The sequence below is a fragment of the Actinomadura graeca genome (genome assembly GCF_019175365.1).
GTDB classification, from domain to species: domain Bacteria; phylum Actinomycetota; class Actinomycetes; order Streptosporangiales; family Streptosporangiaceae; genus Spirillospora; species Spirillospora graeca.
Genome location: NZ_CP059572.1, coordinates 2262260 through 2492945, shown reverse-complemented (window position 1 = coordinate 2492945; position 230686 = coordinate 2262260). Strand labels below are relative to the sequence as shown.

Here is a 230686-nt window from a genome sequence, read left to right as displayed (position 1 = left end):
TGCACGCCGTGGGCATGGGCGGGATCAACGCCGTCGCGATCGTCGAGGGCGCCGCGCGTCCGGAGGTCGCCGCGTGTCCGGAGGGCGCCGCGCAGGACGACGCGGCCGTACGTGACGAGGGGGCCGTGCGATGACGACTCCGGCCGCCTTACGGACCGCCATCACCGGTGTGGGCTGGGCCGTCGCGGGACCGCACTTCGACCCGGCGACCGCGCTGGCCGGGCGCGGGATGCGTCACAAGGACCGCGCCACGCGGTTCGCGATACGGGTGGCGCGGCGGACGCTCGACGACGCCGGGCTCCTGGACGCGCCGGGACTCGACGGCGCGGCGGTGGTCGTCTCGTGCAACTACGGCAACCTCGGACCGGTGTGCGACCTGTCCGCGACGGTCGCCGTCGGCGGCAGCTCCGAGATCAGCCCGATGCGGGTGCCGCACCTGTCGAGCGCCTACACGGCGGCCTGGGTCGCGATCGGCCACGGCATCCGCGGCCCGAACCTGACGCTGTGCAACGGCGCCTCGGGCGGCCTCGACGCGGTGGCCTGGGCGCGGAACCTGATCGCCGCCGGCCGGGCCACGGCCGCCCTGGTGATCGGCGTGGAGCCGGACACGCCGCCGGTGGCCCGGCTGCACGGGGAGACCGACGGCGCCCGGTGGATCGACGGCGCCGTCGGCCTGATGATCGAACCCGTCCCGGCGGCGGAGGGCCGCGGCGCGCGGATCCGCGCGGAGATCGCCGGATACGGCCGGGGCGGCGACGAGCGGTCCGCCGTCCGCGCGGCGGGCGCCGCGTCCCTCACCCGGCGGCTGGACGGCGAGCCGGCCGAGCGGTTCGGGCGGTGCTCGGGCGCCCTGGGCGTGGTGCAGTGCGCGATCGCCGTGGAGCGGCTGGACGACGAGGCGGTGCTCGCCGTCGCGGGCGCCGGTACCGAGGAGGGCGACGGGACGTCGGTCTCGGCGCTGGTCCTCACGCCGCCGGGGAGGAGGGCACCATGAGCGCGTCCGGCCGCCGCCGCGTCGTGATCACCGGCCTCGGCGCGATCTCCTGCCTGGGCGGCGGCGCCGCCGCGCACTGGGACGGCCTGCTCGCGGGCGGCGGGGAACCGGCCGAGGTCCCGCTGCCGGACCTGAACATGCCGACCACGAGGATGTACCTCGTCGACCGGGCCGGCGTGCCGTCCGAGCCGTCCTCCCACGCCGGGGTGGAACTGGGGAGCAGCTCGCGCCTGGCGGTCGCCGCGGCCGGGCAGGCGCTCGCCGACGCCGGGCTGGGGCACGGGTCGTGCGCCGCCGTCCCCGTCGTCCTCGGGGTCGAGCTGGGCAACGCCGACGCGCAGGAGATCCAGCGCAGCGCCGGACGGACGGCGTGGACGACGCTGACCCCCACGGCCGCCGTCGTGGGCGCGGCGATCGGCTCGCGCGCCGAGGTGACCAGCGTGGGGAACGCCTGCTCGGCCAGCGGCTTCGCCCTCACCATCGCCCTGGACATGATCCGCGCGGGTGAGGCGCCCGCCGTCCTGGTCGGCGGCGCCGAGGGCGTCACGCGGGCCGGGATCGGCGCCTTCAACCGGCTGGGCGCCGCGGACCCCGTGCGCTGCCGGCCCTTCGACCGCGACCGGGCCGGGACGATGTTCGGCGACGGCTCGGCCATGCTCGTCCTCGAAGCCGCCGACCACGCCCGGCGGCGCGGCGCCCGCGCGTACGCCGAGCTGGCGGGCGCGGCCTGGAGCTGCGACGCGCACCATCCGACGGCCCCGGACCCGTCGGGCGACCAGATCGTCCGCGCGATGACCGAGGCGCTGGCCGACGCGGGGCTGAGCGCGTCCGACGTGCGCTGCGTCATCCCGCACGGGACGGGGACGCCGCTCAACGACGTGGTCGAGAGCCGGGCCCTGCACCGGATGTTCGGCGCGCGGACACGCGGGCTGCCGCTCTTCTCGCTCAAGGCGATGATCGGCCACACGACGGGCGCGGCGGGCGCGTTCGGCTGCCTCACCGCGACGCTGATGGTGCACCACGGGAGGACCCCGGCGAACGTCCCGATCGATCAGGATCCGGAGTGCGACGTGTGGCTCCCGCAGGACCGTCCCGTGCCGCTGGACGCGCCCGCGGTCCTGGTCAACACCTATGCGTTCGGCGGCAACAACACCTCGTTCGTCGTCAAGCCTTTGACCGGGGATGCCGGAGGTGGTCACGGTGGGCACCGGTGAGCTGGCCGTCACGGGCATGGGCATCGCCGCGCCGGGGATCTCCGGCCCCGGGGACGCGCTGGCGCCGCCCGCGGAGGCGGCCCCCGGCTGGTTCCGGACGGAGACCGCCCTCCCCGGACGCGGCTACCGGCGGCTGCCCGCCGCCTGCAAATATCTGCTCGCCGCGTCGAGGCTGGCCGTCGCCGACTCCGGGGGCCGCTTCGCGGAGACCGGACGCGACCACCGGGCGGCGGTGGTGGCCGTCAACCACGCCGGCGCCGCCCTGCTGGAGGAACTGGACCACACGATCATGCGGCGGGGCGCCGCGGAGCTGCCGCCGTCCACCAGCCCGTTCATCGCGATGAGCTCGTTCGCCAGCCGGCTCTCCCTGGAACACGACATCACCGGCTTCAACCTCACCGTGAACTCCCCGGTGACCGCCGGGATCGAGGCGATCCAGATCGCGGCCCGCGCCGTCGCCGCCGGCCGGGCCCGGGCCGTCCTGGTGGGGGCGGCCGAGGAGACGCTGTCGCCCGGCCAATCGGCCGCCGGGCCGCCCGCCCGGCCGTCCGGGCCCGGATCGCAGGCGGGCGCCGCCGTGCTCCACTGCGAACCCGCCACGGAAGGGGACGCGCGCTACGGCACGTGCATGGCGCGCAGCGCCTTCTTGGACCCCGCCGCCGCGGCTGCGGGCGCCGCCACCGTCCTCGGCCCCCTGGTGGGCGACGACCCGCCCGGCCGGATCCACGCCGTGCTGGACGACTCCGCCGTCGGGACGGCCGTCGCCCGCTGGCTGGACCGCCTCACCGGCGAGTGCGACGTCGTCGCCGTCCCGGCCACACCGCAGGCGGGCTGCCTGGTCCCGCTGCAGCGCGTCATGGGCCTGCTCGCGCAGGAGCACACGGCCCCCACCCGGAGCGCGGTGCTGGCCGCGTCCGCCGAGGGCACGATCGCACTCGCCGAGCTGACCGTCGCGCCACGCCGTGCGGCGGCCGTCCCGGCGGAGGAGAACAGGGAGGAGACCGATGTTCGTTTCCCTTGAGGGCGCCTGGGCGCTGATATTCGGCGTCTCCAGCGGAATCGGCAAGGAGACCGCGCGGGCGCTGGCCGACGCGGGGTGCAACATCATCGGCGTGCACTTCGACCTCGCCGAAGGGCAGCAGCAGGCGGAACAGTACGCCAAGACCCTGGGCGAGACCGGGGTCGAGGCGCATTTCTTCAACCGCAATGTCGCGGCGAAACAGTCGCGGGAGGAACTCATCCCCGTCATCGGCGATCTCACGTCCGGCACCGGGCCCCGGGTCGTCCTGCACTCGGTCGCCTACGGGACGCTGACGTCCCTGCTCCCGGCGCCCGGCGGGGGTCCCGGGGTGACGGCGAAGCAGCTGACGATGACGGTCGAGGTCATGGGCCACAGCCTCGCGTACTGGACCCAGGACCTGCTGAAGGCATTGCTGCTGCCACGGGGCGCGAAGGTCTTCGCCATGACCAGCGTCGGCGGGACCCGGGTGCTGCCGGGCTACGCGCCCGTGTCGGCGGCGAAGGCGGTGCTGGAGGCCCATGTCCGCCAGCTGGCGGTGGAGCTCGCGCCGTGGGGCGTGGCGGTGAACGCGATCCGGGCCGGGACGACGATCACCCCCGCGCTGCGGAAGATCCCGGGCAGCGAGAAGGTGATCGCCCACTGCCGGGAGGTCAATCCGGGCGGCCGACTGACGCTCGCCGAGGACGTGGCCGACGCGATCGTCACCCTGTCGTCCACCGACTCGTCCTGGCTGACCGGCAACGTCATCGGGGTCGACGGCGGAGAGGCGCTCGTCGTCTGAAGCGCGATCAGCCGCCCGAACCGGGATCAGCCGTCCGAACCGAGAACAGCCGTCCGAACGAGAGCAGAGGAGCTGTCATGCCAGCCGACCAGACGGCCGTCGACATCGAGGACCTGCGCGCGCTCGTCGCCGAGGAGGTCGAGCTCCCGGTCGAGGAGGTGACCGACGACGCCGACCTGGCGGAGGACCTCGACGTGGACTCGCTCGCGGCGATGGAGATCGCCGTCCAGCTGGAGAAGAGGTACCGGATCAAGATCAGCGAGGAGGAGATCACGTCGCTGACCACGCTGCCGGCCATCCACCGGCTCGTCTCCGCCAAGGTCGGGACGGCCTGATGACGGGCGCGGACCGGCCCGTCGCGGTCGTCACCGGCGGGTCGCGGGGCATCGGGCGGGCCGCCGTGCTCCGCCTGGCCGCCGACGGATTCGACGTCGCGTTCTGCTACCTGTCCGGCGAGGAGGAGGCCGGTGAGACCGCGGCCGCCGCGCGCCGCGCGGGCGCCCGGGTGCTCGCCCGGAGGACCGACGTCTCCGTCCCGGGCCAGGCCGGAAAGCTCGTCTGCGAGGCCGAGGACGAGCTCGGGCCCCTGGCGGCGGTCGTCGCCAACGCCGGGATCGTCCGCGACCGGCCGCTGGCCCGGATGGCCGACGACGAGTGGGACGCGGTGATCCGCACGAACCTGGACGGCACCTACCACCTCTGCCGCGCCGCGGCGCGGCCGCTCATGCGGCACGACGCCGGGAGCATCGTCACCATCTCCTCGGTGGCGGGCGTCCACGGCAACACCGGGCAGGCGAACTACGCCGCGTCCAAGGCCGGGATCATCGGGTTCACCAAGTCGATCGCGCAGGAGCTCGGGCGGTTCGGTGTCCGGGCCAACTGCGTCGCGCCCGGGATGATCACGACGGACATGACCGCCGGGCTCGGCGACGCCCGGCGGAAGGAACAGCTCAAGAGGATCGCGCTGCGCCGCCCCGGCACGCCGGACGAGGTCGCCGACCTCGTGTCCTTCCTCGTCTCCTGCCGTTCCGCCTACATCACGGGCCAGGTCCTGGGGATCGACGGAGGTCTGTCCCTCTGATGGACATCACGCTGGACATCACGCGCACGGTGGCGTCGTTCGATCCGGCCGCGCTGGAGCGGATCGCCGGGATGGTCGACTCCCGGCGGGGCGGTGTGCTCAGCTCCGGCATGGAGTACCTGGGGCGGTACAGCCGCTGGGCCATCGCCTACGTCGACCCGCCCATCGAGATCACCGCGACCGGGCGGCGGCTCACCGCCCGCGCCCTGAACGAGCGCGGCCGCCTGATCCTCCCCGTGGTCCTCGCGGCGATGCGGCGGGCCGGACGGCGGGCCGGCGGGCACGCCGTCGTCATACCGGAACCCGGCCGGCCCGCCCCCGAGGAGGAGCGCACCCGGCGCCCGACGGTGTTCAGCGCCCTGCGGGAGATCGTCAAGGAGTTCGGGACCGACGACCCGCACCTCGGCCTCTACGGGGCGTTCGGCTACGACCTGGCGTTCCAGTTCGAGCCGGTGCGGCAGCGGCTCGACCGGGCGGAGGCGCAACGCGACCTGGTGCTCCACCTGCCCGACGAGATCTGGGTGGTGGACCGCAAACGGGAGACGGCGCACCGGTACTCCTACGAGTTCGAGGTGGACGGCGCCTCCACGGCCGGCCTGGGACGGGACACCGGCCCGGCGCTCATGTCGGACGCGCCGCCGCCGCACCCGCGAAGCGGGGAACCGCGGCCCGGGACGTACGCCAAGGTCGTCGAGCTGGCACGGGAGCGGTTCGCGCGGGGGGACCTGTTCGAGGTGGTGCCCAGCCACGTGTTCCACGGCAGGTGCGACGCGCCGTCCGCCTTCTACCAGTTGCTGCGCCGGCGCAACCCCGCCCCCTACGAGTTCCTGTTCAACCTGGGGGAGGGGGAGTACCTCGTCGGCGCCTCACCGGAGATGTACGTGCGGGTGACCGGCGACCGGGTGGAGACCTGCCCGATCGCGGGCACGATCCAGCGCGGCGAGGGCCCGCTGGAGGACGCGGCGAACATCGCGGCGCTGCTCGGGTCGGCGAAGGAGGAGTCCGAGCTGACCATGTGCACCGACGTGGACCGCAACGACAAGGCGCGGGTGTGCGTCCCGGGCTCGGTGCGGGTGATCGGGCGGCGGCAGATCGAGATGTACAGCCGTCTCATCCACACCGTGGACCACGTCGAGGGGCGGCTGCGGCCGGAGTTCGACGCCCTGGACGCGTTCCTCACCCACATGTGGGCGGTCACCGTGACGGGCGCGCCCAAGGCGCGGGCGACGCAGTTCATCGAGGACCACGAGGACACGCCGCGGCGCTGGTACGGCGGCGCGGTCGGCAGGATCGGGTTCGACGGGTCCCTGAACACGGGCCTGACGCTGCGGACCACCCACATCACCGGCGGCGTCGCCGCGGTCCGGGCCGGCGCGACGCTGCTGTACGACTCGGTGCCGGAGGCCGAGGAGCGGGAGACCCACATCAAGGCCCGCGCCCTGCTGGAGACCATGGCGGAGGCGGCCTCGCAGGACCGGGCCGGTCTCTTGTGGGGGGACGACCCCCCACATCCCCCGGGACGGGCCGGCGCCGGGCAGGCTTACGGACGCGCCGCCGGCCGGGGGAGATCGGGCGTCCCGCCGGGCCACGCGGCGGCGCGCGTGCTGCTGGTCGACCACCGGGACTCGTTCGTCCACATGCTGGGCGACTACCTCCGGCAGGAGGGGGCCGACGTCGCCACGCTCCGGTTCGGGTTCCCGCCCGCGCTGCTGGACGAGTACGCGCCCGACCTGGTGGTGCTGTCGCCGGGTCCGGGCCGTCCGTCGGACTTCGGCTGCGCCGCGCTGCTCGACGAGGTGTACCGGCGGCGGCTGCCGGTGTTCGGGGTGTGCCTGGGGCTCCAGGCGATGGTGGAGCACGCGGGCGGGACGCTGTCGGTCCTGCCCCGGCCGGTGCACGGCAAGCCGGGGCCGGTGCGGGTGTCCGGCGGCGCGCTGCTCGGCGGGCTCGGCCCGGAGTTCACCGCCGGGCGCTACCACTCCCTGTACGCGCCGCCGGGCGAGGTGCGCGGCGGGTTCACCGTGACGGCGGCTGCCCCGGACGGCGCGGTGATGGCGATCGAGGATCCGGCGGCGGGCCGGTGGGCGGTGCAGTTCCACCCGGAGTCGATCCTCACCGCGTCCGGCCGGGCCGGGCACCGGGTCATCGCGAACGTGCTCGCCCTCTGCCGGGAGCGGCCGCGCGCGGCCGCGTCCGGCGCGGAGGCGATCGTTGGCTGAGCACGCGTACGCCGAGGACAGGCCGGTCGTCTGGGCGGACACCGACGCGGGCGGGCGCGTCCACTGGTCGGCCGTGTTCCGCTGGGCTGAGGCCGCCGAGCACGCCTTCCTCCGGACGCTCGGCTGGGACCCCGGCGAGGCGGGCACCTATCCCCGGCGCTCGGCGGAGGCCGCCTATCACCGGCCGCAGCGCTTCGGGCAGCGATGCGAACTGCGCCTCGACGTGGAACGCGTGAAGAACTGCAGCGTCACCTTCGGCTGGACGGTCGTCTGCGAAGGGCGGACATGCGCCGCCGGAAGGCACACCGTGGTCCACGTGAACGAAGACGACCGCCCGGCGCCGTGGCCGGACCACCTCCGCACCGCCCTGGTCAGTGCCGCCGCGGCGCGGAGGGCCGAAGGCGGCTACGCCTGCCCGGCCGCGGATTCGCGCAGCAGATAACGCTGCACCTTCCCGGTCAGCGTCCGGGGAAGGGAATCGACGAACTCGATCGAGCGGGGATATTTGTACGGCGCGATCGTCCGCTTGGCGAAGTCCTGGAGCTCGGCCGCCTTCTCGGGACCGGGGGACGCGCCGTCCCGCAGCACGACGTACGCCTTCACGATCATCTGCCGCAGCGGATCGGGCGCCCCCACCACGCCGGCCTCCAGCACGTCCGGATGCCTGACGAGGGCCTGCTCGACCTCCGGCCCGGCTATCTTGTAGCCCGCGGAGACGATCATGTCGTCGCTCCGGGCCTGATACCAGAAATAGCCGTCGGCGTCGCGCACATAGGTGTCCCCGGTGATGTTCCAGCCGCCGGCGACGTAGCCGCGCTGGCGGTCGTCGCCGAGGTACCGGCATCCGGTCGGGCCCTTCACGGCGAGGCGGCCGGCCACCCCGTCCGGCACCGGGCGCCCCTCCTCGTCCAGGACGGCGGCCTCGAAACCCGGGACGACCCGTCCCGTGGACCCCGGCCGGATCCGGTCCGGGGCGGCCGAGATGAAGATGTGCAGCAGCTCCGTGCAGCCGATGCCGTCCACGATCTCCAGTCCCGTCTCGGCGTGGAAGTCCCGCCAGACCGTCGCCGGGAGGTGTTCCCCCGCGGACACGCACGTGCGCAGGCTCGTCAGGGCCCGGCCCTTCCCGGTCGCCAGCAGCGCCCGGTACATCGTCGGCGCGGTGAACACCGTGGTCACGTCGTGGTCCACGATGAGGTCCGCCAGGCCGTCGGGAGTGGCGCGCTCCATCAGCACCACCGCCGCCCCCGCGCTCAGCGGGAAGACGACGAGCCCGCCGAGGCCGAAGGTGAACCCCAGCGGCGGCGTGCCGGTGAAGACGTCGTCCGGCCGCGCGGCGAGGACGTGCCGGCCGAACGTGTCGTTGATCGCCAGGACGTCGCGGTGGAAATGCGCCGTGATCTTGGGGATGCCGGTGGTCCCCGAGGTCGGTGCGAGCAGGGCCACGTCGTCCGCGGCGGTGGCGACCGCGGCGAAGTCCGGGCTCCTGGCCTCGCTGCGGCCGATCAGGTCGTCGCCGGAACCGCCGCCGTAGACCACGGCGGGCACCCCGGGAAGGGCCGCCTCCACGTCGGCGGTGTAGCGGTGGTCGCACACGACGAGGTCCGGCTCGGTCCGCGCGGCCAGCGCCGCGATCTCACCGGCGCGCAGCAGGTGCATGGTGGTGACCGCCACGCCCCCGGCCTTCAGCACGGCGAACCACGCCGCGACCAGCCAGGGGCCGTTCGGCCCGCGCAGCAGCACCCGGTTCCCCGGCACCAGGCCGAGATCCTCGGCGAGCACCCCCGCGATCTGGTTGGCGCGCCGGAGCAGGTCGCCGTACGTCCAGGTCTCCGAGCCGGTCAGCAGGCAGGGACGGTCCGCCCCGTGGCGCGCCACGGCGGCGTCCAGCAGGGCCTCCGCGCAGTTCAGGCGTTCCGGATAACGCAGCTCCGGCAGGCCGAAGAGCAGTTCGGGCCACTGCCCGGCGGGCGGCAGGTTGTCTCGGCAGAACGTGTCGATATGGGCCGAAGGTAACCGCATGGTTCAGTGTCCCGTGCCGCCCGCCCCGGATCCATGTCGCTATCGGAATGGAAAAGCCTCGCCTATTGCCCGCATTCGCATGAAACAAGGAGCGCGATATTTCGACGAGGCAGACCTTGACAGTTTTTCAGTCGGGGGAAATGATTGAAAGAGCGTTCATCAGTGCCTTTGACCGTCCCGCCCGGACACATGCCGAAGCCTCACGGATCATCTCATTCCGCGCTCGTTCCATCAGGCTCCAGCGCACGACGCCGCACCAGCCGCGGGGCCGCTCAGTCCACGAGAAAAGAGGCTCTGCACAATGGATCAGCAGGTAGCATCGCGGCTGGAGGCCGACCTCTTCCTGTTACACGCGCCCAGCGTCTACGACTTCCGCGAGCGCGACGACATGCTGTTCGCCTACCTGAGCGACAGTGACAGCGTCAACGTCACCTCGGTCTACGAGATCTACCCGATCGGCTGGTTCTCGATCAAGCAGCGGCTGGCCGACCACGGCTTCGACACCAAGATCATCAACGTCGCGTCGCTGATGCTCATGCATCCCGGGCTGGACGTCAAACGGCTGCTCGGCCGGCTGGAAGCGCCGATCTTCGGGTTCGACCTGCACTGGATGGCGCACTGCCACGGCTCCGTCGAGCTCGCCGCCGCCCTCAAGGAGGTGCACCCCGAGGCCATCACCATCTTCGGCGGGATCTCCGCGACCTACTATGCCGAGCAGCTCATCCAGTACCCGAGCGTCGACGTCGTCTTCCAGGGCTACGACACGCTCGAACCGGTCACGGAACTGGTCTCCCGGGTCCGGCGTGGCGACAGGGACTTCCGCTCCATCCCGAACCTTCTCTACAAGGTCGATGGCGAAGTGCAGGCCACCGGCTTCACCCACAAGCCGAAGACCGACTACAACAACGTCCGCAACGACTGGTCGTACTACCGGGAGACACCCGACGCGGGGCCGTCGGGCTCCAAGCTCATCATGACCCTGCCCAACACCGGATGCGCCCACGACTGCGGCTGGTGCGGCGGATCGCGGTTCGCCTACCGCAACATCATGGGCGTCCAGAAGACCCTCGTGCAGAAGGACCACGACCTCGTCGTCGAAGAGCTCCGCACCATGGAGGAGGCGGCGAAGCGCACCTCGATCTACGCCCTCCAATGCTATTCCGAGAACAAGACGCGGATGCATCAGTACCTGGACGCCGTGAAGGAGCTCGGCTACAAGAGCGTCCACTTCGAGCAGTTCAACCTGACGCCGCCCGACATCCTGAAGAAGATGGGCGAGTCGACCGAGTCCCACATCATGCTCTCCCCGGAGTCGCACGACCTGAAGATCAGTGCGGCGGCCGGCCGGGGGAACTACACGATGAAGCAGATGGAGGAGTGGATCCCCCAGGCCCGGGACGCCGGCGTGAAGAGCGTCATGATCTGGTTCTTCATCGGCATGCCGTACCAGGACCGGCAGTCGGTCATGGACACCATCGCCTACTCCGAGCGGCTGATACGCAAGTTCGGCGGGTGGGCCGCGCTCCCGCTCATCTGCCCGATGGTGCCCTTCCTCGACCCGGGCTCCCAGTTCTTCGAGGAACCGGAGAGGCACGGCTACCGGATCTACCACCGCACGCTGGAGGAACACCGCCGGGCCATGGTCGAGCCGCTGTGGTACCGGCGGCTGAACTACGAGACCCGCTGGCTGAACAGGCGCCAGCTCCAGGACGTCTCCTACGAGGCGATCACCCGCCTGGTGGAGATCAAGGGCGAGTACGGCGTGCTGCCCGCCGGGTTCTGCAAGGCCGTCCTGGAGACCATCGAGGAGACGCGCGAGCTGCTCGGGGAGATGGAGCGGGCCCTGCTGCTCGACAAGGCGCTGCCCGCTGGGCTCCGGGACGACCTCCGCGACTACAACCGGAAGATCCTCGCCTACTCGACCGACCAGATCATGCCCGTCCCCCGGCCGTTCGGCGGCCGCTGGTTCGACGACGCCACCGTCCCGCAGCAGATGATCGAGGAACTCCTGACGTCCTAGACACCCCCGCCGCCCCGGCACGCAAGCCCGGGCCGGGGCCCCGCCCAGGGGGCTCCGGCCCGGCCCGCCGGGGCTCCTCGGCGGCTCCCCGGCGGATGGTGGACGACCTTCGGCGACCGGTCAGTACGCTGGTGGTTCAGAGTTTGTGGACATCAGTGGAGAGTCGGGACGATGGCGCTGAATGGCGGGGCACTCGCGGAGTTGCGGCGTTCGAACCTGGAGAAGGTCGTTTCCGCACTACGGCAGGCCGGGACGATGTCGCAGTCGGAGCTGGCGAGGGTGACGGGGCTGTCCGAGGCCACGGTGTCGAATCTCGTCCGTGTACTCGTCGAGGACGATCGGGTCAAACTCTCGAAGGGACGGCGGAACGGCCGGAGCGTCAACCTGGTCGAGCTGGGCGCCGCCGCCGAGGAGCTGGCACTGGCGGTCACGGTCGCGCGGGAGACGATGACGGCGGCGGCGGTCGACCACGAGGGCGCGGTCCTGGTGGAGCGGTCGCTCCCGCGGGGGGCGGACCTCCCCTACGACGAGGAGCGCTCGCTCCTCGTCCAGCTGATCGACGAGGTGCGCCGGGCCGAGGGGGTCGCGGCGCGGCCGATCGCCGGTGCGGGGCTGGCGCTGTGCGTCTCGATAGACCCCGTCTCCAACACCGTCCCGGACGGGCTCGGCGCCCGCCAGCCGGCGTTCGCCCCCTCGTGGTACGGCGCCGACGTCACGGGCGATCTCGGCGCCGAGATCGGCCTTCCGGTGCGGCTGATCAATGATTGCGACGCCGCGCTGCTGGCCGAGGCGCGGTGGGGCGCCGCGCGAGGGTGCCGGGACGTCCTCTACCTGCATCTGAGTTCCGGCGTCGGCGGCGCGATGCTCCTCGGCGGGCTCCTGTACCGGGGCGGGCTGGGCGGGATCGGGGAACTCGGGCATTCCTCCACCGACACCAACGGCCGGCTCTGCGTCTGCGGGAACCGCGGCTGCCTGGAGACGAAGGTCGGCGGGCAGGCGCTGCTGGGCCACGTCACCGCCCTCCACGGGAACGACCTCACCCTCGCCCGGCTCGCCCGGCTGGCCCGTTCCGGCGATCCCGGCTGCGTGCGGATCGTCGCGGACGCCGCGCAGGACATCGTCAACGGGCTGGCCAACGTCGTCGCGGTCCTCGCACCCGAGCGCTTCATCCTGGGCGGCGAGCTGGCGGACGCCGGGCCCGCGCTCCTGGATCCGGTCGCCGACGGGATGCGGAGGATGGCGAGCCCGCGCAACTGGCGCGGAGGCGTCGCGCTGGCCGAGCTCGGCGGGCAGGCCACGGCGCGTGGCGCCGCGCGGTTCGCGTTCGATGGTGGTGACCTTTGCCTTCAATCTTTGAAGTGATTAACGCGATCTGAATTTTTATCAATTTAGAGCTTGCGGTGAATGCCGCACGCGTCCTACGGTGTGGCCACGGTGAGTGACCTGCACCGAAGTGCCATCTGGCCTGGTCGCGTGCGAGTCGATACTCCTCGATTACCTTCAAAGTGTGGAGAGATCGTGGCCGACAACAAGAAGACCCGCCGCTCGATGGCGCCGCGCCATGCCCGCCGGACGAGCGTCCTGTGCTGCGCCGCGCTGGTGGCCGCGCTGACGGCCGCCTGCGGCGGGAGCGGCGGCTCCGCGGGCACGCCCGCACGGCAGAACCCCGACACGCTGACCATCGCGGTCGGGGCCCCGCCGCAGAGCCTGAACCCCGCGCTGGCGGGCAACGGCGACCCCCTGGTCATCCCCGTGGAGCTCGCGTACGACCCGCTGATCTACCTCAAGCCCGACGGAAGCCTCGCCCCCGGGCTGGCGACCGAGTGGGGCTTCGTCGGATCCGGCAACAAGGTGTTCGACCTGACGCTCCGCCCGGGCGTGAAGTTCAGCGACGGGGCGACCCTGACCGCGCAGTCGGTGGCCGACTACTTCGCCTACTTCGCGAAGGCCGGCGGCCTCGGGGCGTCCCGTGTCCAGAACTTCGAGCGGGTCACCGTCTCCGGGCCGCTCAAACTGCGCATCGAGCTGAAGGCGGCGAACCCCGAGCTGCCCTACATCCTGACCCAGGGCTTCGCGATCGGTGACGTGATCAGCCCGCAGGGGCTCAAGGACCCCAACAGGCTCGGCACCTCGACCGCTGGCGCCGGCCAGTACGTGCTCGACGCCGGTGGGAGCGTCACCAATCAGACGTACGTGTTCACCCCGAACCCGAACTACTGGAACCCCAAGGCGATCAACTGGAAGAAGATCGTCGTCAAGGTCATCCCGGACTCCAACGCGGCCCTCGGCGCCATGCGCACCGGGCAGGTGGACTACATGATCGGCGACACCAAGGGCGCCGACGCCGCGAAGAAGGCCGGCTTCTCCGTGAGCACCTGGCCCTACCTGTTCGGCCACATCCAGCTCCTCGACCGCGCGGGGACGCAGGTCAAGCCGCTCGGGGACGTCCGGGTCCGCCAGGCCCTGAACTACGCGATCGACCGGAAGGCACTGGCCAAGGCGCTCTTCGGGAAGTACGCCTCCCCGAGCGACCAGATCCTCCTGCCCAAGGCGGACGGCTACGACCCGTCCCTGAACGGCACGTACCCCTACGACCCCGCCAAGGCGAAGAGCCTGCTGGCGCAGGCGGGCTACCCCAACGGGTTCTCGCTGGTCATGGCCGCCTTCAACCTCCAGCCGGGGGAGACCGACGCGGCGCAGGCCGTCGCCAGCTACTGGTCGAAGATCGGCGTCAAGGCCAAGATCGATGTCCCGGTCGCCATCAGCGCCTACACCAGCGGGCTGACCGGCAAGAAGTACCAGGCCCAGATGTTCGAGTACGGCGGCCTGCCGATGTACCTCGTCGCCGACCAGCTGCTCAGCACCGGAAGCCTGTTCAACCCGTTCAACAACACACATCCGGAGATCGCCAGGCTGATGCGCGAAGGCGCCGCCGCCGACGACGCGTCACGTCCCGCGATCTACAAGCGGCTGCAGAAGGTCATCGTCGAGCAGGCGTGGTTCGTCCCCTTCGCGAGCATCGACAAGGTCACGGTCGCGCGTCCCGGACTCGAAGGCGTCACGGCGTCACCGAGGTCGCTCGACCCGAACCCGGTGTTCTTCACCGCGTCCCGAGGCTGAGCCTTCATGGCGCGTCCTCTCCGAAGGAAATCCCGATGAAACGCATCCTGATGCGCAGGCTCCTGCTGTCGGTGCCGCTGCTGTTCGTGGTGTCGATCGTGGTCTTCGTCCTCCAGTCGCTCATCCCCGGTGACGCCGCGAGCCAGCTGGCGGGCCTGCAGGCGACGAGGCAGGACGTCGAGCGGCTGCAACGGCAGCTGCACCTCGACGAGCCGGTCTGGGCCCAGTACTGGCACTGGCTCGACGGTGTGTTCCACGGCTCGCTCGGCAACTCGCTCACCAACAAGGAGGCGGTGACGACCGCGTTGGCCACGAGACTTCCCGTCACGCTCTCCCTCGTGATCGGGGCGACCGTCCTCGCCACGGTGCTCGGGGTCGTCCTCGGCGTCGCCAGCAGCAAGGCCGGGACGGTCGCCGGACGGCTGGTCGACCTGCTCAGCATCGGCGGCCTCGCGATCCCCGGCTTCTGGCTGGGCCTGCTGCTGATCTCGCTGGTCAGCGTGCGGCTCGGGCTCCTCCCGGCCACCGGGTACGTCAAGTTCACCGACTCGCCGGGCGGCTGGGCGCGCTCGCTGCTGCTTCCGGTCACCGCACTCGCCCTGAGCGGGGTCACGGCGATCGCGAAGCAGACCAGGGAGGCGATGCTCGACGTCCTGCGCCGCCCCTACATCGACAACCTGCGGGCCAACGGCGTGCCGGAGCGGCGCATCGTGTTCAAGCACGCGCTGCGCAGCGCCGCCATACCGATCACCACGATGTCGAGCATCCTGCTGGTCGGCGCGCTCGGCGGCTCGGTCGTGATCGAGCAGGTCTTCGGGCTGCCCGGGCTGGGCAGCCTCGCGGTCAGCGCGACCGGCACGAAGGACATCCCGGTGATCCAGGGCGTCGCCGTGTACTTCACGCTCCTGGTCGTCGCGGCGAACCTGGTGACCGACGTCGCGTACGTGCTGATCGACTCCCGGGTGCGGGCCTCATGACCGCCCCCACCGGCATGGAGCCCGCCGCCGGTGCCCCGGCCAGGCGGCCCGGCCTGGCGCGCCGCCTGCTCCGCCGTCCGGCCGCCGCGGCCGCGCTCCTCTACCTGGCCGCCGTCGTCCTGCTCGCGGCCCTCGCCCCGGTCTTCGCCCCGTACGGCCCGCAGGCGGCGGACTTCGCGCACGTCCTCGCGACGCCGTCGGCCGACCACTGGCTCGGCACGGACGCGCTGGGACGCGACATCGCCTCCCGCCTGATGTTCGGCGCGCGCCCGGCGCTGCTCGGCGTGCTCGTGACCGTCCTGGTCTCGGCCGTCATCGCCATCCCGGTCGGGCTGTCGGCCGCCCTGGCGGGCGGTGTGGACAGGGTCGTGTCACCGCTGGTCGACCTGCTCATGTCGATCCCGGCGATCGTGGTGCTGCTGATGGTGCTGGCGACCTTCGACCAGGAGCTCGCCGCCGCGATGGCGGCGCTCGGCGTGCTCACCGCGCCCGGCCTCGTCCGCGTCGTCCGCGCCGCGGCGCTGACCGTGGCCGGGGAGCCGTACGTCGCCGCCGCGCGCGTGTACGGGTTCGGCGGGGTCACCATCGCCTTCCGCCACGTCCTGCCGCGCATCGTCGGCCCCATCCTCGTCAACCTGTCGCTCGTCGCCGCGACCGCGCTGCTCACCGAGACCGGGCTGAACTTCCTCGGCCTGGGCGTGCACCTGCCGGAGGCCAGCTGGGGCGGCATGGTCGCCGACGCCTCCACGGTGATGAACCAGCAGAACTGGATGCTGGTCCCGACCGGGGCGGCGGTCGCCTGCACGGTGATCGCGCTCGTCCTGCTCGGGGACGGCGTCCGCGACGCGACGGCGGAGGGCTGGGCACGCCCGTCCTCCGGCACGCGGATCCGCCCGTCCCGCGACGCCGCGAAGGAAGGCGCGCGCGGCCCGCGGGCGAAGGGCGCCCCGCCGGTGGACGGGCCGCCGGTCCTGCTGCGCGTCGACGGCCTGACCGTCGCGTTCCCCGGGCCCGGCGGACGGCCGACACCGGTGATCGACGACGTGTCCTTCGAGCTGCGGGCCGGCGAGACGCTGGGCATCGTCGGCGAGTCGGGATGCGGCAAGACGATGACCGGCCGCGCCGTCCTTGGCCTGCTCCCCGACGGCGCGCACGTCGTCGGCGGCTCCATACTGGTCGACGGCGCCGACGCCACCGCCATGGGCCGCCGCGAGCGCGCCGGGCTGCGGGGCTCGACGATCGCGTTCATCTCGCAGGAGCCGATGGCGGCCCTGGACCCGCTGTTCACCGTGGGCAGCCACATCGCCGAGGCCGTCCGCACCCACACCGGCGCCGGACGGGCGCAGGCCCGGCGGCGCGCGATCGAGCTGCTCGGCCAGGTGCGCCTGCCCGACCCGGACCGCGTCGCGAAGATGTACCCGCACCAGCTGTCCGGCGGGATGGCGCAGCGCGCCGCCCTCGCGATCGCCCTCGCCGGAAGCCCCCGGCTGCTGATCGCCGACGAGCCCACGACCGCGCTGGACGTCACCGTCCAGGCCGAGATCCTGCGGTTGCTGCGCACGCTCCAGCGCGAGACGGGAATGGCGATCCTGCTGATCAGCCATGACTGGGGCGCGGTCGGCGAGCTGTGCGAGCGGACCCTCGTCATGTACGCCGGGCAGGTCGTCGAATCGGGACCGACCCCGACGATCATCGCGGCGCCGCGGCACCCCTACAGCGAGGGCCTGCTGGCCGCGAACCCGCAGCTCGGCACCCCGGGCGTCACGCTCCGCGTCATGCCCGGCGGCGTCCCCGCGCCGGGGGAGTGGCCCCCGGGCTGCCACTTCGCGGCGCGCTGCCCCTATGTGATGGACGCATGCACCGCGCACCCGGTCGCCGTGGCGGAAACGGCCGGGCACGGCAGCCGCTGCCTGCGGCAGGTGCCCGCACGGATGATCGAGGCCGACCATGACTGAGCCGCTGCTGACGATCGAGGACCTCACCGTCCGCTACCCGCGCCGCCGCGGCGGACCGGTCACCGCGCTGGACGGCGTCTCCCTCACCGCCGGCCACGGACGCACCGTGGGCCTCGTCGGGGAGTCCGGCTCCGGCAAATCGACACTCGGCAAGGCGATCCTCGGCCTGGCGCCGGTCAGCGGAGGATCGATCACCTTCGACGGCCGGGACATCACCCGGGCCGGACGGCGCGAGCGCCGCGAGCTGAGCAGCCGGATCCAGGTCGTGTTCCAGGACCCGTACGGGTCGCTGAACCCGGTCAAACCCATCGGCCGGACGCTCGGCGAGCCGCTGCGCGCCCAGCGGACCCTCGACTCACGCGCCGTCCGGGACCGGGTGCACGAGGCGCTGGAGCGCGTCGGCCTTCCGGCCTCGGCGGTGGACCGCTATCCCGCCGAGTTCTCCGGCGGCCAGCGGCAGCGCGTCGCGATCGCCCGCGCCCTGGTCATGCGGCCGCGGCTGATCGTCTGCGACGAGCCGGTGAGCGCCCTGGACCTCTCCCTCCAGGCGCAGATACTCAACCTGTTCAACGAGCTCAAGGCCGACCTCGGCGTCGCCTACCTGTTCATCTCGCACGACCTCGGCGTGGTCCGGTACCTCGCCGACGACCTGGTCGTCCTCTACCACGGCACCGTCGTCGAGTCCGGCGACGCGCGCTCGGTGTACGACCGCCCCCGCGCGGACTACACCAGGCGGCTCATCGCCGCGATCCCCAAGGCCACCCGAACGTCGCAGGAGAAGGCTCCCCCATGCAACAGCGAGTCATAGTCGAGACCACGTCCGGGAAGGTCGGCGGCGTCCGCCATCGCGGCGTCGCGTCGTTCCTCGGCATCCCCTACGGCGCGCCCACCGGCGGCCCGGCCCGGTTCCGGCCGCCGGAACCGGCGAAGCCCTGGCACGGCGTGCGGGACGCGACGGTCTTCGGCAGCGCCGCGCCGCAGAACGACATCCGGCTGGCGGCGACCGGCTCGTGGGCCGAGGCGATGGACTACCTCTACCCCCGCACCGGCTCGGCGCTCGAAGGCGTCCCGATGGGGGAGGACTGCCTCGTCCTCAACGTCTGGACGCCCGAGGCGACGCCGTCCGGCAGGCGGCCGGTCATGGTGTGGTTCCACGGCGGCGGCTACCAGCACGGCGCCGGCTCCGAGTCGATGTTCCTGGGCGACCGCCTCGCCCGGCTCGGCGACGTCGTCGTGGTCACCGTCAACCACCGCCTGGGGATCTTCGGCTACCTGGCCCTGGACGCGCTCCTCGGCGAGGAGTTCGAGCACTCCGGCGTCGCCGGGCTGCTCGACCTCGTCCTCGCCCTCACCTGGGTGCGCGACAACATCGACGGCTTCGGCGGCGACCCCGGCAACGTCACCGTGTTCGGCCAGTCGGGAGGCGGCGACAAGGTCCGCAACCTGATGTCGATGCCGTCGGCGTCCGGCCTGTTCCACAAGGCGATCATCCAGAGCACGCCAGGCCCGTTGCCGGTCTCGGACGAGGCGGGCCGCGACCTCGCCGACCAGGCCCTGCACCTCGCCGGCCTGGGCACCGCCCGCGCCGGGGAGCTGACCACGTGGGGCACCGGGCCGCTCCTCGAACTCCAGCGGGGCCTCACCGGCGACGTCATGGGCGGCTTCACCCTCGACCAGGACCTGCTGGACGCGGCCCAGGCGTCCTTCGCGCCCCACGTCGACGCTGCCGCCCCCGCCGCGGGGCCCGGCATCCCCGTCCTCATCGGCCATACCACCCACGACGCCTCGCTCATCCTCTGCAACGCGCCGGAGTACGCGACGTTCTCGGACTCCCAGCTGCACACCTGGACGGCGAACCGGTTCGGCGCCGCCGCGGACGACGTCATCACCGGCGGGCAGAACGGCCCCGGCCCCGAACCGGCGCGGCTGCGCCTGGCCCGGATCGTCACGGACATGACCTTCGCACCGGCCGCCATCACCCTGGCGTCGGAGCTGTCGGCACGGCACACCGTCCACTGCTACGAGTTCGCCTACCAGACCCCGATCCTCGGCGGGCTGCTCGGGGCCACCCACAGCCTCGACCTGCCGTTCGTGTTCCACAACGCGGAACTGTCGCCGTTCGCAGGCGACCGCGGCGACCGCCGCGAGGTCTCCACCCGCATGGCACAGGCGTGGACGTCCTTCGCACGCGACGGCGCCCCGGGCCACAGCGACATCCCCACGTGGGAGCCCTACACCCCGGAGAAGCGGGCCACCATGCGCATCGACGCCGAGTGGAGCCTGTACACCGGCCGGGACCCGCGCGACCTTCCGGCGGGGACGGACGCATGACGCGACCGCCACCGTCCGGACCGCGGCCTCAGTGATCTCCGGGAGTGAACCTGATCTTCCAGTTGCCCTCGGCGCGCACATGAAGGTAGGTCGGGCCGGACAGGTGGGCCTCGGCGAAGGACGCGCCCGTCCCGGACAGGACGTGCCGCCCTTGCCAGAGGTCCGCGTCCAGCTCGGTGACCGAGAAGTCGCCCTTGTCGGCGTGGCTCATGTGGACGATCGCGGGCCCTCCCGCGTACCGGAGAACGAAAGAACCACGTGAGGAGATGCCGTCCTCGACCGCCGGGACGGTGGCCACGGGTTGCAGCCACGCATTCCATTGGCCCGCCGACTCGATACGCAGCCGGACGTGCTTGTCCTCGCTCAAGGGAATGGGTTCCACGACGCGACTCCGTCCCCGGGCCCGGAGCAAGGACCGCGCGCCCCCGTCCTCGATGACCTCGACGCTGTTACGCGCGCCACCATGGAGACGCACGACCAGCACCAGGGGGACGCGCGGTTCACGGTGGGAAAGCCTGGGCTCCCTGTTCCCGCGTCCCTGCACCTGCTGGCCCTTGCGGACGCTCGGCGGGCACGTCTTGAAAGGCGCGGGCTCCCGCCGAGGTCCCGGCGCCGGATCAGTGCGCCGGGCGACGTCCGGCCGGGACTCCGGCGCGGGCGCGCGCTCGGAGACGCGCGGCCGGGGCGGACGCGCGGGCGTACGCCGCTGCGGCTCCGGCGGCCGGTGGCGGCTGGTCGCGATGGGCGACATGCCCTCACTGAGCCTCACCGCATCGGCGGCGCACACGTCGATGATCCGGGTGCTGCCGCCCTCGGGGGTCCAGGCGACCCGCTCGGCGGACGCGCCATGGCGCGGATCGAAGAAGCACGGGGGCGTGCCGGGCGGCGCGGGAAGGCCCGCCAGACGGGCGTCGACACAGGCGAGCGCATGGCGTCCCTCGGCCAGCGCGAGCATCACGTCCACGGCGTCCGCCCGGTCACGATCTCCGACGAAAGCCCGTTTGGCCTGGTCATAGGCGTCGAGCGCGCGCGTGTAGTCCGCCAGGAGCCCGGCGTCGGCGGCGTGCTCCTCGGGCACGAGCGCGTGCTGGGCCAGCGCCTCGCCGAAGGCCGTGATCTCGGCGTCGATGAGCGCCAGCTCGTCCTCACGCCGCCGGCGGAAGACTCTGAATACAGACTTCACCCTGTCACCCCAGAATCCCCGCGAAGGACGCGTCGTCCCACATAAACGGACTACAGCGTAATGCAGCCACATCAGTAAGAACGCTGCCTTCGGGGCCCTGACCGCCGCCACAGCGCGACGACGGTCAGCGACCCCGGCGCCAAGGGTTCGCCGGGACGTGGTCACACCAGAACTCCTCCAGCTCCCGGACGCTCAGCGCCGCGTACGGCCGTGCCGGAATCGGGCGACCTGTCCGTAGTGCCCAGATCGTGTACAGGCAGAGGGCGAGGGCTTCGTCATCCGCGCCGATGTCCCGCGAGCCCCGTGACCCTGGACCCGCCTCTCTATTCGAAGGGTCTTCCCCCCGCGCCGTCGGTGGCGGTGTGGGCATGTGTCAACGCTGGACCATCTTCAGTCCCATCGGCACCGAAACGACTGTTATCCGGATAAACCCGGATACAGCACGGTTGCACGTACCGAATTACCGCTATTCGGATGATCCGAAGAGGATGAATGATCAATTATCGCGGCAAGTGTGCCAGGTGACCTGTTCCGATTCCGGCGAGGATGGCAGGATGTGCGCCGAATAGGCGCAGCGGTTCGTGACACTCTCTCGGAGTCCACATGACTGACGAGGCCAAGCAGCGCGTGATCGACGGCTTCCTCGCCACGTTGGACGCGGCACGGGCGGTGGCCGCGCCGTCGTCCTACGCCGCCATCGAGGATTGTGCGGAGGCGATACGGAGGCGACCGCGGCGGCCGGCGGGCGGACCGGTGATCCCGCTGCGCAGTTCGACGGTGCACGATCTCTTCACCAAGCCGCGTCGGCAGTTGCCACGGTGGGAGATGTCCCTTTCCTTGGTGATCGTCTTCCGGGAGATGACGGCCCGCCGCGGCCTGGATCCCGACGCCACCGTCGGCACCGTCGCCGAGTGGAAGCAGCGGCACGAGGCGGCGACGAAGGAACTGGCCGGTATGCGGCGGGCGGCCCGGCGGCGCAACGATCCCGAGACGTCCGACTCCCCCCACGCTCCGAAGCCCGCCCCGTTCTCCTTCCCGAACGGACACGACGGGCTGTTCGACGTCGAGGACGCGAGACGGGCCGTCCTCTTGGACTGGGCGAAAAGGCAGCGGCCGGCGTCGACCGGCGCGGCGGGCTCCCTCCAGTCCTGCCTGGTGCTTGAGGAGTGGTGCTCCCGCCTGCGCATCTACGACCCGCACGGCATCCCCGCCCACCTGCAGACCGCCGAGTTCGCCGCCCACCTCCAGCTCACGTCTCGCCCGGGCGCCGAGGACGGCGCGGACCCGCGAGGTCTGCAAGCGCACGGCCAACGCATGCTGCGACGCGGAACCGCGGTGCTGCTGTGGTTCGTGCTGGAGGAAAGGACGCTCCGCCGACCGCCCTTTCGGGACATGCCCGCCGACGTGTGGCGCCGGCAACTGCGGCACATGCTCGAACTGACCGAACTCAACCAGGTCACCATTCAGATCCGTCCCGCCGGCAGCCCGCATTTCTGTGCCCATGGCCCGATCCGGCTCCTGCGCTTCCGTGAGCTGGATTCCCCGGACGTTCTCGTGCTGCACCAGTGGCACCACGCGCTCTACCCGCACGAATCAACGCTGGTCTGCAAGTGCTACGGACTGGTGAACGGACTGGCGGTCTCAGCGGCCCCACCAGACGAATCGGTCCGAATACTGCACAAGCTCCTCACCTGACTACCACGGCCCTTCCGGTTCGCTGTCGCAGAGGCTGACGAAGCGCTAGGGTCATGGGCGCGCGAGACCCGCGGGAGGTCGCTGTGAACAGCCCCGACGATGAGTTCGCCTCGCATGAGGCCGAGAAGGACCTGTACGCCGGGATCGACACCTCGGTGCCGCACTCCGCCCGGATCTGGAATTACTGGCTGGGTGGAAAGGACAATTTCCCGGTCGACCAGCAGGCCGGCCAGGAGTACGTCCGCGTCTTCCCCGGAATCGTCGATCTCGCCCGCCATTCCCGGGCCTTTCTCACCAGGGTCGTCCGGTACCTGGCGGAGAAGGAGGGAATCCGGCAGTTCCTCGACATCGGAACGGGCCTGCCCACGGAGGACAACACCCACGAGGTGGCGCAGCGCGTGGCCCCGGACTCGCGCATCGTCTACGTCGACAACGACCCGCTCGTCCTGGTGCACGCGCGAGCGCTCCTCACCAGCACCCCGGAAGGCGCGACCGCCTACGTCGACGCCGACCTCCACGATCCGTCCACGATCTTGCGCGAAGCCGCCACGACCCTGAACTTCGGGCAGCCGATCGCCCTGATGCTCATGGGCACCATGGGGCACGTCCCCGACGACGCCACGGCCCGGGAACTCGTCCGGCGGCTCTTGGCCGGCCTCCCGCCGGACAGCTTCCTGGCGCTGAACGCCGGCACCGACACCGACGAGTCCTTCGCCGAGGCACAGGAAGGCTATGACGAAACCGGCGCCGTCCCGTACCGCCTGCGTCGGCCAGATCAAATCGCGCGCTTCTTCGACGGATTGGAAATCGTGGAGCCGGGCATCGTCCCGGTCAACCGCTGGCGCCCAGAACCGAGCCCCTTCGAGCCGGTACCGGACGCCCACGCCTACGGCGGCGTCGGCAAGAAGAAATAAACACCCACCAACCGCTCGGCCCGTCAGGCAATCGACCAAGGCCCCTGGCCGTCCACCTGGAAATCGGGCCACCGCCGGAATCTACTTCAGCTGCCCACCTTCGGAGCCCTCAACGTGGCGCAGCCCTATAAGGAAGGCCCGCGACCGCCACGGCGGGTTCCCGGCGTGTGGACGGGCGTGACGCTCGCGGCTTCAGCCGGACGCTTTCCTTCGAAGGGCGACGTGGGAAACCCTAGATCCAACCGCGCGACGGCGCTCGGCAGATGCTGGCCGCGGCGTTGCGGGCCGAGGTCGCCGCCTGCATCGACGAGCCTCGTGAGCCGGCCACCGTGGCGGGTGCAGTGAGGACTGGGCCGGCCACCCCGTCCGCACCTGCTTCGTCGGCCGTGAACGGTTCCGCCATGCCCGGACGGGCGACCTGGAACCGGCGTTCGGAATCCTGCACGTTTCCGACCACGGCCGGCAGCGGATCATCACCTTCCACGCCGTCCGTCCCCGGCAGCCCCTCCGACGATCTCGGCCGGACTCGACACCATACATACTAGTATGTATGGTGTTCCCATGACCCCCACCCGTACCGCACACGAGACCCGTGTGCACTATGCGAGCCTGCTGGAAGTCGCCGCGAAGCTACGCGCACGCGAACTCACGCCAGTGGAGTTGACCGAGACACTGCTGGCACGGATCGACCAGGTCGATCCGGTGCTGCGCAGCTACGCCACGGTGACGGCGGACGTCGCCCTTGCTCAAGCCAGGAACGCCCAGGCCGAGCTGGCAGCGGGCCGGTACCGAGGCCCCCTGCACGGTGTGCCGATCGCTGTGAAGGACCTCTGCTTCACCGCCGGCATCGTCACCGCGGCCGGTACCACGATCCGCTCCGGCCACGTGCCCGCCTACGATGCGACAGTGGTCCAGCGTCTCTCGCAAGCCGGGGCCGTTCTGCTCGGTAAGCTGCAGCTCACCGAAAGCGCATTCGCCGAGCACCACCCGTCCGTCACACCACCCCGCAACCCGTGGAACCCCGAGTACTGGTCCGGCGCCTCCTCAAGCGGTTCCGGCGTCGCGGTGGCGGCCGGCCTCGCCTTCGGTTCCCTGGGCACCGACACCGGCGGGTCGATCCGGTACCCCTCCGCGGCCAACGGCATCACCGGCATCAAACCCACGTGGGGACGGGTGAGCAGGCACGGCGTCTTCGCGCTCGCCGCGAGCCTCGACCACGTCGGTCCGATGGCACGCTCGGCGCAGGACGCGGCCGCGATCCTGGGAGCGATCGCCGGAGCGGACCCGCATGACCCGACCGCGGCCGCCATACCGGTGCCCGACTACCTGGCCGGCCTCGGCGCCCCGATCGGGCCGGTACGCATCGGAGTGGACCGCGCCTACAACGAGACCCGTGTCGACCAGGCGACCATCGGCATGCTCGATGACGTCATCGCTCTGCTGCGCCGCCTCGGCGCGACGATCGTCGAGGTCACCCTTCCTGATACCAGCACCATCAATGCCATGTGGCCCCGGTACGCCGGCGTGGAGGCCGCGATCGCCCACCAGGAAACCTATCCCTCGCGCGCCTCGGAATACGGTTCAGCCGACACACCCGGCTCGATCGCCGGGCTCATCACGCACGGCCAGACCGTCTCCGCGATCGAGCTGATGCACGCGCACCATCAGCGGCTCGCGTTCACCGGCGGACTGGCGCGTACCCTGTGCGACGTGGATGTCCTGCTGGCTCCGGTGCAGCCGACCACGAGCCTCACGCTCGCGCGGAAGGAGGCGGTGTATGCCGATCCCGAAGCCCTGACGGACTTTCTCCGCTTCGTCACCCCGTTCAATATGGCCGGCGCCCCGACCATCACTCTGCCGGGCGGTTTCGGCGAGGATGACATGCCGCTGGGGTTCCAGTTCGTCGGCCGGCCGTTCGAGGAACAACTACTGATCCAGCTCGGCCACGTCTACCAGCTTGAGACGGACTGGCACCTGCGGCATCCGGCCCTGTAATACGGGCCGCTAGGCACCGCACTGCATTGCTGGGAGGCACCATGAAACCGAACGCCCGGGAGCGCTTGATCGAGGGCACGCGGCAACTGCTGTGGGAGCGTGGATACGTCGGCACCAGTCCGACCGCGATCCTGGCGCGCTCCGGCGTCGGCCAGGGCAGCATGTACCACCACTTCGATGGCAAGCCGGACCTGGTGTTGGCGGCCGAGCAGCGCAGTGCGGAACTGATGCAACAACAGATCGCCGAAGCGTTCGCCGTGGAAGGCACTGCGCTCGAACGCATCACGGGATATCTAAAGCGCGAACGCGATGTGTTGCGCGGGTGCAGTGTGGGACGGCTCACCGCCGATCCGGAGGTCATGGCCGACGACACCTTGCGCGCACCGATCCGGGAGGCCTTCGAGGTGCAGCACGAACACCTTCGGCGCACGATCGCCGAAGGTGTGGCGGACGGTGAATTCGCCGGCGACCTGGACATCGACGAGACCGCTTCCGCCATCGCCGCCGTCATCCAGGGCGGCTACGCCCTGGCCCGCGCGGCGCAGGCGGTAGAGCCCTTCGACCGCGCCATCAGGGGAGTGCTCTCACTTCTGCGGGCGAGCGCTCCGCGCGCGAACTGAACCGAAGCACCACCACCCACCGGCCAGGGCCCTCGACGAGTTCGAAGGCCCTTCTCATGCCCGCAAGACACCGACTGGCGTAGGCACTCGGGGCTCCAGTCGCTACTCGCTCGGCCATAGCCCCCTCGGATAGCGACACCACTGGCACCGGGTCTGCCCATTGACCTTCGCCGGCTCCAGCGCGTGGCCAAGCAGATGGCACCGCCACAGCCGTCGTCTCCCGACGAAGGTGTGTTTCCCCTACCTCCATCGGAGTGACCGTGTCATCTGACGCTGCCCGAAATCGGCTACCACCACCTGCTTCTGCCACCAGCCGGACGCTGGGCCTCACCGGCCTGTGTCTCGGCACCGCTCTGATCGTCATGGAAGCGAACGTCATCAACGTCGCGATCCCAGTGATACGTGCCGACCTGCACGCGAGCCTGGCCGGCGGACTGTGGGCCATCGACGCCTACACGCTCATGTTCGCCGCCCTGCTGCTGTCCGCAGGCCGGCTCGGAGATCGGATCGGTGCCCGACGCGGCTACCTGGCCGGGCTGGGGTTGTTCGCCGTTGCCTCGATCGCCTGCACCGTCGCTCCCAACACGGGCCTGCTCGTCCTGGGCCGCGCCTGCCAAGGTCTGGGAGCAGCGCTCCTCGCCCCGGCACCGCTGACCTTGATCGCCCACATCTTCACCGTGCCGGCCGAACGCACCAGAGCGGTCTCGGTCTGGGTGAGCGTAGGCGGTATCGGCTTCGTGATCGGCCCGTTCATCGGTGGACTGCTGGTCGACACTCTCGGCTGGCGGAGTATCTTCCTGCTGAACGTCCCGGTGGCCGCCGCCACCGGCTGGCTTGTCGCCCGACACGTGGCGGAGGTCCCACTGCAACGCGTGTCGTTCGACCTCCGCGGGCAGACCCTCGCGATCGTCGGCCTCGCCACGATGGTGTGGGCGCTGGTCGAGTCGAGTGTCACAGGCTGGCTCGACCCCGCCGTGCTCACGGCTCTCGCGGGCGGCACCGCGGCCCTCGTCGTGTTCGTCGCAGCACAGTATTCCTGGGCGCGAGACGGCCGGCAGGTCCTCCTGCCCCCCGCCATCATCGCCGCGCGTCCCGTGCTCGCCGGCCTGCTCGGCGGTGCGACGTACAACTTCACGCTCTACGGGATGCTGATCGTCTATACGTTCGACTTCCAGCAGCTACGCGGCTACTCGGCCTTGCGGACCGGGTTGGCCTTCCTCCCCTTGACCGTGGCCGCCACTCTCGCCTCGACCCTTCTCGGTGCCCGTTTCATCACCGCGTTCGGCCCGCGTACCGGCTTGGCCACCGGAATGACCCTCTCGGCCATCGGACTCGTACCTCTCACCGTCGCCTCCGCACCATATCCGCTGATCGCGGCCGGCTTCTGCGTCTTCTCCACCGGTATGGGGCTCTCCGCGCCTTCCCAGACGCTCGCCGTCATGACGTTCGCCCCCGACCGGCACCAGAACATGGGATCGAGTGCCCTGAACACGGCCCGGCAGACAGGCGGCGTAATCGGAGTCGCACTACTCGGCGCGGTGGTCGCAACAGACCCCGTCAGAGGCACCCTCACAGCCATCACCATCGCCATCGGCATGTGCCTGATCGCAGCCGCGACCGCCCTGCGTCTCATTCCACGAGAGATCATCCGCGCCGGCACGAGCCGATGATCCGAGCTCGAACCGGCGCTCTACCGCCCAGTCCGCACCAGCGGCCCACCAGACACTCCGGACTCAGCGGACTTTAATCCACGGGGGTCTCGGTCCTCTGGAGGATCATCCGGCTCAGAGGCCGTGAGAGGTGTACGACCAGGTAGAAGCGGAGATCCAGAGGAAGGACTCTTCGGCCCGGTGGAGCCTCTTCGAGCCGCACTGGGTCCCCTCCGTGGAGATCGAATGGGGACCGATGGGGGTGACGGGCCTCATGAGAGGAGACCCCCGGCTTCAGCCGGGGTTCTTCTTGTTCGAGGGACTTCTTTCTTCCTCACCCAGTGGGCGGGCTCTCGGTCTCGCTCCCCGCACTCCTGTCATCCGGTGTCAACAGCGCAAGAACCATCGCCTTGGGGTACCTTCGTTGTCCGCTGGGTGTCTTGATGTACTCAATCCGTCCCTCGTTACCCCACCGCGTGACGCTTGCGGCGTCGACGCGGAATAACTTGGCAACTTCACCTGTCGTGTACAGAGGTTCGTACTCGGGCGATTCTCTCGCCATGCCTGTAGCTCTTCTCTAGCACAGTGACAGGCCCCGCCCACGGGGAAGGCGGCGGGGCCTGCCGGTCTGCCGGGGGCTTAGCCGCAGTCGCCTGCGTCACGGAAGGAAGATCCTTCGGGGTTCCACAGGTCCTCGTCGACGGGCAGCCCCGCCCGCCGCATCAGGGCCGCGGTCTCCTGGACTTCGTCGGCGTTCTGTTGGCCGAGCGATACCGGCTCGTAGTGCAGGAACCCGCCGAGCCTCGCGCAGAGCTCCGCGTACACCTCGGTGTGCAGGATGAGTGCCCAGTGCCCGAGGCTTACGTCCTCTGGCGCGGCGAGCCGACGGCCACGATTTTCGGCACACAACTGGGTGAACGCCAAGGCTTGCTCGACGATCCTCCGAGCGTCGCGCGGGTGCACGTAGTGTTCGCGCGCCACATAGCGGACAACCTTCTCGAAACTCTCTGATGAAACGAGAGTTCTCGAATCGAAGATGGTCGTAGTCAACTTCCTATCCCTGATGTTCTGTGAATCGTGCTGTATCCAGGGCGGAGGGCCGCCACCAAGCGGACTCTCGTGATGGCGGCCCTCCTGGGCCCCTCCCTAGAGCGGGACCCAAACCTGATCCGGTGTGATTGGATACGCCCTCAACCGGGTTGTCCGGACCAGGTTGAGTTGAGACCTAGGGCTGCATAGACCACCTTCCTCCTACGGACGACGGGTGCGGCCTCGCCCTTACGCAGCGGTCAACGGCTCAGAGCGAGGGACGGGGCCTCCGGACACGACGCGGACCCCCTCGTGAACTCCCCTTAGGGGCGAAGGACGCAGTGCCCGGAGGAATTCAAGGGGCCTTGGTCCGCGTTGCGGCGGTCATTTGCAAGACCGCCCAGACGGTCTTGCCGCCGTGCTCCTTCTTCACCCCATGCTGCTTCGAGAGGTACTTCACGATCCCCATTCCCCAGCCGTGGGGGTCCGGCGCGTCGTCGGGGACATGGTGCGTAGGGATCGTCAGGTCCGGTGAAGCCTGCTTCGGGCTCTTCGGGGAGCAGTCGTGGACCTCGATCAGCAGCCCGTCTCTTACGGCCGACATGCGAAGAGTGATCGGCTCATCCGTGGCTCGTACCGCGTTGGTGACCAGCTCCGAAGCCACCAGTACGGCCGCTTCGACGGTCGTCTCGCCGACGTTCCACCGGTTACCGGCGGCCCCTACGATCAGGCGGACCTCCGCGACCACGCTTGCAGTGCCGGCTACCTTGTAGCGGAGGGCCTGGAATTCAAGTGCCTGTTGTCCGGCCGACGTCTCGTCCAGCGTTGAAGTCATTCCCCATTCGCTTCCGGCCGGGCGCGGTCGGCCAGCTCGTCTTGTTGAGCCATCAAGGCGGAGAGCGTTGATTCGTCGGGCGCGGTGAGCGTGTCCAGGAGGCGAGGATCGTCCCCAATCGAGCAGGGACGTCGCAAGTGAACCGTCCACAGCTCGGTTTGGGCTGACTGGTACGGCTCCGCCCAACGGCTCGTGTGCTCGCCGACGGCCGGGAGCGGGTCAGTGTGGTCGACGTGCGGTACACCGTTGCTGCGGGGACCGATGAGGGACACGACCGCTGCCTCCCGATTTCGATTCGGCGACTCTGTGTCACACGACACTGACCTAGCGGCCGACCCCAGGTCGAGAAGAATGCAGCAGAATGCAGCAGTGCTCTAGTCGCTTGGGGCGGTGAAGACCTCCAAGGCACGGAGCACCAGCACCCGAGCCTGCTCCCCGAATACCGCCATGCCGCGCAACATCTCGAAGGTACGGAGGTAAACCTCCAATTCGCGGGGCTGCGTGACAGTCACCTGGGCTGACGGCAGCTCAGTCGTCAGCCTCTCGGAGTCGAACAGCCAGAACCCGTTGACCGGCCACATGGCTTCGCGGAAGCTGCTCGCCGGGATGATGCCGAGGGCCACGTTCGGCATGGACATCACGCTCAGGACGTGGCCGAGCTGGCCTGCCATGATCTCGCGGTCACCGAAGGCCGTCCGAAGGACCGATTCCTCCAGAACGACAACGAATCGATGGTTCCCCTCGCGAAGGACGCGTTGACGAGCGATGCGGGCTGCGACGGCCTCGTCGAGGTCGTCGGGTATTCGGCTGAAGTCGATGATGACCCGCATGAGGGCCCGCGCGTACTCGGGGGTTTGGAGCAGTCCCGGCATCAACGCCGGTTCGTAGATCCGGAACAGCTCGGTCCGCTCGTAGAGCGGCACCGCCGCCTCCTGGACGCGCCGCATCCCAGTGCGTTCCATCCGGCGCCATTCGACGTACGCCGACTCGACACTCCGCGCCGAGGCGACCAGGTCCTCGGCCTGTTCGGGCACGTTGCAAGCCTCACACCAGACACGGATGTCCTCCGCCGAGGGAGAGGTGACCGTGTGCTCTAGCTTGGAGACCTTGGTGGGGTGCCATCCCACCACCTCGCCGAGCGACTTGGCGCTGTGACCTGCTTCCTCTCGGATCTCACGAAGGCGATCCGCTAGTACCTGCTTAGCGGCCTGGACTGAGGAGGACGGGGACTTGCGCACGGTTCGAACTCGTGCGTTCCGTCAGCAGGACCGCAGCCGGTGTTCGGCGTGGTCTGTTCCTAGCCTCCAGACCTGCTCGAAAGCCGTCGAGCACAGCGCAACGACGTCGTCGTCGGCGGAGAGCTGTCGCCCAATGGGGCGGCCTGTCCCGTCGAACAGCAGAAAGAGGACGCGGGAGGCGTCGATGAGCCAGAAGTCATTTCCAGGGAGAGCGATCGCTGACGCCCGCCCGCGGGGCAGCCATCGGACCTGCTCACCGAACTCCACGTTCTGCCAGGTGCCGGCGTGCTCGAAGGCTATGTACTCGCTGACGGGCTCGGAGATGATCCTGGCCCTGCGTATCGAGACTCCTCTGGCGACTGTGTCGGCCGTCAAATTCCACCATGGGTGGTCTTCCCGGGGCAGAACCCCGGTTCGCCCCCCGGCGACCCACTCCTTGTAGCGCTCGTCCTCGTAGTCCACCAGGTAGCCGTCGCGCATCTCTAGGTGGGCGAGACTTCGTGTTGCGGAGCCGAAGAGTGAGACCCACTCATCGAATGAGAGTCTGCGTGAAACTTCATCCATCCGCGGTACGCTGCTCACCTTCCAGCACCTCCAGTGCCCTTAGCAGCAACGGGGCCATCCTCGCCGGGATGCGGACGACCTCTTCGTGGCTCGGGATCTTGCCGGTCTCCAGACACAGAGAGCGCATCTCGGGATCAAGTGTCCAGCCCTGTAGCACAAGCTCCTGAGCGCTTGGCTCGACCCACACCGTGGGGGACTCCCCGTGGCTGCTGTTCGGATCTTTTCCGATGAACTCTAGGCCCATGATCGCCTCCGAGGTAGAGAGGATGCAGCAGAATGCAGCATCCGATGGGAAGCTTCACCCGGGCAGAAGCCACAGTCAAGAGAGCATCTATGTAACGCTGGGTAGAGGTATCTGCACAGGGAGGCTATGTGGAGGTCGTCATGAACCCCTCTCCTCGGTGGCGCAAGTCGTCCCACACCGGGAACTTCGACTGCGTGGAGCTAGCCGGTTTCACGGCCGGTGTGGAGATCCGAGACTCCAAGGATCCTGAGGGGCCTCGGCTGAGGATCAGCCGAGGTGGCCTGGCGACGCTGCTGCGCCAAGTCAAGGCCGACGAGGCAGCCATCTAACATCTGATACTCGAAAGCCCCCTCTGCGGAGGGGGCTCTGTAGTTCCGGAGGAATGCGTAGCGTCCGCGGGGACGAAGACGGGGAGGTTTGGGGCTGTAGTACCCCGAGGAAGCACACGATCGTCTCCTACGCCCGGAAAAGCGGTGGCCGCTGGCCCAGGTTGAGCCTGGTCTAGCCGGAGAAACTGCTTGAGCACGTCTGGGGGCGCGCAACCTCAGGCGCGGGACCGGTCTCCGTTGAAGAGGCGTAGAACCGTCGACTCGATGTAGAAACTAGACCTCAACCGGTCCCACAAGGGACCCACCTTTGCGGGACGGCCCCTTGTAGCATCTCATAGCTGGATCGGCCCTGCTAAGTTGACTTCGGACTTGTCCTATCAACCAGTCGGCAGGGCTACATGATTGAGAACGTGCCTCCGGCGCAGGGCCGGGCCGCTGCTTGTAAGACTCTGGCACGTCGCCGGATCAAAGCGGCCTGATTCCCCACTCGTGGGGATCTAAAGAGGGGCCGAGACCCTATCTGGGATGTTCCTGCGTTTCGGGTGCGCCGTCAGGGACTTGAACCCCGAACCCGCGGATTAAGAGTCCGCTGCTCTGCCAATTGAGCTAACGGCGCCTGTCAGCAGGGGCTCCGGCCGTGGCCGGTGTCCCTGGCGACAGGAAGAACAGTAGCAGCCGCTGCGGACCTGCGCGAATCGGTTACTCCTTGGCCGGAAGCAGGCTCATCATGCCGCGCCAGGCGCCGATGGCGGTGGCGCGGGAGCTGACGCCGAGCTTGGCGTAGATGCGGTTGACGTGGTTCTTGACGGTCTTCTCGCTGAGGAAGAGCTGGCGGGCGATCTCGCCGTTGGAGCGGCCGGTGGCGATGAGGTCCATGACCTCGGACTCGCGGGCGGACAGGCCGAGCGAGAGCCGGGACGCGTCGCGGACGCCGCGGATCAGGTCGCGGACGGTGAAGACGCCGGGGACGAGGTGGCCGGAGGCGCCGCCGCGCAGGGCGGTCTCGACCCCGGTGTCGCCGGGTGAGGCGAGGACGAAGACGCGGGACGCGCGGCTGAGGGGGGCGGCGTGACCGGTGCGGGCGGCGTCGGCGTCCAGCAGGACGATGTCGGGTCTCAGACGTTCGGCCAGGTCAACGGCGTCGCCGGCCTGGGCGGTCTCGGCGATGACCTCGAGTTCGTCGCTGGTCTGGAGTAGGGAGATCACGTCCGCTCGGACATGCGGGTCGCGGTCCACCACGAGCACGCGCAGTGGGGCCGTTGCGTCGACACTCATCCGTTGCCCTTGGGTGTCGTTGGGGGTTATAGGGACGGAGCATAACCGTCCGATCATTCTGAGTCGATGAAACGCGCCGTGTTAAGGGGTGATTTCGACGGGTGACCGCAGGGTCACCCCTTGCGGACGACCGCTCGTGAGAGCCTGGACGGTATGTCAGCGGCTGGCGAGACCGGCTTGATCGGGATCGGCTACCAGGGACACGATCTCCCGTCCTTCCTGGCGCGGCTCTCCGCCGAGAACGTGTCCCTGGTGGTGGACGTCCGGCTCAACCCGATCTCCCGCAAGCGCGGGTTCAGCAAGCGGGCCCTGTCGGAGGCACTGGAGTCCGCGGGGATCGGCTACGAGCACGCCCAGCCGCTGGGCAACCCGAAGGACAACCGCGCAGGCTTCGGTGGTTCCCCGAAGGAACTCCAGGATGCCAGGCTGCGCTACGCCGAGGTACTCGACGCCCCGGCTGCCCGCGAGTGGCTCACGGCCATCGCGACCTGGGCCATCGACCGCAAAGTGGCGCTCCTCTGCTTTGAAGCAGACCAGACACGCTGCCACCGCGACATGGTGGCCACCGAGGTCCACCGCCTGAGCCGGATCTTCAGCAGCGAGCACGGAGGCGTGACGCCTGGGCCTCGACCGCCTGCATAGAGCGTTACGCATGGCGGTTGGGCCCCAAAAGGTGTCCATTCGGCAAGGTCCCGCTCGCAGTGTCGCGGGTACCCCGGGCGAATGCCCTCTGACTTAGTGATGCAGCGTCACAGTCTTTGCTGCTAGATGCCTGTTCAATGGAGTGCTGTCGAGGCGTTCCGAACTGCGTGCGGGTCGGCTTCAGGCGGGGGTGGGCCGCCACTCGTCACGCGTACGTCCGGGCCGCCCTCAGTGTCCGCCGACCTACGCAAGGGACTCCTGCGCGGTGGCAGGCTCGGCCACCTCTGTGGCCAGCGGGACCTCGCCTCCGGTCTTGCTGTAGCCGAGGGCCTCGACGATCAGGCCATCGCGGACGCGCATGAGGTTCACGCCCCGCACCGAGTCGGCGGGGCCATCGCCGTAGGTATAGCGCCAGCGGATCGTCGCCCGGTCGCCGAGAACCACCACTTCCTCGGGCGCGAACTGGGAGGTGTGGTCCTCGGCGAGCGCGCGCCAGAACGTCAGGCAGTCCTCGCGGCCTTCGTAGCGAGCACCGTCGGGGGCCGGCTGGATCGCCTCCATCACGCAGTCCTCACCGATCAGGTCGTTGAGGACTGCCGGGTCGTGCTCGACGAAGGCGCGATTGAAGCGGTCGATGACATCGGCCGTGGTGTGGTCGGACATGAGATCCTCCTAGTAGATAGAACATTCGGTCTATTTGGACCATATAGACCGGTTGATCTACTCGTCAACCGGTGGCAGCCTTGAGAACATGAGCGCCCACCCCAGGCCCGGCCCGCGAGAACGTCTGCTGGACGCGGCCCAGAAGCTGACCTACTCCCACGGCGTGAGCGTCGGAGTCGACAGCATCCTCAAGGCCGCGAACGTGGCCCGGCGCTCTCTGTACGAGCACTTCGGCGGCAAGGACGAACTGATCGTCGAGGTCCTCAGACGCAGCACTGCCGAGGACGAGGCGCGCTACCTGGAGACCATGCAGGCCGCGGGCGACAACCCGCGCGACCGCCTGCTGGCCGTCTTCGACGAGCTCGCCAAGGTCATCGCCGAGCCCGATTTCCGCGGCTGCCGCTATCTGGCCGCCGATCTCGCCCTGGCAGACCCCGAGCACCCTGGGCACGCCGTTACCCGCGACTACCGTCAGCGCGTGCACCGCCTTCTTGAGCACGAACTCGTCGAACTCGGGCATCCGAACGCCTCACATGCGGCCGACCAACTTCTTTTGCTCATCGACGGCACGCTCGCGGCCGGAGCCACCCGTCCCGATCGTCACCGCGCGGCGGCCGCTCGCGAGGTCGCCGAGCAGATTCTCGACGCCGCACTCAAGGTCGGACCGTGACCGTTGCGAAGCTTGGTCCGAAGGCCCTGAGCGGGAGCTCGTGAACGGGCGGACTGCGGTCATCTGAGCGCACACCATCAGGTGATCCTTCGATTCGGGTGCCTGGCCGGGAACGTCGTAGACGTCCTGGCTCTCCTGTGTGGTGCGCCGTCGGCATCATGGTCGCGCTCTGTGTGATCGGCGGCGGTGAGCGCCGGGGCGTGGTCGTCGTTGAGACGGTCTGACCGGAAAGCGGGAATTTGGCGAGGGATCGCGACCCCGGTCGAAGCGCACGTACCGTGCCGACCGGCTGTCGGCCCTGGCGTCGAGACGCAGGGCTGAGCCTCGTCGCCGCTGGCCATCCCTCCATGTCTCTCGACGAGTGACCCGGCGTTCCCATCGGGGCCTGCGGACGAGCTGAGGTCTCTCCACCTCTTGCGTCAATTACGGACATGGATTTAGAGTCATCCCCATGAACCTGTCAGACAGCTTGGCTGCCAACCAAGAGCCGTCGTTTGTGGCCACTCCCGTGGCCCGCTGGAGCGCGGTCGATCAAGTCATCGCGCAGCTTCGCGAGGGGATCGCTTCCGGCGCGCTGCCCGTGGGCTCGAAGCTGCCGTCCGAGACCAAGCTCGCGGCCTCCCTCGGGGTGAGCCGGCCGGTGATCCGCGAGGCACTCGGCTCCCTGCGGACGCTCGGTCTGGTCGCCTCCAGCGTCGGCAAGGGCTGGCAGGTGACCAGCGACACCGTGAGCAGCAACCTCGTGTTGGCCGACTCCTACCTGCCTGAGCATCTGTACGAGGTACGCCAGCACCTGGAGGTACCGTCCGCCGGTTATGCGGCGTTGCACCGCACCGACTCCGACGTCGAGAGACTGCGTCAGATCTTGGAGGACGAGGGCGGCGCCGCCGACCCGACGAGCGCGGTGGCCTTGGACGGGGCGTTCCACATCGGCATCGCGCGCTGCTCCGGCAACCCGTTGCTGGAGCGGCTGGTCGAGTACATCCGCACTGGTCTGGAGGAGCAGTCGCGTGCCTTGACCACCCTGCACGGCCGCGGTCAGCAGGCGATGGCCGAGCACCAGGCGATCCTGGACGCGATCAGTGCCGGTGACCGGCAGGCGGCCGAAGCGGCGATGCAGGCGCACCTGGATGCGGTGATGCGGTCGGTGGCCTCCCTGGGCACCGTGACCGGCGATGGCCGCCGGGCCGGCGACGGCCTGGTCGGCGACGGTCCGGCCGGCGGGAGCGCGGCCGGGGCCACAGCGAGCGGGCTGGAGCCGCGGTCATGACGGGCGGTGCGGACGGCCCGCGCCGGGTCGTGATCGTCGGGTTCCCCGGCTACCGGGAACTGCACGTCTGGTATCCGCTGCTGCGCTTCCGCGAGGAGGGCGCCGACGTGACGCTCGCCGCGCCCGACGGCGTGCGGACGTGCGAGGGCACGCTCGGCTACCCGCTCATCCCGGAGACGGCGGTCTCGGCGCTCGACCCCGCCGGGATCGGGACGCTCGTCCTGCCGGGCGGCCATGGCGCCGGGGACGCCGCCGCGGATCCGGCGCTCGCCGAGTTCGTTCGGCGGGTCCACGGAGCAGGGGCGGTCGTGGCCGCGGTCGCAGAGGGCGCCGCCGTGCCGGTGGCGGCCGGGGTGCTGCCGGCCTCCCGCGGTGCCGGAACCGGTGAAACCAATGGTCAGGGGCCTGGCGCCGAGAACGACGTCATCGAAGAGGGACGGGTGATCGTGGCGCGTGACACCGACGCGCTGCCCGCGCTCGTGCGCCGGCTGACCACGTCCCCTGGCCCACACGCACAAGAAGGCTGAGCCATCGCAGAAAGGACGGCTGTCATGCCCACCATCCACACGGTCCTCGGAGATATCGATCCGGCGCAGGCGGGAATCACCCTGACGCACGAGCACATCGTCTACGCCAATCCCGGTTGCGAGTTCGACCACCAGACGGTCTATGACGTGGAGGAGGTCGCGAGCGAGGTCGGCGAACTGCTGAACGGGGCGCTGGGGACCTACGGGATCCAGACGATGGTGGATCTGACACCGATCGAAGTGGGTCGCAATCCGCTGCTGCTGAAGGCGACCGCGGAGAAGACAGGCGTGCACATCATCGGCACGACCGGATTCTTCCCCGAGCGGATCGGGATTCCCTACCACTTCCGCAAGCAGGACATCGGCTACCTCAAGGACTTCTTCATCCGCGACCTGACCGAGGGAATGGCGTCGGCCAATCAGCGGACGTCGGTGCGGGCCGGGATCATCAAGGTCGCCACCGGCTCGGGGGACGGGCACGAGGGGATGACCCCGCTCCAGCCGTCGGGCCTGCGGGTCACCGCGCTGGAGGAGCGCATCGTGCGGGCCGCGGGCCGTGCCCAGGCCGAGACGGGCTGCCCGATCAACACCCACACCGAGCCCGCCGACTACGCGGTCACCAATCCCGGGATCGAGCAGCTCGACCTGCTGGAGGCCGAGGGCGCCGATCCTGCCAAGATCCTCATCGGGCACGCGCTGGTCAAGCCCGACATCGAGCAGCTCAGCGAGATCTGCCGGCGCGGGGCGAACCTCCAGATCGACCACATCGGGATCCCCTGGCGCAACACCTCGGCCGAGCAGCTCGACGACCTCATGGCACGGCACATCGCCGAGCTGGCCGACCGCGGCTACCTGGAGCAGATGACCTTCTCCTACGACCGGTTCTTCCGGCACGCCCGGGGCCCGGTGGACGAGCTCGAACCCGACATGCTCAACGAGCGCGTCGACCTGGACCACCTTTTCGAGAGCTTCGTGCCGCGGCTGGCCAAGTACGGCTTCGACGACGCCGCCGTGCGGCAGGTGCTCGTGGTCAATCCGGCCAAGTACCTCGCGTTCTGACCGGGCGCCCTTTCCCCGGACCAGATCCTCGTCGCGGAAACTCCTCACAGGAACAGAGGGTTCGCAATGCACATATCCGATGCCACGGTGGGCGTCCTCGTGGAGAACCAATACCAGGAGATCGAATTCTGGTACCCGGTGCTGCGCTTCCGGGAGATGGGCGCCAACGTGATCGTGATCGGCCCGAGCGCGGACGCCGTCTATGGCAGCAAGCTGGGCCATCCGGTGCGTCCCGAGTTCGCGGTGGGCGACGTGCGGCCCGAGGATCTGGACGCGGTGCTGATCCCGGGCGGGTTCGCCCCCGAGGCGCTGCGGCGCAACGCGGGCGTCCTCGACCTGGTGCGGGCGGTGCACGACCGCGGCGCGGTGGTCGGCGCGGTGTGCCACGCGGGCTGGGTGCTCGCCTCGGCGGGCCTGGCCAAGGGACGGCGGCTCACCTCGGTGAGCGTCATCCGGGACGACATGGTCAACGCCGGCGCGCAGTACCTGGAGGACGCGGTGGTGCGCGACGGCAACCTGGTCACCGCGCGGCTGCCCAACGACGTGGGCTCGTGGTGCCGGGAGATCCATGCCGCCATCGAGGACCTGCCCGCCCGCCCGGCTCGGTCACGGCCGCTCACGCCGACACGGCGCGTCTCGGCCGTCTACGACCTGCCCGTCCGGGTCAAGCAGCGGGCCGTCGCGCCCGGATCGGCGAACTACACGCAGTACGCGGCGGCGGGTGAGCCCGCGTGAACGGGACGCCGCGGCCGCCGGTGCGCACCGTCCGCCTGCACGGATCGGCGTTCGAGGCCGGAGTGCGGTACGGGACGGGGGCGCGGGCCGAGATCCGCACGTCGATCACCCGCTACGCCGCCGTGTTCGCCGCGGCTGGGCTGGGCTCCTGGGCCGACGCCGTGTCGGCTGCGCAGCGATACGCGCAGCCGATCGCGCACCACGCGCCGGACTCCCTGGAACAGATGCGCGGCATGGCCCGCGGGGCCGATCTGGAACTGGGCGACATCCTCGCGCTGAACGCGCGCAGCGAGCTGATGTTCGGGATCTCCCCGTCCACCTTTCCGGACGACGGCTGCACCTCCCTGGCGGTGTTGCCGGAGCGGTCGGCCGGCGCAGGGATGCTGCTCGCGCAGAACTGGGACTGGATCGTCGGGGCGCGCGAGTCGGTGGTGCTGCTCGTCCGCGAGGAGGGGGAGCGTCCCGGTTACGTCGCGCTGGTCGAGGCCGGTCTGCTGGCGAAGACCGGCATCAACACCGCCGGGCTCGGCCTGTGCACGAACACGCTGGTCAGCACCACCGAGGACGGGACGTCCGGCGTGCCGTACCACGTGCTGCTGCACCAGCTGCTCCAGATGGAACGGGTGTCGGACGGGCTGCGGCTCCTGTACGCGGTGCCGCGTGCCCTGTCCGCCAATTACCTCCTGGCGCACCGCGACGGCACGGCGGTGGACGTCGAGACGGCACCGGGCGGCCCGGACGGGGTCGCGCTCCTCACCCACGACGACGGCGTGATCGCGCATACCAACCATTTCCGCGACGCCCGGCTGAGCCGGACCGACCTGCGGCTCCGGGAGAGCCCGCACACCGCCATACGGCTCGACCGGGTGACCCGGCGGCTGGCGGCGGTGACCGGGGAGATCGGCACAGCGGAGGTGCTCGACGCGCTGACCGACCATGCCAACCATCCGCTGAGCGTCTGCCTGCACCCCGATACGCGACGTCCGCCGAGTGCCCGGTTCGCGACTTTGGCGACGGTCGTCTACGAGCTGGCCGACGGCGGTATCCGGCTGGGCGTCGGGCAGCCCTGCACCGCGGAGTTCGCCCGTCTCGATCTGGCAGGGCTGCTCACCGCAGGCGGCGGTGCCGAACGCGCGCCCCGGCTGACGGTGGCCGCGCGCCCGTGCGGGTCGCAGCCCCCGTCCGATGCCCCGCCCATCACGGGTGGCACCGGAGGCGGCACGGCCGTGGCCGGATCCACCACCGGAACCGTGTCCTCCAAAACCCAGGCCACCTTGAACACCGTGCTCGGCCCGGTCGACCCGGCCTCGGCCGGGCAGATCCTGCCGCACGAGCATATGTTCGTCGATTTCCGGCGCAGGTTCTCCGAGCCGCACCCCTCGGTGTCGGCGCTGACCACTCGGGAGCCGGTCCAGCTGGCGAACCTGGGCTGGGTGCGCTACAACCAGCGCTGCAATATCGACAACCTCGTGCTGGACGACCTCGACGTCGCCGTCACCGAGCTGGTGGAGTTCGCCGCCGCGGGCGGGACCTGTGTCGTCGACCTCACCCCGCCGTGCCTCGGACGCGACGTCGCCAAACTGGTGGCCCTGTCGCGCCGGACGGGGGTCGACGTGGTGATGGGCACGGGGTACTACCTGGACGAGTTCCAGTCCCCGGCGGTCAGGTCCATGAGCGTCGAACAGCTCGCCGACTCCATGATCGCCGAACTCACCACCGGGGTCGCCGGCACCGGGGCCCGCGCCGGCGTGATCGGTGAGATCGGCTGCTCGTGGCCGCTGACGGGCAGCGAGCGCAGGGTGCTCCGCGGTGCCGCGCTGGCCCAGCGGCAGACGGGCGCGGCGATCTCGGTGCATCCCGGCCGCGACCCCGCCGCGCCGTTCGAGATCGTCGAGATCCTGCGGGAGTCGGGCGCCGACCTGGAACGGGTGGTCATCGGCCACCTCGACCGGACCATCGCCGAACTCGACCCGCTGCTGCGGCTCGCCTCCCTGGGCCCCTACCTGGAGTTCGACCTCTTCGGCCAGGAATCGAGTCACACCCGATACGGACCCGTCGACCTGCCGAACGACCTCGGCAGGCTCAAGGTGATCGGTGAGCTGGTACGTCGTGGCCATGGGCACCAGGTGCTGGTGTCCCACGACATCGCCCTCAAGCATCGCCTCGACCAGTACGGCGGCCATGGCTACGCGCACCTGGCCCGCCGTGTCCTTCCTCGCATGCCCGAGGTCGGCCTGACCCCCCGGGACGTGGACCTGATCGTCCGCGGCAATCCGGCGCGCATGCTCGCGTTCCCGCGGGTGGACGACACTCCTCGTCCCCTGCCGGAAAGGCCAAGCGGCCCCACCCCATCAGTAATGTCCGCCTAGGAAGGCACGGCCATGCACACTCCGACCAGCACTCACCCGAACCTCAGGCGGCATCTGCCACTGGCCGCCGCCCTCAGCCTCTGCACGGCGGCGGCGCTGCTGTCGGCCTGCGGTACGCCGGACGACGACGCGCCCGGCGCCAAGACCGGGCAGGGGGCCGTCAACCTGACGGTCGACAAGGCCCTGCAGGCCAAGCTGCCGCCGGACCTTCGGGCCAAGGGCAGCGTCGATGTCGCCGCGGTCTCCGACTATCCGCCGCTCAGCTTCTCCGGAGAGGGCAGCACGACGATCGTCGGCTTCAACATCGACTTCCTGAATGCCGCCGGACGGCTGCTCGGCCTGACCTTCAACCCCAAGGACACCTCGTTCGACTCACTGATCCCCTCACTGCAGAGCGGGCGCGTGGTGCTCGCCAGCGGCGGTGCCACCGACACACTGGAGGCCGAGAAGGCGACGATCCTGGTGGACTACCTCAAGACCGGGGCGCAACTGTCGGTCAAGCCGGGCAACCCCAAGAAGATCACCAGCCTGGACGCCGCCTGCGGGCAGAAGGTCGCCACACTGGCCGGGTCGGTGCGGTACATGACCGCTCTGCAGGCGGCGACGAAGAAGTGCCAGGACTCCGGTAAGCCTCCGATCCAGATCAGCACGTTCAAGACCGCCGACCAGGGGATGCTGGCGCTCACCTCCGGACGGGTCGACGCGAAGTTCGACTCCAGCATCGCCGCCGCGTACCGGATCGAGGTGGGGCAGAAGATCGAGCTGGCCGGGCCGGCCTACCTTCAGACGCACATCGGCTTCCAGGTCGCCAAGGGCAGGATGCCGCTGGCCCTCGCCCTCCAGGACACCTTCCAGAAGCTGATCGACAACGGCACCTACAAGACGCTGCTGGACAAGTGGAAGATCCGCGGCGCCGTGGACCGCATCGAGATCAACGCCACGTCCAAGACCGCGTCACCGACGCCGACCACGTCCGAAGGCTGACATCCGCGTCCTTCCTCAGCAGTCTGAGCAGGTGAAGTCATGACCAACGCGAGACCAGTAACGGCGAAGGCCGCCGCCGCGCTGCCGGGTGGCGCGCGACCGCCCAAGACGCCGGCGTTCAGAACCACGCTGGAGCGGCTCTGGCGCTCGCAGCGGCGCACCGACTGGGTGCTGACCGCCCTCGTGGTGCTGATCGCCGTGGCGGCGGGCAACTCCGTCGCCCGCAACGACAATTTCGAATGGGGGGTCGTCGGCGACTACCTGTTCTCCCGGCCGCTGATGCTGGGCCTCGGCCGCACCCTGCAACTCACCGGGCTCAGCACGGCCGTCGGATTCGTCCTCGGCGTGGTGCTCGCCGTCATGCGCCTGTCGAGGTCCCCGCTGCCCGTCGCCGCGAGTTCCCTCTACATCTGGTTCTTCCGGGGCACGCCCCTGCTCGTCCAGCTGGTGTTCTGGTTCAACCTCGGTGCGCTCTACCAGCAGCTGAGCCTCGGGATCCCGTTCGGGCCGACGCTCCTGACGGGCGACGCCAACGACCTGATCACGCCGATGAGCGCCGCGGTCCTCGGACTCGGGCTGAACGCGGGCGCCTACATGTCGGAGATCGTCAGAGCCGGGATCCAGTCCATCCACCACGGCCAGACCGAGGCCGCCCAAGCCATGGGCCTGTCCGGGCTGGCGACGATGCGCTACGTGGTGCTGCCGCAGGCGATGCGCGTCATCGTGCCGCCGATCGCCAACGAGGTGATCAGCATGCTGAAGTACTCCTCGCTGGTCAGCGTGCTCGCGGTGCCGGAACTGCTGTACTCCGCGCAGCTCATCTACGCGCGCAACTTCAAGACGATCCCGCTGCTGATCACCATCAGCGTCTGGTATCTCGCGATCACCACCGTGCTCACGATCTTCCAGCACTTCCTGGAGCGCCGCTACGCCCGCGGCGTGCGCGTGGCCGGCCGGTCCCGCAGCGCGACGTCCGCGACCGCGATCGAGCCCGGCGCCGACATCCCCGGCATCTCCAAGGCCGCGCGTCCAGCCGGTGCCCCACCCACCTCTGGAGAAGACCGATGACCGCCGCGATCGTCACCGACCAGCTCGTCAAACGCTATGGAAGCCACGAGGTGCTGCGCCGGATCGACCTGGAAGTGCTGCCCGGGCAGGTGGTGTGCGTCATCGGCCCGTCGGGTTCGGGCAAGAGCACCCTGCTGCGCTGCATCAACCACCTGGAGCAACCCGACGACGGCACCGTGTCCGTCGACGGAGAGGTCATCGGGGTGACGCACAGGCGGGGCCGGACGGTACCGCTGGGCGCCGCCGAACTGCGCAGGCAGCGCGCCGAGATCGGGATGGTGTTCCAGAGCTTCAACCTCTTCCCGCACATGACCGTCCTGCACAACCTGGTCCTGGCGCCGATGAAGGTGCGCGGCCAGAGCAGGGCCGAGGCCGAGCGCCGGGCACGGGTCCTGCTCGGCCAGGTCGGGCTCGCGGACTACGCCGGCGCCTACCCGGTCCAGCTCTCCGGCGGCCAGCAGCAGCGGGTGGCGATCGCGCGCACCCTGGCGATGGAGCCCAAGGTCCTGCTGTTCGACGAGCCGACCAGCGCCCTCGACCCCGAGCTGGTGGGAGAGGTCCTCGACGTGATGCGCAAGCTCGCCCACGCCGGGAAGACGATGATCGTCGTGACCCACGAGCTGGGATTCGCCCGAGAGGTCGCCGACCGCGTCATCTTCATGGACGAGGGCCTCATCGTCGAGGACGGTCCCGCCGACCAGGTGCTGTCGAACCCGCGGGAGAAGCGCACGGCGGCCTTCCTCAGCAAGGTCCTGTGACCGGCATGGCGGCCCCGCCCACCACCCCGCCTCCGGTCGACGTCCATCACCACGCGATCCTGCCCAGGTACCGGGCCGAACTGGAATCGCTGGGCATCGGAGCCCAGCCAGGGGTCGGGTTCCCCCCGTGGACCCCGGAGGCGTCCCTGGACTGGCTGGACTCGGCCGGCATCGGCAAGGCGCTGCTGTCGGTGGCCTCACCTGGATTCTTCTTCGGCGACCACGCGCAGACCGTCCGGCTCACGGCGATGTGCAACGAGGATCTGATGCGGCTCCGCGACCGGCACTCAGGCAGATTCGGCGTCTTCGCGACCGTGCCGCTGCCCTGCCTCGCCGAGTCGCTGGACGAGGTCGAGCGCGCCCTCGGCCGCCGCGCGTTCGACGGCGTCGCGCTGCTGACCCACTACGGCGGCGGCCGGCTCGGCGAGCCGCGGTGGTCGGAGCTGCTGAGCCTGCTCGACGACCACGGCGCCCTCGTCCACGTCCATCCCACTGTGCCGCATGAATGGCCGGCGGACGCTCCGTTGCGGCCGTCCCTCCTGGATTACCCGTTCGAGACCACCCGCACATTCCTCACCCTGGCCTCTCACCGTGCCTTCAGCCGCTACCCCCGCATCCGCTGGATCTTCTCGCACGGCGGCGGAACCGTTCCCTTCCTGGAAGACAGGCTCACCGCCGGTATCGACGGAAGCCCCCTTGGCGGCGGTGACACCATGCGGCAGGCGATGACGGTCAGCTGCTTCGATACCGCCTTGCTGGGCGACCCCGCGCTGGCCGCGCTCACCACATTCGCGGGCCGAGACCGGATCCTTTTCGGCTCAGACCTGCCTTTCGTGAACACCACCCGGGCCACCGCCCTAGCCACCCGCTATAGCCGGATGGCAGAGACCTACCCCAGTGAGCGGCACCGCGTTCGGTGAGCCTCCCTGCCGGGTCATGATCTCGGCTGGCAGGGAGGGAATGACCGTCGACGGCGCACAGGTGCTCGCCGCCAGGCTCGTCCGGCCCAGACGTGCGCCGGACGTGCATCGGACGGGCCTGGAGCCGTGTCAGGGCTTCGCTCGCATGTGCTGCTGAGCCCATTCTTCGAAGCCGGTGAGCGGAATGCCGAGGTCTCTGGCGTAGTGGGGCCGACCCGGCTGGCCGACCACGTTCAGCCATTCGTGCGAGGCGCCCATCGGTGGCATTCCGGCGGCGAGGGCCTGCTGTTCGGTCATGTCGGGTGCGGCCAGGTGCGTGCCCAGCGTCCGGGAGAGAATATCGGCGATCTCGGTCATCGACAGGTAGTCACCCGCCAGTTCCAGTTCGATTCCGTCGAATCTTTCCGGCGCGGCGATGGCCGCAGCGGCCGCCCTGCCTATGTCGTCCACCGCGGCCAAGGACAGCCGGGTTTCGGGGTTCAGGACGCTCACCAGGCCGCCTTCGATGCCGCGTGGGAAAAGGAACGCCATGGACGGCAGGAAGTTCTCCATGAAGAAGCCCGGCTTGAGGAGCGTCCAATGGGGGAAATCGGCGGCGCGGAGCCGGTCTTGGACCGCGCTTTTGGCGCCCAAGGTGGGCTCCATCGTCGCCCAGCGGCCTTCTGCCCAGCCGGGAGCCCGGGTGTGCTGGCCGGCGCCGCTGACGGAGGTGTGGACGAACTGCGGCACCCCGGCGGCCTTGGCGCCCTCGATGAGGTTGACACCCTGTGCCACCTCACCTTCGAAGTCGAAGCCGTCCGCGGTCATCGCGGGCATCTGCACGGAGAAGACGGCGCGAGCGCCTTCGGCGGCCCGGATCACCGAGCCGAGGTCGTGCAGGTCGCCGGTGACCAGTTCGGCGCCGAGTGCCTCGACCGCCTTGGCGAGGCCGGTGGCCGGGTCGCGCACCAGCGCACGGACGGGAACGCCCGCCGCGCGCAGGGCGCGGGCGGTGGCCCCGCCCTGCCTGCCGGTGGCGCCGGTGACCAGGACAGGCATGGAATCTTCGGACATGACGCTCCTCAGGTCCTCGTCCACTAAACGGCGGGGCCCGCCGTTTCGTCTCCGCTACAATATGGCGGGCCCCGCCACTTAGCAAGGAGGTGACGCTCATGCCCGACCGCCGGCGCGCCGACGCCCGGCGCAACTACGCGCGCATCCTGGCCGTGGCCGAGGAAGAGGTCGCCGCCAAGGGCGCCGACGCCTCTCTGGAACAGATCGCCCGCACCGCGGGGGTCGGCTCGGCGACCGTGCGCCGGCACTTCCCCAGCCGCCGCGCACTGCTGGAGGCGGTCTCCCGGAAATGGATCGAGGCCCTGTGCGTCCGCGCCCAGGAACTGACGGGCAGGTCCGACAGCCGGGAGGCGTTGCTGGAATGGCTGGGCGACGTGGTCGCCTACGGCGTCTCGGTCCGGGGGCTGGCGGCCGCGCTGGCCTACGACGACGTCGCCGACCCGGTGCACGAGAACAGCTGCTCGGCGGCAATGCAGGAAGCGGGAGACCCTCTGCTGCGCCGCGCCGTGCAGGACGGCGCGGTGACAACAGGCGTCACCGTCGCCGACCTGATCACGCTGATCGTCGGCATCGTCCTGGCCACCGAGCACCACCCCGACCCGGCCGCCCGGGCGGACCGGCTGTTCCGGCTGGCCATGGCGGGCCTGAGCCCGCAGACCTGAGCGACCGGCGCAGCCGAAAACGGGTCCGAACGCCCTGCTCGCAGCGTCCGCCAGCCGACTCGCCCTCTCACCCCGGCCTCGACTGGACGACGTCCGCGCGCCATCCCTTCACTGCACTCGCCCTTTTCTGGAGATGCCCTGTGACGAGGAAGAACAGGGGTTCCGGTCGCATTCCGCCATCGGTGGATTCCGACCCGTCACCGGCCGTCCTGTTGAAGCCGCAATTAAATGAGAAGCGCTATTTGAGGGCGTCCGTTATCGTGACGACTTCGGGCCCGAACGGCGGGAAGGGGGCAGCAGGACGCCGGGGTCGCTCGTCCTCGGCATGCCACCACTCAGTCGTCCGGGACCGTTATCCGCTGTCCGACCTTTGGCTGCAGGAGGCTCCTATGACCGTCTCATCCCGTCTGGCCCGCTACGTTGTGAGGGCCGCGCTGACCGTCCCCGCCGCGGTGGGAGTGGCCGCCTTCACCGGCGGTGCCGCCCACGCCGTTTCAGTCGACTCCACTGGCACCAGCATCAGCGCCGAGCACACCACCGTACAGGGTGCTACCAGCACCATAAGTGGCACTGCCGACTCCCGGTAACGAAGCAGGTCGCCGGTCACTGACGGCCGGTCGCCCTTTGTCGAACGAGTTCGTCGACGCGGGCAGACCCTGATCGGCCGGTTCCCACTCCATGGGAACCGGCCTCTGCCGAGTAAAGCGGAGATCACTGGCGGGCACGGTCCCGCTCGACGAGGGGAGACGGCCGTGGCCGAACGGGAATCCGTGACGTCGGACGAATCCGCCGTCGACCAAACCCAGGCCACCGCCCCGGATTCGATGCGGCAATGGTGCACGACCACGCTGCCGACGCTGCTGAACACCGAATACGGTGTCCCCGACACCACCGCCCACCAGGCCGGAGCCGCGATCTGGGCCCAGGCCGACGCCTTCGCTGCCGCCGACGGGCGGACGCGCCGGACCCTGTGCGCCCCATTCGTCGAAGAGGTCTTCGACCACACCCCGGCGGAGCTCTCCCGATGGGAAAAGGCCGCCGTCACTGTGATAGTCCGGAACAGCCCGCTGGAGGACCTGCATTACCAAGGCCAGCTGTCCACCGAGGCGATCCAACACATCACGACCCTGGCCGCCGCAGCCGTCACCGATCTCCTGGGTACTCCCCAACCGTGGCGCCCCCTCGCCCGGCTCCGATGGCGCCTGCTGGCCGCGCGCTATCCGCGGGCCTGGGCGTGCCTGTCCTGCCTGGCCGACCACCTGGACTCCGGCGGCGGCTGGCGCTACCGGCCACCACGACGTGCCCACCGCCCGGCCTTGCCCGGCCCACGCGAACGGTACGAAGCACCCGAGGACGTCAACCGCTCCGGCGTCGTCCGCAACGGCATGGACCCGCGATACCACCAGAACATGATCAACCTCATGCGTCATGCGGCGGCCCATCAGTCCAGCCTCGAACACTTCTCCGCGCTCAGCCGCCTTTCCCGCTCAACACCCACCATGCTCCGCACGCTGGAGTTCTTCCTTGCCCACGACACCCACCTGCTGACGACGAACTATCTGCTCACCAACGGCGAGGTCCATATCCGCCAGGGGAAACTCGTCAAACCCGAGAGCTGGAATCCCCGGCAAGCCCTGGATGACCCCGAGGGACTCAGCCCCACACACGCGGCTTTCGCCGCACGCTACCGACAGGCCACCGCACCCCCATCCGTCCCCTGAACGTGTGCGATGGTCTCGCGCACATTACTCGCGCCCTGAGCGTGAGAGGGCTGGCACTGCCGGTGCGTAAGCCGCCGATCACGGCGCACTTCGCGGCATCTCGGCGATCAACATCCGCTCACGCTCCGTCAGGAAGCACTCGGAGACGGCACTGATGTTCGGCTGCTTTGGCGCCGTCGTCGTGTTGGTTCGAGTCGCGCTTGGCGGCGCGGGCCGTCGCTCTGCGGGCAGATCACCAGGCAGCATGCGAGGGTGACGGGTTGCATCTACTGTCGGTGTATGCAGGAGTGGATACGGCCACCGGAGGAGGACGACGGATGGATCGCTCCCGGCATCACCCAGGATGACCTCCACCCCTTCGCGGATCTGGCCGGCGTGGACTTGGCCGACGCGCACCTGAACGAAGTGTCTTTGACCGGTGCGGATCTGAGCGGTGCGAATCTGGCCGCGGCGAATCTGTCGGGTGCGAACCTGAGCCGCGCGAACCTGTCTTACGCGGATCTGCGCGACACCATCATGACCGGCGCGACATTGGTGAGCGCCACTCTCACCGGGGCTGAGTTGACCGGCGCGAATCTGGCCAATGCTGATTTGACCGGCGCGGACCTGACCGACGCCGGGCTGTCGGGCGCGAACCTGACCGCCGCCGGACTCAACGGCGCGACCCTGCGCAACGCCGACCTCCGCCAGGCCGAACTGATCGAGGCAAGCCTGTCCCATGCGGACCTGACCTACGCGAAGCTGGACTTCGCCGACCTGACCGGCGCTAGGCTGATCTGCGCGAGGCTGACCGGCACGTTCCTGCTGCGCGCGACCTTGCGCGATGCGGACCTGACCGGTGCGGAACTGCATCAGGTGGCACTGGGGGGCGCGGACCTGACCGGCGCGATCCTGCGTGACGCCAGGCTCCTGGGTGTGATCTGGGCGCGGAAAGAAGCGGCCGACAGCGGACCCGGCGAGGACGACCACAGTGACCTGGCGCGATACCCGACGGTGTGGCCAGCGGGCTGGGAGACCAGGTTGCTGCGGCGGTCGGAGCCGGGCGCACCGGGTGTGTACTTGGTGATGAGTGAGGACGACTTCGGCCAGGCGGACGCACCGCCGACCTCGTGAAGCCGTCGGCGTCGAAGTCGACACCGCTGCTGAGGGTCCGTCGAGCGGGTCAGGCGGAGTCGGCTCATGACTTCACCGCCACCGCTCGGCCACCGCCGCGCAAGGTTTGTACGAGCCCTGGCACGGCACACCGGCGACGGCCGGGCTTCGCCACGTGGTCTCTGGTCGGCCGCGTCGGGTGGTATCGCGGCCTCGTCGGCGAGCAAAGGAAATGGAACGATCCGAAGACCGTCCCACAGATTCCCACAGGAGAACGTCTCTGCTCTCCGCTCGAAGCCCAAAAACGGGTTTGGCCTTGGGGCAAATGAAGGATTGAACCCCCGGCATGTTGGACCACAACCAAGGAAAAGTATCCCGTCGATCTGTGTTGATCAAGGAACGCCCTGGTGGAGCATGGAGCTTGGAGTGGCTTGACCCAAGGAGTGTCCCGTAACGCTAGGAGATCAAGATGGTTGATCTTGGTGTGGACCGGGTGATCAGGAACGATCGGGACGAGTGGGTGCCGATGTTCACCGGCCCGTCGGCGCGGCAGTTCCGCCGCCTGGTGCGGATCGCGGCGGTGACCGGTCTGTGGCAACTGGTAGCGGCATGGCGTGATCACCATCGATGATGGATGTATGACAAGGCGTATTCGGATGCGCCGGCGCCTGGCCGACGGCAAGGTTGCATTATCCGCCGGTTCGTTCATGGTCGGCCTTAGCGGACCTCCGGGCATACGGGGATCACATGACGCCACGACCTCCGGTGTTGCCGGATGAATCAGGTGGCCTCGATCCAGCCTGTTCACCACTTTTGCGCAAGTGGTTCGGAGATGGGCGCGACGCGGCGGCCGGGCGCTGTCGTCGCCGGCGCGACGGGCGACCTGTCCATTGATCCCGAGTCAGGAGGTGGCCGATGATCTGGCCCTTGGTCGGATTGGTGCTGCTTGTCGGTTCGGCGGCTGGAATCGTGATACTTGTGCTGCTGGCACCCGATCAGGACGCTGTCGGGGGGCTGGTGCAGACAGTGACGGCCGTATTGGTTCCGATGTTCAGCGCGGTGGTGTGGTTGCTGGCGCGTAGACCGCGCCCCGGGGCACCAGATCTGTCTTTGGGGCAGGCAGCGGACGATTTGGCTGAGCAGGTGCTGATGCAATGGACCGAGGCGGCGAGGGAACGCCGATTGATGTATCCGGCGCCGGTGCCGGTGAGATGGAGACAGTCGGAGCTGCCGGTGGCGAGCCCGGTCGCCGAGGCTGTGGGTGGAACGACCGATTGGCCGAGGTTTGGCTCGCTGCCGGGGATGGACATAGTCACGAGAGAGCAGTTGAGGAGTGGAGGAATTGCCGACCTGCTGGGCGTATACGGCGGTCTGGAATCGGGGCGGATGATCCTCCTGGGAGCGGCTGGGGCGGGTAAGAGCGCGGCGGCGATCCGACTGCTGCTCGACGCGTTGGCTCATCGTCGGGCACTCCCGGACGAATTACGGTCGAGAGTCCCGGTGGTGGTGTTGTTCACCATGCATGGCTGGAATCCGAGTAAACAGGCGCTTCTGGACTGGCTCGCGGCCCGGCTTGCAAATGATCACACGTTCCTGAAGTCCCGGGATTATGGTTTCGACGCTGCAGTGCAATTGCTCACCGGTGGGCATGTGTCCATCGTGCTTGATGGCTTGGACGAGATGCCGGAAACGTTGCGGTCCGAGGCGCTCCAGGCCCTGGATGAACAGGCGGTGTTCCGGCTGGTCCTCTTGACCCGGAGCAGCGAGATCCTTGCCGCCATACCCGGCGGCCACCTCATCGGAGCGGCCGCACTGGAACTACTGGCCGTCAGCGCACAGGACGCTGCTGATTACCTGCGTCGGTGCCAGGTCCATCCGCTACCCGAACAATGGCAGCGCTTGGTCGACCACATCAGCGCCGATCCAGGCAGCCCGGTCGCTCAAGCCCTGGACACACCGCTTATGCTCACGCTGTTGCGTGATACCTATCAGCTTGGTGGCCGGGCCGATGAGCTCATGGACTCGGGCCGTTTCACCGATCGTGAGGCAGTTGAGGACCATCTGCTCGGCCGTGTCCTGCCCACCGCGTACGCGTCCCGGCCAGGCCAGCCAGAACCGCGCTTTCCCTTGGAACAGGCTGAATGCTGGCTGAGCAGTATTGCCGACCGGATGAACAGCGAGGTCAGCCGTGACCTCGTCTGGTGGCACCTGCCGCGCTGGGTCCCGAGTTGGCCCAGGGTCGTCTTCAGCGTTGTCGTGTTCAGTCTCCCTGTGGGGCTCTTCTACACTTTGCTGTTCGGGCTCATCGTGGGCGTGACCGCTGCCGGGATGGTCGGCACGACGACACTCCTGTCGTTGCTGCAGGTGCACGTGGCAGACACACCCCAGCTAATGGGCCGCATCCAATGGCGTTATGCCGTCGTCCGCGAGAATCTCAAGCTCGGGATGACCGGTGGGCTGTCGGTGGGACTGCTGGCAGGGGCTGGCTTCTTGCTGTTGTCCGGAGATCCGTTCTGGCTCCTCGCGGGTTCTCTGGCGGGTACTGCGGCAGGAATCGTCGGCTCGCTCATCGGTGGGATGGCCAATCAGGATGCGGATGCCCGTACTCCCATCGACCCGGTCACCTGCTGGCGGCAGGACCGTCAGGTCACCTTGCTGGGTGCTCTGTCAGGAGGCACGCTGGGCGGTCTGGCAGGCGGGTTCGTCCTTGGTCTTCTTACCAAGGCCGCTGACAAACAGGTGCTCGGGCTCGTCGAGGGGATCTGGTCCGGCATTCTTATCGGGTTGACACTCGGGGTCTCATCCGGCTTGCCGCTCGGGCTCGTGGGCTCATCAACGTGGCGCACGTTTTTGGCGTGCCTCCAGCTACGTCTGACCGGCGAGACCCCCATTCGAGTGGTGCGCTTTCTTGAGGACGCGCGCGAGCGCGGTGTGCTGCGCACCGTCGGTCCCGTCTACCAGTTCCGCCATGCCCGCCTGCAAGATCGCCTTGCTGCGTCGGCCCCTCGCCGTCACAGGCGAGATTGACCCACTCAAACCTTGCCGCCCACCCAGACGATCCGCTCTACCCGGCCCGCAGTGCGATCGGGAACGAGATGACACCCCGGACGAAGGGACTGGGGAGAATCCGAGGGCCATGCCGGTCGGCGAAAGCGACCTCATCTACCCTGGCCAGGAACTCCTCAAAGAAGATCTGCAGCTCCAGGCGCGCCAGCGATGCGCCTAGGCAGAAGTGCGGCCCGAGCCCGAACGCCAGATGACCCCCAAGAACGGTGTGGATTGGGCGGGTCACATCGAACTCCTCCGGCCGGTCGAAAACCGTCTCGTCTTGATTGGCCGATCCGTACATGAGCAGGACCTGTGACCCTGCGGGGATCAGTACACCCGCGAGCCGGTTGTCCTGGGTGCTGGTCCTGCACATGTTCAGTATCGGCGTGCTCCAGCGGACGAACTCCTCCACCGCGGCCGGGAGCAGGGCAGGCGCACGCCGCAGAAGCTGTCGCTGCTCTGGATGCCTGATCAGCGCGTCGATTGCAATGGCGATGACCGTCCGCGTCGTCTCGGCTCCGCCGACCAGCAAGAGCAACGCCTCATGCACCAGCCGTTCCTGGTCGTACAAGTCACTCCCTGCCCATACGGACAGCAGATCATTCGCAGGCCGCGCCCGCCGCTCATCAGCCAGCTCCAGCGTCACGGCCGCGAATTCGCCTGCGGCCACCGACGCCTCATGCGTGATGTACCGGGGCCCACCGCCCGCCACCACCAGCGTCTGTGACCAGCGCACCAGCTCCGGCAACAGCTCCTCGGGATATCCGAGCAACCAGCCGATCACATGTGCCGGAAACGGAGCTGCCAGCTCCGCCACCGCGTCCACCGTGCCCGCCGCCAACGCCTGCGTGATCAGCGGGACGACCATCGCCCTCATCCGCTCGGCATGTCGCACCACACTCCGTGGCGTGAACCGGCCGGCCACTAGACGTCTGCAGATCCCATGCTCAGGGTCGTCCCTTCCCAGCATCGACGGATCCGCAGGAAGCCCCGGCCGGTACCCTCCGGCGTTGCGCCACGACCCGGTGTCACGCTCCACCGTCACCACATCGGCATGCCGGGATACCCCATATAAACCATTAGCAGTGTCGTGAAACACTGGTGCATTCGCTCGTAGCCAGGCGTACGTCGGTAAAGGGTCGCCGCTATAAAGCGCTCCAGATAATAGATCGATCTCCACTTCCATCCACCGTCCTCAAGGCAACCAACTCAATCCGACAATAGCTGGTTCCTCGAAGTGCGGGAGGGGTCGTGCAACGGCCCCTCACCACGCCGCCGCTCGGGCAGCAACGTTCAGACCGTCCACCGCGACCCGGCGACCATGGGCTTTGCGTCACTACCCCGCGCGCTGGGTCGTCGAGCGGACGTTTGGCTGGCTGATGCTGACCAGTGAGTCGGCGACCAGGTGTACTACCTAGGCAGGTTGATCGAAGTCGTGTTGCGACGTGCATGGAGCCGGCCGTTGATGGCGGCCGGGGCGCATGCCTTGGCTGCGAGGGCGGACGCTATAGGGTCGGGCAGATGCACTCCACGCGGGTTTCTCGCCGTGTGCGCGCACCGCGCTCGGTCGTCTACCAGGCGCTCGTGGACGCGGACGCGATCGCCAAGTGGCGGGTGCCGTCGAACATGAGCGCCCACGTCCACCAGTTCGAGGCGTGCGAAGGGGGAGTGTTCCGGATCTCGCTCACCTACGACGTGCCAGGTCCGACCGGCAAGTCCGCCCCGCGCACCGACACCTATCACGGCCACTTCGCCGAGCTCGTCCCGGACGAACGCGTGGTGGAGGTGCTGGAGTTCGAGACCGATGACCCCGCGCTGCGCGGCGGCATGACGATGACGACCACGCTCGCCGATATCGACGGCGGCACCGAGGTCGTCATCGTCCACGAGGGAATCCCTGATGCGGTCTCCTCCGCCGACAACGAGATCGGCACCCACATGGCTTTGGCCAACCTGGCAGCCCTCGTCGAGTCCTGATGAGGCCCGAAGACCGCACTCGCATCGGTGAGCAGACGCCCAGCTCAGGTGCACCCTCCGAACGAGCCAAACCCGTCCGGAACGCCACACGCGGTTGGTCGCTTTCCTAGAGGGCTCGGCTAATCGGCAAGTGATGCGGGACCTGCGTTGCGCCAGGCGCGGGGGGTGAGCCCATATGCCTGGCGGAAGCGGCGGGTGAAATGAGTGTGGCTGGTGAAGCCCCAGGAGCGGGCGATGGCGTCGATGGTGCGGTGGGCGTGCTCGGGGCCGGTGAGGTCGCGGCGGGCGCCTTCGAGACGGCGGCGGATGATCCATTGTTCGAGGCTCAGGCCGCCGTCCTCGCAGAGCCGGTAGAGAGAGCGCAGAGAGATGTTGTGGACGTGGGCGATGCGCTGCGGGGTCAGTACGGGGTCGGTGAGGTGGGCGCGGAGGTAGGCCAGGACACGGGTGAGGAGGGTCTCGTCGCCGACGATGCGGCGGACGCCCTCGTCGAGGGCGACGGAGGCGACCAGGGCGCGGGTGAGGTCCAGGGTCGCATCGCCCACCGCGTGGGCGCCGGCGTCGGCGGAGAGCCGGTCGGCGTCCTGGTGGATCATCCGGATGTGGTGGAGCAGAAGCGGCCCCATGCTGCTGTTCGACAGTAAGGGAATGGCTGTACGGACCAGATGCTCGGGCATTCCTAGGAGATCGGCGTCGACCATGTAGGCCACCGACAGTCCGTTGCCTGACCAGCTGTACTCGTAGCCCGCCGTCTTATGCGCGAGGACCATGGTGTTGGGTGTGACGCGCTGCTGATGACCGTTCCAGGCGAATGAGCCGGTGCCGGTGCTCTGGGTGATGACCGAGACGCTGTTCATGGAGTCGAAACGGGCGTGTCTGGGGGTGCGCCAGATCCGCATGCCGGAGCCGTGGGTCGCGAAGAGGGTCAAGGGCCCGAACTTCCATACCTCCACGCGCTTCCATACCCCTTCGCCGGGACGTTCGTGCTCGATGGAGCAACTGCCGCTCTCGCCCGCGGCGGCGGCGTGGAATGCCTCCAGGCGTTCGGATGGCGGGTAGTCGTTGGTATCCAGGACGAGCATGCGGCCACTCCCGACAACTGCGAGGGTCCATCGTGAGACGCCCGGTCAAACCATCACCCTTGCCTATGTTTGCTCATCGGGGAGGGCCTGCCTAGCGCCGGATAGGAACCTGAGCCGCCGGAACGCCGCCTCGTCCTGGCCGGCTCCATGAACCGGTGCGCGCCTTGCTTGGCGCCGACAGTGCAGGACGCGGCGGGCACAGTCCAGACCGACGGCCCGTCCGGCTTGACGATTCCTTGCGTCGGAGCAGTTCGCCTGCCGGAAAGGGGCAGCGGATGCCTTACGTCAGTACACGCGACGGTACGGAGATCTTCTACAAGGACTGGGGCTCAGGGCGGCCGGTGGTGTTCAGCCACGGATGGCCACTGAACGCCGACGCCTGGGATCGGCAGGCGTACACGGTGGCTTCGGCCGGATACCGGGCGATCGCCCATGACCGGCGCGGGCACGGCCGGTCCGCCCAGCCGTGGCAGGGCAACCACATGGATCAGTACGCCGATGACCTGGCCGAGCTGATGGAATCGCTGGACCTGCGGGACGTGGTGCTGGTGGGGCACTCGACCGGCGGCGGGGAGGTCACCCGCTATGTCGGCCGGCACGGCACCGGCCGGGTGGCCAAGGTCGTGCTCCTGGGGGCCGTACCGCCGCTGATGCTCAAGACCGACGCCAACCCGCAGGGACTGCCGATCGAGGCGTTCGACGCCATCCGTGCCGGGGTCATCGCCGACCGATCGCAGTTCTACTACGAGCTGTCCGTTCCGTTCTACGGCTTCAACCGAGACGGGGCGCAGGTGTCCGATGGGGTGTCGCGGGCGTTCTGGGCGCAGTCCATGCAGGTCGGCATCAAGGGCGCGCTGGAGTGCATCAAGGCATTCTCAGAGACCGACTTCCACGACGACCTGAAGAGGATCGACGTGCCGACGTTCATCGCGCACGGCGACGACGACCAGATCGTCCCCATCGTCGCGGCCGCGCTGGAGTCGGCCAAGATCGTCAAGGACGCCACGCTCAAGGTCTACCCCGGCGCCCCGCACGGTCTGGTCGGCGCGTTCGAGACCGAGTTCACCGCCGATCTGCTGGACTTCCTGGCCGATTGAACCCCGAATCCCGAAAGGGGTGGTTCGTCATGGGCATCACACGGGTGCTGGCCGTCCTGGCCGCCGCCGTCCTGACCGCGACCGGGGCCGTGTCCTCGGTCTCCGCGCAGGCCGAGGGCCGCGGGCCCAAGCCCACCGTCGTGCTGGTGCACGGCGCGTTCGCCGACGCCTCCGGCTTCAACGACACCATCACGATCCTGCAGCGGGCGGGCTTCCCGGTGATCGCGCCGGCCAACCCGCTGCGTGACAGCGCCGGGGACGCCGCCTACGTCTCCAGCCTGCTCACGACGATCACCGGGCCGGTGATCCTGGCAGGGCATTCCTACGGCGGCATCGTCATCACCAACGCCGCCCGCGGCCACGCCAACGTCAAGGCCCTGGTCTACCTGGGCGCGTTCGCACCCGACCAGGGGGAAAGCGCGCTGCAGCTCGCCCAGCGGTTCCCGGGCAGCGAGCTGGGCACCGCGCTGATCACCCGGGACTGGGAGCTGGACGACGGCACCAAGGGCACCGACGGCTATATCGATCCGGCCAAGTTCCGCGCCGTATTCGCCGCCGACCTGCCCGAGCACACCACCCGGCTGATGGCCACCACCCAGCGGCCGGGCAGCGTCGCGGGCCTGGCCGGGCCCAGCGGCGCACCCGCGTGGAGGAGCATCCCCTCCTGGTATCTCATCCCGACCCAGGACAAGGTCATCCCCCCGGCCGCCCAGCGTTTCATGGCCGAGCGCGCGGGCAGCAAGGTCCGCGAGATCCGCTCCTCGCACGTGGTGATGACGTCCCATCCGGACGCCGCCGCGGCGACGATCCTGGCCGCCTACACCGCTACCCGCTGACACCAGGACGCAGCTGATGAAACCTGACACCATCGTTCTCATCCACGGCTTCTGGGTCACGCCCCGCAGCTGGGAGCACTGGATCACCCGCTACAAGGCCAAGGGCTTCCGCGTCCTGGCCCCGGCCTACCCCGGCTTCGAAGTCGAGGTCGAAGCCCTCAACGCCGACCCCACACCGATCGAACGGCTCACCGTGCCCGGGGTCCTGGACACCCTGATCAAGGTGGTCGAATCCCTGGACTCCCAGCCCATCCTCATCGGGCACTCGGCCGGCGGGGTGTTCACCCAGCTGCTGCTGGACCGCGGCCACGGCGCGGCCGGCGTGGCGATCAACTCCGCCCCCACCGAAGGCGTCAAGCCGGTGCCGCTGTCGCAGATCAAAGCGACCTTCCCCGTCCTGAAGAATCCCGCGAACCGGCACAAGGCAGTCGGCTTCACCTACGAGCAGTGGCGCTACGCCTTCACCAACACCTTCCCCGAAGACCAGGCCAAGGCCACCTACGAGCGCTACCACATCCCCGCTTCCGGACATGTGTTCTGGGGCGGCGCCCTGGCCAACATCCACCCCGGCCACGACGATACCTACGTCAACTACAAGAACCCCGACCGGGCGCCGCTGCTGTTCATCTCCGGTGAGAACGACCACCTCATGCCGCCCAAAATCCAGCGGTCCAACGCCAAGCACTACAAAGCACCCGACACCATCACCGAGGTCACGCAATATCCAGGCCGATCACACCTGATGCCCGCCCAGGACGGCTGGGAGGAGATCGCCGACTACGCCCTCGCCTGGGCCCTCGACCACACCTGACCGGCAGCCCCCGGCCATGCCGGTCCATGTCATGGCCGGGGGCGTCCACACACTCATGACGACCGGGAGGCGCCACGATGAGCGACGTCGGCTTCAGCCACATCGGCGGCCCCACCGTCCTGATCGAGTTCGCCGGCTGGCGGCTGCTGACGGACCCGACCTTCGATCCCCCCGGCCGGAGGTACACGTTCGGCTGGGGCACCTCATCACGCAAACTCACCGGTCCCGCCATCGCCCCCGCCGACCTGCCGCCCATCGACGCGGTGCTGCTCACCCACGACCACCACGCCGACAACCTCGACGACGTCGGCCGTGCCCTTCTCCCGGCCGCCGGAACCGTCATCACGACCGTCTCGGGCGCCCGCCGACTGGGCGGAGACACCCACGGTCTGCGCCCCGGCCAGAACCATCACCTGCGAACAGGCGACAAGCCGCCGATCACCATCACCGCCACCCCCGCCCGGCATGGCCCGCCCCTCAGCCGCCCCATCAGCGGAGACGTCATCGGCTTCGCCCTTACCTGGCCCGGCCAGGCCAACGGCCCTCTCTGGATCACCGGCGACACCGTCGCCTATCCCGCCGTGCGCACCGCCGCGCGAGCGCTCCGGCCCGGAACCATCCTGCTGCACCTGGGCGCCGTCCGTTTCCCCCACACCGGCCCGCTCCGCTACACCATGGCGGCCGCCGACGCACTCGACCTGCTGGACGGCCTCACCCCCACCACCGTGCTGCCCGTCCATTACGAAGGCTGGACACACTTCACCGAGAACCGTGCCGGTATCACCCGCGCCCTCGACCAGTTTCCAGCCGACCTCGCGCGTCCTTTCACCTGGCTGCCCTTTGGCCGAACCCACCACCTCACGGTCTAAGCCATCAAAGGCCCGCACGCCCAGTCCCAGCCACACAATGCTGTGGTGAGTGATGTCCTTGACTGAGCAGTTGGCGGAGGTACAGAAGCAGAACGAGTTGGCTTGTCGTCAGGCCGCCCGGGGCCGCCCGCGACCTCGCCCAGCGCACCACGCATCTGGAAGCCCTGCGCACTCGAATGGGGAGGGCACCTGCCCGCCGCAGCGCCGACGCCAGCGCCGCGCAGCTCAAAGACGACATCCATCGGCTGCAACAGCAGATGATCGCCGAACAGAACAGGGTCCAGCGGCTCGTACAGCGGATTCAGCGCCGTGACGCCATCACCGACGGCGTCTTGCAGAGGCTAGGTTGCCGACCTGGCCGTCCGTGCCGCCATCCGGGGAGATCACGTCCGTTCGGCGATTCCAGGATCCCGGCCATCTGTCGACACCCGGACCCGGAGTCAGCTCTCGGTTATCCCCTCGGCCAGGATGGAGGCTGCCCCAGAGACCGAAGGCAAACGGAACGGAGCCCGATCAGAGTAGGGCGCTCGATGCTGGACCTAGCAACCCGGCAAGCCGCCGTCCTCCGGCTCTTGCAGGCAGGGTGATGTTGCCCCGGTTTCACGGACTCGCCGGTGAGGAGATCAGGTTCAGCGGGTGGGTGGTTTCGAACTGTATCGGGCTCATGTAGGCCAGAGCGGAGTGGCGTCGGCGGCGGTTGCAGAACCCTTCGATGTACTCGAAGATCGCGTTGGCGAGTTCGACGCGGGTTCGCCAGTGTTGCCGGTCGAGCAGCTCGGTCTGCATGCGCGCCCAGAACGACTCGGCCACGGCATTGTCGTAGGGGTCGCCAACGGTGCCCAGAGAGAGCAGCAGCCCGGCTCGGCGTGCGTGTTCGGTGAAGATCCATGAGGTGAACCGGGTGCCGTGATCTGCGTGGATGATCCCGTCAGGGATCTGTCCGGCGGTGCCGCGGGAATCGATCGCCATGCCGAGCGCGGAGGTGGCGGTCCTGGACAAGATCAGAGTGCGCGGCCCGGCCGGTCGCCCCCGCACCCGGCCCCGCGCGGTGGCCGGCGACAAGGCATACTCCTCCCGCGCCAACCGCGCCAACCGCGCCAACCGCGCCAACCGCGCCAACCGCGCCAACCGCGCCAACCGCGCCAACCGCGCCTACCTGCGCCGCCGCCATATCAAGGCGGTGATCCCGGAGAAGGCCGACTAGGGCCTGTTTTGTGGATCGTGGTTGAGCCAGAGGATGAGGCTGGCGATGGTGACGACGGCGCGGTAGTGGGCGGCGAGCTTGTCGTAGCGGGTGGCCAGGCCGCGGAAGCGTTTGAGCTGGTTGAAGCAGCGTTCGACAACGTTGCGGCGGCGGTAGCGGTCCGGGTCGAAGGCGCAGCGGCGGTGTCCGCGGCGGGCGCGGGCGGCGAGCTGGTCGCTGCGTTCGGGGATGGTGTGCGGGATGCGCCGCTTGCGCAGGCAGGCGCGGATGATGCGGGTGGAGTAGCCCTTGTCGGCGATCAGGTGCCCGGGCCGGGTGCGCGGACGGCCCGGCCCGGTCCGGCGGATGGCGATGGCTTCGGCCACCTCGAGCAGCCGGGTGCAGTCGTTGATGTTGCCGGCGGTCGCGGTGAAGGCCAGCGGCAGGCCGCGCCCGTCGCAGGCCAGGTGGATCTTGGTGGTCGGTCCGCCGCGGGACCGCCCGAGTGCCTGCCCGCCTGCCGGTGATGCCGGGTTCGTCCCCGGCCGTTCCCCTTTTTGCGGGCGCCGGCGGCGTGCTGGTGGGCGCGCACGATGGTGGAGTCCACGCACACCGCCGACCAGTCCACGGTTCCGATCGCATCGTCGTGGACCTGGACGTGCGCCAGCAGCCGCTCCCAGGTCCCGTCCGCGCTCCAGCGGCGGAACCGCTGGCAGAGCGTCTGCCACGGCCCATAGCGTTCGGGCACGTCCCGCCAGTCCGCACCGGTCCGGACCTTCCACAAGATCCCGTTGATCACCTGCCGGTGGTCACGCCACCGCCCACCAGGCCCCGAAGCGACCGGCAGCAACGGCTCGATCGGCGCCCAGGCCGCATCGGTCAGCTCATGTCGCCGCACCATGGCCACCATCAAGCCACAACCCAAAGATCCAGATCCGCAAAACAGGCCCTAGGCCGCCAACCGCAAAAAGGGACGGTCCGGCGGCCGTCCGGTCGGTCTGGACACCGGCTTGTACAAGGATCGCAACACCGTCGAACGCTGCATCAACAAGATCAAGCAATGGCGGGGACTGGCCACCCGCTACGACAAGACACCTGGAAGCTACCTCGCAGGACTCCACCTGTGCGGATGCCTCATCTGGCTGCGTAGCCTGCCAGCCCCCCATGATCTCAACTACGAACACGACCTAGGTCACCGCCATAGCTCTCCACGAAGCACCTTGTGCACGGTTGCGCGCGAGACCCCAACGATCGAGGCGACGGTCGTGACCTCGGTGCGTCCGCGACCGAGGAGACTTTTCCTCTGAGCCTGTCGTAGCAAGCTGCCCAGGCGGTACTCCCACATGCTGGCGCGGACCTGGGCGGCGCAGCGCCTAAGCGCAGTAGCCCTGATCCTGGCTTCCAGGTTGTCCTGCACGAGTTCTTCGGCGTAGACATCGAGCAGGTCGGCCGCGCGTGTCTCGGCATCGAACCTGTGGCGATGTTCCTCAGCCCCCCACTTGTCGGCCAACCGCCAGACGACTGCCCAGCCCTGCTCCAAGTCGCCACTGATGCTCCCTTGCCGAACTACGACCACGTCGTCGTCTTCTTGCCATATGCGTGGATGTATCCGAGCTTCTTCGACTACAAGGTGCTGGTAGGCGCGTTGCGCATCACGCTGCCCGGCGAAGGGCCAAGCCGTTGACTCATCATCTTCATCGCGGTAGCGGTAGACGATCCAGAGTCCGTCGTCGCTCTGGAAGAGAGCCAGATGGGTTTCGGGACAAGCAAAGGCGATGTTCTCGTCCAGCGAGTACTCATCCCAGGGGTTACCAAGTGCGTCAACCTCTTCTTCGCTGAGCGGCTCGGGCCAAAAGAAGCGTATATTCACGAAGTCTCCGGGTGTGAAAAGAAAGTAGACTTGGCTTGCGTAGATTGAGAAATCTTTCCTAAAGATTTAGTCGTTACCTTTCATTTTGAATTATTCGTATTCGCTCATGTCGTCTATCCTTTTTACTTTGGAAAAGTTTTTGTTGCAAACATTGTGTATGTATAGATTGTTTACACTAAGAATAGTCGTCATTGGCCTGTGTTCTGGTGTGGAGGGAAGTAGAGTGTGGGGTGCTAGCGACACCCTCAGTGCTGTTGCTGCCTCACTGGCTCGGTGCCTCCCGCCGCCCTAAGCTGCCCAGCGCGGACGGGCGGGAGGCACCGCCATCTCAGTGCGAGATGAAGGGCAGCAGCTCCCTGATGACGCGCCAACCGGCCCACAGGCCAGTCTTAAGCACCTCAAGGAGGATGCGTACCCGCCAGTAGGTCCTGGAGTCGTTGCTCTCGGACCTTCTGTCGCCGCGCATGGCGGCCCCCTTCCGTGTCGGTTACAAGCGAGACACAGGAAGTAGAGTCCGCGAACGCGGCTGTTGGAGACGTTACTCCACCCTAGTGCATGCTGCACGAGAATCGTGGAGAAATGGTCAGGTGTGTTCGCTGAGGTCGATGTCGGATGCGTACAGACTGCTAGCCCACGGCATCGACGGCCCGATCTAAACGCCTTTCTTGACGTGGAGGCGGTTCTTTTCAACCCTCACCCGTGCGCGGTCGTCCCCCTGAACCGGTAGGCGGGGCTCTGTGGTCTGTTCCCGAGAAGCCCGCCGGGCTCTCCGTGTCCTCGTCCACCGATACGGCGTGGGTGTTAGTGCGCCCGTCAAGGTTCGTGAGCCTTCGGGGCAGCTCCCTGCGCCGCTGGCGGCCCGTGAGTGAGCCGTTTCCACCTTGGGAGGGCTGGTCACAAGCTGGATGCGGTTGGTCGATTGTGATCGTCAAGTAGTGAAGCTCCTGGTAGTTGCGGAGTCGACCAAGACTGGACCGCACCACCAGGAGCTTCAGTGCTGTTCTATCGCGCTGCGCTGGATCTGTCGCCCGCGTCCCGCAGATACGTGGCCGGCCTCATCCGCGAGCACCGCCGCCGGATCGGCTCACGCTGGCGGGCGCTGCCGTCCGAGCGCCAGGCCCTGCTGGTCCTAGTGCACCTGCGCCGCAACGAGACCTTCCCGGCCCTGGCCGCCGCGTTCGGCGTGGGGCTGGCGACCGCCCACCGCTACGTCACCGAGGTCGTCGAGCTGCTCGCCGCGCTGGCGCCCGCCCTGCGTGCGGCGATGCGCATCGCGGCCCGCAAAGCGTTCGTCATCCTGGACGGCACGCTGGTGCCGATCGACCGACTCGCAGGCGCCGACGACCGGCGCTTCTATTCCGGCAAGCATCGGCGGCACAGCGTGAACGTCCAGTTCCTCACCGACCCGCACGGCCGCCTGATCTGGGCCTCGCCCACACTGCCCGGCTCCACCCACGATCTGACCGCCGCCCGCTTCCACGGCATCATCGACGCCCTCACCCAGCGGGCGATCGCCTGCTACGCCGACAAGGGATACATCGGCGCCGGCGGCGCGATCGGCACGCCCTACCGCCGCCGCAAGGGCCGCAAGCTCGGCAAGCGCAACAAGCTGTTCAACCGCCACCACGCCAAAATCCGCGCACTGGGCGAACAGGGCGCCGCCGCTCTCAAACGCTGGCACATCCTCCGCCACGCACGCTGCTCACCCGCCCGGCTGACCGCCATCGTCCAGGCAATCCTCGCGCTCCACCATCACACCAACTGAGGATGGAAAGAGCTCAGTGCATGACAATGGTCTGGACGGCGGCTGAGCTGGCTCAGGTCAGGATGGGCAGTTCACGGGCGAGTCGCCTTGCCGTTGATCTGATCTCTGTGAGCTGGGCGTGGAACGCGTTGTGCTTGTTCTGGTCCAGGTTGAGAGGGAGATCAAGCTGGTTGATGAGCTGGCTCTCCAAAAGCCAAGGCTCCGGGTGGGGCGTCCAGCACACGAAGGCGTGCTCGGCCATCCAGGCCGTGAGCTGCTGCTCGCCAAGCTTGCCGAACGTCATGCGCTTGCCGCTCCCCACGCGTCGGAGTTCGAGGCCGAGCAGGCAGCCGAGCGTGCGCCGGAGCGTGGACCCCTCTGCGTTGCCGCGATAGTGGTAGCGGACCCGCGTGCGCAGGTTCTGCCGGCTACGCCGAGAGGTCATCTTGCGCGGGGCGATCCCCACGTACAGCAACTGCTGGGCCGGCAGGGACGCGAATGGCGCGACGTCGAAATGCCAGCCATAGACGCCCGGAGCGATCGGGACAGGGCTGGGCTTGGCGAGGACCTCGGCAGCCGTCCAGAGCCGATCTGGGGCGGCGAGTAAGGGGCCGAGCGATTCTTCAGGGGGCGTCACGACAAGATCACTCCCAACGGGCTCGCTCCCAGAATCGGACACCGAAGACTGTCGATCACGGGTCCTGAGACGAGAAAGGGCCCGGCCACCCTCGGTGACCAGACCCTCTGCTTGGGGTGAGTGAGGGGACTTGAACCCCCGACATCTTGGACCACAACCAAGTGCTCTGCCAGCTGAGCTACACCCACCGTGGCCGGGCTTGGGGCCCGGCTTCCAAGTAGTGTAGCGGGTTCCGCGGGGTGGGTCAGCCGGTGATGCCCGCGGCCAGGGTGCGGGCGGTCTCGGAGTCGGGGCCGGGCTGGGGGACGAAGACGGCGGCGCGGTAGTAGCGGAGTTCCTGGATGCTCTCGGTGATGTCCGCGAGGGCGCGGTGGCCGCCCTTCTTCTCGGGGCTGGCGAAGTAGACGCGGGGGTACCAGCGGCGGGCCAGTTCCTTGATGGACGAGACGTCCACCATGCGGTAGTGGAGGTGGGCGTCGAGGGCCGGCATGTCGCGGGCGAGGAACGAGCGGTCGGTGGCGATGGAGTTGCCGCAGAGGGGGGCCTTCTTGGGGTCCTTGACGTGGGTGCGGACGTAGTTGAGGACGATGTCCTCGGCCTCGGTGAGGGTGACGCCGCCCGGGAGGGCCTCCAGAAGGCCGGACGCGGTGTGCATGTCCCGGACGACCTTCGTCATCTGGGTGACCGATTCGGGCGGGGGTTTGATGATGACGTCCACGCCCTCGTCGAGGATGTTGAGTTCGCTGTCGGTCACCAGCACGGCTATCTCGATGAGCGCGTCGTGACGCAGGTCGAGTCCGGTCATCTCGCAATCAATCCAGCACAGCCGCTCGTTCATGGGTTTCACCCTACGACCATGAACGACTGCGCGGGGCATCGAGTTGGATCGATTTACGAGGTCGGAGCCGTTTCGGTACCGAGCCGGGCGATGTGGCCCGGGACGGGGACGCCGGGGCGGAGCCGGGGGTCGGGGGCGGGCGGGCCGAACGTCTGCCGGACGGGGAGGACGCCCGCCCAGACGTCGAGGGCGTAGTCCTCCTCGTCGTCTCCGGGCGGGCCCTGGCGGATCTTGACGGACGCCTCGTCCAGGGGGAGGGCGAGGACGGCGACGGCGGCCATCTCCTTGCGGGTGGGGGCGCGGGCGACGTCCCACTGGCCGGGGGCGAGCGCCTCGGTGATGACGCGGAGCGCGGTGAGCTTCTCGGTGGCGTCGGTGACGAGGCGGGGCGTGCCGTAGATCATGGCGCTGCGGTAGTTGATCGAGTGGTGGAAGAGGGAGCGGGCGAGGACGAGGCCGTCGACGTGGGTGACGGTGACGCAGATCTCCTGGGACGGGCCTGCCATCAGGCTGCTCGCGCCCGTGGAGCCGTGGAGGTAGAGGGTGTCACCCGCACGGCCGTAGCAGGTGGGGATCACGCGGGGGGTACCGTCCACGAGGACGCCGAGGTGGCAGATCATGCCCTCGTCGAGGATCTCGTGGAGGGCGGCGCGGTCGGTGGCGGCGCGGTCGGGGAGGCGGCCGAGCCGGGTACGGGCGGTGGCGGACAGTGAGGTCATGCTCGTTACGCTAGGTCCGAAGTGGCCTGGTCGGTAGGGCCACTTGGAGCCGAATGCTGGAGACCTGTGTGTCGATCGATCTGCCGCTGGCCGTGGACCGGGACGCCGGGGAGCCGATGAACGCCCAGCTCGTGGCGCAGTTGCGCGCGGCGATGCGGGAGGGGCGGCTGGCGTCGGGGGAGCGGCTGCCGGGCAGCCGGGCGCTGGCCGGGCTGCTCGGTGTGAGCCGGACGGTGGTGACGGAGGCGTACGAGCAGCTGTACGCGGAGGGCTGGCTGGAGGGGCGGCACGGTTCGGGGACGTACGTGACCGCCGGGGTCGCGGCCGATCCGGCGCCGATCGCCCGGCCGGTGCCCGAGGCGCGGCGGGCGGACGCGGCGGGGGCGCTGGACCTGCGCCCGGGGATCGCCTGGATCGGGGCCCTGGACACGCCCGCGTGGCGGCGGGCGTGGCGGCTGGCGGCGGGGATGCCGCCGCGGCAGCGGCAGGAGCCGCACGGGGTGGCCGAGCTGCGGGCGGCGCTCGCCGACTACATCCGGCGGAGCCGGGGGGTGACCTGCCCGGTGGAGCGGCTGCTGGTCACGCGGGGCGCGACGAACGGGCTGGACCTGCTGGCGGCGGCCGTCCTGCGGCCGGGCGACCGGGTGGGGGTGGAGGAGCCGGGGTATCCGCGGGCGCGGGAGGTGCTGGCGGGGCGCGGCGCGGTGCCGGTGCCGTGCCCGGTGGACGGGCACGGGCTGATCGTCGACGGGCTGCCGGACGGGCTGCGGCTGATCCACACGACGCCGTCGCACCAGTACCCGCTGGGCGGGGTGCTGCCGGTGCCGCGGCGCCAGGCGCTGCTGGCGTGGGCGCGGCGGACCGGGGCGCTGGTGGCGGAGGACGACTACGACGGGGAGTTCCGCTACGACGTGGCGCCGCTGCCGGCGCTGTACGACCTGGACCCGGACGTGGTGGTCTATCTGGGCACCACCGCGAAGATCCTCACCGCCGACATGGGGGTCGGCTGGCTGGTGGGCAGGCCGGACCTGGTGGCGGCGGTCGCGGCGCGGCGGGAGCAGCTGAACGACCGGACGGCGGTGGTGCCGCAGCACGCGCTCAGGCTGCTGCTGGAGCGGGGCGACCTGGACCGTCACGTCCGGCGGATGCGGGGGGAGTACGCGCGGCGGCGGGAAGTGGTCGTCCGGGTGCTGGACGGCCTGCCCCTGCGCGGCGAGACCGCCGGGTTGCACCTGGTGGTGGAGCTGCCCGGGGGCGTCGCCGAACGCGTGGTGGGTGAGGCGGCGGAGCGCGGCGTCCTGGTGGAGGCGATCGGCCGTGGCCTGGTGATCGGGTACGGGGCGGCGCCGGCCCTCGCGGACCTGCGGGAGGGCTGCGAGGTCGTCCGCGACCTCCTCAGCCGGACATGACGGACGAGCGGGACGCGAGCGGCGGGCGGTCGGGGCCGGGTGAGGAGTGGCCCGTGGCCTGCGCGGGACGCTGGCCCTGGGGCGTGTGGGCGGCGTCGCCGGCGCGGGTGCCGCGGGCGGCGAGCCGGGTGACGGTGGCCGGCTCGGGGATCGGGACGCGCGGCTTCGGGATGGGCGCGACGGGGGTGTCCGGGCCGGTGATGCGCCGGATGTCGATGGCGCCCGGGTCGGGACGGTCGACGACCGGGACCTGGGAGGCGCCGAAGTGGCCGCCGCGGGCCCAGTCCTTGCGGGCGCGGAGCGAGTGGTAGGACTGCGGGGAGGGCAGCGGCGGGCCCGCGGGCCAGCGGCGGTCGATGCCCCACGCGTCCAGCCAGCGGACGATCTGGTCCAGGCCGTTCAGGAGCATGCCGGTGAAGGGGACGCGGGCCTGGCCGACGACGGCGATCTGCAGGCAGGCGCGTCCTTCGCGGCCGACGTGGTCGCCGAGCAGGCGGGCGGCGCGGGTGGCGGGCAGGAGCTGGAGGATCTCGCCGGTGCCGGGGTGCCACACCAGGTGGGAGGGCCTCTCCTCCTTGACGAGATCGGCGGCGACCGACCGCCCCGACACGGTGCGGGGATCGGTTTCGCTGGCGAACCAGACGACCCGGGGGGCACCTCCCTGCAGTGCTCCTCCGTCCTGTCGTGCCGGCATGCGGCCGGCTCCCGGCAGCCATGCGTCTGCCACGGTGCGTCCCCCCCAATCGGGCGGCCTAGTCCCGAATGGTCTAGTCCTGTGTTCTCGCCCAGCGGGACACGTGGGTCCAGCTCGCCGTCATGGGCCGGTTATGACGGCTATCGACCTCCGTGGCAATGTGTGTCCACTCTGCTCGGCTGTCGTCGCAGAGGCGTACCCCGGCCGTCCTCCGAATCCACCTGGCGGCGGGCGATTCCTGGGCATTCATCATGCTCTTCGTCCGGTCTTGAGGGTGTTCGTGCAGGTCAGAGCCTAAACCGAAGATCGGTGGGATTCCCGCCGGACGACGGCCGGAAGTGGCCGGGCGATCACCGGCCCCCGGTCCCCGCGGAGGCAGGGGGCCGGGGGCCGGGAGGCGGACGAAGCCGCGTCTGGCAGGTACGTCAGCAGTAGGAGACGCCCACGGAGCCGCCGGGGGAGAAGGACACCGAGCCGCTCCGGCGCCCGAGGCACAGGGTGTTGGTCCGCTCCACACGCACCCGCGCGGAGCCGCCCGCCGGCAGGTGGCCGCCGCCGCCCGCGCTCAGGTCGCCGTACGTCCCGGTGACGCGCCAGTCCACCGGCCCGTCGACGGCGGTGACCGTGACGGTGCAGGCGTCGTCGGCGCCCATCCCGCATCCTTGGAGCGACAGGTGTCCGGGCGCGGGCGGACGGGGCGGCCTGCTGTCCGGTGGTTTCGGCGTCTTCGAAGGTGTCTTGGACGGGGTCTTGGACGGCGAGGGCGACTTCGACGGCGAGGGCGACTTCGACGGGGACGCCGACGACTCGGTGGGCAGCGGGTCGGTCGGCGTGGGGTCGGGGTCGCCGCCGCCGGACGGCTCGCCGCCGCCGCTGCCGCCCGGCACGGGCCGCTTCCCGGCATCGTCGGTCCGCGGCTCGCCGCCGAAGGCCGTCATCGCGCCGGCCAGGAGCACGGCGGCGGCGAGGGCCGCGGCGGCGGCGCCGATCAGCGGGCCGCGGCGGCGGGGGGCGCGCTCGCGGGCGCGCGAGGGGGCGGGCTCGTAGGGGAGCGGCCAGCCGTACTCGTCGAACGGCTCGGTCCAGGCGGCGATGGCGCGGCGGTTGTCGGCGCGGTCCGCGGCGGTCGCGGCGGTCAGCACGTCCAGCCGCAGGTCTGCGGGGATCGCGGCGATCGGCAGCACCGACAGCAGCCGGTCCGCGGGCAGCGGCGGGGTGTCGCGCGCGCCGCAGGCCGGGCAGCTCGCGACGTGCCGGACGAGCGACGACGACGTCTGCGGCGACAGCGGCCAGGACTCGGTCAGCGCGGAGACGCTGGGGCAGTCCTTCCAGTGGTTCTGCGCGATGAGGGACGCGTGCAGCGCGGCGGCGAGGTCCTCGCGGGCCTTCTCCACCAGCCGCAGGGTGTCCTCCAGCGGGATCCCGAACACGCCCGACAGATCGACCTCGTCCAGCTCGTGCCGGACCGACAGGTCGATCGCCTCGCGCTGCCTGCCGTTCAGCGCGGCCAGCGCGCTGTGCGCGAGCAGCCGGCGCTCCTCGCGGCGGGCGAGCTGCTCGGTGCTCAGGTCGTCCTCGGACTCCGGGGCCTCCTGGCCGACGTGCCGGTTCGGGCTGTCGCGGCGCCGCATGCACTCCTTGCGGGCGATGGCGTACAGCCAGCCGCGCAGCCGCTCCGGCTCCTGGAGCCGCTCGGCGTGCTCGCGGGCCGCGATGACGCAGTTCCGCAGCGCCCCCGCCGCCTCCACGCGGTCGCGCAGGAGACCGTGGCAGTAGTCGTAGAGGAACGGCGCGTAGGTGTCGTAGACCTCCGTCAGCGCGATGACGTCCCCGGCCCGCAGTGCCTCTGCCAGCCGCTGGTCGTCGGACCGTCCGGGCCCTGCCTCACCGGCCACGGGAATCCTCCAGGTGAAGTCGGTGTCGTTGAACGTGCCCCCGGAGAGCCGCCGACGCCTATCGGCCCGCTCTGGTTGCCCGATCTTGCCACCAAGTTCCTGGAATTTCTTCCCTCTGTGCCGATTTATGTGACCGAAGCGGTACGCCCCGTGGCCGTCTCGCCTCGTAGATCCGCGATTACACCGATGAATGTGATGTGGATCACTAATGATCTTCCGGGTCAGCCCTGCCCGTCCGAGTCGCACTGCAGTGTGATCGACGCGACACCGTTGGGGGAGAAGCTGACCGACCCCGTCCCGCCGCCCGCGGGGCACTGGCCCTGGAGCGTGACGGTGACGGTCGAGGTGGCGTTCTCGCCGAGCCGCCCGCCGCCACCGCCGACGCTGAGGTTGGGGGAGTGGCCCGTCACCGACCAGCGGACGGGGCCGCCGACGGCGCGCACGCTGAACGAGCAGCTGCCGGAGTTGACGATCGTGCAGCCGCCGACCGACAGCGTCCCGGTCCGGGTGCGGGTCGGGGTCGGGCTCGGCGGGCGGCTGGACGGCGTCCGGGTCCGCGTCGGGGTCGGCGTCGGGGTGGTGGGCGTCGGCGTGGGCGTCGGCGTGCTGCTGCTCTTGGTCGGGGTCGGTGACTCCGACGGGCTGGGGGACTCCTCCGGCTCCGACGGGTCGGGCGTGGACGCCGCGATCCCGGCGGGGCCCTTCGCCGCCGTCTCCTTCTTCGGCGAGCCGGGCATCAGGAAGAAGGCACCCGTGACGATGAGCATCACCGCGGCCGCGGCGGCGACGGCCGGCAGGAGCGCGCGCGGGGTGCGGCGCCGCGGGGCCTCGTCCGGGACCGGGGCCTCGGTGCCGACCGGCCAGCCCCAGGAGTCGAACGGCTCCGCGCGCTGCGCGATGCCCGCGAGATCGGGCGCCAGCGCCGGGTCGGTGGCGGTCGCCATCACGCGTCCGCGCAGGTCGGTCGGCATCATCGCGACCGGCAGCACCTGGAGCAGGCGCGCCGCGGAGACGCGCTCGCGGCGCGCGTGGCAGACCGCGCAGCCGCCGATGTGCTGGACGATCCGCTGGGTGACCGGCGGCGGGAGGGGGAGCTCGCCGTCGGCGGCGAGCACGGCCAGCTCGGCGCACTCGCCCCGGCCGGTGCGGGCGAGGAACGCGGCGGCGAGGGCGTCGTCGAGCCGGGCGCCGGCCTCCTCGGCCAGCGCGGTGGCCTCCCGCACGTCCATGCCGAGCACGCCGGCGATCTCCGTGGCGTCCAGGCCGTGCCGCAGCATCAGGTCGAGCGTCTCGCGCTCGCGGCCGCGCATGCCCGACAGCGCGCTGTGGACGAGCTGGCGGGCCTCAAGGCGGCGGACCCGCTCCGCCTCGTCGACGAAGCCGTCCTCGACCTCGGGGGCCTCGTGCCGCTCGGGCGGGCGCTCCGGGTCGCGCAGCCTGCGCAGGCACTCGTTGCGCACGAGCGTGTAGAGCCAGCCGCGGAACCGGTCGGGCTCACTCAGGACGGAGACGTGCGCGTACGCGGCGATGAGCGCGTCGTGCAGGGCGCGGGCGGCGGACTCCTGGTCGCGCAGGAGCGCGTGGCAGTAGTCGTAGAGGCGCGCCGCGTAGCGGTCCATCACCTGGATGAGGGCGCCAGGGTCGCCGGCGGCGAGCGACCGCGCGAGCCGTTCGTCATCGGCGCGGTCGAGGCTGGGCCAACCGGACACGAGGTCCTCCCGCGAGATCAGGATAGGCCGGGTCCGCCCGGCGGTCCGCCGGGTCCCGGCCTTTCGATGAGGGTCTCGCCCGGGGCCGGGGGTCGGCCTGCGCGCCCGGGGCGTTATGCACAAGGAGCTTCTCCCCGGCCTGGGGGCCGGTCGGTCAGCTCGGCGCCTTCTGGGGGCCGGTGGCCGCTCCCCGTCTCGGGCCGGGGAGGGAGCTTAGGTCGGAGGCCCGACGGCCCCGCTCCCCGTCGGGCCTCCACCTAGATTGACGATCGGATGAGTCGTGGGGTTGACACAGATCGCAGGAAAAATCGAGAAATTCGATACGTGTTCGGAAGATCACGAAGTGATGCGGCGGGACAGCATCTTGAGGAAGATCTTGGACACCTCCTGTGGTGTCATCGCGATCTGCACGTTTCCGTTGGTGGCCGCCGCGATCTGCTCCAGTTCGCCCCGGTCCACGCCCTTCCCGAACCCGATCATGTTGACCTGGATCGGCTTGTTCGGATCCTGCATGGCCTTGAGCTGCTTCAGCGTCTCCGCCAGGGACGGGCCGTCGGGATCGTCGTTCTTGCCGTCGGTCAGCAGCAGGATGGAGTTGCCGAACTCCGGCTTGTACGTCCTGTTCATCTGCCTGTACGCGGCGAGCATCGTCCGGTAGAGGCCGGTGTCGCCGTTCGGCTTCGGCTTCATCTGGTTCAGCATCGACAGGACGAGGTTGCGCCGCGTGTTCGACCCGACCCGCTCGCCGAGGGGACCGATCGACACCGTCTCCCGGTAGGGCTGCTTGCCCACCATGTCGGTCGAGAACAGCCACTGGCCGAGCTCGGTGTCGTTGGACATCATGCTGAGCCCGCCCTGCGAGACCTGCGCGATGGCCTGGAGCCGGTTCGTGCGCGGCCCGACCTCCTCGGCCATCGAGCCCGACACGTCGATCAGGGTGAGGATGCGCAGCCCGAGCGACAGCTTGGACCACGCCTGCATGACCTGCGCGACCTCGGCGCCCTTCGGCACGGGGAGCTGGCGCGGGCGCGCCGGGCTCACGCCCGCCTTCGGGCCGAACCCGCTCGGGGCCTTGCCGTCCGACGACCGGAACCCCGCGTCGCGGACGTCACCGCGCGTGCGCTCGGTGCCCATCGCCCGCTCCAGCATCCCGGCGGCCTTCTGCTTGTCGCCGTCGTCGCTGGTCACGGTGAAGGGATAGTCCAGCGACAGGGTGCCTTCGATCGGATACAGCGCCACCGCGGGCTCGGCCGGGCGGCCGCGGTTGTAGCTCCACAGCGCTTGCTCCGAGGACAGCGAGATCGGCTGCTTGCCCGGCCGGTCCTTGCGGAAGTGCGTGAACTCCTCCGGCACGGTCGGGACGGTGCTCTCCCGGACGGTCCGGACGATGCCCGTGAAGATCGACTCCCGGTTCGGGTCGTTCGCCAGCAGCGCGTTGGTGATCATCAGGGAGCCCATCCCGGCCGCGTTCCGCGTCGGGTCCGGCACGAGCAGCCGCACCGACCCGGCCGGGATCATCTGGTTCTTGGTCACCGCGCCGCCGGCGACACCGCCCGCGGCCTTCAGCAGGTTGTCCCAGGACGGGGTGGCGGTGACGCCCTGCTGCCTCAGCCGCCCGGCGAGCGTCTCGGGGAGGCCGACGACGATCGGGCTGGACGCCACGGACGTCTTCGTCGGCACGACCTTGCGGGCGTCGCCGCCCGATCCCTGGGCGAGCGCCGTCCACAGGGAGGAGTCGGGGATCCACACGTCCGGGCTGCGGTTGGAGGGGTTCGCCACGCCCTGCCCGGACAGCAGCGTCGCCACCGACGCCGGCTCGGCCCTGTGCACCTCCGCGCGGACACACCGGCCGCCGACCTCGTGCTTGCCGCCGTTGAAGCGTTCCGCGGCCTTGACGATGACCGGCTCGATGTCGGGCGCCGCCGCGACCGACAGGGTCAGCGCGCCGTCGCCGCCGCAGCCGCCGCCGCTCTCGGCGAACGCGTACACCCCGACGCCGAGCAGCAGTGCCAGGCCGACCGCGCCGGCCATCGGGCCGATCAGCGCGGCGGCGCTCCGCTTGCGCTTGCGCCGGCCGTGCCCGCCGGTGCCGTGCTCGCCTGTGCCATGCCCCCCGGACCCGCCGGACCCGCCGGACCCGCCCGGTCCTCCGGGGCCGCCTCCGCCGGATCCTCCGGCACCGGCCGCGCCACCGCCCTCCGAGGGCCCGGCGCGTCCGCCGAAGAAGCCGGTCGGGCCGCCGTCGGAGCTGCGGATGGAGTCGTACTCGCCGTATCCGGTCCCGGCCGACGAGAAGCCGGGGCCCCGGGCGGGGCCCTGCATGGGCGGCACCGGCGGCACGGCCGGATACGCCGAGGAGCCGGTCTGCCCGAACGTCCCGAAGCCGCCGGTGCCCGCCGGGCCGCTGTACTCACCGGACGGCGACCCGTAGACGGCCTCCTCGGACGAGTGCCGTGGCGTGAACCAGTGAGGCGTCTCACCGGAATCGGCCGCGGGGCCGCCCTGCGGTGCATAGGGCGCCGCGTAGGGGCCGGGCGGCGGGCCGGGGACGGGCGGCCCCTGCGGTGGTTCGGCATAGGCCGAGCGCTGGCTGTCACGTGTGGCGAACCAGTCGGACGACCCGTCGTTGGCAGGGCCGAAGACGGGTGTGCCGGGGTCGTGACCGTCGTCGTCCGCGCCGTCGGGGAAGTCATTGCGATGACGTCCGCTCATGGCTGCCTCGATTCACCAGAAACCCGCCGATGTTCCCCGGCACTGTAGTAGTACGAACCAGAGGTTACAAAGAACTCAAAACTGATGATGACGCAGGTCATGCGCTTATGTCCCGACAACCCCGGCATCTCGGGTTGCTGTGACGCCCCGCGATCGGAGCGGTACTTTACGGTACCGTGATGCGCCGCCGGGCCAATCATGATCCATTTCCTAGAATGGGGGGCATGGCCCGCCTGGTACCCGTCGCCGACCCCGCCGACCCCCGCCTTGCCGACTACGTCCGGCTCCGGGACGTGAACCTCCGCAAGAGCCTGGAGGCCGAGCACGGGCTGTTCGTCGCCGAGGGCGAGAAGGTGATCCGCCGCGCGGTCGCCGCCGGGCACCCCGTCCGCTCCCTCCTCATGGCCCGCCGGTGGGCCGGTCCGCTGTCGGACCTCCTGGACGGTCTGGACGTCCCCGTCTACATCGTCGACGACGCCACCATGGAGGGCCTGGTCGGCTTCCAGGTCCACCGCGGGGCCCTGGCGTCCCTGGAGCGGCTGCCGCTGCCCCAGGCCGGTGCGCTCGTCGCGGGCGCACGGCGCGTGCTGGTCCTGGAGGACCTCGTCGACCACGGCAACGTCGGCGCCATCTTCCGGTGCGCCGCCGCGCTCGGCGTCGACGCGGTCGTCCTGTCGCCGCGCTGCGCGGACCCCCTCTACCGCCGCTCCGTCAAGGTCTCGATGGGCGCGGTCTTCGCCATCCCCTACGCCCGCATGGACGACTGGCACGGCGGCCTCGCCGACCTCCGCGCCGCGGGCTTCACCCTCCTGGCGCTGACACCCGATCCGTCGGCCGTCCCCCTGGACAAGGCCCCCGCGGGCGAGAAGACCGCGCTGATGCTCGGCTCTGAGGGCGACGGGCTCTCCTCCCGCTGGCTGCACGAGGCGGACGAGGCCGTCCGCATCCCCATGAGTCCCGACGCCACCTCGGCGGGCGTGGACTCCCTCAACGTCGTCGCCGCTGCGGCGATCGCCTGTTACTCGCTCGTCCACACACCTCGCCTGTGACCACATGACCACATGACGCCGTCAGGCGCCGCGGCAGGGGTGCGGGCCGGCCGAGGTCACTTGGCGAAGGTGCCGCGCCTCGCGCGCCGGTGCGTGCCCTTCACCCGCCGTGCCCGCGCGGCCGCGGCGGAGCGGGGCGCGTCGCGGCGGCCGAGCCGCAGCTGCGTCATCAGCAGGAAGAACGCCACCATCAGCGCCGCGAGCCACGCGATCTGCGTGCTGGCCATCCGGTCGAACGTCAGCTCCTGCGCGACGGGCGACTTGTTGTTGCGCAGCCGGCTCGCCGGTGCGGCCGGCTGCGGGCTCGGCGCCACCGACGGGTTCGGCGCCGCGATCGGCGGCAGCGCCACCTGCGGGTTCTTCGGGTCGAACGAGGAGTTCGGCGCGGGCGGGACGTAGCCGCCGGGGTTCGCCGCGGGGCCGCCTCCGCCGGTGCCGCCGGTTCCGCCCGACCCGGACCCGCCGGTGCCGCCTCCGGACCCGCCGGAGCCCGACCCGCCCTTGTCCTTGCCGCTCTTGCCGTCCGATGGGCCCTCGCCCTTCCCGGGCGACAGCGTCGGCGTGGGCTTCGGCTTGGGCTTGTAGGTGACCTTCGCCGGCACGGGAAGGGACTTCGTCCCGGTCGCGCCGACCGTGACGGTGAGCGTCACCGTCAGCTTCTTCTTGACCGACTCCGGAACGAGGAGCGTCGAGATGACGGTGTCGCGCTCGCCGTCCTTCAGAGTCCCCACGGTGCAGGCGCTCATCGTGAACGGCTTCTTGCACTCGCCGCCCAGGACGGCCTTCGTGTTGTTGACCTGGATGCCCAGGACCTTGACGCCCGTCACGGTGCCGCCCTTGGCCGACACGTGCGTGTTCACCTGGACGCGCTCGCCGAGCGTCACGTCACTGTCGACGGGGTCCACGCTCACGATGAGCTTGCCCGGCGGATCCGCCGGCGGCGCGGTCGACGTCGAGGTCGGGGCGGGGGTGATGGTCGGGCTGGGCGACGTGGACGGGGACGCCGAGCCGTAGGCGATCGCGGAGCCGGAGCCCGCGGCGAGGACCGCGGCCGTGCCGATACCCAGCAGGATCGGTTTCGTCGCCGATCGATTGGCCACCGTCGCCGCACCTCCGCCGCATCGTCATTGAGCGCCTGAGCCCCGTTGACTTTACCCCGGGGTGTCCACACCGGAATCATGCGAACACGGATCAACCGGTCAAGGCAACCCCGGGGGGACCATCACGGCAGTCAGGCGAACTCCTCGCGCAGGTCCTCGATCTCCGAACCCGGAGCCCATGCCTGCCAGATCCCCTGGTCGATGCGCTCCAGGCCGAGACGCTCGGCCACCGGGGCGCGTCCACCGGAATACTCCACCCGAAACCAGGTTTCGTGCTCGCCCACAATGACGAACCTCTCGCCTCGCCATGTGCACGTCGTCCGGACGTAGCGTAGCTCCTCGACCTCCGACGCCGGAACGATGCGCCGGAACCGTCCCGGACGCAGTTCCTCGAACCCGTCGGTGACCTCGGGCGCGTACAGCCGGATCTCGCCGTCCGCGCCCGGGGCGGCCTCGAAGTCCCGCCCGAGCCAGCGCGCGACGTAGCCGTCCCGGATCACTGCGCCGCTCCCGTCCGCCCGTCGCGGCCGTCGGGACCGGCCGCCGCGTCGGGGCGCAGCCAGGCCAGCCTGTCGGGGTCGTACATGGCGATGAACCGCTCGGTCCGGTCCGAGCCGAGGTAGTACATCTCCGCACCGTAGGGGAGCCGGACGCTGTCCACCTTGTACTCGCGGATGGAACCGGCGCTGCCCGGCGCGAACCCCGTCCCGAGGAACGGCGGCCGCTCGATCACCCAACCGGCCTCGCCCCAGGTCGCCATCTCCTCCTCGTCCCGTCCGCCGAACGGGACCCTGTACAGGTCGGGGCAGTACGCGGGCCACCGGATCACGTAGACGCCCTCGTCTCCCGGTGCGAACGACGAATCCTCGTACAGCAGGCCCAGCGCCTCGTAGAGCTGCACGGGCGTCTGCAACTCGGCGACGTCGTTCGTCGGGTGGACGAACCCGCCGATCCGGTCATAGCCCTGCTCCAGGTACCAGCCGACATGGCCGTGCGGGACGACCTTCTGCATGATGGTCGGCTGCGCCACCCGGTCGGTCTCGAACTCGGTGAACGCGGCTGACGTCACCGCGTCGTGCACGCCGTCGTATGCGCTGTCGTGCACACCGTCGTGCACGCCGTTCTGCGCGGGCGGCGGCAGGGGCGTGGCGGCGGGCGACGGTCCGGGCCGTGGCTCGGGCCGTGCTTCGGCCGACGGCTCGGGCGGCAGCGGGGCCTCGGACCTGGGCTGGACGAGTCCGACGCGCGACGCCCACTCGCTCAGCTCCCGCACCTGGTCGCCGCGCAGGGAGGCCCCTATGCGCGTGCCGGGGTTGAGCAGCATCGCCCAGTCCTCCCGGGGCCACGCGCCGATCAGCTCCCGGAAGTCCGCGTACACGAACCGCGATTCCGGCAGCACCTCCCGCAGCCGCACCAGGGACGTGAAGACCTGCACGGACGACCCGTCCTGGAGCGCCGCCTCCCACCGGAACTCCCGCTGGACCGGCGTGACCTCCAGCGGCGCGTCCTGCGGGATGGGCACCAGCACGTTCGCGTTGAGCAGCACTCGCAGGAAGGAGTCGGAGTCCCCGCCCAGCGTGGCCTCGTACAGCTCCTGGTCGATGCGGTTACCGGGCTCGAAGTCGGGCTCCGCAGGACGCGGCCTCGGCGCGGGTACCGGCTCCGGGTCAGGGTCGGGAGCAGGGGCGTTCGCCCCGGCTCGGGGGCCGATCGATTCTGCTGCGGCGGACGGCAGCTCTGCCTCGGGCCGGGCGTCGGCCGCGGGCGGCACTTCGACGGCGCCCGCGGGCGGAATGTCCGCCGGGGGCGACTGTGCGGGCGGCACCGCGGCGGCGGACGGCACCTCGGCGGGCGAGGGGATCTGGCCGGGCGGCACCGCGGCGGACGCGGGGACCTGGCCGGGCGCGGGGATCTGGGCGGCGGGCTGGGGAACGGCGGGCCGGGGAGCGGCGTCCGGTGCCGGGACCTCCGCCACCGCAGGCGGGGGCGTCTCCGCCACGGCCGGTGCCGCCGCCGCGGGCTCCGGTACGTCCTCGGGCATGCCCTTGGACGGCCCGCTCAGCGCCCGCACCTGCGCGCCCGGCATGGCCGCGTCGATCGGCGTGCCGGGATTGAGGACCAGCGTCCAGTTCGCGTCCGGCCACGCCGACACCATCTCCAGCAGGCTCGGCATGACGAACCGCGACGACCCGATCGCCTCGTTCATCCACTTCAGCGACGTGAACAGCTGGATGCACACCTCGCCGTGGACGGCCACCGGCCGCCACGGGAAGTCCGCGTCGTCCGGGGCGATGCCCCAGGGCGTCTCCTGCTCGGCGGGGACGAGCACCTGCGCGCCGAGCAGCACCTTGAAGAAGGTGTCGGTGTCGCGCCGCAGCGCCGCGTCGAAGAGCCGCTGCTCCACGTCGTTCTGCGGTTCGAACCCTTCCGTCATCCGCTGCGCGGCGCGCTGGTCCGCCCACCGGGCGAGCCCCGGCAGCTGCTGGGCCAGGATCGTCCCGCCCGCCGGGGAGCCCGAGTTGATCGCCAGGACCCACTCGGGGTCGGGCCAGTACCGCAGCGCCACCGTGAACGGGAGCTTGATGTACTCGGTCCCCGCCCCGGCCGCCTCGACCAGCCGCTCCGCCGAGGTGAACACCGGCACGACCGTCGCGCCGTCCACCTCCCGCGTCTGCCAGGGGAACCCGCTGCGGCCAGGACGCAGCGTGTAGTCCATGTCCTCGGGCGTGGGCAGCAGCACCTCGGCGCCGGCCATGGTCTGCAGGAACAGGTCGTGGTCGTTGTTCGCCGCCGCGCGCAGCAGTTCCCGCTCGACCTCGTTGGCCGGCTGGAACGCCGGGCGGGGCTCCTCCCGCGCCAGCTCCCGGTGCTGCGCCTGCAACTCCTCCCAGCCGGAGTCGTCCGGCTCGGGCGCCGCCGCCGGCCCGGCCGGGTCGGCGTGCACCGCCGGTTCGGGGTGCACTGCTTGTTCGGGGTGCACTGCTTGTTCGGGGCGTGCGGCCTGCTCAGGCCGCACGGGCTGCACGGGCCGGTCGGGCTGCGTCGCCGGGCCTGCGGGGACCGTGTAGTCGCCGGACGGAAGGTCGGCCCGCGTCGTCAGCGCGTCCTGCGGCACGGGCCCGCTCTGGGCGGACGGCCCGCTCGGGGGCGGGCCGGTGGTCGCCGCCGTCCCGCTCTGCGCGGGCTCGGCCACGGATGGCGCCTCGGGTACGTCCTCTGCGGGCGGCCTCTCCTGCGGGGGCGTGCCGACCTGCGGGACGTGACCGGACGGCCCTGGGGTGTCCTGGGCCACGCGCTCGTCCTGGGCGGGGGCCGCGAGGTGGGGGAACGCGCCGCTCGTGGACGCGGGGCCGCCCAGCCCGGCGGCGCCGCCGTCCGCAGCGGGAACCTCCTGGGCGAGGTGATCGGTCCGCGTTCTCGACGGGTCCTGTGCAGGAGGGACGTCCTGGGATGGAATGACGGTCCGCGGATCGTGGGCCGCGTGCCGCGCGACGTCCTGCCGCACCCGCTCGGCCGCCTCGGCGTGCGCCCCGGGCGCGTCGGCCGCGGGCGCGTCGGGCGCGTCGGGCGCGGGCGCGTCGGCCGCGGGTGCGGGTGGGGGCATGAGCTCGGGGCGTCCGGCGCGGGGCGGGCGGACGTCGCCCTCGGCGACCTGGCGGACGAACCAGGCGGGCAGGCGCGCCTCGATCGGCAGGGGCCCGGCGGTGCCATGGCCCGGCGCGTCCTGGCCGGTGGCGTCGACGGCGAGCCACCAGCGCGCGTCGGGCCAGCTCTCGGCCAGGGCCGTGAAACGGAGCGTGAGGTAGTGCCGGTACGACGGCCCGAGGCAGGCGCGCATCGCCGAGGCCGAGGTGTAGGCCAGCACGTGGACGCGGCCGTCCTCCTCCCGGGTGGGCCAGGAGGGCTGGGCCTCGTTCGCCAGCACGCCGTCGACGAGCTCCGGCGGGACGGGGACCACGAGCTCGCTGTCGGCGAGGAGGCGGAAGAAGCCCTCCTGGTCCCCGGTCCGGACGCTCTCCTGAAGTCGGCGCTCCAAGTCCGACGTGGGTCGCCAGGCGTCGGCCACGGTCGGCACCCCCTGATTCCTGTCTTGCTTTCCCCGGCCCGCCGGAGCGGAACTGCCTACGCTACATGGGCGAAGAGGACCAATCGTCCGTGTCGGCGACTTCGCTGGCCAGACGGCCGAGCGCGGCGAGCAGACGGTCGATGTGCTCCTTGGTCGTCCCAAGACCGAAGCTGGCGCGGACGGCGGTGCCATCGCCCGCCGGGGTCCCGCCGCCCGCCTCGGTGCCGTTCACCGACAGCAGGTGCCTGACGAAAGGGTGCGCGCAGAACTTGCCGTCGCGGACGCCGATGCCGTGCCGTTCCGACAGGGCCAGGGCGACCTCGCGGGCGGGCACGCCGTCCACGGTGAAGGAGACGATGCCGACGCGGGGGCCGCGTCCCCACAGTGTGAGCTCGCGCACACCGGGGATGGCGGCGAGGCCCGAGCGCAGCCGGACCAGGAGGCGTTCCTCGTGCGCGGCGAGCGCGTCCCAGTGCGGGGTGAGGGCCTCGCAGGCGGCGGCGATGGCGATGGCGCCGAGGACGTTGGGGGTCCCCGCCTCGTGGCGCTGCTCGGCGGCGGGCGCCCAGCGGGTGCGGGACGCGGTGACGGACGCGCTGGCGCCCCCGCCCTTGAGGTAGGGGTCGGCGGCGCGCAGCCAGTCCGACCGCCCGGCGAGGACGCCCGCGCCGAACGGCGCGTACAGCTTGTGGCCGGAGAACGCGACGTAGTCCAGCCCGAGCGCGGTCATGTCGAGCCGCCGGTGCGGGACGAGCTGCGCGGCGTCCACGGCGATGCGGGCGCCGTGCCGGTGCGCGACCCGGGCGAGCTCGTGGACCGGCCACAGCTCGCCGGTGACGTTGGACGCGGCGGTGACGACGAGCAGCCGCGGCCCGGCGGGGGAGCCGGCGAGCGCGCGGTCGGCGAGCCCGATCGCCTCCGCGGGCGTCGCGGGGGCCGGGAGGCGGACCGCGCGCCGCCACGGCAGCAGGGACGCGTGGTGCTCGGTCTCGAACACCACGACCGTCGTGCCGCGCGGCACGGCGTGCGCGAGGAGGTTCATCGCGTCGGTGGTGTTGCGGGTGAAGACGACCGCCGCGCGCCGCCACGCGCCGAGGAAACCGCGGACGGTGTCGCGCGCCGCCTCGTAGGCGTCGGTCGTCACCTGCGAAGCGTGGCCCGCGCCGCGGTGGACGCTGCTGTAGTAGGGCAGTGCGCGGGTGACGGCCTCGTGCACCGCCTCCAGGCACGGGGCGCTCGCGGCGTAGTCGAGGTTGGCGTAGGGGACGCGGCGTCCGTCGGCGAGGGGGACGAGGGCGTCGGCTCCGATGACCTTCGGGCGAACCCGGACCCCGGGACCGTGCGTCACAGTGAGCGGGGAACGGACGGGGGCGAGCGTGGACATGCAGGACCTTTCCGGGTCAGGGACCCGGGGGACGGGTCCGCGCTTGCCGGGGCGCGGAGTCGCGCCCGGCCAGGTCCTCACCCGGGGCACCCCATCGCGGACGAAGGGTTGCCGGCCAGCAAGCCGGGGCTTTGCGCTGGCACTCATGACCTAGTGCGGAAGTATATGCGGAGCCTGTCGGGGATCAGAAGGGCCCGTCGGAAGTCGAGAGGGAGTGGGCGATGCGGTACGGGGTGGCCCGGGCGCTTGCGGGCGGTGTGGCGGCGCTCGGCGCGTCCGTCCTGCTGGGAGGGTGCGGGGTGCTGGGCGGAGGTGGCGGCACGGCCCAGGTGTGCGCGGACACCAGGAAGGCGTTCGAGCAGTACGTCACGCAGGTGCGGACCGTGTCGGCGGCCGAACCCGGCCAGTGGAGGCAGGCGACCGAGCAGCTGGCGGGACGCCTGGACGGGCTCGCCGGGAAGACCGGCGACGGCGACCTGAAGAAGGCGCTGACGGCGGAGGCGGTCCGGCTGCGCGCCGCCGCCACGGCCGTCGGCACGGGCGACGCCTCCCAGCTCAACACGGTGATCAGCGACACGCCCGCGCGGATCGGCAGGGCCTGCGACTGATCACGCGGACGGCCCGGCACGCCGAGGAGCCGGTGCGGAGGAGGGTCCGGCGCGCGGACGGCCCGGCGCGCGGAGGTGTTTCCGCGCGCCGGGCCGTCCGGCGTCAGCTTTCGGAGCGGGGGCGGGTCGGGAGACCGCCTCCTCCGGTGCCTCCTCCGCCGGTGCCGCCGCCTCCTCCGCCGGTCCCGCCGTCGTCCCCGTCGCCTCCGGGCTCGTCACCGCCGCCGGGCTCGCTCGGGCCGGTCGTGGGACCGCTGCTGGGCGGCGTGGGGTCGTCGGGGCCGTCGGGCTCCCCGGTCGGCGGGTCGCGCGGCGGCAGGGACGTGCGCGGAGGCTCCGTCCCGCCCGGCCTGCCATCGTACGGCGGCCCGTCGTAGCCGCCGGTCTGCACCGACGGCGAGCCGAAGGACTTGTGCTCGTACCCCTTGATGTTCACCGCGTCGCCCATGTACGCGTTCCAGATCTGCGCGGGGAGCTGGCCTCCGTACGCGCCGTATCCGGGGATGTTCAGCGGCTTGTTGTCGGTGCGGAACATCGCGACGGACGTCGCCATCTGCGGGATGAAGCCGTTGAACCAGATCGCGCGGCCGCCGTTGGTGGTGCCGGTCTTGCCCGCGACGTCGCGGCCGTCGGGCAGCTGCGCGGCGCGTCCGGTGCCGCTCTGCACGACCCGCTGCATGGCGTACGTCGCGTCGCGGGCGACCTGGGTGCTGAACGCCCGGTTGCCCTTCTCGGCGAACGTGCGCGCCTCGCCCTTGTCGTCGGTCACGGCCTTGACCACGAACGGGGTCCGGTGGACGCCCTCCGCCGCGAACGTCCCGTAGACCCCGGCCTGCTGGACGGGGTGCAGCGACACGACGCCGAGCGGGAACGTGGGCGCGGCCCGCTGCGCCGGGGTCATCTGGTCGGCGGGTATGCCCATCTTCTCCGCCATCTCGGCGATCCGCCGGGTGCCGATGTCCTGGCCGAGGTTGACGTAGGCGGTGTTGACCGAGTGCTCGGTGGCGGTGACGAGGTCCACCTGCCCGAAGCTCTCGCCGCTGTCGTTCTTGATCGCGGTGTTGTTGAAGTACTGCGGCGAGCTGCCGTCGTAGGTGCTCATCAGGCTCTTGCCGTCGTCCAGCGCGGCGGCCAGCGCGATCGGCTTGAAGCCGGACCCGACCTGCGCGGTGTCGTAGAAGGCGCTGCTGGCCATCTCGTCCAGGTAGTCGCGCCCGCCGTAGAAGGCGAGGACCTGCCCGGTGGACGGGTCGACCGACACGACCGCGGTCCGGATGCGCTTGCTCATCCCGTCCGGGGTGCTGGCGGTGACGGCCTGCTTCACCGCGTCCATCAGCCGCCTGTCGAACGTCGTGGTGATCTTCAGGCCGCTGCGGTTGATCTCGTCCTCGCTGTAGCCACGGCGCTCGACGAGCTCCTTCTTGGCCACGTTGACCATGTAGCCCTTCTGGCCCTTGAGGATGTCGGTGATCTTCTGCCTCACCGGGACGGGGAACCGCATCGCGGACGCGTCGGCCTGGGTGACCGCGCCGTCGCGCACCATGTTGGCGACGACCGCGCGCCACCGCTGCTCGGCGTAGGGCCGGTGCGCGCCGGTGGGGTCGGAGAAGTTGCTCGGCTGCTGGATCGCCGCGGCGAGGTAGGCGCCCTCCGCCGGGGTCAGTTCCGAGACGTCCTTGCCGTAGTACGCCTTGGCCGCGGCCTGCACCCCGTAGGCGTCGCGCCCGAAGTAGATGGTGTTGAGGTACTGCTCCAGGATCCAGTTCTTGGACTTCTCCCGGCCGACCTTCAGGGAGACCATGATCTCTTTGAGCTTGCGGGTGACGGACCGCTCCTTGCCGATGCCGCCGTAGTAGTTGCGGACCATCTGCTGGGTGATCGTGGACCCGCCCTGGAGCTGTTCCCCGGTCACCGTCGACCAGAACGCGCGCGTGGTGCCCTGCACGGACACGCCCGGGTCCTGGTAGAAGCTGCGGTTCTCCGCCGCGATGACCCCGTTCCGGACGCCCATGGGGATCTTGTCGAGGGTGACCGCGTCGCGGTTGACGCCCGTCTTGGCGATGAGCGTCTTGCCGTCGGAGTAGTAGAACGCGGGGCCCTGCGCGATGGCCTGCTCCTGCGGCGAGGGGACCGGCGTGAACAGGTAGGCGATCCCGAACGCGGCGATGCAGAAGCCGATGAACCCGAGCACGATGAACAGGAACCGCCGCGCGTACCGCGCCTTGCGGCTGCGCGGCTTCTTGCCGCCCCCGCCGCCCTTGCCCCGTCCGGCGGGCCCGCGCGGCGGCCGCCCGCCCGCTTCGCCGGCCGGCGTCTTCCCTCCGGTGGCCTTCACGGCTTTTGTATCGGGGGAGGGCGCCGACTGGTTCAGGCCCGCTTCGGTGACGTCCTTGTCGCCGTTCCGAGATCTGTCGTCTTCGCCGGAGAATTCCGATTCCTGGGGGGAATCGGTGCCGGGTCGCTCGGAATCGTCCGCGGTCAGCGTGGCGGTGGCCCGCCGCGCCGGGGTCTGCGACTCGGCCGTCTCGTCGTCCTCCGCCGATGCCGTGACCTGCTCGCCCGTGGTCTCGGTGGTCTCCGTGGCGGCCCCGCCGCCGTCCTCGGGCGGCCGCGCCGCCGAGTCGTCGCGATTCACTTCGCCCTGCCCGCGGGGCTCGTCGCCCTCCGGGCCCTTTCTGCCGATGCTCACAAGCCCCCCGTGATTAATGCGTTACCGACGATACCTGAGGGCGTCCATGCGTCGGGCGGGTCTCATTGAAGGCGGGCACGGCACACTCTCGGCCTCATCAATAGGAAGACGATCGATGCCGCCGTCAGGTTGACGTGACGCGCGTCGCACGGCCGGAAGGCGCTCCCGCACGCCGGGCTGTACGGCGGGCTGTACGCCGGGCTGTACGGCGGGCCGGACGCCGGGACGGGCCCGGACGTCGAGCGGCGGGGCGCCCCTACCGGACGCCCCGCCGCTCCCTCCACCCCGGTGCCGCCGCCGAGGCTTGACGGCGGCGGGGGTCACTTGGCCATCTTGGCCAGAATGTCCACGACGAACACGAGTGTGTCGTCACCCTTGATACCAGCCTGCGGGTTGCCGTTCTTGCCGTAGCCCTCGGCCGGCGGCAGCACGAGCATGACGCGGCTGCCGATCTTCGCGCCGGTGAGGCCCTTGTCGAAGCCGGGGACGGTGCCGCCGGTCCCGATCGGGAACTTCGCCGGCTGGCCCGACGTCCAGCTGGAGTCGAAGACCTTGCCGTTCTTCCAGATCTGCCCCTGGTAGTTGACGACCGCCTCGTCGCCCTTGGCCAGCGCCGGGCCGGTCCCCTCGACGAGGGTCTTGACCTGGAGCTTGGACGGCGCGTCCTCCTTGGGCATCGTGACCTTGGGGGCCTTGCCGGCGCCCTTGTCCTCGACCTTGGGGAGCTTCTTGTCGTCGAGCTTCTTCTCGGTGCCCTGCGGGGCGGCGTTCTTGTGGACGGTCGCCTGCACGTCCACGACGAACAGGACCGAGTCCTTGTTGCTGAGCCCGAGCTGCGTGCCCTGCTCGCCGAAGCCCATCGACGGCGGGATCTCCAGGACCACGCGGCTTCCCGCGGTCTGCCCGACCAGCCCCTTGTCCAGGCCCTTGACGCCGCTCTTGCCGACGACCAGCGGCCGGTCGGGCTGCCCCTGCTGCTGCTGGTAGGACGAGCCGAGCTGCTTGCTGGTGCTCTTGTCCTTGGAGTCGTCGGAGGTCTTCGCGGACCACTGGTAGAAGACGTACTTGACGAACATGGTGTCGCCGTCGGCGATGGCGGGGCCGTTGCCCTTGATCGCCGTGGTCACCTTGAGCTTGTCCGCCGGTTCGAGGCTCTTGGGGATCTTGACCTTGGGCTCGGCGGCGAACTTGCCGCTGACCGAGATGTCGGGGCCGGGGCGGGTCACCCAGTAGGCGGTGCCGCCGATGATGGCGGCGAGCGCGACGACCACCCCGGCGGTCGAGGCGATCCGGCGCTTGCGGGCCTGGGCCGCGGTCAGCCCGGACGGCCGGGACGGCCCGCTGCCGCGCCCGGCGCTGATGCCGTGGGGGGTGAACTCCGGGCTGCGGATGCTCTTGGCGTTCGGGATCTTCGCCTTCGCCTTGACCGCCGGCTCGCCGCGGGGCTTGTCATCCTCGGACATGTTTCCTCACTCGCTCCGGCTTCGACGACATCACGAACTGTGGCCACCCTTCCACCGCCGGTCTAAGCGCAGCGTGAAAACCGAGCAAAGTAGCCGACCCGCAATCTACCGGTCAAAACGATGGCCGGTGCCGGTCCGGGAGGGCACATGGCAGGGGAACGGGAGCCGCCAGGATACTGCCGCGGGGCGGCGGTCTCACGTCACCGCGGCCTGGCGGGGTGGCAGGCTGGGAGAATGCGTCTCGCGACATGGAACGTCAATTCGGTGAAGGCACGGCTGCCCCGCCTGCTGGCCTGGCTGGAAGAGGCGGGACCGGACGTCCTGTGCCTCCAGGAGACCAAGTGTCACGCGGGCGCCTTCCCTTCGGCAGAAATGGCGGAACTGGGCTATGAGACCGCGGCCCATGGCGATGGCCGCTGGAACGGCGTCGCGGTGCTCTCCAGAGTGGGCCTGGAGGACGTCTCACGGGGTTTCCCAGGCGAACCCGGCTACGGCGGCGAGGATGCGGACCTCGAAGCCGAGAAGACGGGTCAGGCCCGTCTCCCCGATCTGGCCGAGCCCGTCCTGCCAGGCCCTGAGGCCCGGGCCATAGGTGCCACATGTGGCGGGGTGCGCGTCTGGTCCCTTTACGCTCCGAACGGCCGCACCCCGGAATCGGCGCATTACTCCTACAAGCTCGACTGGTTCGCGGCCCTCCGGGCGGCGCTGGCGGAGGAACTGCGGCACGACCGCCCGCTCGTGGCCTGTGGCGACTACAACGTGGCGCCGACGGACGCCGACGTCTGGGACCCGTCCGCCTTCACGGGATCGACGCACGTCACCGTCCCCGAGCGGCAGGCCCTGGCCGACCTGCTGGACCTCGGTCTCCGCGACGTGGTCCCCACCCCGATGAAGGGCCCCCACCCCTATACCTACTGGGACTACCGGGCCGGGATGTTCCACAAGAACATGGGCATGCGCATCGATCTCTTCTACGCGAGCGAGCCGCTCGCCGGAAAGGTCCGCTCCGCCTATGTGGACCGTGAGGCGCGCAAGGGCAAGGGCCCGTCCGATCACGCGCCCGTGGTCGTCGACGTCGATCTCGGCTGACCGGGCAGGCGGGCCAGGAGACGGCGTTTGCCGCTCTTTGGGAGGTCGGCCTGCTCCAGGACGGCGGATCCGGCCGGGAGCAGCGACGCGGGCTCGCCCTCGGCCAGGCACCACTCGCCCGGAAGCGACGGGCGTGCGCTCCTGGCGTCCAGGGTGAACGCCTCCCAGGCGAGCAGCCCGCCGGGCATCACCGCCCGGGTGGCGGGCTCGAAGAGCGCGCGGTCCCAGTAGCCGGCGCACAGCACGAACGCGAAGGCGCCCGCCTCGGGCCGCCAGACCTCCAGATCGGCCTCCTCGGTACGGACGAGGCCGGAGACGCCGCGGCGCCGCGCCTCCTGGTCGAGGCGCCGCAGGGCGACGTCGGAGATGTCCACCGCGAGCACGTCGCGCCCATGCCGGGCGGCCAGCAGTGCGTTCCCGGACGGCCCCGACGCCAGATCGAGCATGGGGCCGTCCGGAAGCGCGAGCGACAGCGCGCGCGCCGTCAGCGGATGCGCCGTGAACGGCGCGTCCGCACCTCCCTCGTACTTGGTGTTCCACCGCGTCCGGTCCGTGTCGGCCACGCGCCGGACTCTACGCCCGCCCCTGCGGGCGCCCGCCGGGGCCGCTCAGCGGCGCTCGGCGATGAGCAGCATGAACATGGCCGTCGGGAAGCCCCGGCGCCACCACGGGTCGTTCGCCAGCTGGTCTTCCGTCGGGTGCGGCTCGCGCAGGTCGGCGATGACGAAACCGGCGTCTCGGAGCGTTCCAGAGTAGAATTCCAGCGGCCGGAGCCACGATGTGATCATCGCCGGTGACTCCAGGCCGTCCACCAGGAAGTGCTGGTCGATGCCGCGTGCGGCGAAGTACTGCGCCGCCGGGACGGCGTGCATGGCGCCCCGCTCGGAGTGCTCGACATAGAAACAGGGGTGCAGGGTGAGTATGATCAGCCGCCCCCCGGGTTTCAGCACCCGGCCGAACTCGACGATCGCGTCCGTCGGATCCGGCAGATGGCTGAACAGGTGGTTGCAGACGACCAGGTCGAACCCCTTGTCGTCCACGGGCATCGCGTCGACGCTCGCGCAGGTGAACGCCAGCGAGCCCCCGGACGCGTCCGCGTGGACGGCCCCCGCCGCGTCGACCAGGCTCCGGCAGGCGTCGACGCCGACGACGTCGGCGCCCCGCGAGGCCAGCGTGCGGGCGAGGTAGCCCTCGCCGCACCCGGCGTCCAGGACCCGCAGCCCCTCGCACGGGCCGACCGCGTCCAGGACGGCCGCGTCCGTGAGCTCGGTGCGGTACCGGTCCCGCCGCTCCCGAATGATCTTCACCCAGTAGTCGGCATTGGACTCCCATCTCTTGTGTGTCAGGTTCGCGAGTGCTCGCGCCGTGTTTTCCACCAGCTCCCCTCCCTCGGCATGGGGGTTCAAACCATGCCCTTGAGCCGCCTCACCAGTGCGTGGCAGGTTTCGCGGATTTTTCTGTCCTGGCAGTCGGCCCCGCGCAGTTCCAGCGTCAGGATCAGCTCTTTGAGCTTCCCGCCGAACGTGGGGTCGCGTTTCAGGGCCAGCGGGATGTACGTCGACGCCAGGTAGTACACATAGGCGTCGTTGTAGACGACGATCTCCCGCAAGACCTCTCGTGCCGTGTTGACGAGCACCAGGGAGCTGGGCAGTGTGAAGTCGGAGCTTAGTCGCCCATCGCGCGAGTAGGTGGGGAAGGCCCATTCCTCCAGGGCCGCGTACACCGGGGTGTTGTCGAGCTCCTTGCGGTATCTCTCGGCGAGTTCGAGGTCACCGGAGCTGATGAGGTAGCCCATGACGACGCCGCGCATCATGAACGCGGTCTGCCGGCCGGGCACCTCGAAGCCGAGGTCGGCCTCCAGCGCCCCGGTCACTTTGCTGACCTGGTGCGTGAGGACGTTCAGCGCCAGGATCGAATGGAACGAGTAGGTCTTGCGGTTCAGCCGGGGCGCCAGGTCGATCGACGACTCGTACAGCTTCTGCGGGTCGTCCAGCAGGCCCTCGCCGGGCTGGGTGGAGTAGAGGGCCGACAGTGCGCGGTCCTGCTCACGGCCCCAGAAGCGGGCGATGTAGGAGGAGGTCTTCTGGGTCGCCTCGCCGCGCATGATGTACAGCGCCGCCTCCAGGGCGTTCAGCAGGTGCTGCTGGGAGACGGTGGATTCCTCGAACGCCTTCAGGTCGACCGTGAGCCCCTCGGAGTGCAGGTCGGCCACGAGCCCGTCCCGGCGTTTGCGGACGGCGTGCGCCTTCGAGTACTCGGCGATTCCCGGTACCGACGACATGAGGCTCTGCAGGGATCTGCCGCTGACCCTGTCAAGCCATTCTGTGTTGTCCCAAAGTCGGAAAATGGTGCTCTCGTCCAGCCCGGAGAAGGCCGCGACGTCGGACATGTTGAGACCCATGTCCTTGGTGATTTCGGAGAGAGACCTCGGCTCGCCGTCCGTTGTCATGACTCGCCCTTGGACCTGGACTTGGTGGAAGTCCGATCCTAGCGAAGCCTCAGACGGGCGGAACAGATCGCCGGTGCGGGTGGGCTTGCGATCACTGAGCGTTAATATCATGGCGGAGAGTCACTCTGGCTTGCGTCCGATGAAACCGGTGAGTGGCAGCGGGTCCCCGCCGGAGATGATCGGCGGGTGCTCGCCGGAGTCGTCCAGCATTTCCAGGCCGGCGCGTTTCTCCAGGCCGGCGCAGATGCCGGCGATCTCGTCCGGGCCGCGGGGCGTGAAAGGCACCCCCGCCTCCTGGAGGAGCACCGCGACGGTGTCCAGGGCGGGCGTCCGCTCGGCATGGGTGAGCGCCACATGGCTCCCCGGGGCGAGGCCCGCCACCAGCCCGGCGAGGACGCCGCCGGGGTCGTCCTCGTCGGTGAGGTGGTCCAGCACGCCGAACAGCAGCAGCCCCGCCGGCCGGTCGGGGTCGATCACCCGCAGCAGCTCCGGATGGGCCAGCAGCCCGGCGGGGTCACGGACGTCCGCGGCGACCGCGCACGTCCCCGCGTCCACGGCGAGCAGCGCCCGCGCGTGCGCGATCACCATCGGGTCGTTGTCGACGTATCCGACCCGGCAGGCCCCGCCTGAGGCGCGGACGGCGCCGGCGACGCCGTCCGTCCCGGGAAGCCCGCATCCGACGTCGATGAACTGCCGCAGCCCCGCCTCCCGGGCGAGGTGGCCGACGGCGTGCCGGGCGAACTCCCGGCCCGCCCGGACGAGCCGGGAGATGACCGGCGCCTTCAGCAGCGCCCACTCCGCCATCTCCCGGTCCGCCGCGTAGTTGTCCTTGCCGCCGAGGAGGTAGTCGTTCATCCTGGCGGCGCTCGGGGCCGGCGCGCTCGATCCGTCCAGGGACCCCGGCCAGGCGGGCCCGGCCGGAGACCCCGGGTGCCGGTGGGCGTCCTCCGCGAAGGAGGCGACGGCCCACCGGCTCAGGTCGAGCACCGACCCGGAGTTCACGGGGATCGCCATCCTTCCCGGACGGCCACCCCGAACCAGAACGTCGACGTGCCGTTCCGGTTGCGGTGCGTGCCGTGGTCGGCGGCGAGCGCCCGCATCAGAACCAGCCCCCGTGTGTGGTTCTGCGAGGGCTCCTCCGGCGACCGGGTGTGCCCCCGCAGGCCACCCCCGTCGGTGACCTCGACCCGGATGAACCGGTCGATGTGCAGCGCTGACAGCATGACGGTCCCGTCCCGGCGCGGCCGTGCGTACAGGACCGAGCCGGTGAGGGCCTCGCTGGTCAGCAGCTCCAGGTCGGCGAGCTCCGACCGGCCGGCGCCGAAGTACTGGCCGACCAGTTCGCGGACGTAGGAGCGGCCGAGCCTGACGGCCGCCGGTGTCGCGGCGAGGTCGATCTCGCCAAGGAGGCGCCCGGTGGACTTTCCGTTGTTCCAGGCGGACGAGGTAGCGATTTCCAGCGAAGGGGCGGGCGCCGGGGCCGGTACCAGGACCGGGGTCCCCGACCATGCGTCTGGTGCGTTCATGGCAGCGACGGCTTCACGTCTCCGTGTCGGGCTGTAAGCGAACATTGCTTCCAATGGCCTGCTGGGAGTCGGACATCGGCCCTTGCATGCGGGCCGGAAGAGCCGCGCCCACACGACAGTCACTTTTACGCACGGCGCCGGGGTGAGTCACCGGCACTTGCACGCGTGCAAGGGCCTTGCGCCATCCTGCGGAGAGTCACTCCCTGTGCTTGATCCGTGACATTGGCCGGGTGCGGGCACCCCCCGCCGCCTGGCGTCCGGCGGACCCGCCGGACGACGCGCGAAGTCGCTGAGCTGCGGTTTTGGATGCCTTTCGGGCTTCGCAAACCCTGCTTTCGGGCGGTGGCGCAGCCGATCCCGGCCCGGGGGGCCACGGGCGCGCGCCTGCGGGCGAGGGGCACCGGAGGCACACGCTTCGGACGGGACAGACGGTGGGCCGAAGCCCCGGCCCCGGCCCGCCGACCCGTCCGCCGCACCGCGATCCCCGCCCGCCGCACCGCGATCCCCGCCCGGCGCGATATGTCCGGCCGACGGGTCACGAGGACGGCCCCGCCGAACCGCCCTACGGCTACCCCACGTGACCACTCCGCCAGAGCACTACACGTTCGGTGAGGGATCGCTGGCGTCAAAGAAAGACATCTCTGCCCTCCCCGCCCAAAACCACGCCCGCCCCCAACCCGCAACGCCACCCCCCCGCCCGCGCCGTCTCCTGGCTGGGCCGTCCCCCGGCTGAAGCCTCACGCCTTCCTGCGCCCGCGTCAGCGTTCCTGATGTCTCAGCGGGCGAGCGCGACAAGGCTGAGGAAGAGGTGCATGGACTCGGCGTGCCAGAAGGCAGAGTGCGCGCCGGTGAACGACGGCCAGGAGCCGCCGCGGTAGCGCCAGCTCGCGTCCACGTTCACGATCCGCGACTCCAGCTCGGACCGGCCGTAGTCCTCGTCCAGGCGGTGCAGCCGGATCGAGCCGATCCTGCCCGGCGGGGCGTCGGCGCCCACGCTGCCGATGCCCGCGACGCCCTCCGCCCTCCGGTGCCAGAGCCCGGCCGCCCGGTCGGAGTCGGACCGCGTCAGGACGATCGGGCAGTTGATCGGCGCGTCGCCGAGCAGCCTGGGGAAGATCGTCGCGAAGCAGTCGGGCCTCGCGGCCATCTGGAAGACGAGCAGGCTGTCGACCGTGTAGGGGTAGGCGGCGTCGCGCCACGGCCAGTCCAGTGTGGGCGGACGGCGCGGGTCGGCCGCCTCCTGGATCGCCTGGCAGAGGAAACGCCCGCCGAACGAATGACCGGCGCAGTGAAGGTACTGGCCCGCGGCGGTGCGCAGGCGCGCGGGGCCGCGGCCCGGCGGCCGCCGGTTCCGGTTGAGATAGCCCAGGAGCTGCGCGATGACGGCGGCGGCCTCCCCGCGCGTGGTCATCGCGTGCGCGCGGTCCCGGATCCGCTCGTACCCCCGGCGGCCCCACGGGCTCATGGAGGGCCAGCGGACGATCACGTTGTACGGGCGGTAGGCGGGGAGGGCCGGGTACCGGTCGCCGGTCGTCTCCCAGTGCGCCAGCACGTCACCGAAGAACCGCCGCGCCTTCCGCTCCGCCTTTTTCCGGGACGTGCGCCATCCGTGGACGAAGACGACGATGTCGGTGGCCTCGCGCGGGACGCGCAAGAGCCGGTGGAGGGCGTCGGGCACCGCCGCGGCGCCGACCGGGGCGCCGGTGGCCGGGTCCAGGAGCGAGCCCCGCTCGTCGAGGTCGAGCAGGACGGTCACGCGGTCTCCAGGATCCCGGCGGGCGCCAGGTGCGTGTCGAGTCCGCGGTAGAGCGAGATCGCCAGGCCGAGTGGGTTGGCGTGGTCCAGCAGCAGGCGTCGCGCGAGCCGGTGCACGACGTCGCCGATGCGGGTCCCGCGCTCGAAGAACAGCCGGAAGAACTCCATCGCGTACTCGCGCGCGAACCGCGGTGTCACGTCGACCTGGGGGCCGACCAGGCAGTTCGCGCCCGCGCCCAGCAGCAGCCTGCCGAACGACGGGTGGTACATCGAGCCGAGCCGCCCGCCCTTGCACGCGTTGAAGAAGATCACCGGCCCGGAGCCGAGCCGCTGCCCGCCCAGCCAGCCGAGGATGTCGATCTCCCGCACGGCCTCGCCGTCGCCCAGCTCGAACCTGGTGGGCGCCACGCCGCCGTGGCCGTTCGATGAGGCGTGCAAGCCGAAGTAGCTGATCTCGTCCTCCAGCCGCCCGTCCCGGTAGGCGCGGGCCAGGGAGTGCCTGTCGATGCGGACGTCGGTCTGCCGGGCACGGGACCGGAAGAATTCGATCATCGGCCCCACGCAGGGGGTCTGCGGGTACTGGTCGTCCAGCCGGGGATCGACGTTCATGCCGACCACGGGGAGGTCTCCCGCCGGGCACAGCCGCGAGCTGAACTGCGAGTCGCGTTCCGTCACGTGCTCCAGCAGGTGGCGGCACCCCCAGAAGCCCTCGGGATCGCAGTCGGAGTCGATGCCGTCGACCTCGTCGTCCGGGTCCGTCGCCGTGTACAGCATGGTCCAGGGCACCGAGAGCATGTCGGCGCGGATCCGGATGCGCTGCTGGCGGCTGCGGAGCGCGTGCCGGAGCACCTTGGCGATCTCTCTCAGCCCGGCGTCGCCGTCCTGGAAGAGGAACTCGAAGAGCAGGTGCCCCTGCCAGGCCAGCCTCTGCCGCATCCTCCGCTGCGCGGCGACCGGGATGATCGGGGAGACGTCGATCCGATCCTCGAACGGGAATCCCGCCGGCTGCTCCTGGTAGTAGGAGATGACCTGCTCGTCCCAGGTCTCGCACATGCTCATGACGGCGTTCTCGATGAACTCCCTGGGACGGCGCAGCATGCCCTCCAGCTCACCGCCGCCGTCCTCGCCGAAGTCGGCGCACCTGGCGATCAGGCGGAGCCTGTCGCCCAGCTCGTCGAAGCGCAGGTCGATGGTGCGGCTGCGGCCGAGCCGGTCGGAGGGGATGGGGCGTGTGCTGTTGTCGTAGGAGGGGCGGAAGGAGGGGTCTTCGATCATTGAGGCGTACTCGCTCTGGCTCCCGGTCTGATGTCGAGTTCCCCGGTGACTTCGTGCAGCAGGAAGCCCGTCCGCGCCTCGTACACCTTGACGGACACGGCCAGCGCGCCGGGACGCCCGGGAATGAAGGAGAAGGCCAGGGGCCGGTCGATCCCGTCGGGCGTCAGCGTCGCCGTGGCGGAGGCCGGGCTCACCGGCAGATCTCCGGCCAGGACGATCGTCCGCAGCCGCAGGCCGCCGGGGACCCGGTCCGCGCCCGCGCCGTCGCGCCATCGCACGTCGACGTCGAGCGTCAGGTCCTCCCCTGTCGCCATCGCCGCGCCGTCCTCGCGGCGGACGGCGACGGTGAGCCCGGGAAGCTCGCCGGCGGGAGCGGGAGCGGGGGCTGGGGCGGTGGCAGGGGCTGGGGCTGGGGCGCCGTCGCCCGGCCGCCGCGCGTCGGCGTGAACGCGGCCCGGCGGGGCCGTCCGCCGGGCGAGCCGTGTGCGGAACACGCAGCGGCGCATGGCCCGCGCCGCGACCTCGTCCCCGTGCTGCGCGAAGAGGCGCTCCGCGGCGCGGTAGCGGGCCAGCGCCCCGGAGAGGTCGCCCAGCCGCCGGGACGTCTCGCCGAGCAGCGACAGCGTCACGGCGTACGAATAGGGCTCGTGCTCGGCGAACCACCGTCCGGCCCCCTCCAGGGACGCCAGGGCGGCGCGCCGCTCGCCGAGCCGCAGCAGCACCTCGCCCCGGATCTGCGCGAGGCCCGCGGCCTGCCGCCGTGCGCCCACGTCGGGCACCTCGCACAGTATCCGCTGGGCGTCGTCCAGCTGGCGCACGCACTCGTCGGCCTGACCGGCGTACAGAAGCGCCCGCGCGTAGGCCAGCCGGGCGCGCACCCGCCCGATCGGCCGTCCGATGCGGTCGAACGACCGCACCGCGCGCCCGGCGAGAACCGTGACGTCCTCCGCCTCCGGTGGCCTCCCGTGGGCCCGGGGGCCTGGCGTCCGGCAGTGCAGGTACAGCTCGACGCGCTCGCCGTCGAGCGCGGCCCCGTCGGCGAGTTCCTCGCGGCACAGCCGGCGCGCCGCCTCCAACGCCCGCTCTGCTGCGGTCACGTCCCGCCGCCGCCTGGCGCGCCTGGCCTCCAGCATCCCCGCGAGGATGCGCGAGGCGGGCGGCTCGTCGGCGCCGAGGTCGGGAACGGACGCGCCGGACACCCAGCGTCCGGCGCCGTGCCCGGTGCCGCGGCCCGCACGGGCCTCGTGATGCACGGCGCATAGGAGCAGCCCTTCGGCGCCGACCTCGGCGTGGGCGTCGGTGGGGGAGACGGCGCGGACGGCCTCGTCGGCCTCCCGGTGCAGCCCGATCTCGTGCAGCGCGTGGCCGAGCCGGCGGCCCACCTCGACGCGGCGGGCCCCGGACAGCGGCATCTCCTCCAGCGCCCGCAGCTCGCCGATCGCCATCGGATAATCCGTGACCGTGGTGAGGTAGCCCGCCCGGGCGATCCGGACGTCGATCTCGCCCTCGACGGAGCCTTCCGCCCGCGCGGACTCCACGGCGAGGGCGAACGCCTCGCGGACGGTCTGGTGCCGGACGGGGGAGGCGTAGCAGTCGCCGATCCGCGCCGCGATGTGCCTGCAGGCCGCGTGCTCCCCGAGCCTGTGCGCCTCGTGGACGGTGCGGACGAGGTTCCCGAACTCCGCACGGACCCACGAGCGCAGGTGCTCGGCGATCATCGAGTCCCAGCCGGGGATCTCCGGGAACCAGTGGTCGGGCGCGTCGTCGCTCCAGGGCGGCTGGATCTCCGGGATGCCGAGTTTGGCGAGCACCCGCAGTGATCCGGCCAGGTAGGCCCGCCGGAAGGCCGTCCGGGCGAGGGCGAGCCTCTCCCGTGAGATGTCGCCGCGCGCGATCTGCCGCCTGGCGAACAGCCGCATCAGCGGGCTCAGGTGGTAGCGCGCGAATCCGGCGACGTCCTGGCCCTCGATGTCCAGGAGCCCGACCCTGCTGATGGACGTCATCAGGTTCCCCGCCTGGTCGGAGCCGATGCCGAGCAGCGGCTGGAGCACCCAGGGCACGAACGTCCGCGACTCGGGGATCGTCAGCAGCAGCAGGGCCTCGCGTTCCTCCTGCTCGAGGTCGGCGTACTCGCTTTCGAACCGCTCCGCGACGTCCCGGCCGCCGTAGCGCAGGAATTCCAGTCGCCTTCCCTCGTCCCGCAGGTGCGCGAGGGTCGGCTCGAGGCCGTGCCGGCGCGACCGGTCGGCGGCGACCCGCAGCGCGTTCGTCTGGCGGCCGCACAGCTCGACGGCCTCGGCGACGAGGTGCGGCGGCGGCGGGTCGTCGGTGTCGGCGGACCAGCGGAAGATGCGGGTCGCCTCCTCCTCGCTGGGCACGCCCAGGGCCACGGTGTGCTGCGCGCGGCCCGCCATGAAACCGGCCCTGCTGGTGATGATGACCGTGCAGCCGCTCTCCCCGGGCAGAACGGCCAGGACCTGCTCCAGGCTGCGCGCCGCGTCGAGCACGATCAGCATGTCCCGGTGAACGGTCATGGCGCGGAACATCCCCGCGAGCGACTGCGCGTCCAGACCTTTCAGCTCGCCCTTGGAACGGCCGAGCTGCCGGAGGAGGTCGTACAGGACGTCCCGTGGTGGGCGGGGGCCTCCGGCGGTGCCCATGTTGGCGAAGAGCTGCCACTTCCCGTAGTGCGGGCCGATGCGCAGAGCGAGCTGCTGCGCCAGCGCCGTCTTCCCCACCCCCGGCGGACCGTGGATCGCCAGGATCAGAGGTGTGCCCGGGGGCGGGTTGCGGCGCCGGGCGTCGTGGAGGTCCGTGAACTCCCGGAGCTGCTCTTCCCGGCCGTGGAACGACGGCAGCTCGATCCGCTGCGGCCGGGCCACCGGCACGGCCGGGGGCCGCCGGTTGCGGAGTGGGACGAGCACCAGGCAGGACAGGCCGAGGCCCAGCGCCGTGAGCCGCAGCCACTGGTCGGGCAGCAGCAGGGGCAGGGCGAGCGCCGGGGGGAGCCCGGCGAGGACGGCCCACCGCCATGGCGAGAGCCTGAGGGCCGGGCGGCGCGGCAGAAGACGGCGGCGGGGCGCGCCGCCGTCGCCGTGCCGCCGTCGCCGCCTGCGCTCCAGGAAGAGCCGGAGCTTGCCGGGCCGGACGAACCACAGCCGCGTCCGGTGCCGCGCCTGGGACACCCGCTGCCATCCCGGCGCGTAGCCCAGCTGGACGTAGGACCTGCGGGCGGCGCGCAGCAGCCTGCGGCTGTCCCCGAAGCGTGCCCGCGCCTCGTAGGCCAGTGCGAGCTCCATCCTCGCGTGCGTCCAGATCAGCAGGTCGCCGCAGTTGCTGAACGTCTCCACGGCCTGCCGCAGGACGCGGACCGCGTCCCGTGCCCGATCGGTCCGCAGGTACAGGCGGCCGAGCTCGTAGTGGCAGTGGGCCATGCCGAAGCGGTGCCTGAGCTGCGTGAACGCGTCCAGGGACTGGAGTGCGTGCCGCTCGGCGTCCTCGTGTTCGAGGCGCTCGATGGCGATGACCGCGCGCAGGTGGCCGATCCACGCGGTGTACGGCGACGGGCGGCCGCTCCTGGCGATGTGCTCGGCGGCCTCGTCCAGCGCCTTCGAGGCGGCCGGGTGATCCCTTCCGAGGGACAGCACCCGCGCGTACGTCCACAGCACCGCGGGCGTCAGGTGGCCGCACTCCGCCTGGTAGACCTCGCAGTGGCGCCTGGCCTCGATACAGGACTGGAGCGCGTTGATCGCGTCGTCCGCGGCGCCGCGCACGCACAGCGCCATGGCGTCCGCGAGGAGGGCGCGGACCTGCTCGGGCCGGTTCTCCAGGGCCCGCGCCATCTTCACCGCCTCGGACGCGTGCCCGACCGCCGCGTCCGGCCGGTTGCGGTGCCGTTCGATGCGGCTGAGGCAGCGCCGCGCCTGGGTGATGCTCGCCGCGTCGTTCAGCGCGCGGTAGGCCAGGTCCTCGGCGACGAGCAGCTCGCCCAGCTCGGCGTACAGCTCCGCGAGGGCGCCGCAGGCGAGGGCCTCCTCCGCGCGGTCGCCGTCCTCCCTCGCCGCCCCCATGGCCTCGCGCATGGCGTAGATGGCCAGGGTGAACCCGCGGTGCTCCCATAACAGCTCGTCGAGGCCGCGGATACGGCCGTGCGCCGGCCGGGGAAGCAGGCCCACGGTCCGCCCGCCCGGCCGGCCCCACCGCATGCGATGCCGCTCCGGCGTGCCGCGCAGCAGGGCCGCGTACCTGAGGACGGTCTCCTCCACCCGGTACGACGTCGCGGCGGAACTCGGGTTGTAGCGTTCGACCAGCCCGGCGTCCGCCAGGCGCGCGGCGAGGCGCCCGGCGTGCCGCTCGTCGGTCCCGAGTGCCTGCCCGAGCATCCGCGGCGTGAAGAGCGGGCGCTCCAGCCTGTAGAGGGCCCCCAGCGCGGCCTGCTCGTTCCTGGTGAGCAGCGCGTAGACGGCGTCGAACCAGCGGGGCTCCTGGTCGTCGCCGCGCCGTACGAGGGACAGCGGGTCCCCGGCCGGGTGCGGCGACTGTGCGAGGACGAGCTGGAGGGCCCAGTTCGGCCGGCTGGCCAGGGCGGTGCCGGCCATGCGCAGCGCGAGCGGCTGCCCCTGGCACTGGCGGGCGAGCGCCTCCGACTGGTCCAGCTCGTTGTCGACGCGGTGCGCGCCGATCGTGGTGCGCAGCAGGTCCAGGGCCTCGTCGTGCCGGAGCGCCATGAGCGAGATGTCGGTGGCGGGGGAGCCCGCCAGCCGGGGCCTGCGCGGGCAGGTCGCGATCAGCAGGCTCCGGGGGCCGCTCGGCAGCAGCGGCGTGAGGTCGAACTCGGGGCCGACATCGTCGAGCACGATCAGCACCCGGCCCGAGGTCAGCTCGGCGTAGCGCTTCCTGAGGGCGGCCTCGCCCGAGGGCATCTCGTCCTCGGGCTTCTTCAGCGCCCGGACGAACTTCTCCAGGATCCGCTCGGTGAGGTCGGGCGGGCCGTCCTGCGCCCACACCCGGATGTAGAGCTGGCCGTCGTGGAACTTGCCGGCGACCTGGTGGGCGAAGGTGATCGCCAGCGCCGACTTCCCGATCCCGCCGGGCCCGTGGATGATCGCGATCGACGTGCGGGAGCGGCGCGCGGGCGGCAGCTCGTCCCTCAGCCTGCGGATCTCGTCGGCCCGCCCGACGAAGACCGGCGGGGCGGGCGGCAGCTCCCGTGGGACGAGGTAGGCGGTCGCGGGCACTCCGGCCTCGGCGGCGCCGAAGGGCAGGATCGTTCTCAGGGCCTGTATCCGCCGGACGACGGCGAGACCACCGGAGGCGGCCATCGCCAGCACAAGCCCGGCGGTGAAATAAAGGCTTCGCTCATGGGAGAGAGGGGGGACCGTGAGCAATCCCAAAGGGATCGCCGGGATGGCGAGCATCAAGCGCGTACTTCGTGAATAAGGGCCGCCATCGAACGGTCGTTTCATCGGGACCCCCGTCGTCCGATCGTGACCCAATGGTGAGGCATCGGCAGCCGTATGTCAGCGTCATGGGAAGGGTTGTCAGGAAATCGCGTGATTTCGGGTCGGGGGGACCGGGTCCGGCCCACGACCGAAACCGGGACACGGAAAGATCGGCTCGCGGGCACGGCCGGCCGGAGGGTCAGGTGGATCCGCGGGCTGCCTGTTGGGAGTTGAGGAGCGCGCGGAAGAAGGTTTCGGCCTCTCCCCGCCGCACCTCCAGGAGCAGCGTCATGAGTTCCTGGGCCGCCTGGTCGCGTAGCGCCGCCGCGTCGGGCGCCGACGACCTCGCGAAGTCGGCGTCCTTGCGTTTCCATGTGACGTAGGCGTCGTGCACGACGATCTCGGTGTTGCGGAGCATGACCCAGAGCTGGTCCCAGTGGTAGAAGGAGCGCAGCGCGGTCAGCACCGAGATCGTGACGCCGGCCAGGGCGAGCGTCAGCGACTTGCCCTCGTACTGCAGGCCGGCGGCGAGCGGCAGGGCCGCGCCTATGAGGATCACCAGGATGCTCGTCACCCGGAAGAAGCGCCGGTGCCACCGCGCCCGGTGATCATAGAAATCGCGGATCTTCAGCGCGTACGCCTCGACCGAGGCGGGGAACGCCGCTTCGGGGGTCACCGGGGGCGGCTGGAACTTCGGCGGTCCGGGGGAACGCGGGATGCGCATCCACATATCCGTTTCTCGGCTGGCTATCGCTGCTTTTCCCCACTCTCATACACTCTTGGAACGTACCCGTCGAAGAGGAAGCCGTCGGCGGCCCGGCCGCGCATCGGGCCGTCCTGGGTTCACCGCCGCCGTCAGCCGGCCGGGTGCGGCAGGTGCGAGGAGAGCCAGCGGCCGAGGGCGTCGTAGGCCGCGCGCCGCGCCCCGTCCCCGGACAGGAACACGTCGTGCACGGCGCCCTCCACCTGCTGGACGGTGACGTCGGCGCCGAGCCGCGGCGCCAGCCTCCTGATCGCTGCGACGTCCAGGACGCAGTCGGAGCGGCGCAGCAGGGCGGCCGGCGCCCGGCGCCCGCTGCTGCGGTCGCTGCACAGCACCAGCACGGGCACCGTGACGCCGAGGCCCGCGCGCACGGCCCGCTGCCCCGCGTGGACGGCGGCGAGCCAGCCCAGGCGCAGGCGGGTGCCGCTCGTCGACTTCCAGCCCTCGTCGAAGTCCCACGTGCCGTGATGGGACCGGTGGAGGCTCCGCGGGTAGCGGGGGGACAGCCGTCCCGGGAAGGCCGCCAGCGGGCGGCGGCCCGCGGCCCTGACCAGCAGCGGGTCCATCACGGCGCGCAGCGGGCGGGGCACGCCGCTGCTGAGGAACGGGCTGTTGAGGCACAGCGCGGAGACGGGACCGTCCCCGCCCCTTTCCGCCAGCCACAAGGCGCTGACCAGACCGCCCATGGAATGGCCGACGAGCAGGACGTCGTCATGCCCGTCGACCTCCGAGATCACCCGCATGGCGGCGTCGATGTCGTCCATGTAGTCGCCAAGGGACCGGCAGTGGAGCCGGGTCTGGTGGGGACGCCAGGAACGGCCGCACTTGCGCAGGTCCAGGGCGTAGAAGTCGCGTCCGCGGGCGGCGAGGAAATCCGCCAGCCCGACGTTGAAGAAATAGTCGTTGTAGCCGTGCAGGCACAGCACCGCGCCGGTCCCCGCGCGCGGTGCGGCCCGCCGGACGAGGGTCGCGCACACGGGCCCCTCGCCGTCCTCGCCCATGGGCAGGTCGATCGCCTCATAGCCGGGCCCCAGCACATCGGGACGCGCGTCGGACCAAGGGCTCACGCCCCGCAGCCTAGGCGAGAAGACCGCCTTCGCCCAGACGCCCATTCGACGTTCCCGCCCTTAAACGAACGGTGATGAGCGCGTCTACTTCGCGTAATCGCTTCTCATCCTGGTAAGGGGAGGGCAGAATGGGGCCTACGGCCATCACGGCAGGTCAATACCGTCACAAGAATCCGAACCCCTCGCTCCCGCGCCGGAAAAGGCCGTGCCCTTTCCAGGGCACGAGACGAGAAGGGGAGGGACATGACCTCCACGCATATCGACGCCGCCGCGGTGACGGACCTGCACGCCGGGTTCGCGGGCGACGTGATCCAGCCGGACGATCCCGGCTACGACGAGGCCAGGACGCTGTTCAACGCGATGATCGACCGGCGCCCGGCCCTCATCGCCCAGTGCGCGAGCGACGACGACGTCGCACGGGCGGTCCGGACCGGGCGGGACCTCGGCCTGGAGATCGCCGTGCGCGGCGGCGGGCACGGGGTCGCGGGGACGGCGCTCAGCGACGGCGGCCTGGTCGTCGACCTGCGCCGGCTGAACGCGATCACCGTCGATCCCGAGGCCGGGACCGTCCGCGTCGGGGGCGGCGCGACCATGGCCCTGATGGACCGCGCGACCGAGCCCTACGGCATGATCGCGATGGGCGGACGGGTCTCCACCACGGGCGTCGGCGGCTTCACGCTCGGCGGCGGCTCCGGCTGGCTCGAACGCAAGTACGGCCTGGCCTGCGACAACCTGCTGGAGGTGGAGGTCGTCACGGCGGCCGGTGAGAAGGTCAGGGCGACCGCCGAGGAGAACCCGGACCTGTTCTGGGCCCTGCACGGCGGTGGCGGCAACTTCGGGGTGGCCACCTCGTTCACCTTCCGCCTGCACGAGCTGGCGACGGTGACGCTCGCGTTCCTGCTGTGGCCGCCGGAGGCCGGCCCGGAGATCGCGGCGGCCTACCGCGACACCATGGCGGACGCGCCGGACGAGCTCGGCGGCGCGGCGCTCTACCTCACGCCGCCGCCGGAGGAGTTCGTTCCGGAGGAGATGGTGGGCAAACTGGCCTTCGCCACCCTGCTCATCTACGCGGGGACGGGCGCGGACGCCGACGCGGCGCTGGCGCCGATGATGCAGCTCGGGCACACCGGCGGAGTCGTCCTGGAGATGCCGTACGCGGACATGCAGTGCATGTTCGACGACCCGCCCGGCCTGCGGAACTACTGGTCGGCGGAGTACCTGCACGGGTGCCCGGACGAGGCGCTGGCGGCGTTCACGGTGCGGGCGCGGGAGATGGTCGTGCCGTCACCGTCGCTGCACACGCTGATCCCCGGCGGCGGGGCGATGGCCTCCTCCGGCTCCGACTACCCGATCCCGTGGCGGAACGCGCCGTGGGTCGTCCACCCGCTCGCCCTCTGGGAGGACGAGGCGGACGACGAACGCGCCATCGCCTGGGTGCACAACGTGCGGGCGGCGGTCAAACCCTGGTCGACGGGGGCCGTCTACCTGAACTTCATCGGCGACGAGGGCCGCGGGCGCGTGGAGGCGGGCCTCGGTGCCCGCAACCATCAGAGGCTGGCGGACGTCAAGACCCGCTACGACCCCGGCAACCTGTTCCACCTGAACCACAACATCAGGCCGAACTGAAGGCGCATGAGGCCGAGGCGACCGGGCATCGGGCCGAACTGGAGGGGCGATAAGCGTTTCAGGTCGCCGGATCGTTCGGTAACCTCGGGAACAGGCCGAGAGGCGCTGCAACGGGCTGGGAGCCCGCCACGCTCGGCCCGAAGGGCGGTGCGCGCCGTCCTCCCTGTACACCAAGGGCGCCTCCCATGAGCGGGAGGTGGCCAGTGCACAAAAACGATGACGCGCTCCGGAGGCTCCTGGACCGGAGGGTGGCGGTGCTGGACGGCGCCTGGGGCACGATGCTCCAGGGCGCGGACCTCACCCCCGCCGACTACCGGGGCGGGCGGTTCGACGATCATCCGCGCGACGTCACCGGCGACCCGGACCTGCTCAACCTGACCCGCCCGGACGTGATCCTGGACGTCCACCGGCGGTACCTCGCGGCGGGCGCCGACATCACCACGACCAACACCTTCACCGCCACGAGCATCGCCCAGGCCGACTACGGGCTGGAGGCGCACGTCCGCGAGATGAACCTGCGCGGCGCCGAGCTGGCCCGGCAGGCGGCGGACGAGGCCGGCGGCGAGCGCTTCGTCGCCGGGTCCGTCGGCCCGCTGAACGTGACGCTGTCGCTGTCGCCGCGGGTGGACGACCCGGCCTACAGGTCGGTGACGTTCGACCAGGTCAAGGACTCCTACGCCGAGCAGATCGCGGCGCTCGCCGAGGGCGGCGTGGACGTGCTGCTGATCGAGACGATCTTCGACACGCTGAACGCGAAGGCCGCCATCGCCGCCGCGCGCGAGGCCGCCCCGCGGCTGCCGCTGTGGATCTCGGTGACGATCACCGACCTGAGCGGGCGGACGCTGTCCGGCCAGACCGTGGAGGCGTTCTGGCGCTCGGTCGAGCACGCCGAGCCGCTGCTGGTCGGCCTGAACTGCTCGCTCGGCGCCGAGGAGATCCGCCCGCACGCGGTCGAGCTGGACCGGCTCGCCGACACCTACACCGCCTGCTATCCGAACGCCGGGCTGCCGAACGCGTTCGGCGGCTACGACCAGACGCCGGACGAGACGGGCCGCCTGCTCGGCGGGTTCGCCGAGGCCGGGATGGTCAACGTCGTCGGCGGCTGCTGCGGGACGGGGCCCGAGCACATCGCGAAGATCGCCGCGGCGGTGGCGGGCCTGGCGCCGCGCGAGGTCGCGCCGGTGCCGTCGGCCACCCGGTTCAGCGGCCTGGAGCCGTTCGCGATCGGCGCGGACACCGGCTTCGTCATGATCGGCGAGCGCACCAACGTGACCGGCTCCGCCCGCTTCCGCAAGCTGATCGAGGCCGGCGACCACCAGGCCGCGGTGGACGTGGCGCTGGAGCAGGTCCGCGGCGGGGCGAACCTGCTGGACGTCAACATGGACGCCGACCTGCTCGACAGCGAGCGGGAGATGACGACGTTCCTGAACCTCATCGCGACCGAGCCCGAGGCCGCCCGCATCCCGATCATGATCGACAGCTCGCGGTGGAGCGTGCTGGAGGCGGGGCTGAAGACCGTCCAGGGCAAGGGCGTCGTCAACTCGATCAGCCTCAAGGAGGGCGAGGAGCAGTTCCTGGAGCAGGCCCGCCGCATCCGCGACTACGGCGCCGGCGTGGTCGTGATGGCCTTCGACGAGCGCGGCCAGGCCGACACGACCGAGCGCAAGGTGGAGATCTGCGGGCGCGCCTACGACCTGCTCACCGGGAAGGCGGGCTTCCCGGCGGAGGACATCGTCTTCGACCCGAACGTGCTGGCCGTCGCGACGGGCATCGCCGAGCACAACGGGTACGCCAAGGCGTTCATCGACGCGCTCCCGCTGATCAAGGAGCGCTGCCCCGGCGCGCGGACCAGCGGCGGGATCTCCAATTTGTCGTTCTCGTTCCGCGGGAACAACGTCGTCCGCGAGGCGATGCACTCGGCGTTCCTGTTCCACGCCGTCCGCGCCGGGCTGGACATGGGCATCGTCAACGCCGGGCAGCTCGCCGTCTACGAGGACATCCCCCGCGACCTGCTCGAACTCGTCGAGGACGTGCTGTTCGACCGCCGTCCCGACGCCACCGACCGGCTCGTGGCGTTCGCCGAGACCGTCACCGGCAAGGGCACCGCGCGCGCCGTGGACCTGTCCTGGCGGGACGCGCCGGTGGAGCAGCGGCTCGCGCACGCCCTCGTCCACGGGATCATCGACTTCATCGAGGACGACACCGAGGAGGCCCGGCAGAAGCTCCCCCGGCCCCTCGACGTCATCGAGGGCCCGCTCATGGACGGCATGAAGGTCGTCGGCGACCTGTTCGGCTCGGGCAAGATGTTCCTCCCGCAGGTCGTGAAGAGCGCCCGCGTGATGAAGCGGTCGGTCGCCTACCTTGAGCCGTTCATGGACGCCGAGAAGGAGGGCAAGCCGGACACCCGCGGCCAGGGCAAGATCGTCCTGGCGACGGTGAAGGGCGACGTCCACGACATCGGCAAGAACATCGTCGGTGTCGTCCTCGGCTGCAACAACTACGACGTCGTCGACCTCGGCGTGATGGTGCCCGCCGCCCGCATCCTGGACACCGCCGTCTCCGAGGGCGCCGACGCCATCGGCCTGTCCGGCCTGATCACCCCGTCGCTGGACGAGATGGTCTCGGTCGCCGCCGAGATGGAGCGCCGCGGGCTGCGGCTGCCGCTGCTGATCGGCGGCGCCACCACGTCCCGCCAGCACACCGCCGTGCGGATCGCCCCCGCCTACGACGCGACGACCGTCCACGTCCTGGACGCCTCCCGCGTCGTCGGCGTGGTGTCCAATCTCCTCGATCCCGAGCGGGCGGCGGCGCTGGACGCCGACAACCGGGTGGAGCAGGAGCGGCTGCGGCGGGAGCACGAGACCAAGCAGCGCCGCCCGATGCTGTCGCTCGCGCAGGCCCGGGCCAACCCCGAGCGGGTGGACTTCGGGGACCTCCCCGTCCCCGCCTTCACCGGCGTCCGCGTCGTCCAGCCGGACCTCACCGCGCTCCGCGAGATGATCGACTGGCAGTTCTTCTTCCTGGCCTGGGAGCTGAAGGGCAAGTACCCGGCGATCCTCGACCAGCCGGTGGCGCGCGAGCTGTTCGACGACGGCAACGAGCTGCTCGACCAGATCATCAAGGCCGGGACGCTCCAGGCCCACGGCGCGTACGCGTTCTGGCCCGCGCACTCCGAGGGCGACGACATCGTCCTGGACGACGGCGGCCGCTTCCCCATGCTGCGCCAGCAGACGTCCAAGCCCGCCGGCCGCCCGAACCGCTGCCTCGCCGACTACGTCGCCCCGTCCGGCGACCACCTCGGCGGCTTCGCCGTGACGATCCAGGGCGCCGACGACCTCGCCTCCGGCTTCGAGGAGGCGGGCGACGACTACCGCTCGATCATGGTGAAGGCGCTCGCCGACCGTCTCGCCGAGGCGTTCGCCGAGTACGTCCACCTGGAGGCGCGCCGCGCCTGGTTCGAGCCGGACGCCGACCCCGCCCTGGAGGACCTGCACGCCGAGCGCTTCCGCGGCATCCGCCCGGCGCTCGGCTACCCGGCGAGCCCCGACCACAGCGAGAAGGAGCTGCTGTTCGACCTGCTGGACGCGGGGCGGCTCGGCATGAAGCTGACCGAGTCGTTCGCGATGACGCCCGCCGCCAGCGTCAGCGGCCTGATCTTCGCCCACCCGTCCTCGCGGTACTTCACCGTCGGGCGGATCGGGCGCGACCAGGCCGAGGACTACGCCCGGCGCCGCGGCGTCCCGCTGCCCGACGTGGAGCGCTGGCTGCGCCCCAACCTCGCCTACGACCCGGAGTGAGACCCCGCCGGAAATTCTTTTTCCGGCAATTCGAACAAATGGCGTCCGTGGTTTTATGGTTCCTTTTCCGGGACTGTAACTTCGCCATACGGCGTGCCGCCGCCTCCGCTGTCATACGCTGATCGCTTCCCACAGGGCGGCGGCACGCCGCCGACCCCGGCAGAGGTCCTAGGGCCATCGGACGTGCCGGACCGGTCCGGCGGCCGACGCGGACCGGGCCGCCCCCGGCGGAGCATGGTCGTATGACCACGACCCATGAGCCCGAAGCGTCCCCGAAGGCGGTGGGACGCGCGGCGGGATCCACCCCCGGCTGGGCCGCGCTGCTCGCCGCGTCCATCGGGCAGTTCCTCGTCGTCCTCGACATCTCCGTCGTCAACGTCGCCCTGCCGGGCATGCGCGCGGGCCTCGGCCTCGGCGCCACCGGCCTCCAGTGGGTCGTCAACGCCTACTCGCTGACCTTCGCGGGGTTCCTCCTGCTCGGCGGGCGCGCCGCCGACCTCTTCGGGCGCAGGCGTGTCTTCGTCGCGGGCCTCGGCCTGTTCACCGCCGCCAGCCTCGCGGGCGGCCTCGCGCAGGACGCGGGCACGCTGATCGGCGCCCGCGCCGCGCAGGGCCTCGGCGCGGCCATCCTCGCGCCCGTCACGCTCTCCCTCATCACCGCGACCTTCCCCGCCGGACCGGCCCGCACCAGGGCCATCGCCACGTGGACGGCCGTCGGCACCGCCGGAGGCGCGACCGGCGGCCTCGTCGGCGGGCTGCTGACCGACCACCTCGACTGGCGCTGGGTCCTGCTGATCAACGTGCCGGTCGGCGCCGTGACCGCCGTGATCGCCGCCCTGTGGCTGCGCGACGACCGTGCCCCCGGGCCCCGCCCGCGCCTCGACCTGCCCGGCGCCCTCCTCGTCACCGCCGGGGTGGCCCTGCTCGCCTTCGGCATCGGCGAGACACAGTCCCACGGCCGGACGGCCGCGGCCGCGTTCACCGCCGGTGCGCTGCTGCTGGCCCTGTTCGCCGCCGTCGAGTCCCGCGTCGCCGAGCCGCTCGTCCGCCTCCGGCTGTTCCGCCTGCGGAGCGTCGCGGCCGGCAACCTCGCCACCCTCGTCAGCACGATGGCGGGCTTCGCGCTCTGGTACCTGCTCTCGCTCTACATGCAGAACGTCCTGCACTACAGCGCCGTCCGCACCGGCCTGTCCTTCCTGCCGCACACCGCGGGCATCATCGCCGGCTCCAAGCTCGCCCCCGTCCTGATGGCCCGCGTGGACGCCCGGCTCCTCGCGGGGACCGGCGGTCTCCTGGCCGCGGCGGGCTTCGGCTGGCAGAGCGCCGTCCTGGACGCCCACGGCACCTTCCTCGGCTCCATCCTCGGCCCCGGCGTCGTGATGGCCGCCGGGTTCGGCCTCCTCATGACCCCGCTGGTGGAGGCGTCCACCGCCGGGACCGCCCGCTCCGAGGCGGGCACCGTCGCCGGGATCGTCAACACCTCCCGCACCATCGGCGGCGCCATCGGCCTCACCGTCCTCGCCACGGTCGCCGCCCGCTCCGGCGCCGACCTCGCCGCCGGCTACGCCACGGCCTTCCGCGCGGCCGCCGTCATCACCGCCGCCGGCACGGCCCTGGTAGCCCTCCTCCCCAGCCCCCGCCCCTGACCCCCCGGGGCGGTACATGGCGGTACCGGCGGGGCAGGACGGATGATCACGCGGAGCCTATTGGCCACTGTAGGTCAATATGGCGGAACTTCTGCGGTAGGGGGAGCATGACCAGCGCTTATGGCCTTGTGCCACGTCCTCGCATTACATCGTTGCGCAGGACGGGGCAGGAGAAGAACTCCCAACAGGAGGGCAGTGGCTCACCTGGTCATTAACCGGACATTGATCTGATTCTGTGCCAGAATCGCGTTAATTGAAAAGACGTTGTGGTCCGCGACGGGGAACGAGCCCTATCATAGGCGACCCGGCCGACTCCTTTTCGGATCGGCGCATAAGCGGAGAGGTGCCTTCACAAATGTCGGACTATGCCTGGGATCACTCGGACAGCCTCGCCCACAAGGTCGAGGTGACCGAGGAGACGCTGCCCAACCGTGTCGCACTGACCGCGACGCAGATCATTACGCGTGGTGAGGACGGCCGGCAGGTACTTCTCGTCGACCCGCATCCGGCGGGCACCTGGGATACATGGATGACGCCCTATTCCTCGCTGGTCCTTGAGGAGGGGGCGCTGAGGGCGAGGGGCCGCGATCTCGGTGCGGATCTTCAGTTCTTGCAGCTCTCACCTGGTGATTCCCTCAAGAGGCTGGCCGACGCGCTTGACCAGCTGGCGTCGGTCTATCAAGAGGAGTACCGGCAGGCGCTCAAGCAGGATCTGAACAATGTGCTTCCCGAGTTGACCGGGGGCTGGCAGGGGGATCCCTTCTACACCAGCTACTCCTTGAAGTTCTCTCAGACTTCGCACAGCTACACCGCGTATCGGTTTGCGTTCTACCGCTCAAGTCCGACCGTAACCGAAGTTGCGGTCGACCATATCTGGGTGGACGCATCGGACTTCCGTGACGTCGAGACCTCTCCCACGCACATCAACGGCAAGGAGGTAGTCTCGAACGTTCCGGTGGCCCTCCGCCAGCTGCTGAACGCGAAAGAGTAGTAAGGAGCGTCGGTGACCTATCAGATCATTGACACCGACCATGTCGACACGCGGCTCACCGAGACACCGTCACAGATCTGGGTGATCTCCTCCCTCGAAATCACCGTGAGGCAGGGCGGCCGGACGTACCTCCTGCTCACATTCCCCAGCTACCCGCTGAAGACCGGCAACGATTCCCCATTGCACGACGAGGGGTATTGGACGCCTCCCTTCGTCGCCTATCCGGTCCCCATGTCGTTCTCCCCGCCGACCACAGTGGGCTCGCTGCAACGGTCCGCGGCCGAACGCTGCGACAGCGTGAACCTTGCAGGAGACCTGTCCCACCTCGCCTACCAGATGGGCCTGCGGGACACCGAGCTGGAGTATCGGGGCAGCTTCATCGAGTTGAAGAGATCGCCCAGGTCGCCGGAGCTCGTCAAGGCATACAAGATCGTCCGGTACGGCCTGGTCGGCGTGGACGCGGCCTGCCAGCGCAATCTCGCGGACCCGGACATGCGGCGGGGCTACGTCTACCTGCCGCTCGACGGATACGAGGAGATGACCAGGCCGGTCCACAGCGCGTTCCATGGCCGTACCGAGCGGTGGTTCCTGGGGAAGCCCCTCATCAGCGACGTGGAGCACATCGTCTCTGACAAGGGCGCGCGCAGCACGATGACGGCCTCCGCGATCGAGATCGATCCGGCGATGTTCTCCCGCCGGGAGTCGGGGATCCTCTGCGTGGTCGACCTCGCCGGCTACGGAGCGGCCCTCAAGTATGCGCGGGAGAACATGCACTCCTTCAGTGAGACGACCAACGTCATCCAGGAGACCTTCCGCAAGTCCATCGCCTCCCAGTTCGACCAGATGCTCGCGAGGCTGGGGACGATGCAGGTGCAGACCGCCGGGGACGGCTTCCTCGCCACCTTTCCGCGCCGGTCGTTCGACGCCGCCTGCGACGTGGTCGACGAACTGCTCGCCGAGTGGCGCACGGTCGTTCAGCGGGTCGGGCTGCTCAACGAAGCGATCAAGAATCCCGCGTACCGGGTCGGCTCGCGCATGGCGTTGCATTTCGGTGAGTACGAGTACGGACGTATCGGCGGGGTCGGCAGTTCCGCCCCGGCGTTCGACGGAGCGGCGATCATCGAGGTCTCCCGGCTCGAGCAGGCGCTCGCGATCGCCGCGAGGGAGGGGACCGTGCCCGAAGGTTCACCGACGGGGCGAGCGCTGGTCTCCCGCGATCACAATGTGATCATCAGTACCGGGATGCGGCAGGAACTCGGAGACGGATGGCGGCCGCGCGACGTCGCCTACCGGCATCTGGGGGAGATCGACCTCTCGGCGAAGGAGTTCGCGGGGCACGGCGAGGTCTGGGCGGCCGGGACATGAGTCACCGGCTTCGCTCCTTCCCGTGCGGACTGGCCGAATCACTGGCCGGTGCCCTCCTGGAGTCCGATGGCGATGTCCGCGGCCTCGCCGTGGATCTCGTCGCGGAGACCGCCGCCCTCGCCGGTGTGGGCGGCGGCTCGCGGGCGGATCCGCCGATGCGATCTCGCGGGCGCATCCATGCCAACGGCTTCCTCAAACTGATCCTGGTAGCGGCGGACGAGTGGTCGGTGCCGGGACTGGCCGGTCACAAGCTGGTGATGCACGTATGGGACGAGTCAACGGCGGGCCGCAGCGAGAACGTGCATGATCATCGCTGGTCGTTCTGGAGCACTCTGGTCTGTGGCCGGCTGCGCTGGGAAAGCTACTCGCTCTCCGGTGACCCCTCCGCCGAGCCCTCGCATATCGAATTCGAATACCGAAGCCCGGGAGACGCCGACCGGTACGCGATGCTTCCGAAACGCCGCGTCCCATTAGAATGCGATTTCATGTTCACGGCTCCGGCTGGAGCGACGTTCCGCATGTCGGAGAACGAACTGCATAGGGTGACCAGGGCGGACACGGATATTTCAGCGACTCTCTTTCTTCAGGGCGCTCCGGTCCGGGACACGACCAGGGTCTACATGCCTGTTTCGGTCGGACCTCACGAAAGGGAAGGGTCCTTCAGTACCGTCGCGGTCGAGGAGAAAGCGAGCCTGCTGTCGTCGGATTCGCTTCGCCGTCTTCTCGAAGGCGTACTCGAAGGATGCTGAGGTTTCTCCACCGAGGACATTGGTGGATGTTATCGCTCTCCGTCCGTCAGAAGGCCCATTTCCCGGCGTACCGCGCCCTCCAACCCTCCCTTGTCGCCGACTCGCCGGAAGTCTTCCTCCCGCAGGTTGCGGAACATCACCCCCGGCTCTCGGTGCGTCACGCTCACCCCGATGGCGGCGAGCTCACAGACGTCGCCCGGGGGCCCGGGCAAGTCGCCGGAAACGACGAACATCCGGAGTGAACGCATGCCGGCACGGTACGCGGCCAGCGATCGGTGAACGCCGTCCACCAGTACGAGACGGTCCCCATGTCGTTCGGCGACAGGGGGGATGATGAGGGACGGCCCGGGCTCGCCGACCGAGCGGGCAGGGACGTAGGGATCTAATCGCCCGGCGCGATAGCGGCCGAGAAGGCGGCCTGCGGCGTGAAGCCTCTGAGAGCGCGCCACATGGACAAGCGACCGCACTCCGCTGATCTCGACTTCGTGCCACGTCAGTGACGCGCCCGCGTAGGGGACAGGCCACATCCGTGCCAGCGCGGAGGCGATCACGGGGCGGACGGTTTCCGGCGCCACTCTCTCCAGCACGTCCTCATCGGCCTTCGGCGTGTCCGGCCGACGTCTTCAGCTGTGCGATCATCGCCTCTCTCGTCTCCGCCGCGAGCCCCTCCACGACCGTGATCGCCTCGATGCAGAGGCGGCCCAGCATCCAGTGGGCTTTGGTGAGTGACATCTCCGCCACGGCTTCGTGGACGCCCGCCGCGAGGAGGGCCGAGGGATCCCGCAGGGCGTCGTCGGCGACGCAGTGTCCGTACCACCAGTGGTCGTCGGCCGAGCCGTGCACCCCCAGCAGCAGGTTGACGATCTTGGAGATCCGGTAGCGGGCCTGCACCGCCCGTCCTCGCGCGACGCTCTTCGTCGCTCCCGCGTACTCAGAGACGAGCTGGACGGCCATGCGGGTCGTATGAGCGTTTCGCGTTCGGGGATTCCGGCATTCCGCGAGGAGGGCGTCATTGAGGGCGCTGAATCGGCCATCCGGATCCCACACCATCTCGGTTCCCTCCCGGAGTGGCGTCGGAAAACCGCCGGCATCCTCGAAGAAAAGATCACACAGACCGATTGTGCTGCCCAGGACGGTGTACTTCAATCCGAACTCTGGAACGAGGCTGGCGTACGTTTCAGTCACACGACCAGGGAGGAGATCCGTGAGAAAGGAAGGCGGCTTCCTGAAGAGCGCGGTCAGCTCGTCCGGGTCGATCAGGAAGAAGAGGTCGATGTCAGAGAATTCATCGGCTGTTCCCCGGCCATACGATCCGCCCATGGCGATTCCGAGAACCCGTCCGGTCGCCGCGGCGGCGTCGAGGAATGAGGAGAGCCAAGCGGACTCCACGCTCCTGGTCATCTCACATCTCTATCGTGCGGCGTGACAGCGGTCAATGTGATGGGTTGATTGGCCCTTCCCGGTCACGCGGGCCGCACCGCACGGTCTTTCCCGTCCCGTCCGGCCCCATTTGTTCCGGCGGTCAGGGGGTGACCAGGCCGGTTTCGTAGGCGGCGATCACGAGGTGGACGCGGTCGCGGGCGTCGAGTTTGGTGAGGAGGCGGGCGACGTGGGCCTTGGCGGTGGCGGCGCTGATGTGCAGGGCGGCGGCGATCTCGGCGTTGGACAGGCCGCCGCCGACGAGGGTCAGGACCTCGCGCTCGCGGCCGGTGACGGCGTCCAGGCGCGGGCCGCCGGCGCGGCCGCGGCGCGGGGCGGGACGGGCCGCGAAGTGCTCGATGAGGCGGCGGGTGACGCTGGGCGCGATCAGGGCGTCCCCAGAGGCGACCACGCGGATCGCGCCGAGGATCTCCTCCAGGGCCATGTCCTTGACGAGGAAGCCGCTCGCGCCCGCCCGGAGCGAGCCGTAGACGTACTCGTCGTCGTCGAACGTGGTGAGCATGAGGACGCGGGGCGCGCCGGTGGCGGCGGTGATGCGCCGGGTCGCCTCGATGCCGTCCAGGCCGGGCATGCGGATGTCCATCAGCATGACGTCGGGACGGACGTCGCGGGCCAGCGCGACGGCCTCGGCGCCCGTGTCCGCCTCGCCGGCGAGGGCGAGGTCGGGATGGTCGCCGAGCAGGACGCGGAGCCCGGCGCGGATCAGCGGCTGGTCGTCGACGAGGACGACGCGGACCGTCACCGGGCCTCCAGCGGCAGCCGCGCCGCGACCCGGAAGCCGCCCCCGGGGCGCGGGCCCGCGGTGAGGTCGCCCTTGAGCAGCCCCGCCCGCTCCCGCATGCCGACGAGGCCGAAACCGCCGCCGGTCGCGGCGGGGCCGCGGCCGTCGTCGAGGACCTCGACCGTCAGCTCCTCGTCCCGGTAGCCGACGCGGACCTCGCAATCGCGGGTGCCCGCGTGCCGGACGACGTTGGTGAGCGCCTCCTGGATGATGCGGAACGCCGACAGGTCGATGTCCGGGGGGAGCGGGCGGCGCTCGCCGTGCCAGCGCAGGTCCACGGCGACGCCCGCGTCGCCGGTCGCCGCGACGAGGCGGCCGAGGTCGGCCAGGCCCGGGGCCGGGTCGAGCGGCGCGGCGGACCCGGGGCCGGGATCGGCGTGGCGGAGCGCGCCCAGCATCCGGCGCAGCCCCGACAGGGTCTCCCGGCTCGTGGCCTCGATGGCGTCCAGCGCGTTGCGGGCCTCGCCGGGCCGGGTGTCCAGGACGCGGCTGCCGACACCGGCCTGGATCGCGATGACGCCGATGCTGTGCGCGACCATGTCGTGCAGCTCGCGGGCGATGCGGAGCCGCTCGGCGGCGACGGCCTGGGACGTCGCGCGCGCGGCCATCTCGGCGGCGTGCTGGCGCCGCTCGCGGGCCGAGCCGCCCACCGTCCAGGCGGCGACGAGGGCCGCGACGACGAGGACGGCCCTGGTGAGCACGTCCGTCCCGGGGTCGAGCACGGTGGCGGCGGCCTGCGCGGCGAGGGCCATGCCCGCGGCGGCCAGGGACGTCCGGCGCCGGTGGGCGAACGCGACGTAGCACACCGCGAGGTCGGTCACCAGCATCTGCAGGGCGCCGGCCATGAACGAGTCCAGCGCGAGGACGGCGCCGGTCCAGGCGATGACGAGCACCCCGAGGGCGGGCAGCGGCCACCGGCGCAGCAGGCGCGCGACGACGGCGGTGAGGGCGGCCGACACGACCACCTTGACGGCGGTGAAGCCGTACCGGGAGCCGCTCATCATCACGAACACGGCGGACGGGTAGAGGGCGGCGCCGGTCCACGCGAGACCCGTCCAGAGGGCCCGGCGCTGCGAGGAGGCGGAGCTCCGTCCGGCGGCCATGCGCCAGATCGTAGCCGCGGGGCCGGACGCGGGCATCGGCCCGCAGGCGTACGCCCGCGGGCCGATCCACCGTGGCCGGCGGCCCGATGTCCCGCGCGTCCGCCCGCGGAACCGTTGATCCATGCTGAAGCGCTGCGTCTACTGTGTGCTGGCGGCGGAGGCCGCGGCGGTCCTGGTGTTCGCCGTCGTCTACGACTCCCTGGACTTCCGTATCTACATGCTCGGCGGACGGGCGGTCACCGGCGACGCGCGGCTCTACACCGATCGCCTCGCGGAGCACTGGTTCACCAACACGCCGTTCATGGCCGCCCTCTTCGTCCCGCTGTCCGAGGTCCCCCTCACCGCGGCGCGGGTCGGCTGGCAGCTGGCGTCGGTCGCGGCGTTCGCGTGGGCCTGCGCGGAGGTGCTGAGGCTCGCGGGCCGCCGCGTCTCCCGCCGGTCGGCCGCCGCCGCGGCCGCCGCCGGGATGGCGCTCCAGCCGATGTGGCAGACGATCTTCCTGGGGCAGGTCAACCTGTTCCTGCTCGCGCTCGTCCTGGCCGACGTCCGCCGTGTCTCGGACGGACGGCCGGCGGGGATCGGCATCGGGATCGCGGCGGCCGTCAAGCTGACCCCGGCGATCTTCGTCGTGCTGCTCCTGGCCGCCGGGCGGGTCAGGGCGGCGGCCACGGCGGCGGCGGCCTTCGTCGTCTGCGGGCTCCTCGCGTACGCCATCGCGCCGGGTGCCTCCCGGCTGTACTGGCTCCACACCTTCTACGACACCTCCCGGGTGGGCGTCCCGTACATCAGCAACCAGTCGCCCTACGGCGCGGCGGCCCGGATCCTGCGCGGCGAGGACAACATCGGCGGCTGGTACCCCCTCCTCCAGGCGGCGATCGCGGTCGCCGGCCTTCTCGTGGCGGTCCGCTGGGCCAGGAGAGACGACTGGCTGGGCGCGGCGGCGGTGACCGGTGTGACCGGGCTGCTCGTCTCCCCGATCTCCTGGGCGCACCACTGGGTCTGGGTCGTGCCCGCGCTGGCGGTGTTGCTGCGCGAGGGGAGCCGGGTCCTCGCCGCGGGCGGTTATGTGCTCTTCGTCCTGTCACCGCTGTGGTGGACGCCGAGCCACGGCTCGCCGGGCCAGTACGGCTTCCACGGAGCGCTGACGCTGGTCGCGAACTGCTACCTGGTGGCGGGGGTGCTCTTCCTCGTCCACATGTCGCTGCGACTAAGGAGAGTCCCTAGGCCGCCCGCTCCCCGGGCGGCCGGCGGAGGGCTTCCCGGAGAGGTCAGCGGCCCGCTGTGGTGCCGATGATCTGCAGGATCTGCGCGCGGTAGGCGGTGACGTCGCCGTAAGTGGCGGGGGAGACCGCGCAGGGCTCGGACGTGCCGCGGCTGGTCGCGCCGATCAGCTTCCAGGCGCCGGGCCCGCCGGTGACGGCCGGTCCGCCGGAGTCGCCGTAGCAGGCCCCCTTGCCGTCGCCGCCGTCCACGCACAGCTCGGTCGCGCCGGTGATCCCCGAGCAGCGGGAGTCCTCGACGATCCCGGTGTCGAGCTGCTGGAGGTCGACGGGTGCGCCGCCGCAGCCGCGGCTCGCGCACGTCTGCCCCCAGCCGATGATCCGGGTGGCCACGCCGGCCGGCGCGCCGTCGGCGATCTCGATGGGCGCCGACGTCGCGGCGGAGGCCAGCTGGAGCAGGGCGACGTCCCCGCCGACCGCCCGCCGGGCGGCCACCTTCACGACCTCGCCGCCGGCGTTGTAGGTCGTGCTGCCGATCCGCACCTGGGCGGGCTGGCCGCAGTGCCCCGCGGTGACCACCCAGCGGGGGGCGACGAGCGAGCCTCCGCAGGAGTGGTTGCCCCCGGCGCCCTGGAGCGAGGCCATGAACGAGTAGGTCTCCGTGGCGGGCACGCCGCCGACGATGCCGGCGGGGGGCGACGGCTCGGCGCCCGCCACCGGCGTCCCGGACAGGGTGAGGAGGGCGAGGGGCACGGCGGTCAGCAGGCTGCGCGTTCTCATGGCTGGGGGTTCCTTTCACGCGAGCGGGGGGCGTGCCGGCCGCAGGGCCCTGCCGGTCACCGGCCGCGCGGCGCTTCTGGGAGCGGGTGCGCAGCGCGACCGGTCACCCGACTATCGACCACCCGTCTGGAAGTTTCCATTTCCAGATTTCGTGTGAACCGGTCCAACAGAAGGAACCGCAGCACGAGAAGGGATGACCACCTGCGAAAATTCGAGGGGTCCTCGGGGACAACTGAATATTCGCTGATTTTCAACTCGGAGAAAGCCCGCACACGCGACACGTCCGCCGGTGGTCTCCCTTGAGGGACCGTGTTCCGGCGGACGTGGGGCGGACGTGGGGCGGACGGGAAGGGCGCGGCCTGCGTTCGGGGCAGGGGAACGCAGGCCGCGCCGGGAGCGGGATCAGGGGCGGATCAGAAACCGGCCGTGATCTTGGAGAACTCCCAGGGTTGCTGGTCGGTACCACTGCAGGTCTCAGTGGTGCCACCGCCCGGGCAGGGACGGTCGCGGTTCACCGACCAGAACGTGAAACGGACGAGGCCCTTGGACTTGGCCCAGTCGCGGATCTTCGTCCAGGTGGCGGTCGAGGTAAGCTCGTTCTGGTCCGACATGCCGTTCATGCCGGAGATCCCCATGTGCTTGTAGGCGACCTCGTCGGTCCACTTGAAGGCCGACTTGAGCGCGTCGCGCAGGCCCTCGGAGGACTTGATGGTGTTGGCGTACATGTCCGCGCCGCCGTTGAAGTCGAACGGCATGATCGTGAACACGTCGACATCGGCCTGCAGCTTCGCCGACTGGTCGATGAGGCGCTTGCCCGTGGCGTTCGGGCCGCTCGTCAGGGTGGGGAAGGTGAGGATCGTCTGGATGCCGGGGTTCTTCTGCTTGACGATCTTCAGGGCGCCGAGGATGCGGTCCTGGACGGTCGCGTTCTCGAACTCGTCGGTGTTCTCGATGTCGATGTCGATGGCCTTGAGCTTGAAGGCGTCGATCACCTTCTGGTAGGCGCCGGCGAGCGCCTCGGGCGAGGTGCAGTTCGGGCCGAGCTTGTTGCCCGACCAGCCGCCGATGGACGGCAGCACGTCGCCGCCCGCCGCGCGGATCTGCGAGATCGTCTTCTCGTCGATGCCGCCGGTCAGGGGGCGCTGGCCGTCCCAGCCGGGGTTGCAGCCGCCGCTGGACAGGATGAACGCCATCGTGAACCACTTGACGCCGCTGGCGCTCATGACCGTGGTCGGGTTGGGCGGGCTGCCCCATCCCATGTACAGGTACGGGGCGGCGGCGCCGACGGCGGAGGTCGAGGGCCCGGACGGCTTGGTGACGGAGGTGGTGGAGGCCGGCGTGGCGTGGGCCTGGCCGGGGACCATCAGGGCGAGGTCCAGCGCGCAGAGCGCGGCGAGTGCGGGCAGGAATCTTCTCATTTTCGCTCCCGGGTAGGAGATGCGGACACGGCGGGAATCCCCCGGACCCCGAGTTCGGTCATGATGCGCGGGGACGGATCACGGCTGGCGGGGAGAGCGGGCCACCTTCCTCCTCGAATCATTAGGAAAGTTTCCTATAAGTTCGCCTGCACAGTAACCAGCTCGTAGCCGACGGGCAAGCCCTTCTTGGGCTCGCGGTCATACGCCCGTCCGACCACCCCAGCTAGAAGGCCGAACCACCAGGCCCAAGGCGAAAATCGGCACAATATGACAAGGTGCCGGGGGGCGGTTGGCAGGGAATGGGAAAAGGCGGCCTCGCGGGGCGCGATAGGGCCGGAGTGACACCGTTCGGCGGCCGAGGACGTCGGCGTTCAGCGGCCGAGGGTTCCCGCGCTCAGCGGCCGGGGGAGCCCGCGCTCAGCAGCCGAGGACGTCGGCCAGCTGCGGGAAGCCGGTGACCGTCAGATCGCTCGTGGTGGCGGACGCGCGGTCCGCCTCCCGCGCGGGCCCCTTCTCTAGCGGGCGCTCCAGGAACGCGGTGGCGAGCCCGGCCGCCCGGGCGCCGTCGATGTCCCACGTATGGCAGGCGACCATGAGGATCTGCGAGGGGGCGACGTCCAGCAGCCGCGCGGCGGTGAGGTACGCCTCCGGGGCGGGCTTGTAGGCGCGTGCCAGCTCCGCGGACAGGACGCAGTCGAAGGGCAGTCCCGCCGCCTTGATGAGATGGGTCATCAGCGCGAACCCGCCGTTGGACAGGGCGGCCACGACATGGCGCCGCCGCAGCCGCGCCAGGCCGTCCGCCGCGTCCGGCCAGGCGGGAAGGCGGTGCCAGACGCGGACGAGGCGGTCGCGCGCGGCGCCGTCGAACGCGTCCGCGAGACCGCGGTCGCCGAGCAGGGCGTCCAGGGACTCGCGGTGCAGCGTGTCGAGATAGGCCCAGTCGCGCAGCCCGTCGTTGACGCGCCGCATGGACGGCAGGTACCGGTCGCGCCAGTCGTCGGCGAACACCCCGCCGTCCAGGTCCACGCCGTGCTCGGCCGCCACCGCGGCCACCTGCCCGGCGACGCCCGTGCGCCAGTCGACGGTGGTGCCGAAGATGTCGCAGGCCACCACCCGCACCGCGGTCGCGTCGAATCCCGTCATGAGCACCCCGTCCCCCTTGTATCACGGGGCCCCGCCCCCGGGCGCGGACGGCGGGCCCGTGACGGCCCTCAAAAGGGTTTGCCCGCGGCGCCGCCGCCTCCCTACGCTCGCGCCACGTGACCGACGAATCGGCGGCGATCAACCGCGCCAACTGGGACGTCTGGGCCGCCGCGCACGGGCAGGACGCCTACTACGACGGCGAAGCGCTGCTGGCGGGCGCCGACTCGCTGACCGACGTGGAGGACGCCGCCGTCGGGGACGTGACGGGGCTGGACGTCCTGCACGTCCAGTGCCACCTCGGCTTCGACTCGATCTCCCTGGCCCGCCGGGGCGCCCGCGTGACCGGCGCCGACTTCTCGCCCGTGGCCCTGGAGAAGGCACGCGACCTGGCCCGCCGCTGCGGCGTGGACGTCCGCTTCGTCGAGGCCGACGCCACCGCGCTGCCTCCCGCGCTGCACGGCCGCTTCGACCTCGCCTACGCCACCATCGGCATCCTGTGCTGGATCGCCGACGCCGGCGCCTGGATGCGCTCGGTCGCCGCGACGCTCAGGCCCGGCGGGCGCCTCGTGCTGATCGACGGCCACCCGCTCGCGAGCATGATCGCCGGTCTCGACCCCCTCGTCCTGGACTTCCCGTACGCCTTCGACGGGCCCCACGAGTTCAGCGGGACCGCCTCGTACGCCACCGAGACGGGACCCACGACGTCCGTCGAGTTCGCCCACTCGCTGGGCGAGATCGTGACCGCCGCGGTCACGGCGGGCCTGCGCGTCACCCGCCTGGAGGAGCATCTCGACACGCCCCTGGACCCGGGCTGGGGACGTCCGCCCGGCCCCGGCGGACGCCACCGCCTGCGGGTGAGCGGCCACGACCTTCCCGTCCTGTACACCCTCCTGGCCGAGCGCCCGGCCCCCGCCTGACCCTCCGCCGCGCCACCGCTCCGCTCCGGGGCTGGACGGGTTGATCATCTTTCGTTAGCTTGCGGGCCATGAAGCCGATCGCCCGGATGTCCTCCCTCGCCGGCGTGTGCGTGATCGCGGCGTCCCTCACGGTCCCCGGCACCGCCGGTGCCGCCTCCGCCGGGCCGTCGGCCCGTCCCGCGCCGACATGGCGGTCCACGCCGACCGGGACGGACTCGCGGCTGCGCGGTCTCGCGGCGGTCAGCCGGAAGGTCGCCTGGGCGGCGGGCAGCGGCGGCACCGTCCTGCGGACGACCGACGCCGGACGCACCTGGCGCACGACCGGCCCGCCCGACGCCGCGGGGCTGGAGTTCCGCGACATCGAGGCGTCCGGCGCCGACCGGGCCGTGGTGCTGGCGATCGGCGAGGGCGAGGCGTCACGCGTCTACCGGACCTCCGACGGCGGCCGGACCTGGGAGCTCGCCTTCAAGAACGACGAGCCCCGCGCGTTCTACGACTGCATGACGTTCTTCGACCGGCGCCACGGGCTCGCCGTCAGCGACCCCGTCGACGGGCGCTTCCGCATCATCTCCACCCGCGACGGCGGGCGCAGCTGGAAGGTGCTCCCCAACACGGGCATGCCGGACGCCTTGCCGGGCGAGGCCGCGTTCGCCGCCAGCGGGCAGTGCCTGGTGAGCCAGGGGCGGCGGGACGTGTGGCTCGCGACCGGGGGCGCGTCCAAGGCGCGGGTGTTCCACTCCCGGGACCGGGGCCGCACCTGGACCGTGGCCGACACGCCCCTGCCGAGCAGCGCGTCGCAGGGCGTGTTCGCGGTCGCGTTCCGCGACAGGCGGCACGGGATCGCGGTGGGCGGCGACTACCGCCCGGGGGAGCCGTCCCCGTCCGCGGCCGCGACCACCTCCGACGGGGGTCGCACATGGCGCCCGGCGCCGCGTCCCCCGGCCGAGTACAGGTCCGGCGTGGTGTGGCCGGTGTACACGGGCCCGGCCGCGCTCGCGGTGGGCCCGACGGGCAGCGACGGCACGCTCGACGCCGGGCGGACCTGGACGCGCTTCGACACCGGCAGCTTCGACACCGTCGACTGCGCGCCCGACCGCTCCTGCTGGGCGGCCGGGGAGAAGGGCCGCGCGGCCACCCTGCTGCTCAGGGACGACGGCGGACAGTAGCCACAGCGGCACACCCCGCATCAAGATCATTCCTGAGCTGGCCGGTCACCACCCGCCAGGAGGCCGGAAGCGGCCAGCGGGGGTTACGCCCGTTCCGCTGGATGAAACGATATCCGTGTGACGTAATGGACTCCTGTTTCGCCAGCTCAGCGCCGGTCGCCCAGTGCCATGGGGTTCCGCCGCCCGCCGCGGTGCCGCCGTCCGGGCGCCAGGGGCGTCATGCGAGCCCTTTGTATCGGTCCAGAACGCTCTGACGTTACCGTTACCTGCCTACTGTCACCGAATGTCCCCTATAGGCCACGCTAGGCCGCCCGGATTCGCGGATACCCTCTCGGCAAGTTCGCGCGGGCTTACCGTCAGCCGCGGGACGGAATCATCGGGGGCGCGCTTCATGACACACGTTCATCACTTCACCTATGGGCCGCTCACCCCGATCGCCGCCTACGTGATGTCCTTCGTCGGGGCGCTACTCGGGCTGCAATGCACGTCCCGGGCGCGGGTGGCCACGGGACGGTCGCAGGCGTCGTGGCTGGCGCTCGCGGCGGTGTCCATCGGCGGCACCGGCGTCTGGGTCATGCACTTCATCGCGATGCTCGGGTTCAGCGTGGGCGGCATGGACATCCGCTACAACGTCCCCCTCACGCTGTTCAGCGCCGTCATCGCGATCGGGGTCGTCGGGGTCGGGATGTTCCTGGTCGGGTTCGGCGGCGAGAAGGCGCGCTTCATCCTCCCGGCGGGCATCATCACCGGGCTCGGCGTGGCCAGCATGCACTACGCCGGCATGGCCGCCATGAACATGCCCGCGGACGTCTCCTACCAGCCCGGCATCGTGCTGCTCTCCGTGGTGATCGCCGTCGTGGCGGCCAGCGCCGCGCTCTGGTTCACCCTGCGGGTCCGCCGCACCGCCGCGACCGTCGGCGCCGCCCTGATCATGGGCGTGGCCGTCTCCGGGATGCACTACACCGGGATGGCGGCCATGCGGGTGCGGTCGCTGCCGGGCGCGGACCCGGCGTCCGGCGCCCAGGCCGGGAACCTGCTGATGCCCCTGATCGTCGGCGTCAGCATCGTGGCGGTCGCCCTGCTGGTGATCGTCTCGGTGTACCCGAGCGAGAACGAGGTCGCCTACATGGCCGAGCTGGAACGCCAGCTCCGCGACCGGAGGGCGGCATCGCAGCCGCCCGCGCGCTCACCGGGCGTCCCGCCGGGCGGCGAGAGGCAGGCGGGCGAGTGGTTCGGCGGAGGCCCGCCGTCACAGCGGTGACGCCCTGACGGCAGGCGTATCAGCCGCCGCCCTGCCCCCCACCATGCTCGAAGCGCGAGGGACGGACGCTCTCCGCCAGAGCCGTCCGACGACGATGAACCCGCCCTCGCCCTGCCCGCTCCTCCAGCGCGCACGCACCACGGACGGGACCAGTGCCACCGCCGAAACCGCCGACCGGTTCCCGAGGAACCGGGACGCGAGGAAGAAGACCGCCAGCAGCACGGCGATGGCGAAGGTGCCGCCTGCCGCGATGTGCGCGGTCATCCGCGGGCCGAATCCGGCGACGGCGTATCCGGCGATGAGCGAGCCCAGGGCGGTCGCCCCCGCGGTCAGCAATCTGTCGGCCCGCATCACCCGGCCGAGACGTTCCGGCCGAACCGAAGCGATCCGATGGACCGCGAGCACCACATTGATCTGCGTTCCGACGAAATTGCACATCGCCCAGGCCAGCATTGCGGTGAGAGGTTGACGAAGCGTCCCGCTCACCACAAACAGCAGCGGCGCCCAGGTCAGGAAGCAGGCGAGGAGGAACGACCGTTCCGGCAGGATCTGATGGATCCTCGGCGCGGCCAGCCAGCCCGCCACTCCTGCGACCGCGGGCAGGGCGAAAAGAACGCCGATGAGCGCGGGCGGCATGGTCTGCCGGACGGCCGTGTCGAGCAGGAGCAGAGGGACGGCCTGGACGAGGAACACGGCCGTCGAGCAGGCGATGGCGGCGGCGCCGAGAAAGGGGTCGCGGCCGATGATCCTGAGACCGTCCAGCGTCGCCGCCCCCGGCAGAGAGGCGCGCGACGATCGGCCCGGTCGGTGAGGCAGAGAGGCCCGCCGGACTCCGGTGCGTGAAAGCCGCAGGGTGATCGCAAGGGAGGCGAGAGACGTCACCGCGTCGAAGAGGACGGGAAGGGCGGCGTTGAGGCTCAGGAGGACGCCCCCGAGCACGCGGCCCGGGATGGCCATGACCTTGGGATAGATCTCACTCCTGGCCAGGGCCTCCGGAAAGACATCCTGCGGAATGAATTGCCTCAGCGCCTCCGCCTCCGCCGCCGTGCGGAAGCACTCCCAGCACGCGTTCAGGAAGGTCGCGATGATGAGCGGCCACACCGGCTCTTCGACCAAGAGAAAGGCAATGCCCAGCGTCTGTGACGTGAGGATGCGGGCCATATGGATCATGACCAGCGATCTCCTGGGGTCCACCCGGTCCGCCATCGCCGCGGCCAGCGGGCCGAGGAGGAACGGGGGGATGAGCCCTGCGGCGACGGTGAGGCCCGTGAGGATCGGTGAGCGCGTCATGAACAGCACGAGGAGCGGGCTCGCGACACCCATCCCTGCGGACCCGAGGGTCGAGATCGCGGAGCCGGTGGCGAGCGTCCGTGAGGCGCGGCGGCGAACGGCCATCTTGACGCGGATCCTAGCCCGGGGGGAGGCAGAGGAGGGCGGTGAATCCACCGGCCATGAGGAACGGTGTCAGCGGGATCTGGCTCTCGCCGGTCACCCGTCCGGCGAGGAGGAGGGCGAGGGTCGTGAGCATGGCCATGGCGATGGCGGCGGCATAGGCGGCGGCCGCGCCGGGCCATCCGCAGAAGGCGCCCACCAGGACGGTGGCCTTGACCGCGCCGAGGCCGATGGCGTCCGGGCGGAGCAGGAACAGGCCGACCATGACGGCGGCCGCCGCCCCTGCGGCCACGCACACGCTGACGAGGCCGTCCGCGCCGAGCAGGGTGCCCGAGGCGATCCCGGCGGCGATCCCCGGGTACGTGAGGGCGGACGGTGTCCAGGCGTGCTCGGCCAGCGCCGGGATCACCAGGAGCGGGACGGCGAGCAGAAGGAAGATCACGGCGCGCGCGAACTGGGGGCCCGGGCCGAGGACCCGGAGGGCGAGCAGGACCCCGCCGCCGAACAGCAGCTCGGTGACGGGGAAGAGGAACGTCCGGGACCGCATGAACTCCGCCGCCGTGGGCCCGAGCAGCAGCCGCACCGGACCGGCCAGCGCCCACCACGCGTGCGGGCCGGTGAGCCTCGTCGTGCGTGGGCGCAGCTTCTGGCTGATGAGCATGTCGAGCACGGCGGCGAGCACGACGCTCAGCACGAACGCCCGGAACGCCAGGGTGGTAGGACTCAACGCACTCCCGTCCAGTACCAGTAGAGGCCCGACACCACGGCGAGGACGGCCAGAAGAGCCGCCAGCCTCGGGTCGCCCCACCGGCTCGGCGGGGCGGCGTCGGCGCCGAGGTCGCGCAGCGCCCGGTACGCCCGCCGGCGCCTGACGTAGGATCCCGCGCCTCCGGCCTGCTCGCGGAGCCGCTGTTCGAGGTCGCCGGTCGGCTCGCCCGTGGTCCGCGCGTACCGGAGCAGCTCGCGTATGACGGCGGCGTGGGTGAGGTCGTCGAGGTCCGGGCCGTCCAGCAGGTCGCGCAACATCCCCATCGCGGCCGGTGACGCCAGATCCCCGAGGTGCTCGACGGCCTCCAGCCGGGTCTCGGGGGAGGCCAGCCGCAGTTCCAGCTCCCGCAGCGTCCGCGAGCGCGGCAAGAGCTGGTTGGCGAGGGCGGCACGGGTCAGCTTCCCGACCGTGAAGTCGTCGGCGATGGCCGCCTTGAGCTCCGTCAGCAGGCGGGTGGCGCCGACGTCGTCCAGCATGCGCAGCGCGGTGATCCCCGGCCGTATGTGGCGCCTGACCGTGACCTTTTCGAAGCGCAGCAGGACGGACGCGTAGAGGCGGAAGAACGCGACGAGCGCGATGAGCCCGATCGGCACGACCGTGAGCACGCCGCCTGGCAGGGAGTCGATCACCGAGCCCGGGACGAGCCAGAGCGCCGAGCCGTAGCAGGCCGTCAGCACGTAGGGGTAGCCGCGCTGCCAGCCGACGATGACCGTGATCCGCCGCCGCAGCCGCACCGCGAACCGCTGCCGCAGCCTGTCCCAGCGGGGCCCGTCGTAGCGTTCGATGCTGCTCAGGCCCGTGACCGCGAGGAGCCGGTCCCGGCGCCACATCCGCACGACGCAGCGGTAGGCGTCGTCCTCCGGCAGCAGCCCGGCGGCGAGCGCCAGCACCTCCCGCCACGCCGGGTCGCGACCGTGCCGGCGCAGGTAGCGGCGCAGGTCGCCGCTGACGTGGGACGCCGCGAAGTACTCCTGGAACGTCTGATGCCAGAAGCGGACGCGGCCGGTGTCCGCGTCCCGCAGCAGCAGCGGGGTCCGGACGAGGCCGCCGAGCGCGGCGCCGCACGTCTCCTCGGCCTGGCCGGTCGTCAGCTCCAGGCCCTTGAGCCGCATCTCGTACCCGAGCCTCGCGAGGAGCGCGTGCTGGGCCGGGTCGTCCAGCAGTTCCCGGACGATCGTGTCGAGCAGCCGGGCGCGGCTCCCGGGGAGCCGTCCCGCGGTGCCGTAGGCGGTGACCATCAGATGGAGCAGCAGCGGGTTGAGCGCCAGCCGCCGCAGCGGCGCCCGCGCGTCCAGGGCCGCCATCATCCCGTCGGCGTCGCCCGGCGCGAGCCGCGCCGCGACGAACGCGCGCACGCCGTCGGGGTAGTCCAGCTCCAGCAGCTGCAGGACGCCGAACGGGCGGTCGGCGAACCGCGACTCGAAGCCGTGGGTCCGGGTGGCGATGATGACGATGTGCTCGTCGTGCCCGTCCAGCACCTCCGCGAGCCCGTCGAGGAACGCGCCGGCGTGCGCCGCGCCGATCTCGTTGAGCCCGTCGAACAGCAGCGCCAGCCGCCCGCGGTCGAGCAGCGCCCGCACGTCCGCGTCGGTGATCCCCGGGTGCGTGCGGCGGAACGCGTCGCCGATGAGGCGCTCCACGCGCTCGGACGCCGTCCCGCCTGTCCCGCCGCCGCGGGGGAGCCAGACGTAGACGGGGATGTGCCCGGACGCGGAGGACTCGGCCGCGAAGGCGTCCAGCAGGATTCGCAGCGTCGTCGTCTTGCCCGACCCCGGGTCGCCCAGCAGGACGCATCGCCGCGCCTCCCGGATGGCCGCGATGGCGCCGAGCCGTTCGGGCGGGCGGACCCCGGCGGGCGGCTCCAGCCCGAGCCGCACGTCCAGGTCCGTGCGCCGCCGGACCGGCAGCTCCAGCGGCACGTGCTCCGGCTCCGGCAGGTCGGGATGCCCCGCCAGCCGGCCGAGGTAGTCATGCAGCCGCTCCTCCAGCCCGCCGGGGAGCCGCTCCGGTGCCGTGTCGCCGGGGCGCAGCGCGCGGAGCCGCTCCAGCGCCGCGGACAGCACCGCCTCCCCGGCCCCGCGCCGCCGCGCGCTCCGGATCACGGCGGGCACGTCCTCCGGGGCGGCGTGCGCCACGATCTCCGCCCAGGCCGCCGCGGGGATAGGCAGCGGTCCCCGGCCCGCCGACCCGGTCCGGTCGGCCCGCTCGACGAGATAGTCGAACGCGGTGTAGGACGGCTCGGGTTCCTCCTCGACCTGCTCCAGCGCCTTCGCCGGCGAGTCCTTCGGGACGGTCAGGGCCCATGCCAGGCCCTCCTCCAGCCGGGCGGCCGCGGGGAAGCGGTCCGTGCCGCGCTCCGCCGCCAGGTAGTGCGGGACGATCCGGGCCAGCGCCCGGCCCGGGACGGGACGGCCGATCCCGGCGCGCCGCCAGTCGATCGCCGCGCGGATCACCGCCCACCGCGCCGGGTCGTCCGGGCCCAGCTCGTACAGCTCGTCGTGCGCCCAGGCCGCGACGAGCTCCTCGCCCGGCCCGCGCTGGAAGACCTCGTCCGGGTAGAGCCGCCTGGCCTGCTCCAGCTCACCGGGTGTCAGGCCGGGGGACAGGCTCAGCACCGTCGCCTCCTCGACGACCTTGAGCGTGTCGGCGGCGGGGGCCGCCGGGTCGGGGTCGAGGACGTCCCAGTAGGCCCGGCTCGTCATCGTGGCGACGACGACGAGCCCCGGGTGGCGCCGCCGGAGCCACAGGAGGAGGGCGTCGGTGAGGCGTTCGTCGCCGGTCAGGTACAGGCCCAGGTCGTCCAGCCACAGGACCAGGGGGCCCCGGCGGCGCGCCCGGAGGCGCCCGCACCGCCGCAGCGAGGCGAGCCGTCCCGGCCGCGGGACGAGGACCGCGGCGCGGGGCAGCCGCCGCACGGCCTCCCAGGCGGTGCGCGATTTGCCCGCCTTCGCGCCGCCCACGACCAGCACGATGTGGTCGCGGGCGCCGGTGATCGCCGCGTCGAGATCGGCGTCGAACGGGTGCCGGGGGATGTAGGTATCGCGTTCCGGCACGTAGCCCAGCCGCGGCCCGTCGCCGGCGTATCGGGAGCGCGACACGCCGATCCGGTACGGGTTGACGTCGGTGGCCGCGGGCGGCCTCCCGCCCGGCGCGACGACCGACAGCAGGTCGCCGAGCAGGCGCGTGCGTGCCCGGCGCGCGATCTCCCACCGGCCGAGGCCCGCCGCCAGCGCGAGCGCCGCCGCCGTCCCGTACCGCGGCCACGCGGGTAGGGGCGCGAAGGGCAGAAGGGCCGCGACGAGGACGAACCCGCAGGCCAGGACGGTCCACCGGCGGCGTACGCGTTCGCCCGGCGCTCCCCGGGCGGGCCCGCCGCCCTCGTGGACGACCATGTCCCCGGCGACCTGGAAGATCCGCGCGAAACCGTAGGCGGTCCCGTGCTGGGTCACCTCGCCCTCGCGGCGGGTCACCGCCCGTCGACGTGCAGGTCGCCTCCGACCTGGTAGACCCGGCTCCTCCCCGACGCCCGCGCCCGCTGCTGGACGACGGTGGCGCCGTCCCCCGACGACACGACCCCGTTGTTGTCGCCGCCGATGGCGTTGGAGCGCTCGCCGGAGCCTTCCGCCCGCGCGGCGGTGTCGCCCCCGGCCGCGCGGCGGTCGACGATCAGCCCGTACACCGCGACGGCAAGCCCCGCCACGGCGACGCAGGCCCCCACGACGCTCGCCAGCTTGTCGGCCCTGTCCAGGCCCGCCGCCGCCGAGTACGCCACCATCCCGGCGAGGGCCGCCACCGCGACCCCACCACCGCCCCAAACCAGTACGCGACCTGCCATACCCTCCATCATCCGTCAGCCGTCCGGTCCTCACGCGGTCCTTTGACACGCTCGGGCGGTTTTCCCGGGCGGGCCGGGTCTCCCGTTCGGTGACCTGCGGGTCCAGAAGCCGGTACAGCTGGCTGTACCACGGGCATACGTGTTCACTCCCACCGAAGATGGGCGCCCGCTCTCTCGTGGGCCGTCGTTTCCCTTTCTACGGTGATGAGCGCATCGCATGAGCGGTGTGATCACCGATTCGCGAGGGAGTTTCGTCACTCATGCACGTGAGAATCGGCAAAAAGATTACTTTCACCGCACTCGCCGCCATCACGGCGGCCGGGGTCGGCCTCGGGCAGCCGGTCGCCGCGGCGCCCGCGCCGCGGCTCGACTCGCTGCAGGACCGCGTGAACGCGATCCAGGCGACCAAGGCGGTCGTCGGGGTGCAGGCCCAGTCGATCGGGCCGGGTGGATCGCGTTACGCCACCGCCGGGAAGTCCGACCGGGAGACCGGGGAGGCCGTCGAGGCGGGCGAGGCCTACCGGACGGGCAGCACCACCAAGACGTTCGTCGCCACGGTCGTGCTCCAGCTGGTCGGCGAGGGCAAGCTGTCTTTGGACGACACTGTCGAGCGGTGGCTGCCGGGTGTGGTGAAGGGGAACGGCAACGACGGCTCCAAGATCACGATCCGGCAGTTGCTCCAGCACACCAGCGGTATTTTCAACTACACCTTCGACTTTCCCCCGTTGACCGACAAGAAGGCGTTCGAGGAAAACCGTTTCACGACCTGGACCGGGGAGCAGCTGGTGGCCATCGCGATGCGGCACCGGCCGGAATTCCCTCCCGGCAGCAAATGGAAGTACTCCAACACGAACTACACCCTGGCCGGAATGATCATTGAGAAGATCACCGGGAGGCCCTGGTACCAGGAGGTGACCCGGCGCATCATCCAGCCGCTGGGGCTGCGGAACACCTCCGCCCCCTATGACCAGCCCTTCATCATCGCCCCCCACATGAGGGGCTACTCCGCCTTCCCGACCCCCGAGAACCCGGACCCGCCGGTCGAGGACGCGATCGACACCAGCGACTGGAACCCGTCGGGCGGCGGCGCGGCCGGGGCGATGGTCACCACCACCGCGGACCAGAACCGCTTCTTCATCGCCCTGGTGAAGGGCGAGCTGCTGCCTCCCGCCCAGCTGGCCGAGATGAAGACCACCGTGCGGGCCGAGGAGCTGGAGGTCGTGTGGCCCGGGGCGCGCTACGGGCTCGGGCTGCTCCAGGCGTCGCTGACCTGCGGCGGGAGCTACTGGGGCCACCCCGGTGACGTCGCGGGCTACGCCACCCGCAACGGCATCACCGACGACGGCGCGCGCTCCGTCGTGGTGGAGACGACCGGTGACGGCACCAACTCGGACCTCTCCACCCTGCGCGCGCAGAACGCCCTGATCGACAAGGAGTTGTGTGCGGCCCCATCGAAATAAAAGCGTCCGGCCGAAATAGGGCCACCCGAGAAAAAGGCGCGCCGGAACCATCGCCGAGACCGTCCACAAGTGGACGGTTTCGGTGGTGGTCCTCGCGGTCCGGCCCGGACCGCGGTGTTCCGGACGTCCGTCAGCGGCGGCGGTTCCGGTAATGCTGGATGATCAGAGCGGTACCGCAGGCGACGGTGGCCGACGCGAAGGCGGCCTGCACGGCGACGGCGGTGCCGTGACCGGTGGTCGCCGTCACCCCGGCCGCGCCGGTCACCAGCAGCACCCACAGAACGGGCCGGCAGAGGGCGCCCCGCGTGCGCGCGGACGGAGCGGAGGAGGGCGCGGATGACGTCTCGGAAGGATCGTCGGGGTCCGTCATTTGCGTTCTCCTCATTCAATGATGCGATTGCCGGGAGACACGCTAGGAACCGCGATGGCGGAATGCGATCCAGCCACCGAGCCGTTTTCGGTACAGCAGGCTGTACCGCGTCCGTGGCCGCAGGCGATCCGCGGTCCTGGCGTCACGGGACGAGGAGGCGGAGATGCTCGTGAACGAATCCGGACCGGCCGTTCCCCGGCGCGGCGGAGGGTTCGCCATCTCGCGTGCCCGTGCCATCCTCGACGCCCTTGAGCACCTCGTCGGCGGCCTCGGCACGGCCATGCTCGCCCTCACGGCCCTCACGTGGATGTTCACGGTCGGCCTCTTGTGCGTCGTCGGCGTGGGCTTCCTCTTAGCGCGTACCGTGCCGCGCGTCGTGCGGACCGCGGCCGACCGGGAGCGTGCACGGCTCTCCCGGTGGGGCCCCGAGATCATCTGTGAGGGACCTCCGGCCACCCGCGCGCGCGCCGCGCTCGCGGATCCGGTCTTCCGGCGGGAGCTCCGCTGGGTGTTCGCCCACGGGACGCTGGGCCTGTTCCTCAGCCTGGTCGGCGCGACCACCGCGATCAACGCCGCGCAGGACATCACCTACCCGCTCTGGTGGAGGCTGCTGCCGGAGGGCAAGGCCACCCCCAACCTGGTGTTCTGGACCGTGCGCGACACCACCGACGCCGTGGCGGTGTCGCTGCTCGGGGTCGGGCTCGGCGTCGCGTTCCTGGTGCTCGGCACGGGCATGGCCTGGTTGCAGGCGCTGCCGGGGCGGCGGCTGCTGGTGCCCACCGCCGATTCCGACCTCGCCCTGCGGGTCGCGCAGCTGTCCGCGACCCGGGCCGCCGCGCTGGACGCCCACGGGGCGGAGCTGCGGCGCATCGAGCGCTCGCTGCACGACGGCGCCCAGAACCGGCTCGTCGCGGTCACCGTGCTGCTCGGCGCGACCCGCCGCGCGCTGGCGCGCGACCCCGCCGGCGCCGAGGCCGTCCTCGAACGCGCCCAGGACGCCGCCGAGCAGGCGCTGGCCGAGCTCCGCACGGTGGTGCGCAGCATCCTGCCGCCCGTCCTCGCCGACCGGGGGCTCGCCGGAGCGCTGGCCGGGCTCGCGGCGGACTGCGGGATCCCGTGCCGCGTGGACGTCGACGTCCCCGTCCGCTGCGCCGCGTCCGTCGAGGCCACCGCCTACTTCATGGCGGCCGAGGCGCTCACCAACATCTCCAGGCACAGCCGGGCCCGGCGCGCGAAGGTGACCGTCCGCCGAGTCGGCGACGTCCTGACGCTGCTGGTCGAGGACGACGGCGTCGGCGGCGCGGAGGAGAAGGCCGGCACCGGGATCGCCGGCATCCGCAGCCGGATCGAGGCGCACGACGGCCGCCTCACCCTGATCAGCCCTCCCGGCGGGCCGACGACCCTCCGAATGGAGCTGCCATGCGGATCGTGATCGCCGAGGACGACCCGCTGCTGCGGGAGGGGGTGGCCCTGCTCCTGCGCGCGGAGGCGCTGGACGTGGTGGCCACCACCGACTCCCCGGCGACGTTCCTCGCGGCCGTCGACGCGCACCAGCCCGATGTCGCCGTCGTCGACGTGCGGATGCCGCCGACCCACACCGACGAGGGGATCAAGGCGGCGGTCGAGGCGCGGCGCCGCCGTCCCGGCCTGGCCGTCCTGGTGCTGTCGGCCTACGTCGAGCACGCGTTCGCCGCCGAGCTGCTCGCGGGCGGCGCCGACCGGCTCGGCTACCTGCTCAAGGAGCGGGTCGGGCGCGTCGAGCAGTTCCTCGACGCGCTGCACCGGGTGGCCGCCGGAGGCACCGCCATCGACCCCGACGTCGTCGCGCAGCTGCTGACGCGCATCCGCCCCGACAGCGCCCTGGAACGGCTGACCTCCCGGGAGGGGGACGTGCTCGCGCTGATGGCCGAGGGCCTGGGCAACACCGCCATCGCCGAGAGGCTCTACGTCACCGAGGGCACCGTCCACAAGCACATCCGCAACATCTTCGCCAAGCTCGACCTCGCGCCCACGGACCGGACGGACCGCAGGGTCACCGCCGTCCTGCGCTACCTGGAGGAGACCCAGCGCCGGGTCTGACGGCCGAGCCCCGGATCTGACACCCCGGCTTCGCGTCCCCGCGGCCGGAGCGTCGTGGACCGTTCTTCGTTGGGGACGACCGAACCGGGCCGCGTTCCTTGTGCTCCTCAACGAACCGGGGCCGTGGACGCCCGACCTACAGTTCCGAATGTCGCGCTTCGACGACCCGGGGGGTGGGTGTCCTGTGCCGAGGGTGAACGAGCCGGGCGGGTGCGTCCGATGACCGGCGTCTCCGCCGCCGCGGACCTCGGGGTCACGACGGCCGTCATCGGACGGGCCGGGGGGATCACCGGTGACGCGGTCGCCGCCGCCGACGCGGCGGCCTCCGCGGCGGGCGTCCGCGTCCGCGCGGTCGGCGGCCCGGCCGAGCTGGAGGCGGTGCACCGCCTGTTCGAGGAGATCCGGCCGTCCGGCGGAAGCGTCCCGGTGACGAGGGAACTGCTGTGCGCGATGGCCAATGCGGGCGGTTACATCGCGGGCGCCTTCGATGAAGGAGACCTGGTCGGGGCCTGCGTCGGGTTCTTCGGCCCGCCCCCGGACGAGATCCTGCACAGCCACATCGCGGGCGTGCCGGCGCGGGCGCGCCGCCGCGGCATCGGGTTCGCGCTGAAGACCCACCAGCGCGCCTGGGCGCTGCTGCGCGGCGTCACCGACGTGTCGTGGACGTTCGACCCGCTCGTCCGCCGCAACGCCTACTTCGCCATCGGCAAGCTGGCCGCCGTGCCCGTGGAGTACCTCCGCGACTTCCACGGCCGGGCGGACGGCGTCGTCAACGGCGGCGGCGACACCGACCGGCTCCTGGTCAGGTGGCGGCTGAACACCTCCGAGGTCGCCGCCGCCTGCCACGGCCGCCGCCGGGACGGGGACGCCCGGGCGGCCGGGACCGCGGGCGCCGTCGCCGGGCCCGGCGAGGCCCCCGGCACGTGGCGGCTGCCGGAACGGATGGACGGCCCTGCGGTCATCATCACCGTCCCCGACGACGTCGAGGTGCTCCGGCGGTCCGACCCGGCGCGCGCGGCGGACTGGCGCGGCGCGGTGCGCGAGGCGCTCGGCGGCCTGCTCGCGGAGGGGTGGCGGGTGACCGGCTTCGACCGCACCGGCTGGTACACCCTCGGACGGGAGGACGGGTCATGGGGGCCGCCGGCGTCGAGGCCGGGCACGCCGGCGCGCCACGGCCGTCCCGGACCCGGGTGGGCCTGACACGGTGACGGCCGACGAGGGGCCGATCCCGATGCGGGTGCGCCTTGTCGGATCCCCCGGGCCGCGAGCAGAATCCCGTTGTGCGGAACGAACAGCGACGGCGGCGGCACCGGCGCCCGGGGATGTGCCCGCCGTTATGACCGACCGTCCGCGAGCGAGCCTCGGACGGATCCTGGAGGACCTCGGCGCGACCCTCCTCGACCTCGTCTGCGGCGACCCCGACGGGGCCGACGCGATCGGCGGGGTCGTCATCCACGATCCCCTCGACCAGCCGCAGCTGCCCCGGCAGGCCCTGGTCCTCGGCGTCGGCGTGACCGGGGAGGAGGTGCCGCGGCTGCTCACCGAGCTCGGCGCCCGCGGCGCCGCCGCCCTCGTGATCCGCGCCCCCGCGCCCTGCCGCGAGGACGTCGCGGAGGCGGCCGGCCGCGCGGGCGTGTGCCTGCTGACCCTCACGCGGGGCGCGTCCTGGTCGCAGCTCGCCGCGATGCTCCGCTCGATCCTCGCCGAGGGCGACATCGGCGAGGCCGGCCCGCAGACCCTCGGCGGGATGCCGTCGGGCGACCTGTTCGCGCTGGCCAATGCGGTCGCCGCGCTGCTGGACGCGCCGGTGACGATCGAGGACCGCAGTTCGCGGGTGCTCGCCTTCTCCGGCCGCCAGGACGAGGCCGACGCCTCCCGGGTGGAGACGATCCTGGGCCGCCAGGTGCCCGAGCGGTTCGTCCGGATGCTGGAGGACCGCGGCGTCTTCAGGGCCCTGTACCGCAGCGACGAACCCGTCCACGTGGACCCGCCGGAGACGGGGTGGGAGACGTTCAAGCTGCCGCGCGCCGCGGTCGCGGTGCGCGCCGGGGACGAGGTGCTCGGCTCCATCTGGGCCGCCGTCCCCGGGCCGCTGAGCCGGGAGCGGAACCGGGCGCTGCGCGAGGCCGCCAAGCTGGTCGCCCTCCACATGCTGCGGCTGCGCGCCGGCGCCGACGTCGAACGCCGGCTGCGCGCCGACCTCGTCGGGACCGCGCTGGAGGGCGGCCCCGGCGCGCCGGAGGCCCTCGGCCGGCTGCGCCTCACCGGGCAGGCGACCGTCGTGCTGGCCCTGGCGCCGTTCGACGTGCAGTCCGCCGCGTCCGCCGGTCTCCAGGCCCGCCACACCGCCGAGCGTCAGCGGCTCGCGGACGCGTTCGCGATGCACCTGAGCGCGGTGCACCCCCGCGCGGCCGCCGCGATGATCGGGGACGTCGTCTACGGCGTCCTCCCGGTGCACGCCGACGGCCGGGCCGAGGAGCGCGTGACCCGCGTCGCGTCGGACTTCCTGGAGCGCGTCGGGGAGCGGCTGCGCCCGCTGGTCGGCATCGGCCCCACCGCCGCGGACGGCGCGGCGCTGCCCTGGTCACGCGACGGCGCCGACCGGGTCCTGCGGGTGCTGCGCGGCCACGGCGGGACGCGCCGGGTGGCGTGCCTGTCGGACGTGCACGTCGAGGCGATGCTGCTCGAACTGGGGGACCTGGCGGCCGAGCGGGGCCACCTCCCCGCCGGGCCGCTCGCCCGGCTGGCCGCCTACGACGCCGAGCACGCGACCTCCCTCGTGGAGACGCTGCGCGCGTGGCTGGACGCGTTCGGCGACGTCACGGCCGCGTCCGCCGCCATGTACGTCCACCACAACACCTTCCGCTACCGGCTGCGCCGGCTCGCCGAGATCGGCGGGATCGACCTCACCGACCCCGACGCGCGGTTCGCGGCCATGCTCCAGCTGCGCCTGCTGCCCCACGGCGACCCCCCGCGCTGAGCCCTCACAGGCCGTGCCGGCGGTCGCCCAGCACCCGCTCGCAGTTGCGGGCCTCGGAGGCGGCGGAGAACCCCCGCCGGGCGACCGCGTCGCGGGTCTCCTCGGCGACGAGATCGGCGTTGATCTGCACCGCGGCCAGGGCGCCCGCCGCGGCCGCCGCGCCGACCTGCGCCATCAGGTCGGTGACGTTCCCCGCGACCCACACCCCGGGCACCTCGGTGCGCCCGGCGGCGTCGGCCGGGACGTGCGTCCCGGCGCCCGACGGGTGCTCCACCGGCCGCAGCCCGAGCCCCTCCAGGAACCCGGCCCGCGCCACCATCCGGGGCGAGACCACCAGCGCGTCCCGCGCGACCACGTCCCCGCCGGCCGGCCGCACACCGGCGAGCCGGTCCCCGGTGACCTCCAGGGACTCCACCTTCCCGTCCACCACCCTGACACCGCGCGCCGCCAGCTCCTCGGCCTGCTCGCCGTCCGGCGGCGCGGTGTGGGAGAAGTACACGATGTCGTCGCTCCACTGGCGGAACAGCAGCGCCTGATGGACCGAGAACGGCCCGCCGCCGAGGACGCCGATGGCCCGGTCGCGGACCTCCCAGCCGTGACAGTACGGGCAGTGCAGCACGTCCCGCCCCCACCGGTCCCGCAGCCCCGGGACGTCGGGCAGCTCGTCGGCGAGCCCCGTGGTTACCAGCACCCGCCGCGCCCGGACGCCCGCACCACCGGAACGGTCACTTGTGGGGGGACGACCCCCCACACCCCCCGGAACGGACCGTTCCACCACGAACCAACCCTCCACGCGGGCCACGGAGCGGACCGTCCCCCGCAGGATCCGGCCGCCGTAGCCGCGCACCTCCTCCCGCCCGCGCTCCAGCAGCTCGCCCGGGCGTGTCCCGTCCAGGCCCAGCAGCCCGTGCACGCCCTCCGCGGGGGCGTTCCGCGGCTCGCCCGCGTCGATCACCACCACCGACCGCCGCGCGCGGGCCAGCATCAGCGCCCCGCTCAGCCCCGCGGCGCCGCCGCCGATCACCACCACGTCACACTCGTCGGCCATCTCGACCACCTCCGACCCCCACCATGCGGACCGCCCGCCGATTCACGCAAGCCACGTTGCCAAACCGGCAAACCAACGGCCTAGTGCCACAGGTCGATGGGGACGTGGCGGACGGCCCGCCCGGCCTGGTCGAGGATCCAGCCCATGCGCTTGGTGTTGGCCAGGGTCAGGGAGCGGCCGAGGATCGTCACCTCGGGAAACCGCCGGGCGATGAAGGACTCCAGCCGGTGGCTGTCCGGAATCGACCGGAGCCAGCCGTTGACGACCAGGTTGTGTTCGGAGGCCACCGAGGCGCACATGCGGACCTCGGGGAGGGCCGCGAGCGCCGGGCCGATGCGCTCCAGCGCGTCGGACTGCACGGTGGCGTGGTAGGTGACGAAGACGGGATAGGGCGAGACGCTGTGCGCGACCTCGCAGCGGAGGACGAGGACCTTCGCCCGGAGCAGCCGGCCCACCCGCCGCCGGACCGTCGACTCGCTCATCGCGGTGAGGTCGGCGAGGTCGCTGTAGGCCATCCGCCCGTCCGCCCCGAGCGCGAGCAGCAGCGCACGGTCCTCGGCGTCGGGCTCCGGCGGCGGCCCGCCGCCGGGCCGTGACGCGGGTCCCCGGATGCCGTCGCGCTGGTCGCCGCTGATGGCGCCGATCTCCCAGCCGGCCCCCTCGGCGAAGAAGCGGGTGACGATGTGGCTGCGCACGGCGGTGACGCCGGGGAGCGGCCCGAGGACGTCGGTGTGCAGCCGGGGGAGCGCGCCGAGCCCGGAGACCATCACCGTCAGCAGCAGGTCCCGCCGTCCGGACGCCTGCTCGACGCTGGCGATACCGGGGTGCTCGGCCAGCCGGCCGGCGATCCGGGAGATCTCGCCGGGAGCGCAGTCGACGTCGACGAAGGCCAGGCAGTGGTCCTGGTGGACGAAGTGCCCGCCGTAGGCGGTGATCCAGGCCAGTCCCGCGGAGCGCAGGCGCTGCCAGCGGCGCGCGGCCGTGACCGGGCTGACGTCCATCGCCTTGGCGATCACGGCCCACGGCGCGCGGGGGGCGACCTGCAGTGCGTTGATCAGAACCAGGTCGGCCTCATCCAGTTCGGCGGAATCCTTCATGTCTTGCCTGCTCCTGCCGGTTTCATCGAGTTTTTGCCGAGTTCCCGTCGGAGAGTCTCATGATTTCGGCACTGTTCGGCAACGGCCACCGGGTGGATCCCGGTGGCCCGGCGTTTCGGAGGCCGTCGTGCGGCTTGCATGGTCCGTCCTCGGTGTGCCTGTCGCGGCACTGCTCGCGACCGTCTGGCTCCCCTTTGTCAACGGCCCGCGCCTCTGGCTCGGGCTGCCGTCGATGCTGGTGTGGTCCGTCGCGTGGGTCCTCATGGTGACCCCCGCGCTGGCGTTCCTGGAGCGGCGCCGCCCCTCCGGGCGCTCTGAGGGGGAACGCTGATGTCCATCGTCCTGGTGGTGTCCCTGGCCGGGATGGTCCTGATCGGTGTGATCGGCGTCCTGGGCCGGCGCAGGCCCGCGTCCAGCCTGGAGGAGTGGAGCGTCGGCGGGCGCGACTTCGGGTCGCTGACCACCTGGGTCCTCCAGGCCGGCGAGATCTACACCACCTTCACCTTCCTCGGCCTGGCGGGGCTGGCCTACACCGCCGGCGTCGCCGTCGTCTACGCCCTGCCGTACCTGCCGCTGGCCTACATCGGGCTGTACCTCATCGCCCCGAGGGTGTGGCGGATCGGACGCGACCGGGGGCACGTCACCCAGGGCGACTTCTTCGCCGACCGGTACCGCAGCCCGCTGCTCGGCCGGCTCACCGCCGCCCTCGGGGTGGTGTTCCTGCTGCCCTACCTGCAACTGCAGATCACGGGCCTCGGCCTGGTCATCGGCCTGGTCACCGGTGACGAGGCGGCGGGCGACATGGCGATGATCGTCGCCTCGGTCCTGGTGACGGTCTTCGTGCTGTGGGCCGGCATCAACGGCGTCGCCAGGGCGGCCTACCTCAAGGACGCGCTCATGCTCGTCGTCCTGGTCGTCCTCCTCGTGGCCGTCCCGGTCCACTACGGCGGCTTCGGCCGGATCGGGGACAGGCTGCTGGACGGCCACGCCGCGCTGCTCACGGTCCCGGACGCCGGCCCGCACGGCACGGCCTGGTTCTTCACCTCGATGGTGACCAGCCTGATCAGCGTCCTGTTCCTGACCATGCCGCAGCAGTGGCCCGCCGTGCTGTCGGCCAAGGACGAGAAGGCCCTGCGCCGCAACAGCATCTGGATGCCCGTCTACGGCGCGACGCAGGCGATCCCCATCATCCTCGGTCTGATCGCCCTCACGGTGCTCACCGCGCCCGCCGAGGCCAACGGGGTCCTGCTCACCCTGGTGTCGCGCACCTTCCCCGAGTGGATGGTCGGGGTGGTGGCGGTGGCGGTGGCCGCGACGGCGATGGTGCCGGCCGCGGGGATCGTCCTCGGCATGTCCACGCTGGTCACCCGTAACGTGCTCGCGGTCGGCGGGAGGCGGGCCGGCCTGCTCGTGAACTACGTGACCGTCGTGGCCGCGGTCGGGCTCGCCCTGGTCCTCGGCATCACACGTCCCGACGCGCTGGCGAACCTGCTGCTGCTCACCTACGGGGGCCTGGCGCAGATGGCGCCGGGCACGGCCTGCGCCCTCGCCCGCCGGGCCCGGCTGCGGGCGGCGTCGGTCACCACGGGGATCGTCGCCGGTGAGGCCGTCCTGATCGGGCTGACCTTCGTCCATGACTACCACGGGACGGTCAACACCGGCCTCATCGCCCTGGGGTGCAACATCGCCGCCGCCCTCACCGCCGAGGCCGTCCTGCGCGCGTCGTCACCGCTCGGCATCGCGAGGAGGGGAGGCCCCCATGGCGCCGGGCACTGAGCCGCCGCACCCGCTCCGCCTGGTGTCCGCCCGCCGGGTCGTCACCATGACCGGCGCGGACAGGAGCGGACCGCAGGGGCTCGTCTGCCTCGGCGACCGGATCATCGCGGTGGGGGACCGGGCGGGCCTGGCCGCCCGGTTCCCCCGCGCGGCGCGCACCGACTTCGGTGACGCCGTGATCGTCCCGGGTTTCAACGACGCCCACATGCACCCGTCCCTGGTCGCCGAGGACGCCCTGCACGCCGACCTGTCACCCGGCAGGATCACCTCGCCGGAGGAACTGGCCGCCGCGCTGCGCGCGCAGGCGGCGCGGACCCCCGAGGGCGCGTGGGTCCGGGCGTCCGGCTACGACCATGGCAAGACCACCGGCGGGCGGATCATCGACCGTCACGACCTCGACCGGATCTGCCCCGCCCACCCGGCCCTGGTGATCCACGTCGCCTGCCACTGGGCCGTGGCCAACTCCGCGGCCCTGGCGGCAGGCGGGCTCGACGACGACAGCGCCGATCCTCCGGGCGGGGGGCTGGGCCGTGATCCCGCCGGGCACCTCAACGGGATCCTGTACGAGCAGGCGATGTTCGACTACGCGGTCGCGGCGATGGCCCGCGGCGGCACGCCGATCATCCCCCCGAGCGGTCCCGCCGACCGGCGGCGTGCCCTGCGCGGGGTGCTGACCTCGCTCAACGCCGTCGGGATCACCTCGGCCGGGGATCTGCTCGTCGGACCGGACGCCATCGAGACCTACCAGGAGGCGCAGCGCCACGGGGAACTGCCGGTGCGGCTGAACCTCATGGTCGCCCACCCGCATTTCGACGCGCTGCGCGGGCTGGGGCTGCGCAGCGGGTTCGGCGGCGACCGGCTGCGGCTCAACGGCGTGAAGGCGTTCGTGGACGGGGCGATCGGCGGCGGCACCGCCCTGCTGGCCGAGCCCTACGAGGGGCGCGCCCACGATCACGGGCAGCAGGTCCTCACGAGCCGTGAGCTGAACGACCTGGTCCGGGCCGTGCACGCCGCCGACACCCGCATCGCCGTGCACGCCAACGGCGACCGGGCGGTGGACCTGCTGCTGGACGCCTACGAGGGGGCCCAGAGCGCCGATCCCCGCCCCCACCTGCGGCACCGCATCGAGCACTGCACCGTGGTGACGGAGGACATCGTCCGCCGTATCAAACGGCTGGACGCCGTCGTCGTGCCGTTCGCCAGCTACGTCGGCTATCACGGCGACAAGCTGCCCGGCTGGTACGGCGGGCGGCGGCTGGAGCGCATGTTCGCCCACCGCTGGTTCCTGGACGCCGGCATCACCGTGGCGGGCGCGTCCGACCACCCGTGCGCCCCGCCCGATCCGCTGCTCGGCATCCAGAGCTGTGTCACCAGGACCGCCGCCGACGGTGCGGTCCTGGGCGGCAACCAGCGGATCTCCCCGCGTGAAGCGCTCCGGCTCTACACCGTCGGCGCCGCCGAGGCGTCCGACGAGGCCGCGGTGAAGGGACGGCTGGCGCCGGGCCATCTCGCCGACTTCACCGTCCTCGGCGACGACCCGCTCGCCGTCGATCCCCGCACCATCGCCTGCATCCCCGTCCTCGCCACCTGGGTCGGCGGGGAGCAGGTCTGGTCCGCCTCCTGACACATCCGCCCCGTGAACACCCCTCATCCGGAGGACACGATGAAACGATCACCCCGCACCCCGGCCGTCCGCCGCGCAGGGCTGGCGCTCGCCGCCGTCCTGGCCGCGACCGTGCCGCTCGGCGCGGCGCCGGTCCCGGCCGCCGCCGGCGAACCCGGCCGCACCGGTCCGCGCAACGCCATCACCGACGTGCCCGGCATCGAGGTCGGCCACTACACCGACCGCGCGAACATCACCGGGACGACCGTCCTGATCATGCCGAAGGGCGCCACCGCCGGCGCGGACGTGCGCGGCGGCGCCCCCGGCACCGTCAACACCGACCTGCTCGACCCGGTCGCCCTCCAGCCCGACGTCCACGGCCTGTTCCTCTCCGGCGGAAGCGTGATGGGCCTCTCGGCGTACGCCGGCGTCGTGCAGTACCTGCGCGAGCAGGGACTGGGCATGAAGTTCGGCGGCCAGACCGTCCCGGTGGTGCCCGGCGCGATCGTCTTCGACCTCGGCCAGGGCGCCGACGCCCATGACCGCATGGAGAAGACCCCCGGCCTGGACGCGGGGTACCAGGCGGCCAAGGCCGCGACGTCCGGGCCGGTTCCCATGGGCAGTGTCGGCGCGGGCACCGGCACGGGGACCGGCGGTCCCTCCGGCGTGCGCCTGAAGGGCGGGGTCGGCACCGCGAGCATCGATCTCGGCGACGGCCTGTACGTCGGGGCGCTGGTCGTCCTCAACTCCGCCGGCAAGGTCTACAACCAGGCCGCGGGGTGCGAGCTGTACTCGCTCTACATGGAGGTCGGGAACGAGTTCGGCGACACCCGGCGCCCGCCGGGCGGCTGCCGGACCTCCGGGCCGGGTCCCAAGTCCGCCTCGCGTCCGGGCCGGACGGACCGGAAGGTCGACGAGAACACCACCATCGGCGTGGTCGCCACCAATGCCACCCTCACCGCAGCCCAAGCGCAGAAGATGGCACAAGTCGCCCATGACGGTCTGGCGCGGGCGATCCGTCCGGCCCACACCATGGGCGACGGCGACACCACCTTCGCCGTCAGCACCCGCATGCGCGGCGCGGCCGACGACCGCACCTTCGAGGCGCTGCTGGACATCGCGGCGGGCGCCTTCAGCCGCGCGTCCGCCCATGCGGCCCTCGCCGCGACCCCGCTCGGCGACCGCCCCACCTACTGCCAGGTCTTCCCCGGCGCCTGCGCGCCCCGTTCCCACGGCCCCAAGTAGCCGTCACGCCCCTCTGCCCGGCGCCACCCGGAGCGCCGGGCAGGGGGGTCATCCGTTGGCCGGGCTCGTCGTCGCGTGGCTGCTGTGCGGGCGCGGTGGTGAGGTGGCCCGCGGGTGTGTCCCGTCCGGGGAGGTCCTGGGGGGCGGGACGCCTCGGGGGTGGGGGTGGACGAGGCGGCTCAGGGCGGGGGAGGGGACGATGCCCAGCTCGCGGCGGATCAGGTCGGCGTAGCGCCGGTGGCTGTCGCGGGCCTCGACGACGTTGCCCTCGGCGAGGTGCGCCTCGATGAGGGCGCGCTGCGCGCTCTCGCGGAGGGGTTCGGCGCTGACGGCGAGCATGGCGGCCTCGACGGCGTCGGCGTGGCGGCCGATCCTGGACAGGCGGCGGCTGAGCGACTCCAGCGCGTGCAGCATCCGCTGGCGGAGCCGTTCGCGTTCCAGCAGGGCCCAGTCGTCGTAGTAGCCGGGCAGCAGGTCGAGGGCGTCCATGCAGGTGGGGGACACGTCCAGGTCGGCGCGCTCCTCGGCGCCCGCGATGAGCCGCCCGGCCCAGTCGCCGACGAGGTGGGCGTCGACCGTCACGCCGCCGTTCAGCCAGATCGACCACTTGTCGGAGGCGAGCACCTCGATCCGCGCGCCGCGCAGGCGCCACAGCGCCGAGCGCAGGTTGCCCGAGGCGCGGTCGCCGTCGCTGCCGGGCCACAGCGCGTCGGCCGCGCAGCGGCGGTCGACCCGCCGCCGGTTGAGGGCGACGAACGCCAGCAGCCGCCTGCTGCCGCGGGGGATGTCCTGGCGCCGGCCGCCGACGGTGACGTACGGGCCCTCGAACAGATGCAACATCGACGCCTGCGTGTCCATTGGCTCCCCTTGCCGTGGAACGGGGTCACGTCACGGTAGGCCACCTACCGTCACTCGTCCGTCACGGTCCAGGTCAACGCTACGCGCCGCGTTCTGTTCCGTCCTGCGTCATGGACCGGAGGAAGTCGGCCACCACGTCGGCGGCCGCGTCGGCGTCGGAGAAGTGGCGGGAGGGCTCGGGACCGCCGAGGGTGACGTCCCTGGTGATGATCAGCGAGATGAGCAGGCCCGATGGCTGGCTCTCCACCCTGATGAGGCAGACCGCGGCGTGCGTGCGTGGTCCGTGCATGCCCCCACCATGGACCCGCGGGCGTCACCGCGCTGTTATGCGACGCGGTGGTGACGCGGTGGTGACTGCGCGCGACCTAGGGTCCCGGGCATGGACGAGTCGCGACCCGCGGGAGCACCCCGGTGACGAGCCTGGTCGTCCACGACATGACGGTGCCGTGGAGTTCGGCCGACCCCGCGCTGCGCATGACCGCGGAGCCGCGCCCGTTCTTCGGCGCCGAGACCGCCGCCGGGCGGCTGCGCCACGACGGCGGCGCCGCCGGGACGGCCGAGTTCGTGCCGCCGGACCCGCTCGACCTGGCGGGGGCGGAGGAACTGCGGCTGTGGATCCAGGCCGACCGCCCGGCGGACGGGACGGCCGGGCGGCCCTACTACCTGGCGCTGAGCTACCAGGACGCCGCCGACGGCCCGTCCGACCGGCACCGCTGGTACCTGCCGGTGGCCGCGCCGGGCTCCTGGGAGCAGCGCCGCATCGGCATCGAGGGGGACCGCCGCGGAGCGGTCCGGCGGCTCGCGCTGGAACCGCTCGGGCCGGAGCCGTTCACCGTCCGGCTCACGCCGCTGCTCGCGGTGCGCGAGGAGATGCTCGGCGACGTCGAGCGCGCGCTGCAGGACGCGCTCGCCGGGGTGGAGCCGCCCGGGCTGGCCGGCGTCCCCCTCGCGGGCGCGGCGGGCGCCGGGGCCACCGCCGTTCCGGTGGCGGCGCCGGGGTTCGCGGCGGGCAACCGGGTCCGGCTGGACGGCGGCACCGCGGGCGCCGAGGTCCACGACGTGATCCAGGCGGTGTCCGATCCCGCGACGGGACGGACCACGCTCACCCTGGCCCGGCCGCTCGCCGGATCCTTCACCGCGTCCGCCACCGTCACCGTGCTGGTGCCGGTGACGGACGAGCCGGTGAACCCGCGCATCGTCCTGGCATCCCTCGACGTGCGCGAGGACCCGGCCCGGTCGTGGCATCTCGACCAGCGCGACAGCTTCCGGCCGCGCGGCGCGCTCACGGTGTGCAGCGTCCGCGGGCCGGCCCGCGCCTACCTCGCCGACTACCAGGTCGAGGTCGTCACCGCGCGGGACCGGTCCGCGCTGGTGGGGGCCGTGGTGCACCGGCTGTCGGCCGACCGGGTGCTGTGGGTCGACGGGTCGCCCGCGCCGGTGTGGATCGTCCAGGCGCCGCTCCTGGAACGCGACTCGCGGGGCCCCGCGCCCGTGTACGTCCGGGTGGGCGCGCACGCCGAGACGGCGCCCCGGCGCGAGGTCGCGTGCGTGGCGCGCGTCGAGTCCCGGGCCGGTCAGCTGCGGGAGGACGGGCCCGCACACCCCCCGGCGGGGCTCGGGCGGCCGGGCGTCGGAGACGACACCGAAGGGACGTCATGACATGGCAGTGAACGTGGGCGTGAACGTCGCCGAGTCCGACGGCTCGGCGGTGCCCGCCATCGCGGCGGCGCCGACCTCGGTCGCCGCGCTCGTCGGGCCGGCCGAGCGGGGGCCCCTCGACCAGCCGGTGCGGCTGACCGGGGCGGCGCAGTTCCGCGACCGGTTCGGCCGCGGCGGCGGGCTGCTCGGCCACGCGCTGGAGGGCTTCTTCCGCAACGGGGGCGGGACGGTCTACGTCAGCCGGGTCGCCGGCGCCGACAGCGTCCCGGCGACGCTGACCCTCGTCAACCGGCAGCAGACGGCGGCCCCGGCGCTGCGCCTCGCCGCGGGCCACCGGGGCCGCCCGGATCCGGGCGAGTGGGGGGAGCGGCTGCGCGTCGAGGTGTCGGACGACCCGCGCGGCGGCACCAGGCTCGCCGCCGACACCGGCTCGAACGCCACGAGCGCCCGCCTGGTGTCGCTGGCCGGGATCGGCGTCGGCTCGGTGCTGCGCTTCTCCGGCGGCACCCCCTCGGCGGTGCACCGCCGGGTGACGTCGGCCGACCCGGTCACCGGGACGGTCGGCTGGGCGGACGCGGTCCCCGCCGCGCTGGCGAGCGCGAACACGGCGGTGACCACGGCGGAGTTCCGGCTCACGGTGCGCCACCAGCCCGATCCGTCCGCCCCGCCCGCCGTGGTCGAGACCTGGCGGAACCTCAGCATGGAGGCCGACTCGCCCGACTACGTCGTGGCCCGCCTGAACCACACCTTCAGCGGCTCGCGGTACCTCACCGTCACCGACGTGGCCGGCACCGCGCCGGTGGGGGAGCGGCTCCCGGCGATCGTCACGAACAAGGCGCTGGAGAACGGCGCCGACGCCGCGCCGACCGCGGCGGACCTGATCGGCGACGCCGCCGCGCGGACGGGCCTGTCCGCCCTCGACACCGTCGCGGTGCAGCTGATCGCCGTGCCCGACGCGCACGGGCTGCCCGACGCGGGACGCGACCAGGTCGTGCGGGCGGCGCTGGACTACTGCGCGGGACGCGGCGACGCCGCCTTCGTCGGGTCCGTGCCCGACCGGGGCAGGCGCGCCGGGGTCGCCGTCGCGCGGGCGCCCGCCGACTACGCGCAGGCCGAAAGCGACTACGCCAGGACGGCCTCCGAGTACGCCGCCCGGTTCCAGGGCGCGAAGGTGTACGGCGCCCTGTACACGCCGTGGATCCAGGTCACGGACCCGGACGGGCCCGGCGGGTCGTCCGCCCGGTTCGTGCCGCCCGACGGCCACATCATGGGGGTGTACGCGCGCACCGACGCCGAGCGCGGGATCTGGAAGGCGCCCGCGGGCACGTCCGCGCAGGTGCGCGGGGCCCTCGACGTGGCCGCCCGGTTCACCGACTCCCAGCACACCGACCTGGTGCGGACGGCGCGGGTCAACGGCGTCAGGCCGCTGCGCGGGGCGGGCATCGTGGTGGCGGCGTCGCGCACGCTGTCCACCGACACCCGGTGGCTGTACGTCAACGTCCGGCTGCTGTTCAACTTCGTCAAGTCCTCGCTGCGCGACGGGCTCCGGTCCGTCCCGCAGCAGCCGCACACCGAGCGGCTGCGCCGTTCGGTCCGCGCCAACCTGATCACGCCGTTCCTCATGGGCCTGTGGCGGCAGGGCGCCTTCGGCGGCGACCCGCCGGAACAGACGTTCACCGTCAAGTGCGACGCCGAGAACAACCCGCCGGACCAGGTCGACCTGGGCGTGTTCCGGGTCGAGGTCTCGTTCTATCCCGTCCGCCCCGCCGAGACGGTGCTCATCGTGGTCGGCCAGCAGCCCGGCGGCGGGTCCGCCGCGGAGAGGTAGGAGAGGCAGCCATGGCCCTCAACATCGGCGTCAACGTCGTCGAGACCGACGGACCCGCCGTCCCGGCCATCGCGTCCGCGCCCGTCTCGGTCGCCGGGTTCCTGCTGCGCGCCGAGCGCGGGATCCCCGACGTGCCGGTCGCCGTGCGCAGCCCCGGCGACTACGCCGCCGCGTTCGGCGGGTTCGTCCCGGACGTGTTCGGGCCGCACGCGATGCGCGGGTTCTTCGACAACGGCGGCAGCGAGGCGTACGCGGTGCGCGTCGTGGACCGGGCGAACGCCCGGGCCGCCCAGGTGACGCTGGCCGACCGCAAGGGCACGCCGACCCTCCAGGTGACCGCAGGCTCGCGCGGCCGGGAGGACCCCGGTGCCTGGGGCAACGCGCTGTCGGTGCGCGTCGCCGACCACCCGCGGGCCGTCGTGGCGGTGCCCGCGCAGGTCGCCGGGACGAGGACGGAGCCGTTCGCGCTCACCGACGGCCAGGTGCTGGAGATCAAGGTCAACGGGGTCGCGCCCGCCGTGCCGGTCACCTTCCGCGCGGCCGACCTCGCCCACCCCGGCGCCGCGTCGGCGGCCGAGGTCGCCGCCGCGGTGGCGCGGCAGACGCTGCGGGTGCGGGCCGCGGTGACCCCGGACGGCCGGGTCCTGCTGGCCTCCGCGGCGCCCGGCCCGGCGTCGCGGCTGGAGCTCGCCGGGTCCGCCGCGGCCGTCCTCGGGTTCACCGGCCCGGCCGCCACCACCGACGGTGCCCTCGCCGACGTCGCGCTCGCCGCGGTGGCGGCGGTGGGCGGGCTGCTGCCCGGCGCGGCGGTGGTGATCGAGAGCCGGGGCCGGGTGGTCGGCACCGCGCCGCCGGGGCAGAGCGTCCCCGCCGACTCGTCGATCAACGTGGCGGTCGACGGCGCCCCGCCGGTGCCGGTGGTCCTGCGCGCGGCGGACTTCCCGAACGGGCCCGGTGACGTGAAGCCCGCCGAGCTCGTCGCCGTCCTCAACCGGCGCCTGCCGTCCGGGACGGCGGGGCTGGACGCCGCGGGCCGCCTGGTATTGATGTCGGACGGCCACGGGCCCGACTCCAAGATCGCTATCACGGCCGGGACGGTGGACGCCACCGCCGCGCTCGGCCTGACCGGCGCGACGCCGGTGCCCGGCGCGGCGCAGCGCCGCACCCTCGCGGTGGTGGCCGAGGACGCCAGGTACGTCACCTGGACCGGCGCGCTGCCGGGCACCGGGATCCCGGCGAACGCCGCGCGGATCCGGTCGGCGGAGTTCGACCTGATCGTCGGCCGCGACGGCGCCGAGGTCGAGCGGTTCGAGTCGCTCACCATGCAGGACGGCGCGGCGCACCACGTCGGCACGGTGGTGAACGACCAGGCGTCCGGCTCGCGGTACGTCACGGTGGCCGACCAGGGCAGCTCCTCGGGCCCGGTGGACGACCTGCCCGCGCCTGGCCTGTTCCGAGTCGGCGCCACCCGTCCCGGCACCGACGGCAGGGCGCCCGGGGAGACCGACTTCGCCGGCGACCCGGCGGCCCGTACCGGGCTGTACGCCTTCGACACCGTCGACATCCAGCTGCTGGCCTGCCCCGACTCCACCGCGGCCGGGGTCGCGGGCGCGTGCCTCGGCTACGCCGAGCGGCGCGGCGACCTGATGTACGTGGGCACCGCGCCGTTCGACCTCGACCTCGAAGGGGTCAGGGCGTACGCGGCGCCGCTGCGGGCCCGCAAGGTCTTCGGCGCCCTCTACGCGCCGTGGATCGAGGTCCTGGACCCGCTCGACCGCACCGGGGCGGCCCCCCGGCTGTGGGTGCCGCCGGTCGGGCACGTCCTCGGCATGTACGCCCGCGTCGCCGGGGAGCGCGGGGTGTGGAAGGCCCCGGCGGGCGCGGAGGCGGGGCTGGCGTCGGCGCTCGGCGTCCGCTTCGACATGACCGACGCCGACCACACCGGCCTGGTCAAGGACGCCGGGGTGAACGGGGTGCGGGCGCTGCCCGGGCTGGGGATCGTGGTGGACGCCTCGCGCACCCTGTCCACCGACACCCGGTGGCTGTTCGTCAACGTCCGGCTGCTGTTCAACTTCGTCAAGTCCTCGCTGCGCGACGGGCTCGGCTGGGTGGCGCAGGAGCCGAACTCCGCCGGGCTGCGGCAGCGGGTCCGGCTCAACGTGGTGACGCCGTTCCTGCTCGGCCTGTGGAGGCAGGGCGCCTTCGGATCGGACCCGCCCGGGCAGACCTTCACCGTCAAATGCGACGAGGAGAACAACCCCCCGGCCGAGGTGACGCTGGGCAACTTCCGGATCGAGGTGCGGTTCTACCCGGTGAGACCGGCCGAGACCATCGTCGTCACCGTCGGCCAGCAGGACGGCGGCGCGTCCGCCGCCGACGCGTGAGCGGCCGCCGCCGAGGCGTGAGAGGAGAGATGGCATGACCGAGCTGACGTTCAGCGAGTCCTACCGCACCCACGGCTTCCTGCTGGAGGTCGCGGGGACGGCGTGCCCGGTGACGAAGGTGACCGGGCTCAGCGAGGGCTCCACCGACACCATCGAGCAGCCGGTGGGCGGCTCCCCGGTGGTCCTGAAGATCTCCAGCGGGGTGGTGAAGTTCGAGACGCTCGTGATCGAGCGCAACATGGACGGCAGCCCGTTCGACCGGCTGTTCCAGGACTGGTTCAAGGAGATGTTCGCGCTGAACGGCGCGAGCGGGGGCTCGTCCGTCCGCCGCAACGGGGCGGTGATCAAGCTGGAGAACGGCCAGGAGGTGCTCCGCTTCGCCTTCTACGAGGGCTGGGTCAAGTCCTCCAAGTTCGCCGACCTGGAGGCCGGGTCGACGAACCTGTTCAAGCAGACGGTCGAGATCGAGCACAACGGGCTGGAGCGGGTCGCGTGACCGCGCCCGCCCGCCCGCGCGAGTTCGAGTTCGAGCTGCCGGTCGGCTACGAGGACGGCGACGGGCAGGTCCACCGGACCGCGGTGCTGCGCAAGATGACCGGACGCGACGAGGCGGTGCTGGCCGACCGCCGCCACCGCGCCAACGGCGCGCGGATGATCTCCGAGCTGCTCGGCGGCTGCCTGGTCCGGCTGGGGACGCTGGAGGCGCCCGGGATCCGCGCCGCCCAGGGCCTCTACTCGGCCGACCGCCAGTTCCTGCTGATCCGGCTGCGGGAGATCACCTTCGGCCCGGAGATGCGGGCGAGCTACGCCTGCGGCGCCTGCCACGAGTCGACCACCCTCGTCGAGGACCTCTCCGAGCTCGACGTCGTCCGGCTCGGCCCCGGCGAGGTGCCCGGCGACGTGACCGTGAAGCTGGAGGACGGCTACGTCGACCGCACGGGTGAACTCTACGACGTGCTGGTGTTCCGCCACCCGACCGGCCTGGACGAGGAACGGGTGGCCGGCGTCATCAGGGAGAACGCGTCCCAGGGCAAGAACGCCCTGATGGCGCGCTGCCTGAAGGAGATGGGCGACATGCCGGGGCCGAAGCTGGAGGCGCTCGGCACGGCCGTGTTCAAGGACATGACGCTCTCCGACCGCGGGCTGGTCGACCGGGCCCTCAACGACGGCGGGCCGGGCATCGACCTGCGCCGCACGGTGGGCTGCGGCGGCTGCGGCCGCGAGTACACGGCCTCGCTGGACATGTCGAATTTCTTGGCGGCCTCGTAGGGGAGGAGGACCGGCTGCGCCGGGAGGTGTTCTTCCTGGCCTACCACCTGAACTGGGGCGTCGAGGAGATCCTCGGCCTGCCCACCGAGGAGCGCTGGCACTACCTGCGGCAGCTGACCGGGCAGCTGGAGGGCGAGCGGGACGCGATCGAGGCGGCGAGACGGAGGTGAGGAGGGGCGGTGAACGTGGAGTCGGTGGTGTCGATGCTGGACCAGATCCACGCGGTCCTGCGCGAGTCCGGCCTGGCCGGGGACGTGCTCCACTCGTTTGCGCAGGTCGCCGACGCGCTGCGCTACAAACTCCAGGACAACATCGCCGAGATCAACAAGGTGGTGCGGTTCGAGACCATGACCGCGTCCGGGGAGGTCAGGGAGCTCATCCGGATCGTGGACGTCTTCGTCCGCAAGGCCGGCGAGGTGGACCTGCACATCGAGCACAAGACCGGGTCGCTGGACAAGGCGTTCCCGAGCGTGGCCACGGCCATCCGCGAGGGCAACATGCAGCTGCGCAACGACCTGCTCATCGCCGGGGGCGGCGCGGCCCGCAACGTCTGGAAGTTCTCCGGCGAGCCGATCGAGAACTCCATGGCGCTCCTGCAGCGGCGGCTGACCGGCTGGACCGACCATCTGCGGGAGGAGTTCGGCTTCTCCGAGGCGAAGATCAAACGCGCGGTGGAGAACCTCCGGATCGAGGACACCTTCGGCACCGCGATCGAGTTCACCTGGAGCCCGCAGGGCCCGATCGCCCGCAAGGCGCTGGACGCGGCCAGCCACAGCCCCGACTTCGGACCCGCGATGGCCGTGCTGTTCGGCGCGTCCGGCAAGCTCGCCGACGCCGCGCACGACGCGGCCACCGGGGCCAGCTTCACCGGCGCGGAGGAGACCTTCGAGAAGAAGATCGAGGACAGCGTCGCCGCCGCCCTCGACGAGGCCGGCGCCAACGCGTCCGCGCACGCCGCGAAGTCGCTCGGCGAGAAGGTGACCTCCGGCGTCAACGCCCTCGGCACCGCGCTGACGGCGGTGCCGCAGTTCTACGACTCGGTGACCAAGCTGGGCGAGGCGTGGAACAAGCCCCTCACCTCCACCAAGGACTACATGGACCTGCTCGCCGCGGGCGGCGGGGTCGTGGGCCAGGCCGGGCAGGTGCTCCAGGCGTTCACCGGGATCACCGAGATCGCCGCCGCCGCGCAGGCGGTGTTCAACGCCGTCATGGCGCTGAACCCGGTCGTGCTGGTGGTCATCGCGGTGGTCGCGCTGATCGCGGTGATCGCGCTGCTGATCGTCTACTGGGATCAGGTGAAGGCGGCGCTGCGCGACAACCCCTGGCTGGCCGTGATCGCGGTGATGCTCGGCGTCGTCGGCATCATCATCGTGATCATCGCGTACTGGGACGAGATCAAGCTGGCCGTGCTGGTCGCGGCGAACTTCGTCTCGATCCAGGCCCAGCGGATCGGCCAGTACATCCTCGGCATCGGCACGATCGCGGGCCAGGTGTGGGGCTGGATCACCGCCACCGCCGAGAACGCCGGGATCGGCGTGGTCAACGCGTTCATCACGGCCGGCACCGCCGTGCAGAACTTCTTCATCGGCGTGATCAACACGCTGCTGGAGGCGTACAACGCGTTCGCCGACAGCGCCGTCGGACGGCTGGCCGGCCTGGACAGGGCCGCGCTGATCCCCAAGATCGACGTCCAGAGCCGCCTGCTGCCGCCCAAGGAGGTGCCGACGATCGACGTGGCGGCGGCGTTCACCCCCAAGCAGGTCACCGGCGGGCTGGAGGAGCAGATCACGGCGCAGGAGGCGGCCGTCGCCAAGGGACGCAAGGAGGACGAGGAACGCCGCGCCAAGCAGGCCGCCGCGCCACCCGCGGGAGCGCAGCCCGCCGCGCCGGCGCCCCCCGGCCTGCCGGGGGCACCGGGCGTCCCCGCACCCCCGGGCGCCGCACCTGGCGGCGCACCGGGCACCGGGCCCGCCGGACCGCCGCCGATCCCCGCGGCGCTCCCCGGCGTCGCCGCCGTCCCCGGCGTCCCGGGCGCGGCCGGGCTGCCGGGCCGTCCGGCGCTCCCCGCCGTCCCCGCCGCGCCGCCCGCCGCCGGGCCCGCCGACCAGTCGATCCGGGTCGAGGGAGGGATCACCGTGAACGTCAACGCCGAACGCCTGGAGGCCGACGCGACGCGGCTGCTGTCCGACGAGATCATCCGGGCGATCCAGGAGCGGCTCGGGGCGCTGCGCTCCGAGCAGGACTTCCGGACCGGCAACCGCGCCGCGGCGCCGGCGTGAGGGGGGAGGGCCGATGCACACCCTGCGCGAGCCGGACCGCGGCTTCCTGGTCGGGCTCATCCCCGACCCCGGCGTCCCCGACGTGGTGATCGAGTTCCAGTACAACCCCGCGCAGCTCGGCGACCGGCGCGCCGTCGGCTACGCCACGCTCAACGCCCCCGGGCGGCTGCTTCCGCTGCGCCAGTACACCCAGGGCGGCGACCGCACGATCAGCTTCACCGTCCGGGTGGACGGCCTGTACGCCGGGCCGTCCGGCGACCGGATCCCCATCGGCCGGGACGAGGACGGCGGCATCACCCCCGAGCTGAACAAGTACCGCGCGCTGCTGTGGCCGCGCAGCCGCTCCTGGCCGGACGCCGGGGGCACGTTCACCGCGCTGTACGGCCGGGACGAGGGCTTCGCCGCGCCGCCCGACTGCGTGTTCGGATTCGGCGGGCGGGTCATCGACTGCGTCGTCACCGAGATCGCGATCACCGAGACGCTGTTCACGCCCGCGCTCGCGCCGCTGCGCGCCGACGTCGCCGTCACCCTCGTCGAGCGGATGCCCGACGAGGCCGTCCCCACCGCGCCGCTGCCGGGAGGTGCCTGATGCCGCCGAGCCCCGAGTCCCGCTACGCGGGCCTGCCGATCCTGACCGTCACGGCGCCCGACGGGGGCCGCCGCCGTGTCGTCGCGCTGCGGCTCACCCGGCCGCGGCCCGCCGCCGCGGGCCGGCACCGCGTCGTCCAGGGCGAGGGCCTGGACCTGCTGGCCCACCGGTTCTACGGCGGCGAGGGGCTGTGGTGGCGGATCCTGGACGCCAACCCGCTGGTCTTCCCGCTCGACATCGCGCCCGGCGACGTCCTCGACCTGCCCGACCCCGGCCCCGCCACCCGCGCCACGCGCGCGAGGGGGTTCTAGAGGTGGGGACGCGGGTGCCGTACGTCAACGTCCGCCTCGAAGGGCAGGACGTCACCGACTGGGTCACCTCGGTCACCGTGACCGAGGACGACCGGCAGGCCGACAGCGTCGCCATCGCCGTCTCCGACCCCGCCCTCGTCTACGCCGACGGGCTGTTCGAGGGCAGCGTCGCCGAGGTGGACCTCGGGTACGCCGAGCCGGGCCAGCACGCCCTGCTGATCCGCGCCGTGATCACCAAGGTGGAGGTCGGCTACCCCGACTCGGGGGTGCCCGCCGTCTCCCTCAAGGGCGAGGACAGGTCGATCGAGATGGGCCTGGTCGAGCGCAAGCGGGTGTGGCGGGAGCGGACCGTCACCGACATCGTCCGCGCGGTCGCCGGGCCGTACGGCTTCGCGCGGGTGGAGGCGTCGCTCAGCCCCGACCCGACGGTCAGGAGCAAGCCGATCAACCAGGACGGCAAGACCGACCTGGCCTTCCTCCAGGAGCTCGCGCAGACCTACCACGCCAAGTGCTTCGTCGAGCTGGACGAGTCCGACCAGGAGGTCCTCTACTTCATCCCCGAGCGCCGGGTGGTGACGCTGCGCCGCGCCGACACGCTGGTGCTGCGCTTCCGGGACGGCCCCGGCAGCAACCTCGTGAGCTTCTCGCCGGTGTTCGACAGCGGCTACATAGACCGGCTCAAGGAGGTCACCGACGTCGACCGGCAGGGCAGGCAGGTCGGCTCCAGGCCGGCCGAGCCCGCCGAGGTCGTGATCTGGGAGCTGGACGAGGGCCGCCTCGCCCGCGTCGGCCCGCGCGACCGCGACCGGCTGCGGATCCTGTACGCGCAGGGCGTCCGGCGCAAGCGCGAGCTTCAGCGCAAGCTGTCGGCCCGGCGGCCCGCGGTGGGCCTGGTGGTGCCCGACCAGGGCGAGCTGGAGGCGACCGACGACTCGCTGGAGTCGCGCCGCCTCGGCATGTCCGCCTCCGGCAGCACCACCGGGACGATCTGGCTGCGCGCCAAGTCGACGGTCGTCGTGCGCGGGGTCAACGACAGGTTCAACGGCGAGTGGTACGTCTCCTCGGTCACCCACAAGGTCGACGGCGGCGGCTACCGCACCGACTTCAAATGCGTGAGGTGAGGAGCACGATGCCGGGACAGTACTTCGGGAAGTACACGGGGATCGTCAAGGACAACCGGGACGGCGAGGGCCTCGGCCAGGTCAGGGTGTCCGTCCCGGCGATCTTCCCGCCGGACGAGCTGATGGTCGCCCGGCCCGCGCTGCCGTACGGCCACTTCTTCGTGCCGGAGAACGACGCGAAGGTCTGGGTCGAGTTCGAGGGCGGCGACCCGGGGCTCGTGCTGTGGACGGGCGTCCAGTACGTGCCGGGGGAGTGGCCCGACGAGGCCAGGGCCGATCCGCCGCACCGCCGCGTCGTCCGCTCGGCGGCCGGGCACCTGCTGCTGTTCGAGGACGCCGAGGGCGCCGAGGCGGTCCGGCTGGCCGAGGCCGCGCACGCGCACGACCTCACCTTCGACGCGTCCGGCATCACGCTGAGCGACGGCGCCAACGGCCACAGCGTCACGCTCGACGCGGACGGGATCCGCCTGAAGGCCGCCGGGGGCGCCGAGATCGCGCTCACCGCCGACGGGGTCCGGCTGAAAGCCCCCGGCGGTGCCGAGGTCGCGCTCGCCGCCACCGGCATCGTGGCGGACGCCGGGCCCGGCGTCGCGGAGGTGAAGGGCGTGCAGGTCAAGCTCGGTCCCGGGGCGTCGCCGGTGATCCGGGTCGGCGACTCGGGGGTCGGGAACCTCGGCGCCCCGGTGGTCATGACGGTGACCACGAACACGCAGGTGCTCGCGTGAGGGACCGGCGATGACCGGCCGGCTGATGGGCCCGGCGTTCCCGTTCCGGATCGAGGCCGGCGGGGTCGCGCGGGCCGCCGGCCACGCCAAGGTCGAGGACGGCCTGCGGCATCTGCTGGCCGGGCGCGCCGGGGAGCGGGTCATGCTGCGCGACTACGGCACCGCGGTCCCGGCCCGCCTCCAGGAGCCGGGGTCGGCGGCGCTCGCGCCGCTGCTGCGCCGCGACATCGAGCGGGCGCTGGCCCGGTTCATGCCCGAGGTCCGGCTGACCGCGCCCGTCCGGGTGACCGTGGACGGGGAGCGGCTGACCGTCGCGGTCGAGTACGCGGTGCGGCCGGACGACGTCGTCCGGCGCCTCGAACTGGACCTGCCGTGAGCACCCCGACCCCGCCGTCCGCGCGGGCACCGGCCGACTACACCGGCATCGGGTACGACGCGCTGCGCGCCTCGATGCTGGAGATGGCCCGCGCCAAGCTGCCGGAGTGGACCGACCACAGCGAGGGCGACCTCGGGGTGCTGCTCATCGAGCTGTTCGCCTACGCCGCCGACCTGACCCTCTACTACCAGACCCGGATCGCCGCGAACCTGCTGCCGGAGACCTCCGACGAGCCGGAGGCGCTGGTGCAGCTGCTGCGGCTGATCGGGTACGAGCTGGCGCCGCCGGCCCCGGCGTCGGCCGACCTGGAGGTCGCGTTCGACGCCGGGGTCGTCCCGCCCGTCACGCTCCCGGCCGGCACCGCGTTCACCGTCTCCGCCCCCGGCGGGCGACGGCTGCGCTTCGAGACGCCGGCCGAGGTGGTCGCCGAGCGGCTCTCCCCGCCCGGCGCGGACGGGCTGCGCCGCTTCTACCCGCTGCCGGTCGTGGAGGGCACCACCGTCGTGGACGACCCCGTGGCGGTGTCCGACGGGCGGCCCAACCAGCTGTACCCGCTGCGCCGGGGACCGGTGATCCGCGGCTCGATCTCGGTGACGGTGGACGAGCCCGGCGGGACGACGGCGTGGACGGAGGTGCCGAGCCTCGCCGCGAGCACCCCGGTCGACCGGCACTACGTGAGCCGCCGCGACGCCGCGGGCGGCGCCGAGATCCGCTTCGGCGACGGCGTGAACGGGATGGTGCCGCCGCCCGCCGGGCCGACCAGCCCGGTGCTCATCACGGCCCGCTACCGGGTCGGCGGCGGGCGGGCCGGGAACGTCGGCGCGGGCCAGGCGTTCGTCCCGGCGGGGCAGCAGATCAGGCAGGCCGTCAACCCGCGGGCCGCGGCGGGCGGCGCCGAGGCCGAGGACCTGGAGCGGGCGCGGGCGCTCGCCCCCCGGCTGTACCGCAGCCAGGACCGCGCCGTCACGCTGGACGACCACGCCGACATCGCCCGGCTGGTGCCCGGCGTCGGGAAGGTCAAGCCTGTCTCGGCGAGCTGGAACGAGGTCGTCTTGCACGTCGCGCCGGCGGGCCGGGTCGCACCGCCGTCCGAGACGCTCGTCCGGGACGTCCTGGCCCATTTCGAGCGGTACCGGATGGCCACGCAGCTGGTCACCGTGGTCGGCCCGGCCGAGGCCGACGTCTACCTGGCGGCGCGGGTGTGGGCGCAGCCGTACTTCACCCGGGCGGCGGTGCGGCGCGCGGTCGAGGAGGCGGTCGGCGGGTACCTCGGCTTCGAGCAGGTCGACTTCGGCCAGCGGATCTTCCTGAGCCGGATCTACGACCTGCTCCAGGACCTGGAGCAGGTCGCGTCGCTGACCGTCGTGAAGTTCGGCCGCGATCCCGCGCTGCCCGCCGACATCGTGACAGCGCCGCAGGTCGAGCCCACCGGGATCATCGAGCTCGCGCCGCACGAGCTCCCCCGCCCCGGCTACCGTGACAACCCGCCCGCCACGTCCGGGTTCGACCTGTCCGGCCGCCCCGCGATCGTGACGATCATCGAGGGCGGGGTGGCGTGAGGACCGTGGCGGCCGTCCGCGCCACCCCCCACCTGGAGGGCGGCCGGATCGACCTGGCCTGGCGCAACCCGCCCGCGGCCGAGTTCGCCGGGCGCCCGCCGCTCGCCGGCGTCCGGGTCGTGCGCCGCGAGCGGACGTTTCCGCTCGACCCCGACGACGGCGCGGTGATCTACGACGGCCCGGTCGTGGACCGCGTCTCCGATCCCGCGGCCCGTCCGCTGGCGACGCACTACTACACCGTCTTCACCCGCGACGCCGCCTCACCGCCCGCCTATCGCGCGGACGGCGCGTCGCAGGCGAGCTCCTACGCCAGCGCCGACCACGGCGTCCCGGCCAGGCTCTACCGGATGCTGCCCGCCGCCCACCAGCGCGCCGACCTGCCCGCCCCCGGCCAGCTGTTCCGCTTCCTGTCCGCCGCGGCGGCGCCGCTGAACCTGGCCCGCAGCACCGCCGAGGGGCTGCGGGCCCTGCACGACGCCGAGACCGCGCCGCCCGGCTTCCTGCGGCCGCTCGCCCACTGGCTCGGCTGGGACCTGGACCGGACGCTGCCGGTCTCCGCGCAGCGCAACGAGATCGCCGCCGCCCCGCACCTGTACCGGGGCGTCGGCACCGTGCCCGCGCTGCGGTCGATCGTCGTCCGCTACACCGGCTGGGACGTCCGGGTCGCGGAGACGGCCCAGTCGGTCGTCCGCGCGGGCGAGGCGCCCCGGCTCAACGTGTTCGCGCTGGCCGGGCCGGACGCCGAGCCCGCGCTGGTGACGCTGGAGGGCGCCCCGGGAGGGCGGCTGAGCGCCGTCGTGACCGCGGGCGGGCGGCTCCGGCTCTTCTACGAGACCGTCCCGCCGCGCGGATCGGGACGCGTCCTGCGCGTCAAGACCCTCGACGGCGGCGCGTGGGGCGACGCGGTCGCGGTGCCGGTGGGCGCCCCCGCCGGTGCGCCCGCCGCGGCGGAGCTGCCGGACGGCCGGGTCTTCCTGGCCTGGCTCGACCGGCCGGAGGGCGCCGCCGCCCGGCTGCGGTTCGCGGTGGGCACCGCCCGGCGGCCGGAGCCGGCCCGGCTGCGCACCGGCCACACGGCCCCGTTCGCGCTGTGGCCGGGCGCCCGGCTGGTGGTCGGGGTCGACGGCCGCCGCCAGGGGGTCGTCTTCACGGCGGGCGACTTCGCCGACCCGTCCGCCGCGTCGGCCGCCGAGGTGGCCGCGGTGCTGACCGCCCGGCTGACCGGCGTCACCGGAACCGCCGCGCCGGACGGCGCCGTCGTGCTCGCCACGACCGCCGCCGGAGCGGGCCGGCGCCTCACGGTGGAGCAGGCCGCGTCGGATGCCGCCGGGGCGCTCGGCTGGACGGGCCCGGACGGCACCGCGGACGGCGACCCCGGCGACGGCTTCGACTGGACGCCTCCGCTAGACGTGCCGGGCGTGCCCGTCGGCCGCGTCGCCGACCCGTGCGCGGTGGCCGACGGGCCGTCCCACGTCCGGCTGTTCTGGTCCGCGCACGACGGGACGCGGTGGACGGTCGCGGCGGCGCGCTGGACCGGCACCGGCTGGGACGCCCCGCAGGTGCTCGCGGACGGCGGCGGCGGCAACCGCGAGCCGGCGGCGGTCCGGGTGCCGGGCGCGGGCGGCGACGCGCTCTGGCTCATCTGGTCACGGCTGCGCAGCGCCGGCGACCCCGCGGACGTGCGGACGCTCTCCCGCCGGATCCTGGACCCGGCCACCGGCACCTGGGGCCCGGCGGACGAGATCACCCGCGTCCCGTCCGCGACGGGCCGCTGCGCCGACCGGGAGCCGTCCGCGATCGTCGCGGCCGGAGGCGAGGTGCGGGTCTGGTTCCGCTCCGACCGCTCCGGCGGCCCCGGCCTGTGGTCGGTCGGCGTCCCGGCGGGCGGCGGCGCGCCCCGCGACCCCGTCCCCGTGCTCACCGGGCCCGCCGCCGACCAGGCCCCGGCCGTGGTCGCCGCGCCGGGCGGCGACGCGGGCGCCGGGCCCTGGGTGCTGTTCCGCAGCGACCGCGGCGTCGAGGTCGCCGGGCTCGCGGACCCGCCGTCCGACACCGGGACACTGCGCCGGTTCGCCGGAGGCACGACCGTCGTCCTCGGCGACGCGGCCCGCGCCGGGCGGCGCCGCCAGTGGGACGACCAGCTCTGCTACACGCCGTGCAAGCCGCGGGCCGGGGACCGGCTCGACGACACCGACCTCTACACGCGCGGCACCGTCGCGCTGTTCCTCAGCCCGCTGCTGCCCGACGCGCCGCTGTCGGCGCAGATCGAGGAGCGGCTGCGGCCGCTGCTGGAGCGGTTCCTGCCGGTCAACGTGCGGGCCGTGCTCGTGTTCGCCCCGCGGATCCACGTCGAGGCCCTCTACCCGGCCGGGACCGGGATCCAGGAGACGTTCCAGGACGTGCATCCCTTCGTCGAGCGGTACGCGGGACCGTCCGACACGACCGCTGCGGCGCTGCCCGACTGGTCGTTCCTGCTGGCGACCACGCCCGGCCACGTGACGGCCGCCCGCGCCGACCCCACGACCCTGCGGCGGCGGGCCTGGTTCCCGCCGCCCCGCTGACCTGGAGGCAGGATGATCGCCGGCTACTACCGAGACGTGCTGCTGGACCCGGGCGGCGGCGTCGCCTGGGACGGCGGCGTCCGCAGGAACGTGATCGTGGCCGACTGCCGGCGGCTGCTGACGGGCTTCCTGCACGGCGCCGGCACCACGGCGGGCGGCATCACCGGGCTCCAGGTCGGCAAGGGCGACCCGGCGTGGGACCGGCCGCCCGGCCCGCCGCCGGCGACCGCGGGGCAGGCCGCGCTGGTCGACCGGCACCCGTTCACCGTGCCGCGCGCCTCGCTGCGGGTCGACTACCTGACCGGCTCGACGGTCACGTCCGCGCCGACGAACCGGCTGCAGATCGTCGCGACGCTCGGCCCGGGCGTCCCCGCCTGGCCCGACGCCGACCACACCGACGCCACGCTGCGCGAGTTCGGCCTGGTCGGCGTGCTGGACGGCGCCACCGTCCTGATCGACTACGTGATCCATCCGGCGATCCCGCGGGATCCGGCGAGCACCCTCCAGCGCACCGTCTGGCTGGTCCTGTGAGCGGGCGGAGAGTCCCATGGCAGTGATATCGACCGACACCTTCGACCCGCTGCGACGCTACGTGCGGGTCCGGCTTCAGCAGGGCGTGCCGATCGTGGACGCCGACGTCAACGAGCGCGAGGACATCCAGAAGTTCGAGCTGCGGGCGTTCCTGAAGTGGTTCGTCGGCGACGGCGTCCCCGACGGCAACGACGGGTTCCGGATCGCCGGGACCGGCGCCGACGACGACTTCGAGATCCGCGCCGGGGTGAGCGGCACGGTCGACCCGCTGCGCCGGATCGGCCGGTGCCTGGTCGACGGCCTCGACGTGATGATCGAGTCGACCGTCGCGTTCACCGCGCAGCGGCTGCACGAGTCGCACGGCGCGGCGGCCGCCGCCGAGGCCGCCCGGCTCGGCGTCCCCACGATCACGGCGCTGCCCGCCGGGGGCGGCCCGGTGCTGGTCTACCTCGACGTCTGGGAACGGCTGGTCACCCCGTCCGAGGACCCCGCCCTCGTCCACGGCGGCCTCGGCACCGAGAGCTGCGCGCGGATCAAGCGCGAGTGGGCGGTGCGGGCGCGGCGCGGCGCCGCGCCGCCGGGACCGGGCGACCCCGACGTCACCGCCGGGCACTCCTACACGCCGCTGGCCTCGCTGGACCGTCGCCCCGGGGACGCGGCCGTCCGTCCCGGCGACGTCACCGACCTGCGGCGCCGGCGGCTGCTCCTGCCGCCCGCCACGCTGATCGAGGACGTCCTCGGCACCCGGGCGGAGGAGTACCTCGCCGGGCGGGGCAGGCCGCCGATCAGCCTGCGGGAGGCGGTCAACGCGCTGCTGCGCGGCGAGCTGCCGACCACCCCGGACGCGGCGGTGGACGCCTCCACGGCCCTGGACGTCATGCGCCGCGCCTTCTTCGCCGACGCGACCGGCGGGCTCGTGGCGTTCTGGTACAGCGACCGGACCGCGGGCGTCGAGCAGGTGTTCGCCGCACGGATGAGCCTCGCGGAGCCGTCCCGCGGCTTCACCGCGCCCCCGCTCCAGGTGACGTCGGGCACCGCCCACCTCGTCCCGCACGCCGCCGGGCTCCCGGACGGCGACGCGCTGGTGGTGTACCAGTCGGGCAGCGGCGCGGGCGCCGACGTGATGATGCGGCGCGCGCCGCTGGCCGGGTTGCCGGTGACCGCCGAGGTCACCGTGACCGCCACCGCCGGGTCCGCCGAGACCAACCCGTTCGTGGCGGTCACGGGCGACCTGGCCACCGTCTTCTTCCACCTGTCGTCGTCCACGGCGAGCAAGTGGCAGTACCGGCGGTGGCGGCTGGCGGCCGGCGAGTGGGCCGACGCGGCGGGCGCGGTCGAGCTGTCGGCGACCCCGAGCACCGCGTCGAGCCACTTCCACGCCGCCGGCGGACGCGCGGGTACGGTCTGGGCGGTGTTCAAGGCGACCGGCGGGCTGCGCGTCCTCCAGCTCGACCCGGCCACCGGCACCGTCTCCAACGAGACCACGCTGGCCTCCGACAGCGCCGACCCGCGGCCCTTCCTCCTGGCCTCCCAGAGAGGCGAGGTGTGGGCGTTCTGGGCGTCCTCGACGGGCCTCCAGGCCGCCCTTTTCCGCTCCGGCGCGTGGGAGGCGGCCCAGACGCTGCCCGGGACGAGCGGCACCGACCGGCAGCCGTGCGCGGTCGAGGACGCCGACGGCGGGCTGTGGGTCTTCTGGACGCGCGGCTTCACCGGCTCCGGCGACCTCAGCGCCATGCGCCGCGACCCGGCGCGCCGCCGCGAGCCGCCGGGCAGCGCCTGGGGGGAGGCGCGCCGGCTCACCGCGTCCGTCGGCGACGACAACTCCCCGCACGCGCTCGTCGCCCCCGACGGCGCCATCTGGATCTTCTGGTCGACGGACCGGGACGGGAACGCGAGCAACTACTACAAGCGGCTGGTCACGGTCGTGTAGGGAGGCAACGATGTCCACCCCGAAGATCGCCCCGACGGGCCTGGGGTCCCCGATCTACACGGTCACCGACTCGCGGGGGCTCGTCGCCGACCTCCTGCTCGACGTCACGACCGGCGCGCCGCCCCTCGTCGGCCTGCGCTACCCGGCGGGCGCCGCCGTCACGGTCACGCTCGAATCGCCGGCGCTGCCGGCGCCGCACACCCTGCCGTCCGACCCCGTCGGCTACAGCAAGCCGCTCGGGAACCGCCGCGTCGGCGCCGACAGCGCGCTGGACGGGACGGACCGGGTCCTCACCCTGACGATCCAGGCCCTCTCCGGCAACCAGCGCGAGGCGTGGACGGTACGGGCGACCGCGGCGGCGCCCGCCGCCCGATGGCAGCTCTCGCAGGGCGACAACGACCCGGTCCAGCCGACCGTCACCCGGATCATGTGCGACCCCGTGGCGGCGTTCACCCTGTCCGCCCCGTCGCTCACCGGCGGAGTCGTCCGCGAGGGCGACCCGGTGCAGCTCACCGCGGCGTCCGCGCTCGGCACGCCCGCCGAGCCCACCGTCGTCGGGGCGCCCGTCCCGGCCGTCGCGTACCGGTGGGGCAAGACCGGCGGCGTCGCCGTCACCGACTTCCCGCAGGCGTGCTCGAACGGCACCACCGCCGTGTTCACCGCCCCGGGCGTCTACCGGCCGCACACCATGGAGATCACCGGGCGGGTCTGGTTCGAGACGGGCTGCGCCGGGCCGGTCGGCTTCCTGTCCGCCTCGTCCGCCGCGCAGCTGACCGTCCAGGCCAGGCCGCGGCACCTGGCGCTGGTCCTCGACCGCTCGGGGAGCATGTCCGGCGCCCGCTGGGACAACGCCGTCACCGCCGCGCGGATCCTCGGCCACCTGTACGCGGCCATGCGCACGTCGGTGAACCCCGCCGACCGGCTCGGCGAGCTGGTGTTCGAGGACACCTCCTGCGGCTGGCGGCCGACGGTGCCCGGCGCGCCGCGGCCCGCACCGGATCCGCTGATCGGGCCGGTGCTGGTGCTCACCGACGTGCCCACCGCCGGGGGCGCGGTCTGCGGCGTGGACTACGGGAGGCCGGGTGCGTGCACGCCGATCGGCGACGGCCTCGTCCGCGCGATCGACGAGCTCGGTACGCTGGGGACGGCCGGCGACCCGCGTTTCACCATCGTCCTGCTGACCGACGGCCACGAGAACTCCGGCACGGTCGCCGTGGACCCCTCCACCGCCGCGCCCGGTGTGCTGAACTTCGCGATCGAGCGGCAGGCGGGCGCCCGCCAGGCGGTCGACTCACGGCTGTCGCTCTACACGATCGGGCTCGGGCCGACCGTCCAGGAGGACGTCCTCGACCGGCTGGCCGTGCCGCTCGGCTACCGGCACGTCGTCCAGGTGTCGCAGGTGGCGGACGCGATGGCGCAGATGGTCTGCTCCTCGCAGGCGGCGCAGCGGGTCCCGGCCGAGCCGCAGATCCCCGGCGACCCCGTCCGGCTGGTGAGGGTGGACCCCCGCGTCGAGCGGCTCGCGGTCGCTGTGCTGTGGGACGGAACGGGCTCGATCGAGCTGTCCTACCGGCTCCAGGGGCAGCCCGCCGCGCCGTTCCAGCCGGTGGCGGTGCCGGTCGCCGCGTGCCCTGCGCACGCGTTCGCGGCCGTGGACATGACCGCGCTGCTCGGCGTCCCCGAGGAGCAGGTGCCCGCCACCGAGTGGCGGATCCTGCGCCGCGACGCCGCCGGCGGCCCGCGGCCGCTGCCCGACGGCGACCTGCTGTTCTTCGTCGACCTGTACGTGCGCGCCGACGTGGTGTTCGACCGGGACGGGTACTCCACCGGCGACCCCATGGTCCTCACCGCGCGCGTCCGCGCCGGGGACGATCTCGTCACCGGCGCCCGCGTCACCGTGGAGCTGGTCCGCCCCGGCGAGTCGCTCGGCACCTTCCTGTCCGAGCGCGGCGCCCATTACCGGCCCCCGCCGACGGCGCCGCCCGACCCGCCCGCGCCCAAGGCGCTGATGATCGGGGAGCTGCTGCGCCGCGCGGACCTGCCCGGCCTGCCGCAGGCCACACCGGCCGGGGTGTTCGAGGACGGCACCGACGAGCTGCGCGACACCGGTGACGGCGACTACACCAACCGGTACCTGGACGCCGACCAGGAGGGCTCGTTCACCTGGCGCTTCACGATCTCCGGGACGCTCCCCGACGGCAGCGTCTTCAGCCGGGTGCAGACGGTCTCCACCTGGGTCGGCATCCGCCCGGACCCGAGGCGGTCGGAGATCCGCACCGCCGTCGCCGACGGCGCGACGGCGATCACCGTGATCCCGCGCGACCGGAAGGGCGAGTACCTCGGCCCGTTCCGTCCCGGCGACGTGGTCTTCCGGTCCGACTCGTGCCCCTTCGACGAGGAGGAGCCCGAGCCCACGCCGGAGGGCGTCCACTTCCCCTGCCGCGGCGGCGGCACCGTCCTCAGCCGCTACGACGGCGGCTACACCCGGGTCGTGCGGTGCCCGGACAAGGCGGGGGGCACGGTCACCGTCACCGTCTGCGGCGTCCGGATCCGGAGCGTCCGCGTCGGCGGCCGGGGGGTGACGGCGTGACCTACCTGGCGCGGCAGATCGTCTCCGTGGCGAGCCCCTCCGTCGACCCGGTCGTCCCGTTCAGCCCCGACGGCCGCTGGGCGGCCACCTCCGCGCAGGTCTTCGCGCCGGCGACCGGGGCCCGGCGGTGCGCGCTGCCGCCCCTGCCCGGCTGGGGCCTCGTCGCGTTCGCGCCGGACGGCGGCCGGGTGGTGACGAGCCACTGGGAGGGCAACGCGGTGGTGATGTCCGACGCGGCCACCGGGGCCGAGCGGTGGAGGGTGACCAACGACCAGGCGGTGTACGAGGTGCGGTGGAGCCCGGACGGGCGGTGGGTGGGCGCCGTCTCGGACGCGGCGGTGCGGGTCCTCGACGCCGCCACCGGCGTCGAGCGCACGCGGTGCGCCGGCCTGCCCGAGCCCGACCAGACGAGGACCTTCTCGTGGAGCCCGGACGGCACCCGGATCGCCGTGGGCCACGGGGTCGGCTTCTTCTCGTCCGCCCAGGGCGGCGTGCGCGTCTTCGACGCGGCGACCGGCGCGGAACGGAACCGGATCGAGCTCGGCACGTGGGCCAACATGACGTGCTGGAGCCCGGACGGGCGGCTGGTGGGCGCCGGGTGCGGCGACGGCGGCGCGGTCCTGGTCGACGCCGCGGCCGGCACGCTCCGGGTCCGTCTCGTCGAGCCTCGTGGCATCGACGCCCAGGTGGAGGACGTCCGGTTCGACCGGGACGGCAGGCGGGTGGTCACCGCCGGGCGGGACGGCGCCGTCCGCGTCTTCGATGTCGCGACCGGGGCGCCGCTGTCCCTCTACGACCACGGCCACCAGGCGTTCCACGCGGTGTTCAGCCCCGACGGGCGGTGGGTGGCGGCGTCGGGGAGCGGCGGCGCCGTGCTGTTCGACGCGGCGACCGGGGCCGAGCGGTGCCGCCTGACGCGCGGATCGGCGGGGCCGGTGACGTTCGGCCCCGACGGCTCGCGTGCGTCCGTCGGAACGTACCTGCGGGCGCGGATCTTCGACCCGGCGGCGCACCAGGAGCGCCTCACGGTCCGGCACGGCGGCGCGGTCGGCGCCGTCGCCGTGTCACCGGACGGGCGGTGGTTCGCCAGTGGCTGCGCCGATGGTGTCGCGCGGGTGCTGGACGCCAGGACCGGCGCGGAGCGCTGCCGCCTGGCGCACGGCGGGCCGGTGCGGGGTGTGGCCTTCGCCCCCGACGGCGCCTGGGTCGCCACGGCCGGCGAGGACGCCACGGCCCGGGTGTTCGACGCCGAGACCGGATCGCAGCGCGCCCGGTTCGACCACGAAGGCGCCGTCCTCACCGTGGTGGTGGGCGGGGACGGCGCGATCGTGGCGACCGGGAGCGAGGACGGCACGCTGCGCGTGTTCGGCGTCGCCGGGCTCGCCCAGCGGTTCCGCCGTTCGCATGGCGGGGCGGTGCTCAGTGTGGCGATCAGCCGGGACGGTGAGCTGGTGGCCACCGGCTGCGCCGACGGCACCGCCCGGGTGTTCACCGCCCGGACCGGCACCGAGCAGGCGCAGTTCGCCCATGAGGGGGTGGTGGGGTCGGTGTCGTTCACCCCTGACGGCGCCTCCCTGGCCACGGCGTGCGCGGACGGTTTCGCCCGCCTCTTCGAGATCGGCACCGGCACCGAACGCCTCCGCCTGGAGCACCTCGACGACGACTTCGACGATCCGGTGCGCGTCGCGGTCGAGGCCGTGGCGGTCAGCCCGTCCGGCACGACCCTCGCGACCACCGCCGCGGACACCCGCCTGCGCCTGTTCACGCTGCCCTCGGGGGAACTGCGCACCGCCGCGTTCCACTGGTCGCGGATCTGGCCACCCGTCTTCAGCGCCGACGGCGCCCTCCTGGCCGTCGCCTCCGACGACCAGACGGGCACGGTCTACGACACCACCGGCAACCAGCGGGCCCTTCTGGTGCACGACTCCGGCGTCCGCGCGGTCGCCCTCGCCCCGGACGCCACGTGGCTCGTCACCGGCTCCGCGGACGGCACGGCCCGGATCACCGACATCACCTGACCCGCCACGGACCTGGGTCGATAGCAGGGAGTTACTCTTCGCTTACCCGAAGGGCCGGTGTCCGGCCGAAGCCGCCATGAGCGCGTGAACGGTTCCTAGGCTCGGCGGGAAGCCCGGGGTCCGGCGCGGCCGCGCCGACGGGCGGGACGCTCCCGAAAGGCGGCCATGACCTACCTGGCCCGGCAGCTCAGCTCCGTACGGTCCGACCCCTCGTACTTCGGCGTGCCGTTCAGCCCGGACGGCCGGGTGGCGGCCACGTCCGAGATGGTCTTCGACGCGGCCACCGGAGCCCGGCGATGCGCCCTGCTGACATCGTCCGGATGGGGCGACGTCGCCTTCGGCCCGGACGGCGCGCGGGTCGTGACGACCAGCTGGCAGGGCCCCGCCGTCGTGATGTTCGACGCCGCGACCGGCACCGAGCGGTGGCGGACGGCGATCGGCGAGACCGCCTACGGCGTGCGGTGGAGCCCGGACGGGACGCTGGTCGGCGTCGGCTCCCCGGTCGCGGTGCAGGTCCTGGACGCCGCGACCGGGACCGCGCGCGTCCGGTGGCCCGGCCAGGGCGAGCCGCTCTGGATCACCGGCTTCTCCTGGAGCCCGGACGGCGGCCGGATCGCCGTCGGGTACAGGGTGGACCTGTCGTCCGAACCGGGAGGCGTGCGGATCATCGACGCCGCGACCGGGACGGAGCGCACCCGGTTCCAGCTCGCCACCTGGGTGGAGGCGACGTGCTGGAGCCCGGACGGCCGGGCGGTGGGCGCCGGGTGCGGCGACGGCGGCGCGGTCCTGGTCGACGCCGCGGCCGGCACGCTCCGGCTCCGGCTGGTCGAGCCCGCCGGAAGCGCGGACGCCCGCGTGGAGGACGTCCGGTTCGACCGGGACGGCAGGCGCGTGGTCACCGCCGGGCGGGACGGCGCCGTCCGCGTCTTCGACGCCGCGACCGGGGCGCTGCTGTCCCGCTTCGACCACGGCGTCTCCGGCGACCCGCCGTTCCGGGCCGGGTTCGGTCCCGAGGGGCGGTGGGTGGCGGCGTCGGGGAGCGGCGGCGCCGTGCTGTTCGACGCGGCGACCGGGGCCGAGCGGTGCCGCCTGACACGGGAACCGGCGGGTCCGGTGGCGTTCGGCCCCGACGGCTCGCGCGCGTCCGTGACGACGTACATGCGGGCGCGGATCTTCGACACCGCCGTGCCCCAGGCACGGCTCTCGGTCCCTCACGGCGGCGCGGTCGGGGCGGTGGCCGTCTCGCCGGACGGGCGGTGGTTCGCGAGTGGCTGCGCCGATGGTGTCGCGCGGGTGCTGGACGCCAGGACCGGCGCGGAACGCTGCCGCCTGGCGCATGGCGGGCCGGTGCGGGGTGTGGCCTTCGCCCCCGACGGCGGCTGGGTGGCCACGGCCGGCGAGGACGCCACCGTCCGGATGTTCGATGCCGTGACGGGCACGCAGCGCGCCCGGTTCGACCACGAAGGCGTCGTCCGCACCGTGGTCGTGGGCGGGGACGGCGCGATCGTCGTCTCCGGCAGCGAGGACGGCACGATGCGGGTGTTCGGCGTCGCCGAGTCGGCGCAGCGGTTCCGCCGTTCGCATGGTGGGGCGGTGCTCAGTGTGGCGATCAGCCGGGACGGTGAGCTGGTGGCCACCGGCTGCGCCGACGGCACCGCCAGGGTGTTCACCGCCCGGACCGGCACCGAGCAGGTCCAGTTCGCCCATGAGGGGGTGGTGGGGTCGGTGTCGTTCACCCCTGACGGCGCCTTCCTGGCCACGGCGTGCGCGGACGGTTTCGCCCGGCTTTTCGAGATCGGCACCGGCACCGAACGGCTCCGCCTCCAGCACCGGGACCGCTCGCTCACCGCGGCGGCGGGCGTGGCGGCGGACGCGGCGGCGGGCGTGGCGGTGGACGCCGTCGCGGTCGGCCCGTCCGGCTCGGTCCTGGTGACGGCCGCCCGCGGCGACCTGCGGCTGTTCGACCTGCCCTCGGGCGACCTGCGTCAGCTCGTGAACCAGGGGCCGCGGCTCACGCCGGTCGTCTTCAGCGCCGGCGGCGCCCTGTTCGCGGCGGGATCCGGCGACGGCCAGGGGGCGGCGTACGACGCCGCGGGGAACCAGCGCGGGCTGCTGGTGCACGGCTCCGCCGTACGGGCGGTCGCCTTCGCCCCGGACGCCGCGTGGTTCGTCACGGGCTCGGACGACGCCACGGCGCGGGTGTCCGACCTCAGCTGACGACGAACTCCAGCACCTCGGCCCATCCGCCCTCCGCGGGCGCGGCGATCGTGTGGGTGGCGAGGCCCAGCGCCTCCTCGCAGGCCGACGCGGGGACGCACGCGATGGCCGCCGCCGCGAGGAGGTCGAGGTCGTTCATGCCGTCCGCGACCGCGAGGACCCGGTCCGGCCGGATCCCCTGCTCGCGGCAGTACGAGGTCACGCCGGACCACTTCGTGGCGCCGCGCGGCCTGGCGGACAGGCTGCGGCCCCCGTACCGCACGTCCGGCGTCAGCGTGGCGGCGGCGACGTCCTTGACCTCGTCGAACACCGCGACCAGCCGGTCGTCGCCGCCGCAGATCAGCAGGCTGAGGACGTTCCACCGTGCCGCCGCCTGCGTGAGGTCGATCCTGCGGGTGTTGTGCGCGTTGTCCGCGAGGTGCTCCGGATGGGTCGCCGGATTCCGCCCGACGCCGCAGGATCTGGCGTCGTCCAGATTGACGACGGGCTCCAGGCCGAAACGCAGAAAGATGTCCAGGATCTGCTCGTAGGTCTCCGCGTCGAACGGCAGGTAGTGAAATCGGGGGCCGGACTCGGCCAGCAGCCCGATCGCCCCGTCGAACAGGACCGCCGGCATCAGGAAATCGTTTTCCCGCATCTTTTCGAAGGCGCTGGACGGGCGGCGGCCCGTGGCGGCGATCACTGGGACGGCCTTGGACATCTCCGAAAGCGCGCGCAGCGTATTCGGATGCGCGCGGCACGTGTGGTCCCACAGGGTGCCGTCGAGGTCCGTGACGACCAATTCGACGCTCTGGCTCGGCATGGCGTTATGCTACGTCAGCGTCGGATTCCTGTCCAAGGGCTCATTCCGGGCGCGGTGAATTCTCGTGGACGTTGAGCCTGATATCCCGGCCGCCCGCCCGGTGCAGTTCTATTGCGCGCAAATCCGCCACCGGGCCGATATGGACGCGCGAACTCCCGATCCCCGCGCCGACGCCGAGGACCGTCGCCCCCGCCAGGGCCGCGGCGCGGGCGCCGGCGCCGGAGTCCTCGAGCACCACGCAGCGGCCGGCGGGGACGCCGAGGCGCCGGGCGGCGAGCCGGTAGCAGTCCGGCGCGGGCTTGCCGGCCGCGACGTCGTCCGCCGCGATCATGACCCGAGGGCACGGCAGGCCCGCGGCGGCGAGCCGCGCGCGGGCGAGGGCGCGTGAGGCCGAGGTGACGACCGCCCAGTCGGCGTTGAGGAGCCCGCGCACGGCGTCGCCGGCCCCGGGGACGGCGCGCACGCCGCTCGCCGAGCGCAGCTCCATGGACGAGAACCAGTCCACCTCCCGGTCCAGCCGCCCGGCCGGGATCAGCTCCGCCATCGCCTCGCGGATCGGCCTGCCCTCCAGCGCCTCGACGACCGAGTGGTCCTCGATGCCCACCCGGTCCAGCCATCGCGTCCACGTCTCCCGGCAGATGGCCTGGGAGTCGACGAGCACCCCGTCGCAGTCGAACAGGACCGCGGCGAAGGGCCCGTACCTTGCCCGGGCCGCGACCGGCTGGTCGCCTAGCGTGGACATGGTGCCGGGGGAGCGGCCCGCACGCCGTCCCGCGCCACTACCCGGCCCATTCGCGCAGGATCAGCTCGGGGGCGATGGACTGGATCGAGACCACCGTCGGCTCGTCGGCCGTCACCTCGGCGTCCCAGCCCGGGGGAACGGTGAAGATCTGCCCGGGTGAAACGGTCCATTCCCGATCGGCGAACGCGCAGCGCACCGCCGTCGAGGTCGGCACGACGACCTTCACCCAGCCCACGGGCGCCGGCAGGCGCGGGTCCGCTCCCGGCCCGATCCGCAGCCGCCGTCCCAGCAGCTGCCCCGGCACGTCGATGATCGGCTCCGAGGGCGGCAGGTCGGCGCGGATCCACCCCGAGCCGGCCCGGCCGAGAGAACGCCGGGGCAGATCTGGGTGCAGGTTCTGGAGCATCGCGCGGATCTCGGGGTGCCGTGCGGGCAGTTCCAGCCCGGCCCGGTCGTTCTGGTCCAGCAGCCGCTCCACCGCGTCGAACGAGGTCGTCGCGTACTCCTCCAGGGTGCAGCCCACCACCGTGTGGACGATCTCGGTCGAGGTGATGCGCGCGATGTCGCCCGGCCGCGGGCTCCACGTGTGCGAGGACCGGATCTCCGCGTCGCCCTCGGACCAGACGACGGCGTCCTTCTCCCCGGACTCCAGCCATTCCGGATGGGACGACAGGTAGATGAAGCCGCCCGGATGGGCGTGCAAAATGTGAAATGCCTCGTATTTCGGTTCCAGATGGAGCTGGAAACTGAAGCCCTGGCCGGGATGCAGATCGAACAGCGAATAGCCGAAAGGAGAGGCCGCTTTCACTCCATAAGGCTTGTACTTGTACAGGAAACCCAGCGCGAGAAAAAAGTCGGCGAACGACCGCGCCGCGAACGGGTCGTCGGCGTCCGGCTTGACGAGCTGCTGGCGGAACACCCCCATCGCGGCCCGCTCGACGGCCTCCACCGCCCCCATGGGCATCGGGTCTTTCAGCACATCGACAAAGGCGTGCGGCAGATCAGGGTCAAGCGGGTCGGCAAGGCACTGAGGCGGGGAGGTATCCGCCTCCGCAATACGCCGCAGTTCGTCGGCCATAGCTCTTCTCACGGGACCACTGTAGCGAATCTCCTCGCAGGCGAGGCCGTGGATACTCGGAGGTCCCCGGGGGACGCCGGAGAAGCCGCCCGCCCGGCACGGAGCGTCACGGAGAGCAGGGCCGTCCCGCCGTCCGGGTGATCGCCGGGACGCGGGACCGCCCTCCTCCGGCACCGCCGCCGGAGAGGCCCGCGAGCGGGCCGAGGGCGAGGGGACCCGGCCGCTCCGCGAGATTCTCATCGACGACCGGCTCGTCCCATGACGCCCGTGAATTGCCTAATCGCCCGGCGTCCGAGAATTGATTTCGACGTGCCGTGGAATGGATTGCGCAAATGGGTTCGGCGGGTCGTTGTCACCGGTCCAAGGAGCGCGGTGTCGCGGCGGCCGCCGGGTGGCTCGCGGCGTGTCCTGGGACGGGCCTGGCCGTTACCGGCCGCACCCCGTACGGCCACCATCTCGCAGGGGCCGGTGAGCGCCAGGCGGGCCGTAGCGCACCGGGCGGGACCGCCGCCGGAGCGCGGCCGATTCGACGACGAGCCGATCATGCTCCGCCTCCCACGCAGCCGGCCCCGGCAACGCTCCGTGGACGTGTCGCCGTCGCGATCCGATGTCAGAGAAGCCGTCTGACGTGCCCGCGATGCCGCTCCCTGACCTGCGGCTGACTCTCCGGCCTCGCGCGTGCGGCGGATGTGGCCCAGAGGTACCCGTGCGTCCAACGAGCCGGCGCGGCCGTCCTCCTCCACGGCCATCACCGTGGAGAAGGCCGCCCCCAGGTGTCGGAGACGGCCGTGCTTCCGCCGGTGATTCAGGTCCTGGAACCTCGATGTGCGGGGCACCATGACGGTCGCGCGAGGATAGGCTGTCCCGGGAAGGAGCCTTATACTGACCGTCATGCCGAGCCGGAACAGGTTAAGCGCGCGGCCTTCACTCTTTTCGGTCGTGATCTGCGATCTCTGTCCACGGTCTGCGACGAGGGCGACGCGCCGGGCTCGCGCATGTTGGGGGTTGTGAGCACACGCAATGGGTTCGCTGGATTTCGCCGCCGCGTCCGGCATTGAATGGGGCGCGGTCAGCGGGTGGTTCTCGGGAGCGGCGACAACCGTCGCGGTCATCGTCGCGCTGACCTTCTCGCTGCGGTCGGAGCGGATGCAGAGGAATACGCAGTACGCCTCCGTCCACGCGTGGGTCGAACTCACACCGGGCCCCGGGCGGACGGGGACCCTCTGGCTCACCAACCACACCGAGTACCCCATTTACGAATGGGCGATAACGGTGTCGTGGACCGATGAGAAGGGTGCGGAGGCCCAGGCCGAGACCGGCTCGGCCGAGCACGGCCTGCTGCCTCCCGGGCGCCACAGCTTCACGTTCGACGGTGCCCACCTGGTGCTGCCGAGCAACGACGCCCTGGTACGGGTACGGCTGGAGTTTCGCGATGCGCAGGGCCGACGCCTGCGTCGGCTGCCGAGCGGGAAGCTGGAGAAGTTCTGAGATGAGTCAGCCCACCTTCAGGCCGGGTTCGGGGTGGCGCGGCCCGCGGCCGGGGCCGCCCGCGGCCGGGCCGCCCGCGGCGCAGCCGCCGGCGCAGGCGGACGCGCCGCTGGAGCTGCCCGACATCCAGGCGGCACTGGCCGCGAAGTACGCGCTGCGCGATCTCGTGGTCGTCACGGCGGCCTCGGGCGACGAGCTGTACCAGAACCTGGGCGCGGGCGCCGCGATGTATTTCCGCGGTCATGTCGAGCGCAATTTCCGGGTGGGATTCTCCTGCGCCAACACCATCCACACGATGGTGCGGAACATCGAGCCGTTCCGGCTGGCGATGGACGCCTTTCCCATCTCGTTCAACGTGGTGCCCGAGCTGACCAGCGTGATGTCGTCGTACGCGGCACTGATCGAGCTTTGGCAGCGCAATCCGGAATGCCGTGCCCACGCGGTCAACTTCCCCTCGTTCTTCGCGACGGAGAGCGAGCGCTCGGCCTTCGAGAACCGGCCCGACGTGCGCACCATCATGGGGCAGGTCCGCGACGTCAACATGGCCTTCTACAGTTGCGGGTCGTTCGGCCCGGGTTCGTCCTACGGGGTCGTCAAGGAATACGTCAACCGGTTCATCGACCCGGCCTTCGACCCCAACCAGCTGTACGAGGCCGGAGCCTGCGGAGAGGTCAACTGGCATCCGTACGCGATCGACGGCCGGATCATGACGCATCCGGTCCCGTACTCGTTCGGGTTCATCGACCTCGCGGCGTTCCGGGAGCTGTCCGGCCGGCCGGACCGGCACATGGTCCTCGTGGCCGGGGGCACCCAGAAGGTGCAGCCGATCGTCGGGGCGCTGCGCGGCGGGTTCCTGAACGTCCTGATCACCGACGAGCGGACGCTGCGGTCGGTCGCCGAGGCGGACGCCGCGCTGATCTGAGCCGCGGCCTGCCCGACGACGCGGTCCTCAGGGGCGCGAGCCCCCGGCCTGCGCCGCCCGCTCGGCGATGATCAGCGCTCCGGCGCTCGACGTGAGCGTGCCGTCCATGAGGACGTCGAACCCGGCGGCGGTGAGGTCCGCGGCCAGCCCGGGGGTGGCGTTCCCTCCGCAGAGGACGATGGGGGCGCCGGACGTCTCGTCCTCACCGAAGGCCCCGGCGACGACCTCCCCGGGGGACGGGGAGGCCGCCGCCGACCAGGCGAGCGGCGGGGCGTCCAGGCCCTGGACCCGCCGCGCGAAATGGGGATCGACCAGTTCGGCGTACCCGCACCGCACCGGCGACTCCAGGCCGAGGCGCGGCGGTGCCTCGGGGCCGCCTCCGATCATGCAGGCGAGGGCCGTCCCGCATTCGGCGACGCGCAGCGGCCAGGCGCCGGCCGAGGCGCAGGCGCGTGCCGTGGCCTCGTGGTCCCCGAGCACCGGGAGGCAGATCCCGCCGGTGACGAGCGGTTCGGTGAGCACGTCGGGCAACTGGCCCGGCGGGATCCGGGCCTCGGCGCACACGCGCTCGTCCCAGGAGCCGGCGGTGGTGTCCCAGGCGCCCGTGAGCCAGGCGAGGCTCTCCGCGCAGGCCGGCCTGCCCGTCAGGCGTTCCGCCAGCCAGACGTCGAACGTCTGGAACCGGCCGGATCGCAGGCGGACCGAGTCCGCCCAGCGGTGGATGGGCGCCAGCGGGTTCAGGACGTCGAGCCGCCCGCCCGTCTCCACCCGGACGACCGGCTCCGGAGGGCTCGACCGGGCGAGCACGAGGGTGCGGTCGTCGACGACCAGCGCGCGGCGGAAGGCGGAGAGCCCCACCACGCCGGGCGGCGCGTCCCTCAGCAGGCGGTCGACCACCCTCATGATCTCGATCGGCGCGGACGGGGTCGGCGCCACCCGCTCGGTGACGATCCCGCCGGACCCGGCCCGCCGGGACAGCTTGATCGTGGACGTCCCGATGTCAAGGCCCACGACACCGGGCATCAGAGGGCCCCTCGACCACGCATCAGAGGGCTCCCTCGACCACGTCCAGGATCCCGGCGGCCGACAGGCCGGCGATCTCGTACAGCCGGGACGCGTCGTCGCTCCCCAGCGGCCAGGGCGCGCCGATGCTCCGGTGGACCCGCGCGCCCGGCAGCAGCGATCCGGCCATTCTGCCGATCCCCGAGAGCGCGGAGTGGTCCTCGACCGTCAGGACGACCCGGGCCGTCACGCCGAGCGGCTCGGCGGGGAACCGCCCCAGGTGGAAGGCACAGGCGTGCACGCCCTTCGACAACAGGCCCTCGACCGCGTCGCAGGCGATGTTCCAGGTGACGCCGTGGCTGAGGACCGCCACGTCCAGCGGGCCCTCCAGGCCGTAGGAGGCGGAGAAGCCCGTGCTTCCGGCGCGCTCCCTCCCGCCCGGCCGGTTCCCGGCGGGCGGCACCCACTTGCCGAGCCGGACGTAGTACTGCCCCGGCGTGGCGACGCAGTACCTCAGCGCGTCGACCGCTTCGGGGACCGAGCGGGGGGAGAAGCAGGCCACCCGTTCCACGGAACCGAAGACGCCCAGGTCATCGGTGCACTGATGGGTCCCCCCGTTCGGGCCCGCCGACAGTCCGCTGTGCGAGCCCACCAGGACGACGTGGAGGTCGTCGTGGACGGCCAGATGCCTGAACACCTCCACCGCGCGCAGGGCGAAGGACGCGAAGGTGACCGCCACCGCGGGGCGGCCCGTCGCGGAGAGGCCCCCGGCGGCGGCCACCAGCATCTGCTCGGCGACCCCGACGTTCAGGAAGCGGTCCGCCCGCCTTTCGGAGAAGCCGACGAGACCGAGCGGGGTGGCGAGGTCCGCGGTGACGACGTAGGGGCAGTCCGGGTCGTCGACGACGCCTGCCAGGTACTCCGCGATCGCCGTGCTCGTCATCGGTCTCCACCGTGCCCGTTTCCACCGTGCCCATCTCCCACGTCGCCGGAGACGCTGTCGATGAGGATGCGCGCGTCGGCGTCGGAGATGCGCTCGCCGTAGAGCTCGGGGCCCTTCCGGTAGGCGGCGGGCAGCCCCGCACAGCGCCGGGTGCGCGCGACGACGGCCACCGGTCCCGAGTGCCCGCCGTGCTCCAGCGCCCGCCCGATGTCGCCGGTGTCGTGGCCGTCGGCGCCGACGACATCGAGCCCGACCGCGCGGAGCAGCGGGGCCGGGTCCGGGCCCACCGGGCCGTCCGTCTGCCATCCGTTGTGGTCGACCAGGACCGTGAGCAGCCGCGTCCTCTCACGTGCCGCCAGGCGGAGCGCCTCGAAGCTCAGGCCCGCCTGGAGCTCCCCGTCGGACACGATCGTGATCACGCGCCGCGAGCCGCCCTCCCGCGCGAGGCCGATGGCCCGTCCCACGCTCCAGGCCAGCCCGATGCCCAGCGAACCCGTGGAAACCGGGATATGCGGAAGCGAATGCCGGGACGGGTGCCCCTCATAGGGCCCCGGCATTCGCCGGAGACGCCCCTGCAACGGCGGCATTTCAGGGGAGAGGACGCTCAGCGCCGCATAGTAGGCCGGTGCCGCATGACCTTTGCTGAGAACGATGTCGGCGCTTGGCCGTCCGGTCTTCTGGTCCCATGTGCGCCACAGTGCCGTGCAAATAAGGTCCAATGCGGACAGCGCGGAGCAGATGTGCCCGCTGCGCCGTTCCACGATCGCCGCGACGAGACGGCGCCGGGTCTCGTCGGCGAACTCCGCGTAGGTCAACCGCCCTGGGTCCCCGTCGTCGCGGGCGGTGCCGGCGGGAGGCCGTTCCGGCGGACGCATCGGCCACCTCCGGCAAGAATTCCCGTGCCATTGTTATTGACAGGCGCCCCGCGCGGTCGTATTTGCGGCCCATGGGCATCCGAGACGAGCGAAAGCACCTAGGGAGCCTCGCAGGCACACCAGTTCCAGTCAAGTGCTGATAAGGCTTGTGTGCATAGATACGCGGTCACCGGTATGGCGGCCGGTCCGCTGTTCGATTTCACACGCCGATCGTGGAACGGCCCCGTTCGCGATTGCCCGCCGATCCGGTTTCGCGCCGTCCCGCCGATCGGCGACCCGTCCTTTCGGGACGGTGCGGAGCCCCTGCCCGCCGCCCGCCCGTCCCCTTGACCCCCGATGCCCGGTCATGCACACTCTCGTCAACTGACGCACAGCTGTGCGTCAGTTGAACCGAGGTGCTCGATGACGTCCCGCCCTGCCGTCCCTCCACCCTCCCTCCGGGCCGCCGCCCCGCCGCACCCGGACCCCAAGGTCCCCGCCCTGCGGCTGCCGCCGGGCAGCTGCGACGCGCACTGCCACATCTTCGGTCCCGGCGACGTCTTCCCCTACCCGGAGGACAGGGCGTACGACGCTCCCGACGTCACCAAGGAGGACCTCAGGCGCCGACACGACCTGCTGGGAGTGGACCGTGCCATCATCGTCCAGTCCGCCGCGCACGGCACCGACCACGCGGCGCTGCTGGACGCCCTGCGCTCCGACCCCGGCAGGTACCGGGGCGTCGCGCTGGTCACCCCGCGCACTACGCCCGCCGAGATCGCCGGGCTGCACCAGGCGGGGGTGCGCGGCGTCCGCCTCCAGTTCATGCCGCACCTGGGCCCCGGTCCCACCCCCGCCGAGCTGCGCGCGGTCCTCGACCTCGTCCGGCCCTACGGCTGGCACGTGGCGTTCCACATCGCGGGCGACGCTGTCGTCGACATGTCCGGGACGCTCCGCTCCACCGGGCTGCCCGCGGTGATCGACCACATGGCGCGGGTCGACCTCCGCGCCGGCCTGGAGGGCGCGCAGGTGCGCGCGCTGCGCAGGCTGCTGGACACCGGTGACGTGTGGGTCAAGCTCAGCGCGCCCGAGCGTCTGTCGTCCGGGGGCCCGCCGTACGCCGACGCGCTGGAGCTGGCGCGCGCACTCGCCGCGCAGGCGCCCGAACGCTGCCTGTGGGGCACCGACTTCCCGCACCCCAACGTGCGCGAGATGCCCGACGACGGCGTGCTGGTCGACCTGATCGAGCGGATCGTCCCGGACGAGGCGGCCCGGCACCGGATCCTCGTCGCCAACCCCGCCGAGCTGGTCGGCTTCCCCTTGGCGGGCCGGTGACCGGCGCGGCCCCGCCTCCCGGGGAGCGGCCGTCCATGCTGCCTCCGCGTGGCACGGTCCACACCCGGGCGCCGCGGCCGCGGGACGACGTCCTGCGGGCCTACGGCGGGCTGGCGGTGGCGTCCGTCCACGAGGCGATGGGGCAGCGCAACCTGCTGCGCGGGCCCCGTCCCCTGGCGCCCGGCACGCGGGCCGTCGGACGGGCGGTCACCGCACTGGACCTGAGCGGCAGCAACCTGACCCTCCACGCGATGCTGGAGGTCGCCGGACCCGGGGACTTCCTGGTGTGGACGTCCCAGCACGGGCCGGTGGACTCGGCCGTGTGGGGCGCGAACGTCAGCGAGTCGGCCGCGGCGCGCGGGCTGGCGGGTGCGGTGATCGAGGGGCACGCCCGCGACATCGCCGGCATCGAGCGGATCGGGTTCCCGCTGTGGGCACTCGGCGTGACCCCGGCCGCCACCGGCAAGACCCGCGTGGGCTGGGGCAACGTCCCCGTGGTGTGCTGCGGTGCGTACGTGCGGCCCGGCGACGTCATCGTCGCCGACGCCGACGGCGTGGCGGTGGTGCCGCTGGAGGACGCGGCGCGGGTCGCCGAGGGCGCCGCCTCCCGGGACCTGCGCGAGACCACCACCCTGACCCCGCGCGTGCGCGCCGGGGAGTCCCTGTTCGCGGTACGCGACTGGAGCGGCAACTTCCCCGCGGACGGCGGGCGCTTCGTCGACGCCGCCTGGGACCGGCCCGCCTCGCGGGAGGCCGGAGCCGCCGACACGGAGAACGGAGGGTAGATGAAGGCGGCCCGGCACGGAGGCCGCATCGCGGTCGAGGGCGGACGGCGGACGGCGCGGGCGGTCACCGGCGGGGGCGGCGTGGCGGCCTGTCCTCACCGAGGGCGCGCCGGAGCCTGCCGAGGGTCTCCTCGTCGAACCCGGCGTCGGCGAACATCCCGGCGAGCGTGACGGTGAGCAGCCGCTCCCCGGCGCCGGGGCCGTACAGCGCCAGCGCGGCGCCGAGCAGGGGGGCGGGCGGCAACGTCGCGCCGGCACCGACGACCCGGTCGAACTCCTCGGGCGACAGCGCGGGGCCGTAGCAGGCGGCGAGGAGACCGGTCAGCTGCCTGACCTGCACGTCCCCGCGTCCTGGGTGGACGGCCGCGAGCTGGTCGGCGAGGTAGCCGTGGTGCCGCAGGGCGGGCTCCGCCTCCGCCCCGTCCTTCCGCCGCTGGAGCTCCGCGCACACCGGCCCGATGAGCCACCGCTCCGCGGGCGGCTCGGCCGCGGCCTCGACCAGGTCCCGGGCGGGCATCCGCGTGATCACGTCGCCGAGGCGGCTCGGGCCCCGGTGGTGGGCCAGGATGCCCGCCCCGACCTGGCCGCCGGCCTCGACGCGGACACGCCACCGCAGGTCCCCGGTCACGCCCCCGGCGCCTCGTCTTTCGCCCAGCGCAACGTCACCTTGAGGTGGCCCTCGGCGGCGGCCTTCGCCAGCACGGCGCCCGCCTCCGCGTTCAGCTTCAGCCCGAACTCGATCTCGATCTCGTCGGGGCGCAGGGCGTCGTCGCGGAAGACCGTGAGCGCCGAGGCCGCGGAGTCGCGGAAGGTCTTCAGCGCCTCCTCGAACCGCACGTTCACCACCCGCGCGACCTCACCCGGGTTCCGCACCACCGGCGCGAAGCCGACCATCTCGTCGTCCCCCTCGACGACGATCGTCCCGGAGTCGGTGTCCCACCGCTGGAGCTCGGTCACCTGAGTATCCCCGTCCCCGGCCGGCATGGCCGCTGCTCAATGTTGAGAACCCCCTCCGAAAGGGGGGACCCTAACAAGCGAAGAGAGACCGAGTGTCCCAAATGCGTAGCCGGAAGGTGCCGTCCAGGCGCATGTCGGCGGACGGTCCGGGCGGCCGTTTCCGGCCGCCCGGACGGGATGAAAGGGCAAAAGGGGGGTAAAGGGCCCGTCAGTCGATCGGGCTTGAGGTTGAGGAGTGAGGACGATGGGCTTGTTGGACCGGTTCACACGCGGCCGTTCGCCCCGCCGTGCCCGCCACGCCGCCGCGGCGCGTGAGCGGAAACGCACCCCGAGCTTCCGGGAGATGCGCGCCCGGCTGCGGACCGAGCAGGCCGAGAGCAGGCTCCTGGAGACCGAGACCCAGATCCACGCGGAGGCCGCCCGGATGCGCCTGCGGCTGCGTCCCCGCCGGTAGCCGCCGCCTAGCCGGCCGGGGTCTCGTCGTCGTAGAGCCTGGTCGTGACCGTGCCGTCCTCGGTCACGTAGCCGTTGATGATCCCCTTGGTGCTGTGCGGTGACGCGAGCGTCCCGCCGGTGTCCAGGGCGATCACGCCGCCGGTCGCGCCGAGCGCGGTGATCTTCTGGTTGACGACCGTCGCGGCGGCCCTGGCCACGGGCACGCGCGCGTATTCCATGAGGGCCGAGACGTCGTGCGCCGCGACGCCGCGGATGAAGACCTCGCCGGTCCCGGTGCTGGAGACGGCCACGGTGCGGTTGTCGGCGTACGTCCCGGCGCCGATGACCGGGGTGTCGCCGACCCGGCCGGCCTGCTTGTTGGTCAGGCCACCCGTGGACGTCGCGGCGGCCACGTTGCGCGAGCCGTCGACGGCGACCGCCCCGACCGTCCCGCCGCTCTCGGACCGGGCGCCGTCCGCCCGGAGGCCGCGCTTGGCCTCCAGGAGCTGGTCCCACCGGCGCTGCGTCCAGAAGTAGTCCTGGGTCGTATAGGGCACGCCGTTGCGCAGGGCGAAATCGTCGGCGCCCTTGCCCGCCATGAAGACGTGCGGCGACTTCTCCATCACCAGCCGGGCGAGGGAGACCGGGTTCCTGGTGTGGTGCACTCCGGCCACCGCGCCCGATCTGAGGTCCTTGCCGTTCATGATGGAGGCGTCCAGCTCGTGCTCGGCGTCGGTGTTGAACACCGCGCCCTTGCCCGCGTTGAAGTTCGGGTCGTCCTCCAGGACGTTGACCGCCCGCTCGACCGCGTCGAGCACGGGCCTGCCCTCCTTGAGCAGGGCGTATCCGGTCCGGAGCGCCTTGGTCAGCCCGTCGCGGTAGGACTTCTCCTGCTCGGGCGTCAGGCTGCCGCGCGGCAGCGAGCCCGCGCCCCCGTGGACCGCCAGGACGACGTCGTGCACGCCGGGCCCCGGCGGGGCCTGGACGCGGGCCGGGGCGCGCACGGCGGCGCCCGCGGCGAGCTGGGAGCCGGACAGGCCGGTGACCAGCGCGGCGAGGCCGGCGGCGATCAGGTAGGCGCGTGGGCGGGACGGCATCGGGACCTCCTCGGTGGATGACCATGGTCGTCGTCCCCTTGGCCGCCCCGGACCACACCCGCAATTCCTGACAAACCGGACACTTATCACGTTCGACGGACATCGCTCTGGTCCGGTTTGCGGTCGTTGTTACGGGAAATCATCGAAGGCGCACTCGCTGTGCGGGCCTGTGTCGAGTTGGGGGGCGAGCCATGGGTTTCTGGCGGAAGTGCGCGCTCGGTGGCGCGGCCGTGCTGCTCTGCACCGCCGGGTGCGGGGGAGGGGAGGGCAAGCCGTCGGCGACGCGGCTGCCGATGCAGTCGAGCGGGCTGGACGTCGGCGGGGACGTGCAGCCCAAGGCGACGGACACGATCAAGACCCGGATCACCGACACGCAGGCGAAGCAGATCACCGCCGCGTGCCGCGACGCGGTCGAGATCACCGACACGAGCCAGGACGCGTGCGGCCGCGCCATCAAGGACGGCTTCGGCAACGGCGATCCCTGTGTCCAGGGGGAGGCGTGCCTGATCGCGGACAACGGGGTGTCCAAGACCAAGGCGGCCGGATCCGCGGAGTCCTCCGAGACCAAGGGGACCGCGCTCAGGAAGCGGCAGGGCCTGGCCGGGAAGGTGACCATCACCGACGAGTCCTGCAGGGTCGGCCCCAGCGATGTGTGCATGCGGGTCGGTGTGGCCTCGAAGGAACTGTGGCAGGAGCTGAAGACCACCGCCGCCCGGGCTTCCGAGTCGCCTGGGAGCGAGACGTCCCGTCCGTCCGAGGAACCGACGTCCGAGCCGGGCACGCCGTCGGGCGGCGTCGACTCCGAGACGCCGGAGACTCCGACGCAGTCGGAGCCGTCGGACGAGGGGCCGTCGGACGGGGACGACGGGGACACGCCTCCGGGCAACGCGCCCCCGGACGACGCGCCGGGCTCGGACGGGAGCTCCTGACCCGGTGGCCGCCGAGCCGGCCGGACCCTCCGGTGACGACAACGCGTTCGGTCGGCTGATCGGTGTGGCCGGGCGCGTCCTGGCGTCCACCGGCGTGCTGACCGCGATCCTGTACTACTTCGGGTACGTGCGGGAGCAGGCGCTCTTCGACTACTTCGGTGTGGACCTCGGCGCCGTCGGCTTCTCGACGACCGACTACCTGGTGCTGAGCGCGGGACCGGTGTTCTCGCCGCTGGCCTCGCTCGCCGTGTTCAGCGTGGGCCTGCTCATCGCCCACCACCTGGTCCTCCAGCTGATGAAGAGGGCGGGGCGCCGGTGGCGGCAGGCCGTGTGCGCGTCCCTCGCCGTCGTGGGCTTCGGCATGCTCACGCTCGGCGCCATCAGCCTGCACCGCCTGGGCGACGCCCTCACCGGCCCCTACCTCTCGCCCGCGCTGCTCGGCGGCGGGACGGTGGTGCTGGAGTACGCCGCCGAGAGCGCGACGCGGTACGGGCTGGTGCGGGCCGGCATGGCGGAGATCCTGGACGGGACCCGGGACCTGCGCCGCGCGCTGCTCGTCGCCCTCGCCCTCGTCGCGGCCTTCTGGGCGACGGCCAACGTCGCGCAGGAGCACGGCGTCGACGCCGCGCGCGCCGTCGAGCTGTCGCTGGCCGGCCGGTCGCAGGCGGTCGTGTACGCGCGCGAGCGCCTCCAGATCAGCGGGCCCGGGGTCGAGATGGTGCGCCTGCCGGGCAAGGACGCGGGTTTCCGCTACCGGTACAACGGCCTGCGGACGCTCGCGCATGTGGACGACCGCTGGTTCCTGCTCCCGGTCGGCTGGACGCACGACAACGGCGCGACGGTCATCCTGCTCCCGGACTCCAAGGAGGCGACGCGCGTGGACGTGGCCCCCTGACGGCGCGCGGGGACGGCGGCGCGGGGGGCGCCGCTCACATCTCCAGTCCGGCGGCCATCTCCAGTCCGGCGGAGTCCATCAGCGGCCGCACCTCGACGCAGCCGCGGCCGCGGGGGAGCAGGGCCGCGAGCTCCAAGGCCCGTTCCCGGCTGTCGCAGTCGAGGAGGTACTGCCCGTCCGCGTGGTCCGGCGCCCGGAGGTAGGGGCCCTCGGTCACCGACGCGACACCGCCCGCCGTCCGGACGACGGCGCTGGTGGACGGATCGGCGAACGCGTGCCCGCCGATCAGCTCACCCGCCTCCCGGCTCGCGCTCAGGAAGTCCTCGTGCCCGTGCTCGCCCCCGGGCGGCGCCGGGGGATCCAGGTAGAGGCTCAGCAGGAACTTCACGTCGTCTCCCTCACCGCATGGACGGCGCTCTGCGCGGCGCCCCTCGGAGACTGGTCGGAGCCGATGCCGCGATCCCGACATCGTCCCGGGCACCGGACCGCAAGAATCGCCCGGCGGCTCCGACCTGTCTTCGAAGGGACGCCGCACTGGCGGCCCCACGACAACCCACCGGAGAACGAGATGGACCTTCCCCGCATCGGCGTCACGCTGCCGAACTTCGGCCCCCACGCGGGCCCCGACTCCGTCGTCACCGTCGCGCGGGCGGCCGAGCGGCTCGGCTTCCACGCCGTGTCCGCCAGCGAGCGGCTGCTCATCCCCGTCGACCCGGGCTGGAGCAACGACGCCGGCCTGCCCGAGTCCCATGTGTGGGACACGCTGGAGCTGCTGACCTGGGCCGCCGCGCACACCCGGCGGATCCGCGTGACGACGGGCATCGTGAACGCGATCTTCCAGGCGCCGCTCGTCCTGGCCCGCAGGCTGGCCACCCTCGACCGGCTGTCCCGGGGACGGCTGGACGTCGGCGTCGGCCAGGGCGGCGGCACCCGGCAGCCGCCGTTCTACATCCCCGAGGAGTTCGTCGCGGCGGGGGTGCCCGCCGCGCGCAGGGGCGGCGGGTTCGTCGAGAACCTGGCGGCGATGCGGGCCTGCTGGGGGCCCGACCCCGTCGAGTTCGACGGCGAGCACTACCGGATCCCCCGGTCCATGGTCGGACCGAAGCCGTGGGGGACGACCATCCCCCTGTTCATCGGCGCGCTGACCCGCACCACCATCGAACGGGCGGCCCGCATCGGCGACGGCTTCATCACCGTCGCCGTCGACTGGGACGACACCCGGGGGCAGGTCCGCTGCTACCGGGACGCCGGCGGCACCGGCACGGTGCTGGTCTCCGTGATCGTCCAGGGTTCCGGTGACCGGATCACCGCCGCCGCCTTCACCGACGCGGTGCGGCGCGACCTCGACCGCGCCGCCGCGCTCGGCGCCGACGAGGTGCACCTCGCGCTGAACTTCCTGCCCGACCACCCCGACCGGCAGGTCGAGCTGCTGGAGGCGCTGGCGGACCAGGTCGGCCTGCCGGCCCGCGTGCCGGTGCCGTAGGGACGGCCCCGGGCGTGGGCTCGGGGGCCGCCGGCCCGTGCCGTCACCAGCGGTGGGCCGCGAAGTCGACCGGCCGCGGGCGGAGCCCGCGGGTGCGCTCGGCGAGCCCCCGGAGCCGCCGGGACATCTCCTCCGCGGGAAGCCTCCTGCGGTCACCGTGGCCGGGAAGCAGCCACTCGAAACGGAGCCGGCCGACGGTGCGGGACAACGAGGCGGCCAATTCCTCGATGGAATACCAGGTGACGTGCTCGGCGACCTCGATGTCCCCGGTGGTGCGCGACCAGTAAAGGCTGTCCCCGCTGAAACAATGGCGCTGGTCGGCGATGTAGAGCACGCTGCCCTCGGTGTGCCCGGGAAAGGGATGCGCCACGACGCCCGCGGCGACCTCGACGGCGTCCAGCCCGCGCAGGACACGGTCGGCGTCGGGCGCGGCGTCCAGGTCCCCCTCGTGGATCCACAGCCGGGCGCCGTAGTGGTCGGCGTAGACCCGGCCGTGCGCGGCGTGGTCCCGGTGGGTGAGCAGGACGTCGGTGACCGGGCCGAGCGCCGCCCACCGTCGGGCCAGTGACCTGCTCCAACGCGGTGTGTCGATCATGAGTGCGGACCCGTCCGGGCGGCGCAGCAGATAGGAGTTGGCGGCGGCGGTGCGCGGGGAGTTGTGGCCGCACAGGTGGACGCCGCCGTCCAGGGGCAGCGGGAACGGGTCCAGCGCCGGATCGAGCACCCCGGACGGCGGGCGGATCGAGCGGGTGTGGCACGCGTGCGCCGTCATGTGCAGGACGCGTTCCTCGGCCTCGTCGCGCGGCTGGCGGAGAAGGCGCGACCGGCCCTTCACCTCGCCTATCAACCCGGGGGCCAATTGCCGCGCGACATCGCAGTTGGTGCAGCGATCGTCCACGGACCAGCCGTTCTCCGCCGGGCTTTCCTCGCGCATGGGCGGATTCCTTTCAGGGCTTCCGGTGGTGGTCCTCTCAAGGGTCGTCCGCCGTCCCGGAAAGGGGAAGGGGTCGGCGATCTTGTAGTTCTCCCGGCACTTCCATCTCTCCGGAGGCCCCTGGACGGAACCGGGCGGAAGATCACGGCGGCGCGCGGTGTTGTCGATCATCGAGCCCGCCGCGGCCATCCAGGCGAGCCGGGGGACGTCCGACGCACGACGATCGCGAAGGTGGGTGCCGTGGCAACGGGACATCGGGTGAGCGCGGCCTCCGGCCGATCCGGGCGGCGCGCCGGGCACCGCCCCTCGCGCCGGACCGCCGGGAGCGGCGCCTCCTTATCGGCGTTCCTCCACGCCGTCGTCTTCGAGGCCGTCCTCGTGCACTTCGGCGCGGCCGGCTCGCGGGCCGGGTTCCTCCTGTGGCTGTGCGCCGTTGTGCTCCAGCTCGTCGTGGTCGCCCACACCGCCGCCACGTGGTGGACGACCCGGGGACGGCCCGCCACGGACGAGGTCACCGTGGGCGACTGGGACGGCGGGATCGACGTCTTCGTCACCGTGTACGGGGAGCCGCTCGGCGTCGTGCTCCCGGTCGTCCGCGCCGCCCGCGACATGGACCTCGCGCACCGCACCTGGGTCCTCGACGACGGCGGGAGCGCGAGGCTGCGCGAGGCGTGCGACCGCGAGGGGGTCGGCTACCTCCACCGTCCCACCCGGGAGAACGGGAAGGCGGGCAACGTCAACCACGCCCTCGCCCGCACCCGCGGCGAGCTGGTGGCGATCTTCGACGCCGACCACCGTCCCGACCGCGGCTTCCTGCGCCGTACCGTCGGGCACTTCGCGGACGGGCGGCTGGCGTTCGTGCAGACCCCGCAGAGCTACGGCCCGAGCAGTTCCGGCGCAGGGGAGCGACCCACCGTGCCCGACAAGAACTGGTCGCTGGCCGCGCGAGGCGCCCGCGAGGCGCAGGACGCGTTCTACCGCCATGTCATGCCGGGGAAGGCCGCGCAGGACACCGCGATCTGCGTGGGCACCAACGTGGTGTTCCGGCGCGCGGCGCTCGACCGGATCGGCGGTCTCCACACGGGAAGCCAGTCCGAGGACGTGCACACCTCGCTCCGGCTGCACGCCCTCGGCCTGCGGTCGCTCTACCTTCCGGAGGTCCTGGCCCGGGGGCTGCCGCCCGCGGACTGGGCGGCGTACCTGCGGCAGCAGCGGCGCTGGGCCCGCGGGGCGTTCGAGATCCTCCTGGACCGCCGGCTCTGGGGCCGCGGCGGGCCGGCCCTCCGGCAGCGGCTCCAGTACGGGCTGCTGGGGACGCACTACCTCGCCTCGATCATCGTCCTGCTCATGGCGCTGCTGCCGAGCGCGCACCTGCTGGCGGGCGTGTCCCCGGTCGCGGCGCCACCGGGGGTCCTGCTCGGGCTCGTCGCGAGCGCGGCGGTGACGGCGGCGGCCGCGAACAGGGCGCAGAACGGGACGTACGGCCTGGCCGCGGCCGTCACGCACGCGGTCTCCAGCCCGGCCTGCGTCCTGGGCCTCCTGGAGGCCGTGGCGGGCCGCCGCTCCCGCTGGGCGCCCACGCACGGGGCGGCGCCGGGGCCGTCCGGGGCCGGGGACGCCGCGGTCCGCGGTGGGATCGTGGCCGTCAACCTCGCGGCCGTGGTCGCCGGCACCGCGGCCGTCGCGGCCCGGCTCGGGCACACCGGCGCGGCCGCCGCGCTCGGCCTGCCCGCCGCCCGGGACGTGTGGGTCGCCTTGCCGGTGGCGTGGTGCCTGGCGATGGCGCTGACCCTGCTCCTCCCGCCGGGCCGTTCCGGGGGGAGTGGAGGGTCGTCCCCCCACAAGAGACCGGCCCGGGTGCTCGGCCTCACTCCGCCCGCCCTGCCGCTGCGCTGGTCCGGCGCGGTGATCGCGTGCGCGGGCGTGGTGCTGGCGGCGGACGTCGCCGAGCGGGTCTCCTCGCCGCTGCCGCCCGCGCCCCGTCCCACGTCGGCGGCGGTCTGGCGCGACGACTTCACCGGACGGGCCGGCGCGCCGCCGGACGCGCGGCACTGGGTGCTCGCCACCGGCCACAACTACCCGGGCGGGCCGCCGGACTGGGGGACCGGCGAGATCCAGGAGTACGTCCGGTCCCCGCGGAACGCGCGGCTGGACGGCGACGGGCATCTCGTGATCACCGCCACGGCCGGGCGGGACGGGACGTACCGGTCCGCGCGGCTGGAGACGCGGCGCAGCGACCACCGCCCGCCGGAGGGCGGCACGCTGCGGATCCAGGCCAGGGTGCGGCTCCCCTCGGCGCGCGGGTCGTGGGCGACGTTCTGGGCGCTCGGCCGCTCGTACCGCGCGGACCTGCGGTGGCCCGCCTCGGGCGAGATCGACGTGCTCGAGTACCGGGGGACGCGGCCCGGCGAGGTGTACGGCGTCGCGCACTGCCCGGACTGCGGCGAACCGCACGGCAGGCGGGCGGCCCACCGGGCCCCGCAGAGCCTCGCGGGCGGGTTCCACACCTACACCGTGGACCGGCACAGCGACCCGGACCCGTCCCATCAGAGGGCCGACCGGATCGACTGGTACGTCGACGGGCGGCGTTTCCACTCGGTCACCCGCGCCGAGCTCGGCGAACGCGCCTGGGTGTTCGACCAGCCGGTCTTCGTGCTGCTGAACCTCGCGGTCGGCGGGGACTGGCCGGGCGCCCCGGAGCCGGCGGACTACCCGTCCGCGATGACGGTCGACTACGTGGAGATCAGGACCTGCCTCCGGGAGTGCCCGCCGCATCCACCCGGCGGCGGTTGATCGTCAGGCGCTCGGCGGGTGACCACCCGCGATCAGCGGGTAACCCCGGAGAGAGGCGCCCGCAAAGGGGACACGAAGGGGGGCGCCGACGAGGCGCGGGCCGCGCGGGCATGAGGGGCGAACAGGGGGCGAGGGCGGTGCAGACCTTCCTTCCGCACGCGGACTTCGCCGCCACGGCCGGCGTCCTCGACCGGCGGAGGCTCGGCAAGCAGCGTGTCGAGGCGCTCCAGGTGCTGCGCGGGCTGACCGTGCCGGGTTACGGCTGGCGGCGCCATCCGGCGGTGCGGATGTGGGCCGGGTACGAGGAGGCGCTGGTCCGCTACGGGCTGGAGATCTGCCGCACCTGGTGCGATCTCGGGCATGGCGACACGTGCGCCGCGTCGCTGACGTCCGGGCTGTCCGCGGCGACGGGCATCGGGCGGCCGCGCGACCAGGAGCGGCTCGCCGCCGCCGCGGAGCTGCCCCCGTGGCTGGGTGATCCGGCGCTGCACCTCAGCCACCGCTCCGCCCTCGTCCGCAAGGATCCCGGGTACTACGGCCCGCTCTTCCCCGGTGTGCCGCCTGATCTGCCCTACGTCTGGCCCCGCTCCGACCGCGAGGCGGCCGAAGACGGGTGACGGCCGAGGGCTGTGACGGCCGGACGGGTTCAGGACCGGCGCGGCATGCGCAGGACGGGCTTGATGACCTCACCGGCGTAGGAGCGGTCCAGGGCGGTCTGGACGTCGGCGAAGTCGAAGTACTCCACGAGCCGGTCGAACGGGAAGCGGCCCTGGGCGTAGAGGTCCATGACGCAGGTGATCAGCTCCTCGCTGCGCCCGCCGCCGCCCAGCACGCCGACGATCCGCTTGCCCCAGAGGGTCGAGAGGTGGTCCAGGGTGAACTCGGCGGCGGCCGGCGCGCCGCCGATGAGGACGCAGGTGCCGAGCATGCCCACCGAGTCCGCGGCCTGGCGGACGACGCTGATCACGCCGGTGCACTCCAGCGCGTAGTCGGCGGGCCCGCCGCACAGGTCGTGGACGGCCTCCACGACGTCGATCCCGGTGGCGTCCACGGTGTCGGTGGCGCCGAGCTCGCGGGCCAGCTCCAGCCGGGACGCGTGCCGGTCGACGGCGATGATCCGGGTGGCGGCCGAGTTGCGCGCGGCCATGATCGCCGCCAGCCCGACCGTGCCGGTCCCGAACACCACGATCCGGTCCCCGGGACGGGGGCGGACGGTGGTGAAGACCGCCCCGGCGCCGGTGGAGATCCCGCACGCCAGCGGCCCCATCAGCTCCAGCGGCATGCCGTCCGGCACCCGCACCAGCGCGGCGGCGGCCGCCAGCGAGTGCGTCGCGAACGAGGACTGGCCGAAGAAGTGGCTGGAGACGGGGGTCCCGTCCAGGCGGTGCAGGGCCGTCCCGCCGTCGAGGCGGCCGCCGCCGGTCAGCGCCGCGCCGAGCCGCAGGCAGTAGCGGGGCTCCCCGGCCCGGCAGTTGCGGCACGTCCCGCACGAGGGCCAGCCGATGACGACCGGGTCGCCCTCGGTGAAGCCGGTGACGCCGGGCCCGACCGCGGCGACGGTGCCGGCGCCCTCGTGGCCGAGGACGCCGGGCAGGGGGAAGGGCAGGTCGCCGTGGCGGGCGAGCCCGTCGGTGTGGCAGATGCCGGTGGCGGCGAGCTCGACCAGGACCTCGCCTGGGCCGGGGTCGTCCAGTTCGAGTTCGGTGAGGGTAAACGGCGCGTCCAGGCCCTCGACCAGGGCCGCTGTGATCCGCATGGCTGGACGATACAGGTGGTGACGTGGTGGAGGACACGCCGGGCAGCGCCTTCGTGGTGCCCGACGACCATGAGGAGCCGAATCCGTCGTGGATCCGCGCTCCCGGCGCTAAGAGCGCCGGGAGCGCAGCAGCGACACGGCGACGTCCCGGAACCGCCGGGCGGCCATCGGCAGATAGGCGTCCTCGCGCCACACCATCGTCAGGACGCGCGCGCAACCGGGCGCGTCGACGTGCAGCCACGCCACCGGGCCGCCCGCGGCCGCCCGCCGCGCCGTCACCGGGATGAGCCCGATGCCGAGGCCCGCGCTGACGAGGTCCTGGATCGCGCCGGTCTCGTCCCCCTCACAGGTGATCTTCGGCTTCGTCCCGGTGCCCGTGAACAGCCGTTCGAGCAGTGTCCGCTGCCAGTGCCCGGGACGGGTGGTGACGAACGGCTCCTCCGTGACGTCCCCGATGCCGACCCGCTCGCGCCCGGCGAGCGGATGCGCGAGCGGGACCGCCAGCAGAACCTCCTCGCGCAGCAGCTCCACCGAGCGCAGCGAGGGTCCGGCCAGCCGCTGGGAGGCGACGCACAGGTCCACCTCGCGGTCGGCGAGCTGCCGCACCATCGCGTCCGCGTCGGCCTGCCGCAGCCGGACGCTCACCTCCGGATACTCCGCCGAGAAGCGCGACAGCGGGCCCGTGAGGGTGAGCAGCGTCTCCGCGGCCACCGAGACGCTGCCGTTCTCCAGGCCCGCCTCGTCCGAGAGCTCCTGGCGCGCCTCGTCCAGCTCGACCAGGGCCCGGTCCACCCGTTTCAGGAACGCCGACCCGAACCGGTTGAGCCGCACCTGCCGGCCCTGCCGGTCGAACAGCGGGACGCCGAGCTCCCGCTCCAGCCGGGCGATCGTGCGGCTCATCGACGGCTGGCCCACGTGCATCTCCTCGGCGGCGCGGCTGAGGTGCTCCCGGCGCGCGACCGCCTGGAAGTAGCGCAGTTGCAGCAGATCCATGCCGCCCCCTCACATCCACCGGGGATCGGTTCACCGCGGAGGCCGTCCCGGTCGCCGGCCGCCGGTCTCAGCCGCGGTTCGCGGCGGGTGTTCTCCAGCTGATTCGCATCCGGAGCGCCGTTGGACTACGGAAGATGGGATTCGGCAGATAGTCGATCTCCTCGGCCGCCGGCCGGAGGAGCGTGGTCTCGGCCAGCAGGACCTCCAGCAGCAGGCGGCTCTGCGTCCGCACCAGGGACGAGCCCAGGCAGGTGTGCGGGCCGTGGCCGAAGGTGAGGTGGCCGGTGGCGTCCGTCCGCCCCGGGTCCAGGGCGACCGGATCGGGCCACCGGGCCGGGTCGAGGTTCGCCGACCCGAACAGCACCAGGACCCGCGCGCCCGCGGCGATGGGGACGCCGTTGATCTCGCAGTCGCGGGTCGCCCTCCGGTACAGGCCCTGGAGGGGGTTCTCCAGGCGGAGGGTCTCCTCGACGAACCCGGGGATCTCGCCGGGGTGGGCGCGGAGCCGGTCGGCGAGCGCGGGGGAGCGGGCGAGGGCGTGCGCGGCGCTGGTCAGGTAGGCGGTGGTGGTGAAGTTCCCGGCGACGAGGAGGTCGATGACGAAGCGGGCGGCGTCGTCCGGCGGGATGCCCGACCGCGCGATGACGGCCAGGACGCCGTGGCGCGCGTCCTTCAGGCGGCGGGCGAGCCGCGCCGCGAGCGGGCGCCCCGGCGGGACGATCCGATCCGGGTCGAACTCCCGCACCCCCACCGTGGCGACCACCAGCTCCTGCGACCATCGCAGCAGGTCGGGCAGGTCCTCGTCGGGCAGGCCGAGGACCCGCATGATCGCGGAGATCGGCAGCGGGATCGCGATGCCGCCGACGAAGTCGATCTCCTGCCGGGGCCGCAGCCCGTCCACCAGCCGCCGGCAGATCTCCCTGATCGCCGGTTCGTGCTCGGCGACGCGCCGGGGGGTGAACGCCCGGTTGACGATCGCCCGGCGGCGGGCGTGCTCGGGGTCGCCCAAGGTCAGCAGGTAGGGCAGATAGTTGGACATCTCGGTCTCGGGGCCCGGGGCCGGGGCGCCCAGCGCGTTGTCGGACGAGAACGCCTCCGCGTCCAGCACGACGCGGAGCACGTCGTCGTGGGCGCTGACCACCCAGGCGTCCATGGCCGCGGAGAAGTGCACCCCCCGCTGACGGGCCCGGTCGTAGACCCCCGCGGGGCAGGCGAGGGCGGCGGGGTTGCCGCTCAGGACGTCGTCCATCGGCCCTCCTCGCCCCGCAGGATGTTCATCCGGTACATCAGCCGCTCGTGCGGGTGGTAGTCGGCGACGGCGTAGTGCTGGAGGCAGCGGTTGTCCCAGATCAGGAGATCGCCGGGCTGCCACCGGTGCCGGTAGACGAACTCGTTCGTCTCGATGTGCCGGTAGAGGAAGTCGAGGATGGCGCGGCCCTCCGCCGCCGACAGGCCGTCGATGGAGGTGACGTAGGGCGCGGAGATGTAGAGCGCCTTCCTCTTGGTCTCCGGGTGCGTCCTGATGATCGGATGGTGCACGGCCTTTCCGCCGCCGAACCTCTCGTCGACCTCGATGGACTTTTTCTTGAGCATCTCGCCCAGTTCGGGGTAGTCCTCGCCGAACGCCTTCTTGGCGTCGTGGGTCGCGGTCAGCCGGCCGAGCATCTCCTGCATCGGCGGGGACAGCTTCTCGTAGGCCAGGTACATGTTGGAGAAAAGGGTGTCGCCGCCGATCGCGGGCGTCGTCTTCGCGTACAGGACGGTGCCGAGGGGCGGGTCGGGCCATCCGCTGTTGTCGGTGTGCCAGGTGTTCAGGCCGGGGGGATTGTCCGCGTCATTGTGCAGGCGCATGCATTCGGGGTAACCCTCGACCGTCATCGGCAGCAGGTGCTCGTGCACCAGCAGGTCGCCGAACCGGCGGGAGAAGCGCTTCTGGTCCTCGATCGACAGCGTCTGGCCGGGGAAGACGAGGACGCTGTGCCGGTGGAACGCCTCCCTGATCTCCTCCCACTGCCGCTCGGTCAGTTCCTGGGAGAGGTCGACGTCGGTCACCCGGGCACCGAGCGCGGGGCTGACCGGTTCAACGGTGGGCATGGTTCGGCTCCTCCTGGGAGGCGTCGCTGAGGACGCCCAGTAGATTCGGGAGATCGATCGTCGCGCCGCTGACGACGGCGCACGGAGAGGTCCAGTGGCAGGCGCCGGAGTACTTGCGCGCCGCCGCGAGGGCGGCGGCCCCGGCGCCCTCGGCCAGCATCTTGTCGTCGAGGAGCAGCGAGCCCAGCGCCTCGGCGACCTCCTGCGGCGTCACGGTGAGGACGCCCGCGATCACGTCCTTGACCCGGTGGAACTGCTGCGGGAGGACGAAGCTGGCGCCGATGCCGTCCACGAACGACGAGCGGTACTCCACCTCGACGGGCCGCCCCGCCTCCAGCGAGGCGGACAGCGGCGCCCCCGTGGTGATCTCGACGGCGTAGACGCCGACGCCCTGCCCGGCGAACAGCGTGGCGAGACTGTAGGTCAGGTTGCCGCCGCCGTAGGGGACCAGGACCGCGTCGACCGAGGGCAGGTCCTCGGATATCTCCAGCCCGATCGTGCCGTTCCCCTGCGTCACGAAATCGTCCGTCTCACAGGAAAGGAAGAACCCCGCGAAATCGGGGTGCTCGCCGTTCACCATCGTGTGGCGCCACGTCTCATAGGGGACGCGGACGATCCGTGTGCGCGGGTTGTGCGTGATGATCCCCGCCATTTTCGCGGGCGCGATCCGCTCGGGGACGATGACCGTGTAGTCCAGCGAAAGGCGGGCCGTCGCGTACGCCAGCGCCTGGGCGAAGTTCCCCGAGCTGCACGTCACCACCCCGTGCGCCCTCATCCGCGACCACACGTCGGGATGGAAGCGCCTGTAGCCGAGGAGGCCGCTCAGCGCCCCGCGCAGCTTGAACGACCCGGTGAGCTGGAGGTTCTCGCACTTGAGGTGGACGTCGCCCCCGCCCGCCGTCCGGACGAGGGGCGTCCGGCGGATGTGCGGGGAGATCATCTGATGGACGGTGGCCACCAGCGAGGACACCGGCGCGTGCAGGGTCATGGCTCCACCACCGCGACCTCGTAGCGGAAGTCCCGGGTCAGGCCGATCCTTCGCGCCACCGCCACGCTCGCCGCGTTGCCGGCCAGGCACGACAGCACCGGGCGCAGGCCGTGCTCCGCGCCGTACCCGATGATCTGGGCGCTCATGGCGGCGTACAGGTTCCGCCGCCGGTAGTGCGGGTGGGTGAACCCGCCCAGCTCGACCAGCCCTCCGCCGACGACCCCGTGCCCCTCGGCCGCGACCCGCCCGTCCTGGACCAGGCAGAAGCCGTACCCGTGCTTCACGTAGCCTTCGGCGGACCCGAAGATCGACAGGACCATGTCCCGCCAGTTCAGCTTCTCGAACAGCCGCTCGTCGATCCTGACCAGCTCGAACCCCTCGGGCGGCGCGGGCGCGGCCCCGCCGGGCTCGGCACGGCTGAACTGGATGCGCTCGGCTTTGCCGAAGCCGGCCGCCGGGGCGACCCCCTGGTCCGCCGGATAGACCAGCGTGACGGGCGGACGGTCACGCAGCAGCGCGTAGATCCCGTCCATCAGATCCGTCGTGAGGTCCCCGGCGGCGAAGCAGAAGTGCGACCGGGTGGCGATGAGGCACGCCGACACCTCGTCGCCCTCGTGCCGCGCCCACGCCCTCGCGGGGATCCTGCCCTCCAGGGCGGCGTGGACGAAGGCCAGGTTGGGATAGGAGGGTCCGAACAAGGGAGCGAGCGTCGCGTACCGGTCCGGGCTCACCGGGTCCAACATCGGGTCCCCCTGGCGGCCGGTGTGCGCCGGGAGCACGGCACGGTGACGCGCGGGGCGCGGCACCGGGGCTCCGGCGGAGCGCTCTTGCCTGACTTGCATCGATCAGTCACCCGTGCAGCATGGGAGCCTCCGTCCCGGCGTCGTCCCGGCCCGGTCCTCGTCCGGTCCCTGGCCCGCCCGCCCGGCCGAGGTGGGGGAGGGCTTTGCACGATTCCCACAACTTGAGACGTCCAGCATGCGACGTCTGCGACATGGCGCCGCCGCCCGGTAGACGGAAGGGTGAGCACGGAAGGGTGGAACGTCGCCGGGACCGCGGGGCCCCGGCGCGCATGTCGCTGGTCCAGAGGAGGGCTCGGTCGGTGTTCAGTCGTGTCGCCATCGTCAACCGCGGAGAGGCCGCCATGCGGCTCATCCACGCCGTACGGGACATCGCCGCCGAGCTCGGGACGGGGATCGAGACCGTCGCCCTGCACACCGACGTCGACCGCACCGCCACCTTCGTCCGCGAGGCCGACCTGGCCTACGACCTCGGTCCCGCGTCCGCCCGCCCCTACCTCGACCTGGAGGTCCTGGAGCGCGCCCTGGTGGAGACCGGGGCCGACGCCGCGTGGGTCGGCTGGGGCTTCGTCGCGGAGGACCCGGCGTTCGCGGAGCTGTGCGAGCGGATCGGCGTCACCTTCGTCGGGCCGGGCCCGGAGGCCATGCGCAAGCTCGGCGACAAGATCGGTGCGAAGCTGATCGCCGAGGAGGTCGGCGTGCCGGTCGCGCCGTGGAGCCGCGGCGCCGTGGAGACCCTCGACGCCGCCCTCGCGGCCGCGGACGAGATCGGCTACCCGCTGATGCTGAAGGCGACCGCGGGCGGCGGCGGACGCGGCATCCGCGTGGTCGCCGACGCGGCCGGGCTCGCCGACGCCTACGAGCGCACCAGCCAGGAGGCGGCGCGCGCGTTCGGCAGCGGCGTGGTGTTCCTGGAGCGCCTGGTCACCGGTGCCCGGCACGTCGAGGTCCAGGTGATCGCCGACGGCCAGGGGACGGCGTGGGCCCTCGGCGTCCGCGACTGCTCGGTGCAGCGGCGCAACCAGAAGATCATCGAGGAGTCGGCGTCGCCGGTGCTCGAACCCGGGCAGGTGGCCGAGCTCAAGGAGTCCGCCGAGCGGCTGGCCGTCGCGGTCGGCTACCGGGGCGCCGCGACGGTGGAGTTCCTCTACCACCCCGGCGACCGGCTGTTCGCGTTCCTGGAGGTCAACACCCGCCTTCAGGTCGAGCACCCGATCACCGAGTCCACCACCGGGTTCGACCTGGTCAAGGCGCAGCTGCGGGTGGCCTCGGGCGGGCGCCTCGAGGGCCGGCCGCCGCAGGAGCGCGGGCACGCCATCGAGGCCCGGCTGAACGCCGAGGACCCCGACCGCGACTTCGCGCCCTCCCCGGGCCGCATCGCGCGGCTGGACCTGCCCGCCGGGCCGGGCATCCGCGTGGACACCGGCGTCCGCGAGGGCGACACCATCCCCGCCGACTTCGACTCGATGATCGCCAAGATCATCGCCTACGGGCGCGACCGCGACGAGGCGCTCGGCCGCCTGCGCCGGGCGATGGCCCAGACCACGGTGATCATCGAGGGCGGCGCGACGAACAAGAGCTTCGTGCTCGACCTGCTCGACCAGCCCGAGGTGATCGACGCCAGCGCGGACACCGGCTGGATCGACCGCGTGCGCGGCGAGGGCCGTCTCGTCTCGCACCGGCACTCCGCCGTCGCGCTCGCCGCCGCCGCCATCGAGGCGTACGAGGAGGAGGAGCGCGTCGCGCGGCAGCGGCTGCTGTCGACCGCGTTCGGCGGGCGCCCGCACGTGCGGCACGAGAGCGGGCGGCCGCTGGACCTCAAGCTGCGCGGCGCCGGCTACCGGCTGCGCGTCGCCCGGGTCGGCGCGAACCGCTTCCGCGTCGGCGTCGAGGCGGGCGGCGGCGTCCGCACCGCCGACGTCGAACTCGACCGGTTCGACCGGTACGCCGGGCAGATCGTCGTCAACGGCACCCGGTACCGCCTCCTCACCGGCACCCACGGGCCGATCCACCTGGTCGAGGTGGACGGCGTGGCGCACCGCGTCAGCCGCGACGAGGGCGGCGTCGTCCGCTCGCCGGCGCCCGCGCTGGTCGTCGCCACGCCGCTGAAGGTCGGCGCCGAGGTCGAGGCGGGCGCGCCGGTCCTGGTGCTGGAGAGCATGAAGATGGAGACGGTGCTGCGCGCGCCCTTCAGGGCGCGGCTGAAGGAGTGCGCCGTGTCCGTCGGCAGCCAGGTGGAGACCGGCGCCCCCCTGCTGCGGCTGGAGCCGCTCGCCGACGGCGCCGAGGCAGAGGACCCCGCGTCCGCCGGGGCGGCCGAGCTGGACCTTCCCGCGGCGCCCGCGACCCTTCCCGCGCGCGAGCGCGCACGGCGCGGCCAGGAGGACCTGCGCTGCCTGCTGCTGGGCTTCGACGTCGACCCGCACGACGAGCGCCGGGTCATGGACGACTACCTCGCCGCGCGCGGCGCCGCCCTCGACGACGGCCACCGGCCGCTGGCCGAGGAGCTCGCGCTCCTCGACGTCTTCACCGACCTCGCCGAGCTGAGCCGCAACAGGCCCGCGGGCGGCGACGGCGGGGACGGCCACGTCTACAGCGCCCGCGAGTACTTCCACACCTACCTGCAGAGCCTCGACGTCGAGCGGGCCGGCCTGCCGGAGGCGTTCCAGGACAAGCTCGCCAAGGCGCTCGGGCACTACGGCGTCACCGGCCTGGAGCGCTCTCCCGGCCTGGAGGCCGCCGTCTTCCGGATCTTCCTCGCCCAGCAGCGCGCGTCCGCCGACGCCGCCGTCGTCACGACGCTGCTGCGCGCGTGGCTGCGGGAGCCGCCGCCGGACCGGGCGCTGCGCGAGCCCGCCGGTCTCGCGCTGGAGCGGCTGGTGGCCGCGACACAGGTGCGCTTCCCCGCCGTGTCCGACCTCGCCCGCGGCGTCGTGTTCGCCTGGTTCGCCCAGCCGCTGCTGCGCCGCAACCGCGCCCGCGTCTACGCCGACGTCCGGCGGCACCTGCGCCACCTGGACGCGCACCCCGACGCGCCGGACCGCGCCGAGCGCATCGCCGAGATGGTGCGCAGCACCGAGCCGCTGGTGCGGCTGCTCGGCCGGCGCCTCGTCCGCGACGACCGGGACAACGCGGTCATGCTGGAGGTCCTGACCCGCCGGTACTACGGCAACAAGGGGATCACCCGCGTCCGCACCCGCGACGTCGCGGGCCGCACGTTCGTCGTCGCCGAGCGCGCGGGCTCGTGCGTGGTCTCCGCCGCGGTCGGCTTCGAGGGGTTCGGCGCGGCGCTGCGCGGGCTCGCGGAGCTCGCGGACGGCGAGGACGCCATCGACGCCGACATCTACCTCTCCTGGGAGAACCAGCCGGAGGACTTCGAGTCGATGGCCGCGGCGCTGCACGAGGTCATCGGGGCGAACCCGCTGCCGGACCGGGTCCGCAGGCTCACCGCCACCGTCGCGGGCAGCGGCGGCGCGGTGATGCACCACCACTTCACGTTCCGCCCGTCCGCCACCGGGATGGCCGAGGAACGGCTGATCCGCGGCCTGCACCCCTACATCGCGCAGCGGATGCAGATGGAGCGGCTGAGCGGGTTCGACCTCACCCGGCTCCCCTCGTCGGACGAGGAGGTCTACCTCTTCCGCTGCGTGGCGCGCGACAACCCGTCCGACGAGCGCCTCGTCGCGTTCGCGCAGGTGCGCGACCTGACCGGGCTGCGCGACCACGACGGCAGGCTGGTCGCGCTGCCGACGGCCGAGGACACCATCGCCGCCTGCCTCGACTCGATCCGCCGCGCCCGGTCGCTGCGCCCGTCCAGGGAACGCTTCGACACCAACCGGATCGTCGTCTACGTCTGGCCGCCGAGCACTATCACCCGCGCGGAGCTGGAGACGATCGCCGGGCGGATCCTCCCGACGACCGCGGGCGCAGGGCTGGAGGAGGTGCTGTTCATCGCGCGGCAGCGCCACCCCCGCACCGGCGAGCTGGCCAAGGTCGCCGTGCGCATCTCCTTCGACGCCACCGGCGGCACCGAGCTGACCATCGGCGAGCCGTCCGGCGACCCCGTCGAGCCGGTCGACGGCTACCGGCAGAAGGTGCTGCGCGCGAGCAGCCGCAACACCGTCTACCCGTACGAGCTGACGGCCCGGCTCGGCGACTTCGTCGAGCACGACCTCGACGGCGACCACGCGCTGGTCCCCGTCGACCGCCCGAAGGGCCGCAACACCGCCGCGATCGTCACGGGCGTCGTCACCACCCCGACCCCCGCCACCCGCAGGGCGTCACCCGGGTCGTCCTGCTCGGCGACCCGACCAAGTCGCTGGGCGCCCTGTCGGAGCCGGAGTGCCGCCGCGTGATCGCCGCCCTGGACCTCGCCGAGCGCATGCGGGTGCCGGTGGAGTGGTACGCGCTGTCCTCCGGCGCCCGGATCTCCATGGAGTCGGGCACCGAGAACATGGACTGGGTCGCCGCCGCGCTCAAGCGGATCGTCGAGTTCACCCAGGACGGCGGCGAGATCAACATCGTGGTCGCGGGCATCACCGTCGGCGCGCAGCCGTACTGGAACGCCGAGGCGACGATGCTCATGCACACCAAGGGCATCCTCGTGATGACGCCGGACTCGACGATGGTGCTCACCGGCAAGCAGGCCCTGGACTTCTCCGGCGGCGTGTCGGCCGAGGACAACTTCGGCATCGGCGGCTACGACCGCGTGATGGGCCCGAACGGCCAGGCGCAGTACTGGGCCCCCGACCTGGCCGGCGCGCGGGACGTCCTGATGTCGCACTACGACCACACCTACGTCGCGCCGGGCGAGGACGCGCCCCGGCGCGCCGTGACGTCCGACCCCGTCGACCGGGATGTCTCCGGCTTCCCGCACGCCGTGGAGGGCAGCGACTTCACCACGGTCGGCGAGATCTTCTCCGCCGAGGCCAACCCGGACCGCAAGAAGCCCTTCGACATCCGGACGGTGATGCGCGCCCTCTCCGATCAGGACCACCCGGTCCTGGAACGCTGGGCGGGCATGGCCGACGCCGAGACCGCCGTGGTGCAGGACGTGCACCTCGGCGGCATGCCGGTCTGCCTCCTCGGCATCGAGTCGCGCTCGGTGCCGCGGCGCGGCTTCCCGCCCACCGACGGCCCCGACGCCTACACCGCGGGCACGCTGTTCCCCCGGTCCTCCAAGAAGGCCGCCCGGGCGATCAACGCCGCCAGCGGCAACCGCCCGCTGGTGGTGCTGGCCAACCTGTCCGGCTTCGACGGCTCACCGGAGTCGATGCGCAAGCTCCAGCTGGAGTACGGCGCCGAGATCGGCCGCGCGATCGTCAACTTCCGCGGCCCCATCGTGTTCTGCGTGATCTCCCGGTACCACGGCGGCGCCTTCGTGGTGTTCTCCAAGGCGCTGAACCCGGACATGACCGTCCTGGCGCTGGAGGGCTCCTTCGCCTCGGTGCTCGGCGGCGCCCCGGCCGCGGCCGTGGTGTTCTCCCGCGACGTCGGCGCCCGCACGGCGGCCGACCCCCGCGTGCGGGACCTGGAGGCCCGCGTCGCCGCCGCGTCCGGCACCGACCGCGCCGCGCTCACCGCCGAGCTCGACGAGCTGCGCTCGTCCGTCCGCGCGGAGAAGCTCGGCGAGGTGGCCGCGGAGTTCGACCGCGTCCACGACATCCGCCGCGCGGTCGAGGTCGGCTCCGTCGACGCCGTCATCAGCGCCGCCGACCTGCGCCCGAGCATCATCAAGGCCATAGAGTCCCGCCTCCCCTCCAAGTAGAGAACAGCCCGCCGCCCCCGGCCCCGGCCTCCGGGGCCGGGACTGGTGTGCCGCCCTCAGACCTCGCCATCCTGTGGACGTTCGATCTCCTTCACGTCGAGATGGCCGTCCTCCACCATCCGCAGCGTGGCGAGCGTCTTCGTCGGGCAGGGTCTGCCGACGTCGTCGTACTTCTTGCGCGCCCGCTCGATGTAGGTTTCGACCGTCCTGGGGGAGACGCCCAGCCTCTTGGCGACCCGCGGTATCGACGCCCCCGCGCACCAGGCGCGCAACGCACGGATCTCGCTCTCGGCGAGCGCGGGCCGGTCGGGCGCGGTGACCATGATCCCGGCCTGTTGCGGGCCGGTGTAGGTCCCGCCTCGGGCGACGGCCTCGATGGCGGGCACGAGGTGCTCCTCGCCCTCGTCCTTGGTCACATAGGCCATCGCCCCGAGCTCCATGCATCTGAGCACGCTGTCCCGGCCGACCTCGCCGGAGAACACGACGACCCGGCGGCCCTGCCGGACGAGCCGGTCCAGCTCCTTGAACTCCGGCTCCTTCTCCACGCGCATGCACAGGTCGAAGACGACGACGTCGGCCTCGCCGCCCTCGCCCGTCCACACCCGCGCGAGCCTGTTCCCGGCGTCGATCAGCCGGATGGGCGGCCGGGCCCGCTCGCACCAGGTGCGCACGCCCGCCGCGATCACCGAATGATTGTCGATGATCACTGCTGTGATGAGGGGTTCCTCCATGTCGCCTCCACCCAGAACTCGTTCTCGTCGACCAGGTCGTCGACCACGACGGTGATCTCCGGCTGCTCGGGAATCCTGACCGGCCCGCAGTCGCTGACCACGGTGACCGACACGACGCCGTAGGCGTCGATGACCGTCACCCGGGCACGGGTCCCGGCCTTGGCGAGGGCGGCCAGCGGCACCTCGGTCAGCGCCCGCCTGATCTCCCTCGGGATCGGCCCGAGGTCTCCGTGCGCCTTCAGCTCGGCCTTGACGCCCTTCTGGACGGCGATATCGACGCATTCGGCGAGTTCGTGCAGCAGGGGGCTGTCCACATCGTCGGTCTCGGCGAACAGCCGCCTCATCCGTGCGGCCTCGATCCAGCAGAGCCGCTGGACCTCCGGGTCGTCCGGCCGGAGCGTTCCGCCGGCCAGGCCCGCCAGCAGCGGTGCCACCGTGACGGACAGATCCGCGTACCGCTCCTGCCATACCTCGTGCCGGACCGCCTCGATCTTCGCGGCCCTGCTGTGCGCCTCCGCCTCCTTGCGCTGTGCCTCGGCCCTCTCCGCGACCCCGCGCAGGACGGTCGCCGCGATGCCCGTGGCGAACGGGAACCCGATCGTCGTGATCGAGCCGGCCGCGAAGTTGAGGACGGAGTCGAGGTCCCGCCCGCCGGAGACCAGGAGGGCCGTCAGGTTGATCGTCTCGTGCACGGCGAGGAACCCGATCAGCCAGCCGAACCGCCGGTCGAGCAGCACGGCCACCCCGAGCCAGCCGACGGTGCCGAACGCCCAGTTCGCCGCCGTCCCGGCTCCTCCGGGCGGGAGAGAGGCGCAGGCCGCGGCCGACGCGCCGAGCGCCAGGGCCGCCGCGGGCCAGCGCATCCGGCCCCATCGCCCGCGGGTGAGGATGAGGACGAACTCGGCGGCCGCGATGGCGAGCAGCACCCCGTACGCCGTGGCCTGCACGGCGAGCGGACGGTACGCGTCAAGGTGGCGGCCCATGCTGAACGAGCCCAGGATCGTCAGTGCGATCACCACCACGGCCCAGCGCAGCCCGACGAGGAACTCCGCCTCGGTCATCAGAGGGGAGCCGGGTGACCGCCGCGGGGCCTCCTGGGCGTCCACCGACCACCGCAGCGTGACGCGCGTCCCGGCACCGGGCGCCGACCCGATCGCCGTGCTGCCGCCGACCATGGCGACCGGTCCCGCTATCGATCCGCGCAGACCCCGCCGGACCGACGGCACCTTCGCCGGGTCGAATCCGTGACCGGTGTCCACGACGTCCACCTGGAACCGTTTCGACGATCCCGTCACGCTGATCTCGCAGCGGTCCACCCCCGCGTGCTTGACGACGTTCCGCAAGGCTTCGCGGCAGGCGTCGGTGAACGCGAGCACGACCTCCGGCGGCAGTGTGAGCCGGGGCGGTCCGATGGCCGAGACCGCGAGCGGGTACTGCCCGGCCAGGTCGCGGATCCCCTCCATGAGATCGGTGCGCGACGGCCTGTTCTCACCCCAGGTGTGCAGGGCCTTCAGGTTGGCACGGGCCTCCGCGGCCAGCAGCCCGGGCGGCCCTGTCTCCTGTCCCGTCCCGACGATGAGCAGTGTCTGTGCGGCGTTGTCGTGCAGGCTGCGGTTGTGGTCGCGCTCTGCGACCTGCTTGCCCTCCTGTTCCAGGAGCTGCGACCGCGCTCGTTCCGCCTTCGCCGCCATGGCGTCCGCGCGCCGCCCGCCGCGGTCGACGAGCGTCCACAGGATCCGGGCGAGGACCGCGACGACGCCGGTCCAGCACGCGGTCACCAGGCTGTCGCCAGGCGCCCCGCCGGGTAACGCGCGCACCGTCCCGGTGATCGCCGCGGCCACCACGATCGTGGCGGCCGCGGCGCCGACCAGCGGCCGCGCGTAGTACTGGTAGCCGACGCAGGCGAACGCGACGAGCGGTAACAGCCAGGACCTCCCGTCCGCGAGCCATCCGGCCGGGACGGTGAGCGGGGCGCTCAGCCCCAGACCGGCCAGCACCCCCGCGTCGAGCAGCGTCATCCAGGGACGTGTGCCGTCGGCCCGTCGCAGCCACCGCACATAAAGGCCGCTCCACGCGCACAGGACCGCCATGATCGCGAAGACGGCGGCGGGATGGGGCACGTCCCCTGCCACCAGAAAGGCGATCAAAGTCAAAGGGATCAATGTCGCAGCGCGGATGGCGGCCCCGTAGCCATGGCCGAGCCGGTCGAGATGGGCGACCGCCGTTCCGGCAGTCGTGCCGTCCGTTCTCCCTGACATGCCCCGCCCGCCCTCGTCGCGCATCCCGATCCTATGGTGCGATGGGCCGAGTATCGTCCGGAAACGGCGTCGAAGATGTCGGTCGATCGCCCGACCAGATGTGCGGTGAATCCTCGGTACCTTCTGCGGTGTCGGATCAACGACTCGAATCCGGAGACGCAATGATCAGCATGAGGAGGCTCACGGTGGCGCTGGCGGCCACCGTGGCACTCGGGACGACCGTGGTGGCGGGAGCGGGACCCGTGTGGGCGACGACCGAACCCGGGGTGAACGCCACACCACACAACGAGGGTGGCGAATGGTGGACGACCGACGGCTGCACCGCCGTTCCCGACTCGGGCAGCGACCTGGGCACCGCCTACGACTTCCACCACGCCTGCAAGCACCACGACGGCTGCTACCGCTACCACTGGTCCGACCGCGCGACCTGCGACCAGTGGTTCTACAACGACATGCTCGCCTCGTGCGAAGCGCTCGGGTCCGGCAGGCCCTGCGAGATCAGGGCCGGTGCCTACTACCAGGGTGTCCGGAAGTTCGGGCAGCCCTCGTGGGAGTCCTACTCCTACACCGCCCCGATGGGGAACGTCGCCTGACCGGCGGCTGAGGCGGCGGAAGGGGCCGGACGGGAATCCGGCCCCTTTTCGCTCCGTCCGATCACCTGCTTTCCTCCACGCGCACGAAACGGAGTATCAGCGTGCCCAGGAAACCGCGGCTGCTCGCCGTGATGAAGAACGCCTCCCAGGCCGTGCGAGTCAAGGCGGGGCCTTTGATGGCCCCCGCCGCATGCGGAGGCACCGCGTCCGCCGCCACGGCGGCGTCGTTCTCCCTGAATCCGATGCTCGGCGCTTCCGTGGCCACCGGATTCAACGTCTTCGGTGCCGTTTACGTCGTCGTCCAAGGAGCAGGGCGCTGAACCAGCTGACCTGGGAGGTGTATTCGTTCGCCGCACTATCGCAGGAGGCGGGTTCGCCAGCTCGGTCGGGCGGATGAGGAGTGCGTCTCGTTGTTCTAGTGGCGGCGCGTGGCCTGGTGGTCCGGCGGGTCTGGCAGGGCGGTGCGGATCGCCGCGAGTTTCCACCCGTGCCAGCGCCGCAGCACCGCGATCTGCAGGCTCGCTGGACATGCTGGTCGGTGTAGTGGCGTTTCCCGCCCGCGGTGGCGCCGCTCGGCGCCCCCGACCTCGGCACGCTTGCGCTCGGCGGCCGCGCCGACTTCTGCGTCCTTACTGGGGACCCCCCAACGAGTTAGGCGCCCTCGCCGACCGCGTCCACACCGTCTACCGGGACGGTCGGCGGGCGGGCGGCGGCGCCTCCAAGGAAAGGACATGAGATGAGCGGGTGCGCGACCCGCCGCGCACCCGTGGCGGACGGCTCCGAGATCCCCCGCATGTTGCCCGTGTCCCTCGCCGGGAGACGGGTACCTGGTGATCAACCTCAACGGCCACCCCTACGTCAGCATGCGGGAGAAGGCCGGACTCTGGGAGTACTACCGGGAGCGGACCGACTTCGTCAGCAGGCCCGACGTGCGGATCATGTGGCTGGAGGTGCGAGAGGACATCGCGCGGCTGGTCCCTCGGCGGCGAGTTCACCTCGTTCACCGCCCGCGGCATCAGGTTGGACCATCCGCCTGAGAGCCGTCCGTCCCTCTACGCCGGAGTGAGCGTTCGAAGGCGCTCCGCCAGTCCGGCACGGAGGCGGATGGCATCATCTTGTCCGTCCTCGCCGGTCCCGACTACGTCCGCTGGGCGCGCGCAGCTCGCCGGGGGCGGTGCGGGTCCCGGGCACCGGCTCGTGGTGTACGCGTTCTGCTCCATCGCCGAGGACGGTGAGGCGGACGCGGCCCGCGACAGCCTCCGAGAGCTGTTCGCCGTCTACCTGGCGACCGCGCCCCGCAACTCCATGACCGAGCGGATCGGCGTCGCGGACGCGGCGGGGGCACTCGCCGCACGCGGCCCGACACCCTCCGCCGTACCGGAGCACTGGCGGACGCCATGGCCGCCGCAGGCTCACCCCGCGACTGCGCGGACGGTCTCGCCGCGCTGCGCGTCGTCTCCGCCCGTCCCGGCGCGCACGCCGCGGACGGGGTCGAGGCGGACCTGCGCGTCGACGACCACGGCGATCCGCTCGGCGAGCTCGGCCGCCTGCTCGACCTGCACCGCGCCTACACCGGCATCGGCGTCATCTTCACCCCGGCCTGGTCACGGGGGAGCGGCCCCCACCCGAGGACACCGTCACCGAGGCGCTCACGGCCCTCGACCGGGCGGCCGCCGTGCTGCCGGGCAACGCCGAGCCGCTCATGCGGGCCGCGGTCATCGCGGGCCGTGCGCGGCAAGACCGGGTCGTCGCCGGGGACCCGGGCCTCGGTCGGCTGTGCGGTGACGGGGTGCTGCCACCGGATGGCGGCCGTGGCGAATGGGGCACGAATACCCGGTGGCGTTCGATCGTTCCAATCGAGCCTCTTTTTCACTTTCACAAAGCGCGCTGAACAGGCGGTTTGATTATTGAGGCGCCGATCCGGGAAGGGTGTTCTTCGATTTCCGCCCCATCTGGGAAAGGGTGTCGAAATTCCGCCTGAAACTGGAATTCGTCACACATTGCCGTTTACCGCGCTTCTCGTCGCGCCCTACCGTCCACGGTCATCCCCCCTCTGGCGCGCATGCGCCAGAGCCCCCGCAGGAGGGAATGACGAATGCGCAAGATGAAACACAAGGCCCTGCTCGGCGCGGCGGCGCTCGGCGTCGGGCTGGTCACGGCGCTGACGGGCGTGCCCGGCGGCGCCTCGGCGTCCACGCCGGCGCCGGTGGCGGCCGCCGTCCTGTCGCCGGACATCCCGGCGGCCAACTCGATGGCGCACGCCCAGCAGTTCCAGTCCATCGCCGCCGCCAACAGCGGCAACCGGGCGCACGGCAAGCCCGGCTACCGCGCGTCCGCCGACTACGTGAAGGCCAAGCTGGACGCGGCCGGTTTCCAGACCACGCTCCAGTCCTTCACCCACCAGGGCGCCACCGGCTGGAACGTCATCGCCGACTGGCCGCAGGGCGACCCCAACCAGATCGTGTTCCTGGGCTCGCACCTGGACAGCGTCCCCGCCGGGCCCGGCATCAACGACAACGCCTCGGGGTCCAGCGCCGTGCTGGAGACCGCGCTCGCCGTCGCGCGCGCCGACGCCAAGCCGACCAAGCGGCTGCGGTTCGGCTGGTGGGGCGCCGAGGAGCTCGGCCTGATCGGCTCGAAGTACTATGTCTCCCAGCTGCCCTCCGCCGAGCGGACGAAGATCAAGTCCTATCTGAACTTCGACATGGTGGGCGCGAAGAACACCAAGACCTGGGGCGTCTACACCGACTCCACGACCCTCGGCGCGACGTTCACCGAGTTCTTCCGCAGCAAGAACATCGCCACCAAGGGCATCAACATCTCCGGACGCTCCGACCACGCCTCGTTCAAGAGCGCGGGCATCGAGGTGACCGGCATCACCAGTGGTGACGACCCCTGCTACCACTCCAAGTGCGACGACATCAACAACATCGAGTCGTCCGTCATGGGGCACAGCACCAACGCCGCCGCCTACGCGGCGTGGAAGCTCGCGGGCATCCCCGGCGTCGCCGCGCAGCCCGGACCGCGGCAGCGGCCGGCCGCCTGACGCCTCCCGGCGCATCCCCGGAACCGGCCTCAGAAGCCGGGACCCCGCCTTCGCCCGGTCCCCCCGCACCCGGGTGAAGGCGGGGGCCGGTGATCCGCCTGCCCGCCGCCCATGGCGTGCCGGAGATCGCCCACGATGCCCCGTGCCGCGCGCGGCGGCCGGCCGTCCCGGTGGAAGCGGTCGAGGGTGGCCGAGAGCCTGGCCAGGGGCCTGCCGGAGCGCACGGTCCGCAGCAGCGGGACGATCTCGCGGGCGGTGGGTTCCGCGTCGCGCCACGCCCCCGCCTCCAGCTGGGCGTGCATCAGGACGCACAGGTAGAGGAAACGTTCCCGGTGCGCCTCCGGGGGAGCGGCCGCCAGGGCCCGCTGGATCGGGTCGATCGCCGCCTTCCAGTCGCCGAGACCGCCGAGCATCGCCCCGGCGGCGTGCGTGAAGCCGCGCTCGGACACCCACCACGCCCAGCCGGGATCGCGGTCGTGCACACCTTCCGAGAGCAGCCCCGTGGCATGTGCGAGCGTCCTCGTCGCCTCGGTCCTCAACCCCATCTGCGCGTATGCGCGCGCCACCCGCAGGCGGAACATCGCCTCCAGCCGAGGGGTCAGGCCGCCGCGGTCGAGGACCGGCGCGGCCAGCGCCAGGGTGGTCCGCGGACGCCGCAGATACGTGGCCTGAAGGCTCATGTTGTGGACGACGAACAGCTCCATCGACGAGTCGCCCGCGGTGCGCGCGAGTTCCAGCGCCCGCCGGTTGACCCGGTACGACGGCCCCTGCCGGTTCGCGTCGCACAGGAGCCAGCCGGTGACCTCGGCCAGCTCCGCCACCGCGGCCCGGACGTCGCGTCCGGCCCGCCTGCGGATCCCCCGCCGCTCCAGGTCGCGGTCCACCGCGGCCAGGGCGCGCAGGGCGAGGACGGACGTGTGGTCTCCGCCGAACCGCACGTCGAGGCCCACCAGGCTCTGCACTCTGCCGCGTAACCCGGCGGCGTACTCGTCGTCGGCCGGTGTGAGGTCGCCCACTTCCCCCGGCGCCGAGACCAGGGTGCGAACGTCCTCCCCGGCGTACGGGAACGGCGGCGCGGTGTCTGCCATGGGCCTCCAAACGGCAGGAGCGTGGGCGGCCGGCCGTCCCCGCGTATCCTAAAATGAGAAAGGCGATCACGTCGCCGGCGGTGACGTGGACGGGTCCCGGTACTTTCGGGCGGCTACGGAAAGTGACAGGGAGCAGGAGCGTGGGATCCAAGGGCACGTCGCGTCCCGCGCGCAAACCCACGCTTCTGGACGTCGGGCGCCTCGCGGGGACGTCGACGGCCGTCGTGAGCTACGTGCTCAACGGGGGCCCCCGGCCGGTCTCGGCCAAGACGCGGACCAAGGTCGAAGAGGCCATCCAGATGCTCGGCTACCGGCGCAACCCGCTCGCCGGCGCGCTGAGCGGGGGACGGTCCAACCTCATCGGCCTGCTCGTGCCCGACACGGCGAACGCCTTCTTCGGCGAGCTGTCGCGCCACATCGAGACGGAGGGACGCAGCCGGGGCCTGCTCACGCTGCTCGGCAACACCGGCTACCTCACCGCGCTCGGCCAGGAGTACGGCGAGGCGTTCTCCGAGCTGCGCCCGCGCGGGATCTTCGTGACGACCGGGGAGGAGCCCGCGCCGGGCGACGAGACGCCCCGCGTCTACGTGCAGTGGGCCGCCCCCGACGCCGCCTCGCCGAGCGTGACCTTCAACGACTTCCAGGGCGCGAGGCTCGTCGTCGAGCACCTGCTGCGGCACGGCTACGAGGACATCGTGTGCGTGGCGGGAGAGCTCGAAGGCGGGCCTGCCGCCGGGCGTGAGGGGGGCTGGCGCCGGGCGATGGAGGGCGCGGGCCTGTCCACCGACGGCAGGCTCGTCCGGGTCTCGTTCGACCGGCTGGAGGCGGAGGCGGCGATCCGGCCGGTCCTGGAGAGCGCCCGCCGGCCCCGTGCTATCTACGCCACGACCGACGAGCAGGCGTTCGTGACGATCCGCACCGCGATGAGCCTGGGGCTGGACGTGCCCGGCGATCTCGCGGTCGTGGGCTTCGACGGCATCCGCGAGGCGCGGCTCGGGAGCATCCCGCTCACCACCGTCAGCCTTCCGCTGGAAGAGCTCGCGGCCCGCGCGTTCGACGTCTTGGAGGAGACCTTCTACGAGGGCGGCGGCCCGGGGAGGTCGGTGGTCCTGGACGGCACGCTCAGCATCGGCGTCACCTGCGGATGCGAGCCCGCCGCGGCCGACGGGACTCCACCGGCCGCCGCGCCCGCGTCCCTGTGACGCGGCGCGGGGGGCACGCGTCGGCCCCGCCGCGCGGGCGACGGGGCCGGGTCTTCGGTACGCCCTACTTCTTGGGCTCGTGCTCGTCCGACTCGTAGTTCGGGCTCAGTGACAGCGCGCTGAAGCGGAACGGCCGGTCGACGCGGTTGAAGCCGAGGGGGCAGTGCCGCATGCCCGCCGGGATGTAGACCGAGCCGCTCGTCGTGATCGTGTGGCGGACGCCCTCGATGTCGAGGTAGATCTCCGCCCCGAGGTCGTCCACGTTGTCGGGGTCGTTGCCGTGCCAGATCAGGACCTCGTCGTAGTCGTGCTCGTGCTCCTTCACCCACTGCACGGGCTCGTCGCACTTCCCGATCCAGGTGTAGGTCAGGTGGATCTTGCTTTCGGGGACCTCGTTCGACCGCATGAGGGCGAGCGGCGTGCCCACGTTGTCCGGATCGACGACGCCGGCGGCGGCTCCCTCGTTGACGAGGTCGTCGATGCAGTTCTGCATCTTCCTCACGAACAGGTGCTCGTACGGACTGGTCATCGTCCCTCTTCTTCCATGTGATCCTCCCCGGTGGTCTGCGCAGAAGGTAGCACGATCTAAGCGATTAGACAGTGCCTGGTCAACGCTGACGAACGATTCTCAGGACCCCCTTCCCCCAGGCCAGCCGTGGACGTACTCTAGGGCGCAGTTCGTCCGGGCTCAGGCGAAGGCGAGCTGATCTAACGGCTTAGAGCCTTGGCCGTTCTCTTGGAACTGGAGTAGCCCATGGTGCGTAGAACCTCACGCCCCGGACCCGCCGTCATGACACGCGCGCGGTCCGGCCGTCCCTTTTTCCGGGTGCTCGGCGCCGCGACGGGCGTCGCCACCGCGGTGACGCTCGCCGGCTGTGCCCCGGCGGACCGCGCGGACGGCGGGAGCGGGAGTGGAACGCTCCGCATCGCCGCCTCCACCGACGCCGGCGAGTCGCTGAACCCCTACGCGAGCAACCAGAGCCCCACCCAGGAGCTGCGCAGCGCCCAGCTCTACGAGGGCCTCACCCACCTCGACCCCGCGGGGAAGCTCGAATGGCGCCTCGCCACGGAGATGACCCCGAACGCCGACCTCGACGAATGGACGATCAAGCTCCGCCCGGGCGTCAAGTTCACCGACGGCACCGAGTTCACCTCCGCCGACGTCGTCGCGAGCATCAAGTACCTGCGCGATCCCAAGCACGCCGTACAGGGGCTGGCGTACATCGAGAAGGTCGACGCGGGCAAGGTCGAGGCGGTGGACAAGCTGACCGTGAAGGTCGGCCTGACCAAGCCCTTCGGCCCGTTCAAGGAGATCTGGGCGAACGCGTTCCTCCCGATGACCAAGGCGGGTTCGGTGCCCGCCAAGCCGATCGGGACCGGGCCGTTCGTGGTCAAGTCCTTCACCGCCGGACGGCAGTCGACGCTGGAGCGGTTCGAGGGCTACTGGGGCACCAAGCCCAAGCTCGGGACGGTCAGCATCATCGAGTACCAGAGCCAGCAGGCCCAGGCGAACGCCCTGCTCTCCGGCCAGGTGGACGTCGCGTCCGGCGCGACCCCGACCATCGCGAAGTCGCTCCAGGGCAAGAAGGACATCGGGCTCCTGGACAGCAAGGGCAACTTCGTCCTGCGGATCGGCCTCAACACGACGGTGGCGCCGTTCAACGACCCGCGGGTGCGGCAGGCGCTGCGCCTCCTCGTCGACCGGCAGCAGGTCGTGTCCACGCCTTCGGCGGATACGCGCGGGTGGCGAACGACCATGAGGCGGCGACGCCGTGTCCCGCCCCCGGCCTGCCGCAGCGCACCCAGGACATCGAGCAGGCGAAGAGGCTCCTCGCGCAGGCGGGCCAGAGCGGCCTGTCGTTCTCGATCACGACCGACGGGCTGCTGCCCGGGATGCGGGAGCTGGCCCAGGTCTTCTCCGAGAACGCCGCGAAGGCCGGGGTGAAGGTCAAGGTCAACATCGTGACCGTCCCGGAGCTGCTGTCCAAGTGGGGCAAGTGGCCGGTGTTCATCGACTTCAACCCCTACCCGTACCTGCCGACGGTGATCGGCAACCTCCTTCCCGAGCGCGTCGGGAACGCCACGCACTGGGACAACCCCGCGTTCGTCAAGCTCGCAGACCAGCTGTTCCTGGCCGACGAGAAGAAGCAGTGCTCGATCATGAACGAGATGCACCGGATCGAGTACGAGCAGGGCGCGGCGATCCTGCCCGCGTTCGTCGACGTCCTCATGCCCTACCGCAGCGGCGTCCGCGGGCTCGTGGCCGACGTGAACGGCCAGCCGCTCTCCTTCCTGACGAACGTGACCGTCGGAAGCTGACGTCCACCCCTTGTACGGAGGGGGTGCCGGGGCGGCGTCCGGCCCGGCACCCCCTCACCCCACGGAACGGCAGATTGTCATGGTTCAACTGGCGACGCGGATGCGCCCCTTCCAACGCAGCTCACCGGCGGATCCGAAGGGCGCGAGGCTCCGATGGCTGGCACGCAGGCTCGTCCTCGGCGTCCTCGTGCTGTTCCTGGTGTCGGTGCTGCTCTTCCTCGTGACGCAGGCGCTGCCGGGCGACCTGGCCAGGATCATCCTCGGCAAGGACGCCACGGCGCAGCAGGTGGCCGACCTCCGGCGGCAGCTCGGGCTCGACCGCCCGATCGTCGCGCAGTACTGGCACTGGCTCTCCGGCGTGCTCACCGGGCAGATGGGCGACTCCCTCCAGAACGGCGAGCCCGTCGCCGACATCATCGGCCCGAGGATGTTCAACTCCTTCACCCTGGGCCTGATCTCGATGGTCCTGATCCTCCCGCTCGCGGTGGTCGTCGGCGTCTTCAGCGCCTACAAGCGCGACGGCATCCTGGACAAGGCGTTCATCGCGGTGTCCTCGCTCTTCACGGCGCTGCCCGCGTTCGTCGTGGGAATGCTGCTGATCGCGTTCTTCGCCACGTCGGTCCTCGGCGTGCTCCCGGGGGTCTCGGACATCCCGCCCGGCGACCTGCCCTGGTGGCATCCGGCGGAGCTCGTCCTCCCGGTCACGACGCTCACGCTCATGGGCGTGATGTACCTCGGACGCCTCGTCCGCGCGTCGTTCATCGACGCGATGGACAGCGAGTACGTCCAGACCGCGAGGCTGAAGGGGCTGAGCGGCCGCCGCATCCTGTTCCGGCACGCCCTGCCCAACGCGGTCGCGGCGAGCCTCCCGGCGGCCAGCCTCGTGGCGGCCATCACCATCACGGGCGTCGTGGTGGTCGAGTACGTCTACTCCTACCCGGGCCTCGGCACACAGGTGGTCAGTGCCGTCAACGCCCATGACCTGCCCGTTCTCCAGGCGTGCATCCTCATCCTCGCGACCGCGTACTACCTGTTCAACCTTCTCGCGGACGTGTTCGCGGTGCTGAGCAGGTCGCGATGAAGGAGCGAACAGTGACGACGAACCAGACGCCCGCGCCTCCGGCCGCGGGGGACACCGCGGTCGCCGTGGCGGCGCCGCGGGGCGACGCCGCCGCGGCGGGCGCGAAGAGCGGCATGACGGTGCTCGGACGCGCCGTCCGCACCGGCCAGGCCCGTCTCGGCCTGGCGCTGCTGGGGGTGGTCGCGCTCGTGGTCGTGTTCGGGCCGCTCTTCGCGCGGCACGCCCCGGACGCCATCGTCGGGCCGCCCCTCCAGGAGCCCAGCCAGAAGTTCCCCCTGGGCACCGACATCCTCGGCCGCGACGTCCTGAGCCGCCTGCTCCAGGGGGGCCTCGACCTGTCGTGGATGGCGCTGCTCGCCGCCGGGATCGGCGTCGTCCTCGGCTGCCTGGTCGGCCTCACCGCCGCCTACCGGGGCGGGGCGGTGGACGCGCTGCTGATGCGCGCCATGGACGTCCTGCTGAGCTTCCCCGAGATCATCTTCGTGCTCCTGTTCGTGTCCATGCTCGGACGCAGCACGCTGCTCACCGCGGTCCTCGTCGGCGTGGCGTTCGTGCCGGGCGTCTCCCGCGTGATGCGCGGGGCCGCGCTCCCGGTGATCGGCAGCGAGTACGTGCTGTGGGCGAAGGCGAACGGGCTGCCGTCGCGGCACATCCTCGTCCGCGAGGTGCTGCCCGGCGTGACCTCGCCGCTCATGGTGGAGACCGGCATGCGGCTCGTCTGGGCGGTCGCGGCGATGGCGTCGCTGAACTACCTCGGCTTCGGGATCGCGCCGCCCGCGGCGGACTGGGGCCTGATGGTCGGTGAGAACCAGGACGGCCTGCCCGTCGCGCCGCTCCCGGTCCTGGCGCCCATCGTCCTCATCCTCATGATGGCGCTCGGAGGCAACCTCATCGCCGAGTCCGTCGCCCGGACGGTCGGCCGCACGGAAGGGAAGGGCTGAAGTGGCGAAAGAGGTCCAGGTCTCGGGCGTCACCGTGACGGTCGACGCGACGGGGGGCGACATCGTCCGCGACGTCGGCTTCGAGCTCGGCCGCGGCGAGGTCATGGGGGTGGTCGGCGAGTCCGGCTCCGGCAAGAGCACCCTCGCGCTGGCCCTGCTGGGGTACGCCCGGAAGGGCGCGACGATCACCGGCGGGCGCGTCGTCATCGACGGCGTCGACCTGCTCTCCCTGCCGGAGGGGCGCCTGCGGAAGGCGCGGGGGAGCACGGTCGCCTACGTCCCGCAGGACCCGGCGACCGCGCTGAACCCGAGCCTCAGCCTCGCGACGCAGCTGACCGAGGGGCTGCGGTCGCCGAGGCGCGAGGCGCTGCCGCGCGTCCGCGAGCTGCTGGAGACCGTGGGGCTGCCGGGCGACGACGCGTTCCTCAAGCGCCGCCCGCGGCAGCTGTCCGGCGGCCAGCAGCAGCGCGTCGCCATCGCGATGGCCATCGCCGCCGGCCCGCGGCTCATCGTGCTCGACGAGCCGACGACCGGGCTCGACGTCTCCACCCAGGCGCGCGTCCTGGAGATGGTGCGCGACCTCAGCCGCGAGCACGACATGGCGGCGATCTACGTCTCGCACGACCTCGCGGTCGTCGCCGACGTCGCCGACCACGTGACCGTCATGTACGGCGGGGAGGTGGTCGAGAGCGGCACCGACCGGGACGTGCTCGTCCGCGCCGGCCACCCCTACACCCGCGCCCTGCTGTCGGCCGTCCCGTCGGCGACCCACCGGCACCGGCTCGTCCCGATCCCGGGGCGCGCCCCCGGCGTCGAGGAGGACCGGCACGGCTGCGTGTTCGCGCCGCGGTGCGGCCACGCGGCGCCCGAGTGCGAGGAGACCCGTCCCAAGCTGGTGCCCGCGCCGTCGGGGACGCTGACCCGGTGCCTCCGCGTGGAGGAGGTGGTGCGGACGCCCCGCGTCCCGCCGCGTCCCGGCGAGGCGCACGCCGCGGCCGCCGGGGGAGAGGCGGTGTTCTCGGTCTCGGGGCTGAACGCCGGCTACGGCGGCAGGCAGATCCTCTTCGACGTGTCCTTCGACCTCGGACGGGGCGAGTGCCTGGCCCTCGTCGGCGAGTCCGGCAGCGGCAAGACCACGATGTCGCGCTGCCTCGTCGGCCTGCACGAGGAGCAGGAGGGGACCCTGACGTTCGAGGGCGAGCCGATCCCCGCGGCGGCGGGCAGGCGCGCCATGAAGACCCGCCGCGAGGTGCAGTACATCTTCCAGAACCCCTACGGGTCCCTCAACCCTCACCGCAGCGTGGAGAGCAGCCTGGTCGTGCCGCTGCGGCACTACTTCGGCATGAGCGCGCGCGAGGCGCGCGGACGGGTGGCCGAGGCGCTGGAGCGGGTGGAGATCCCCGCGCGGCTCGCCGGCCGCCGCCCGGCCGACCTGTCCGGAGGCCAGCGCCAGCGCGTCGCCATCGCGCGCGCCCTCGTCTGCGAGCCGAAGCTCCTCATCTGCGACGAGGTGACGTCGGCCCTGGACGTGTCGGTGCAGGCGTCCGTGGTGGAGCTGCTGCGCTCGCTCCTGGACGACGGGCTTTCGATGATCTTCGTCACGCACAACCTGGCCGTCGTGCGCAGCATCGCGGACGGCGTCGTCGTGCTGAGCCAGGGCCGGGTCGTCGAGTCGGGCACCGCCGACCTGGTGCTCTCGGCGCCGTCGCACCCCTACACGCAGAGCCTCATGGCCGCCACGCTCGAAGTGCCCGACGCGGTCGAGCGCGCCGGATAGCCGACGGCCGGCCGGCGGCGCCGGCCGGGCCTGTTACGAGGACTGGGCGGGACGGGCCTCGGGCGGGAGCTGACGCGTCCCCGCCGGGCGCGCCCGGTCTGCGCCGGGCGCGTCCGGCCCCCGCCGCACCTCACCAGGTGACGAGGAGTTCCTTGGGACGGCGGACGAAGCGGTCGACGTGCCACTCGATCCGGTCGGGCTCCGCGAGCCCGAGCCCGGGAAGCCGCTCGGTGAGCGTGGCCAGGGCGACCTGGAGCTCCATCCGCGCCAGGGCCGCGCCGACGCAGCGGTGCATGCCGTGGCCGAAGGCGATGTGCGGGTTGTCCTTGCGGGTGACGTCCAGCGCCTCGGGGTCGTCGAAGGCGGCCGTGTCGCGGTTGGCGGCGGCCAGCTCGACGAGCACCTGGTCACCGGCGCGCAGCCGCACTCCGCCGACCTCGACGTCCTCCAGGACGAAGCGCGTCAGCGACCCCTGGGTGAGCAGCGGCACGTAGCGGAGCAGCTCCTCCACCGCCGTCGGCACCAGCCCGGGGTCGGCGGCCACCCGTTCGTATTCGCCGCTCTCCAGGAGCACGTACATGAAGTTCGGGATCTGGGAGGCGGTGGTCTCGTGCCCGGCGCCCAGCAGGATGCGCAGCAGGTTTTTCACCTCGTCGTCGGTGAGCCGGTCGCCCTCGATCCGCGCGCGCACCAGCGCGCCGATGAGGTCGTCGGTCGGCCGCTGCCGCCGCCGGGCCGACAGCCCGGCCAGGTAGGCGTTCATCTCCTCGACGCTGGCCACCGCCTCCTCGGTCGTCCCCGTGCTGTTCAGCAGGGCGTCGGACCACTCGGTGAACAGCTTCCGGTCGGCGAGGGGGACGCCGAGCAGGTCGCAGATGACCTCCAGCGGCAGCCCGAGCCCGAACCGCTCGAACAGGTCGAGCGGCGGCCCCTGCGCGATCATGCCGTCGACGAGGCGGTCGGCGATGCGCCGGGTGGCGGGCCGCAGGGCCTCCACCCGGCTCGGGGTGAAGGCGCGGAACACGAAGCGCCGTAACCGGGTGTGGTCGGGCGGGTCCTGGGCCGAGAAGGTGTCGCTGGTCACGTCCAGGGGCGTCACCCGGGAGATGTGGTCGGCCGGGACCCCGGCGCGCTCGTGGTCGCGGCCGAAGACGGGGCTGCTCAGCACTTGGCGCGCGTCCTCGTAGCGGGTCACGAGCCAGGCCGGGTCTCCGTAGCGGGGCTGGACGCGGATCGGAGCGTGCCCGCTGCGGGCTTCGGTGAGAAGGGGGGAGGGTCGCAGGGCGTGTTCTGCCGGAAAGGGGAAGGCGGGATGGGTGGGCACGGCGGCTCCAACGGTGCGTACTGGGGGCTTATGCCATGCCGTGCCCGATTTATCCCTCCGCAACATCACCGGTATGACACTCCCGGCTGACGGGAGCAGCATGGGGTGTTCACTCCACCGGTATTGACATCTCCGCGCTTGGAGCGACGCGCAGATCAGCCCGGTCCCGGTTGAGTACCTCACCCGGGTCCGGCTAGGTGTTCGCGCTCATGTGCGCCCCTCCCGCCCGGCCTTAGCGTGGCGGGCATCGGCGGTCGGATCTCGGTGAGGGGCACCATGGGCAGGTCGGGCAAGAAGGGGCTGCGCCGTCCAGTGCTCGGCTCGTGCATCGCCCTCGTCGCGCTGCTGGCGGGCGGGTGCGGCCTCGGCACCGGGGACGACAAGAGGCGCGCCGCCGAGCTGGCGGAGCGCCACCACCCGGGGCAGCTGAGGCTCATCGGCGCCCGCACGCTGTTCCCGGAGACCGGCGGATCGGAGGTGACGTTCGCGGTGCGGGACGACCCCGACGCGGTGGTGCGGCTGCGCATCGACGCCGGCAAGGGCCGCTGCGGGCGCGAGCGCTGCGAGGACGCGCTGGCCGGGGCCGTCGCGCGCGGCCGCGAGCAGGCCGCCGGGTTCCGCCTGCTGCGGACCGCCTTCGCCCGCTGCGGCCACGAGATCATCGGCCTCGGGCCCGCCGCCGGGGAGCCGTGGATCGCCGCCGCCCTGACCAACGACAACGTCACGGCGGTGCTCGGGGAACTGGGCCGCTGCGCCGCCGGGTGGTCGGCGGCGCTCACCGCCGCCGGGTCCCCGCCGCGGTCGGACGGCTCGTACGGGCTGCCCGCCGGGAGCCGCGCCCTGCGCGTCAGGCTGGTCCGGCCGGACGTCGCCCGCAAGCGGCCCGCGGGAGACCCCGCGTCGCCGACGCTGGCCCGGCTGACCTCCTCCAGGCTCCAGGCGTCACTGGCCGGGCGGACCTACTTCACCGCGGCCTTCACCCTGCGCGACGGCCGGGACGAGCCGGTGACCTCCGGGCTCGCCATCTCGCGGACGTTCGAGGACCGGCAGGCGTTCGGCAGGCGCGTCCGCGAGCAGGTCGGAGGCCGCCTGCGGCTCACCGAGCCGCGGGCCGTGATCGCCTCCTACGACGGCGTGTGGAGCCTGGAGCCGGGCCGGATCGACCGTTTCACCGGGTATGTCCTTTTTTGCGAGGATCCCGCGCACGACCGCACCTGCCTCGGCGACCACGCCGTCCGCGTGACCGTCGACGAGGACGGACGCCCGGTGAGCGATCTCCAGATCGTCCGCGACGTGCGTGAGGGCAACGGCCCTCTTCGCCTCCCCACGAGCTGACCCGGGACCGCCGGGCGACCGCGGCGGCGGCCGGGGCGGCGGCCGGGAGCGGCGGCCGGGACGCGGGGGTCAGTCCGAGCCCAGCAGCAGGCGGATCGCCTCGGTGATGTCGCCGCCCGACGGCGGCTCCTCCGGGTCGATCAGCAGGCGCATCATCAGCCCGGTGAGCAGCGCCTGGCACAGCGTTCCGATCAGCCGGGCGCTCGCGGGGTCGCCGGGCGCGCCCGCCTCGCCGAAGATCTCCGCCAGGCCGGCGCGCCCTTCGGCCATGCTCGCGGTGAGCGACTCGCGGAGCGCGGGGACGTGCTGGGCCTGGACCATCATCTCCGACAGGGCGGCCCACAGCGGGCGGTCGGACTCGAACGACGCGACGATCCGCGCCCAGATCAGCTCGAAGCGCCGTGCCGGGGACGCGGTGCCGTCGGCGACCTCCCGCACCGCCTGCCCGAGGCGCTCGCCCCACTCCTCCATCGCCTGGTGGAGGGCGGTGTTCAGCATCGCCTCGGTCGAGCCGAAGTGGTAGCCGATGGCGGCCAGGCTCGTCCCCGCCGCCGCGGTGACGTCGCGGGCGGTCGTCCGCGCGTAGCCCTTCTGTTCCAGGCACTCCCTGGCGGCGACCAGCAGTTGCTCGCGGTTTCCCATGGCCGGATGATATCAGCGTCTGAGAGAAGCGTCTGAGACAAATGTCTTGAAATTTGTCTCAGACGCTGTATACGTTGCGGGGGCGCCGCGATCCGGCGGCGAGCATCCGGAGCGGGGGAGTCCCATGCCACATCCGATCTCACGCCGCGGCGTCCTCGTCGGCGGCGCCGCGGCGGGCGCCGCGCTGGCCGTGGGCGCGTCCCGTGCCCCGGCCGCCGCCGGTCCCCGGCCCCGCCTGGCGCTGCGGGGCGTCACGGTCATCGACGCCACCCGCCCGCGGCCCCGGCCGGACAGCACCGTGCTGATCGAGGGCGACCGCGTCATCGCCGTGGGACGCCGCGACGAGGTGCCGGTGCACCACGGGGTCACGGTCCTCGACCTGCCGGGCAGGTACGTGATCCCGGGGCTGTGCGAGATGCACGCGCACAGCATCGGGACCCACGAGATCTCCCCGCCGCTCTACCTGGCCAACGGGGTCACCACGGTCCGCGAGATGGCCGGTTCCCCGGTCGTCCGGCGGTGGCGCGAGGACATCGCGCGCGGCGTCCTGGCGGGACCCCGGTGGACGATCGCGAGCACGATCATCGACGGCTCGCCCTCGCTGCTGGCCGGGCCGGACGATCCGGACGGCGCCCTCCTGGTCACCGGGGAGGCCGAGGCGCGCCGGGCGGTGCGGCGGGTCAAGGCGGAGGGGGCCGACTTCGTCAAGATCTACTCCAGGCTGGACGCGGCGTCCTTCCGGGCGGTCGCGGACGAGGCGCGGCGGCAGGGCCTCCCGCTCGCCGGGCACTGCCCCGACAAGGTCGCCCCCGCGTGGGCGAGCGACCTCGGCCAGCGCGGCATCGAGCACGTCCACACGCTGTGGTGCGCCACCTCGGCCCGCGACCGGCAGGTCCGCAAGGCACTGGACGCCATCACGATCGAGCCGGGCGACTACGCCGGATGGTTCCGCCGGTTCCACAAGGTGGAGTGGCTTGCCAGCGGGCATCCGGACCCCCGGCGCGCCGCCGCCCTCTTCGACCGGCTGGCCGCCAACGGGACCCGGGTGACGCCCACGCTGAGCATGCACCTCATCGTGGACCGTCCCGAGGACCTCTCACTGGACGATCCGCGGCTGAAGTACGTCCCCGCCGAGGACCGGGAGTGGTGGCGGTGGGCCGTGGACAACATCTACCTGCCCGGGCGCACGCCCGAGGAGGTCCGGCAGCAGCGCGAGCTGTTCGACCGCAGGCTCCGCTTCGTCGGCGCGATGCGGAAGGCCGGGGTGGGGCTGATGGGCGGCAGCGAGGCGGGGTTCATCTACGCCTACCCGGGCTTCAGCCTCCACGAGGAACTGGCCCTGCTCGTCCGCGCCGGCCTCACGCCCCTGGAAGCGATCGCGACCGCCACGCTCGAACCGGCCCGGTACCTCGGCGCCGAGCGGGACCTGGGGTCGGTCCGTCCCGGCAGGCTCGCCGACCTGGTCGTGCTGGACGCCGACCCCCTCGCCGACATCGGCAACACCACCCGGATCCACGCGGTCGTGGCCGGCGGACGGCTGATCACCGCCGAGCACCGGAGGCGGATGCTGGCGGACGTCGAGAAGGCCGCCGCTGCGCCGCGCGAGGGCCTGCGCGCGGCGCGCGTCGGCTGCGGCTGCCATGCCCCCTACAAGCGCGCCCCCTACAAGCGCGCCCCCTACAAGCGCGCCCCTTAGCAGCGCACCCCCCCTGCAAGCGCATCCTTGACGGGCAGGTCCTTCGCACGCTGACCGGCGGCGGCTAACAGTCTCGTGCCGAACGGGCGCGGCGGGACGTGGACGGTCGCCGCCTGGGCGGGGATCTGCGCGCCGACCATGGCGGCGGCCGTCCTCTGGCTCCGCCGCTTCGACCGCGGCCCCCTCGAACTGCTTTGGCGCCGCGCGTACCGTCCCCCTCGTCCCGCACCAGAGCCCGCCGGCCGCTGACCGATCGCCGGGTGTGGGCGGGGGCGCCTCGTGGGGCCTTCGCCAGGCGCGGGCGTCAGTCCAGGCGATGCAGGGCGTCGATGACCCGCTGGCGTTCCGCGGGACGCATCAGCTGGAGGTGATGTGCCGCCTGGCCGGGGTGGACGAGGAGGATCTCGGCGACCCGCGAGGCGTCCATCCGGTCCAGCACGCCGCCGAGCCGCTCGCGGGGGAACGCCTGGACGAGGACGGCCGCGCGGCGCGGATCCCCGGGGGCCTGGTCGAGCAGCACCGCGGCCCGCCGGGGGCTCATCCGCGCGAGGACGTCCGCCGTGCGCGCCGGTTCCAGGACCTCCAGGACGGCGATGGCCTGCGCCGGCGCGACGTCGTTCAGCACCCGCGCCGCGTGCCCGGGGGGCAGCGCGCGCAGGAGCCGGGCCGTCGGACGGTCGTCCGGGCGCATCGCGGCGAGGATCGCGGCGACGCCCCTGGCCGGGACCAGGACCAGCAGCCGGACGGCCCGCTCCAGGTCGAGACGGCGCAGCATCGCCACGGCCGTCTCCGGACGGGTGTGCCCGAGCACCTCCGCCGCGAAGGCGGGGCCCAGCGCCGTCACCACCGAGAGCGCCTCGTCCGAGCCGGGTTCCAGGCGGTCCAGGACCCGGGCCGAGGCGCGCGGCCCCTGCTCGCGGAGTAGCGCCGCGGCCTGCTTCGGGTTGCGCGCGACGATCGCGGCGAACCCGCCCGGCGGGCGCCAGGAGGGCGGCACGTCCGCCGGAGCGGCCCGTCCGTCCCGTTCGCCCTGCTCGGCCGGTCCGTTCTGCTCGGCCGGTCCGTCCTGATTGGGCTGTTCGTCCCGCCTGCTCTGTCCGACCTGCCGGGTCGTGGCCGGGCGGGGGGAGGACCCTCCGGAGACGGTGCGGCGAGGGGCCCGCGGGGGCGGCGGGCCCACCGGCCCCGCGAGGACCTGGCGGAGCATGTCGCGCGCCGTCCGCGCGTCCAGCCGGCGGCCCGGGTCCTTGTCGAGCATCTGGACGATCACCGGAGCCAGCCGCCCCGCCCTGGCCATCGGGTCCGGCGGCTCGTGGAGCAGCGCGTAGATCAGCTCCGCCTCCTGGTCGCGGGCGAACGGCAGGCGGAGCTCCATCGCCTGGTACAGCGTGACCCCCAGGGACCACAGGTCCACCTCGGGGCCCGACGCGCGGCTGAAGCGCTCGGGCGCGACGTAGGCCAGGGTGCCGATCAGGGAGCTGCGCGTGGTGAGCTGGTGGCCCTCGATCGCCGCGTTCCCGAAGTCGATCAGCCGGACCCGCGGCCCGAGCGGATCGCCGGGCGCGGTGGCCCGCTGGATCAGGATGTTCGCCGGCTTGATGTCCCGGTGCACCACCCTCTCCGCGTGCGCGGCGATGAGCGCGTCCAGCACCGCGATGCCGATCTCGGCGACCCGGTCCTCCGACAGCGCGCCCGGCTTCCGCGTGATCCACTCCGCCAGCGACTCGCCCTCGATGTACTCCATGACGATCAGCGGGGCGTCGGCGCTCTCGATCAGCTCCAGGATCTGGACGATGTTCGGGTGCCGCAGCCGGGAGGCCGCCCGCGCCTCCCGCAGCACCCGGGACGACGAGAGCGGCGGCCGCCCGCCGCCCGCCGGCACGCCCGTGTGCATCTCCTTCACCGCGACGTTGCGCTCCAGGCTGCTGTCCCAGGCGAGCCAGACGCTGCCCATGCCGCCCTCGCCGAGCTTGCGCACCCGCTCGAACCGCCCGCCGCCGGATTGAACCGCCACTCAGGGCACTCCCACTGTCGTCGCGAATCGTCCGCCCGGCCGCCGGATCAGTTGTCGAACTCCAGCAGCCGGTCGGTCCCGTCCTCGGTGTCGAGCCGGGACGTGGCCCGTTCCTGCCGGGGCTCGGGCATCGGGGACCTGGTCCTGCTGGACCGCGGGCCCCCGGCGGCCGGTGATCTCGGAAGGTCGGCGTTGCCGTCCTCGCGGCCCGGTGCCGCGGGCGGGAGGACGTCGCCGAAGTCCTGGTCCTCGTCGCCATGGCCGTACACGTGGTCGTCCGGCATGTTCATCAGCTGCTCGGCGTCCCAGCGGTGCGGGCTGCCGGTCTCGTGGGGGAGCCCGGCGTTCCATTCCCGTCCCGGATCATCGTCGTCGTCGAGGATGCCGGTTCCCTTGGCCGGCGTCCCTTCCTTCTCCGGCTCCGCGGGGATCCCCCAGATCTCGCGGATGGCATCGTCGATCTTGGCGTCCGCGGTCCCGGAGGATGTGCGGATCAGCAGTTTGGCGCGGGCGAGGTCCTCCTTCTCCTGCACCTTCGAGAGCTTGTCGTAGGTGCTCTCGGGCAGGAACAGCATCAGCAGCTTGACCAGCACGGGCAGGATCTCGATCACGGTGAAGAGCAGGATCAGCGCGCGGTGGGCCGTCCGCATGGAGCCGTCCTGCGCCGCGAGCTGGTCGAGCGCCTTGATCCTGATGAGCAGGCCGTTGGAGCTCTGCTGCTTCGCGGTGAAGGTCTTCTGCAGCGCCTCCTGCCGCGCGATCTGCTCGTCCAGCCTCTTGCGCACTCCGGGCAGGGCCGTCTTGGCGTCGGCGACGCGCTGCGCGCGGCTCTTGTCGTCGTTGGACGCGAGGCGGCGCTTGCGGTCCTCGATCTGGCCGTTGATCGAGGCGACCTGCCGCTGGGCCGAGTCGTACGCCTTCTGCGCGGCCTCGGCGAGCGGGCCGCGCCCCTTCGGCTTGCAGGGGCCGTAGAGCTGGCACTGGAGCTTCTTGTAGGCCGCCTCGCTGCCCGCCTGCGCCTGCTTGAGCTGGGACTGGAGCCCGATGATCACTGGGTCGTCACCGGGGTTGCGCGGCGCGTCGCCGCCGCTCGCGATGATCTTCTCCAGGCCGCCGCGCTGGGCCGTCAGCGCGGCGATCTCCTTGCCCAGGTCCCCGTTCTTCTGGCGCTCCTGGAAGGAGTCGGCGTCCGCCTGGTGGATGCGCGCGATCTCCGCCGCGATCTCCGGCTCGAAGATGCGCAGGACGATCGGCGTGGAGATGACCAGCCCGAACAGCACGGCCAGCGCCAGCCGGGGCACGGCCGTCAGCAGGTTCTGCCGTTTCGAGCCGCGCTGGATGGAGCTGACCAGCCAGCGGTCCAGCATGATGATCCCGAGCGCCCACGCCAGCCCGAAGGCCACCGCCAGCGGCGTCATGACCTGCACGGCGCTCTGCAGGGCGAACGCCATGGCCACCCCGGCGATCGAGCCGGTGATCAGAATGGCGCTGCCGACTCCGACGTATTTCGGCTTGTCGCCCGGGCTTAATTCGAGGACCTCCGCGCGGGCGCCGGAAAGCCACACCAGAACGTTCTTCAATAGCCTCCCCCTTGCTGCCGCCACCGGGCCCGGTGTGATCCGTTCGATCTTTCTCGGCCCCCGTCGGCACCGGCCCCGGCGAGTGTACGGACGGACGCCCACGCCGAAAAGGTAGATGTACGCATTCGGACGATCAATCGCGCGAATCCACGGATCTAGCTGTACCTCATCGCGGGTGCCGGATCCCGCTCCAGCCGGGGGACGGCGGTGACCGGTTCCGGACAAAGGCAGGTCTGGTGCGCTTTTGCGGACAGTGGGTCCGGTGTGCCTACTATGCCGGAGTGGGGGGCCCGGCATGGCAACACCGTGCCGGGTGAAGGGGTTTCGATCGAACGGGGCAGTCGATTATTCGCGGGGGCGCGCGAGCCTGTATGAAAAGATCAGTGATCTCCATCCCACCCGGCTTTGGGCGACAAACATGCGATGCGAGGGAAAACCTCTATGTCGCATCATGAGGTTGACTATGTGGAATGTCCGGTTTGTTTTGCTTTAAGTGACACGAACGCGCCCTGCGCATGCGGATGGTGGCCGTCGTCCCCGAGTACGGCCGGGCACCCGGAGGGTCGGGGGGACGGCCCGGACGAGGGTGAGCGGCTCACGGCGGCACAGCGGGCCTTCGACGCCGTCGCAGCCGCCCGGATGTCACCGTCCGGCGGGCGTGACCTGCCCTTCATCCGGGGCGGCCGGCCGAGCACGGCGGAATGGGACGAGGCGCTGCGCCGGGCCGAGGCCGGAGGCGACCCGGCCGAGCGGTTCCGCGGCCGCATCCAGCAGGCCATCGCCGAGCTGTCCGACCGGGGCCGCCTCGCGATCGCCGAGGCGGGCGAGTCCGGGATCACCGTCACCGTCATCGTCATGGACGGGTTCGGCCTGCCCCGCCCGCGTCCCCGCCCGGCCGTGCCCTGGACGGCGCTGGTGCCGATGCTGGCCACCGGCTCCCTCCAGGAGCTGAGGTTCCGGCTGGCGGGCGGCCTCGGCGGCGTCGACCACGCGCGGCTGTGGAGCGAGCTGCGCCGGAACCTGGAGGAGCAGGTCGCGCCGCCGGACGGGCACCGGCTCGAACTCGTCTGCACCGCGCCCGGGTGGCCCGTGCCCGAACGGGCGCTGGCCGACCTCGCGAGGCTGGCGGGCGACGCCGGAGGGAACGCGCCGGACGCGTGGACGGCGCCCGATCCGCACGACCACCGGCGATCGCCCTCCCGCCTCATCGGCGTCGACGTCGCCGCCGCCGTCGGCGACGCGGTCGCGGCCCTTCCCCTTCGCGCCCCGCTGGACCTGGTGGTCGTCGAGATCGAGTCCTCCGGCAGGATCCTGCCGATCGGGACGCAGCTGTTCGCCGCGGGCGACGAGGTCGGCACCGAGAGCGCGGTGAGCCTGCGCTGCGTCCACCCGCACGACGACGGGACCGTCCTCGCGGTCGTGACGTGGCGGGACGACGGCCCCCGCGCGCTGTTCACCGGCGTCGTGCGGCTCCCCGCCGGACGGCACCGGCTCCGCGCGGTCCTGGCCGGCGCGGGGCAGGTCAAGTTCGTGGAGCCCGGCGGGGTCGAGCCGGAGCGCCGGTCCTGGTCGGAGCTGATGGCGACGCTGCCGGACCGCCTCGTCCCCGAGACGACCGAGCTCGACGTCATCTGCGTGATCGACCGGTGCGGCGGCGGGTTCGAGTCGCGCCGCAGGCTCGCGACCGAGTTCGTCAAGCTGGTGAAGCGGCGCTTCCCCCGCCCCGAGCAGCTCGGCGTCGCGGTGGTCGCCTACGGCAGGCACGACTTCCGGCTGGAGCAGGAGCACGCCGGCGTCCTGGAGGGCGCCTGGCTCGCGCCCGCCGCGTCGGCGCTGGACACCCTCGCCGGGCTCCGCTCGGTCCGTCCCGACCGGGTGCTGGGCGCGCCCGTCGAGGAGGCCCTCGGGCTGGTGGCCCAGGGCGTCCGCAAGATCCCCGCCAAGCGGAGGGTGGTGACGCTGTTCTTCGGCGACCGCCCGCCGCATCCCCCGCGGGACGACCCGGACGGCGTCCTCCCCTGCCCGCGCGGGGTCGACTGGCGGCGGGAGCTGCGGCGGATCGAGCGGCATCCCCGCCTGACCAGCGCCGTCGTCCTCGACTCCTCCGAGCGCCTCGACGCCGCGTGGCGGCGGCTCGGCCGGACGGCGCTGCTGCGCCTGGACCAGGCGGACGCCGGGCGCCTCGCCGCCGCGACGCAGGTCGTCGTGCCCGACTCCGGCCGGCTCGTCTTCCCGATGCTGGACCCCGAGAACTGAGGTGACCATGAAGACCGGTTCGGTGAACGGGCTGCCGCGCCCCCAGACGAAGATGGCCAAGATCGGGCTGTGGGGGGCGTCGGGCAGCGGGAAGACCTCCTATCTGGCCGCGCTCTACGTCGCGGTCACCCAGAACGGGAAATGGAACATCGGGGGAGTCGACCAGGAGTCGGTCGACTTCCTGACCGAGAAGACCGACACGCTCACCCAGCAGCGCCGCTTCCCGGACAAGACCGAGGGCATCCAGAACCTCAGCTGGAACGTCATGGGCGAGACCGAGGAGGTCGTCGGCGGCCGTTTCCGCAGGCGCGTCGAGACCGTCCCCCTCTACTTCCAGCTCGACATGCTCGACGCCGCGGGCCAGCTCTTCAAGGGCACGACCGAGGAGGACGCGACGGACGGGGACATCCTCGACTTCAACGACGCCGGAAGCGGCTCCGGGAGCGGCCCCGAAGAGCTCATCGACCAGCTCGCGAGCTGCGACGGGATCGTCTACCTCTTCGACCCCGTCCGGGAGAATAAGGAGGGCGACGAGTTCCGTCACGTCCAATGGGCGCTGCAGAACATCGTGCACCGGGCGTCCAACGAGGGAAGGCTCATCGGCAGGCACCTGCCGCATTTCCTCGCCGTCTGCATCACCAAGCTGGACGACCCGAAGGTCTTCCACACCGCCTACAAGCGGGGCTACCTCACCGCCGACCCAGACGACCCCCACCTCTTCCCCCGCGTGCGGGAGGACAAGGCGGAGGATCTGTTCCGGGAACTGGGCAACCTCTCCCCGACCAGGAGCGCGCTGATGGTCCACAACGCCATCAACGCCGCGTTCCTCCCCGACCGGGTGTGCTACTTCGCCACCTCGTCCGTCGGCTTCTACCTCGCCCGCACGTCCTCCCGCTTCCGCGCGGCGAACTTCCAGAACGTCGTCCCGCATCCGACGCAGGAACGCGAGTACACCATCCGCGGGGACATCCACCCGATCAACGTGCTGGAGCCGCTCCTGTGGCTGGGCGAGAAGACACGGCAGCGATAGGCGGCGCCCCATGGTGACGATCGAGATGGAATGGGCGCTGTGGAGCGAGCGGCCGGGTGCCCGGGACGACTACACCGTCCTTTCCTGTAGCGAGGGACAGCTCCGCCCCGCCCATTTCAAGAAGATCATCACCCGTTTCTCGCCGGGCACCGCCGAGGCCCAGTGGGGACTGCCCCGCGTCACCGTCGTCGCCGTGGACGTCGCGCAGAGGCCGCATATCGGCATGGCCATCCAGGCCCGGTCGGACCAGCATGACGGAACCGGAAGGAGGATCGCGCCGACCCGGTTCTTCCTCTTCCCCTATGAGGCGCTGGACGGGAATCCGGTCTCCTATCACGCCCTCTACTCGTCCCTGATCGGCCTCCCCCTGCCCGAGGCGGGCGACAGCCGGCTGCTGCGGGTCGAGGTGCCCGGCTTCGACGCCTCGGTGGTCGCGGAGGACCTGGAGCTGCTGGGCGCCGACTCCACCTTCGCCGCCGCGCACCTCCTGCACATGGAGCGGCTGTGCGTCACGGGCGCCGAGCAGGCCACGACGGACGAGCGGCTGCGGTACCTCGACGCCGCCGTCTCGCTCCTGCCCTACGGCTACCGCGCCAAGATCACCGCGACGACCTGGGCCAACAGCGCCACCCGCCACAACCTGCGGATGGTCTTCTCACGGCGTGCCAACGACCCCGGCACCGTGGAGGTGCCGTGGGAGGGGCCCACCGCCGCCCCTCCGGCCAGCGCCTTCGCCAGCCGCCTGAAGGAGATGCTCGGCCGCTTCCCGCACCCCCAGGTGATCGGCCTGCTCGCCGGGCACACGGCCCCGCGCGCGTTCGACGACCCCCACGGCGCGTCCGACACGCTGCACACGATCGAGGACCGGCTCCAGCGCGACCACGCCCTCTCGTCCGGCGACCCCGCCCCTTCGGACCTGCGCAGATGGCTCGACGAGGAGGACCTCTCCGACGGCGACGCGGCGCGCATCCTCCGCAAGCTGCTCCCGGTGGCGCAGAGCAAGGACGTCGAGCGCATCGCACGGTGGCTCCCTGTCGTCTCCGCGAAGAACCTCGCGTCGTGGCGCAGGCCGCTGTCCATGGCGTCCAAGAGGCTGCTGTGGAAAGAGGGGGCGCGGCTGGCGCCCCTGCTCAGGGCGCTGAACGACGACAAGGAGACCGACACCCTCCTCGCGGATCTGATCGGAACCCGGCCCACCGAGACCGCGCAGGTCACGAACGGCCTCGGCGCGATCGCGCACCTGCTCGTAGAGCTGGTCCTGCCGAACACGCAGGTCTATCCGCTGACGGGGGAGGCGGTGAGGGGCGACGGCCCCGTGGTGCTCGCGCTGGTCTTCGCCCTCTATGCCGACAATGGGGGGCCCCCGGCGCTCGAATGGGCTTGGGAGCGGTTGCCCGACGGCCTGGTGACCGCTGCCGACCGTCTCCTCGGAACGCTGTCCGAGGAGCCTCTCGACGTGGCGGTCATCAAGGACATCGCCCAGCACGGTGACAGCTGCGTGGCCACGATGCTCCAGATCGCCTGCCTGTGGAACAGGCTTGGTCTTCTCGCCGACGGGTTCGTGGAATGGCTGGTCTCCACCGGAGGGTGCGAGCCGGCGAGCAGCGGCTACTGGGGGAACGTCCTGTCGTCGTTGACCCCGGACGACCCCTCGATGCTGGCGATGATCGACGTCGTGCTCCTGGCCACC

Annotated in this window: 191 protein-coding genes, 2 tRNA genes, 5 pseudogenes and 1 riboswitch (2 of these 199 cut by a window edge); of the genes and pseudogenes, 114 read left to right on the top strand and 84 right to left on the bottom strand. The window is 72.1% G+C overall.

What is annotated here, in order from left to right; all coding sequences use genetic code 11:
* The 9 genes from AGRA3207_RS11260 to AGRA3207_RS11220 all read left to right on the top strand — a co-directional run.
* Positions 1–134, top strand: the 3' end of a protein-coding gene (locus tag AGRA3207_RS11260; RefSeq protein ID WP_231334538.1) for a beta-ketoacyl-[acyl-carrier-protein] synthase family protein. 1078 nt of this gene lie to the left of the window's left edge; only the last 134 of its 1212 coding nucleotides appear in the window; its start codon lies beyond the left edge, outside the window; its stop codon occupies positions 132–134.
* Positions 131–994 carry a beta-ketoacyl synthase N-terminal-like domain-containing protein gene (locus AGRA3207_RS11255; protein WP_231334537.1) on the top strand — a complete coding sequence of 288 codons (864 nt, stop codon included), beginning with the start codon at positions 131–133 and terminating at the stop codon, positions 992–994. Before AGRA3207_RS11260 ends, AGRA3207_RS11255 begins: the two co-directional genes overlap by 4 nt.
* Complete coding sequence (locus AGRA3207_RS11250) at positions 991–2208, top strand: beta-ketoacyl-[acyl-carrier-protein] synthase family protein (RefSeq protein ID WP_231334536.1); 1218 nt, start codon at positions 991–993, stop codon at positions 2206–2208. Before AGRA3207_RS11255 ends, AGRA3207_RS11250 begins: the two co-directional genes overlap by 4 nt.
* On the top strand, positions 2195–3229 hold the full coding sequence (locus tag AGRA3207_RS11245) for a beta-ketoacyl synthase N-terminal-like domain-containing protein (protein ID WP_231334535.1): 1035 nt from the start codon (positions 2195–2197) through the stop codon (positions 3227–3229). The genes AGRA3207_RS11250 and AGRA3207_RS11245 overlap by 14 nt, the downstream gene beginning before the upstream one ends.
* Positions 3213–4010, top strand: a complete 798-nt coding sequence (locus tag AGRA3207_RS11240) for an SDR family oxidoreductase (RefSeq protein ID WP_231334534.1) — start codon at positions 3213–3215, stop codon at positions 4008–4010. Before AGRA3207_RS11245 ends, AGRA3207_RS11240 begins: the two co-directional genes overlap by 17 nt.
* Positions 4011–4087: 77 nt before the next feature.
* A complete protein-coding gene (locus tag AGRA3207_RS11235; protein ID WP_231334533.1) occupies positions 4088–4345 on the top strand; it encodes an acyl carrier protein in 258 nt (85 codons plus the stop codon).
* On the top strand, positions 4345–5091 hold the full coding sequence (fabG, locus tag AGRA3207_RS11230; RefSeq protein WP_231334532.1) for a 3-oxoacyl-ACP reductase FabG: 747 nt from the start codon (positions 4345–4347) through the stop codon (positions 5089–5091). Before AGRA3207_RS11235 ends, fabG begins: the two co-directional genes overlap by 1 nt.
* Positions 5091–7310 carry an anthranilate synthase component I gene (locus AGRA3207_RS11225; RefSeq protein ID WP_231334531.1) on the top strand — a complete coding sequence of 740 codons (2220 nt, stop codon included), beginning with the start codon at positions 5091–5093 and terminating at the stop codon, positions 7308–7310. Before fabG ends, AGRA3207_RS11225 begins: the two co-directional genes overlap by 1 nt.
* On the top strand, positions 7303–7752 hold the full coding sequence (locus AGRA3207_RS11220; protein ID WP_231334530.1) for an acyl-CoA thioesterase: 450 nt from the start codon (positions 7303–7305) through the stop codon (positions 7750–7752). Before AGRA3207_RS11225 ends, AGRA3207_RS11220 begins: the two co-directional genes overlap by 8 nt.
* Here AGRA3207_RS11220 and AGRA3207_RS11215 read toward each other — a convergent pair.
* The gene (locus AGRA3207_RS11215) at positions 7716–9332 is read right to left on the bottom strand and encodes an AMP-binding protein (RefSeq protein ID WP_231334529.1); all 1617 of its coding nucleotides are present in this window, start codon (positions 9330–9332) and stop codon (positions 7716–7718) included. The two genes, AGRA3207_RS11220 and AGRA3207_RS11215, sit on opposite strands and share 37 nt — an antisense overlap.
* 301 nt (positions 9333–9633) lie before the next feature.
* Here AGRA3207_RS11215 and AGRA3207_RS11210 point away from each other — a divergent pair, with 301 nt between their 5' ends.
* From AGRA3207_RS11210 to AGRA3207_RS11180, 7 genes are all read left to right on the top strand, one after another.
* Positions 9634–11352: a B12-binding domain-containing radical SAM protein gene (locus tag AGRA3207_RS11210; RefSeq protein WP_231334528.1), complete on the top strand. Its 1719-nt coding sequence runs from the start codon at positions 9634–9636 to the stop codon at positions 11350–11352.
* Positions 11353–11523: 171 nt separating this feature from the next.
* Positions 11524–12714, top strand: a complete 1191-nt coding sequence (locus tag AGRA3207_RS11205; RefSeq protein WP_231334527.1) for an ROK family transcriptional regulator — start codon at positions 11524–11526, stop codon at positions 12712–12714.
* 156 nt (positions 12715–12870) lie between these two features.
* Positions 12871–14472 carry an ABC transporter substrate-binding protein gene (locus tag AGRA3207_RS11200; RefSeq protein ID WP_231334526.1) on the top strand — a complete coding sequence of 534 codons (1602 nt, stop codon included), beginning with the start codon at positions 12871–12873 and terminating at the stop codon, positions 14470–14472.
* 35 nt (positions 14473–14507) lie between these two features.
* Complete coding sequence (locus AGRA3207_RS11195) at positions 14508–15449, top strand: ABC transporter permease (protein ID WP_231334525.1); 942 nt, start codon at positions 14508–14510, stop codon at positions 15447–15449.
* Positions 15446–17404, top strand: a complete 1959-nt coding sequence (locus AGRA3207_RS11190) for a dipeptide/oligopeptide/nickel ABC transporter permease/ATP-binding protein (protein ID WP_231334524.1) — start codon at positions 15446–15448, stop codon at positions 17402–17404. The genes AGRA3207_RS11195 and AGRA3207_RS11190 overlap by 4 nt, the downstream gene beginning before the upstream one ends.
* The gene (locus tag AGRA3207_RS11185; protein WP_231334523.1) at positions 17397–18212 is read left to right on the top strand and encodes an ABC transporter ATP-binding protein; all 816 of its coding nucleotides are present in this window, start codon (positions 17397–17399) and stop codon (positions 18210–18212) included. The genes AGRA3207_RS11190 and AGRA3207_RS11185 overlap by 8 nt, the downstream gene beginning before the upstream one ends.
* Positions 18194–19735, top strand: a complete 1542-nt coding sequence (locus AGRA3207_RS11180; RefSeq protein ID WP_231334522.1) for a carboxylesterase/lipase family protein — start codon at positions 18194–18196, stop codon at positions 19733–19735. Before AGRA3207_RS11185 ends, AGRA3207_RS11180 begins: the two co-directional genes overlap by 19 nt.
* Positions 19736–19763: 28 nt before the next feature.
* On the opposite strand, the gene AGRA3207_RS11175 is transcribed toward AGRA3207_RS11180, so the two are convergent.
* On the bottom strand, positions 19764–20918 hold the full coding sequence (locus AGRA3207_RS11175; protein WP_231334521.1) for a hypothetical protein: 1155 nt from the start codon (positions 20916–20918) through the stop codon (positions 19764–19766).
* A 603-nt stretch (positions 20919–21521) separates the two neighbouring features.
* Between AGRA3207_RS11175 and AGRA3207_RS11170 the strand changes: the two genes are divergently transcribed.
* Both AGRA3207_RS11170 and AGRA3207_RS11165 read left to right on the top strand, forming a co-directional pair.
* Positions 21522–22613 (top strand): DUF5753 domain-containing protein, encoded by a 1092-nt coding sequence (locus AGRA3207_RS11170; protein WP_231334520.1) that lies wholly within the window; start codon positions 21522–21524, stop codon positions 22611–22613.
* Between the two features lie 83 nt (positions 22614–22696).
* Positions 22697–23527: an SAM-dependent methyltransferase gene (locus AGRA3207_RS11165; protein ID WP_231334519.1), complete on the top strand. Its 831-nt coding sequence runs from the start codon at positions 22697–22699 to the stop codon at positions 23525–23527.
* 232 nt (positions 23528–23759) lie between these two features.
* Here the strand turns inward: AGRA3207_RS11165 and AGRA3207_RS11160 are convergent, their stop codons facing one another.
* A complete protein-coding gene (locus AGRA3207_RS11160; RefSeq protein ID WP_231334518.1) occupies positions 23760–24011 on the bottom strand; it encodes a hypothetical protein in 252 nt (83 codons plus the stop codon).
* 77 nt (positions 24012–24088) lie between these two features.
* Here AGRA3207_RS11160 and AGRA3207_RS11155 point away from each other — a divergent pair, with 77 nt between their 5' ends.
* From AGRA3207_RS11155 to AGRA3207_RS11145, 3 genes are all read left to right on the top strand, one after another.
* On the top strand, positions 24089–25522 hold the full coding sequence (locus AGRA3207_RS11155; RefSeq protein ID WP_231334517.1) for an amidase: 1434 nt from the start codon (positions 24089–24091) through the stop codon (positions 25520–25522).
* 41 nt (positions 25523–25563) lie between these two features.
* Entirely contained in the window at positions 25564–26142 is a 579-nt protein-coding gene (locus AGRA3207_RS11150; protein WP_231334516.1) for a TetR/AcrR family transcriptional regulator, read from the top strand.
* Positions 26143–26504: 362 nt separating this feature from the next.
* Positions 26505–27812: an MFS transporter gene (locus AGRA3207_RS11145; RefSeq protein WP_231334515.1), complete on the top strand. Its 1308-nt coding sequence runs from the start codon at positions 26505–26507 to the stop codon at positions 27810–27812.
* Positions 27813–28125: 313 nt separating this feature from the next.
* Here the strand turns inward: AGRA3207_RS11145 and AGRA3207_RS11140 are convergent, their stop codons facing one another.
* The 6 genes from AGRA3207_RS11140 to AGRA3207_RS11115 form a co-directional block, all read right to left on the bottom strand.
* Entirely contained in the window at positions 28126–28353 is a 228-nt protein-coding gene (locus tag AGRA3207_RS11140; protein ID WP_231334514.1) for a helix-turn-helix domain-containing protein, read from the bottom strand.
* 77 nt (positions 28354–28430) lie between these two features.
* Complete coding sequence (locus tag AGRA3207_RS11135) at positions 28431–28841, bottom strand: hypothetical protein (RefSeq protein WP_231334513.1); 411 nt, start codon at positions 28839–28841, stop codon at positions 28431–28433.
* A 334-nt stretch (positions 28842–29175) separates the two neighbouring features.
* Positions 29176–29655 carry an ATP-binding protein gene (locus tag AGRA3207_RS11130; RefSeq protein WP_231334512.1) on the bottom strand — a complete coding sequence of 160 codons (480 nt, stop codon included), beginning with the start codon at positions 29653–29655 and terminating at the stop codon, positions 29176–29178.
* Between the two features lie 374 nt (positions 29656–30029).
* A complete protein-coding gene (locus tag AGRA3207_RS11125; protein ID WP_231334511.1) occupies positions 30030–30893 on the bottom strand; it encodes a helix-turn-helix domain-containing protein in 864 nt (287 codons plus the stop codon).
* A 21-nt stretch (positions 30894–30914) separates the two neighbouring features.
* Complete coding sequence (locus AGRA3207_RS11120; protein ID WP_231334510.1) at positions 30915–31475, bottom strand: DUF6879 family protein; 561 nt, start codon at positions 31473–31475, stop codon at positions 30915–30917.
* Entirely contained in the window at positions 31450–31701 is a 252-nt protein-coding gene (locus AGRA3207_RS11115) for a hypothetical protein (RefSeq protein ID WP_231334509.1), read from the bottom strand. The genes AGRA3207_RS11120 and AGRA3207_RS11115 overlap by 26 nt, the downstream gene beginning before the upstream one ends.
* Before the next feature lie 140 nt (positions 31702–31841).
* Between AGRA3207_RS11115 and AGRA3207_RS11110 the strand changes: the two genes are divergently transcribed.
* A complete protein-coding gene (locus tag AGRA3207_RS11110; RefSeq protein WP_231334508.1) occupies positions 31842–32030 on the top strand; it encodes a DUF397 domain-containing protein in 189 nt (62 codons plus the stop codon).
* Positions 32031–32573: 543 nt separating this feature from the next.
* Here the strand turns inward: AGRA3207_RS11110 and AGRA3207_RS11105 are convergent.
* Together AGRA3207_RS11105 and AGRA3207_RS11100 are read right to left on the bottom strand one after the other, a co-directional pair.
* A tRNA-Lys gene (locus tag AGRA3207_RS11105) sits at positions 32574–32646 on the bottom strand.
* Between the two features lie 83 nt (positions 32647–32729).
* Positions 32730–33305: a response regulator transcription factor gene (locus AGRA3207_RS11100; RefSeq protein WP_231334507.1), complete on the bottom strand. Its 576-nt coding sequence runs from the start codon at positions 33303–33305 to the stop codon at positions 32730–32732.
* Between the two features lie 153 nt (positions 33306–33458).
* Between AGRA3207_RS11100 and AGRA3207_RS11095 the strand changes: the two genes are divergently transcribed.
* Entirely contained in the window at positions 33459–33947 is a 489-nt protein-coding gene (locus tag AGRA3207_RS11095; protein ID WP_231334506.1) for a DUF488 domain-containing protein, read from the top strand.
* Between the two features lie 243 nt (positions 33948–34190).
* Here the strand turns inward: AGRA3207_RS11095 and AGRA3207_RS11090 are convergent, their stop codons facing one another.
* The gene (locus AGRA3207_RS11090) at positions 34191–34610 is read right to left on the bottom strand and encodes a nuclear transport factor 2 family protein (RefSeq protein ID WP_231334505.1); all 420 of its coding nucleotides are present in this window, start codon (positions 34608–34610) and stop codon (positions 34191–34193) included.
* An 88-nt stretch (positions 34611–34698) separates the two neighbouring features.
* Here AGRA3207_RS11090 and AGRA3207_RS11085 point away from each other — a divergent pair, with 88 nt between their 5' ends.
* The 10 genes from AGRA3207_RS11085 (at position 34699) to AGRA3207_RS11040 (ending at position 44970) form a co-directional block, all read left to right on the top strand.
* A complete protein-coding gene (locus tag AGRA3207_RS11085; RefSeq protein WP_231334504.1) occupies positions 34699–35280 on the top strand; it encodes a TetR/AcrR family transcriptional regulator in 582 nt (193 codons plus the stop codon).
* Between the two features lie 451 nt (positions 35281–35731).
* Entirely contained in the window at positions 35732–36550 is an 819-nt protein-coding gene (locus tag AGRA3207_RS11080) for a FadR/GntR family transcriptional regulator (protein WP_231334503.1), read from the top strand.
* Positions 36547–37077, top strand: a complete 531-nt coding sequence (locus tag AGRA3207_RS11075) for a DJ-1/PfpI family protein (protein ID WP_231334502.1) — start codon at positions 36547–36549, stop codon at positions 37075–37077. The genes AGRA3207_RS11080 and AGRA3207_RS11075 overlap by 4 nt, the downstream gene beginning before the upstream one ends.
* Before the next feature lie 24 nt (positions 37078–37101).
* Positions 37102–38136 carry a phosphotriesterase family protein gene (locus AGRA3207_RS11070; protein WP_231334501.1) on the top strand — a complete coding sequence of 345 codons (1035 nt, stop codon included), beginning with the start codon at positions 37102–37104 and terminating at the stop codon, positions 38134–38136.
* A gap of 66 nt (positions 38137–38202) precedes the next feature.
* Positions 38203–38871: a type 1 glutamine amidotransferase domain-containing protein gene (locus AGRA3207_RS11065; RefSeq protein ID WP_231334500.1), complete on the top strand. Its 669-nt coding sequence runs from the start codon at positions 38203–38205 to the stop codon at positions 38869–38871.
* Positions 38868–41240 (top strand): phosphotriesterase family protein, encoded by a 2373-nt coding sequence (locus AGRA3207_RS11060; protein WP_231334499.1) that lies wholly within the window; start codon positions 38868–38870, stop codon positions 41238–41240. The genes AGRA3207_RS11065 and AGRA3207_RS11060 overlap by 4 nt, the downstream gene beginning before the upstream one ends.
* Positions 41241–41252: 12 nt before the next feature.
* Entirely contained in the window at positions 41253–42224 is a 972-nt protein-coding gene (locus tag AGRA3207_RS11055; RefSeq protein ID WP_231334498.1) for an ABC transporter substrate-binding protein, read from the top strand.
* Between the two features lie 39 nt (positions 42225–42263).
* Positions 42264–43292, top strand: coding sequence for an amino acid ABC transporter permease (locus AGRA3207_RS11050; RefSeq protein ID WP_231334497.1), 1029 nt, complete (start codon positions 42264–42266; stop codon positions 43290–43292).
* Complete coding sequence (locus AGRA3207_RS11045) at positions 43289–44050, top strand: amino acid ABC transporter ATP-binding protein (RefSeq protein WP_231334496.1); 762 nt, start codon at positions 43289–43291, stop codon at positions 44048–44050. Before AGRA3207_RS11050 ends, AGRA3207_RS11045 begins: the two co-directional genes overlap by 4 nt.
* A 5-nt stretch (positions 44051–44055) precedes the next feature.
* Entirely contained in the window at positions 44056–44970 is a 915-nt protein-coding gene (locus AGRA3207_RS11040; RefSeq protein ID WP_231334495.1) for an amidohydrolase family protein, read from the top strand.
* Positions 44971–45099: 129 nt separating this feature from the next.
* Here the strand turns inward: AGRA3207_RS11040 and AGRA3207_RS11035 are convergent, their stop codons facing one another.
* Entirely contained in the window at positions 45100–46047 is a 948-nt protein-coding gene (locus tag AGRA3207_RS11035) for an NmrA family NAD(P)-binding protein (protein ID WP_231334494.1), read from the bottom strand.
* A 74-nt stretch (positions 46048–46121) separates the two neighbouring features.
* Here AGRA3207_RS11035 and AGRA3207_RS11030 point away from each other — a divergent pair, with 74 nt between their 5' ends.
* From AGRA3207_RS11030 to AGRA3207_RS11010, 5 genes are all read left to right on the top strand, one after another.
* Complete coding sequence (locus tag AGRA3207_RS11030; protein WP_231334493.1) at positions 46122–46685, top strand: TetR/AcrR family transcriptional regulator; 564 nt, start codon at positions 46122–46124, stop codon at positions 46683–46685.
* 752 nt (positions 46686–47437) lie between these two features.
* Positions 47438–48406, top strand: a complete 969-nt coding sequence (locus tag AGRA3207_RS11025; protein WP_231334492.1) for a hypothetical protein — start codon at positions 47438–47440, stop codon at positions 48404–48406.
* 279 nt (positions 48407–48685) lie between these two features.
* On the top strand, positions 48686–49519 hold the full coding sequence (locus AGRA3207_RS11020) for a pentapeptide repeat-containing protein (protein ID WP_231334491.1): 834 nt from the start codon (positions 48686–48688) through the stop codon (positions 49517–49519).
* A gap of 448 nt (positions 49520–49967) precedes the next feature.
* The gene (locus AGRA3207_RS11015; protein WP_231334490.1) at positions 49968–50129 is read left to right on the top strand and encodes a hypothetical protein; all 162 of its coding nucleotides are present in this window, start codon (positions 49968–49970) and stop codon (positions 50127–50129) included.
* A 284-nt stretch (positions 50130–50413) separates the two neighbouring features.
* Complete coding sequence (locus tag AGRA3207_RS11010; protein WP_231334489.1) at positions 50414–52525, top strand: NACHT domain-containing protein; 2112 nt, start codon at positions 50414–50416, stop codon at positions 52523–52525.
* Positions 52526–52562: 37 nt separating this feature from the next.
* Here AGRA3207_RS11010 and AGRA3207_RS11005 read toward each other — a convergent pair whose 3' ends face one another.
* Positions 52563–53414 (bottom strand): cytochrome P450, encoded by an 852-nt coding sequence (locus AGRA3207_RS11005; protein ID WP_231334488.1) that lies wholly within the window; start codon positions 53412–53414, stop codon positions 52563–52565.
* Between the two features lie 653 nt (positions 53415–54067).
* Between AGRA3207_RS11005 and AGRA3207_RS11000 the strand changes: the two genes are divergently transcribed.
* Positions 54068–54523 (top strand): SRPBCC domain-containing protein, encoded by a 456-nt coding sequence (locus AGRA3207_RS11000; RefSeq protein ID WP_231334487.1) that lies wholly within the window; start codon positions 54068–54070, stop codon positions 54521–54523.
* A gap of 119 nt (positions 54524–54642) precedes the next feature.
* On the opposite strand, the gene AGRA3207_RS10995 is transcribed toward AGRA3207_RS11000, so the two are convergent.
* The gene (locus AGRA3207_RS10995) at positions 54643–55605 is read right to left on the bottom strand and encodes a helix-turn-helix domain-containing protein (RefSeq protein ID WP_231334486.1); all 963 of its coding nucleotides are present in this window, start codon (positions 55603–55605) and stop codon (positions 54643–54645) included.
* A gap of 275 nt (positions 55606–55880) precedes the next feature.
* Here AGRA3207_RS10995 and AGRA3207_RS10990 point away from each other — a divergent pair, with 275 nt between their 5' ends.
* The 4 genes from AGRA3207_RS10990 (at position 55881) to AGRA3207_RS10975 (ending at position 59218) form a co-directional block, all read left to right on the top strand.
* Positions 55881–56702, top strand: a complete 822-nt coding sequence (locus AGRA3207_RS10990; RefSeq protein WP_231334485.1) for an alpha/beta fold hydrolase — start codon at positions 55881–55883, stop codon at positions 56700–56702.
* 29 nt (positions 56703–56731) lie between these two features.
* A complete protein-coding gene (locus tag AGRA3207_RS10985; RefSeq protein WP_231334484.1) occupies positions 56732–57538 on the top strand; it encodes an alpha/beta hydrolase in 807 nt (268 codons plus the stop codon).
* Between the two features lie 16 nt (positions 57539–57554).
* A complete protein-coding gene (locus AGRA3207_RS10980; RefSeq protein WP_231334483.1) occupies positions 57555–58349 on the top strand; it encodes an alpha/beta hydrolase in 795 nt (264 codons plus the stop codon).
* Positions 58350–58426: 77 nt separating this feature from the next.
* Positions 58427–59218, top strand: a complete 792-nt coding sequence (locus AGRA3207_RS10975) for an MBL fold metallo-hydrolase (protein WP_231334482.1) — start codon at positions 58427–58429, stop codon at positions 59216–59218.
* Between the two features lie 600 nt (positions 59219–59818).
* On the opposite strand, the pseudogene AGRA3207_RS10970 reads toward AGRA3207_RS10975, so the two are convergent.
* A pseudogene (locus AGRA3207_RS10970) lies at positions 59819–60214 on the bottom strand (transposase); the annotation flags it as partial.
* Between AGRA3207_RS10970 and AGRA3207_RS10965 the strand changes: the two are divergent.
* Positions 60201–60419: pseudogene (locus AGRA3207_RS10965) on the top strand (hypothetical protein); the annotation flags it as partial. The pseudogenes AGRA3207_RS10970 and AGRA3207_RS10965 sit on opposite strands and share 14 nt — an antisense overlap.
* Here the strand turns inward: AGRA3207_RS10965 and AGRA3207_RS10960 are convergent.
* Positions 60419–61311 (bottom strand): annotated as a pseudogene (locus AGRA3207_RS10960) (IS5 family transposase). The pseudogenes AGRA3207_RS10965 and AGRA3207_RS10960 overlap by 1 nt on opposite strands.
* Positions 61312–61354: 43 nt before the next feature.
* Here AGRA3207_RS10960 and AGRA3207_RS40220 point away from each other — a divergent pair.
* Positions 61355–61555 (top strand): annotated as a pseudogene (locus AGRA3207_RS40220) (IS5-like element ISMt1 family transposase); the annotation flags it as partial.
* A 38-nt stretch (positions 61556–61593) separates the two neighbouring features.
* Here AGRA3207_RS40220 and AGRA3207_RS10950 read toward each other — a convergent pair.
* On the bottom strand, positions 61594–62271 hold the full coding sequence (locus tag AGRA3207_RS10950) for a hypothetical protein (protein WP_231336549.1): 678 nt from the start codon (positions 62269–62271) through the stop codon (positions 61594–61596).
* Positions 62272–63265: 994 nt separating this feature from the next.
* Between AGRA3207_RS10950 and AGRA3207_RS10945 the strand changes: the two genes are divergently transcribed.
* Positions 63266–64036 carry a transposase family protein gene (locus AGRA3207_RS10945; protein ID WP_231334481.1) on the top strand — a complete coding sequence of 257 codons (771 nt, stop codon included), beginning with the start codon at positions 63266–63268 and terminating at the stop codon, positions 64034–64036.
* A 52-nt stretch (positions 64037–64088) separates the two neighbouring features.
* Here AGRA3207_RS10945 and AGRA3207_RS10940 read toward each other — a convergent pair whose 3' ends face one another.
* The 4 genes from AGRA3207_RS10940 to AGRA3207_RS10925 form a co-directional block, all read right to left on the bottom strand.
* On the bottom strand, positions 64089–64652 hold the full coding sequence (locus tag AGRA3207_RS10940) for a GIY-YIG nuclease family protein (RefSeq protein WP_231334480.1): 564 nt from the start codon (positions 64650–64652) through the stop codon (positions 64089–64091).
* A 112-nt stretch (positions 64653–64764) separates the two neighbouring features.
* A tRNA-His gene (locus tag AGRA3207_RS10935) sits at positions 64765–64840 on the bottom strand.
* 56 nt (positions 64841–64896) lie between these two features.
* Positions 64897–65490, bottom strand: a complete 594-nt coding sequence (gene orn, locus AGRA3207_RS10930) for an oligoribonuclease (protein WP_231334479.1) — start codon at positions 65488–65490, stop codon at positions 64897–64899.
* Between the two features lie 53 nt (positions 65491–65543).
* On the bottom strand, positions 65544–66209 hold the full coding sequence (locus AGRA3207_RS10925) for a pyridoxamine 5'-phosphate oxidase family protein (protein ID WP_231334478.1): 666 nt from the start codon (positions 66207–66209) through the stop codon (positions 65544–65546).
* Between the two features lie 68 nt (positions 66210–66277).
* Between AGRA3207_RS10925 and pdxR the strand changes: the two genes are divergently transcribed.
* Positions 66278–67618, top strand: a complete 1341-nt coding sequence (gene pdxR, locus AGRA3207_RS10920) for a MocR-like pyridoxine biosynthesis transcription factor PdxR (RefSeq protein ID WP_338028268.1) — start codon at positions 66278–66280, stop codon at positions 67616–67618.
* Here pdxR and AGRA3207_RS10915 read toward each other — a convergent pair.
* The 4 genes from AGRA3207_RS10915 to AGRA3207_RS10900 all read right to left on the bottom strand — a co-directional run bounded on the left by AGRA3207_RS10915 (position 67605) and on the right by AGRA3207_RS10900 (position 74628).
* A complete protein-coding gene (locus AGRA3207_RS10915; RefSeq protein WP_231334476.1) occupies positions 67605–68312 on the bottom strand; it encodes a hypothetical protein in 708 nt (235 codons plus the stop codon). The two genes, pdxR and AGRA3207_RS10915, sit on opposite strands and share 14 nt — an antisense overlap.
* Before the next feature lie 425 nt (positions 68313–68737).
* Positions 68738–70207, bottom strand: coding sequence for an RNA polymerase sigma factor (locus AGRA3207_RS10910; protein ID WP_231334475.1), 1470 nt, complete (start codon positions 70205–70207; stop codon positions 68738–68740).
* A gap of 221 nt (positions 70208–70428) precedes the next feature.
* Positions 70429–71916 (bottom strand): RNA polymerase sigma factor, encoded by a 1488-nt coding sequence (locus AGRA3207_RS10905; protein ID WP_231334474.1) that lies wholly within the window; start codon positions 71914–71916, stop codon positions 70429–70431.
* Positions 71917–72252: 336 nt separating this feature from the next.
* The gene (locus tag AGRA3207_RS10900; RefSeq protein ID WP_231334473.1) at positions 72253–74628 is read right to left on the bottom strand and encodes a substrate-binding domain-containing protein; all 2376 of its coding nucleotides are present in this window, start codon (positions 74626–74628) and stop codon (positions 72253–72255) included.
* 224 nt (positions 74629–74852) lie between these two features.
* Here AGRA3207_RS10900 and AGRA3207_RS10895 point away from each other — a divergent pair, with 224 nt between their 5' ends.
* Positions 74853–75677: a TrmH family RNA methyltransferase gene (locus AGRA3207_RS10895; RefSeq protein WP_231334472.1), complete on the top strand. Its 825-nt coding sequence runs from the start codon at positions 74853–74855 to the stop codon at positions 75675–75677.
* A 56-nt stretch (positions 75678–75733) separates the two neighbouring features.
* Here AGRA3207_RS10895 and AGRA3207_RS10890 read toward each other — a convergent pair whose 3' ends face one another.
* From AGRA3207_RS10890 to AGRA3207_RS10875, 4 genes are all read right to left on the bottom strand, one after another.
* A complete protein-coding gene (locus tag AGRA3207_RS10890; protein ID WP_231334471.1) occupies positions 75734–76777 on the bottom strand; it encodes a hypothetical protein in 1044 nt (347 codons plus the stop codon).
* A 131-nt stretch (positions 76778–76908) separates the two neighbouring features.
* Positions 76909–77277, bottom strand: coding sequence for a hypothetical protein (locus AGRA3207_RS10885; protein WP_231334470.1), 369 nt, complete (start codon positions 77275–77277; stop codon positions 76909–76911).
* Positions 77274–80852: an SseB family protein gene (locus AGRA3207_RS10880; protein ID WP_231334469.1), complete on the bottom strand. Its 3579-nt coding sequence runs from the start codon at positions 80850–80852 to the stop codon at positions 77274–77276. The genes AGRA3207_RS10885 and AGRA3207_RS10880 overlap by 4 nt, the downstream gene beginning before the upstream one ends.
* A 52-nt stretch (positions 80853–80904) precedes the next feature.
* Entirely contained in the window at positions 80905–82227 is a 1323-nt protein-coding gene (locus tag AGRA3207_RS10875) for an aminotransferase class V-fold PLP-dependent enzyme (protein WP_231334468.1), read from the bottom strand.
* 34 nt (positions 82228–82261) lie between these two features.
* A riboswitch (SAM riboswitch) is annotated at positions 82262–82378 on the bottom strand.
* 70 nt (positions 82379–82448) lie between these two features.
* On the opposite strand from AGRA3207_RS10875, the gene AGRA3207_RS10870 reads away from it, so the two are divergent.
* Positions 82449–82835 (top strand): hypothetical protein, encoded by a 387-nt coding sequence (locus tag AGRA3207_RS10870; protein WP_231334467.1) that lies wholly within the window; start codon positions 82449–82451, stop codon positions 82833–82835.
* Positions 82836–82938: 103 nt separating this feature from the next.
* On the opposite strand, the gene AGRA3207_RS10865 is transcribed toward AGRA3207_RS10870, so the two are convergent.
* Both AGRA3207_RS10865 and AGRA3207_RS10860 read right to left on the bottom strand, forming a co-directional pair.
* Entirely contained in the window at positions 82939–85524 is a 2586-nt protein-coding gene (locus AGRA3207_RS10865) for a transglycosylase domain-containing protein (protein WP_231334466.1), read from the bottom strand.
* Positions 85525–85844: 320 nt separating this feature from the next.
* A complete protein-coding gene (locus AGRA3207_RS10860) occupies positions 85845–86987 on the bottom strand; it encodes an FKBP-type peptidyl-prolyl cis-trans isomerase (protein ID WP_231334465.1) in 1143 nt (380 codons plus the stop codon).
* Positions 86988–87221: 234 nt separating this feature from the next.
* On the opposite strand from AGRA3207_RS10860, the gene AGRA3207_RS10855 reads away from it, so the two are divergent.
* The gene (locus AGRA3207_RS10855) at positions 87222–88076 is read left to right on the top strand and encodes an exodeoxyribonuclease III (protein ID WP_231334464.1); all 855 of its coding nucleotides are present in this window, start codon (positions 87222–87224) and stop codon (positions 88074–88076) included.
* Here AGRA3207_RS10855 and AGRA3207_RS10850 read toward each other — a convergent pair.
* The 10 genes from AGRA3207_RS10850 to AGRA3207_RS10805 form a co-directional block, all read right to left on the bottom strand.
* Positions 88040–88639 (bottom strand): SAM-dependent methyltransferase, encoded by a 600-nt coding sequence (locus AGRA3207_RS10850; RefSeq protein WP_231334463.1) that lies wholly within the window; start codon positions 88637–88639, stop codon positions 88040–88042. The genes AGRA3207_RS10855 and AGRA3207_RS10850 overlap by 37 nt on opposite strands.
* Before the next feature lie 45 nt (positions 88640–88684).
* On the bottom strand, positions 88685–89452 hold the full coding sequence (locus tag AGRA3207_RS10845) for a class I SAM-dependent methyltransferase (RefSeq protein WP_231334462.1): 768 nt from the start codon (positions 89450–89452) through the stop codon (positions 88685–88687).
* Positions 89453–89478: 26 nt separating this feature from the next.
* Positions 89479–90465 carry a hypothetical protein gene (locus AGRA3207_RS10840; RefSeq protein ID WP_231334461.1) on the bottom strand — a complete coding sequence of 329 codons (987 nt, stop codon included), beginning with the start codon at positions 90463–90465 and terminating at the stop codon, positions 89479–89481.
* A 180-nt stretch (positions 90466–90645) separates the two neighbouring features.
* Positions 90646–91539 carry an SAM-dependent methyltransferase gene (locus AGRA3207_RS10835; protein ID WP_231334460.1) on the bottom strand — a complete coding sequence of 298 codons (894 nt, stop codon included), beginning with the start codon at positions 91537–91539 and terminating at the stop codon, positions 90646–90648.
* Positions 91524–92051, bottom strand: a complete 528-nt coding sequence (locus AGRA3207_RS10830) for an ATP-binding protein (protein ID WP_231334459.1) — start codon at positions 92049–92051, stop codon at positions 91524–91526. Before AGRA3207_RS10830 ends, AGRA3207_RS10835 begins: the two co-directional genes overlap by 16 nt.
* 775 nt (positions 92052–92826) lie before the next feature.
* Positions 92827–93807 (bottom strand): hypothetical protein, encoded by a 981-nt coding sequence (locus AGRA3207_RS10825; RefSeq protein WP_231334458.1) that lies wholly within the window; start codon positions 93805–93807, stop codon positions 92827–92829.
* The gene (locus AGRA3207_RS10820; protein ID WP_231334457.1) at positions 93804–95081 is read right to left on the bottom strand and encodes a hypothetical protein; all 1278 of its coding nucleotides are present in this window, start codon (positions 95079–95081) and stop codon (positions 93804–93806) included. Before AGRA3207_RS10820 ends, AGRA3207_RS10825 begins: the two co-directional genes overlap by 4 nt.
* The gene (locus AGRA3207_RS10815) at positions 95078–100402 is read right to left on the bottom strand and encodes an NB-ARC domain-containing protein (RefSeq protein WP_231334456.1); all 5325 of its coding nucleotides are present in this window, start codon (positions 100400–100402) and stop codon (positions 95078–95080) included. The genes AGRA3207_RS10820 and AGRA3207_RS10815 overlap by 4 nt, the downstream gene beginning before the upstream one ends.
* Positions 100403–100721: 319 nt before the next feature.
* On the bottom strand, positions 100722–101246 hold the full coding sequence (locus AGRA3207_RS10810) for a DUF4231 domain-containing protein (RefSeq protein ID WP_231334455.1): 525 nt from the start codon (positions 101244–101246) through the stop codon (positions 100722–100724).
* A 131-nt stretch (positions 101247–101377) separates the two neighbouring features.
* Complete coding sequence (locus tag AGRA3207_RS10805; protein WP_231334454.1) at positions 101378–102352, bottom strand: alpha/beta hydrolase; 975 nt, start codon at positions 102350–102352, stop codon at positions 101378–101380.
* A gap of 243 nt (positions 102353–102595) precedes the next feature.
* On the opposite strand from AGRA3207_RS10805, the gene AGRA3207_RS10800 reads away from it, so the two are divergent.
* The 6 genes from AGRA3207_RS10800 (at position 102596) to AGRA3207_RS10775 (ending at position 112526) form a co-directional block, all read left to right on the top strand.
* Positions 102596–103978 (top strand): FAD-binding oxidoreductase, encoded by a 1383-nt coding sequence (locus AGRA3207_RS10800; protein ID WP_231334453.1) that lies wholly within the window; start codon positions 102596–102598, stop codon positions 103976–103978.
* A 203-nt stretch (positions 103979–104181) separates the two neighbouring features.
* On the top strand, positions 104182–107775 hold the full coding sequence (gene metH / locus AGRA3207_RS10795) for a methionine synthase (RefSeq protein WP_231334452.1): 3594 nt from the start codon (positions 104182–104184) through the stop codon (positions 107773–107775).
* A 242-nt stretch (positions 107776–108017) separates the two neighbouring features.
* Positions 108018–109421 (top strand): MFS transporter, encoded by a 1404-nt coding sequence (locus tag AGRA3207_RS10790; protein ID WP_231334451.1) that lies wholly within the window; start codon positions 108018–108020, stop codon positions 109419–109421.
* A 355-nt stretch (positions 109422–109776) separates the two neighbouring features.
* Complete coding sequence (locus AGRA3207_RS10785) at positions 109777–110412, top strand: hypothetical protein (protein ID WP_231334450.1); 636 nt, start codon at positions 109777–109779, stop codon at positions 110410–110412.
* Positions 110413–110424: 12 nt separating this feature from the next.
* Positions 110425–111777 carry a nucleotidyl cyclase domain-containing protein gene (locus AGRA3207_RS10780; protein WP_231334449.1) on the top strand — a complete coding sequence of 451 codons (1353 nt, stop codon included), beginning with the start codon at positions 110425–110427 and terminating at the stop codon, positions 111775–111777.
* Between the two features lie 89 nt (positions 111778–111866).
* Positions 111867–112526, top strand: a complete 660-nt coding sequence (locus AGRA3207_RS10775) for a hypothetical protein (protein ID WP_231334448.1) — start codon at positions 111867–111869, stop codon at positions 112524–112526.
* 591 nt (positions 112527–113117) lie between these two features.
* Here AGRA3207_RS10775 and AGRA3207_RS10770 read toward each other — a convergent pair.
* From AGRA3207_RS10770 to AGRA3207_RS10760, 3 genes are all read right to left on the bottom strand, one after another.
* Complete coding sequence (locus tag AGRA3207_RS10770; RefSeq protein WP_231334447.1) at positions 113118–113927, bottom strand: nucleotidyltransferase domain-containing protein; 810 nt, start codon at positions 113925–113927, stop codon at positions 113118–113120.
* Between the two features lie 121 nt (positions 113928–114048).
* The gene (locus AGRA3207_RS10765) at positions 114049–114708 is read right to left on the bottom strand and encodes a response regulator (protein ID WP_231334446.1); all 660 of its coding nucleotides are present in this window, start codon (positions 114706–114708) and stop codon (positions 114049–114051) included.
* Positions 114705–115850: a sensor histidine kinase gene (locus AGRA3207_RS10760; RefSeq protein WP_231334445.1), complete on the bottom strand. Its 1146-nt coding sequence runs from the start codon at positions 115848–115850 to the stop codon at positions 114705–114707. Before AGRA3207_RS10760 ends, AGRA3207_RS10765 begins: the two co-directional genes overlap by 4 nt.
* A 121-nt stretch (positions 115851–115971) precedes the next feature.
* Here AGRA3207_RS10760 and AGRA3207_RS10755 point away from each other — a divergent pair, with 121 nt between their 5' ends.
* The gene (locus AGRA3207_RS10755; RefSeq protein WP_231334444.1) at positions 115972–117144 is read left to right on the top strand and encodes a glycosyltransferase 87 family protein; all 1173 of its coding nucleotides are present in this window, start codon (positions 115972–115974) and stop codon (positions 117142–117144) included.
* On the opposite strand, the gene AGRA3207_RS10750 is transcribed toward AGRA3207_RS10755, so the two are convergent.
* The 3 genes from AGRA3207_RS10750 to AGRA3207_RS10740 form a co-directional block, all read right to left on the bottom strand.
* Positions 117119–117850, bottom strand: coding sequence for a S1 family peptidase (locus AGRA3207_RS10750; RefSeq protein WP_231334443.1), 732 nt, complete (start codon positions 117848–117850; stop codon positions 117119–117121). The two genes, AGRA3207_RS10755 and AGRA3207_RS10750, sit on opposite strands and share 26 nt — an antisense overlap.
* A gap of 413 nt (positions 117851–118263) precedes the next feature.
* Positions 118264–119268 carry a chitinase gene (locus AGRA3207_RS10745; protein WP_231334442.1) on the bottom strand — a complete coding sequence of 335 codons (1005 nt, stop codon included), beginning with the start codon at positions 119266–119268 and terminating at the stop codon, positions 118264–118266.
* A gap of 417 nt (positions 119269–119685) precedes the next feature.
* Complete coding sequence (locus AGRA3207_RS10740) at positions 119686–120411, bottom strand: haloacid dehalogenase type II (RefSeq protein ID WP_231334441.1); 726 nt, start codon at positions 120409–120411, stop codon at positions 119686–119688.
* 116 nt (positions 120412–120527) lie between these two features.
* Here AGRA3207_RS10740 and AGRA3207_RS10735 point away from each other — a divergent pair, with 116 nt between their 5' ends.
* From AGRA3207_RS10735 to AGRA3207_RS10725, 3 genes are all read left to right on the top strand, one after another.
* Entirely contained in the window at positions 120528–121328 is an 801-nt protein-coding gene (locus AGRA3207_RS10735; RefSeq protein ID WP_231334440.1) for a class I SAM-dependent methyltransferase, read from the top strand.
* Positions 121329–121396: 68 nt separating this feature from the next.
* Positions 121397–122494 carry a WD40/YVTN/BNR-like repeat-containing protein gene (locus tag AGRA3207_RS10730; protein ID WP_231334439.1) on the top strand — a complete coding sequence of 366 codons (1098 nt, stop codon included), beginning with the start codon at positions 121397–121399 and terminating at the stop codon, positions 122492–122494.
* Positions 122495–122885: 391 nt separating this feature from the next.
* Entirely contained in the window at positions 122886–123755 is an 870-nt protein-coding gene (locus AGRA3207_RS10725; RefSeq protein ID WP_231334438.1) for an MHYT domain-containing protein, read from the top strand.
* On the opposite strand, the gene AGRA3207_RS10720 is transcribed toward AGRA3207_RS10725, so the two are convergent.
* From AGRA3207_RS10720 to AGRA3207_RS10705, 4 genes are read right to left on the bottom strand one after another with little or no spacing between them, the layout of a single operon-like run.
* Positions 123744–125150, bottom strand: a complete 1407-nt coding sequence (locus tag AGRA3207_RS10720; RefSeq protein ID WP_231334437.1) for an MFS transporter — start codon at positions 125148–125150, stop codon at positions 123744–123746. The genes AGRA3207_RS10725 and AGRA3207_RS10720 overlap by 12 nt on opposite strands.
* Positions 125151–125163: 13 nt before the next feature.
* Positions 125164–125874: an A24 family peptidase gene (locus AGRA3207_RS10715; RefSeq protein WP_231334436.1), complete on the bottom strand. Its 711-nt coding sequence runs from the start codon at positions 125872–125874 to the stop codon at positions 125164–125166.
* Positions 125871–129386, bottom strand: coding sequence for an NACHT domain-containing protein (locus tag AGRA3207_RS10710; RefSeq protein ID WP_231334435.1), 3516 nt, complete (start codon positions 129384–129386; stop codon positions 125871–125873). Before AGRA3207_RS10710 ends, AGRA3207_RS10715 begins: the two co-directional genes overlap by 4 nt.
* Positions 129383–129751, bottom strand: coding sequence for a hypothetical protein (locus AGRA3207_RS10705; protein WP_231334434.1), 369 nt, complete (start codon positions 129749–129751; stop codon positions 129383–129385). Before AGRA3207_RS10705 ends, AGRA3207_RS10710 begins: the two co-directional genes overlap by 4 nt.
* 260 nt (positions 129752–130011) lie before the next feature.
* Here AGRA3207_RS10705 and AGRA3207_RS10700 point away from each other — a divergent pair, with 260 nt between their 5' ends.
* A complete protein-coding gene (locus tag AGRA3207_RS10700; RefSeq protein ID WP_231334433.1) occupies positions 130012–131211 on the top strand; it encodes a serine hydrolase domain-containing protein in 1200 nt (399 codons plus the stop codon).
* Positions 131212–131341: 130 nt separating this feature from the next.
* On the opposite strand, the gene AGRA3207_RS10695 is transcribed toward AGRA3207_RS10700, so the two are convergent.
* Entirely contained in the window at positions 131342–131581 is a 240-nt protein-coding gene (locus AGRA3207_RS10695; RefSeq protein WP_231334432.1) for a hypothetical protein, read from the bottom strand.
* A gap of 163 nt (positions 131582–131744) precedes the next feature.
* Between AGRA3207_RS10695 and AGRA3207_RS10690 the strand changes: the two genes are divergently transcribed.
* From AGRA3207_RS10690 to AGRA3207_RS10675, 4 genes are all read left to right on the top strand, one after another.
* Complete coding sequence (locus tag AGRA3207_RS10690) at positions 131745–133013, top strand: sensor histidine kinase (RefSeq protein ID WP_231334431.1); 1269 nt, start codon at positions 131745–131747, stop codon at positions 133011–133013.
* Entirely contained in the window at positions 133001–133660 is a 660-nt protein-coding gene (locus AGRA3207_RS10685; RefSeq protein WP_231334430.1) for a response regulator transcription factor, read from the top strand. Before AGRA3207_RS10690 ends, AGRA3207_RS10685 begins: the two co-directional genes overlap by 13 nt.
* 219 nt (positions 133661–133879) lie before the next feature.
* A complete protein-coding gene (locus AGRA3207_RS10680) occupies positions 133880–134860 on the top strand; it encodes a GNAT family N-acetyltransferase (protein WP_231334429.1) in 981 nt (326 codons plus the stop codon).
* 136 nt (positions 134861–134996) lie between these two features.
* The gene (locus tag AGRA3207_RS10675; protein WP_231334428.1) at positions 134997–136640 is read left to right on the top strand and encodes a PucR family transcriptional regulator; all 1644 of its coding nucleotides are present in this window, start codon (positions 134997–134999) and stop codon (positions 136638–136640) included.
* A gap of 4 nt (positions 136641–136644) precedes the next feature.
* Here the strand turns inward: AGRA3207_RS10675 and AGRA3207_RS10670 are convergent, their stop codons facing one another.
* A complete protein-coding gene (locus tag AGRA3207_RS10670; RefSeq protein ID WP_231334427.1) occupies positions 136645–137688 on the bottom strand; it encodes an NAD(P)/FAD-dependent oxidoreductase in 1044 nt (347 codons plus the stop codon).
* A gap of 80 nt (positions 137689–137768) precedes the next feature.
* Positions 137769–138785: an Lrp/AsnC family transcriptional regulator gene (locus tag AGRA3207_RS10665; RefSeq protein ID WP_231334426.1), complete on the bottom strand. Its 1017-nt coding sequence runs from the start codon at positions 138783–138785 to the stop codon at positions 137769–137771.
* Between the two features lie 127 nt (positions 138786–138912).
* Here AGRA3207_RS10665 and AGRA3207_RS10660 point away from each other — a divergent pair, with 127 nt between their 5' ends.
* Genes AGRA3207_RS10660 through AGRA3207_RS10645 form a run of 4 tightly spaced genes read left to right on the top strand, consistent with a single transcriptional unit; the run spans position 138913 to position 143409 of the window.
* Positions 138913–139116: a hypothetical protein gene (locus AGRA3207_RS10660; protein WP_231334425.1), complete on the top strand. Its 204-nt coding sequence runs from the start codon at positions 138913–138915 to the stop codon at positions 139114–139116.
* A complete protein-coding gene (locus AGRA3207_RS10655) occupies positions 139116–140561 on the top strand; it encodes a sodium:solute symporter family protein (RefSeq protein WP_231334424.1) in 1446 nt (481 codons plus the stop codon). Before AGRA3207_RS10660 ends, AGRA3207_RS10655 begins: the two co-directional genes overlap by 1 nt.
* Complete coding sequence (locus AGRA3207_RS10650; protein WP_231334423.1) at positions 140545–142185, top strand: amidohydrolase; 1641 nt, start codon at positions 140545–140547, stop codon at positions 142183–142185. Before AGRA3207_RS10655 ends, AGRA3207_RS10650 begins: the two co-directional genes overlap by 17 nt.
* A gap of 39 nt (positions 142186–142224) precedes the next feature.
* The gene (locus AGRA3207_RS10645; protein ID WP_231334422.1) at positions 142225–143409 is read left to right on the top strand and encodes a P1 family peptidase; all 1185 of its coding nucleotides are present in this window, start codon (positions 142225–142227) and stop codon (positions 143407–143409) included.
* 48 nt (positions 143410–143457) lie between these two features.
* On the opposite strand, the gene AGRA3207_RS10640 is transcribed toward AGRA3207_RS10645, so the two are convergent.
* Complete coding sequence (locus AGRA3207_RS10640) at positions 143458–144267, bottom strand: AfsR/SARP family transcriptional regulator (RefSeq protein WP_231334421.1); 810 nt, start codon at positions 144265–144267, stop codon at positions 143458–143460.
* 79 nt (positions 144268–144346) lie between these two features.
* Complete coding sequence (locus tag AGRA3207_RS10635; protein WP_231334420.1) at positions 144347–144556, bottom strand: hypothetical protein; 210 nt, start codon at positions 144554–144556, stop codon at positions 144347–144349.
* A gap of 122 nt (positions 144557–144678) precedes the next feature.
* Between AGRA3207_RS10635 and AGRA3207_RS10630 the strand changes: the two genes are divergently transcribed.
* The 19 genes from AGRA3207_RS10630 to AGRA3207_RS10540 all read left to right on the top strand — a co-directional run bounded on the left by AGRA3207_RS10630 (position 144679) and on the right by AGRA3207_RS10540 (position 170214).
* Positions 144679–145926, top strand: coding sequence for a hypothetical protein (locus AGRA3207_RS10630; RefSeq protein WP_231334419.1), 1248 nt, complete (start codon positions 144679–144681; stop codon positions 145924–145926).
* Position 145927: 1 nt separating this feature from the next.
* Complete coding sequence (locus tag AGRA3207_RS10625; protein WP_231334418.1) at positions 145928–147754, top strand: phage tail sheath family protein; 1827 nt, start codon at positions 145928–145930, stop codon at positions 147752–147754.
* An 11-nt stretch (positions 147755–147765) separates the two neighbouring features.
* Positions 147766–150138, top strand: a complete 2373-nt coding sequence (locus AGRA3207_RS10620) for a phage tail sheath family protein (RefSeq protein ID WP_231334417.1) — start codon at positions 147766–147768, stop codon at positions 150136–150138.
* A gap of 34 nt (positions 150139–150172) precedes the next feature.
* On the top strand, positions 150173–150634 hold the full coding sequence (locus AGRA3207_RS10615) for a phage tail protein (RefSeq protein WP_231334416.1): 462 nt from the start codon (positions 150173–150175) through the stop codon (positions 150632–150634).
* Complete coding sequence (locus tag AGRA3207_RS10610; protein ID WP_231334415.1) at positions 150631–151407, top strand: T4 family baseplate hub assembly chaperone; 777 nt, start codon at positions 150631–150633, stop codon at positions 151405–151407. Before AGRA3207_RS10615 ends, AGRA3207_RS10610 begins: the two co-directional genes overlap by 4 nt.
* 26 nt (positions 151408–151433) lie before the next feature.
* Complete coding sequence (locus AGRA3207_RS10605) at positions 151434–151577, top strand: hypothetical protein (RefSeq protein WP_231334414.1); 144 nt, start codon at positions 151434–151436, stop codon at positions 151575–151577.
* A gap of 9 nt (positions 151578–151586) precedes the next feature.
* Positions 151587–153686, top strand: a complete 2100-nt coding sequence (locus AGRA3207_RS10600) for a hypothetical protein (RefSeq protein WP_231334413.1) — start codon at positions 151587–151589, stop codon at positions 153684–153686.
* Between the two features lie 13 nt (positions 153687–153699).
* A complete protein-coding gene (locus AGRA3207_RS10595; RefSeq protein ID WP_231334412.1) occupies positions 153700–154275 on the top strand; it encodes a CIS tube protein in 576 nt (191 codons plus the stop codon).
* Positions 154275–154586 (top strand): LysM peptidoglycan-binding domain-containing protein, encoded by a 312-nt coding sequence (locus tag AGRA3207_RS10590; RefSeq protein WP_231334411.1) that lies wholly within the window; start codon positions 154275–154277, stop codon positions 154584–154586. Before AGRA3207_RS10595 ends, AGRA3207_RS10590 begins: the two co-directional genes overlap by 1 nt.
* Before the next feature lie 2 nt (positions 154587–154588).
* The gene (locus tag AGRA3207_RS10585; RefSeq protein WP_231334410.1) at positions 154589–155707 is read left to right on the top strand and encodes a phage late control D family protein; all 1119 of its coding nucleotides are present in this window, start codon (positions 154589–154591) and stop codon (positions 155705–155707) included.
* Between the two features lie 8 nt (positions 155708–155715).
* Positions 155716–156432 carry a phage baseplate assembly protein V gene (locus tag AGRA3207_RS10580; RefSeq protein WP_231334409.1) on the top strand — a complete coding sequence of 239 codons (717 nt, stop codon included), beginning with the start codon at positions 155716–155718 and terminating at the stop codon, positions 156430–156432.
* A gap of 10 nt (positions 156433–156442) precedes the next feature.
* Positions 156443–156808, top strand: coding sequence for a GPW/gp25 family protein (locus AGRA3207_RS10575; RefSeq protein WP_231334408.1), 366 nt, complete (start codon positions 156443–156445; stop codon positions 156806–156808).
* Positions 156805–158367: a putative baseplate assembly protein gene (locus AGRA3207_RS10570; RefSeq protein ID WP_231334407.1), complete on the top strand. Its 1563-nt coding sequence runs from the start codon at positions 156805–156807 to the stop codon at positions 158365–158367. The genes AGRA3207_RS10575 and AGRA3207_RS10570 overlap by 4 nt, the downstream gene beginning before the upstream one ends.
* Positions 158364–160928 carry a phage tail protein gene (locus tag AGRA3207_RS10565; protein WP_231334406.1) on the top strand — a complete coding sequence of 855 codons (2565 nt, stop codon included), beginning with the start codon at positions 158364–158366 and terminating at the stop codon, positions 160926–160928. The genes AGRA3207_RS10570 and AGRA3207_RS10565 overlap by 4 nt, the downstream gene beginning before the upstream one ends.
* Positions 160929–160940: 12 nt before the next feature.
* Positions 160941–161459: a hypothetical protein gene (locus tag AGRA3207_RS10560; RefSeq protein WP_231334405.1), complete on the top strand. Its 519-nt coding sequence runs from the start codon at positions 160941–160943 to the stop codon at positions 161457–161459.
* Between the two features lie 16 nt (positions 161460–161475).
* Positions 161476–163389 (top strand): DUF6519 domain-containing protein, encoded by a 1914-nt coding sequence (locus AGRA3207_RS10555; protein WP_231334404.1) that lies wholly within the window; start codon positions 161476–161478, stop codon positions 163387–163389.
* A 10-nt stretch (positions 163390–163399) separates the two neighbouring features.
* Positions 163400–165979 (top strand): vWA domain-containing protein, encoded by a 2580-nt coding sequence (locus tag AGRA3207_RS39785; protein WP_273700026.1) that lies wholly within the window; start codon positions 163400–163402, stop codon positions 165977–165979.
* Positions 165976–167997, top strand: coding sequence for a WD40 repeat domain-containing protein (locus AGRA3207_RS10545; RefSeq protein WP_231334403.1), 2022 nt, complete (start codon positions 165976–165978; stop codon positions 167995–167997). Before AGRA3207_RS39785 ends, AGRA3207_RS10545 begins: the two co-directional genes overlap by 4 nt.
* 165 nt (positions 167998–168162) lie before the next feature.
* Positions 168163–170214: an outer membrane protein assembly factor BamB family protein gene (locus AGRA3207_RS10540; RefSeq protein WP_231334402.1), complete on the top strand. Its 2052-nt coding sequence runs from the start codon at positions 168163–168165 to the stop codon at positions 170212–170214.
* Here the strand turns inward: AGRA3207_RS10540 and AGRA3207_RS10535 are convergent.
* Genes AGRA3207_RS10535 through AGRA3207_RS10525 form a run of 3 tightly spaced genes read right to left on the bottom strand, consistent with a single transcriptional unit; the run spans position 170207 to position 172716 of the window.
* A complete protein-coding gene (locus AGRA3207_RS10535) occupies positions 170207–171016 on the bottom strand; it encodes an HAD family hydrolase (protein ID WP_231334401.1) in 810 nt (269 codons plus the stop codon). The genes AGRA3207_RS10540 and AGRA3207_RS10535 overlap by 8 nt on opposite strands.
* Positions 171017–171056: 40 nt before the next feature.
* Complete coding sequence (locus AGRA3207_RS10530) at positions 171057–171758, bottom strand: HAD family hydrolase (protein ID WP_231334400.1); 702 nt, start codon at positions 171756–171758, stop codon at positions 171057–171059.
* Between the two features lie 37 nt (positions 171759–171795).
* Positions 171796–172716, bottom strand: a complete 921-nt coding sequence (locus tag AGRA3207_RS10525) for a cupin domain-containing protein (protein WP_231334399.1) — start codon at positions 172714–172716, stop codon at positions 171796–171798.
* A 1140-nt stretch (positions 172717–173856) separates the two neighbouring features.
* Here AGRA3207_RS10525 and AGRA3207_RS10520 point away from each other — a divergent pair.
* Positions 173857–174324 (top strand): hypothetical protein, encoded by a 468-nt coding sequence (locus tag AGRA3207_RS10520; protein ID WP_231334398.1) that lies wholly within the window; start codon positions 173857–173859, stop codon positions 174322–174324.
* 1 nt (position 174325) lies between these two features.
* Positions 174326–175246 (top strand): sugar-binding domain-containing protein, encoded by a 921-nt coding sequence (locus tag AGRA3207_RS10515; protein WP_231334397.1) that lies wholly within the window; start codon positions 174326–174328, stop codon positions 175244–175246.
* Between the two features lie 27 nt (positions 175247–175273).
* On the opposite strand, the gene AGRA3207_RS10510 is transcribed toward AGRA3207_RS10515, so the two are convergent.
* Genes AGRA3207_RS10510 through AGRA3207_RS10500 form a run of 3 tightly spaced genes read right to left on the bottom strand, consistent with a single transcriptional unit; the run spans position 175274 to position 178066 of the window.
* Positions 175274–176269: an acetate and sugar kinases/Hsc70/actin family protein gene (locus tag AGRA3207_RS10510; RefSeq protein ID WP_231334396.1), complete on the bottom strand. Its 996-nt coding sequence runs from the start codon at positions 176267–176269 to the stop codon at positions 175274–175276.
* A gap of 22 nt (positions 176270–176291) precedes the next feature.
* Positions 176292–177191 carry a transketolase family protein gene (locus AGRA3207_RS10505; protein WP_231334395.1) on the bottom strand — a complete coding sequence of 300 codons (900 nt, stop codon included), beginning with the start codon at positions 177189–177191 and terminating at the stop codon, positions 176292–176294.
* On the bottom strand, positions 177188–178066 hold the full coding sequence (locus AGRA3207_RS10500) for a 1-deoxy-D-xylulose-5-phosphate synthase N-terminal domain-containing protein (protein ID WP_231334394.1): 879 nt from the start codon (positions 178064–178066) through the stop codon (positions 177188–177190). The genes AGRA3207_RS10505 and AGRA3207_RS10500 overlap by 4 nt, the downstream gene beginning before the upstream one ends.
* A 402-nt stretch (positions 178067–178468) precedes the next feature.
* Between AGRA3207_RS10500 and AGRA3207_RS10495 the strand changes: the two genes are divergently transcribed.
* Both AGRA3207_RS10495 and AGRA3207_RS10490 read left to right on the top strand, forming a co-directional pair.
* On the top strand, positions 178469–179377 hold the full coding sequence (locus AGRA3207_RS10495; protein ID WP_231334393.1) for an amidohydrolase family protein: 909 nt from the start codon (positions 178469–178471) through the stop codon (positions 179375–179377).
* Positions 179378–179412: 35 nt separating this feature from the next.
* The gene (locus AGRA3207_RS10490; protein ID WP_231334392.1) at positions 179413–180162 is read left to right on the top strand and encodes an RraA family protein; all 750 of its coding nucleotides are present in this window, start codon (positions 179413–179415) and stop codon (positions 180160–180162) included.
* Positions 180163–180226: 64 nt separating this feature from the next.
* Here AGRA3207_RS10490 and AGRA3207_RS10485 read toward each other — a convergent pair whose 3' ends face one another.
* Both AGRA3207_RS10485 and AGRA3207_RS10480 read right to left on the bottom strand, forming a co-directional pair.
* A complete protein-coding gene (locus tag AGRA3207_RS10485; RefSeq protein WP_231334391.1) occupies positions 180227–180790 on the bottom strand; it encodes a hypothetical protein in 564 nt (187 codons plus the stop codon).
* Positions 180787–181119: a CU044_2847 family protein gene (locus AGRA3207_RS10480; protein WP_231334390.1), complete on the bottom strand. Its 333-nt coding sequence runs from the start codon at positions 181117–181119 to the stop codon at positions 180787–180789. The genes AGRA3207_RS10485 and AGRA3207_RS10480 overlap by 4 nt, the downstream gene beginning before the upstream one ends.
* 244 nt (positions 181120–181363) lie before the next feature.
* On the opposite strand from AGRA3207_RS10480, the gene AGRA3207_RS10475 reads away from it, so the two are divergent.
* On the top strand, positions 181364–181573 hold the full coding sequence (locus tag AGRA3207_RS10475; protein WP_231334389.1) for a hypothetical protein: 210 nt from the start codon (positions 181364–181366) through the stop codon (positions 181571–181573).
* A 7-nt stretch (positions 181574–181580) separates the two neighbouring features.
* Here the strand turns inward: AGRA3207_RS10475 and AGRA3207_RS10470 are convergent, their stop codons facing one another.
* Positions 181581–182651, bottom strand: coding sequence for an isoaspartyl peptidase/L-asparaginase family protein (locus AGRA3207_RS10470; protein WP_231334388.1), 1071 nt, complete (start codon positions 182649–182651; stop codon positions 181581–181583).
* Between the two features lie 191 nt (positions 182652–182842).
* Between AGRA3207_RS10470 and AGRA3207_RS10465 the strand changes: the two genes are divergently transcribed.
* Complete coding sequence (locus tag AGRA3207_RS10465) at positions 182843–183580, top strand: hypothetical protein (RefSeq protein WP_231334387.1); 738 nt, start codon at positions 182843–182845, stop codon at positions 183578–183580.
* A 4-nt stretch (positions 183581–183584) separates the two neighbouring features.
* Positions 183585–184475, top strand: a complete 891-nt coding sequence (locus AGRA3207_RS10460) for a hypothetical protein (protein WP_231334386.1) — start codon at positions 183585–183587, stop codon at positions 184473–184475.
* Between the two features lie 34 nt (positions 184476–184509).
* Here AGRA3207_RS10460 and AGRA3207_RS10455 read toward each other — a convergent pair whose 3' ends face one another.
* Entirely contained in the window at positions 184510–184863 is a 354-nt protein-coding gene (locus tag AGRA3207_RS10455; protein WP_231334385.1) for a YciI family protein, read from the bottom strand.
* A gap of 180 nt (positions 184864–185043) precedes the next feature.
* Between AGRA3207_RS10455 and AGRA3207_RS10450 the strand changes: the two genes are divergently transcribed.
* Entirely contained in the window at positions 185044–185958 is a 915-nt protein-coding gene (locus AGRA3207_RS10450; protein ID WP_231334384.1) for a TIGR03619 family F420-dependent LLM class oxidoreductase, read from the top strand.
* Positions 185959–186001: 43 nt separating this feature from the next.
* Here the strand turns inward: AGRA3207_RS10450 and AGRA3207_RS10445 are convergent, their stop codons facing one another.
* A complete protein-coding gene (locus AGRA3207_RS10445; RefSeq protein ID WP_231334383.1) occupies positions 186002–186892 on the bottom strand; it encodes an MBL fold metallo-hydrolase in 891 nt (296 codons plus the stop codon).
* A gap of 240 nt (positions 186893–187132) precedes the next feature.
* Between AGRA3207_RS10445 and AGRA3207_RS10440 the strand changes: the two genes are divergently transcribed.
* Both AGRA3207_RS10440 and AGRA3207_RS10435 read left to right on the top strand, forming a co-directional pair.
* Positions 187133–189685, top strand: coding sequence for a glycosyltransferase family 2 protein (locus AGRA3207_RS10440; RefSeq protein ID WP_231334382.1), 2553 nt, complete (start codon positions 187133–187135; stop codon positions 189683–189685).
* 137 nt (positions 189686–189822) lie between these two features.
* Complete coding sequence (locus AGRA3207_RS10435; RefSeq protein ID WP_231334381.1) at positions 189823–190302, top strand: MSMEG_6728 family protein; 480 nt, start codon at positions 189823–189825, stop codon at positions 190300–190302.
* Positions 190303–190331: 29 nt separating this feature from the next.
* On the opposite strand, the gene AGRA3207_RS10430 is transcribed toward AGRA3207_RS10435, so the two are convergent.
* The 6 genes from AGRA3207_RS10430 to AGRA3207_RS10405 form a co-directional block, all read right to left on the bottom strand.
* A complete protein-coding gene (locus AGRA3207_RS10430; protein WP_231334380.1) occupies positions 190332–191441 on the bottom strand; it encodes an NAD(P)-dependent alcohol dehydrogenase in 1110 nt (369 codons plus the stop codon).
* A gap of 108 nt (positions 191442–191549) precedes the next feature.
* A complete protein-coding gene (locus tag AGRA3207_RS10425) occupies positions 191550–192434 on the bottom strand; it encodes a LysR family transcriptional regulator (RefSeq protein WP_231334379.1) in 885 nt (294 codons plus the stop codon).
* Positions 192435–192501: 67 nt separating this feature from the next.
* On the bottom strand, positions 192502–193683 hold the full coding sequence (locus AGRA3207_RS10420) for a cytochrome P450 (protein WP_231334378.1): 1182 nt from the start codon (positions 193681–193683) through the stop codon (positions 192502–192504).
* Positions 193668–194528, bottom strand: a complete 861-nt coding sequence (locus AGRA3207_RS10415) for a TauD/TfdA dioxygenase family protein (protein ID WP_231334377.1) — start codon at positions 194526–194528, stop codon at positions 193668–193670. The genes AGRA3207_RS10420 and AGRA3207_RS10415 overlap by 16 nt, the downstream gene beginning before the upstream one ends.
* Positions 194515–195516: a pyridoxal-phosphate dependent enzyme gene (locus AGRA3207_RS10410; protein ID WP_231334376.1), complete on the bottom strand. Its 1002-nt coding sequence runs from the start codon at positions 195514–195516 to the stop codon at positions 194515–194517. Before AGRA3207_RS10410 ends, AGRA3207_RS10415 begins: the two co-directional genes overlap by 14 nt.
* Positions 195513–196259 carry a GNAT family N-acetyltransferase gene (locus tag AGRA3207_RS10405; protein WP_231334375.1) on the bottom strand — a complete coding sequence of 249 codons (747 nt, stop codon included), beginning with the start codon at positions 196257–196259 and terminating at the stop codon, positions 195513–195515. The genes AGRA3207_RS10410 and AGRA3207_RS10405 overlap by 4 nt, the downstream gene beginning before the upstream one ends.
* Before the next feature lie 359 nt (positions 196260–196618).
* Here AGRA3207_RS10405 and AGRA3207_RS10400 point away from each other — a divergent pair.
* Positions 196619–202083, top strand: a pseudogene (locus AGRA3207_RS10400) (ATP-binding protein).
* A 56-nt stretch (positions 202084–202139) separates the two neighbouring features.
* Here AGRA3207_RS10400 and AGRA3207_RS10395 read toward each other — a convergent pair.
* The gene (locus AGRA3207_RS10395; RefSeq protein ID WP_231334374.1) at positions 202140–202814 is read right to left on the bottom strand and encodes a response regulator; all 675 of its coding nucleotides are present in this window, start codon (positions 202812–202814) and stop codon (positions 202140–202142) included.
* Positions 202787–204967, bottom strand: a complete 2181-nt coding sequence (locus tag AGRA3207_RS10390; protein WP_231334373.1) for a sensor histidine kinase — start codon at positions 204965–204967, stop codon at positions 202787–202789. Before AGRA3207_RS10390 ends, AGRA3207_RS10395 begins: the two co-directional genes overlap by 28 nt.
* A 275-nt stretch (positions 204968–205242) precedes the next feature.
* Here AGRA3207_RS10390 and AGRA3207_RS10385 point away from each other — a divergent pair, with 275 nt between their 5' ends.
* Positions 205243–205665 carry a phospholipase A2 gene (locus AGRA3207_RS10385; RefSeq protein WP_231334372.1) on the top strand — a complete coding sequence of 141 codons (423 nt, stop codon included), beginning with the start codon at positions 205243–205245 and terminating at the stop codon, positions 205663–205665.
* Between the two features lie 61 nt (positions 205666–205726).
* Here AGRA3207_RS10385 and AGRA3207_RS10380 read toward each other — a convergent pair whose 3' ends face one another.
* Positions 205727–205930, bottom strand: coding sequence for a hypothetical protein (locus AGRA3207_RS10380; protein WP_231334371.1), 204 nt, complete (start codon positions 205928–205930; stop codon positions 205727–205729).
* 565 nt (positions 205931–206495) lie between these two features.
* On the opposite strand from AGRA3207_RS10380, the gene AGRA3207_RS10375 reads away from it, so the two are divergent.
* Complete coding sequence (locus AGRA3207_RS10375; RefSeq protein ID WP_231334370.1) at positions 206496–206702, top strand: hypothetical protein; 207 nt, start codon at positions 206496–206498, stop codon at positions 206700–206702.
* Positions 206703–207077: 375 nt separating this feature from the next.
* On the opposite strand, the gene AGRA3207_RS10370 is transcribed toward AGRA3207_RS10375, so the two are convergent.
* Positions 207078–207227 carry a hypothetical protein gene (locus tag AGRA3207_RS10370; RefSeq protein WP_231334369.1) on the bottom strand — a complete coding sequence of 50 codons (150 nt, stop codon included), beginning with the start codon at positions 207225–207227 and terminating at the stop codon, positions 207078–207080.
* A gap of 533 nt (positions 207228–207760) precedes the next feature.
* On the opposite strand from AGRA3207_RS10370, the gene AGRA3207_RS10365 reads away from it, so the two are divergent.
* Positions 207761–208711 carry a M28 family peptidase gene (locus AGRA3207_RS10365; protein ID WP_231334368.1) on the top strand — a complete coding sequence of 317 codons (951 nt, stop codon included), beginning with the start codon at positions 207761–207763 and terminating at the stop codon, positions 208709–208711.
* A gap of 29 nt (positions 208712–208740) precedes the next feature.
* On the opposite strand, the gene AGRA3207_RS10360 is transcribed toward AGRA3207_RS10365, so the two are convergent.
* Positions 208741–209799: an NsdA family TPR-like regulatory protein gene (locus tag AGRA3207_RS10360; RefSeq protein WP_231334367.1), complete on the bottom strand. Its 1059-nt coding sequence runs from the start codon at positions 209797–209799 to the stop codon at positions 208741–208743.
* 140 nt (positions 209800–209939) lie between these two features.
* Here AGRA3207_RS10360 and AGRA3207_RS10355 point away from each other — a divergent pair, with 140 nt between their 5' ends.
* Positions 209940–211001 carry a LacI family DNA-binding transcriptional regulator gene (locus AGRA3207_RS10355; RefSeq protein ID WP_231334366.1) on the top strand — a complete coding sequence of 354 codons (1062 nt, stop codon included), beginning with the start codon at positions 209940–209942 and terminating at the stop codon, positions 210999–211001.
* Between the two features lie 64 nt (positions 211002–211065).
* Here AGRA3207_RS10355 and AGRA3207_RS10350 read toward each other — a convergent pair whose 3' ends face one another.
* Positions 211066–211530 (bottom strand): cupin domain-containing protein, encoded by a 465-nt coding sequence (locus tag AGRA3207_RS10350; RefSeq protein ID WP_231334365.1) that lies wholly within the window; start codon positions 211528–211530, stop codon positions 211066–211068.
* A 261-nt stretch (positions 211531–211791) separates the two neighbouring features.
* On the opposite strand from AGRA3207_RS10350, the gene AGRA3207_RS10345 reads away from it, so the two are divergent.
* The 5 genes from AGRA3207_RS10345 to AGRA3207_RS10325 all read left to right on the top strand — a co-directional run bounded on the left by AGRA3207_RS10345 (position 211792) and on the right by AGRA3207_RS10325 (position 217119).
* Complete coding sequence (locus AGRA3207_RS10345; protein ID WP_231334364.1) at positions 211792–212946, top strand: ABC transporter substrate-binding protein; 1155 nt, start codon at positions 211792–211794, stop codon at positions 212944–212946.
* Positions 212895–213320, top strand: a complete 426-nt coding sequence (locus tag AGRA3207_RS10340) for a periplasmic substrate-binding domain-containing protein (protein ID WP_231334363.1) — start codon at positions 212895–212897, stop codon at positions 213318–213320. Before AGRA3207_RS10345 ends, AGRA3207_RS10340 begins: the two co-directional genes overlap by 52 nt.
* Positions 213321–213420: 100 nt before the next feature.
* On the top strand, positions 213421–214401 hold the full coding sequence (locus AGRA3207_RS10335; protein ID WP_231334362.1) for an ABC transporter permease: 981 nt from the start codon (positions 213421–213423) through the stop codon (positions 214399–214401).
* A gap of 11 nt (positions 214402–214412) precedes the next feature.
* A complete protein-coding gene (locus AGRA3207_RS10330; protein WP_231334361.1) occupies positions 214413–215342 on the top strand; it encodes an ABC transporter permease in 930 nt (309 codons plus the stop codon).
* Between the two features lies 1 nt (position 215343).
* Entirely contained in the window at positions 215344–217119 is a 1776-nt protein-coding gene (locus AGRA3207_RS10325) for an ABC transporter ATP-binding protein (RefSeq protein WP_231334360.1), read from the top strand.
* A gap of 130 nt (positions 217120–217249) precedes the next feature.
* Here the strand turns inward: AGRA3207_RS10325 and AGRA3207_RS10320 are convergent, their stop codons facing one another.
* Positions 217250–218443 (bottom strand): cytochrome P450, encoded by a 1194-nt coding sequence (locus tag AGRA3207_RS10320; RefSeq protein WP_231334359.1) that lies wholly within the window; start codon positions 218441–218443, stop codon positions 217250–217252.
* A 276-nt stretch (positions 218444–218719) separates the two neighbouring features.
* Between AGRA3207_RS10320 and AGRA3207_RS10315 the strand changes: the two genes are divergently transcribed.
* Positions 218720–219778: an SCO7460 family lipoprotein gene (locus tag AGRA3207_RS10315; protein ID WP_231334358.1), complete on the top strand. Its 1059-nt coding sequence runs from the start codon at positions 218720–218722 to the stop codon at positions 219776–219778.
* 69 nt (positions 219779–219847) lie between these two features.
* Here the strand turns inward: AGRA3207_RS10315 and AGRA3207_RS10310 are convergent, their stop codons facing one another.
* Positions 219848–220420, bottom strand: coding sequence for a TetR/AcrR family transcriptional regulator (locus tag AGRA3207_RS10310; protein ID WP_231334357.1), 573 nt, complete (start codon positions 220418–220420; stop codon positions 219848–219850).
* 124 nt (positions 220421–220544) lie between these two features.
* Between AGRA3207_RS10310 and AGRA3207_RS10305 the strand changes: the two genes are divergently transcribed.
* Both AGRA3207_RS10305 and AGRA3207_RS10300 read left to right on the top strand, forming a co-directional pair.
* On the top strand, positions 220545–222116 hold the full coding sequence (locus tag AGRA3207_RS10305; protein ID WP_231334356.1) for an amidohydrolase family protein: 1572 nt from the start codon (positions 220545–220547) through the stop codon (positions 222114–222116).
* A gap of 75 nt (positions 222117–222191) precedes the next feature.
* On the top strand, positions 222192–222365 hold the full coding sequence (locus AGRA3207_RS10300) for a DUF418 domain-containing protein (RefSeq protein WP_231334355.1): 174 nt from the start codon (positions 222192–222194) through the stop codon (positions 222363–222365).
* Positions 222366–222420: 55 nt separating this feature from the next.
* Here the strand turns inward: AGRA3207_RS10300 and AGRA3207_RS10295 are convergent, their stop codons facing one another.
* Together AGRA3207_RS10295 and AGRA3207_RS10290 are read right to left on the bottom strand one after the other, a co-directional pair.
* Complete coding sequence (locus AGRA3207_RS10295) at positions 222421–224130, bottom strand: protein kinase domain-containing protein (protein ID WP_231334354.1); 1710 nt, start codon at positions 224128–224130, stop codon at positions 222421–222423.
* 47 nt (positions 224131–224177) lie between these two features.
* Entirely contained in the window at positions 224178–225710 is a 1533-nt protein-coding gene (locus AGRA3207_RS10290) for a DUF4407 domain-containing protein (RefSeq protein ID WP_231334353.1), read from the bottom strand.
* A gap of 639 nt (positions 225711–226349) precedes the next feature.
* Here AGRA3207_RS10290 and AGRA3207_RS10285 point away from each other — a divergent pair.
* The 3 genes in view from AGRA3207_RS10285 to AGRA3207_RS10275 are tightly spaced (at most 10 nt apart) and all read left to right on the top strand, a layout consistent with a single transcriptional unit that may run on beyond the window.
* On the top strand, positions 226350–227966 hold the full coding sequence (locus AGRA3207_RS10285; protein WP_231334352.1) for a hypothetical protein: 1617 nt from the start codon (positions 226350–226352) through the stop codon (positions 227964–227966).
* 7 nt (positions 227967–227973) lie between these two features.
* On the top strand, positions 227974–228996 hold the full coding sequence (locus tag AGRA3207_RS10280) for a hypothetical protein (protein ID WP_231334351.1): 1023 nt from the start codon (positions 227974–227976) through the stop codon (positions 228994–228996).
* 10 nt (positions 228997–229006) lie between these two features.
* A protein-coding gene (locus tag AGRA3207_RS10275; protein ID WP_231334350.1) for a hypothetical protein crosses the window boundary here: on the top strand, positions 229007–230686 show its 5' portion. Its footprint extends 924 nt past the window's final position; 1680 of the gene's 2604 nt are visible here — the first part of the coding sequence; its start codon is at positions 229007–229009; its stop codon lies off the right edge, out of view.

Bases quoted from the DNA above. Each gene is read 5' to 3' on its own strand.
- AGRA3207_RS11255 (WP_231334537.1), top strand. From the start codon at position 131: ATGACGACTCCGGCCGCCTTACGGACCGCCATCACCGGTGTGGGCTGG.
- AGRA3207_RS11250 (WP_231334536.1), top strand. From the start codon at position 991: ATGAGCGCGTCCGGCCGCCGCCGCGTCGTGATCACCGGCCTCGGCGCG.
- AGRA3207_RS11240 (WP_231334534.1), top strand. From the start codon at position 3,213: ATGTTCGTTTCCCTTGAGGGCGCCTGGGCGCTGATATTCGGCGTCTCC.
- AGRA3207_RS11235 (WP_231334533.1), top strand. From the start codon at position 4,088: ATGCCAGCCGACCAGACGGCCGTCGACATCGAGGACCTGCGCGCGCTC.
- fabG (WP_231334532.1), top strand. From the start codon at position 4,345: ATGACGGGCGCGGACCGGCCCGTCGCGGTCGTCACCGGCGGGTCGCGG.
- AGRA3207_RS11225 (WP_231334531.1), top strand. From the start codon at position 5,091: ATGGACATCACGCTGGACATCACGCGCACGGTGGCGTCGTTCGATCCG.
- AGRA3207_RS11215 (WP_231334529.1), bottom strand. From the start codon at position 9,332: ATGCGGTTACCTTCGGCCCATATCGACACGTTCTGCCGAGACAACCTG.
- AGRA3207_RS11210 (WP_231334528.1), top strand. From the start codon at position 9,634: ATGGATCAGCAGGTAGCATCGCGGCTGGAGGCCGACCTCTTCCTGTTA.
- AGRA3207_RS11205 (WP_231334527.1), top strand. From the start codon at position 11,524: ATGGCGCTGAATGGCGGGGCACTCGCGGAGTTGCGGCGTTCGAACCTG.
- AGRA3207_RS11195 (WP_231334525.1), top strand. From the start codon at position 14,508: ATGAAACGCATCCTGATGCGCAGGCTCCTGCTGTCGGTGCCGCTGCTG.
- AGRA3207_RS11190 (WP_231334524.1), top strand. From the start codon at position 15,446: ATGACCGCCCCCACCGGCATGGAGCCCGCCGCCGGTGCCCCGGCCAGG.
- AGRA3207_RS11185 (WP_231334523.1), top strand. From the start codon at position 17,397: ATGACTGAGCCGCTGCTGACGATCGAGGACCTCACCGTCCGCTACCCG.
- AGRA3207_RS11180 (WP_231334522.1), top strand. From the start codon at position 18,194: ATGCAACAGCGAGTCATAGTCGAGACCACGTCCGGGAAGGTCGGCGGC.
- AGRA3207_RS11170 (WP_231334520.1), top strand. From the start codon at position 21,522: ATGACTGACGAGGCCAAGCAGCGCGTGATCGACGGCTTCCTCGCCACG.
- AGRA3207_RS11155 (WP_231334517.1), top strand. From the start codon at position 24,089: ATGACCCCCACCCGTACCGCACACGAGACCCGTGTGCACTATGCGAGC.
- AGRA3207_RS11150 (WP_231334516.1), top strand. From the start codon at position 25,564: ATGAAACCGAACGCCCGGGAGCGCTTGATCGAGGGCACGCGGCAACTG.
- AGRA3207_RS11145 (WP_231334515.1), top strand. From the start codon at position 26,505: ATGGAAGCGAACGTCATCAACGTCGCGATCCCAGTGATACGTGCCGAC.
- AGRA3207_RS11140 (WP_231334514.1), bottom strand. From the start codon at position 28,353: ATGGCGAGAGAATCGCCCGAGTACGAACCTCTGTACACGACAGGTGAA.
- AGRA3207_RS11130 (WP_231334512.1), bottom strand. From the start codon at position 29,655: ATGACTTCAACGCTGGACGAGACGTCGGCCGGACAACAGGCACTTGAA.
- AGRA3207_RS11115 (WP_231334509.1), bottom strand. From the start codon at position 31,701: ATGGGCCTAGAGTTCATCGGAAAAGATCCGAACAGCAGCCACGGGGAG.
- AGRA3207_RS11110 (WP_231334508.1), top strand. From the start codon at position 31,842: ATGAACCCCTCTCCTCGGTGGCGCAAGTCGTCCCACACCGGGAACTTC.
- AGRA3207_RS11100 (WP_231334507.1), bottom strand. From the start codon at position 33,305: ATGAGTGTCGACGCAACGGCCCCACTGCGCGTGCTCGTGGTGGACCGC.
- AGRA3207_RS11095 (WP_231334506.1), top strand. From the start codon at position 33,459: ATGTCAGCGGCTGGCGAGACCGGCTTGATCGGGATCGGCTACCAGGGA.
- AGRA3207_RS11090 (WP_231334505.1), bottom strand. From the start codon at position 34,610: ATGTCCGACCACACCACGGCCGATGTCATCGACCGCTTCAATCGCGCC.
- AGRA3207_RS11085 (WP_231334504.1), top strand. From the start codon at position 34,699: ATGAGCGCCCACCCCAGGCCCGGCCCGCGAGAACGTCTGCTGGACGCG.
- AGRA3207_RS11080 (WP_231334503.1), top strand. From the start codon at position 35,732: ATGAACCTGTCAGACAGCTTGGCTGCCAACCAAGAGCCGTCGTTTGTG.
- AGRA3207_RS11075 (WP_231334502.1), top strand. From the start codon at position 36,547: ATGACGGGCGGTGCGGACGGCCCGCGCCGGGTCGTGATCGTCGGGTTC.
- AGRA3207_RS11070 (WP_231334501.1), top strand. From the start codon at position 37,102: ATGCCCACCATCCACACGGTCCTCGGAGATATCGATCCGGCGCAGGCG.
- AGRA3207_RS11065 (WP_231334500.1), top strand. From the start codon at position 38,203: ATGCACATATCCGATGCCACGGTGGGCGTCCTCGTGGAGAACCAATAC.
- AGRA3207_RS11055 (WP_231334498.1), top strand. From the start codon at position 41,253: ATGCACACTCCGACCAGCACTCACCCGAACCTCAGGCGGCATCTGCCA.
- AGRA3207_RS11050 (WP_231334497.1), top strand. From the start codon at position 42,264: ATGACCAACGCGAGACCAGTAACGGCGAAGGCCGCCGCCGCGCTGCCG.
- AGRA3207_RS11045 (WP_231334496.1), top strand. From the start codon at position 43,289: ATGACCGCCGCGATCGTCACCGACCAGCTCGTCAAACGCTATGGAAGC.
- AGRA3207_RS11040 (WP_231334495.1), top strand. From the start codon at position 44,056: ATGGCGGCCCCGCCCACCACCCCGCCTCCGGTCGACGTCCATCACCAC.
- AGRA3207_RS11030 (WP_231334493.1), top strand. From the start codon at position 46,122: ATGCCCGACCGCCGGCGCGCCGACGCCCGGCGCAACTACGCGCGCATC.
- AGRA3207_RS11020 (WP_231334491.1), top strand. From the start codon at position 48,686: ATGCAGGAGTGGATACGGCCACCGGAGGAGGACGACGGATGGATCGCT.
- AGRA3207_RS11015 (WP_231334490.1), top strand. From the start codon at position 49,968: ATGGTTGATCTTGGTGTGGACCGGGTGATCAGGAACGATCGGGACGAG.
- AGRA3207_RS11010 (WP_231334489.1), top strand. From the start codon at position 50,414: ATGATCTGGCCCTTGGTCGGATTGGTGCTGCTTGTCGGTTCGGCGGCT.
- AGRA3207_RS11005 (WP_231334488.1), bottom strand. From the start codon at position 53,414: ATGGTCGTCCCGCTGATCACGCAGGCGTTGGCGGCGGGCACGGTGGAC.
- AGRA3207_RS11000 (WP_231334487.1), top strand. From the start codon at position 54,068: ATGCACTCCACGCGGGTTTCTCGCCGTGTGCGCGCACCGCGCTCGGTC.
- AGRA3207_RS10995 (WP_231334486.1), bottom strand. From the start codon at position 55,605: ATGCTCGTCCTGGATACCAACGACTACCCGCCATCCGAACGCCTGGAG.
- AGRA3207_RS10990 (WP_231334485.1), top strand. From the start codon at position 55,881: ATGCCTTACGTCAGTACACGCGACGGTACGGAGATCTTCTACAAGGAC.
- AGRA3207_RS10985 (WP_231334484.1), top strand. From the start codon at position 56,732: ATGGGCATCACACGGGTGCTGGCCGTCCTGGCCGCCGCCGTCCTGACC.
- AGRA3207_RS10980 (WP_231334483.1), top strand. From the start codon at position 57,555: ATGAAACCTGACACCATCGTTCTCATCCACGGCTTCTGGGTCACGCCC.
- AGRA3207_RS10975 (WP_231334482.1), top strand. From the start codon at position 58,427: ATGAGCGACGTCGGCTTCAGCCACATCGGCGGCCCCACCGTCCTGATC.
- orn (WP_231334479.1), bottom strand. From the start codon at position 65,490: ATGAACGAGCGGCTGTGCTGGATTGATTGCGAGATGACCGGACTCGAC.
- AGRA3207_RS10925 (WP_231334478.1), bottom strand. From the start codon at position 66,209: ATGACCTCACTGTCCGCCACCGCCCGTACCCGGCTCGGCCGCCTCCCC.
- AGRA3207_RS10915 (WP_231334476.1), bottom strand. From the start codon at position 68,312: ATGCCGGCACGACAGGACGGAGGAGCACTGCAGGGAGGTGCCCCCCGG.
- AGRA3207_RS10900 (WP_231334473.1), bottom strand. From the start codon at position 74,628: ATGAGCGGACGTCATCGCAATGACTTCCCCGACGGCGCGGACGACGAC.
- AGRA3207_RS10895 (WP_231334472.1), top strand. From the start codon at position 74,853: ATGGCCCGCCTGGTACCCGTCGCCGACCCCGCCGACCCCCGCCTTGCC.
- AGRA3207_RS10875 (WP_231334468.1), bottom strand. From the start codon at position 82,227: ATGTCCACGCTCGCCCCCGTCCGTTCCCCGCTCACTGTGACGCACGGT.
- AGRA3207_RS10870 (WP_231334467.1), top strand. From the start codon at position 82,449: ATGCGGTACGGGGTGGCCCGGGCGCTTGCGGGCGGTGTGGCGGCGCTC.
- AGRA3207_RS10860 (WP_231334465.1), bottom strand. From the start codon at position 86,987: ATGTCCGAGGATGACAAGCCCCGCGGCGAGCCGGCGGTCAAGGCGAAG.
- AGRA3207_RS10855 (WP_231334464.1), top strand. From the start codon at position 87,222: ATGCGTCTCGCGACATGGAACGTCAATTCGGTGAAGGCACGGCTGCCC.
- AGRA3207_RS10840 (WP_231334461.1), bottom strand. From the start codon at position 90,465: ATGTCCGACGTCGCGGCCTTCTCCGGGCTGGACGAGAGCACCATTTTC.
- AGRA3207_RS10835 (WP_231334460.1), bottom strand. From the start codon at position 91,539: ATGGCGATCCCCGTGAACTCCGGGTCGGTGCTCGACCTGAGCCGGTGG.
- AGRA3207_RS10830 (WP_231334459.1), bottom strand. From the start codon at position 92,051: ATGAACGCACCAGACGCATGGTCGGGGACCCCGGTCCTGGTACCGGCC.
- AGRA3207_RS10820 (WP_231334457.1), bottom strand. From the start codon at position 95,081: ATGATCGAAGACCCCTCCTTCCGCCCCTCCTACGACAACAGCACACGC.
- AGRA3207_RS10815 (WP_231334456.1), bottom strand. From the start codon at position 100,402: ATGGCCGCCTCCGGTGGTCTCGCCGTCGTCCGGCGGATACAGGCCCTG.
- AGRA3207_RS10810 (WP_231334455.1), bottom strand. From the start codon at position 101,246: ATGCGCATCCCGCGTTCCCCCGGACCGCCGAAGTTCCAGCCGCCCCCG.
- AGRA3207_RS10800 (WP_231334453.1), top strand. From the start codon at position 102,596: ATGACCTCCACGCATATCGACGCCGCCGCGGTGACGGACCTGCACGCC.
- AGRA3207_RS10790 (WP_231334451.1), top strand. From the start codon at position 108,018: ATGACCACGACCCATGAGCCCGAAGCGTCCCCGAAGGCGGTGGGACGC.
- AGRA3207_RS10785 (WP_231334450.1), top strand. From the start codon at position 109,777: ATGTCGGACTATGCCTGGGATCACTCGGACAGCCTCGCCCACAAGGTC.
- AGRA3207_RS10770 (WP_231334447.1), bottom strand. From the start codon at position 113,927: ATGACCAGGAGCGTGGAGTCCGCTTGGCTCTCCTCATTCCTCGACGCC.
- AGRA3207_RS10760 (WP_231334445.1), bottom strand. From the start codon at position 115,850: ATGGCCGCCGGACGGAGCTCCGCCTCCTCGCAGCGCCGGGCCCTCTGG.
- AGRA3207_RS10755 (WP_231334444.1), top strand. From the start codon at position 115,972: ATGCTGAAGCGCTGCGTCTACTGTGTGCTGGCGGCGGAGGCCGCGGCG.
- AGRA3207_RS10750 (WP_231334443.1), bottom strand. From the start codon at position 117,850: ATGAGAACGCGCAGCCTGCTGACCGCCGTGCCCCTCGCCCTCCTCACC.
- AGRA3207_RS10745 (WP_231334442.1), bottom strand. From the start codon at position 119,268: ATGAGAAGATTCCTGCCCGCACTCGCCGCGCTCTGCGCGCTGGACCTC.
- AGRA3207_RS10740 (WP_231334441.1), bottom strand. From the start codon at position 120,411: ATGACGGGATTCGACGCGACCGCGGTGCGGGTGGTGGCCTGCGACATC.
- AGRA3207_RS10730 (WP_231334439.1), top strand. From the start codon at position 121,397: ATGAAGCCGATCGCCCGGATGTCCTCCCTCGCCGGCGTGTGCGTGATC.
- AGRA3207_RS10725 (WP_231334438.1), top strand. From the start codon at position 122,886: ATGACACACGTTCATCACTTCACCTATGGGCCGCTCACCCCGATCGCC.
- AGRA3207_RS10720 (WP_231334437.1), bottom strand. From the start codon at position 125,150: ATGGCCGTTCGCCGCCGCGCCTCACGGACGCTCGCCACCGGCTCCGCG.
- AGRA3207_RS10705 (WP_231334434.1), bottom strand. From the start codon at position 129,751: ATGGCAGGTCGCGTACTGGTTTGGGGCGGTGGTGGGGTCGCGGTGGCG.
- AGRA3207_RS10700 (WP_231334433.1), top strand. From the start codon at position 130,012: ATGCACGTGAGAATCGGCAAAAAGATTACTTTCACCGCACTCGCCGCC.
- AGRA3207_RS10695 (WP_231334432.1), bottom strand. From the start codon at position 131,581: ATGACGGACCCCGACGATCCTTCCGAGACGTCATCCGCGCCCTCCTCC.
- AGRA3207_RS10690 (WP_231334431.1), top strand. From the start codon at position 131,745: ATGCTCGTGAACGAATCCGGACCGGCCGTTCCCCGGCGCGGCGGAGGG.
- AGRA3207_RS10685 (WP_231334430.1), top strand. From the start codon at position 133,001: ATGCGGATCGTGATCGCCGAGGACGACCCGCTGCTGCGGGAGGGGGTG.
- AGRA3207_RS10680 (WP_231334429.1), top strand. From the start codon at position 133,880: ATGACCGGCGTCTCCGCCGCCGCGGACCTCGGGGTCACGACGGCCGTC.
- AGRA3207_RS10675 (WP_231334428.1), top strand. From the start codon at position 134,997: ATGACCGACCGTCCGCGAGCGAGCCTCGGACGGATCCTGGAGGACCTC.
- AGRA3207_RS10670 (WP_231334427.1), bottom strand. From the start codon at position 137,688: ATGGCCGACGAGTGTGACGTGGTGGTGATCGGCGGCGGCGCCGCGGGG.
- AGRA3207_RS10665 (WP_231334426.1), bottom strand. From the start codon at position 138,785: ATGAAGGATTCCGCCGAACTGGATGAGGCCGACCTGGTTCTGATCAAC.
- AGRA3207_RS10655 (WP_231334424.1), top strand. From the start codon at position 139,116: ATGTCCATCGTCCTGGTGGTGTCCCTGGCCGGGATGGTCCTGATCGGT.
- AGRA3207_RS10650 (WP_231334423.1), top strand. From the start codon at position 140,545: ATGGCGCCGGGCACTGAGCCGCCGCACCCGCTCCGCCTGGTGTCCGCC.
- AGRA3207_RS10645 (WP_231334422.1), top strand. From the start codon at position 142,225: ATGAAACGATCACCCCGCACCCCGGCCGTCCGCCGCGCAGGGCTGGCG.
- AGRA3207_RS10640 (WP_231334421.1), bottom strand. From the start codon at position 144,267: ATGGACACGCAGGCGTCGATGTTGCATCTGTTCGAGGGCCCGTACGTC.
- AGRA3207_RS10635 (WP_231334420.1), bottom strand. From the start codon at position 144,556: ATGCACGGACCACGCACGCACGCCGCGGTCTGCCTCATCAGGGTGGAG.
- AGRA3207_RS10625 (WP_231334418.1), top strand. From the start codon at position 145,928: ATGGCAGTGAACGTGGGCGTGAACGTCGCCGAGTCCGACGGCTCGGCG.
- AGRA3207_RS10620 (WP_231334417.1), top strand. From the start codon at position 147,766: ATGGCCCTCAACATCGGCGTCAACGTCGTCGAGACCGACGGACCCGCC.
- AGRA3207_RS10615 (WP_231334416.1), top strand. From the start codon at position 150,173: ATGACCGAGCTGACGTTCAGCGAGTCCTACCGCACCCACGGCTTCCTG.
- AGRA3207_RS10595 (WP_231334412.1), top strand. From the start codon at position 153,700: ATGCACACCCTGCGCGAGCCGGACCGCGGCTTCCTGGTCGGGCTCATC.
- AGRA3207_RS10590 (WP_231334411.1), top strand. From the start codon at position 154,275: ATGCCGCCGAGCCCCGAGTCCCGCTACGCGGGCCTGCCGATCCTGACC.
- AGRA3207_RS10580 (WP_231334409.1), top strand. From the start codon at position 155,716: ATGCCGGGACAGTACTTCGGGAAGTACACGGGGATCGTCAAGGACAAC.
- AGRA3207_RS10575 (WP_231334408.1), top strand. From the start codon at position 156,443: ATGACCGGCCGGCTGATGGGCCCGGCGTTCCCGTTCCGGATCGAGGCC.
- AGRA3207_RS10560 (WP_231334405.1), top strand. From the start codon at position 160,941: ATGATCGCCGGCTACTACCGAGACGTGCTGCTGGACCCGGGCGGCGGC.
- AGRA3207_RS10555 (WP_231334404.1), top strand. From the start codon at position 161,476: ATGGCAGTGATATCGACCGACACCTTCGACCCGCTGCGACGCTACGTG.
- AGRA3207_RS39785 (WP_273700026.1), top strand. From the start codon at position 163,400: ATGTCCACCCCGAAGATCGCCCCGACGGGCCTGGGGTCCCCGATCTAC.
- AGRA3207_RS10540 (WP_231334402.1), top strand. From the start codon at position 168,163: ATGACCTACCTGGCCCGGCAGCTCAGCTCCGTACGGTCCGACCCCTCG.
- AGRA3207_RS10535 (WP_231334401.1), bottom strand. From the start codon at position 171,016: ATGCCGAGCCAGAGCGTCGAATTGGTCGTCACGGACCTCGACGGCACC.
- AGRA3207_RS10530 (WP_231334400.1), bottom strand. From the start codon at position 171,758: ATGTCCACGCTAGGCGACCAGCCGGTCGCGGCCCGGGCAAGGTACGGG.
- AGRA3207_RS10525 (WP_231334399.1), bottom strand. From the start codon at position 172,716: ATGGGGGCGGTGGAGGCCGTCGAGCGGGCCGCGATGGGGGTGTTCCGC.
- AGRA3207_RS10520 (WP_231334398.1), top strand. From the start codon at position 173,857: ATGGGTTCGCTGGATTTCGCCGCCGCGTCCGGCATTGAATGGGGCGCG.
- AGRA3207_RS10515 (WP_231334397.1), top strand. From the start codon at position 174,326: ATGAGTCAGCCCACCTTCAGGCCGGGTTCGGGGTGGCGCGGCCCGCGG.
- AGRA3207_RS10510 (WP_231334396.1), bottom strand. From the start codon at position 176,269: ATGCCCGGTGTCGTGGGCCTTGACATCGGGACGTCCACGATCAAGCTG.
- AGRA3207_RS10505 (WP_231334395.1), bottom strand. From the start codon at position 177,191: ATGACGAGCACGGCGATCGCGGAGTACCTGGCAGGCGTCGTCGACGAC.
- AGRA3207_RS10500 (WP_231334394.1), bottom strand. From the start codon at position 178,066: ATGCGTCCGCCGGAACGGCCTCCCGCCGGCACCGCCCGCGACGACGGG.
- AGRA3207_RS10495 (WP_231334393.1), top strand. From the start codon at position 178,469: ATGACGTCCCGCCCTGCCGTCCCTCCACCCTCCCTCCGGGCCGCCGCC.
- AGRA3207_RS10490 (WP_231334392.1), top strand. From the start codon at position 179,413: ATGCTGCCTCCGCGTGGCACGGTCCACACCCGGGCGCCGCGGCCGCGG.
- AGRA3207_RS10475 (WP_231334389.1), top strand. From the start codon at position 181,364: ATGGGCTTGTTGGACCGGTTCACACGCGGCCGTTCGCCCCGCCGTGCC.
- AGRA3207_RS10470 (WP_231334388.1), bottom strand. From the start codon at position 182,651: ATGCCGTCCCGCCCACGCGCCTACCTGATCGCCGCCGGCCTCGCCGCG.
- AGRA3207_RS10465 (WP_231334387.1), top strand. From the start codon at position 182,843: ATGGGTTTCTGGCGGAAGTGCGCGCTCGGTGGCGCGGCCGTGCTGCTC.
- AGRA3207_RS10450 (WP_231334384.1), top strand. From the start codon at position 185,044: ATGGACCTTCCCCGCATCGGCGTCACGCTGCCGAACTTCGGCCCCCAC.
- AGRA3207_RS10445 (WP_231334383.1), bottom strand. From the start codon at position 186,892: ATGCGCGAGGAAAGCCCGGCGGAGAACGGCTGGTCCGTGGACGATCGC.
- AGRA3207_RS10430 (WP_231334380.1), bottom strand. From the start codon at position 191,441: ATGCGGATCACAGCGGCCCTGGTCGAGGGCCTGGACGCGCCGTTTACC.
- AGRA3207_RS10425 (WP_231334379.1), bottom strand. From the start codon at position 192,434: ATGGATCTGCTGCAACTGCGCTACTTCCAGGCGGTCGCGCGCCGGGAG.
- AGRA3207_RS10420 (WP_231334378.1), bottom strand. From the start codon at position 193,683: ATGGACGACGTCCTGAGCGGCAACCCCGCCGCCCTCGCCTGCCCCGCG.
- AGRA3207_RS10415 (WP_231334377.1), bottom strand. From the start codon at position 194,528: ATGCCCACCGTTGAACCGGTCAGCCCCGCGCTCGGTGCCCGGGTGACC.
- AGRA3207_RS10410 (WP_231334376.1), bottom strand. From the start codon at position 195,516: ATGACCCTGCACGCGCCGGTGTCCTCGCTGGTGGCCACCGTCCATCAG.
- AGRA3207_RS10405 (WP_231334375.1), bottom strand. From the start codon at position 196,259: ATGTTGGACCCGGTGAGCCCGGACCGGTACGCGACGCTCGCTCCCTTG.
- AGRA3207_RS10395 (WP_231334374.1), bottom strand. From the start codon at position 202,814: ATGGAGGAACCCCTCATCACAGCAGTGATCATCGACAATCATTCGGTG.
- AGRA3207_RS10385 (WP_231334372.1), top strand. From the start codon at position 205,243: ATGAGGAGGCTCACGGTGGCGCTGGCGGCCACCGTGGCACTCGGGACG.
- AGRA3207_RS10365 (WP_231334368.1), top strand. From the start codon at position 207,761: ATGCGCAAGATGAAACACAAGGCCCTGCTCGGCGCGGCGGCGCTCGGC.
- AGRA3207_RS10360 (WP_231334367.1), bottom strand. From the start codon at position 209,799: ATGGCAGACACCGCGCCGCCGTTCCCGTACGCCGGGGAGGACGTTCGC.
- AGRA3207_RS10350 (WP_231334365.1), bottom strand. From the start codon at position 211,530: ATGACCAGTCCGTACGAGCACCTGTTCGTGAGGAAGATGCAGAACTGC.
- AGRA3207_RS10345 (WP_231334364.1), top strand. From the start codon at position 211,792: ATGACACGCGCGCGGTCCGGCCGTCCCTTTTTCCGGGTGCTCGGCGCC.
- AGRA3207_RS10340 (WP_231334363.1), top strand. From the start codon at position 212,895: ATGCGGGAGCTGGCCCAGGTCTTCTCCGAGAACGCCGCGAAGGCCGGG.
- AGRA3207_RS10335 (WP_231334362.1), top strand. From the start codon at position 213,421: ATGCGCCCCTTCCAACGCAGCTCACCGGCGGATCCGAAGGGCGCGAGG.
- AGRA3207_RS10315 (WP_231334358.1), top strand. From the start codon at position 218,720: ATGGGCAGGTCGGGCAAGAAGGGGCTGCGCCGTCCAGTGCTCGGCTCG.
- AGRA3207_RS10310 (WP_231334357.1), bottom strand. From the start codon at position 220,420: ATGGGAAACCGCGAGCAACTGCTGGTCGCCGCCAGGGAGTGCCTGGAA.
- AGRA3207_RS10305 (WP_231334356.1), top strand. From the start codon at position 220,545: ATGCCACATCCGATCTCACGCCGCGGCGTCCTCGTCGGCGGCGCCGCG.
- AGRA3207_RS10285 (WP_231334352.1), top strand. From the start codon at position 226,350: ATGTCACCGTCCGGCGGGCGTGACCTGCCCTTCATCCGGGGCGGCCGG.
- AGRA3207_RS10280 (WP_231334351.1), top strand. From the start codon at position 227,974: ATGAAGACCGGTTCGGTGAACGGGCTGCCGCGCCCCCAGACGAAGATG.